Origin of the sequence: Bradyrhizobium daqingense (assembly GCF_021044685.1) — a bacterium.
Lineage (GTDB): Bacteria > Pseudomonadota > Alphaproteobacteria > Rhizobiales > Xanthobacteraceae > Bradyrhizobium > Bradyrhizobium daqingense.
In genome coordinates this window covers 7,550,349-7,781,034 of the sequence record NZ_CP088014.1, presented here as the reverse complement: position 1 = coordinate 7,781,034, position 230,686 = coordinate 7,550,349, and the positions used below count along the sequence as shown (strand labels likewise).

Annotated in this window: 153 protein-coding genes and 35 pseudogenes; 115 read left to right on the top strand and 73 right to left on the bottom strand. The window is 59.3% G+C overall.

Annotation, left to right across the window (positions count from 1 at the left end; all coding sequences use genetic code 11):
• Positions 1–188 precede the first annotated feature (188 nt).
• Positions 189–494: pseudogene (locus tag LPJ38_RS36825) on the bottom strand (transposase); the annotation flags it as partial.
• A gap of 349 nt (positions 495–843) precedes the next feature.
• Between LPJ38_RS36825 and LPJ38_RS36820 the strand changes: the two are divergent.
• The 5 genes and pseudogenes from LPJ38_RS36820 (at position 844) to LPJ38_RS36800 (ending at position 6,092) form a co-directional block, all read left to right on the top strand.
• Positions 844–1,865: pseudogene (locus LPJ38_RS36820) on the top strand (IS110 family RNA-guided transposase).
• Between the two features lie 234 nt (positions 1,866–2,099).
• Positions 2,100–2,258 (top strand): annotated as a pseudogene (locus LPJ38_RS36815) (IS630 family transposase); the annotation flags it as partial.
• Between the two features lie 324 nt (positions 2,259–2,582).
• The gene (locus LPJ38_RS36810) at positions 2,583–3,647 is read left to right on the top strand and encodes an IS630-like element ISRj1 family transposase (RefSeq protein ID WP_039228620.1); all 1,065 of its coding nucleotides are present in this window, start codon (positions 2,583–2,585) and stop codon (positions 3,645–3,647) included.
• Positions 3,648–4,649: 1,002 nt separating this feature from the next.
• Complete coding sequence (locus LPJ38_RS36805) at positions 4,650–5,051, top strand: hypothetical protein (RefSeq protein ID WP_145643229.1); 402 nt, start codon at positions 4,650–4,652, stop codon at positions 5,049–5,051.
• A gap of 834 nt (positions 5,052–5,885) precedes the next feature.
• Positions 5,886–6,092, top strand: a complete 207-nt coding sequence (locus LPJ38_RS36800) for a hypothetical protein (RefSeq protein ID WP_011084638.1) — start codon at positions 5,886–5,888, stop codon at positions 6,090–6,092.
• A 129-nt stretch (positions 6,093–6,221) separates the two neighbouring features.
• Here LPJ38_RS36800 and LPJ38_RS36795 read toward each other — a convergent pair.
• Positions 6,222–6,746: pseudogene (locus LPJ38_RS36795) on the bottom strand (transposase); the annotation flags it as partial.
• A 188-nt stretch (positions 6,747–6,934) separates the two neighbouring features.
• On the opposite strand from LPJ38_RS36795, the gene LPJ38_RS36790 reads away from it, so the two are divergent.
• Positions 6,935–8,446 carry an ISNCY-like element ISBj12 family transposase gene (locus LPJ38_RS36790; protein WP_011084703.1) on the top strand — a complete coding sequence of 504 codons (1,512 nt, stop codon included), beginning with the start codon at positions 6,935–6,937 and terminating at the stop codon, positions 8,444–8,446.
• 179 nt (positions 8,447–8,625) lie between these two features.
• Here LPJ38_RS36790 and istB (LPJ38_RS36785) read toward each other — a convergent pair whose 3' ends face one another.
• The 3 genes and pseudogenes from istB (LPJ38_RS36785) to LPJ38_RS36775 form a co-directional block, all read right to left on the bottom strand.
• On the bottom strand, positions 8,626–9,435 hold the full coding sequence (istB, locus tag LPJ38_RS36785) for an IS21-like element ISBj11 family helper ATPase IstB (RefSeq protein WP_018270204.1): 810 nt from the start codon (positions 9,433–9,435) through the stop codon (positions 8,626–8,628).
• Positions 9,432–10,946: an IS21-like element ISBj11 family transposase gene (gene istA / locus LPJ38_RS36780; protein ID WP_039228609.1), complete on the bottom strand. Its 1,515-nt coding sequence runs from the start codon at positions 10,944–10,946 to the stop codon at positions 9,432–9,434. The genes istB (LPJ38_RS36785) and istA (LPJ38_RS36780) overlap by 4 nt, the downstream gene beginning before the upstream one ends.
• 184 nt (positions 10,947–11,130) lie before the next feature.
• Positions 11,131–11,961 (bottom strand): annotated as a pseudogene (locus LPJ38_RS36775) (IS5-like element ISBj2_B family transposase); the annotation flags it as partial.
• A gap of 624 nt (positions 11,962–12,585) precedes the next feature.
• Between LPJ38_RS36775 and istA (LPJ38_RS36770) the strand changes: the two are divergent.
• Both istA (LPJ38_RS36770) and istB (LPJ38_RS36765) read left to right on the top strand, forming a co-directional pair.
• A pseudogene (gene istA, locus LPJ38_RS36770) lies at positions 12,586–13,962 on the top strand (IS21-like element ISFK1 family transposase); the annotation flags it as partial.
• Positions 13,963–13,970: 8 nt separating this feature from the next.
• Positions 13,971–14,702 carry an IS21-like element ISFK1 family helper ATPase IstB gene (istB, locus tag LPJ38_RS36765; protein ID WP_014497992.1) on the top strand — a complete coding sequence of 244 codons (732 nt, stop codon included), beginning with the start codon at positions 13,971–13,973 and terminating at the stop codon, positions 14,700–14,702.
• 771 nt (positions 14,703–15,473) lie between these two features.
• On the opposite strand, the pseudogene LPJ38_RS36760 reads toward istB (LPJ38_RS36765), so the two are convergent.
• A pseudogene (locus LPJ38_RS36760) lies at positions 15,474–15,914 on the bottom strand (transposase); the annotation flags it as partial.
• 371 nt (positions 15,915–16,285) lie between these two features.
• On the opposite strand from LPJ38_RS36760, the gene LPJ38_RS36755 reads away from it, so the two are divergent.
• The 4 genes and pseudogenes from LPJ38_RS36755 to LPJ38_RS36740 all read left to right on the top strand — a co-directional run bounded on the left by LPJ38_RS36755 (position 16,286) and on the right by LPJ38_RS36740 (position 19,832).
• The gene (locus tag LPJ38_RS36755) at positions 16,286–16,936 is read left to right on the top strand and encodes a reverse transcriptase domain-containing protein (RefSeq protein ID WP_231088536.1); all 651 of its coding nucleotides are present in this window, start codon (positions 16,286–16,288) and stop codon (positions 16,934–16,936) included.
• A 151-nt stretch (positions 16,937–17,087) separates the two neighbouring features.
• Positions 17,088–17,363 (top strand): ribbon-helix-helix protein, CopG family, encoded by a 276-nt coding sequence (locus LPJ38_RS36750; RefSeq protein WP_231088522.1) that lies wholly within the window; start codon positions 17,088–17,090, stop codon positions 17,361–17,363.
• Positions 17,364–17,503: 140 nt separating this feature from the next.
• Positions 17,504–18,571, top strand: a pseudogene (locus LPJ38_RS36745) (recombinase family protein); the annotation flags it as partial.
• A 568-nt stretch (positions 18,572–19,139) separates the two neighbouring features.
• Complete coding sequence (locus LPJ38_RS36740; RefSeq protein ID WP_310473517.1) at positions 19,140–19,832, top strand: reverse transcriptase domain-containing protein; 693 nt, start codon at positions 19,140–19,142, stop codon at positions 19,830–19,832.
• Between the two features lie 292 nt (positions 19,833–20,124).
• Here LPJ38_RS36740 and LPJ38_RS36735 read toward each other — a convergent pair whose 3' ends face one another.
• From LPJ38_RS36735 to LPJ38_RS36715, 5 genes are all read right to left on the bottom strand, one after another.
• Positions 20,125–22,440 carry a hypothetical protein gene (locus tag LPJ38_RS36735; RefSeq protein WP_011084646.1) on the bottom strand — a complete coding sequence of 772 codons (2,316 nt, stop codon included), beginning with the start codon at positions 22,438–22,440 and terminating at the stop codon, positions 20,125–20,127.
• A gap of 195 nt (positions 22,441–22,635) precedes the next feature.
• Positions 22,636–23,298 (bottom strand): CpaD family pilus assembly lipoprotein, encoded by a 663-nt coding sequence (locus LPJ38_RS36730; RefSeq protein WP_011084647.1) that lies wholly within the window; start codon positions 23,296–23,298, stop codon positions 22,636–22,638.
• Positions 23,299–23,308: 10 nt separating this feature from the next.
• Positions 23,309–24,763: a type II and III secretion system protein family protein gene (locus LPJ38_RS36725; protein ID WP_018647881.1), complete on the bottom strand. Its 1,455-nt coding sequence runs from the start codon at positions 24,761–24,763 to the stop codon at positions 23,309–23,311.
• Between the two features lie 26 nt (positions 24,764–24,789).
• Positions 24,790–25,479: a response regulator gene (locus tag LPJ38_RS36720; RefSeq protein WP_011084649.1), complete on the bottom strand. Its 690-nt coding sequence runs from the start codon at positions 25,477–25,479 to the stop codon at positions 24,790–24,792.
• Between the two features lie 2,013 nt (positions 25,480–27,492).
• Positions 27,493–28,473 (bottom strand): hypothetical protein, encoded by a 981-nt coding sequence (locus LPJ38_RS36715; RefSeq protein WP_231088535.1) that lies wholly within the window; start codon positions 28,471–28,473, stop codon positions 27,493–27,495.
• A 685-nt stretch (positions 28,474–29,158) separates the two neighbouring features.
• Between LPJ38_RS36715 and LPJ38_RS36710 the strand changes: the two genes are divergently transcribed.
• Positions 29,159–29,593 (top strand): VirK family protein, encoded by a 435-nt coding sequence (locus LPJ38_RS36710; RefSeq protein WP_011084653.1) that lies wholly within the window; start codon positions 29,159–29,161, stop codon positions 29,591–29,593.
• 462 nt (positions 29,594–30,055) lie between these two features.
• Here LPJ38_RS36710 and LPJ38_RS36705 read toward each other — a convergent pair whose 3' ends face one another.
• Complete coding sequence (locus LPJ38_RS36705) at positions 30,056–30,964, bottom strand: hypothetical protein (RefSeq protein ID WP_014497924.1); 909 nt, start codon at positions 30,962–30,964, stop codon at positions 30,056–30,058.
• 1,406 nt (positions 30,965–32,370) lie between these two features.
• Between LPJ38_RS36705 and LPJ38_RS36700 the strand changes: the two genes are divergently transcribed.
• The 4 genes from LPJ38_RS36700 to LPJ38_RS36685 all read left to right on the top strand — a co-directional run bounded on the left by LPJ38_RS36700 (position 32,371) and on the right by LPJ38_RS36685 (position 39,380).
• Entirely contained in the window at positions 32,371–33,852 is a 1,482-nt protein-coding gene (locus tag LPJ38_RS36700) for a pentapeptide repeat-containing protein (RefSeq protein WP_011084657.1), read from the top strand.
• Between the two features lie 184 nt (positions 33,853–34,036).
• Positions 34,037–34,918, top strand: coding sequence for a pantoate--beta-alanine ligase (locus LPJ38_RS36695; RefSeq protein ID WP_011084658.1), 882 nt, complete (start codon positions 34,037–34,039; stop codon positions 34,916–34,918).
• 550 nt (positions 34,919–35,468) lie between these two features.
• Positions 35,469–36,710, top strand: coding sequence for a cytochrome P450 (locus LPJ38_RS36690; protein ID WP_011084659.1), 1,242 nt, complete (start codon positions 35,469–35,471; stop codon positions 36,708–36,710).
• 426 nt (positions 36,711–37,136) lie between these two features.
• Positions 37,137–39,380, top strand: a complete 2,244-nt coding sequence (locus LPJ38_RS36685) for a hypothetical protein (protein ID WP_145643019.1) — start codon at positions 37,137–37,139, stop codon at positions 39,378–39,380.
• Positions 39,381–39,710: 330 nt separating this feature from the next.
• On the opposite strand, the gene LPJ38_RS36680 is transcribed toward LPJ38_RS36685, so the two are convergent.
• The 6 genes and pseudogenes from LPJ38_RS36680 to LPJ38_RS36655 all read right to left on the bottom strand — a co-directional run bounded on the left by LPJ38_RS36680 (position 39,711) and on the right by LPJ38_RS36655 (position 45,726).
• Positions 39,711–40,721 (bottom strand): IS481 family transposase, encoded by a 1,011-nt coding sequence (locus LPJ38_RS36680; protein ID WP_011084661.1) that lies wholly within the window; start codon positions 40,719–40,721, stop codon positions 39,711–39,713.
• A gap of 142 nt (positions 40,722–40,863) precedes the next feature.
• A complete protein-coding gene (locus tag LPJ38_RS36675; RefSeq protein ID WP_011084662.1) occupies positions 40,864–41,157 on the bottom strand; it encodes an IS5 family transposase in 294 nt (97 codons plus the stop codon).
• 440 nt (positions 41,158–41,597) lie between these two features.
• Positions 41,598–42,784 (bottom strand): IS3 family transposase gene (locus LPJ38_RS36670; RefSeq protein WP_095424349.1). Its coding sequence is split into 2 segments (ribosomal slippage): positions 41,598–42,532 and positions 42,532–42,784, totalling 1,188 coding nucleotides; the frame shifts between segments, so codons are not numbered across the junction.
• Positions 42,785–43,011: 227 nt separating this feature from the next.
• Positions 43,012–43,395 carry a hypothetical protein gene (locus tag LPJ38_RS36665; RefSeq protein WP_011084664.1) on the bottom strand — a complete coding sequence of 128 codons (384 nt, stop codon included), beginning with the start codon at positions 43,393–43,395 and terminating at the stop codon, positions 43,012–43,014.
• Positions 43,396–44,198: 803 nt separating this feature from the next.
• A pseudogene (locus tag LPJ38_RS36660) lies at positions 44,199–44,995 on the bottom strand (IS1380 family transposase); the annotation flags it as partial.
• A 191-nt stretch (positions 44,996–45,186) separates the two neighbouring features.
• The gene (locus LPJ38_RS36655) at positions 45,187–45,726 is read right to left on the bottom strand and encodes a GNAT family N-acetyltransferase (RefSeq protein ID WP_014498653.1); all 540 of its coding nucleotides are present in this window, start codon (positions 45,724–45,726) and stop codon (positions 45,187–45,189) included.
• Between the two features lie 556 nt (positions 45,727–46,282).
• Here LPJ38_RS36655 and LPJ38_RS36650 point away from each other — a divergent pair.
• Complete coding sequence (locus LPJ38_RS36650) at positions 46,283–46,489, top strand: hypothetical protein (protein WP_011084669.1); 207 nt, start codon at positions 46,283–46,285, stop codon at positions 46,487–46,489.
• Positions 46,490–46,878: 389 nt separating this feature from the next.
• Here the strand turns inward: LPJ38_RS36650 and LPJ38_RS36645 are convergent, their stop codons facing one another.
• Entirely contained in the window at positions 46,879–48,225 is a 1,347-nt protein-coding gene (locus LPJ38_RS36645) for a citrate-proton symporter (RefSeq protein ID WP_174719444.1), read from the bottom strand.
• Between the two features lie 326 nt (positions 48,226–48,551).
• Here LPJ38_RS36645 and LPJ38_RS36640 point away from each other — a divergent pair, with 326 nt between their 5' ends.
• The 4 genes and pseudogenes from LPJ38_RS36640 (at position 48,552) to LPJ38_RS36625 (ending at position 52,113) form a co-directional block, all read left to right on the top strand.
• Positions 48,552–48,926 carry a transposase gene (locus LPJ38_RS36640; protein ID WP_011084671.1) on the top strand — a complete coding sequence of 125 codons (375 nt, stop codon included), beginning with the start codon at positions 48,552–48,554 and terminating at the stop codon, positions 48,924–48,926.
• Between the two features lie 19 nt (positions 48,927–48,945).
• Positions 48,946–49,200, top strand: a pseudogene (tnpB, locus tag LPJ38_RS36635) (IS66 family insertion sequence element accessory protein TnpB); the annotation flags it as partial.
• Between the two features lie 50 nt (positions 49,201–49,250).
• The gene (gene tnpC, locus LPJ38_RS36630; RefSeq protein WP_223154101.1) at positions 49,251–49,925 is read left to right on the top strand and encodes an IS66 family transposase; all 675 of its coding nucleotides are present in this window, start codon (positions 49,251–49,253) and stop codon (positions 49,923–49,925) included.
• Positions 49,926–51,537: 1,612 nt separating this feature from the next.
• On the top strand, positions 51,538–52,113 hold the full coding sequence (locus LPJ38_RS36625) for a hypothetical protein (protein ID WP_011084675.1): 576 nt from the start codon (positions 51,538–51,540) through the stop codon (positions 52,111–52,113).
• A 2,156-nt stretch (positions 52,114–54,269) separates the two neighbouring features.
• Here LPJ38_RS36625 and LPJ38_RS36620 read toward each other — a convergent pair.
• Positions 54,270–55,928 (bottom strand): outer membrane beta-barrel protein, encoded by a 1,659-nt coding sequence (locus LPJ38_RS36620; protein WP_224517533.1) that lies wholly within the window; start codon positions 55,926–55,928, stop codon positions 54,270–54,272.
• Between the two features lie 510 nt (positions 55,929–56,438).
• Here LPJ38_RS36620 and LPJ38_RS36615 point away from each other — a divergent pair.
• Positions 56,439–57,221, top strand: a pseudogene (locus tag LPJ38_RS36615) (IS5-like element ISBj2 family transposase).
• Between the two features lie 739 nt (positions 57,222–57,960).
• Here the strand turns inward: LPJ38_RS36615 and LPJ38_RS36610 are convergent.
• Positions 57,961–58,377 carry an SET domain-containing protein gene (locus LPJ38_RS36610; protein WP_011084680.1) on the bottom strand — a complete coding sequence of 139 codons (417 nt, stop codon included), beginning with the start codon at positions 58,375–58,377 and terminating at the stop codon, positions 57,961–57,963.
• Positions 58,378–59,061: 684 nt separating this feature from the next.
• A complete protein-coding gene (locus LPJ38_RS36605) occupies positions 59,062–60,390 on the bottom strand; it encodes a hypothetical protein (RefSeq protein ID WP_011084682.1) in 1,329 nt (442 codons plus the stop codon).
• A 1,406-nt stretch (positions 60,391–61,796) separates the two neighbouring features.
• Between LPJ38_RS36605 and LPJ38_RS36600 the strand changes: the two genes are divergently transcribed.
• The 3 genes from LPJ38_RS36600 to rpoN all read left to right on the top strand — a co-directional run bounded on the left by LPJ38_RS36600 (position 61,797) and on the right by rpoN (position 68,045).
• Entirely contained in the window at positions 61,797–62,411 is a 615-nt protein-coding gene (locus LPJ38_RS36600) for a J domain-containing protein (protein ID WP_011084684.1), read from the top strand.
• 1,100 nt (positions 62,412–63,511) lie between these two features.
• On the top strand, positions 63,512–64,297 hold the full coding sequence (locus LPJ38_RS36595) for a helix-turn-helix transcriptional regulator (protein WP_018645272.1): 786 nt from the start codon (positions 63,512–63,514) through the stop codon (positions 64,295–64,297).
• A 2,293-nt stretch (positions 64,298–66,590) separates the two neighbouring features.
• On the top strand, positions 66,591–68,045 hold the full coding sequence (gene rpoN / locus LPJ38_RS36585) for an RNA polymerase factor sigma-54 (RefSeq protein WP_011084688.1): 1,455 nt from the start codon (positions 66,591–66,593) through the stop codon (positions 68,043–68,045).
• A 684-nt stretch (positions 68,046–68,729) separates the two neighbouring features.
• Here rpoN and LPJ38_RS36580 read toward each other — a convergent pair.
• Positions 68,730–69,068, bottom strand: coding sequence for a c-type cytochrome (locus LPJ38_RS36580; protein ID WP_275937772.1), 339 nt, complete (start codon positions 69,066–69,068; stop codon positions 68,730–68,732).
• A 72-nt stretch (positions 69,069–69,140) separates the two neighbouring features.
• On the opposite strand from LPJ38_RS36580, the gene LPJ38_RS36575 reads away from it, so the two are divergent.
• The 4 genes and pseudogenes from LPJ38_RS36575 to LPJ38_RS36560 form a co-directional block, all read left to right on the top strand.
• The gene (locus tag LPJ38_RS36575) at positions 69,141–69,311 is read left to right on the top strand and encodes a hypothetical protein (protein ID WP_014497906.1); all 171 of its coding nucleotides are present in this window, start codon (positions 69,141–69,143) and stop codon (positions 69,309–69,311) included.
• 557 nt (positions 69,312–69,868) lie between these two features.
• Entirely contained in the window at positions 69,869–70,213 is a 345-nt protein-coding gene (locus LPJ38_RS36570) for a hypothetical protein (RefSeq protein WP_014497905.1), read from the top strand.
• Complete coding sequence (locus LPJ38_RS36565; protein WP_026312353.1) at positions 70,210–70,572, top strand: Wadjet anti-phage system protein JetD domain-containing protein; 363 nt, start codon at positions 70,210–70,212, stop codon at positions 70,570–70,572. Before LPJ38_RS36570 ends, LPJ38_RS36565 begins: the two co-directional genes overlap by 4 nt.
• 79 nt (positions 70,573–70,651) lie before the next feature.
• A pseudogene (locus LPJ38_RS36560) lies at positions 70,652–70,907 on the top strand (IS5/IS1182 family transposase); the annotation flags it as partial.
• Between the two features lie 44 nt (positions 70,908–70,951).
• Here the strand turns inward: LPJ38_RS36560 and LPJ38_RS36555 are convergent.
• Positions 70,952–71,170: a hypothetical protein gene (locus tag LPJ38_RS36555; RefSeq protein WP_161966258.1), complete on the bottom strand. Its 219-nt coding sequence runs from the start codon at positions 71,168–71,170 to the stop codon at positions 70,952–70,954.
• Positions 71,171–71,528: 358 nt separating this feature from the next.
• Here LPJ38_RS36555 and LPJ38_RS36550 point away from each other — a divergent pair, with 358 nt between their 5' ends.
• The 8 genes from LPJ38_RS36550 to LPJ38_RS36515 all read left to right on the top strand — a co-directional run bounded on the left by LPJ38_RS36550 (position 71,529) and on the right by LPJ38_RS36515 (position 80,269).
• Positions 71,529–72,914 carry an ABC transporter substrate-binding protein gene (locus LPJ38_RS36550; protein ID WP_011084694.1) on the top strand — a complete coding sequence of 462 codons (1,386 nt, stop codon included), beginning with the start codon at positions 71,529–71,531 and terminating at the stop codon, positions 72,912–72,914.
• A gap of 69 nt (positions 72,915–72,983) precedes the next feature.
• Entirely contained in the window at positions 72,984–73,946 is a 963-nt protein-coding gene (locus tag LPJ38_RS36545) for a carbohydrate ABC transporter permease (RefSeq protein ID WP_011084695.1), read from the top strand.
• A 12-nt stretch (positions 73,947–73,958) separates the two neighbouring features.
• Positions 73,959–74,819 (top strand): carbohydrate ABC transporter permease, encoded by an 861-nt coding sequence (locus LPJ38_RS36540; protein ID WP_011084696.1) that lies wholly within the window; start codon positions 73,959–73,961, stop codon positions 74,817–74,819.
• Positions 74,816–75,757 (top strand): ribokinase, encoded by a 942-nt coding sequence (locus LPJ38_RS36535; protein ID WP_018645268.1) that lies wholly within the window; start codon positions 74,816–74,818, stop codon positions 75,755–75,757. The genes LPJ38_RS36540 and LPJ38_RS36535 overlap by 4 nt, the downstream gene beginning before the upstream one ends.
• Positions 75,754–76,524: an SDR family NAD(P)-dependent oxidoreductase gene (locus tag LPJ38_RS36530; protein WP_011084698.1), complete on the top strand. Its 771-nt coding sequence runs from the start codon at positions 75,754–75,756 to the stop codon at positions 76,522–76,524. The genes LPJ38_RS36535 and LPJ38_RS36530 overlap by 4 nt, the downstream gene beginning before the upstream one ends.
• Positions 76,517–77,344, top strand: coding sequence for an HAD-IIA family hydrolase (locus LPJ38_RS36525; protein WP_011084699.1), 828 nt, complete (start codon positions 76,517–76,519; stop codon positions 77,342–77,344). The genes LPJ38_RS36530 and LPJ38_RS36525 overlap by 8 nt, the downstream gene beginning before the upstream one ends.
• Complete coding sequence (locus LPJ38_RS36520) at positions 77,344–78,456, top strand: ABC transporter ATP-binding protein (protein WP_011084700.1); 1,113 nt, start codon at positions 77,344–77,346, stop codon at positions 78,454–78,456. Before LPJ38_RS36525 ends, LPJ38_RS36520 begins: the two co-directional genes overlap by 1 nt.
• Positions 78,457–78,589: 133 nt before the next feature.
• A complete protein-coding gene (locus tag LPJ38_RS36515; RefSeq protein WP_231088533.1) occupies positions 78,590–80,269 on the top strand; it encodes a phosphoenolpyruvate hydrolase family protein in 1,680 nt (559 codons plus the stop codon).
• Between the two features lie 4 nt (positions 80,270–80,273).
• Here the strand turns inward: LPJ38_RS36515 and LPJ38_RS36510 are convergent, their stop codons facing one another.
• Entirely contained in the window at positions 80,274–80,780 is a 507-nt protein-coding gene (locus tag LPJ38_RS36510) for a hypothetical protein (protein WP_018645264.1), read from the bottom strand.
• 759 nt (positions 80,781–81,539) lie between these two features.
• Here LPJ38_RS36510 and LPJ38_RS36505 point away from each other — a divergent pair.
• The 12 genes and pseudogenes from LPJ38_RS36505 to LPJ38_RS36450 all read left to right on the top strand — a co-directional run bounded on the left by LPJ38_RS36505 (position 81,540) and on the right by LPJ38_RS36450 (position 95,326).
• Positions 81,540–82,300 (top strand): IS5 family transposase gene (locus tag LPJ38_RS36505; RefSeq protein WP_110115998.1). Its coding sequence is split into 2 segments (ribosomal slippage): positions 81,540–81,879 and positions 81,879–82,300, totalling 762 coding nucleotides; the frame shifts between segments, so codons are not numbered across the junction.
• A 115-nt stretch (positions 82,301–82,415) separates the two neighbouring features.
• Complete coding sequence (locus LPJ38_RS36500) at positions 82,416–83,585, top strand: Tm-1-like ATP-binding domain-containing protein (protein WP_035711506.1); 1,170 nt, start codon at positions 82,416–82,418, stop codon at positions 83,583–83,585.
• Positions 83,578–84,438 carry a phosphoenolpyruvate hydrolase family protein gene (locus LPJ38_RS36495; RefSeq protein ID WP_035711502.1) on the top strand — a complete coding sequence of 287 codons (861 nt, stop codon included), beginning with the start codon at positions 83,578–83,580 and terminating at the stop codon, positions 84,436–84,438. Before LPJ38_RS36500 ends, LPJ38_RS36495 begins: the two co-directional genes overlap by 8 nt.
• Positions 84,435–86,210 carry an FAD-dependent oxidoreductase gene (locus LPJ38_RS36490; RefSeq protein WP_049802025.1) on the top strand — a complete coding sequence of 592 codons (1,776 nt, stop codon included), beginning with the start codon at positions 84,435–84,437 and terminating at the stop codon, positions 86,208–86,210. The genes LPJ38_RS36495 and LPJ38_RS36490 overlap by 4 nt, the downstream gene beginning before the upstream one ends.
• 145 nt (positions 86,211–86,355) lie before the next feature.
• A pseudogene (locus tag LPJ38_RS38195) lies at positions 86,356–87,213 on the top strand (pyruvate kinase); the annotation flags it as partial.
• An 845-nt stretch (positions 87,214–88,058) separates the two neighbouring features.
• On the top strand, positions 88,059–88,922 hold the full coding sequence (locus LPJ38_RS36480; RefSeq protein WP_035711497.1) for a branched-chain amino acid ABC transporter permease: 864 nt from the start codon (positions 88,059–88,061) through the stop codon (positions 88,920–88,922).
• On the top strand, positions 88,919–90,139 hold the full coding sequence (locus LPJ38_RS36475) for a substrate-binding protein (RefSeq protein ID WP_035711494.1): 1,221 nt from the start codon (positions 88,919–88,921) through the stop codon (positions 90,137–90,139). Before LPJ38_RS36480 ends, LPJ38_RS36475 begins: the two co-directional genes overlap by 4 nt.
• A gap of 65 nt (positions 90,140–90,204) precedes the next feature.
• The gene (locus LPJ38_RS36470) at positions 90,205–91,215 is read left to right on the top strand and encodes a branched-chain amino acid ABC transporter permease (RefSeq protein WP_018645258.1); all 1,011 of its coding nucleotides are present in this window, start codon (positions 90,205–90,207) and stop codon (positions 91,213–91,215) included.
• A complete protein-coding gene (locus LPJ38_RS36465) occupies positions 91,202–91,936 on the top strand; it encodes an ABC transporter ATP-binding protein (RefSeq protein ID WP_018645257.1) in 735 nt (244 codons plus the stop codon). Before LPJ38_RS36470 ends, LPJ38_RS36465 begins: the two co-directional genes overlap by 14 nt.
• Complete coding sequence (locus tag LPJ38_RS36460) at positions 91,929–92,624, top strand: ABC transporter ATP-binding protein (RefSeq protein ID WP_018645256.1); 696 nt, start codon at positions 91,929–91,931, stop codon at positions 92,622–92,624. The genes LPJ38_RS36465 and LPJ38_RS36460 overlap by 8 nt, the downstream gene beginning before the upstream one ends.
• Before the next feature lie 76 nt (positions 92,625–92,700).
• The gene (locus LPJ38_RS36455) at positions 92,701–93,957 is read left to right on the top strand and encodes an amidohydrolase family protein (protein WP_158644822.1); all 1,257 of its coding nucleotides are present in this window, start codon (positions 92,701–92,703) and stop codon (positions 93,955–93,957) included.
• A 148-nt stretch (positions 93,958–94,105) separates the two neighbouring features.
• A complete protein-coding gene (locus LPJ38_RS36450; protein WP_018645254.1) occupies positions 94,106–95,326 on the top strand; it encodes a substrate-binding protein in 1,221 nt (406 codons plus the stop codon).
• A gap of 59 nt (positions 95,327–95,385) precedes the next feature.
• Here the strand turns inward: LPJ38_RS36450 and LPJ38_RS36445 are convergent, their stop codons facing one another.
• Positions 95,386–96,168: an enoyl-CoA hydratase-related protein gene (locus tag LPJ38_RS36445; protein WP_028144089.1), complete on the bottom strand. Its 783-nt coding sequence runs from the start codon at positions 96,166–96,168 to the stop codon at positions 95,386–95,388.
• Positions 96,169–96,881: 713 nt separating this feature from the next.
• On the opposite strand from LPJ38_RS36445, the gene LPJ38_RS36440 reads away from it, so the two are divergent.
• Positions 96,882–98,207 (top strand): MFS transporter, encoded by a 1,326-nt coding sequence (locus LPJ38_RS36440; RefSeq protein ID WP_063615341.1) that lies wholly within the window; start codon positions 96,882–96,884, stop codon positions 98,205–98,207.
• Between the two features lie 201 nt (positions 98,208–98,408).
• Positions 98,409–101,042 carry a CehA/McbA family metallohydrolase gene (locus LPJ38_RS36435; protein WP_231088532.1) on the top strand — a complete coding sequence of 878 codons (2,634 nt, stop codon included), beginning with the start codon at positions 98,409–98,411 and terminating at the stop codon, positions 101,040–101,042.
• A 164-nt stretch (positions 101,043–101,206) separates the two neighbouring features.
• Here the strand turns inward: LPJ38_RS36435 and LPJ38_RS36430 are convergent, their stop codons facing one another.
• Both LPJ38_RS36430 and LPJ38_RS36425 read right to left on the bottom strand, forming a co-directional pair.
• Positions 101,207–102,298 carry a LacI family DNA-binding transcriptional regulator gene (locus tag LPJ38_RS36430; RefSeq protein ID WP_018645249.1) on the bottom strand — a complete coding sequence of 364 codons (1,092 nt, stop codon included), beginning with the start codon at positions 102,296–102,298 and terminating at the stop codon, positions 101,207–101,209.
• Positions 102,299–102,508: 210 nt separating this feature from the next.
• Positions 102,509–102,733, bottom strand: a complete 225-nt coding sequence (locus LPJ38_RS36425; protein ID WP_231088721.1) for a hypothetical protein — start codon at positions 102,731–102,733, stop codon at positions 102,509–102,511.
• Between LPJ38_RS36425 and LPJ38_RS36420 the strand changes: the two genes are divergently transcribed.
• From LPJ38_RS36420 to LPJ38_RS36405, 4 genes are all read left to right on the top strand, one after another.
• Positions 102,629–103,765 carry a CaiB/BaiF CoA transferase family protein gene (locus tag LPJ38_RS36420; protein ID WP_231088695.1) on the top strand — a complete coding sequence of 379 codons (1,137 nt, stop codon included), beginning with the start codon at positions 102,629–102,631 and terminating at the stop codon, positions 103,763–103,765. The genes LPJ38_RS36425 and LPJ38_RS36420 overlap by 105 nt on opposite strands.
• A 247-nt stretch (positions 103,766–104,012) precedes the next feature.
• Positions 104,013–105,161: a hypothetical protein gene (locus LPJ38_RS36415; protein ID WP_018645247.1), complete on the top strand. Its 1,149-nt coding sequence runs from the start codon at positions 104,013–104,015 to the stop codon at positions 105,159–105,161.
• A 171-nt stretch (positions 105,162–105,332) separates the two neighbouring features.
• A complete protein-coding gene (locus LPJ38_RS36410; protein WP_018645246.1) occupies positions 105,333–106,262 on the top strand; it encodes a dihydrodipicolinate synthase family protein in 930 nt (309 codons plus the stop codon).
• Positions 106,263–106,274: 12 nt separating this feature from the next.
• Positions 106,275–107,738 (top strand): NAD-dependent succinate-semialdehyde dehydrogenase, encoded by a 1,464-nt coding sequence (locus LPJ38_RS36405; protein ID WP_035711516.1) that lies wholly within the window; start codon positions 106,275–106,277, stop codon positions 107,736–107,738.
• Between the two features lie 702 nt (positions 107,739–108,440).
• Here the strand turns inward: LPJ38_RS36405 and LPJ38_RS36400 are convergent.
• From LPJ38_RS36400 to LPJ38_RS36380, 5 genes and pseudogenes are all read right to left on the bottom strand, one after another.
• Complete coding sequence (locus LPJ38_RS36400; protein WP_041956566.1) at positions 108,441–109,343, bottom strand: NAD(P)-dependent oxidoreductase; 903 nt, start codon at positions 109,341–109,343, stop codon at positions 108,441–108,443.
• Positions 109,340–110,026, bottom strand: coding sequence for an HAD family hydrolase (locus LPJ38_RS36395; protein WP_028144093.1), 687 nt, complete (start codon positions 110,024–110,026; stop codon positions 109,340–109,342). Before LPJ38_RS36395 ends, LPJ38_RS36400 begins: the two co-directional genes overlap by 4 nt.
• Positions 110,023–111,411 (bottom strand): amidophosphoribosyltransferase, encoded by a 1,389-nt coding sequence (locus LPJ38_RS36390; protein WP_231088531.1) that lies wholly within the window; start codon positions 111,409–111,411, stop codon positions 110,023–110,025. Before LPJ38_RS36390 ends, LPJ38_RS36395 begins: the two co-directional genes overlap by 4 nt.
• A 2,016-nt stretch (positions 111,412–113,427) precedes the next feature.
• Positions 113,428–113,637: pseudogene (locus LPJ38_RS38415) on the bottom strand (helix-turn-helix domain-containing protein); the annotation flags it as partial.
• 309 nt (positions 113,638–113,946) lie between these two features.
• The gene (locus LPJ38_RS36380; RefSeq protein ID WP_014497904.1) at positions 113,947–114,270 is read right to left on the bottom strand and encodes a hypothetical protein; all 324 of its coding nucleotides are present in this window, start codon (positions 114,268–114,270) and stop codon (positions 113,947–113,949) included.
• A 988-nt stretch (positions 114,271–115,258) separates the two neighbouring features.
• Between LPJ38_RS36380 and LPJ38_RS36375 the strand changes: the two genes are divergently transcribed.
• Positions 115,259–116,401 carry a TlpA disulfide reductase family protein gene (locus tag LPJ38_RS36375; protein WP_145642731.1) on the top strand — a complete coding sequence of 381 codons (1,143 nt, stop codon included), beginning with the start codon at positions 115,259–115,261 and terminating at the stop codon, positions 116,399–116,401.
• Positions 116,402–116,948: 547 nt separating this feature from the next.
• Positions 116,949–118,781 (top strand): ABC transporter ATP-binding protein, encoded by a 1,833-nt coding sequence (locus LPJ38_RS36370; protein WP_095424348.1) that lies wholly within the window; start codon positions 116,949–116,951, stop codon positions 118,779–118,781.
• A 115-nt stretch (positions 118,782–118,896) separates the two neighbouring features.
• Here LPJ38_RS36370 and LPJ38_RS36365 read toward each other — a convergent pair.
• Positions 118,897–120,083 (bottom strand): IS3 family transposase gene (locus tag LPJ38_RS36365; protein WP_095424349.1). Its coding sequence is split into 2 segments (ribosomal slippage): positions 118,897–119,831 and positions 119,831–120,083, totalling 1,188 coding nucleotides; the frame shifts between segments, so codons are not numbered across the junction.
• A gap of 361 nt (positions 120,084–120,444) precedes the next feature.
• On the opposite strand from LPJ38_RS36365, the gene LPJ38_RS36360 reads away from it, so the two are divergent.
• Positions 120,445–120,660 carry a hypothetical protein gene (locus LPJ38_RS36360; protein ID WP_095424350.1) on the top strand — a complete coding sequence of 72 codons (216 nt, stop codon included), beginning with the start codon at positions 120,445–120,447 and terminating at the stop codon, positions 120,658–120,660.
• Positions 120,661–120,744: 84 nt separating this feature from the next.
• On the opposite strand, the gene LPJ38_RS36355 is transcribed toward LPJ38_RS36360, so the two are convergent.
• Positions 120,745–120,978, bottom strand: coding sequence for a hypothetical protein (locus LPJ38_RS36355; protein WP_145643197.1), 234 nt, complete (start codon positions 120,976–120,978; stop codon positions 120,745–120,747).
• A gap of 668 nt (positions 120,979–121,646) precedes the next feature.
• Here LPJ38_RS36355 and LPJ38_RS36350 point away from each other — a divergent pair.
• Positions 121,647–122,990 carry a M16 family metallopeptidase gene (locus tag LPJ38_RS36350; protein ID WP_231088529.1) on the top strand — a complete coding sequence of 448 codons (1,344 nt, stop codon included), beginning with the start codon at positions 121,647–121,649 and terminating at the stop codon, positions 122,988–122,990.
• Positions 122,987–124,351 carry a M16 family metallopeptidase gene (locus LPJ38_RS36345; RefSeq protein ID WP_161966255.1) on the top strand — a complete coding sequence of 455 codons (1,365 nt, stop codon included), beginning with the start codon at positions 122,987–122,989 and terminating at the stop codon, positions 124,349–124,351. The genes LPJ38_RS36350 and LPJ38_RS36345 overlap by 4 nt, the downstream gene beginning before the upstream one ends.
• Positions 124,352–124,523: 172 nt before the next feature.
• Here the strand turns inward: LPJ38_RS36345 and LPJ38_RS36340 are convergent.
• The 4 genes and pseudogenes from LPJ38_RS36340 to LPJ38_RS36325 all read right to left on the bottom strand — a co-directional run.
• Positions 124,524–125,182, bottom strand: a pseudogene (locus tag LPJ38_RS36340) (Mu transposase domain-containing protein); the annotation flags it as partial.
• Positions 125,183–125,370: 188 nt separating this feature from the next.
• Positions 125,371–125,514 (bottom strand): annotated as a pseudogene (locus LPJ38_RS36335) (SOS response-associated peptidase); the annotation flags it as partial.
• A gap of 169 nt (positions 125,515–125,683) precedes the next feature.
• Complete coding sequence (locus LPJ38_RS36330) at positions 125,684–127,195, bottom strand: ISNCY-like element ISBj12 family transposase (RefSeq protein ID WP_011084703.1); 1,512 nt, start codon at positions 127,193–127,195, stop codon at positions 125,684–125,686.
• Positions 127,196–127,425: 230 nt separating this feature from the next.
• Positions 127,426–127,676: pseudogene (locus LPJ38_RS36325) on the bottom strand (SOS response-associated peptidase); the annotation flags it as partial.
• 1,123 nt (positions 127,677–128,799) lie between these two features.
• On the opposite strand from LPJ38_RS36325, the gene LPJ38_RS36320 reads away from it, so the two are divergent.
• From LPJ38_RS36320 to LPJ38_RS36310, 3 genes are all read left to right on the top strand, one after another.
• A complete protein-coding gene (locus LPJ38_RS36320) occupies positions 128,800–129,090 on the top strand; it encodes a TauD/TfdA dioxygenase family protein (RefSeq protein ID WP_231088528.1) in 291 nt (96 codons plus the stop codon).
• The gene (locus LPJ38_RS36315; protein ID WP_231088527.1) at positions 129,063–129,503 is read left to right on the top strand and encodes a TauD/TfdA dioxygenase family protein; all 441 of its coding nucleotides are present in this window, start codon (positions 129,063–129,065) and stop codon (positions 129,501–129,503) included. Before LPJ38_RS36320 ends, LPJ38_RS36315 begins: the two co-directional genes overlap by 28 nt.
• 159 nt (positions 129,504–129,662) lie before the next feature.
• Positions 129,663–129,911, top strand: coding sequence for a hypothetical protein (locus LPJ38_RS36310; protein WP_095424414.1), 249 nt, complete (start codon positions 129,663–129,665; stop codon positions 129,909–129,911).
• Between the two features lie 190 nt (positions 129,912–130,101).
• On the opposite strand, the gene LPJ38_RS36305 is transcribed toward LPJ38_RS36310, so the two are convergent.
• A complete protein-coding gene (locus LPJ38_RS36305) occupies positions 130,102–130,299 on the bottom strand; it encodes a transposase (RefSeq protein ID WP_158644840.1) in 198 nt (65 codons plus the stop codon).
• A 1,503-nt stretch (positions 130,300–131,802) separates the two neighbouring features.
• On the opposite strand from LPJ38_RS36305, the gene LPJ38_RS36300 reads away from it, so the two are divergent.
• The 5 genes and pseudogenes from LPJ38_RS36300 to LPJ38_RS36280 form a co-directional block, all read left to right on the top strand.
• Positions 131,803–132,741, top strand: coding sequence for a serine hydrolase domain-containing protein (locus LPJ38_RS36300; protein ID WP_231088526.1), 939 nt, complete (start codon positions 131,803–131,805; stop codon positions 132,739–132,741).
• Positions 132,742–133,431: 690 nt separating this feature from the next.
• Positions 133,432–134,499 carry an ABC transporter substrate-binding protein gene (locus LPJ38_RS36295; protein ID WP_231088525.1) on the top strand — a complete coding sequence of 356 codons (1,068 nt, stop codon included), beginning with the start codon at positions 133,432–133,434 and terminating at the stop codon, positions 134,497–134,499.
• Positions 134,500–134,580: 81 nt separating this feature from the next.
• Positions 134,581–135,168 carry an ABC transporter ATP-binding protein gene (locus LPJ38_RS36290; RefSeq protein WP_430640283.1) on the top strand — a complete coding sequence of 196 codons (588 nt, stop codon included), beginning with the start codon at positions 134,581–134,583 and terminating at the stop codon, positions 135,166–135,168.
• A pseudogene (locus tag LPJ38_RS36285) lies at positions 135,104–135,572 on the top strand (IS3 family transposase); the annotation flags it as partial. The gene LPJ38_RS36290 and the pseudogene LPJ38_RS36285, both read left to right, overlap by 65 nt.
• 113 nt (positions 135,573–135,685) lie before the next feature.
• Positions 135,686–136,185 (top strand): annotated as a pseudogene (locus tag LPJ38_RS36280) (transposase domain-containing protein); the annotation flags it as partial.
• 20 nt (positions 136,186–136,205) lie between these two features.
• Here the strand turns inward: LPJ38_RS36280 and LPJ38_RS36275 are convergent.
• Positions 136,206–136,412: a hypothetical protein gene (locus LPJ38_RS36275; RefSeq protein WP_223153709.1), complete on the bottom strand. Its 207-nt coding sequence runs from the start codon at positions 136,410–136,412 to the stop codon at positions 136,206–136,208.
• Positions 136,413–137,191: 779 nt separating this feature from the next.
• Here LPJ38_RS36275 and LPJ38_RS38410 point away from each other — a divergent pair.
• The 6 genes and pseudogenes from LPJ38_RS38410 (at position 137,192) to LPJ38_RS36245 (ending at position 141,904) form a co-directional block, all read left to right on the top strand.
• A complete protein-coding gene (locus tag LPJ38_RS38410; protein ID WP_018648284.1) occupies positions 137,192–137,425 on the top strand; it encodes a DUF2188 domain-containing protein in 234 nt (77 codons plus the stop codon).
• A gap of 26 nt (positions 137,426–137,451) precedes the next feature.
• A pseudogene (locus LPJ38_RS36270) lies at positions 137,452–138,000 on the top strand (IS6 family transposase); the annotation flags it as partial.
• 129 nt (positions 138,001–138,129) lie between these two features.
• Positions 138,130–138,716: pseudogene (locus LPJ38_RS38405) on the top strand (SbmA/BacA-like family transporter).
• Positions 138,717–138,942: 226 nt separating this feature from the next.
• Positions 138,943–139,514 (top strand): annotated as a pseudogene (locus LPJ38_RS36255) (IS66 family transposase); the annotation flags it as partial.
• A 417-nt stretch (positions 139,515–139,931) separates the two neighbouring features.
• Positions 139,932–141,677 (top strand): T3SS effector NEL-type E3 ubiquitin ligase NopM, encoded by a 1,746-nt coding sequence (gene nopM / locus LPJ38_RS36250; protein ID WP_174719442.1) that lies wholly within the window; start codon positions 139,932–139,934, stop codon positions 141,675–141,677.
• 56 nt (positions 141,678–141,733) lie between these two features.
• Entirely contained in the window at positions 141,734–141,904 is a 171-nt protein-coding gene (locus tag LPJ38_RS36245; protein WP_018648285.1) for a hypothetical protein, read from the top strand.
• Positions 141,905–142,074: 170 nt separating this feature from the next.
• On the opposite strand, the pseudogene LPJ38_RS36240 reads toward LPJ38_RS36245, so the two are convergent.
• From LPJ38_RS36240 to LPJ38_RS36230, 3 genes and pseudogenes are all read right to left on the bottom strand, one after another.
• Positions 142,075–142,322, bottom strand: a pseudogene (locus tag LPJ38_RS36240) (IS6 family transposase); the annotation flags it as partial.
• 286 nt (positions 142,323–142,608) lie between these two features.
• Positions 142,609–143,196, bottom strand: a complete 588-nt coding sequence (locus LPJ38_RS36235; RefSeq protein ID WP_063629895.1) for a GNAT family N-acetyltransferase — start codon at positions 143,194–143,196, stop codon at positions 142,609–142,611.
• Between the two features lie 249 nt (positions 143,197–143,445).
• A pseudogene (locus tag LPJ38_RS36230) lies at positions 143,446–144,270 on the bottom strand (IS6 family transposase).
• A gap of 2,157 nt (positions 144,271–146,427) precedes the next feature.
• On the opposite strand from LPJ38_RS36230, the gene LPJ38_RS36225 reads away from it, so the two are divergent.
• The 6 genes from LPJ38_RS36225 (at position 146,428) to LPJ38_RS36200 (ending at position 154,581) form a co-directional block, all read left to right on the top strand.
• Complete coding sequence (locus tag LPJ38_RS36225) at positions 146,428–147,492, top strand: IS630-like element ISRj1 family transposase (RefSeq protein WP_011084514.1); 1,065 nt, start codon at positions 146,428–146,430, stop codon at positions 147,490–147,492.
• A 17-nt stretch (positions 147,493–147,509) separates the two neighbouring features.
• Complete coding sequence (locus tag LPJ38_RS36220) at positions 147,510–148,346, top strand: hypothetical protein (protein ID WP_028144470.1); 837 nt, start codon at positions 147,510–147,512, stop codon at positions 148,344–148,346.
• Between the two features lie 420 nt (positions 148,347–148,766).
• Positions 148,767–149,527 (top strand): IS5 family transposase gene (locus tag LPJ38_RS36215; RefSeq protein ID WP_404437131.1). Its coding sequence is split into 2 segments (ribosomal slippage): positions 148,767–149,123 and positions 149,126–149,527, totalling 759 coding nucleotides; the frame shifts between segments, so codons are not numbered across the junction.
• A 1,269-nt stretch (positions 149,528–150,796) separates the two neighbouring features.
• Entirely contained in the window at positions 150,797–153,163 is a 2,367-nt protein-coding gene (locus LPJ38_RS36210; RefSeq protein WP_231088523.1) for an LPS-assembly protein LptD, read from the top strand.
• 17 nt (positions 153,164–153,180) lie between these two features.
• A complete protein-coding gene (locus tag LPJ38_RS36205; RefSeq protein ID WP_014497849.1) occupies positions 153,181–153,372 on the top strand; it encodes a hypothetical protein in 192 nt (63 codons plus the stop codon).
• Between the two features lie 507 nt (positions 153,373–153,879).
• Entirely contained in the window at positions 153,880–154,581 is a 702-nt protein-coding gene (locus tag LPJ38_RS36200) for a reverse transcriptase domain-containing protein (protein ID WP_223153760.1), read from the top strand.
• On the opposite strand, the gene LPJ38_RS36195 is transcribed toward LPJ38_RS36200, so the two are convergent.
• Both LPJ38_RS36195 and LPJ38_RS36190 read right to left on the bottom strand, forming a co-directional pair.
• Positions 154,471–156,228, bottom strand: a complete 1,758-nt coding sequence (locus tag LPJ38_RS36195; protein ID WP_011084759.1) for a recombinase family protein — start codon at positions 156,226–156,228, stop codon at positions 154,471–154,473. The genes LPJ38_RS36200 and LPJ38_RS36195 overlap by 111 nt on opposite strands.
• Before the next feature lie 140 nt (positions 156,229–156,368).
• On the bottom strand, positions 156,369–156,644 hold the full coding sequence (locus LPJ38_RS36190) for a ribbon-helix-helix protein, CopG family (RefSeq protein ID WP_231088522.1): 276 nt from the start codon (positions 156,642–156,644) through the stop codon (positions 156,369–156,371).
• Positions 156,645–156,832: 188 nt separating this feature from the next.
• Between LPJ38_RS36190 and LPJ38_RS36185 the strand changes: the two genes are divergently transcribed.
• Positions 156,833–157,429, top strand: a complete 597-nt coding sequence (locus tag LPJ38_RS36185) for a group II intron maturase-specific domain-containing protein (protein ID WP_011084761.1) — start codon at positions 156,833–156,835, stop codon at positions 157,427–157,429.
• Positions 157,430–157,672: 243 nt separating this feature from the next.
• On the opposite strand, the pseudogene LPJ38_RS36180 reads toward LPJ38_RS36185, so the two are convergent.
• A pseudogene (locus LPJ38_RS36180) lies at positions 157,673–158,002 on the bottom strand (IS256 family transposase); the annotation flags it as partial.
• A gap of 293 nt (positions 158,003–158,295) precedes the next feature.
• Between LPJ38_RS36180 and LPJ38_RS36175 the strand changes: the two are divergent.
• Positions 158,296–159,033 carry a glycoside hydrolase family 12 protein gene (locus LPJ38_RS36175; protein WP_014497847.1) on the top strand — a complete coding sequence of 246 codons (738 nt, stop codon included), beginning with the start codon at positions 158,296–158,298 and terminating at the stop codon, positions 159,031–159,033.
• Between the two features lie 695 nt (positions 159,034–159,728).
• On the opposite strand, the pseudogene LPJ38_RS36170 reads toward LPJ38_RS36175, so the two are convergent.
• A pseudogene (locus LPJ38_RS36170) lies at positions 159,729–159,935 on the bottom strand (IS256 family transposase); the annotation flags it as partial.
• A gap of 75 nt (positions 159,936–160,010) precedes the next feature.
• On the opposite strand from LPJ38_RS36170, the gene LPJ38_RS36165 reads away from it, so the two are divergent.
• The 6 genes and pseudogenes from LPJ38_RS36165 (at position 160,011) to LPJ38_RS36140 (ending at position 165,281) form a co-directional block, all read left to right on the top strand.
• On the top strand, positions 160,011–160,181 hold the full coding sequence (locus tag LPJ38_RS36165; RefSeq protein WP_231088720.1) for a hypothetical protein: 171 nt from the start codon (positions 160,011–160,013) through the stop codon (positions 160,179–160,181).
• 116 nt (positions 160,182–160,297) lie between these two features.
• Positions 160,298–160,438 (top strand): hypothetical protein, encoded by a 141-nt coding sequence (locus tag LPJ38_RS36160; RefSeq protein ID WP_154694111.1) that lies wholly within the window; start codon positions 160,298–160,300, stop codon positions 160,436–160,438.
• A 427-nt stretch (positions 160,439–160,865) separates the two neighbouring features.
• Positions 160,866–161,446: pseudogene (locus LPJ38_RS36155) on the top strand (IS6 family transposase); the annotation flags it as partial.
• 776 nt (positions 161,447–162,222) lie between these two features.
• Positions 162,223–164,540 (top strand): annotated as a pseudogene (locus LPJ38_RS36150) (S9 family peptidase).
• A 205-nt stretch (positions 164,541–164,745) separates the two neighbouring features.
• Positions 164,746–165,045: a transposase gene (locus LPJ38_RS36145; protein WP_011084772.1), complete on the top strand. Its 300-nt coding sequence runs from the start codon at positions 164,746–164,748 to the stop codon at positions 165,043–165,045.
• Positions 165,046–165,125: 80 nt separating this feature from the next.
• Positions 165,126–165,281 carry an IS3 family transposase gene (locus LPJ38_RS36140; RefSeq protein WP_014497843.1) on the top strand — a complete coding sequence of 52 codons (156 nt, stop codon included), beginning with the start codon at positions 165,126–165,128 and terminating at the stop codon, positions 165,279–165,281.
• Positions 165,282–165,657: 376 nt separating this feature from the next.
• Here the strand turns inward: LPJ38_RS36140 and LPJ38_RS36135 are convergent.
• A pseudogene (locus tag LPJ38_RS36135) lies at positions 165,658–166,990 on the bottom strand (IS5-like element ISBj2_B family transposase).
• 392 nt (positions 166,991–167,382) lie between these two features.
• Here LPJ38_RS36135 and LPJ38_RS36130 point away from each other — a divergent pair.
• Both LPJ38_RS36130 and LPJ38_RS38400 read left to right on the top strand, forming a co-directional pair.
• Positions 167,383–167,601 carry a hypothetical protein gene (locus LPJ38_RS36130; protein ID WP_223153707.1) on the top strand — a complete coding sequence of 73 codons (219 nt, stop codon included), beginning with the start codon at positions 167,383–167,385 and terminating at the stop codon, positions 167,599–167,601.
• 99 nt (positions 167,602–167,700) lie between these two features.
• Positions 167,701–167,825: pseudogene (locus LPJ38_RS38400) on the top strand (aldehyde dehydrogenase family protein); the annotation flags it as partial.
• 309 nt (positions 167,826–168,134) lie between these two features.
• On the opposite strand, the gene LPJ38_RS36125 reads toward LPJ38_RS38400, so the two are convergent.
• From LPJ38_RS36125 to LPJ38_RS36095, 7 genes and pseudogenes are all read right to left on the bottom strand, one after another.
• Positions 168,135–169,142, bottom strand: a complete 1,008-nt coding sequence (locus tag LPJ38_RS36125) for a RiPP maturation radical SAM C-methyltransferase (protein WP_231088521.1) — start codon at positions 169,140–169,142, stop codon at positions 168,135–168,137.
• 51 nt (positions 169,143–169,193) lie between these two features.
• Positions 169,194–170,543: an IS701-like element ISBj6 family transposase gene (locus LPJ38_RS36120; protein ID WP_038951335.1), complete on the bottom strand. Its 1,350-nt coding sequence runs from the start codon at positions 170,541–170,543 to the stop codon at positions 169,194–169,196.
• Between the two features lie 74 nt (positions 170,544–170,617).
• Positions 170,618–171,400: pseudogene (locus LPJ38_RS36115) on the bottom strand (IS5-like element ISBj2 family transposase).
• A 23-nt stretch (positions 171,401–171,423) separates the two neighbouring features.
• A complete protein-coding gene (locus tag LPJ38_RS36110) occupies positions 171,424–172,161 on the bottom strand; it encodes a RiPP maturation radical SAM C-methyltransferase (protein ID WP_231088519.1) in 738 nt (245 codons plus the stop codon).
• Between the two features lie 706 nt (positions 172,162–172,867).
• On the bottom strand, positions 172,868–173,260 hold the full coding sequence (locus tag LPJ38_RS36105) for a hypothetical protein (protein ID WP_011084778.1): 393 nt from the start codon (positions 173,258–173,260) through the stop codon (positions 172,868–172,870).
• A gap of 46 nt (positions 173,261–173,306) precedes the next feature.
• Positions 173,307–173,774 carry a hypothetical protein gene (locus LPJ38_RS36100; RefSeq protein WP_028143999.1) on the bottom strand — a complete coding sequence of 156 codons (468 nt, stop codon included), beginning with the start codon at positions 173,772–173,774 and terminating at the stop codon, positions 173,307–173,309.
• Positions 173,775–174,490: 716 nt separating this feature from the next.
• Positions 174,491–174,856, bottom strand: coding sequence for a Nif11-like leader peptide family natural product precursor (locus LPJ38_RS36095; RefSeq protein ID WP_011084781.1), 366 nt, complete (start codon positions 174,854–174,856; stop codon positions 174,491–174,493).
• A gap of 213 nt (positions 174,857–175,069) precedes the next feature.
• Here LPJ38_RS36095 and LPJ38_RS36090 point away from each other — a divergent pair.
• Positions 175,070–176,064: pseudogene (locus LPJ38_RS36090) on the top strand (IS481 family transposase).
• Between the two features lie 251 nt (positions 176,065–176,315).
• Here LPJ38_RS36090 and LPJ38_RS36085 read toward each other — a convergent pair.
• Positions 176,316–177,635 carry a type II toxin-antitoxin system HipA family toxin gene (locus LPJ38_RS36085; RefSeq protein ID WP_011084785.1) on the bottom strand — a complete coding sequence of 440 codons (1,320 nt, stop codon included), beginning with the start codon at positions 177,633–177,635 and terminating at the stop codon, positions 176,316–176,318.
• Positions 177,635–177,886 carry a helix-turn-helix domain-containing protein gene (locus LPJ38_RS36080; protein WP_011084786.1) on the bottom strand — a complete coding sequence of 84 codons (252 nt, stop codon included), beginning with the start codon at positions 177,884–177,886 and terminating at the stop codon, positions 177,635–177,637. The genes LPJ38_RS36085 and LPJ38_RS36080 overlap by 1 nt, the downstream gene beginning before the upstream one ends.
• A 471-nt stretch (positions 177,887–178,357) precedes the next feature.
• Here LPJ38_RS36080 and LPJ38_RS36075 point away from each other — a divergent pair, with 471 nt between their 5' ends.
• The 8 genes from LPJ38_RS36075 (at position 178,358) to LPJ38_RS36035 (ending at position 195,413) form a co-directional block, all read left to right on the top strand.
• Entirely contained in the window at positions 178,358–179,887 is a 1,530-nt protein-coding gene (locus LPJ38_RS36075; RefSeq protein ID WP_014497837.1) for a Wadjet anti-phage system protein JetA family protein, read from the top strand.
• On the top strand, positions 179,877–180,515 hold the full coding sequence (locus LPJ38_RS36070) for a DUF4194 domain-containing protein (protein WP_011084789.1): 639 nt from the start codon (positions 179,877–179,879) through the stop codon (positions 180,513–180,515). Before LPJ38_RS36075 ends, LPJ38_RS36070 begins: the two co-directional genes overlap by 11 nt.
• The gene (locus LPJ38_RS36065; protein ID WP_018647407.1) at positions 180,512–183,946 is read left to right on the top strand and encodes an SbcC/MukB-like Walker B domain-containing protein; all 3,435 of its coding nucleotides are present in this window, start codon (positions 180,512–180,514) and stop codon (positions 183,944–183,946) included. The genes LPJ38_RS36070 and LPJ38_RS36065 overlap by 4 nt, the downstream gene beginning before the upstream one ends.
• A 2-nt stretch (positions 183,947–183,948) precedes the next feature.
• On the top strand, positions 183,949–185,118 hold the full coding sequence (locus LPJ38_RS36060) for a Wadjet anti-phage system protein JetD domain-containing protein (protein ID WP_095424606.1): 1,170 nt from the start codon (positions 183,949–183,951) through the stop codon (positions 185,116–185,118).
• Positions 185,119–186,874: 1,756 nt separating this feature from the next.
• On the top strand, positions 186,875–188,173 hold the full coding sequence (locus LPJ38_RS36055; RefSeq protein WP_014497833.1) for a glycoside hydrolase family 28 protein: 1,299 nt from the start codon (positions 186,875–186,877) through the stop codon (positions 188,171–188,173).
• Positions 188,174–188,391: 218 nt separating this feature from the next.
• Positions 188,392–189,432: a pectinesterase family protein gene (locus tag LPJ38_RS36050; RefSeq protein ID WP_011084794.1), complete on the top strand. Its 1,041-nt coding sequence runs from the start codon at positions 188,392–188,394 to the stop codon at positions 189,430–189,432.
• 2,184 nt (positions 189,433–191,616) lie between these two features.
• Entirely contained in the window at positions 191,617–192,561 is a 945-nt protein-coding gene (locus LPJ38_RS36040; RefSeq protein ID WP_018647405.1) for a hypothetical protein, read from the top strand.
• A gap of 2,216 nt (positions 192,562–194,777) precedes the next feature.
• Positions 194,778–195,413 (top strand): hypothetical protein, encoded by a 636-nt coding sequence (locus tag LPJ38_RS36035; RefSeq protein ID WP_014497829.1) that lies wholly within the window; start codon positions 194,778–194,780, stop codon positions 195,411–195,413.
• A gap of 7 nt (positions 195,414–195,420) precedes the next feature.
• Here the strand turns inward: LPJ38_RS36035 and LPJ38_RS36030 are convergent, their stop codons facing one another.
• On the bottom strand, positions 195,421–195,801 hold the full coding sequence (locus LPJ38_RS36030) for a transposase (protein ID WP_011084799.1): 381 nt from the start codon (positions 195,799–195,801) through the stop codon (positions 195,421–195,423).
• 131 nt (positions 195,802–195,932) lie between these two features.
• The gene (locus LPJ38_RS36025; protein WP_099421828.1) at positions 195,933–196,832 is read right to left on the bottom strand and encodes a carbohydrate porin; all 900 of its coding nucleotides are present in this window, start codon (positions 196,830–196,832) and stop codon (positions 195,933–195,935) included.
• On the opposite strand from LPJ38_RS36025, the pseudogene LPJ38_RS36020 reads away from it, so the two are divergent.
• The 3 genes and pseudogenes from LPJ38_RS36020 to LPJ38_RS36010 form a co-directional block, all read left to right on the top strand.
• Positions 196,806–197,117 (top strand): annotated as a pseudogene (locus LPJ38_RS36020) (helix-turn-helix domain-containing protein); the annotation flags it as partial. The gene LPJ38_RS36025 and the pseudogene LPJ38_RS36020 sit on opposite strands and share 27 nt — an antisense overlap.
• 161 nt (positions 197,118–197,278) lie before the next feature.
• Positions 197,279–198,625, top strand: a complete 1,347-nt coding sequence (locus LPJ38_RS36015; RefSeq protein WP_011084757.1) for an IS5-like element ISBj5_B family transposase — start codon at positions 197,279–197,281, stop codon at positions 198,623–198,625.
• Between the two features lie 7 nt (positions 198,626–198,632).
• A pseudogene (locus LPJ38_RS36010) lies at positions 198,633–199,400 on the top strand (IS630-like element ISRj1 family transposase); the annotation flags it as partial.
• Here LPJ38_RS36010 and LPJ38_RS36005 read toward each other — a convergent pair.
• Both LPJ38_RS36005 and LPJ38_RS36000 read right to left on the bottom strand, forming a co-directional pair.
• Positions 199,387–200,190 (bottom strand): hypothetical protein, encoded by an 804-nt coding sequence (locus LPJ38_RS36005; RefSeq protein ID WP_231088518.1) that lies wholly within the window; start codon positions 200,188–200,190, stop codon positions 199,387–199,389. The pseudogene LPJ38_RS36010 and the gene LPJ38_RS36005 overlap by 14 nt on opposite strands.
• A 506-nt stretch (positions 200,191–200,696) precedes the next feature.
• A complete protein-coding gene (locus tag LPJ38_RS36000; RefSeq protein WP_161966254.1) occupies positions 200,697–201,053 on the bottom strand; it encodes a hypothetical protein in 357 nt (118 codons plus the stop codon).
• A 413-nt stretch (positions 201,054–201,466) separates the two neighbouring features.
• Here LPJ38_RS36000 and LPJ38_RS35995 point away from each other — a divergent pair, with 413 nt between their 5' ends.
• Positions 201,467–201,985: a hypothetical protein gene (locus LPJ38_RS35995; protein ID WP_011084803.1), complete on the top strand. Its 519-nt coding sequence runs from the start codon at positions 201,467–201,469 to the stop codon at positions 201,983–201,985.
• 408 nt (positions 201,986–202,393) lie between these two features.
• Here LPJ38_RS35995 and hemN read toward each other — a convergent pair whose 3' ends face one another.
• Both hemN and LPJ38_RS35985 read right to left on the bottom strand, forming a co-directional pair.
• Entirely contained in the window at positions 202,394–203,731 is a 1,338-nt protein-coding gene (hemN, locus tag LPJ38_RS35990; RefSeq protein ID WP_145642471.1) for an oxygen-independent coproporphyrinogen III oxidase, read from the bottom strand.
• A gap of 1,642 nt (positions 203,732–205,373) precedes the next feature.
• Entirely contained in the window at positions 205,374–206,090 is a 717-nt protein-coding gene (locus LPJ38_RS35985) for a sulfite exporter TauE/SafE family protein (protein ID WP_011084806.1), read from the bottom strand.
• 1,263 nt (positions 206,091–207,353) lie between these two features.
• On the opposite strand from LPJ38_RS35985, the gene LPJ38_RS35980 reads away from it, so the two are divergent.
• Complete coding sequence (locus LPJ38_RS35980) at positions 207,354–207,473, top strand: LuxR C-terminal-related transcriptional regulator (protein ID WP_018646991.1); 120 nt, start codon at positions 207,354–207,356, stop codon at positions 207,471–207,473.
• Positions 207,474–207,820: 347 nt separating this feature from the next.
• Here the strand turns inward: LPJ38_RS35980 and LPJ38_RS35975 are convergent, their stop codons facing one another.
• The 9 genes from LPJ38_RS35975 to nodD1 form a co-directional block, all read right to left on the bottom strand.
• Entirely contained in the window at positions 207,821–208,546 is a 726-nt protein-coding gene (locus LPJ38_RS35975; protein WP_014497822.1) for an outer membrane protein, read from the bottom strand.
• Between the two features lie 822 nt (positions 208,547–209,368).
• Positions 209,369–209,614: a hypothetical protein gene (locus LPJ38_RS35970; protein ID WP_011084811.1), complete on the bottom strand. Its 246-nt coding sequence runs from the start codon at positions 209,612–209,614 to the stop codon at positions 209,369–209,371.
• A 937-nt stretch (positions 209,615–210,551) separates the two neighbouring features.
• Positions 210,552–210,914 carry a hypothetical protein gene (locus tag LPJ38_RS35965; protein WP_014497821.1) on the bottom strand — a complete coding sequence of 121 codons (363 nt, stop codon included), beginning with the start codon at positions 210,912–210,914 and terminating at the stop codon, positions 210,552–210,554.
• A gap of 1,477 nt (positions 210,915–212,391) precedes the next feature.
• Positions 212,392–212,991, bottom strand: a complete 600-nt coding sequence (locus tag LPJ38_RS38050) for an ABC transporter substrate-binding protein (protein WP_245283467.1) — start codon at positions 212,989–212,991, stop codon at positions 212,392–212,394.
• Positions 212,992–213,091: 100 nt separating this feature from the next.
• Positions 213,092–213,349: a hypothetical protein gene (locus LPJ38_RS38045; protein WP_253623234.1), complete on the bottom strand. Its 258-nt coding sequence runs from the start codon at positions 213,347–213,349 to the stop codon at positions 213,092–213,094.
• 457 nt (positions 213,350–213,806) lie between these two features.
• Positions 213,807–214,520 (bottom strand): MerR family transcriptional regulator, encoded by a 714-nt coding sequence (locus LPJ38_RS35955; protein WP_026312621.1) that lies wholly within the window; start codon positions 214,518–214,520, stop codon positions 213,807–213,809.
• A gap of 122 nt (positions 214,521–214,642) precedes the next feature.
• Positions 214,643–214,852 (bottom strand): hypothetical protein, encoded by a 210-nt coding sequence (locus tag LPJ38_RS35950; protein WP_014497819.1) that lies wholly within the window; start codon positions 214,850–214,852, stop codon positions 214,643–214,645.
• Positions 214,853–215,437: 585 nt separating this feature from the next.
• Positions 215,438–216,430: a transcriptional regulator NodD2 gene (nodD2, locus tag LPJ38_RS35945; RefSeq protein WP_011084818.1), complete on the bottom strand. Its 993-nt coding sequence runs from the start codon at positions 216,428–216,430 to the stop codon at positions 215,438–215,440.
• A 633-nt stretch (positions 216,431–217,063) separates the two neighbouring features.
• Positions 217,064–218,008, bottom strand: a complete 945-nt coding sequence (gene nodD1 / locus LPJ38_RS35940; protein ID WP_018646994.1) for a transcriptional regulator NodD1 — start codon at positions 218,006–218,008, stop codon at positions 217,064–217,066.
• Between the two features lie 793 nt (positions 218,009–218,801).
• Here nodD1 and LPJ38_RS35935 point away from each other — a divergent pair.
• The 10 genes and pseudogenes from LPJ38_RS35935 (at position 218,802) to LPJ38_RS35885 (ending at position 230,680) form a co-directional block, all read left to right on the top strand.
• Positions 218,802–219,434: a NodA family N-acyltransferase gene (locus LPJ38_RS35935; RefSeq protein ID WP_011084822.1), complete on the top strand. Its 633-nt coding sequence runs from the start codon at positions 218,802–218,804 to the stop codon at positions 219,432–219,434.
• Complete coding sequence (nodB, locus tag LPJ38_RS35930) at positions 219,431–220,090, top strand: chitooligosaccharide deacetylase NodB (protein WP_011084823.1); 660 nt, start codon at positions 219,431–219,433, stop codon at positions 220,088–220,090. Before LPJ38_RS35935 ends, nodB begins: the two co-directional genes overlap by 4 nt.
• Positions 220,091–220,104: 14 nt before the next feature.
• On the top strand, positions 220,105–221,562 hold the full coding sequence (gene nodC, locus LPJ38_RS35925; protein WP_011084824.1) for a chitooligosaccharide synthase NodC: 1,458 nt from the start codon (positions 220,105–220,107) through the stop codon (positions 221,560–221,562).
• Positions 221,489–222,118 (top strand): nodulation methyltransferase NodS, encoded by a 630-nt coding sequence (nodS, locus tag LPJ38_RS35920; protein WP_014497813.1) that lies wholly within the window; start codon positions 221,489–221,491, stop codon positions 222,116–222,118. The genes nodC and nodS overlap by 74 nt, the downstream gene beginning before the upstream one ends.
• A gap of 13 nt (positions 222,119–222,131) precedes the next feature.
• On the top strand, positions 222,132–223,841 hold the full coding sequence (gene nodU / locus LPJ38_RS35915; RefSeq protein ID WP_014497812.1) for a nodulation protein NodU: 1,710 nt from the start codon (positions 222,132–222,134) through the stop codon (positions 223,839–223,841).
• A 1-nt stretch (position 223,842) separates the two neighbouring features.
• Complete coding sequence (gene nodI, locus LPJ38_RS35910) at positions 223,843–224,763, top strand: nodulation factor ABC transporter ATP-binding protein NodI (RefSeq protein ID WP_011084827.1); 921 nt, start codon at positions 223,843–223,845, stop codon at positions 224,761–224,763.
• 3 nt (positions 224,764–224,766) lie between these two features.
• Complete coding sequence (locus LPJ38_RS35905; RefSeq protein WP_095424422.1) at positions 224,767–225,555, top strand: ABC transporter permease; 789 nt, start codon at positions 224,767–224,769, stop codon at positions 225,553–225,555.
• Between the two features lie 255 nt (positions 225,556–225,810).
• A pseudogene (locus LPJ38_RS38040) lies at positions 225,811–227,837 on the top strand (carbamoyltransferase family protein).
• Between the two features lie 165 nt (positions 227,838–228,002).
• Positions 228,003–229,115, top strand: a complete 1,113-nt coding sequence (locus tag LPJ38_RS35890; RefSeq protein ID WP_011084832.1) for a nodulation protein NodZ — start codon at positions 228,003–228,005, stop codon at positions 229,113–229,115.
• Between the two features lie 728 nt (positions 229,116–229,843).
• Positions 229,844–230,680 carry an SDR family NAD(P)-dependent oxidoreductase gene (locus LPJ38_RS35885; protein ID WP_095424421.1) on the top strand — a complete coding sequence of 279 codons (837 nt, stop codon included), beginning with the start codon at positions 229,844–229,846 and terminating at the stop codon, positions 230,678–230,680.
• Positions 230,681–230,686 lie beyond the last annotated feature (6 nt).

Below are 230,686 nucleotides of genomic sequence, written 5' to 3'. Positions count from 1 at the left end.
ACATGTGTTCGGCCTTTTGTTGCGGCTGCCACATGCCGCTGGCCCGTATGGGAGTTCGCGGAACGGGTCCAATTCAACTTCGCGTGCTCGAGGCGCGTATCCATGATCTGGTTTTCCCATTCCTGTCTCGTGACCGTGCGCCATACTCTCCGGTTGACCTTCTCACACTCACGGTCCCTGCCGCGGAACTACTTCGCCGCAGCCGGAGCCCGATAGGTTCCGCCTCTCGCCATCAATGCCCAGACGATGCGCGCCATCTTGTTAGCGAGGGCGACGATCACCAGCATGGGCGGCTTGAGGGCAAGCATGCGCGCAAGCCAAGAATCCGCTGTCGAGTCTTTGCGCATTGCCCAGCGCACGGCCGCGCTCGCGCCGATGATCAGTAGTCGTCGCAGGGTTCGTTCGCCCATACGTGACGTCTTGCCGAGCTTCTGCTTGCCTCCGGTGGAGCGCTGCAGCGGGGTAAGCCCCAGCCATGCCGCAAAGTCGCGTTGCGACCGTGCACGTCGGCTGCGCGGCAAGACATTTAAGGATCTGATCCCGGCGCAGCTTCTTGCGGAAAAGCACGGTTCCTGATGCATCCGCGCCGTGCATCTGGAACACATTCTTCGCCAGATCCAACGCGATTATGCTAAATTCCGACATGGACGCCTCCGTTCAAGTGATGGTCAACGACACCACTTTGGCACAGCGATGCCGTGAGGGGGCGTCCACATGGGGTAATCGCAGGAGCGTGTTGCCCTAAAGACAATCAATAGTCTTGGAGGGTGGCTGTTCCCCGATAGGATGGAAATACGGGCTCACGACTGGACGCCGGGCCCAAGCATCGAATGGAGAACAGCCATGGAAGAGTATATCGGTCTCGATGTGTCGATGAAAGAGACGGCGGTCTCGATCCGTCGAGCAGGTGAACGGATCTGGCGCGGCAAGTGTGCATCTGATCCCAGTGTCATCGCCGCGCTCATCCGCAAGCGGGCGCCGGCCGTGAAACGCGTGGTGTTCGAGACGGGACCGCTGTCGGTATGGTTCTATCATTCTTTGCGCACCGAAGGATTGCCGGCGATCTGCGTCGATGCGCGCCATGATAAAGCGGCGCTCGATATGGCGGCGAACAAGACGGACGCGAACGACGCCGATGGTCTGGCGCAGCTCGCGGAAGTCGGGTTCTTTCGTGAGGTGCGCGTGAAGGGATTCAACAGCATGCTGACCCGCACGCTTGTCGCGGCGCGCACGCGGCTGGTCCGGATCACCACCGAGCTTTCGAACCAGATCCGCGGCGTCATGAAGACCTTCGGTCTGCTTGTTCCCGCCGGAAAGGGAAGCACCTTCGAGAACGTCCGGAACCTTCTGGTTGATCAGGACGGACTTGCATCCATCGTGCTTCCGATGCTGGAAGCCTGGCGTGGCATTCGCATCCGCGCCGCCGAACTCGGTCGCCAGTTGGTTCGGGATGCGCGCGAGAGTCAGGCCTGCCGCATCCTCATGTCGATTCCGGGCATCGGTGCGATCACCGCAACCTCTTTTGCCACAGCTATTGAGGAGCCTGACAACTTTAGGAAATCCCGATCTGTTGGCGCGTGGATCGGCCTGACAACGCGCCGCTACCAATCCGGAGAAGTCGATTATGATGGCCATATATCCCGACGTGGCGACCGCCATTTGCGTGGGCTTCTCTATGAAGCGGCAGCGGTCATTCTGACGCGCAGCTCAACCGACAGCGCTCTGCGGACGTGGGGACGGCATCTCCGGGAGAGGATCGGCTTCAAAAGAGCCGCCGTGGCTGTGGCACGGAAACTGGCGGTGATAAGCATACGATGCTTAAGACCGGCGAGCTGTTCAATCCGAATGCCGGAGCTGCCGCATAAGCTCGGATAGCGTTCAGAACCTGAACGCCTAAGGTATCCCTGCCAGGACGTGAGCCGAGCCATTCCGCTGATGGGGTTGCACTGCTGACTCAGCAAAGTGCGTCGTCCACATTGAAGGCTCGTCCGCGAAGCTCCATCATGCGGCGACCAATGTCGACCGCGAAGACAACCACGCACCCGGCAGCGTCTCTTGACGAAACTAAATGCTTGACGTCCCAGCAGCGATTAGACGACACCTCCGTCGGGCAACTCGAGGCCGACATCTGCACCTTCATCCACCTGCACAACCAAAACCCGAAGCCCTTCAAATGGACCAAGTCCGCAGACCAGATTTTGGCTTCCGTCAAACGCTTCTGCCACAAAACCCAGCAGACTTTATGTGGCGAACATTAGATTCACGTGACTAGGTCGTCCTGTCCTGACGCTGCGATCTGCAGGCTGGCGCTCAATCGATGCTCGCATCTTCCGCGAGGCGCCGATGCGCTCGCCCGATAGCCTCTGGGCCGCGGCCTCGCCGACCGGATCACCGGATCAGCTGCGGCGCCAAGCGCAACAACTTGTTCGCCCATTTCGGGAGCTTCAGCGCCTACACCCTCGAGGACGTCGACTTGTACCACCTTGGCTAGGGGACCCTGCCACTCGGTTGACAAGCCGGTAGTGCTGATCGTCAACTAGTACCCACTTTTCTTGGAACGTGAGTCGTGATTCAAGGTCGGGATGATACCCGAAGCAAGAGAAGTCCACCTTTCGAGGAAAGATCGCAAGGTGCTTGAGGCGTGCTGTCGCTCACCGGTGACGTTGCAGCGCGATTTGAAGCGGGCGCGGATAGTTCTGTTGGCGGCGGATGGGCGCAGCACCCGGTCGATCGCCAAGGAAGTTGGGGTCCAGCCGCGGATTGTCAGCCTTTGGCGGCATCGCTATGCCGACCATGGCCTTGAAGGGCTGCAAGACAAGCCGCGGCCTGGCAAGCAGCCGATCTATACGAAGACGACCGACAAGCGGATTCTGAAGCTGCTGGATAAGCCGCCACCGCAAGGGTTTGCGCGCTGGACCGGCCCCCTGCTGGCCGAGGCGCTGGGCGATGTCGATGTCCAATATGTCTGGCGGTTCCTGCGCAGCCACAAGATTGACCTGGTGGCTCGCAAGTCCTGGTGCGAGAGCAACGACCCGAACTTTACGGCCAAAGCCGCCGATGTTGTCGGCCTCTATGTCGCGCCGCCGGCGAAGGCCATTGTGCTGTGCGTGGACGAGAAGCCCTCGATCCAGGCTTTGGAGCGAGCGCAGGGTTATCTGAAGTTGCCCAATGGCCGCGCCTTGACCGGCCAAAGCCACGATTACAAGCGGCATGGCACCACAACATTGTTTGCGGCGCTCGAAGTCGCCACCGGAAAGATCATCGCGACCCATTCAAAACGCCGGCGCCGCGTCGAGTTTCTCGATTTCATGAACAGCGTCACCGCGGCTTTTCCGAACCGCAAGCTTCACGTCATCCTCGACAACCTCAACACCCATAAAAAGAACGAGGACTGGCTCAAGGCCCACCCCAACGTGCAATTTCATTTCACGCCGACAAGTGCGCCATGGCTCAATCAGGTCGAAGTATGGTTTTCCATCTTGCAGGGGCAGTCGCTCAGCGGCACCTCCTTCACGAGCCTCAAGCAGCTTCAGGAACACATCGATGCCTACGTCAACGCATACAACGACAGAGCCGAGCCCTTCGTCTGGACCAAGAAAAAGGTCCGTCAACGCCGTTTCAAAGGCCGCCGTATCACTCAGCTCTGATTCCGGGTACTAGGGACGGTGCCATCTGGAGCATGTCTCTGGTCGTCTATCTCGAGCCGCGCTGCTACAAGTTCATACGATCACAGCGTTTATACGTCTCAAGATCGCCCGAGTGCCACATTGCGCCGCACACGTTCGAGAGCCACAGGACGTAAGCCTGCGTGCGAGAGAAAAAGCAAGCCTCCAGCTAAACTCGAGACGCAAGGGTATTGCCGCCATTGTCCATCAACGCCGTTTTCCCGCGCGGGGTGCTTGCAACGTCTATTGCTTCACCTAACCCAACCCGCTAGCTGACACCGGACAAGCTTCGCCGAACATCGCAAGTTTGCGCCGGCAGTTAGCTCGTCGTATCGAAGCATGGATTTCGCATTCGGTCGGCAAGAACCTCTGGATGATCCCGTATAGCGGTGCCGCGGCGGTTAAGTGCCTGGCGGTCGCCTGGTTGCGCGAGCCGCCGAGATGGTTCTAATAGATCATATACGCCAGCCGGCCGAATCGGCTTCCAGCCGTCGAGGGCATCCACCGCGATTCAAAGTCGCTTTCATGTGGCCCGTCCAGAAGCGCTCGTTGGCTCAGAGGGCAGGGCCGTCAACAGGCCGAGCAGGCTGCCAGTGAAGCCTTCGAAGCAGGGTAGAAGCGATCGCCCGTTCCAGCGGCTTGGAGAATCTTAAACAATTATTGAATGTTGATTGCTGCTCCATGTACGTGCGCTCACCGACTTTGCCGCCGCCAGCCATCTACGCGCAGCCGGCACCATCCTCCATCCGATCGCCCCAGTTCTCAGCCTCTGGGCCGGCACCGGTGGGCAAAGCGACAGCACACGGACGCGCGCTTTACAGCCTATGGGCTCTGGCCGTATCGCGTTCACTGCCTCCTTTGCTGCCACGTTACCAAATGAGGTAGGTATCGCGTGTTGGCAATTGTGGTACCTTGTAGGGGATGATCGAAATGAGCGGCGAACAACTTAGTACGTTATAAGCCCTTCAAGCTAGGAGATCTCGAATGGCACCGAATGCAAGAGAAGACGAGAAACGCGAGCGGCGGCCACATGTCGGGCACGACCCGGCTCTGATATCTGGCGCTTCCGCCGATGGCGCTGGGAAATCTACGACAGCCGCATCGCCTATTCCATTTACTTTTCGGGAATGGCAGAGCTCGATTGAAGCGACAAGCAACCTGTTCGCTGCGGCCCTGAAGGACGGACTAGGTTTGGCGGCTTCCTCCCTGCACGATCAGGCCACCTTTCTGAAGGATATCGCGGACTCCAAAACTTCCTCGGAGCTGTTGCGGTGTCACCTGGATTTTCTGGAGAAATTCTGGTCGAGGTCGTTCAGCGCCGGCTCGAAGATATTGGATCATCTCAAGCCACAGCCATCACCCGCGGGAAGGCAGGCGCTTCACTGAGCTTGCGATAAGAGCCCGATCGCAGCTACTTCCTCCAGAGCCGAGGGCATATGTCGCCCACTGACGAGGGTGTGGGTCGCTTTAGTGGCTTCAGCTCACCCGCCAAATCCCACGATTGCTCTGAACTCAAGATGCCGCGAGTTATCTAAGATTCGTTTGCCATAGATACCTCTCTTTTTGTCGAATAGAGCTTTTCTTAGGCGGAGGCAGGCAACCGCTGTCCGCTCAAGGGGGCGCAGATCCGGTTGGCGGCCGATGCCGGGATGAGTGATGACGTGATCGCCACAAGCCTGGGCGTCGGCCACTTGGCGGTCTCCCACCCTTCGACGTTTTTGTCGAAGGCAACCTGGCGGAGAACCAGAGCGAAGAGCCGCCTACCGGGCAGAGCGCGAACTCAACGACAAGGAAGAGGCCCTTCTGGTGGCCACCGCCTGCGGCCCTCCGGCAGGCCGGGCGCTGGACACCGGAGCTGCTAGCTGGCGAATGCTCAGGCTGACGTGGTACCAAGCGTGCCGCCGGAACGTCGTTCTCACGCTTGACTGCAACTTGCCCACACGGGCCGCTTTCGTTTTGGGAATTGCCGGGTCTCGTCAGCTTTCAGTAAGCCAGCCCGGATACAGAGCCGTTGTGGTTAACGGGACGTGGCAGGGACAGCGCTATCTATCCAGAACGGTCAGCGCCGAGTCACGCTTTCCGCTAAACTCAACGGCAGCGCGGAGCGGCAGGGATAGTGCCTTTATCCAGCCCCCCAGGTCGGTAGGCGCCAGGCCGCGCCCGCGCTGTTTCCTGTCGCTGACCTTCTGTAGTCGGCTTTAAGCGTTCAGGGGGTGGAACATGGACGGCTTCAACTCAACATCCTCGCCTTATGCGCCGCAAGTGCGGCGCAACCAGCCGCTGCCAAGTTTGTCTCTTTATGTGCCCCCGAGCTGGCAGCAGGGAGATCCGTGGGCGCCGGAAGACCTCAAGTTGCGAATGGGTTTGCACAAGCTTCTGCCCCATCCGGATCTGAGCCAAATAAAAGTCTTACTCTCGGGGACGTGAACTAAACAGCCGGTATCGGGCCGCCAGGCTCGGAACACGAGATTTTTCTCCGCAGAAACTGAACTAGCTCCCGATTGAAGTCAGCCAAGGCGGCGAGTCGCCCGCGCTGCCTGCGATCCGAGTCGATCGTTAATAAGCCGAATTGGGCTGAACTGGACAGTTGAGCGTTGGCCAGAGTGAGAGCAGGAAGAGGGACAAAAGGTCTCTGAGCCAAGCCAGGACACGGCGGAGGTTGTGGCCAACGGCCGAGAGGAGAACGTTAGCGGCATCTCCGGCGCGGCCTTTGAGATAGCAGCGGCCAAGGTGACCTTCGTTCTTCATGTGTCCGATGATGGGCTCGATGGCGGAACGGCGGCGTAGCTCGCGCTTGATGACGCCGAAGACGCCGCGCTTCTGGCCCGAGATGAAGACGCGGCGGGGATTTTGTGTGTCGTGGCCGCGATATCCCTTGTCGACATAGGCCCGTTCGATCGGGCAGCCGGTGAGGCTCTCGGTGCGCTCGATGACGTTGCGAAGGGTGTGACCGTCGTAGGGGTTGTCCGGCAGCGAGCAGGCGTGGAGCACGAACAAGCCGCCCGGAGCTCTTTGGTTGTTGGTGACGATGGAGGCCTTCACGCAGAACTCATAGGGCGCGGCGGCCTTGCCCTTGCCGATATAGCGCGACGATCTGGGTCGGAAGAGCGCGGCGATCAGGATGGCGAGTCAGTGTCGCGGCGCGATGATGATCGCCGCGATGATTGTCGCGCGCAAGAGCGCATTGCCTCGCCTTAATTGTTACCGGATCCTAAGCCGTTGCCTCACGTAAATTGCTCCCCTGGACCGGGAACGAGCGAGGGGCGGAGATGGGGTGGCTAAGCATGGCAACGCGGAAGGAACTGACGGCGGCGGCAGGCGTGCGCTATCGGCGGTCGGATCGCGCGAAGAAGGCGCGGATATTGGACGAGTTCGTCGACATCACCGGATTCCATCGGAAGCATGCGATGCGTCTACTTCGAAACCAGGAAGGCGTACATCCGGGCCGACGGGCGCGACGTCGGATATATAATGAAGCAGAACACACCGCACTCGTGCTGCTTTGGGAGGCGTCAGACCGCATCTGCGGGAAGCGACTGAAAGCATTAATGCCCGCGCTGATTGAGGCGATGGAACGGTACGGGCACCTCGACCTTGCCCCTGAGATTCGCACCAAACTTTTGGCGATGAGCGCTGCGACGATCGACCGCGCCTTGGTGCGGGTTCGAGAAAAATTGGGTCGCAAGCGCCGGCGGCACGCGGGGCATTCCCTGCGTCGCAGTATTCCAATACGGACTTCGGCAGATTGGAATGATCCGGCGCCGGGATTCGTCGAGGCCGACCTTGTAGCGCATAGCGGTCCATCTGCGCGCGGCAGCTTCATCCAGACCCTCGTGCTCACCGACATTGCTACCGGCTGGACAGAGTGCGCACCTCTGATCGTGCGCGAACAGACGCTGGTGAGCACGGTGCTGACGGAATTGCGCAAGCAATTGCCTTTTGCGCTGCTCGGCTTCGACACGGACAATGACACCGTGTTCATGAATGAGACGTTGAAGGCCTACTGCGAGGCGGCCAACATTGTCTTCACGCGTTGCCGTCCCTACCGGAAGAATGACCAGGCGTTCGTCGAGCAAAAGAACGGCGCCGTCGTGCGCAGGATGGTCGGCTATCGTAGGTTCGAAGGCCTGGAGGCGGCCAAGCTACTGGCGGAACTCTATCGGTCAGCGCGGCTGTTCGTAAACTTCTTCCAACCTTCGTTCAAACTGTTAGCCAAGCAGCGCGACGGTGCTCGTGTACGTAAGACATACAGCGCGCCGGCAACACCCCACCAGCGCCTGTCAGCGGACGCCCGCACGCCTGATGCGGTCCGCCACCATCTCCAGGAAATCTATACCGCTCTCGATCCGGTCACGTTGTTGCGCGACATCCGCGACGTGCAGGAGCGCCTCGCGGCGCTCGCGGATATCCAACCATCCGCCCATCCTGCTGCGGCATCACAATCGATTGATCGCTTCCTGGCAAGCCTGCGAACGGCCTGGAAGGACGGCGCCACGCGCCCGACGGATCGGCCAATCGTGAAGGCTAAAAGGGGCCGGCGTCGTCCCGATCCGCTTATCCGGGCAACGTCAGATTTGAGAAAATGGTTTGAAGCCGAGCCTTGGCGGACCGGCAGCGAACTGCTCTCGCGCCTGCAGGTGGAATATCCTGGAGACTATCCGAACAAGCTTCTTCGAACCCTTCAACGTCGGTTGAAATCCTGGCGCAGCGAGCAAGCGAATGCGCTGCTGTTTGCTTCAGAAAAAATGCCGCCAGGGCATGAGGTCACAACACCCCAATGACGTGCGAGGTGCCAGCGGAGGAGGCCGGGCGCTCCGAAACCCCGGCCATCTCCGCACCCGGCCTCCTCCTCAACTCAGGCCAGGAGCAAAATAAATGAGGCAACTGATCGCGCCCGGGAGCATCGATATGAGAGGCAATACGAAGAGTTTTGTTTGCTTTGATTGTCGCGGAGCGTCAATCAAGCGAGCGTTTTTTGTGTCGCGTGCTCCGGTGGCCGCCCTGGACCACGCTTTCGCTCGAGGGCAGTCCGCCTGCGATAGCTCTCGACGTTCATCTCGACGATGGTGGCGTGGTGAACAAGGCGATCGATCGCCGCGAGGGTCATAGCTGGGTCCGGAAAGACCTTGTTCCATTCTCCAAAGGGCTGATTGGCGGTGATCAGCAAAGAGCGTCGCTCGTAGCGTGCGCTGATGAGCTCGAACAGCACACTGGTCTCGGCCTGGTCCTTGGTGACATAGGCAAGATCGTCCAAGATGACGAGATCGAAGCGATCGAGGCGGTTGATGGCGCCCTCGAGGTTGAGCTCGCGGCGAGCCACCTGGAGCTTCTGCACGAGATCGGTGGTGCGGGTGAACAGGACGCGCCATCCGTTCTCGATGAGGGCCAAGCCGATTGCTGCCGCCAAGTGGCTCTTGCCTCCACCGGGCGGACCAAACAGCAGCAGATTGGCGCCCTTGCCGAGCCAGCCGTCGCCGGCGGCGAGTGCGGTCATTTGCGCCTTGGAGATCATCGGCACGGCCTCGAAGTCGAAGCTGTCAAAGGTCTTTCCGGTAGGCAGCCGCGCCTCGACGAGATGGCGCTCGATGCGGCGGCGGCCGCGCTCAGCGATCTCGTGCTCGGCAATGGTGGCGAGGAAGCGCGCCGCCGGCCAGCCTTCTTTATCGGATTGCTCGGCAAATTGCGGCCACAGCGCCTTGATGGCGGGCAGCCGCAGCTCGTTGAGCAACAGATTGAGGCGCGCGGTGTCGACTACGTTGGTTGTGCTCATGCGGCGCCTCCGATCTCGGCGGTACCGATGAGGCATTCATAGGTGGCGAGCGGTGCGAGGCGTACCACGACGTTCGGCACCTGGGCGGGATCCGGGGCGAAGTGAGTACGTAGCCGGTTGAGGTCGGGCAGCCGGCCGTCGTTCAGGTCAGCCGTGAGCTGATTGGCGAGTTCGGCCTCGCAACCGCGCTCATGGGCGAGTGCGAGGAGATCGACCATGATCCGGCAGGCCTTCTTGTCCGGTAAGCGTTTGCGCAAGACGTCGAAGGCTCGGCGGTAAGCTTCCCGGGGGAACAGCTGGTCGCGGTAGACCAGGTTGAGGAGCGCCATCGGCTTGCGCCGCAAGGAATGGATCACGTGCCGATAATCGACGACCTGATCGTGCTTGCCATTGGGATGCGGCCGCCCGCGCGGCAAGGTGAGGAGATGCGTGCCGCCGACAAACACGTCGAGGTGATCGTCATACAGGCGCACCCGCAGCCGATGGCCGATCAAGCGCGACGGCACCGTGTAGAACACCTTGCGCAAGGTGAAGCCGCCGGACGACGTCACGTGGACGATCACCTCTTCATAGTCCGACGTGCGGCGGTCCGGCAGATCCTGAAGTGCGCTACGTTCACTGTCGATCCGCTTGGCGTTGCGGGCATTGCGGCGGCTGGCGATCTCATCGATGAAGCCACGATAGGCAGCTAGATCGTCGAAGTCGGCGGTGCCACGCAGCAACAGCGCGTCGCCGATCGCTCGCTTGAGATGACCATGCGAACTCTCGATCGCCCCGTTCTCGTGGGCGATGCCACGATTGTTGCGGGAAGGCCGCATGCCGTAATGGGCACAGAGGTCTTCGTATCGCCGCGTCAGATCGTCTTTGGCGTCGCGGTCGAGATTGCAAAAGGCGGCCGACAGGCTGTCGGTGCGATGCTCCCGTGGCGCCCCACCGAGTGACCACAAGGCATTCTGCAGGCCTTCGGCCAGAGCGACGAAGCTCTCACCGCCGAGCACGACATGGGCGTGCTCAAACCCGGAATAGGCCAGCCGGAAGTGATAGAGACGATGGTCGAGCGGTACGCCCGCGATCGTGACACCCAATTCGCCCATGTCGGTGAAGTCGGACAGGCCGCGCTGACCGGGTTCGTGGGTCTGGCGGAAGATGACCTCCTGCTCCTCGCCGTGGATCGCCCGCCAGGCCCGGATCCGGCGCTCCAGCGTGCGACGGATGCCGGCGCCGAGCTCGGGATGGCGTCGGAGCAACTCCTCGAAGATCGTGACCGGCCGCACACCGGGGGCGGCCTTCAGCATCGGCGCGATATCTGTCTCAAATACGCGGGCCAAGGGATCTGGCCGGCGACGGCCGCGGGGAGCCTTCTTCTGCGACGGAAGGCGTCGATCCTTCTCGATCCGGTAAGCGGTCGAGGTGCTGAACGAAGCCTTGGCGGCGGCCACGGGTGGGCTATCGGTCTGACGGTACTTCATGTAGAGCCTCATTTGGTGATCGGTAATGTGTCGGCCTGGCACGCGAGTGATTCCTCTTGGCGGAAGAACCACTTGCATAACCAGCCGGCCGCGATCACCAGTCGGCGCGGTCCGCTGTGGATCGCGCCGACGCCGGGCTCGTAACTCCGGTCGGGCTACGCCCTCCCTGCGTCACGAGCCCGGCGTAGCCCTCTCATCATGGTCGACGCTCCACTTCCATCCTGTTCGCCGCGCGGCACTTGCCGATGCACTCGACCTCCGGAGCATGGAAGGAATACAACTTCCAGCCGCGCTGGCGCTGCTGCTGCGAGCCGATCTGGGTGGCTCGGCTCAGCGGCAGGGCGAATGCCCCCTCCAATGCGGCCTGGCCCTCGGTCTTGCGGCGAATGTCGCGGATGATCCGGCCCAGCCGGCTGCGCAGGATGCGCAGCTGTCGCTGATGCCGGTTGAATTGTTTGGCATGAGCGTAGCGGCCCGCCATCATCGCCGCGCTTTTGGCCACGCGAACATAGGATTGCCGGAGCCTGACCCCGTGCTTCCTCGCCAGGCGGTTCAACCCGCGGATCGCTGCATGCAGCAGCTTGGCGTCGGTCGGGAAGCTGATGGCCTTCGGTTGGACGGTCGTGTCGACCGTGACCCGCTTGAGGTCCTGGCTGCGCAACGCACCGCTCGCGTGCGCCACGCGAAGGCTCTCGGCCAACAACCGCTCCAGCTTGTCGCCGAGCCGCTTGCGCCAGTGGCTCAGGTCTGAGCGCTCATGCGGGAAAACGTGCTGGAAAAACTCTTCGCCGGTGAAGAACTGGAAGTACGGATCGTGGACCCAGCGCTCGCACACCCCCTCGTAGATGTGCTTGAGCAGCAGCAATCCGATCATGAAGCGGGTCGCGATACCCGGCCTGCCGTTGTCGCTGTAGAGCGGCGCGATCTCGCCGTCGATCCAGTCCCGATCGACCCTGCCGGCGAGCAGAACCAGCTCGTGTCGCATGTTGATGATCTGGTCCAGCCGGGACCGGAACAGATCGTTCGAGCCTGTCGTCCTGTGCTTCTTTGGTCGCATCGGTCCCTCCGATGCAGCACAGAATCACGGTTCGCAGCGGCAGGGAAATCCAAAATCGAAATTGCAGGTTTTTGCTGTGAAGCCCCAATCCCCTGCAATCTCAAATGCCGCCGCAACCGGAAAACAGACTCTCAATCAAGTGCTTGGAGGCTTGTTCACGGACAACATCCGAAGCTGATCGCCGAGACACGTGAGGCGACTACCAGTCCTGGGGCGAGAGCTTCGTCGCCTGGCCGAGGGTCTGCAGAACGCGCTGTGGTCGCTCGGCGGGCCAGCGCGTAAGCATCGCACCGGGCCAAGGCGCGAGCCCGTATCAGAGTCCCGTGAATGGTGTCGTAGTTCAGGTATCCCTGCAACACGCGGCGGAGCCACGCGCCGGTATCAACGATGAACGCCTGGCGGCGGTTCGTTACGCCGTGTCGTATCGTGCCATCCTGGCATTGCGGGAGTCGATTGTCACCCGTCGGATTGTGATGCGCGTTTCGCGGGATCGTGAGCGCGGATTTCAGGGGATCGTGAGCAACGATTTCGCGGGATCGTGAGCAAGGCTTTCGGAGCCTTGCAGCGCTTCGGCCGACAACTCAACCGGCTTAGGGATGACCTCGTGGTTAACGAGGAAGTCCAATGCCTACCCAGAGATTGTCGATGCGCCGGATCAAGGAAGTCCTTCGGTTAAAACATTTTCAAGGCCTGCCAGAGCGGGCCATCGCGCGGAGCGTGGGCGTCAGCAACGGCGTTGTGCACAGCTACCTGAGCCGCGCCCGCTCTGCTGGGTTGAGCTGGCCGCTTCCGGAGGGAATGACCGATGAAGACCTGGAGCTTTTGCTTTTCCCGGCCCCACGACCAGCGTCTCAGAGCCCGCAGCGGCCGGTGCCCGACTGGAGCTACATCGATAAAGAGCTCCGCCGGCGCAACGTAACCCGTCGCCTGCTCTGGGAGGAGTATCGCGCCGTTAATCCCGACGGTTTCGGGTACACGTGGTTCTGCACTACCTACGAGGCCTGGAAGGGGCGGGTCCGACCTTCGATGCGGCAGATTCATCTGGGCGGCGAGAAGGTGTTCGTGGATTTCGCCGGCGACACCATCGACATCGTCGATCCCCTGACCGGGGAAGTGCAGCCGATGAAGCTGTTCGTCGCGGCGATGGGCGCTTCGAACTACACCTACGCCGAGGCCTGCCCCAGCGAGAGCTTGGCCGACTGGATCCGGGCCCACGTCAACTTGTTCACGTTTTTGAGCGGAACGCCGACGTTCGTGGTCTGCGACAACCTCAAAGCCGCCGTCAGCAACCCCGACCGCTACGATCCCGGCCTCAATCGCACTTATGCCGAGATGGCGAGCCATTACGGCACCGCCATTCTCGCCGCACGGCCGCGGCGCCCAAAAGACAAGGCGAAGGTCGAGGTCGCGGTGCAAATCGCCCAGCGCTGGATTCTGGCCCGGCTGCGCAATCAGCGCTTCTTTTCCCGGGCCGAGCTCAACGCCGCCATCAAGACACTCGTCGACGAACTCAATGCTCGTCAAATGCGTGGCTTCGGCTCAAGCCGCGCCGAACTGTTTGCCGAACTCGACAAACCCAAGCTAACCCCGCTGCCAGATCAGCCTTATGCCTTCGCACGCTGGAAGCGCTGCCGCCTCGCTCCCGATTATCATGTCGAGGTCGACGGCCATTGGTACTCCGCGCCGTATCGTCTGATTGGCGAGCTGGTCGATGCCCGTATCGACGATCGGACGGTCGAGATCTTCCACAAGGGCCAGCGGATCGCCAGCCATGCCCGCGCGCCCAACCGACGCGGACACACCACCATCGCCGACCACATGCCCAGCGCCCATCGCCGCTACGGCAAATGGACCCCCGCCGCGGTGATCGCCGCCGGCGAGCGGATCGGTCCTTCGACAGCAGCGTTTTTCCAGGCCGCGATCGACGCCCGGCCCCATCCAGAACAAGGCTTTCGAACCTGCCTTGGCATTCTGGCGCTCGTCAAAAGCTACGGCGCCGACTGACCGGAATGGCCAAGGCCTTCGAGGAGCAGCGCCGATCGCCCGATCTCGAAGCCCTGCCGTTCGAAGATCGCATCGGCCTGTTGGTCGACCGCGAAGCCGCCGAACGCGACACCAGGCGGCTCACCACGCGCCTCAAGATCGCCGCACTGCGCCAGACTGCTTGCGTCGAGGACGTCGATCTGCGCACCCCGCGGGGCATCGACCGCGCCGTTTTCGCCAAACTCGTCGAAGGTCGCTGGATCGATCGCCACGAGAATTTGCTCGTCACCGGGGCAACCGGCCTGGGCAAAAGTTGGTTAGCCTGCGCGCTCGGCCACAAGGCCTGCCGCGACAACCGATCAGTCCTCTATCATCGCGTTCCAAGGCTGTTCGAGGCGCTCGCGCTCGCGCGCGGAGACGGACGCTACGCCCGGCTCCTCAAAAGCCTCGGCCGCGCTCAGCTTCTGATTTTGGATGATTGGGGACTATCGGTGCTCACCGCCGCGGAACGCCGCGATCTGCTCGAAATCCTCGAGGACCGACATGGCCGCGCATCCACCATCGTCACAAGTCAGCTCCCCGTGGACACCTGGCATGGAGCCATTGGGGACCCCACGGTCGCCGACGCCATTCTCGATCGCCTCGTCCACAACGCCCACCGCCTCCAGCTCACCGGAGAAAGCATGCGAAAACGCAGCGCCAAAACCATCACCCTTGACGGCAACCAGAACACTGACTCTATCTCCCATCGGCCGTAGCGGGCTGCTCACGATCGTCTGAATTCAGTGCTCACGATCGCGCGAAATCGATGCTCACGATCCGTGAAATCCGCATTGTGAAGTGCGGATTTCGTTGGGTGCACCGCGCAGATGTGCGTGAACCCGAGGAAGTCGAACGTCTTCGGGCGGCGTTGCCCCGGCGCGAGAGGCGCTCGGCCCCGTACCGTCCAAATTTCAGAATCCGGGTCTTCTCCTCATTTAGCGAAAGACCGAACTCCGCTATTCGCTCACGCAGGGCGTCGAGAAGGCGTAGGACCTCGGTTTTATTTCGAAGCCCATAAGACTGCCGCCGGCATAGCTGCCGCTGCTTCTCCACTCGTGGGTCCAGAGGTCGAAGACGTGATGCACATTCATATTTACGAAGAGCGGCGGGAGCACCGCCCGTTGCCGCGTACTTACTCGTGCTACGGGCTTCGATCTGAATTTTCATTGCACGCAAGGAACTCGCAACTGACGGCATTTCTGATTCTAGAGTGGCCAAGTTCAGAAACATGGCGAAGAAGCCCGCGCACTACATCGCACAGGCGAATCGAAAAAGATTCGGGATTAGCGGGATGAAGGAGATCGTCACGTGACAACGCCAGCGGTCAGCCGCTTGCGTATCAAATCAATCGCAAGAGCCGGAGGTCTGACGGAAGATGAGTTCCTGCCCGCCGCCGTGCATTGCCCGTCAGTAGCGGATCCGGCGCTGCAAGGAAGGCGCCGCGCTTTGGCAGGGGAGCGGAGCTGGTCGGCGACGCAGCGCCATTACGCCCGCGCGTCCTCGGCATCGTCCTGGGCGCACACCGTGGCGATGAAGGCGGAGACGAGGCGCCGTGCGCTCTTGCCGGCACGTGCCAGCGCATTGCGCATGAAGTGGACGCGGCAGCGCTAGTGGCGTTGAGAACTTCGCCGACCGTGGCCGTGATCCCTCATGAGTATCGGAGACGACGAGCCCGTAGCCCCGCAGGCCGCGGCGGACGAGCTTGCGCAGGAGCGCGGCCCAGAACGTCTCGGCTTCGGATGGGCCGACGTCAATGCCGAGCGCCTCACGCCGGCCGTCGCTGTTAACTCGACGCGATGGTCACCGCGACCGAGACGATGCGCCCCTGCTGACGCAGCTTCACGTACGTGGCCGATCCACAGATAGGGCCGATCGCCCTAGAGCGGGCGGTTGAGGAAGGCCTTCACGTTGTCGCCGATCTCACTGCACATGCCGCGCCGGTCATGCCTTCGACCACCAGCGCCATCAGCCGGAGGCCGAGTGTGTTCCCTAGTCACGAAGGCAGCATGAGCATCGTCGTTATGCGAGACGATGCCGCTCCGTCGGGGTCGATGGCCGCATCACGCATGGAAGGCAATCATCGGAACATGAGAGGCCCGATCGGGTCCACTGGATTGGTCTCCAGTGGGGGACAGCGGCGAGGCACTGCCAGAGCCGCGGTCCGAGCTGAGGTCGGGAGTCGGACTGGTCCATAGTACCTGTGAAGTCGTCGAAGGAAACGAGACGTATGGAGGGAAGGGGCCAGCCCGAGGGGAGCCCGCGCGAGAAGGCCAGGGTCCGGACACAGAGCCGGGTTGCCTTGCCGCCGAACCTCGATCGGGTGAACGCGGCGGCCAAGCGGGCTGCCCAAACCCGGTTCACGGCCTTGCTGCACCACATCGACGAGGACGCTCTGCTTCGGGCGTTTCGACGACAAAAGCGGCAGGCCAGCGCGGGGGTCGATGGGGTAACGATGGCGAAGTACGAAGAGGGGCTCACGGATAACATCCGCGACCTCTGCGGACGGGTCCACACTGGTCGCTACCGGCCACAGCCGGTGCGGCGAGTCTACATCCCCAAAGCCGATGGCGGTAAGCGGCCTCTCGGTGTGCCGGCGCTCGAGGACAAGATCGTCCAAAGCGCGGTGGCCGAGGTGTTGAGCGCCGTCTATGAGGCCGACTTCCTTGGGTTCTCCTACGGCTTCCGGTCGGGGCGGAATCCTCATATGGCGCTTGATGCCTTGCATACGGCGATCATGAGCCAGCGTGTGAACTGGGTGCTCGATGCCGACATACGCAGCTTCTTCGACTCGGTCGACCACGAGTGGCTGTTGCGGATGGTGGCGCACAGGATCGCCGATCCTCGCATCCTACGGCTCCTCGAGCTGTGGCTGCGGGCCGGTGTTCTTGAGAGCGGCGAGAAGCGAGAGACGGACAGGGGCACGCCGCAAGGGGCAGGCATGGCTCCCTGAACGCAAAAGATAACTTCCGCTTTGAACGCGTCATCGTCGGCTGGCGTGATAGAGCCGTTGTTGATTTGAGACGCAAAAGGTAATACCGTTATGTCATATGATTCGATCGACGCAAGCGCAGAAAGCCGAGCGGCTGAGGGCGGCGCGACGCTTGCTCGCGAAGAAAATCGGCATGGCGGAGGCGGCCTTGGTGCTGTCGCGCGAAAGCGGCTTGTCGCTGCGGCAGGCCTATCGCTATCTCGAAGTGGCCAAAAGCAGGGAGCGGCTCCTTCCCGCGCCGCAGCCATCAGTGACGCTCTCCCTGAAGATGCCGGCCGATCTTGCCCAAAAACTCCAGACGCATGCGACGGCTTCCAGGCTTTCGGCAAGCGAGGTGATGCGCCGAGCGGTGGCCGCTTATCTCGCGTCTGTCCGCGAAGATGGCTGAGCGGCGAAAAAAACGCGACGTTCGACTCGAATTTGCGTTCGATCGCCTCGTCGCCGTCAAACTTGAACAGGTTTACGAAATTCTCGTTCCAGATCAGGTGCGCTTCGCGCGCGCTGGCGCCGATGTGACGGGAGGCGAAGATGAAGACCGCCGCGATTTACGCCAGAGTGTCGTCGGACAAACAGAAGGAGGAGAACACGATCGCCAGTCAGACGAGCGCGCTGATCGCTTTCGCGCGCGAGCAGAACTGCGACGTGCCGGCGGAATGGGTGATCGAAGACGACGGCTATAGCGGCGCGAGCTTGTTGCGCCCCGGACTTGAACGACTGCGCGACCTCGCCGCAGAAGGGCGGATCCAAGCCGTGCTCGTCTACGCTCCCGATCGGCTGAGCCGGCGCTATGCGCATCAAATCCTTCTTATCGAAGAGTTCGCGCGCGCCGGCGTCGAAGTCTTGTTCATTCGCTCGAGACGGGCAGCGACGCCGGAAGACGAGCTGCTGCTGCAGTTTCAGGGCATGATCGCCGAATATGAACGCGCGCAAATCCTGGAACGGTCGCGGCGAGGGAAGCGCCATCGCGCCCTTCAAGGCCAAGTGAGCGTGCTTTCCGGCGCTCCGTTTGGCTATCGCTACAAGCGCAAGACCGATCACTCTGCCGCCTATTATGAGATCGACGAGCGACAGGCCGGTATCGTGCGCTGGGTCTACGAGCTTTACACCGCAAAAAGCCACAGCATCGGCGCCATCACGCGCCTGCTCAATGAGCGCCAGATTCCGACAGCCAAAGAAACAGGCCGCTGGGAGCGCTCGACGGTCTGGGCGATGCTGCGCAATCCCGCGTATAAAGGAACGGCCTGCTTTGGCAAGACGCGGATCGCGCCGCGCATGCGTGTGACGCGGCCGTTGCGATTGCGCGGCGGCGTCGCTCCTCGCAATAGCGCAAATCATGAGCTTCCTCGCACAGAGTGGATCGAAATCCCTGTGCCGACCATCATCAGCGAAGAGACCTTCGCATTGGCGAACGAGCTTTTGGAAGCCAACAAGAAGCATGCCCCGCGACGCACGATCACGCCGAGCGCCCTGCAAGGATTGTTGAGCTGCGCCAAATGCGGCTATGGGCTCTATCGCACCTCGACCAGGTCGAGCGCTCGAACCATCCATTACTACCGCTGCTTGGGCTCGGATGGCTGGCGCCGGCTCGGCGGGCCGGTCTGCGACAGTCGCCCGACGCGCCAGGATTTGCTGGACGAGGTGGTATGGAAAGAGATCGCGCGTTTACTTGAAGACCGACAGCTCATCGAAGACGAACTTGAGCGCCGGCTCAAGGCGGCGCGCAACTCCGATCCCACACAGCGCCGGGAGGAAACGCTTCGCCGCGATCTTGCGCGTTCCCGGAAAAGCATCGAGCGTCTCCTCACGGCCTATCAAGAGAGCCTTCTCTCACTTGAAGAGCTGCGCAGTCGCATGCCCGATTTGCGTAGCCGCGAACAGGCTTGCTTGTCGGCGCTGCAGGCGATCGAAGACCAATCGCAGGAGCAGGAGGTTTGTCTGCGTCTCGCTGAATCCGTGACTAGCTTCCTCGAGCGCCTCCGCTCGTCCGTCGGCGCGCTCGATATAATCGAACGCCAACGCGTGCTGCGCCTTCTCGTGAAGGAAGTCCTCGTTGGCGACGACAAGATCGTCATCCGCCACTCCATCCCCCTCCCACCCACCCCTCCCGGTGGAAAGGCGCCCGGCGCCGCCAATAGCTCCGTGACCGCTCCCCCACCGCAAAGTTATCTTTTGCGTTCAGGGAACCATCAGCCCGCTCCTTGCCAACATCTTCCTGCACTACATCCTCGATCTCTGGGCCCACCAATGGCGTCGTCGTCATGCCCGCGGTCGCGTCGTGACCGTGCGCTATGCGGACGACTTCGTCATGGGCTTCGAGAGCAAGGCAGATGCGCAGGAAATGCTCTTGGCCCTCAAGGTGCGGCTGGCCAGCTTTGGCCTGATGCTTCATGAGGGCAAGACGCGGCTGATCGAGTTTGGCCGGTTCGCGGCCGTCTCGCGTCAGCGGCGCGGCGAGCGGCGACCAGAGACCTTCGCCTTCCTCGGCTTCACCCACTACTGCGGGCGGACCCGAGATGGCCGGTTCATCGTGAAGCACAAGACGGAAGGGAAACGCCTGACGCGCAAGCTGACGGCGTTGCGCCAGGACGCCTGGCGGCTCATGCACGCGCCACTGGCCACGCAGCACGAGCGGTTCGCCGCCGCACTGCGCGGGCACTACGGCTACTATGGCAGGCCGCACAATTATCCAGCGCTCAACGGCTTCTACCGCGAAGTGCGTCGGATCTGGCTACGTTGTCTGAGACGACGCAGCCAGAAAAGTCGGCGCATGGGCTGGTCGGAGTTCGACACCCTGACGGCACGCTTCCCTCTGCCCGTTCCACGCATCACTCGCACTTGGGCGCAGGCGCGGATATGACGCGGGTTACCCTCGGGAAGAGCCGGGTGCGGGAAATCCGCCCGCCCGGATCTGTGAGGGCGAAAGCCAAATGGCTGAGCTACTCGACCGCGCCTCTCTTGCTCTGCAGAGTGCGGTGCTGCCGAATGCTTACTTGATCGATAGCTGCTTGAGATCATGGTGGCACTGGAAAGGTCGGATTTGCTCACCGCCCGGCATCGTTGAAGCGTGCTTCTAAGATCTCCGGAAGGAGGATCAGACGTGGTTTTAGGTCCGCCTGAACAGCTGTCCGAGGTGCCGACGAGCCCCTCATTCAGCCAAATTGTGGCTGATGGAAGAGAAGAACGCGGCTTCCCGGTAGGCTCTCTGCCGTGTAGAGCTGACCGTGGATAAAAAAAGCGGTCATTGGGACGTCCCGGCTCGGCAGAAGGCCTAGATTCTGCAATATGTCGATCACGGCGGGCGAAGCCTCTTGGGAGGCGTGCGTCCAGCCGTCGCCCAAGAACTCTCCCAGTTCAGGCACTTGCGGGACTGGCTGATGGCCTGATGCAGGTGCGGCAGACGGCAGAGGAAGGTTCGGCGCCAGCGCCGAGGGAGCGTCCCTACTCCATTCGAACGGAGCCGCCGAATCAAGCCCTGGCGCAAGACCGCCGTAGATATCTGAGGAAGTCCTCAGTGCCGCAGGCCTAGCTTCGCCCGGCAAAGCGGGCCGAGGGTGATGAATGAGCTGAACGTCCTTGGGCCCTTCCGGTCCCAAGATGGCCGTGTAGCGTTCGCCGCCGATCTCAAAGTTCATGATTGGATGTTCCACAACAGGCAAGAAGTCCCACTCGCCTAACTTGGACAGCATCTCGTCGGGGGCCGGCTGGGTGCGATGGGAAAAATTCTTGGGAACGGCGAAAGAAACATCAAACGTATCGCCGACAGCGGGCGACAGCAGATGGACGAGCTGAACATCGTTGAGCCCTCCCGGTCCCAAGACGGCCATATAGCGCTCACCTCGAATGTCGTAGGCCTTTACCCGCTGTGCTGCATCCGGCAAGAGGCCCCAGCGGCGAAGCCTGTGCATCATATTCGGCGCGGCCTGAGTCCCGTGGGAGAAATGTTCGGGAACGCTCAAAGACGCATCAAAGGCTTCGCCGGCTGCTGCGATCGTCTGCTCAAGGGTGGTCTGCGCCGCAGCGCCTTCGTTCATCATCTGTCCAGAGTGGTCTTCAGAGGCGAAATCGGGCTGCCGCAAGCTCGGATGCCAAGCAGGGGCATCGAAAGGCGCTTCTTGAGCAACACTCTGCGCTGGCGAGGGAACGGTTGGACTCATCGTTGGCCAAGGCATCAGCGCATCGAAGGTCGGCGTTGGCAAAAGGTTCTCGCGGTCCGCTGCATCGAAAAGCGCGTCCTGAGGGACACTTTGCACCGGCGAGTGGATGATTGAACTCATCATTGGACCAGGCACCAGTGCATCGAAGGTCAGCGCGCGAAAGAGGTTCTCGCGACCCTCGGCATGGAAAAGCGCGTCCCGAGGGACACGTTGCACCGGCGAGGGAATGGTTGGACTCATCGTTGGCCAAGGTACCGGCGCATTGGAGGTCGCCGCCGACAAAAGGTTCGCACGATCCGCGGCATCGAAAAGCGCCTCCTGATCGACACTTTGCACCGGCGAGTGAACCATTGAACTGACCGTTGGCCCAAGCATGGTCGCCGGCAAGAAGCTCTCGGCTTCTGCAGCATCGAAAAGCACGTCCTGGGCGACACTTTCCGTAGGCGAATGGACGGCCAACCCCACTCCATGCCAGACCTGCGGAGCATTGAACCCCGGCGGCCGTGAGCTGCGCTCATCTGCATCGTCCCCAATCGGCTGCTCATCGGCCGGCATAGCTGAGGGGGTGGACGGCTGGATGACCTGGCGCGAACTGCCTCCTTCTCCGCCTAAATTGGTCTGCAGGGTAATGGCGCGATAGTCCCGAAGGCCATTCAAGGCGGAGATGAGCATCTTGTCCTTCGGGAACAACCTATCCGCGTGTCCGAGCAGTTTATCATCACTGAGGTCGGCAATGGACAAGGGTCGGAGCGCTACCGCCAACTTCCGCAGTCCGCTCGCATAGCTCTCGGCCGTTTTCCTGCCGATCTGTCGACCAAAACCTGCCTCGGCGGCATCCCTGATAAGACCCTCATCTTCCCTGGAAGGACGATAATGTGTTGAGAGGGGGCGAGCGTTGGCGTCGGGCTCGCGGTACCGACTGATCATTAACAATGCTGGCGCGATGACCCTGTCGTTTGGCAGCAGCTTCCTAGCGTTAGCGAGTAAGGCATCGTCATCGAGCCCAGCAATTGATTTGCCGGACTTCTTCAGCCCCTCGGCGAATTTGCGAAGCCGACGATCATAAATTTTGACGGTGGTCTCACTCGGCGGCGGCCCTCCATTGAGAGCAGCGGCCGATGCCGCCTGGATGAGGTGATCGTCTTCCTCAGTGACATCATGAAGCGCCGCGTGCGGATATACAGGGCCCGCCTCTCGCACGCCTGCCAGGTGCTGCTCAAACGCCACATGCTTTTGATCCGGCTGTTCCACGGCGGCATCCGACGCAGCGGACGCCTTATCGGCTGGGTTGATCGTGTTGAATCGGTCCATGTTCAGTCCGCAGGGCTCGCTCTCTCGCTATTTCGCTACTCACGTTTGCTTTCCAAAACCTGACATCGCCAAGCGGAAAGGTAGAATGAAAGGATAAATGATGGCTCGCAATTGCCTTCTCTGCGCCTTGCAGCATCGCTCGTGCGCCTGAGCGCCAGGTGCTGCACAGTAGGTTCCGACAAGCGCTTAAAGCGCCTATCGGAGCGGCTGCACATTCTGTGTTGTTGGTCCCGCTGCGTCCGGCGCTGTCGTGCTTGCTCCATCTTCTCCGTTGCCCTTGTTGCGCGCTGCGAGAGTAGAGTGACTAGCAAGAGGAGCGGCGGCGCGATCGCCATTTACCGTGCTGACAGACCGATTATCAACCAGGTCGAGCGGATCGTTCACCATCACTCCCAGGTTGTTTTTGGTCGAGCAACCAAGAGTCGGTTCGAACGAATTGTCGTCCACTGCTGGTCCTGCGATCAAAAGCGACGGACAGTTCGGAAGATGCGCTTCAAACGTAATCGCCTCGATCCTGACGGCGGAACGGCCCGATAAATTGAGGGGAGAAGCGGACAGCCGGATGTTAGAGGGAACAACCCCCATGGCGCGTGCTTCGTGCGCCACCTGCGCAATGAGCTTATGGGAGCCGCTGACATCCACATGGAGCGCATCCCGCCGGCCACCACTTGCGTCGGCGATAAAATTACGCAGCTGAAGCTTTTCGAGGGCATGGAGGCTCTGCAGAAGCAAGACACGCTTTTTCTGTTCGACCTGGACTCCTTGTTCGGCAGGATTGGGATGGATCGACGCAGTATTTGCGCAGCCCCCCAATATTGCGGCAAGGACAATCGAATGGGACAAATATCGCATGTTCATATGTCGATCCTCATTCGATGATAAAGCCGGCGTTGCCCGTCAGTCCCGGTGCGCTCGCGCGCGGCGCATCGCGGCCTTGAGGCGGCCGTGCCACCGTGTTCGTCAAGATGCGGCCTGCATCTGATGGCGGTGCGATGCGGTTGGTCGGAATACTTATCTGGCTTGGATTTGATCCCGGCCGTACGATGTAAGGTGTAACAACGATAACTAGCTCGGTTTCGCGTTTTTGAAACGATGAAGAGCGAAAAAGCGCACCAAGGATCGGTACGTCGCCGAGCCAGGGAAACTCGCCGATATCAGTGTTGAAGTTGCGCCTGATGAGGCCGCCGATTGCAAAGCTCTGGCCGCTGGCGAGCTCGACCACGGTGCTCGCCCGCCGCGTCGAGAGGGCAGGAACCGCCATACCATTGATCTTGACTTCGCCTTCGGTCGATAGTTCGCTGACTTCGGGCTTCACACGGACAATGATCTGGTTGTTGCTGAGCACTGTCGGGACGAATTCCAAGCTCACGCCGAACTGCCGGAATTGGACCGAAACCTGCCTGTTGTCCTGCATGACTGGGATCGGAAACTCGCCGCCGGCGAGGAAGCTTGCGGCTTCGCCGGACATTGCCGTCAGGTTCGGCTCAGCCAGGATTGAGGCGAGGTGCTCACTGGCGAGAGCGTCGAGAACAGCGCTGAGGTTGATATTGCCGGTGCTAAACCCGATCCCAATCGTGCCGCCGCCGCCAGCCCTGCCGGACCCTCCCGGTTTGCCGGTGGCAAGGAAAGCGCCGTTTGGGCCCGAGGCGGTGAAGTTGATGTTGAGATCCTTGACGGCGGTGCGGGAGACTTCTGCTACGCGCACGCTGAGATTTACCTGCAGTGAGCCGGCGACCTGGATCTTGTTGACGACCGGGGCGCCCGCGCCAACAAATTGCTCAGTGACCTTCCTCGCAGCCTCAACGACATCGGCATTGGGCGCTATACCGCTAAGGATCGCCCCGCGCGGGGTATAGCTGACCTGAATTGGATAGTCGCCGACCTCGGCCTTGAGCGCGGCCCGTAGATCCTCGAGTGGTTGGGTTACGACAATACGCAGCTCGGCAAGAGCCTCGCCGTTTTCGTTGAGGGCGAACAGGCTCGTCCGCCCGGACTTTTTGCCGAACACGAAAATTGTACTGCTCGACGGAGCTTGATAATCGGCAATTGCAGGGTCGGCGACAAAAATGGTCGCCGCCGGTGCGCTCAAATGCACCGTCTTTCCCTGTGACGAGGTAATATTGAGCGTGCCCGTGGTGCTGCCGGGTGCCGCACGTGGCATCTCTCCTTTGCCGTCCCGCTTGGTCTCGGCTGAGGCCGCAAGCGGAAACAGCAAAGCAAATCCGCATAGGAGGTAGCAGAGACGATTGAGAGCGGCAGAGCGTTGTGGGTTGGTGATCGCAGGCGGCTGGGTAGCGCCGGCGGCATTATTAAGGACCTTCAAGCGATTGTTGCCTTTAAGTGACGCTGCTAGGCAGCCGATGCTGTGCCAACGAGTTCAAGAGTGTAACCGACGCCGCGCGCGGTCTTGATTCTGAGCGTCGCACCCGCCTGGTTCAAATGCGCGCGTAAGCGATAAATCCCGACTTCCAGCGCATTGGTCGAAACCTCGTCATCGAACGCGTACAAGCTATCTTCCAGCGAAGCGCGCGGCACAGTGCGGCCGGCGCGATTGAGCAGATGCTCGAGAATGCACACCTCACGCCGAGCAATCCTCAGGATCCGGCCACCCACCGAGACTTGTCTGGCGATCGGATCGAAATGCAGATTCCCGAATGTCACGACCGGCGCCGTCATTTGCGTTGACCTTCGCAAAATGGCCCGCATGCGAGCGATGAGTTCGTCGATCGACACAGGCTTGGGCAGGAAATCATCCGCTCCCGCATTGAAGGTCGCGATCCGGCGGCTGAGATCATTGAGACTGCTCATCATCATTGCCGGCATTGATCGTCCTTCGCGCCGCAACTGCTTCAACCAGTCCAAACTATCCCCATCCGGCAAGACGGACTCCAGCAGTACGAGGTGGTAGTTTGCGCAATCCAGCGCGGCTGACGCCTCATCCAGCGTGGGCGTCACGTCCACCGCGAACCCGCAATTCACGAGCGTTGCCTTCACAGCGCGGCCAAAGTCCGCATGATGATCAACCAGGAGAATTCGCATCCATCGCCTCTCGTCCGTCCTCGGCAAGACTTGAGCGTGTTAGGGTTGACCAAGAGATCCGGCGACTGGATGCTGCCGGTCTGGCATGAATTCGAAAAGCCGTAGACGACCCGCAAGAGCTTGTTGGCAGGCGACCGATGCATGCGCATCCATTGACATCGGATATGTGACGGCTCGCGGCGGGTCGCCTGGGCGGGCGGCGCAGCTCAACATATCCGTTATGTTGGCAAGAGCTCTGCGATGACTTACGGGGTTGAGAGCCCTGGCGGCGCACTGATGCATCTGTGGGCGGCACATAGCAATGCCTGCATGCGCTGCGCGAATGCTAGCGGTAGTGATCGCGCGAGACTGCCCCAGCGAAAGCAAGGCACGGGCGAGATCAGCTGTATTTGTCGTCGAACAGGCTTGCGAAACCGACATTGAATACTTCCCAGTTCGTCTTGATCCGCGGTCAGTCTTGCGAGGCTGTTGGCCGTAGTGCCGTCAAGTCGCGGCATTGCAAGTGTTCCGCGCTAAAGACACTTCGCGCGCTATGTGCCGGCCAATGGGGCGTAAAAGGCCGAGATGCGACGAAACGATCAACGCGTCCTTCGGGACAGACGTCCTCTCGTTTGCCGGCGTTATCCAAGTAAGATGTCAACCGTTCCAATGCTCGGTCGCTTCCGAGGCGTTCTCCGTCCCAACTGAGCTAGTGCTGCCAATGAAGGACAAATTACGTGCGGCATTGCTGTCGTGCCTTGTCTGAGGCGGCGACGCCGGCTCCATGTCGTCGGATCGGGTGCACGGCTCAGGAACTCTGCCTTTCGTCGGCATAGGCGAAACAAAGACTGCCCGCGTTGTTCTCGCGCGCTGGATCCAGGTCTGCCTGCGAAGACGGCGCTTCGCCCAGCCCTCACAGAGCAGATGAACGATGCAAGCTCTAAAAAGGAGGAGTTGGGTAGTGTGATCAACCGAATCGGCCGAGCATTGAGTTTTTGAGACGTTCGCAATTGTTGGTACCCGTCAGGAAGAGTTCACACGAGCGGACTGTGTCGCGAGACTGTCGGAAATCCTACAATCTGACGCGAGGTGAGATTCAAGTGCAATTGAATGCTCTTTGTCGGGGTGCCTTCAGTTTGGAATCGTTGTGAGGCAACGGCGACACAGTTCGACCATGCCGTCGAACTGCGCGCGGCGGTCCGTCTCGCTGTGTACAAAGCCGTGAGCATTCGTCCGTCCAATTAAACGTCTCGCAGAAGCGCTATTGAGTGCAGAAGAGGCAGGCGCTCTTGGCAAGCGGGGTAAGCCATGACACCAGGAGCGGGGCGATCCGATCCGCCTCATGCGTGTCAATTTAGCGGGGAGACCGTGGCGAGAGGTGGACGTCCACTTGATGAACAGGAAGCAACGTTCGAGGTGAAGACTGTCGATCGCTCGAGCCAAGTTGTTCGGCAAGGGATTGAGGAGAGAATCGATTGCCAGACGTCATCTTGAATGCGGCCTCCTTATATTGCGATCGACTATGAGCCTCTTAGGCGCGCTCCGCAAAATCGATTGTTTTGATGGAACGCATCCAGGTGACGGATCGGCTGTCTTGTAACAGCGCGGCTTATCGCGGGGAGCGAATGCCCGATGCGATCGCGGCCGAAACACCTGTTGCTTGACCGCGCGGCCAATTTCAGACCGAGTACAGAGAGGGACGCAGCGCGTTCAGCGGCGTAACTCCACCAAAGCCGCCAGCCAGCCGTGAGCTCGTATGTCGTTCGAACTCACAATGTCCAAGGCGCCGGGATGCTCCAACGAGCGCGCACAGGAGGAGGATTGTCCGACATCCTCGCGTCGCCGGAAGTGCATCTTGTCGGAGACCCAACCGCTCTGCCGCTCGACCGGCGAGTTGATCGGGCCGCCGGTCGCCGCATAAGCTTAAGCTGTTCTGCGTGTGCGGAGTTGGTACGCCGCTTCAAGGTCTTTCTTTTGGGAGTTTGGGTGCTTGAAAACCAACGAACCAGCCCAACGGTTTGGCCGAGAGACCATCTACTCATTGCTCTCGCGCTTATAGGGATTTTCTTCTCTGCCGGTGCGGTAGCTTTCCAAGTTTCCGCCCAAGAACAGGCGCTCGGTCTCTTTCGTTGGCGTTCTGCCAAGTGAGCACATCAAATCGACGTCCGCATCGATGTTGTCGTAGTCTTCAGCATTCATTCTGAGCGCAATGCTGCTCATCACGTCGTCTGGCGTCCAGACACTGTGCTTCGGAACAGTGTAGGTGTGCAGTGCGTTCGCATTGTTGGCGATCGCCCTCGCCCAATGATCGCGAGAAACGGCGAGTTTCGCCGGATCTTCGACCAACGATACGAAGGGTGATGTTGTTGTCTTGCCGCGCATATGCCAGCCAGCTTGGCGCGCCCGGTCAATAGGATACCGCTCTGGATGATCTCCAATGGAAGAATGATCCCGAGCCGTGTTGCGAACATGCAATATGGCGCTTGTGTTTTCGTCCGTATGCGGCTTGCAGTCACTATTCTGATTCTGAAAACGCCGCAGTGTGACATAAGACGACCTCACGACGTCGTCAAATACGCCGTCTCGGTCAATGCTAGGTGCGCTCGCCGGTGACCAGCGCGCCGCCTGCTGCACGGCAAGGTCGATCTCATTGCGAAGCACTTCAAGATTGGCACCTGTCAGTGTTGCTGCAAGCTGAGCGCGGGCACTGACAAATGATGGGGCTGGGCAGCTACCGGGTTCCGAGGCGGCCTCGCCTGGCGCAGACGAGGACGTGGCAGTCGCGGAATTTGCCGCTAAGCAGAGTGAAGGCGGCGTCGGGTAGGCCGAATCGAGGTCGTCTATATCCAAGTCATTCAGCTGCTGCTCGAAGCTTGCTTGATCTTCGGAATTGTGTGCCGTTGCGCTGCTCTCGGCGCCAAGCTCATCCTGTTGTCCATGGACGCGGCGCGCCTGCTGTACCAGGTTGTGAACCTCAAAGGGAGTGTCCACAGCATTTCGTGGATCAACGTTCATATCTCTCTCCCTTCGAAGTGCCGGATGCCAGCCTAGATTGTTGCAGGCGCAGCTTTCGAGAAGCTGACAGACCAGAGAGGGCGCCATTTAGTTTCAGCTCTTGACGGAGTCGAATTGAGTCAGTCAGCATGGCGAACAGCCAGCCGGAAGGAAGTCGCGCGAAGCGTCGGATCAAAATCGGTGCTGCCGTTTGCCTCCTGGCATTGGTGTTCGATTGGGCTGCTATTGGATGCCTGAGATTGTTCGGATCGGCACGCCAGGACGCGCCCACCACTTCATTGTGGACGCGTGATCTAAGGCAGACAGCCCGTGCGCAGCAAGATGGACGAGCCGGTGCTTGAGGTGGCGAAAGGCGCGTTCGTAGATCGTCTACTTATGCAGAGGCGAGAACTACATTCTCTCGCTCGAGAGGCCTGTGGCGGACCAGCGCAACCGGTTTGGTTTGCTGTTTCCAAGCGGACGACGCTGGATCAAGCCGGTCTAGTCGACGCGCGGGAAGCTAAGCCACTTCCGCAAACCTAACATACGAGGTTGTGATGTCGGAATAGCCATTACAACGTCTTGCGCGTCGTTGCGACAGGCTGCTTTGTACGAGCGCGCTTGTTGTCTGGAATCAGCCAAACGCATCGCGAGCATCACGACTTGGAGGCCGCAATCGGCGGTACTTATCGAGGGAGAAGAGCATATGAAGGTTACTGGCCGAGGACTAACGATCCTGTTGTCCTTGCTTTCGGCCGCGAGCGCGCCGGCAAGAGCCGACGACCCCTCGCCGAAATACACTGAAGTACTCAGAGCCCTCCAAGCGGGGAAGAATGTGAAGCTCATCCTCGATATGACCCACTGTACCAACGCGGATGGTGGCAAACCTGCGTCGGCGACGCAGGCCGGTCTGGTCATCAATGCCTTCAGGGTGACCAGCCAGAGCGGCATCAGCTTCGCCAATGCTCATCAAACGGTCGACAGCTCCGGACATGCCGTGACCGAGTACATCCGCCATAGCCTTAGCCGCGAAGGCAAGCTGACGGTGCGAGCCTCCAAACTTGTCGTCGGGACCACCGAACTCGCGAATCAAGGCGAATTCATCTGCGAAGTGCCGGATGGCGCAAAGTTCATCTGGTAACGAAGAGCACAGAGCAGACGGGCGCTTCGTAGACTTGATCCTCCATCGTGTGGACAGCTTCGCCGGGCATGATACGGATCTTTTCGATCGTCAGGACTGCCAGACTCTTTCTAGCCGTCTTTTCGTCAGGGAAGGATCAAGTTGCCTGAACTTGTTGCTCAGCTAACTCATGAATGTCGCCGATCTCCATTCGATCTTTGAGGTGGAAGATCGGCGGCTCATGCAGTCGTCGTATGGGGCTGAGCCAATACCTCTCGGTTGAACGTCCAGATGATCTCGCTACGTCCACGCGCTGCCCGCGGCCCTCGTGAGAACATCATATTTAAGCGGATCCAGCCAGGACCGGCGTTGTTGACGCTCCCCCTCGCCGGGCAGACGGACCGGAGGATTATAGCATGAACGCTGTTTTCGACTTTTCCAAGCATCGGAAAAGGCAAATCACCCTTTCCGGAGCCTGCGTCATCAGCCTTTTGCTCCTGACTTTTTGTACGGATTCGATGCGCTGGCCGTCCGAAAGTCGTCCAGATTCCCACCCAGAAATAGTACCTCACGCTCTTCGGTTGGGGTAGCACTCACCCATGCCAGATCGGGTTCATCATTTTCGGTTCCATCCTCGAGAATACTGACGATGTCTTCCGCCGTCCAAGTTGTGACCCTCGGCACCGTGTAGGTGTGCAACTCATTCGCGTTTTCCGCGATGACTTTGGCGCCAAACTCCTTGTCGTCGTCCGGCGAAACGAGCAGTAGTGAGGCGTCCTCGGACAGTGACACAAAAGGCGAAGAATTGGTATCGCCCCTCATGTGCTCTGCCGCTGCGCGGCCCAGATCTAGTCGTTGGCCTCCCCAGATATTCCAGGGAGCTTGCTCGTAACGCAAAGCCGCCATGGAACGCAAATGGGCCATCGCGCTTTGACGGTCCAACACATGTGGCCTGCAGTGGCTGGCGTGGTTTTGAAAGCGCTGCAGCTCCGTGTATGACGATGCCAACACGTCGTCGTAAACGCGGTCACTGTCGACGCGATAGGCTGACGATCCAGTCGCTCTTGGCCATTGTGCTGATCTTTGCGCAGCGAGTTCGATGTCTCTTCTGAGTTCCGCAAGGTTAGCGCAAGTCAACGTTGCGGCAAGCTGACCGCGCGTTCTCACGAACGATGCAGCCGCGCACCGTTCGTTCTCAGGGATAGCTTGCGCTTTCTTGTTGCCGTCCGTTACCGTCGGGTTCGATCCAGCCGCGGGTGAAGCTAATGATGCGAGGATTGGCTGAGCCTCTCCAAGCCGATGCTCAAAGTCTGCTTGCGCCGTCTCTTCCTGTTGTGGATCGAGGTTATGCATCCGAGCCTCGGATGGGTTGACGTTGTCAAATGGGGCCATTCCGGTCTCCTTTTGTCGGCCTTCAATATCGTCATGCAAAAGTTGATCAGATCAGGAGCAGGAACTGAGACGGGCGCAGTTTGTATAAGATGCACCGGTCTGGTTCTCGAACGTCCGGTGTTGAGGCGTGCGGCAGGCCCCTGACCGGCAATCCAGCTCATGCTTCTCGTCCAGATATTTGTGTTCGAGTCGGGCTCCAGTCCGGATAAAGATGCTGTTATGCTGGAAAGCCTAGCTGTCGAACAGCTGACCAGACCCAATTGCTTGAAGAAAGCCCGTGGCCATTGCGTCTGTGCCGGCGAGCCTGTTGTTTATTGCGGAGCAGAGTTTTGGCGAGATGGGCCATTGTCGCTCTCCGCTTCATGGCAGTACCGTATGAAAGGTTATGGGGAAGCAGCCCGGGGGAGGGCCCGCTTACCGTAAGCTTGAGCCGCATGGGGCAGCCTGCCTGGACTAGCTTGCATCGGCTCCCCGTGAAGGACTTTGAAAAGCTCTTCAAGAAGCTGCTGGGGATACTAACGCCGGATCATGCCGCGGCCATCGGGCTCTGACCGGGCCGCGTGGCATGAAGATCCATTGTTGGGAATACTGATGCGATGGATCGCGTCGGCGCGCCGAGCGTTAGTCGCAAAACAAGCCACGGGGGTGCGACTTCGATCGGCCCAACTCGTTCTCCCATAGATGGACCCGTCGGCTCGCGGAGCAGGCCTAGCCGATCGCGAGCTTTGGCTAACCAGGAGGCCGGCGATCCGCAAGTGTCGAATTGCAATTGATCGATTGCGTGCCCGTAAGGACTGCGGCTCTTGCCCTCCTGCAACCGAAGTCGGAATTTTTGCTTTCAAGGTAGCGTAGCGACCATAATGCGGTTTCTGTCAGCGGGACCGTGTTTGTCAGAATCAGAACATTCTGCGCCCATGTGGAAATTACGCTGCCGATTTAGCTCGACAATTCCGACTGATGCGGCTGGCACGGTTGTTGCTGCCGATGAGGTAAGGCCAGGCTGAGTGCAGAGCTAGGTGAACGATCACTGTTCCGCCCGCAAGCCGCGGGTCCATTCCGAACAAGAAGAAAGACCTAGAATGTTGCGCATTCGGGTTAATGGAGAGTGATGTGGAGTGTCGAAGAGCTGGCGAAAAGAAACACACTTTCGGACATATCAGCGCTGCCAAACAACGGATCAGGGTTGGTGGGTGTGGTAGACAATTGCACCGATTGGCAGTGGACACGCATGACAAGAATTCGGCTGACGTGGTCAAGCGTCGGCCGCCGCGGACAGCGACATGATAAGAGTCTCGTCGACACGTCGTGTCACCAAATCCCCGGCGAGTTCGCCACAAAGCCCGCAGCCTGCGTCCATGCCAAGCACAAAGAGGTCCTCGTAATCCTGGCAGTACGGAACTCTCGACATGTCGCAAAGGATCGGCGCTGATAGCGAGTGCACCGTGAATGAAGGGGCAGAGCACTACTCAGATCCGAAAGACAAGCTTTCATCAGATGGCGAGTTCGTTCGGTACTGGAGCCGGGCTGCCGACCGGCTGCTGGCGGTTGCTGCTGTTAGGAGGCGAACCGAGGAGGCAATCAGAAGGACCGGGATTGGCTTGCAGCTATCCTCCGAGAACCTTAGCGGTCATGACCTATCAGATTTCCCGCTGCGACGCTGTACCCTCAATCGCGCGCAGCTCTACGGAACAAAGTTGGATCGAGCAGATCTTTCTGAGGCGAACCTTATCTGTCCGGGGCTAGAGCGGGCAAGTTTCATGGGGGCCAAGCTCGATTTTGCCTATATGCATGCGATGGCAGCGCAGGTCTGCAACTTCGATGATGCCAGTCTGCGCAATGTAATCGATGCAACCGGCAGCCTTTTTCACGGTTGCAGCATGAAAAGAACACGCTTTGACAACGCGATGCTCAGCGGGCTCCTCGTTTACCAGTGCGACGCGAGTGATGCTGTATTCGACGGCGCGGAATTACAGGGCTCAACCATCAATGAATGCTTCCTCCCTTCAGCGTCCTTCCGCTTCGCAAAGCTGAGCCAGGTCACGATCACGAAGGCGCATCTGGCGGATTGCTCGTTCTTTCAGTCGAAGGGAGACTGTTTATCGATCGTGCGTCCCATCTCGATCGATGGTCTCGTCTTAGAGGGCGCTCATCTTCCGTATCTGAGACTCTCAAAGGTGAGCGGGCGGATTCGGGCGAGAGCCCTGAGCGCCCCATTCGCTGATCTTCACCTATCAAATCTTGCGGGAGCGGAGCTGGAACAGGCAGACTTGACCGAGGCGCGGCTTCTGTCCGTAGGCCTGTCCGACGCGAACCTCGTGGGTGCCGTGCTTACCGGTGCATCTATTCACTCCTGTCAGCTGAATGGGGCGGATCTATCTAGCGCATCAGGTGAAAGCATTTCGATAACAGAGAGCACAATGCGAGCGGCCAAATTCACCGGTTTTCGCGGCCGCTGCGCCTTTGTGCGCGACTGCGATCTGGAGCATGCGGACCTATCCCAAGCTTACCTCTACAGGTCGATGATCACCGGTGATCCGCCGCAATCAATGGCATTGAATCACGCAAATTTCGAGGGATCAAATCTCGTTCAGGCATATCTCGCCGCGGATATGACCGAAAGTAACCTGGAGGCAACGCGAGCCGCATACGTTCGCATGAACCAATCGTCCCTGCGCGATGCGAACCTGAGTGGGATATCGCCGTTCCAGGCCAGTTTCGTAAAGGTGGACTTTTCGGGCGCTAAGATAACCACTTTCGAGCCACCATTTTTCGCCGACCGTTGTCGGGGACTGCAGGTCGCTCTGGAGGGGCGGCAGCCGCGCGAACCATCAAGCTATCTGGCTGAATTCTCATCGGTGATCAGACGGGGTCGAGAAGGGTCAACCTGACTGCTTCGGAGCTGCAAGAACAGTGCGCGCGAGCTTTGGACAGTTCGTGCGGTGGTCGAGGTGTGAGAGGGCGTAAAACCTCTTTGGTGCTCGTTGGCGTGCGCGGCCCACGAGACGCTGGGCGGCGCGCCTTCCGAGATCCGAACGCGCCACTATTTTGGCGTTCAAAAAGCGGAGTAAGAAGATGCATCTGACAGGTCTTTCCGCAGGCAAGGCGTTCATCCGGGAGGTCGCGAGAACAGGTCAGACGATTGGAACGGTCCACACTCTCGGCGCCCTGCATCTTGGGCATGCAGAGCTGATTAGAAGAGCGGCATTGGAGAATGATGTCGCGATCGTCACAGTGTACCCGAACAAGATCCAGCTTAGACCAGGTGGGAGCTACGATTTCAATTTGGACGATGATATTGGACTTGCCCTACGTTCAGGAGCAACTGCCGTGATTTCGTCGAGCGACACCGAAATGTTCCCGGTCGGCTATCGAACGTATGTATCGCAAGGTGACTGTGATTTGCGTTTAGGGGGGCCTGAAACTTATTTGAAGGAAGCCGTTACTGGAGCAATCCGCTGGATCTGCTATTCGAGGCCAACTCGCAGTTACTTCGGCCTGAAAGATATAGGTCAGGCGATCCTGGTAAAGCGCGCCGTCGCAGACCTGCTTCTCGATTGCGAGATAAGGTTTGTGCCGACCGTGAGATACAAGAACGGAGTGCCCATTTCGTCGCGCTTGAGGCGATTTAACCGTTCCGAGCTTGATGAGCTGTCCTGTCTCTTCACGGCACTCAACCGTTCAAGAGAAGAGATCGCCCGAGGAGCGTCAAGCGTGAAGGATCTGGTCGCGTCGGCGACATCTCGGATAGAGTTTCGACAGTTTAGACTCGAGTTTGTTCGGATTGTCGACGCTGATAATTTCAAAGATTTAGAGCAGGTCAAGCTCCCATTCTTAATTATTGGGGCTGCAATGGCTCATGGCCTCACGGTTTCCGATAGCATCTATGTTCCAGATCAGGATACGCTCCTAAATGGTGCTCAGGATATCTGGATCGATTTGCCTAAGCAGTCGTAGCGAGTCGATTACTCATAGATCTTCGCCCGAAAAAGTAGACGGGGTTAGGTGGCTCTTAGCTCCATGTCGATTGGGGCGATATATGCGAGCGGAATGAAGCCAAGTTCGGTTGTAGGAGCCCTCAATGAAGGCGAAGTTTCGCGCTGGGCTCGCGCGGTAGCGCTCAGATAGCGATCGGGCAGCGCGATGACGTTCGTCGGCGGCCTCTGTTAGGGCGGCGCAGGACGGTGTCACTGGGAAGAACAGGACCTAGCCGCGGCAGCCGGACCAGCTCCTTCGCCGTCAGGGCAACGACAGCCACTATGTTGACGCCGATGCCGTTCCCGGAAACGGCGAGGCCAGCGGTGGTGACAGCTCTCAGCGATCCATTGAGTAGATGGAGCCGGAAAGTCAATGCGATCCTTACTGCCCGACATGGTAGGGCTGGCTAGCCGCACTTTGAGATAGTCTGTTCGGGTAGCTTGTCACAGCCAAACGCCACGACAGCTCAAACCGGTGAATCGTAAGTTTGGATCCGTAAGCTCTCGCGAACAAAATCTGCGGAGATGTTATGAACAGGCGATTGGAAATCCATAGAGCGGATGATGGATATATTATCCCGCTCAGCGAGCTGGATGTAAGCGAGGGCAAGCGCTTTCAAGACGACAGCATATGGGGTTGCTTCGAGCGGTTGCGAAGAGAAGATCCCGTTCACTACTGTCAAAATAGCGCTCATGGTCCATATTGGTCAATAACGAAATACCGGGATATCGTAGCGGTCGACACAAACCACCACGCGTTTTCGTCACAGCAAGGTGTCACCATTGTCGAGGTGCCTGATAAGCACTGGACCCCAAGTTTCATCAAGATGGGGCCTCCCCAGCACGCCGAGCAGCGCAACACGGTGAGTCCGATCGTCGGGCCGGAAAGCCTGACGAGGCTCGAAACCTTGATCCGCTCTCGGGTCCGGATGATTCTCGATGGCTTGCCGCGTAATGAAGTCTTCAATTGGGTAACCAAGGTCTCCATAGAGTTGACGACGCAAACGCTCGCCACGCTGTTCGACTTCCCATTTGAGGATCGGCGACTCCTGACCTATTGGTCGGACGCAGCTGTTACAACTCCTAAAGCAGGCTATGCCATCGACAGCTGGGACAAGCGAAGCACCATCTTGTCGGAGTGCCTGGACTATTTCACACGGCTTTGGAACGAGCGCATCAATGCCGAGCCACGCCTCGACCTGATTTCTTTGATGGCGCATTCACCCGTCACACGCCATATGGAGCCAACTGAGTTTCTTGGGAACCTCATTCTACTGATCGTAGGCGGCAATGATACCACGCGCAACTCGATTACCGGCGGCCTCCTGTTCATGAGCCAGTACCCCTCCGAACTGCGGAAACTAACTGACAATCCCAAGTTGATCTCGAGCGCCGTGTCTGAGATCATTCGATACCAGACGCCGATCGCACATATGCGCCGCACTGCTGCTATAGACAGCATCGTTGGGGGAAAACCGATCAGGACAGGCGACAAGGTCGTCATGTGGTACATCTCCGGCAATAGAGACGAAGAGGTCATTGAGAACGCCAACAGTTTCGTGATCGACCGCAAGAATGTGCGGCAACACCTCTCGTTCGGATTCGGAATCCATCGCTGTCTTGGCCGACACCTTGCGGAACTGCAGTTGAGAGTCCTCTGGGAAGAGATTTTGGATGGGGGATTGAAGATCAAGGTCGTCGGCGAACCCGAGCGAATTGCATCTAACTTCGTGCACGGCTATTCCGCTCTCCCCGTGCGGATTGAAGCTTAGGCCATGATCGGGACAGTCTCGACCGCCGGTGTGCGGTGGGTGTGGATTGATGTGAACTATCTTGGCTTCTTCAAACTGCGCAGATGAATGGATAGAAGCGAAGGTTCTGTCGGCAGCTATTTATAACCGGGCAGACGTTGAATCGCCCGTGAAGAACGATACGTGAGGCGAATGCTTGGTGCACGCGACTGTCATTTTTCTATAGCTGTCAGTTTTCTATAAGGGGGCGTCTGGCCTGTTCGCGTCTCAGCTGATGACACCGGAACTGACGCGGTTACTCCAGCAGCATGGAAGCTGCGATAGAAGTCGAACACAAGGCCGCATCTTCTTCCTTGCGCATCCGGATGAATGCTCTTGGTCAGCTAGTCGTCAGCCAGTCGGCCTATCCAGACAGGCTGCGCACCCTCAATTATCCGGAGATGAAGCATGAAAGGCATTGGCCGAGCTGGTCCATCAGAGCTTGAGGCCGCGGGAGCCGAAAGCATTAGGGAATCGAGCCGTTCGAGCCCGGAGTCTGGTCTCTTCCCTGGGGAACGCGATCAGTCCTTCGATGCCGTCGTAGGGCGGATACGGTCTGAGCCTGATGTGAGAGCGGCGACGCTTGCGAACCCGCCGCCAACTTCGGACGTAGCGGCGCCAACGAGGGAGGAGATAAAGGCAGCAAAGCGAGAATTGAGCAGCCTGCTTGAGGAACTTGAAGCTTGCCGCCGAGCGGCCGGGCATGCCCGGAACTTGCCGGAGAGACAAGATCTGATGGATCAGGTCGTCAAAGCAGGCGCAACAGTTCTGGCGTACTACGCCAGTCTGCCACCCGATTTGGCGCGCCGAATTCTGCCAAACGATCGGGCTCGCCGGCTCCGCGATGACACTGTGAGGGAGGCTGACGAATGTAATGAAGTGGCGACCCAGATTATCTACGAGCTGGAGGAGAGCAGAAAGAGAGCACAAGGCGTGCTCGACAGCCTCAAAGACATCGCCTCGCCTGCACAGCTGAGCCGACTGTTTACAAGCGTTGCGAACCACTATGCAGCATGCATGGAGTTGTGGGGAAAGAAGGTGCTGCGCTGTGAGCGGATGCAGTCAGTCTGTGCCGCTACCGCCCACCTTCCAGGCAGCACGCCCGCCATGCGCACGGCCGAAGATGCCGCACTAAGGCATCATACGGGCTGGGCGCTCTTTACGAAGTGCATGTATCTGCAATCGCGGATCGCTCTCGTGGAGCTTTTAGTCAACTCGCAAGCGAGCACGTTGGAACCAGACGTGCGCGACGCCCTCATGGATGAGAGCGGGAGGGTGCGCCTGCTCGGGGCCTTCATCGGAGATGTTTTTCCGGCGTTCGTCTCGACGGCCCAAGCCGTTCTGTACAGCGATGGAGCGGCGCTCGAAGCGGAGCATCGCGCCGTTCTGGAAGGAGTCATGGAACGACTTTCGGAATTTGCATCGGGGCTGAGCGGCATGCTTGACAGCCTGAGGGGGACTGCAACGGAAACTGACCTTCCGTTGCCGTTGCTGGACCAGATCGTGGAAGCTGCGTGGGTGACGGCGAACGAAGTCATGCGGCTGCTGGCATTGCAGCCAAAGACGCAAGCCACGATTGAACCGCCGGCTTGGGCTGCGCTTCCGGATAATATTGGCCCAGCGGGCGGAGGCAGTCCGGCGCGCAGAACGGGCAAAGCAAGGCCCGCAGCAGCCGCAGGAGAGGGGAGTTCGACGGCCAGCCCCGCCACGCCGCAACTCGCTAGGCCCGATGCGGCGACGGCCCCGGCGGGCAAGGTCATCGTGCTCTCGGATCTCGGTACAAAGAAACTCGCCACTCCGGAGCAGGCACGCGCGTCATCCGCTGCGGCCGATAACCTCCAGATGTGGATGGCTCCGCCATCCAGGAAAGCACTGCCGGGATTACTTGAGCGATTGGACCAGCTGCTGCAGTTCGATCTGCCGGCTCAGCAAAGCGCCGCCTCGCAAGCTCGCCACATGAAGCCCGAGGACGCCGAACACGTGTTGGATGTCGTCATCAAGCGCATGCAGACGCAGTCCTCCGAGATTGAGGCCTGTGTAGCCGCGCTGGAGGAGCCTCGCCGGCGAGGCCTGCTCACGCCTGCGCAAGTGCCTGAAGTGCACGAAAAAATAGTCCGGCTGACAAGGATGTGGTCCGAGGTTCAGGGACAGGCAAGCTCATTGAACGCGCGAAAGGCAGCAATCACAAGCGATTGCACGAAGACCTATGCGTTTCCATCGCAAGAATACCTAGAACAGTTGCGGGAAGCGGGAGAACTGGCGTCAGTGGATCCACCGCACGCCTTGAAGGGAGAGCCGGGGACGCTATTCGAAATCAAGCTGCAGCCCAGGGCGCTGCGCAGCGGTGCGATGCCAAGGCCGATGTGGGTGCACATCCATACCAAGCGCCCGGTAAATGCCTGGCAATTGGCAACGCTGGGCGATCGCGAATTCGCCGCTTGCCACGTCAAGTCCGACGAACAGCGCGGCTACAATCGGCACTGGCAGAGCGCTCGAGCCGCCGAGGGGCACGACAATGTCGTGATCCATCGCGGCAGGCTCACTCCTGTGTTCTGCAAGTCCTTGTTAAGCACCGCCGCTGGCCAGCCGTGGCAGCCCCTCCCCGATCCGGAGCACGCTTCAGCGCAGATGGCTCGACTGGGGATCCGGTGAGGTATCGTCTTGCGGCGGTGAGCCATCCGGTGACAGCGCTCATGCCTCCATCGGCTTGGCGGACTGCCTGAGCAGCGCCGAGCCCCATCAAGCTCTATCTTACAAAAGCATGGAGCCTGGAGAGAACACTCCTTTCGGGAGGGTTATCAGCCCGCAGTCCGGAGGATCGCCAATCGGCGCGCAAGCAAGCTTGCCATTGCGGGGTGTGGCGAACATCGGCGCTCGGATGAGAATGTAGGCCGCTGAGTGTTGCAAGACGGAAAACTTTGTAAAAGAAGGGACTTGAGCTGACAGCGAGTGCTTTGTCGCGGCAGGTGTCCGACAAAGGTTTCATGTGCGACCCCACGCAGCCGGCAACAATTTTTCTCTCGACAGAGCACTTGCGTCACGCAAAGTTTGCATCGGCGTCTTGCCGTAGCACCAGCGCCCCTGATGTGGGCGCACCTCATTGTAGGCAGCGATCCACTCATCGAGATCGCTCTGCAAGGCAGTGATGCTCGGATAGATCTTCTTGCGGAACACGACGCGATAGAACTCCTCGAGCACGGTGCGGTGGAAGCGCTCGACAATGCCGTTGGTCTGTGGGCTCCTCGTCTTGGTGCGGGTGTGATCGATGTCTTCGACGGCGAGGTAGAGCTCATATTCGTGATGCTCCGGATTGCCGCAATACTCGGTGCCGCGGTCGGTCAGGATCCGGTTTAGCGGGATGCCCCGCGCATCGAAAAACGGCACCACGCGATCATTCAACAGTTCGGCCGCCGTGATCGGCGTCTTGCGATCATACAGCTTGGCGAACGCCACCTTACTGTAGGTGTCAATGAAGGTCTGCTGATAGATCCGCCCGACCCCCTTCATGTTGCCGACATAGAAGGTGTCCTGCGCACCGCAATAGCCGGGGCACTCGCTCTCGAACTCGCCGTGCGCCTCCTTCTCGGACTTGGCCCTTTCCAACGCAACGAGCTGGGCCTCGGTCAGCACCAGGCCGTCCTGGGCCATCTTGGCCTCCAGCGCCGTCAGCCGCTTCTTGACGTTGGCGAGGTCGTGACGCAGCCACACCGCCCGCACGCCGAACGGGGAGATCGACAGGCCGCGGCTCCTGAGCTCATTGCTGACCCGCACCTGACCCCAGGCCGGCTGGTCGATCCCCAGCTCAACGACGGCTGCCTCGACCTCCGGCGCGACACGGTTCTTCAGGACCGGTTTCTTGCGGCTGATCTCAATCAGCGCCAGCTCGCCGCCCTTGTCGTACAGTTCCTTGAACCGGTAGAAGCTGTCGCGGCTATAGCCCATCATCCGGCAAGCCTGGCTGACGTTGCCGAGCTGCTTGGCCAATTCCAGCATGCCGACTTTCGCGCGAATGACTTCTGTTCCTGGGTCATGGTAACGTCTCCCTGTGAGACGCCGCGGGCTGCGCGGGAGCGCCCTTTGGGTGAGCGCTCCTGCTCGCCCGCAGCTCCATTCCCTGCCAGTTCAAACCTTGCCGTCAGATTAAGTCGAAACTTCTACAGACCATGACATATTCCATGTCCGGCTCGTCTGAGACCGCATCAAACATGCGCTTCCAGACGCCCGCCTTCGCCCAGTCGCGAAAGCGCGTGTACGCAGTTATCCAGTTGCCGAAGGCGCGCGGAAGATCGCGCCACGGACTGCCCGTGCGGGCAATCCACAGCGCGGCTTCGACAAACAGCTTGCCGCTCCGGCCGGGATCGCCCGGCTTGCCAAGACACAGCGGCTCCATCTTCGCCCATTGGGCGTCAGTCAAAACGAATCGGTCCATCCCAAGCTTGAATCACAACCAAGCCAGGATGAGAATCCTAATAAAAGCCCAATTCTAACAATCTGCCAAAGTAGTGTTAGGGCGCGGATTCATTAAGGCGCAGCCATAGCCTGACTGACGCGAGTTGAACGAAGGCAAGGTAGTTGTCCTGACATCTGCTCCATTTTTTGATCTTCGCATCCAATGCCGGCGAGCCCGGGTGGATGGTCTCGTTGCTCGATGAGTTGGCCCGACACTTCTCGAGACGCCTACGAAGAAAACGGCCAACGAAACCCTCCTCACCCAGGCAACCCGGAAAGATCCCGAGCCATTCTGATGGCGAGGACACAATGACGCTGGCGCCTGCCATAGGCAATCCGCTCCTCCCGCCCGGGCGGGAGTCGAAAACTCCGGCTGGAAGCCGGGGTTTTCTTTTGTGCTATTGACCTGCCACTGCATTTTCATCCAGCGGCAGTTAGAGTCTTGAGGTTTTGTACGCCAAGTGGCGCGGATGGAGCAACGGACGATCGGCGGAGCTGGTCGGGGTTGCGCAGCCGATCGTCCGTTGCGGTGAGGTGGGCGGCGTAGGCCGCGGGGGGCAGGTATTTCAGCGACGAGTGGGGACGCTGGAGATTGTAGTCGGCGACCCAGTTGGCGATCTTGGTGCGGGCGTCATCGAGATCGAAGAACAGGGTCTCGTTGAGTAGCTCATCGCGCATCCGGCCATTGAAGCTCTCGACGAAGCCGTTCTGCATCGGCTTTCCCGGCGCAATGAAGTGCCAATCGATGGCTGCGTCCTTGCACCAAGCGAGCATGGCGTTGCAGGTGAATTCGGTGCCATGGTCGGACACGATCATTCCTGGCTTGCCGCGTCGCTGGACGATTGCCGTCAGTTCGCGGGCCACGCGCCGCCCCGAGATCGACGTCTCCGGAATGGCGCCCAGGCATTCCTTGGTGACGTCGTCGACGATGTTGAGGATGCGGAAGCGTCGGCCATTGGCGAACTGGTCGTGGACGAAATCCAGCGACCAGCGCGCGTTCGGCCTCGCCTCGACCAGGATCGGGGCCCGGGTCCCCACCGCCTTGCGGCGAGCCCGCCGCTTGCGGACGGTGAGCCCTTCCTCGCGGTAAAGCCGGTAGATCCGGTTGATCCCCGATGGCTCGCCCTCCCGCCGCAGCAAGACGAACAACCGGCGATAGCCGAAACGCCGCCGCTCGTTGGCGAGATCGCGCAATCGGCCACGCAGAACTGCCTCCGGCGGGCGGCTGGAGCGATAGCGGATCATCTTCCGATCCGCCCCCACAATCGAGCAGGCCCGCCGTTCCGACAGGCTCATGACGGCCTGCAGATGCGCGATCGCAGCGCGCTTGGCGGCGGGCCCTACCATTTTTTTGAAAGGAGCTCGCGAAGTGCGGCCGCATCGAGCATCTGCTCGGCCAGAAGCTTCTTCAGCTTCCCGTTCTCCTCCTCCAGGGCCCTCAGCCGCTTCGCCTCGGAAACGTCCATGCCGCCGAATTTGGCCTTCCAATTGTAGATCGTCGCCTCGGAAACACCGTGCTTGCGAGCCAGGTCGGCTGTCTTCGCCCCAGCCTCATGCTCCTTCAATACCGCGATAATCTGCTCTTCCGTGAACCTTGCTCGCTTCATCTGTCCGTCCTTCTTCGGGCCGGACTCTAACTCCTTCTGGAGGAAATACGCAGTGGCAGGTCACTATTATAGGCACCAGCTCTCGTAAACCGCCGCCAGTACAGTGCACCTCACGGCTTGAGCCGAATTGGCTTGGGCTTCGCTCCGTCCAAGGCTCGATCGTAAGCCGCAGGTGTCGGTTGGTCTGCGCTCTGCTCCACCTCAAATGGATTGGTAGAGATCTCACGTCACATGAAGTCTCCATCCGAGTCGGGCTCTGATGAAGGTTCATCATCGCTCGACGCTTTGGAGAGATACATCGAAGAATTGGTTGCGCGCTGCCATTCACCATCCCTATATCTCCACTGTTTGGACTGGGTGGGATCAAGTACCATATCATCGGGATCCACATGAACGAAGCCCAGTTGTTCTGCACGGGCTCTCGCTTCGTCATTGGCAGGACGCCAGTTCACTAGCGGCCGTTCGCCGTCTCGCCCTAGTTGGTGCTCGAGCAGAATATCGCCGGCGTTACCGACGAGCGGATGTGCAACCTGAAAATCCACGATTGATGTGACATCAGTCCGTCCGGGAAACAGTTCTCGCCACCGCTGGCTGGTGAAACCAGTCGCCATAGGAAATCCGGCTTCCGTTCTTTGGAGGCCGACGCTCGTATTTCCTAGTTGATAGCTGTAGCCGTTGTTGCACCTTTACTCGCGTCGGATCATCCCCGAAACGACCCGTGATCGCACCTACCAGGCTTGGTGGGACGGCAAGGGTAATGGGCTGCTGCGGGCAGAACTGCTTGTGGTTGTCGCGTCTGCAATTGCCTGAGAAGAGCTTGGAGCCTGACGAGCTTGCAATGCGTTATGCCGAGAAGACCCCGTCCAATGCCAGGAAATGCCTGACGCACGTGCGAGGAAGAAGCAGCAGCACCGGGCGCGCCGAGGAAACCATGCACGAACTTCAGCCGCAGCTAAGAAAAGCGATTGGGCATGGCGGGCGACACCAAATCGGAACGGTGGGCGAGATCGAGCGGAAACCAGCACACCCATGGCATTCCCCATCCTTCATTCAAAGCTCCTGCATTCTTGAAGAAGCCAGCAATCCTGAGAGTGCGACGAATCTGTACGATATCGATCAATCGGAGAGCCTGCAGCGAAGTCCGTCCAAGATTTCACGGAGTCTCCTATGGTCACGTCTCCGCGCCTGGCCGTCGTTCGAGTCGGCGCGCATCATGTGCACATGCACAAACCTCCTAACAATGCTAGCCCGTCCTATTCGTGAGAGTGCGGCTTTGGGGCCCGATTGATGCGGCCGAACATCTTGTCTGACGAGGCGCACAGGATTGCCTTCGGCTTTTCACCGCCTGACGACCCGTACTTTGCAACGCGCTTGAGGTATAGGTTGGGCGAACGGGGGGCGGACGCCCCGCCGGTCAAGGACCGAGCGGCAGCAGCGCACCTGGCAAGCAGCGGATCAGGTCGGCTTCCGGACAGGCCGCGGCGAACGCAAGGCGAATGCGGCTCGTGGTCTCGACCACACGGGCAGCGATTTTCAAGAGCCGAAGACGCAGCGTCGCGAACTCGGCAGCGGCCAATTCCCGGACTTTGGGAATGGCCTCGCGCACGGTCAGCATCAGCCAATAAGCGGCCGTATGGAGCACGAGACGGACCTGGTTGGCGAGCGCCGAACGGCAGCTGGTGCGGTCGGAGGCGAGCTGTGACTTATGCAGCTTGTCAGATTCTCGGCTTGGCCGCGCGCGCAATACAGGCTGTCGTAGATCCACTCGGCCGAGCCGACATCGAGGCTGGTGACGACGAAACGGATGTCGAGGCCGAGCATCGCCGCCTCAATACGGGCGACAGTGCGCCGTTCGCGATCCCAGGACTTTGCCTTGTGGCGGGTCTCGGTATAGCCACGCAGAACCGGCAGGTTCTCGATGGCGCGTCGGGTGCGGATGTCGTCGGCGACCTCGTCGACTTTTCTGGCGAGAGGCTTGGTGCCGGACAGACCGAAGATGTAGTCGATGCCGTTGGTCTCGCACCACGCCATTGCCTCCGGCCGGGCATAGTGCCCGTCGCCACGGAACGTAATTTGCGTGTTGTGCCATCGCGTGCGGATATGCCGTACCAGGCGGCGCAGATGGGCACGCACCTCGACGCCGCCCGGCGTCTTGCCGGGCCGCAGCACGACGGCCACGGGCCGGCTCTTATCCGTGTCGTAGACGTGGATCGACCGCCATCGAAGGCAGCTGTGACTTTCTTGGCGTGAACGGCTGGAAACGAGGATGGCAGAATCGTATCATCGGTCATGGCGGGCGTGGTTTAAGGTGATGGGGTGGCTTCGCAACCGAATCCTACGCCGCATCAGCGCTTTACACCACGCTCGCCAGCCCTCAGGCGCACTCTTACGAATAAGACGGGCTAGCGCTCCATCTCGCCCATAAGAATTTCATCTGAGACGTATCGTGGATTGGAAATGACAGTCCGCATTTCCGCATTCTTGCCCTCGTCCGCAAACCGGAATCCCTTCTTGTAGAAAAATGCTGAAGCTCCTTCATCTTGAGAGAGAAGGGATAGCTTGGAAAGGCCCGCGGACTGCCTAGTATGATCGGCGACTTCAATCATAGCCGTCCCGACCCCTTTGTACCTCGACCGGCCGAGATTTTCTATGCTGAGAATTCGCAAACTGTTGCGCCCCGGCGCCACGGTCATCGCTCCCACCTTATTGCGTTCATTGGCATCAGTAAACAAAGAAACACTTTGGGCGTTGCCAATATTGCTACTTACTCTGTGTAGGCGGACTGACACACCTGTCCTCTTGTCAAAAGCGGAAGACGCTGGTCCAGCAGCTAAAGCGGCCGTAAAAGCAGCACCATCTGCGCCAGAAGTGCCGGCCAGCGCATCGCGCTGCTGGTCCACACTTTGCCCGTCGGAGGGCCAGTTGTTGTAATTGGTTCTCATCACAACGAGCTACTATTTGGACGAGCTGACAGAAAGCTGACAAAGCCGACGCATGAGCCGGTCCTTTACGAATAAGACGGGCTAGCGTAATGATACTCATCGTAGGATGGAACATGCGACATATTGTTAACTCGATCGTCCATGACGACCACACTCCTATGCCGGTTGCATTGTGTTTCAGGTCGTTAGACCTGACTCCGCAGATAAGCAGCTTAGCTGTCCGTAAGCTGACGCCGAGAAATTAACGGAAAACTAGGTGTTTGGCCCCGGCATTTCTGCAGCGGATTGAGTTTGAATCGTTCCGGCTGGGAAGTTCAATCCTGAATCCAAACAGACCCTAGTCGGGTGCTCCGAGAAATGCATCGACGGAGGTGCGACGAGCATCCGATCATAAGTAGGTCTACAGGTTCCGAGCGGGTAGACGGAGCGATGCGGTGATGGCCGAACTTATCCATTCGGTCGATAGATCTGATCAAGAAAATCAATTTTACCGATTGTAGCGTCGTCATATAGACCGTCACCACGGCTGGGGCTAACCTAGGGAAGCGATCTCCCAATGAAGAAGTCAGTTTTGGTGACGGCGAGCGCCCTCGCACTTGCGACCGCGGCGGTACCTCCATTTGCTGCAGAAGTTGCCGCGCAACCGCTCACCTCCAGCGTGCAGGTAGCCGATACATCGTATCCTCAGTGCGCCGATGACCCATTGAATGGTATCTGCGATCTGTTTTTTTGCTTGACCGATCCCGCGTGCGTGCTGCACTGACGACGGAAAACAATCAAGCAGAGAATGAGGATCGAGCCTCGTGCGGCCGCTGCTCCGTCAGCGGCCGCATCCTTATGCCGTTCGTTTACGCTGGCGGATGGTGCGAGCCGCGCCTTCTTGTTCTCTAAAGATGATCAGAGTCATTGCTCACTCCAGCCGGCGGGTGACGGCAGCCCGATCGCTCAACTGCAGCATCGGCGAACGTTGGGTAAACGGAGAAAGCCGTTTCAGACCGCGACGCTGCCGTTACGGCCGGAACTCCTTCACGATGTCAAGCTGCGCCAGTTTTCAGGATAGATTGCTGTTCGGGCTAGCCCCATACCGTGCTCCTGCTCGATGTTCGCATTTCGGACGTCACAGATGTCATCCTTACCTGTTCGGCTAAGCTACTAGGGCGGCGATCGTGCCGTTACAGATGTTCGTCTATGGTTTCGCTCGAAATTGAGTGGCGCCGTCTCCGGCATCATCACCATGGCAAAGAGCCCGGCCGCGCTCGCGAAAAGCATGTACCAGGCGGGCGCGAGTGCGCTCCCGGTCAAGTAGATCAGCCATGTGACGACCAGTTGAGCTGTGCCTCCGAAAATGCCTATGGCAAAAGCGTAAGTCGTCCCGAAGGCGCCACCACGAATGTTCCTGGGCAAACTCTCGGCCATGCTTACGTAGAAGGCGCTATACGGAACCGTTCCGATAAGGGTGAGCGTGCCGAGGCCTCCTAAAAGTGCGAAGGCGCTGCGGCTCTCTGCAATCCACAAGAATACCGGATAGATCATCAGCAACGCAGCTGCCTGCGGCCATATCATGATGCGCCGGCGGCCTGCGCGGTCGGCGAGCAGGCCGCCCAACAGCGCCGCAGCAATGCCTGCCATATTGCTGATGAGCGTGGCGCCGAAGGCGAGAGGCGCGGATACGTGGAGGGTGTTCAAGGCGTAGGTGGTCATATATCCCGTAACGTAAGTAGTGATCGTGCAGCTGGCCAAGATGACGAATCCCAAGCTCATGATGCGGCGAGCGGCGGGCGATCGCCTTACAGGCCGGGTGACCAGAACCGGCGCCTCCGGGCGGAGAAACGTTTCGGGTAGGACGCTCCGCAGCCAAAGTCCGAACGGCAAAGTAACGGCGCCGAGCAACAGCGCGATCCGCCATCCGTATGCATTGAGCGCCTCACTTGTCATGGTGAGCGAGAGTATTTCTCCAACCAACGCTCCAGCCGTCGCAGCGACCTGTTGGCTCGCGGGCTGAAAGGAGACAGCAAGACCGCGGGCTTTGGCTGGTGCCGCTTCCATCAAGTAGGCTGTCGTTGGACCGACTTCGCCTCCGAGAGCAAAGCCCTGCAGCAAGCGTGCGAAGATGGCTAGCAACGGAGCGGCAAATCCTATTGTCTCGTACGATGGCGTAATGGCCAATAATAGGACCGCGACGCTCATCATAGCAAAGCTGGCGGTCATGGCAGGCCGGCGGCCAACCCGATCCGAATAGGAGCCGAGCACGATGGACCCGATTGGCCTGGTCACAAAACCCGCGCCGAAGGTTCCGAGTGACAGCATGAGGCTGGCGAACTGGTCGGTTGCCGGGAAGAACGCCTGACCGATCTGTATTGCGAAAAAGCTATAGGTGCCGAAGTCGTAGAATTCGAGCATATTGCCGATGGTGGCGCCCAACACCGCCCGGCGCGTTAAGCCTTCGTCTGCCGGACTGGGGACCGGCTCCAGCCTCTCTCGAGTTAATTGCCTCGCCATCCTCAACCTGATCTGGAGCGCGAACCCTGGCCCGAACATTTCCACCAGACACCGGTCGCGCAAAGTTGCAGTCCGCTTGCCCGAACTCGTCCTTCACGGCCATTGCGCCTGTCCACATGTAGCCTGAAGCGCGTCGCTACAAACCTCACGGTAACGTCTGCAATAAGAATGCCTGCCTTTCTGGGCCGATTTGACTTCTGGTCTGATCCCAGGCCTGGCCGGTAAGAGGTAAGCGGAGCTTTTCTCCCATTTGATTGACTGGTTTCGCTTCGGCTTTCGCTCTGCGATCCTTGGCTTGTCAGAGAGCCGAGAGGAGACTGAAGGCGATGGAACAATCGGGGGAGGAAGCCGAAGCTGATGGCTTTGTGGGGAAGCTTACGCGCCGGACGCGTTCTGGATGCCGGTTATGGTCTGCGGAGATCAAGGGGCGCGCTGTTTTCGAGAGCATGAAGCCCGACGCCCGGGTATGTGATGTCGCACGGCGTTATGGTGTGAAGGCCCAGCAGTTGACGACGTGGCGCAGATTGGCGCGTGCTGGCCGGCTCGCATTGGTCACGGACGACGCGGCGGATTTCGTGTCGATCGAGCTGAGCGATCCAGTGGCGTCAGGCAAGAGCGAGGGCCCGTCGAGATTACGATTGGCAAGGTTTCGGTCCGCCTGGATGCGGACGTGTCGGCGGTGCGGATCGCGGAGATCGTGACTGCGATCGAGCGCGGCGCATGATCATTCCGGCGCAGGGACTGCGGATTGTGCTTGCTGTGCGTCCTGTTGACTTCCGGTGCGGGCACGACGCGCTGGCCGGTCTTGTGCAAAACACGCTTGGGCTCGATCCGCATTCGGGCCTGATCGTGGTTTTTCGTTCGAAGCGCGCCGACCGGCTGAAGATTTTGCTATGGGACGGCACGGGCCTCGTTTTGGTCTACAAGCGCCTTGGCCGCGATGGTCGTTTCGAGTGGCCGCAGATCAGCGACGGCGTCATGCATCTGACGCGCGTGCAGTTCGAAGCGCTGTTTGAAGGGCTGAACTGGAAGCTGCTGAGCGCATCCTCGAGGGCTTCGACGGCATCCTTCAGGTCGACGGATACCAGGGCTATCATCGGCTCGCACGGCCCAAGCGCAAAGGCGGCGTGCCGCTGCGGCTGGCCGCATGTTGGTCCCACTCAAGGCGCAAGATCATCGCAGCGACTCCGAAAGCCGGCTCACCCATCGCCGAAGCCGTTCTCGCGCGCATCGCCGCACTCTATGCGATCGAGAAGGAGATCCGTGGCGCCGACGCCCCGGCTCGGCAAACGACCCGTAACGAGCGATCACGGCCGCTCGTCGCTGAACTCGAGAGGTTTCTGCGCGAGCAAGCCGCTCGCCTGTCGCCGGGCAGCGAGATGGGCAAGGCGATCGCCTATCTCCTGAACCATTGGGATGGCCTCACCTTGTTTCTCGACGATGGTTGCGTTGAGATGGACACCAATCCCGTCGAAAATCAAATCAGGCCGCTGACTCTGACGCGTAAAAATAGTTTATTTGCTGGTCACGACGAAGGTGGTCGTTCATGGGCGCGCATAGCTTCGCTCATCGCCACCTGCAAAATCAACAGCGTGGAGCCCTACGTCTGGATGAAAGCGACGCTCAAAGCGATCGCAACCGGTCACCCGCAGTCCCGGATCGACGAGCTCCTGCCCTGGTCGTTCGGCCGCACCTCGTAATTCTCCGTCGTTGTCGCCTCCATACCCCCCGCCAGCGATTTGCAAACACGTTGATCAACAGACTGCAATCCCCACGCCAAACCTTTGCGAGTGGGACGCGAACGTCGCTTACGGTAAGAGAAATATGAGAACCTGGTGCAGTTGTCGGGCGCCGCAGACATTACGTTGCTGTGGCGGGTTTGCGACAAGACTGGCTGGCGCCGAACATGATCGACGAGGACGCGAGCCACCTCAGCGTCACGCGTTGCGTCCGCTCCTTAAACAGCCAGTCGGGGCTGCGTCATCGCCTAGACGATGCTGCCAATCAACGCGCCCGAGGCGGTCTCTTGCGCGCGAGCAAGATCACCATTCACCAGTGCTCCACTTTCCGTCGCGGCCGGATCGCCAGCGGACGGGCAAACCGCTTTCCCCCGAGCCGCTTGGGTCTGGCGACCATCAGGACCGAGGCCGTCATGCGTTCCGCGCCGCTCGCTTGCATCTTGGCTATCGCCCGAGCGAGCGCGTCGTCCAGGACGTGAGAAGGCCCAGCTGTTCGGCCGCAACACCGACGAATGCCGATCTCAAGTCGTTAGGTGAGCGCGAGCTTCAGAGTCGCCCATCTTGGTCAACCATGTGGAGAGCTGCTAAGGCTAATCGATAGCGCCACACGCAGAAGCTAGCGTTTGTGTGCCCGGGCGGGCAAGCAAGAAACGGCTACGCTTCTTCGCCAGCGGACGCTTAGAGGAAGACGGCCATTTCAGCGGCGGCTTCGCCAACAATTACAACGATTTGTCTTAATCAGGACACGAGTGAATCCTCTTTTCCAACAACAAGGCGCGAGCGCCATCTGCATGACGCGTAGCATCAATAGCAGCCGGATAAAGTTGGCGGATCGTATTGCCTCATCTGACGATGAAAATCTCAGCTTGGCCGATGTAGCTCCGGCTGACGGCCTGTCCGACGTTGCATCATGGCGCGCAGGATCGGACGCACTGGGGACATCGCGGAGTGCGCATTAAACGCAGCGGCAGCCGCAGTCCCGAGATCATCGGCCAGCGCCGCACCTTTAGCCGTGCGCGGGATGATCGTCTGGGCTGCTTTGCGTCTGAGCGATTTCTTTCTTCATTTAATCAGGTGAACAGATCGCTCCGCTCTTGCCGGACTCTCAGATCGCGCTCTCGTCTGTTCTCGCGTTGGCCCGGCTATCGCGGTCATTCTGCTTATCGGACCAAGCATAGGCTCAAGTGCAGGCCAGAACAACTGGTCGCGGACAGAGATCGAAATGCACATGTTCGGTATGGGACTGGGGCTGGCTACGGTCAGCGTCGCCTGACCTCCTAACGAGCTTTCCGTCAGATGAAACGATGCAGGACGCAGAGCTGCGCGCCGACCGCGAGTTGAGGTGGAATGAGTTCAGGATCGGAGATGATCGCATCAGACGTGGTAGATGCAGCCGCGAGTTTGTCTTTCTTCTTCGACCTTTGTCAGCTTCTCGAAAGCCAGCCTCTCTAACACTCGAACTTGGCCTCTTGATGACGAAGCTGCCCATGCCGGAATTCGTGACGAACTTCAGCTCATTCCCTCTGGGAGATATTCTAGAGGCCTTTGGTCTCTTAACAAAAAGGAGGGCTTTATGGCTCCAAGCCCGATCGATAATGCCCGTTCACCAGAATCACCGACAGCGCACGTCTGGACACAGGAAGATCATGATTTGTTCAGCGAGATCATGAATGAAGCTGGACCATCATCGTCTGCCGCACCTGAGGAAGCGGTAGATGTCTCCTTCGCCGCTCCCCAGAGATTTTCACACGGTTCGCAAATCGCCCCTGACTCGATGGTCGATAGGCTGTTCCACCGGGGTCTCTTGCCGGACTCGGACCAGCCGACAATGACCTATGAAATCCAGGGTCACCGCTACACGGCCGGTTTGGATGAGTGTAATCGCGTTCTTCTTGTTCATAACCCTGCGGAAGACCAAGTGCTTGGGGCCGGCCGGGCGGGGGTACCGGACTTCGGAGCCTTCTTCGCGGAGAACCGACGCTATGGAAGGCCGCTACCACAGCAATGGGCCACACCTGCCCTCATAGACAAGCTGCGCGAAGAAGGTTTCATGCCGACCGCCAATAGCCCCACGACCATCCATCTTAACGGACGGGCCTACAAAGCCGAACTAGCCGAAGGAGGATTCGTTAAGCTTACGCGGGTATGAGACCAACTTGACGGTGAGCCGATCGCGCTGGGTCTGAGTCGTGCGGTCACTTTGGTTGTCCTTACCTGGATAGACGGTTCATCGCTTAGCAGTGGATTGTTCGAGCCGCCAGCGGGTACGCATCATCGGGCCCGCTGGCAGCGCTCGAGATGCACGGTCATCCTGGCCATTCGTCTGCGTGGTGCCGACCTGTCATCCGGCCGGCAATATTGTCGCCGTGTTGCTTCACTCGAGGATGTTGCTGGCGCTTGACCGATACAGCTCCGGCTGTGGGCCAGTCCGAGGTTGCACCATTGCGCGCGGGATCGGAAGAACCGGGGTGCGTCGCGGAGTGCCCAAGGCACGCCGCCGCGCCCCGGTCCCGGGATCACCGGCCAGCGCCGCACTGTTAGCCGTGCGCGGGATGATCGTCTTCTCGGCTGCTTTGCGTCTGAGGGATCCCCGTGAGCGCTGCACGACGGTGTGCCGCGGCCGAACTGCTCGGGGCGGTGCTTCGCGAGGTGACCGAGAATTACCAGGGCAAACGGGGCTCGGCCGCAAGCCAGCGCTCGATGTCGGCTGGGTTCGGCAAATTGGGCAGAAACCGGTGCCCGTTGAGCACTTGCTTGGAAACGGCGGAGGCCCTGCAAGTGCGAGGCTGGATTGTCTTGGCGGACGCGAAGGTATTCTCAAGGAGGTGGCAGCAAAGATCGCCTAGCCGCAAGGACCGTCGCAAGTGGCGCAGTCGCTTTGCGTAGCAGTGGGATTGCGTGAGCGTATTTGTCGAGGAAATCGTGTCAATTTAACACTACCAAATCTGGGCGTTCTGCAAGCAGTAGCTCCACCGTAGAGTCACGCAAGATCGCATGCACATAGGCGTGTGCAACCAGCCTCAAAAACCGGAAAAGAACGTCATGGCGAACATCAATCTCAGCTCCCAATCTATTGCAGGTGCACGCGCCGGACAGCGAGCCGCCACCGCCCGGAAAGTCATTGAATGGCGAGCGCCGGCCCCGAGACGCCGAGGCTTCCACATGATCCACGGAATGAAGCCCATGGCGCGGATGCTCGCAGCAATTAGGCGCGGGCTAGCCTTGTCCCATCTTGACCGGTGCTGCGCAATCTGGTGGCTCTATCGTCTCCATTTCGGGTTCACCGGCGACGTGATGTTGGGGCTCGCCGCGGTCAGGATTGCCCAGGAGAGATCCCGCTGCGGAATTTAGGAATCGTGGGGGCGCGCCTTCCATACGGGCTCGGCGCCCTGCCGCCGGTTACGTGTTTGGCTGGCGAGGAAAAGTGGCCGAATGCCGATTGCCTTTAGTCTCCCCCAGCCAATTGGGCCGCATTCACTTCTAGCGCCGAGGATCTGCCCGTGGGGGTGGCACCAAAGTGCAGGCAAATACGATGAGCAGATTGCAAAAACTGAACTTGCGCTCGCCCTTCACACGATCAGTAAGCTGAATTTGATGTCGGATGATGCTGCTCATGAAGGTCCCAGCAGGGGCAGACGACCGGGCCATAGCGGGGAGTGTAGGAATCAGGACGGTCTGGAATCCTTGGTCACGTCTGGTGATCGGGGGCAAGGACGCGCGGCTCGCATTCCATCTGGTGATCTTCTGCTGTTACATGAAAGGAAATGACCCGCGTGAGTTCGCGTGGCGATGCAAGGGCGGGTAGCTCGCCAAGCAATACTGCCCGAGTCGTTGCGCTGGATGGATCCTCGCGCAGAACCTCACCGACGCTGTGTACCCACGGCTTGAATTCCTCTGTGAGCGGCTCGTCCGTTGCAGACCGCCAGCCGTTCAACTCTCCCCTCGGTGAATAAGCCGTTGATCTTTCGCCAGGCACTTTGCGCCCGCCTCCGGCCGCCGCGCGATGAGACAACGGCCGCGGCTTCCCGGTCGGTCGGCGCCTTCGCAATGGTGCGCGGAATCGGCTTTGGAGCGAATTCCGGGTCAACGGATCGAGCTCTTATCACCAGAAACGAGCTCCGGTTCGCGAGCGGAGTTGCGCTCGCCTTGTCCATGCGGGCGGTTTGCAATCGAAGCAAGCCGGTGTACAGGCGTGATCGCGACATAGTCCTCGGCGGCGAATGGGCGCCGAGGACTGGGGCCATCAGCGAACTTCAGAACGGCCCCTAAGCATCTGCAGTTTGGAGCCTCGTAACAGTGAAGCCCTTAGTTGAGCTTGTAAGACGCCTGGAAGAACGTACCCCACCGTTCCATGCTGTAGTTCGCAAATCCTAGCGAGCCGCAGCCGTTTCCGCAGTCCGCGGAGTCCGCTTCCTTTTTCGTCCACATGGCCCAATAGCGGCCTCCAACGCCTAGGCTGATATTGTTGGTGACAAAGTAGGACAGAAGGCCTTCAACCTGGACGCCGCCGCCACCATTGCCGTGTTGCTCACTAAAGGTGGTCTTTTTGCGCAAGAGATGATTATCGCGGCCCTTGAAGTCGGTCCAGGGCAGGTAAGCGATGTCCGCATTCAGGCGCCAGCGCTCGGTCAGCATAGTTTCGGCGCTCAAGCCGATTCGAGGCGCATTCCATTGAGTATCTTGGCTGCCAACGATCCTATCGTCGCTCGGCTTGATACGACAAAAGTCCTGCGGATTTGTGAGCGGAACGCAACCCCTCGAGTCTGAGCTCTGGCTGTAATAGGCCCAGCCTATAAATCCGCCGATCTTGTAGTTCGTACTGCGCAGGACATCGTAACCGGCGTCGGCCGTGTAATATGCAAATCGCCCGTTTGACTCACCTGAACGAGTATTTAGGTAGGGGTATCCCTCGTGGGGCAGCCAATCTTCATCGTTCGATTTCCCTTTGTTGAAGAACCCGATACCAAGGCTACTCTTCAAGAACACTCCCCAGGGACTGTCGACACGGCCGAATACCTCCCCCGAAAGTCCGTCCAGTGCATGATAAGTGAGCCTGGAAATCAGTATGCTGGGGTCTTCAGGCCAGCCATACGGGACTGCGCTTTGATCCCACTGGAATCTTCCCCGGCTCAGCCAGAGCCGCGAGCCCCCTTCGAACGACCAACCGGACGTGTAGGGAATGGGTGGTACGCTGCCGGCTGATCTCGCATGCAGCGGCGAATCGGACTTTGGTGCGGCTTCTGGGTCCGCACCAAAGTGGTAGTTCAGACCAATTTTCCCAATGTGATAGTTGCTGGACAGGCTGGTCGTGCTCGCCGGCAAAATCGTAGACGGAGATAACTTCGCGGTCGAAGCGGTCGCGACGCTCGGCCCGCCAAAATGCAGATAGTCATACTCGACGTTCACCGACCATGAAGGCGTAAGGGCTTGCTCCACACCGAGCCCGATGACGCCACCAACTTGGCCATAGTCGAAATGGGTTTTCTCCTGTGGCAGGTCGCCCCCTTCAAAGTTGTTGACGATATCGCCTCGATTATTTTGCCAGGCTGCACCTGCCTTGAGATAGGCAAGCGTTTGCCCGAGCGAGCCGAAGGCGTAACCGATGCGACCGGTCCCGGTCGCAAAGAGGTTCGGAGCTGCGTTGCAGTTTGCGCTTACAATCAAGTCTGAGGCTGCGAGGCAGGTGTTTGAGCCGCTCGCGACAGCTGCGCTGGCATCCAGTTCGAGGCCGTACACCCAACTATTGTTCTGCCAATTGTAGCCGATTTGGCCACCTGCGACGAAGGAGGGAATATCGACGACGTCGCCGTAGATCGGTGGGCCGAACGGATTGGTGAAAGAGGTTCGACCGTACCCGCCGCCTACATGCCCGCCAATGTAGCCTCCGGACCAGTTCCACACCGACGGTGGCAGGGCTTCTCGCCCGAGGTTCGCCATAGATGTACCCGTTGTGGCGATCGCCATGGTCGCAGCCCCCAAAAAGAGAACTCTTGATCGCATAAAGATTGCCCTGAACTTTCCCGAGTTGTAGTCGCGCTCGCTAAGTATCGCCGCACGGCAAATCGTCGGAGCACCAGGCCCCCAATAACGAGCCGGGGCCGCTCCGAAGATCACCGCACGACGATTGGTGATGACGTCCTCAACGTAGCAAGCCGCGTGCCGGAGCAATTCCTTTGTTCTGCAGGAGCTTACTAAGAGCGTGCCGCGTCAACTTCCCTACATTGGGTGGAAGGCGGACGAACGAGTGTCGAGGTTCGCTGCATTGCGGAGCTAGCGTCCAAGGCACGTGCATGTGCCGGAACTTTGTGGTCTGCCCGGTGAGCACAAGCTGGTTCAGCTTGGATGAGCCGTGAGATTTCAAGCCTAGTGTTCTTTTCACTCCGCGAGCTGCCTGATGGCAACCAGCCGGCCGTTGCAAGTTCAGCTCGTACTAGGGTCTGTACCTAAATAGCGCCACGTGATTCTCTTGCCTACGTGTTGATTCGGGGGCGAGAGAATGCGCGCTGGTTTGTTTTGGCTGAACGACAGGCAATGGGCGCGTATCGAACCGCATCTGCCGAGGGGACTGACGGGGCCGGATCGGGACGACGACCGACGCATCGTCAGCGGCATCATTCACATGCTGCAATCGGGTGCACGATGGCGTGATTGTCCACGTGAATACGGCCCTTACACGACGATCTACAATCGCTTCAATCGCTGGGCCAAGCGAGGACGATGGTGCGCAATCTTCGAAGCGCTGGCCAAGCCTGGCGAAGACGGCGTCGTACTGTCGCTCGACTCGACCTCGATTAAAGCTCACCGGTGTGGCTCCGGCGGAAAAGGGGGGAGCACAATCAAGCAATCGGCCGCTCGCGCGGAGGCCGCACGACAAAAATCCATGCGCTGAGCGATCCGCTCTGCCGGCCGGTCGTCCTGCATCTGACTCCAGGCCAGGATGCCGATATCGCTGCGGCTCCCGATGTCCTGGCGCTCGCGCCACCCATGAGCGTGCTCCTCGCCGACAAAGGGTATGATGGCGACAAGCTTCGCGGCGCAATCATTCGTCGTGGCGCCAAGCCCGTAATCCCCAATAAATCTAACCGTGTCGTCATCCATCGCTTCAACAAACGCGCCTACAAAGGACGAAATGTCATCGAACGCTGCTTTGGCAGGCTTAAGGACTTCCGGCGCATCGCCACGCGATATGACAAGCTCGCCCGTAATTTTTTGGCCGCTGTTCATCTCGCCGCTCTCGTCGCATATTGGCTCAATTGAGTCTGGACCCTAGTTTTTGGGAGCGTGAGTACGCCAGGAAGCTAGGAGTCGTGCTCGGACCGCTTTAGGATCGACGCGCCCATTGTCTTGCGGCTTTCGTCCCTCGCGGCATCCTTGAGCGCGTAATGCTAGTTGATCGGCAAGATCGGATGGACCTCGGCCGACGAAATCGATCACACGATAGTCGCTGATCTCTTATCTAAACAGGTCCTGATATGGCAGTATGTAGGATCGTGACCAGATGGGACGGATGCTCTCTGCATTGCGCGAAGCTAAATCGGAGGCGCAAAGATCGAGCCGCGATAAGCCCTCATCAAGTGCGTTTGTAACAGCACATCTGCTACTCTGACATCAAGCGGCACAATCGGCCTATCCTAAAGGTAATATCAGGATCGGTGCCCGGGCCATCTCAGGAAATATCGAGGATCAAGACTCAAAAGTCAGTGCGAGAACGGGCACATCCGCGGAGATCCGGCGTTGGGTAAGCTCTAGAGATGCAATGAAGTCCGCCTCGAGGAGATACCTCATCGAAAGCGCTCCCGCGACGGTGCGCCAAGGAGCTCTGCGCGCCAAGGGATGTCTGTCGAACAAGGCTCCGCTCGCAAAATCTTCTTGCTCGGTAAGGCAGCTAGAAAATTGGCCGAGTCGGTCGATGGCCACAACGAGTTGCCGAAAGTCTTGCCGGCGTAATTCGCCAACGGATCAAGTCGTCAGACCGCGAACTTGAATCCACCGTCGCCTAGCCCGTTGGGGCATCAAGATTCATGGATGGTTCTTCATTCCACGATACGTCACACCGTGGATCGAAAAATAAGTAATTGCAGGTCAGTTCTTCACCGGGTTGTACGTCACGGGCTGTGAAAACTCGGCGGTCGTCTTGGTATGTGTTTGGGCGGCTGCTGTGGTTCATGAAGCGGGCATTGTCAGCATTGTACTCGATAACACCATCGTAAGCCTTGTAGTCTCTTGGATAGGCATGCTTATCAAGTAGCGCTTGGAATGTTGGAGCTAGGGCTTCGTATTGTTCAGGCGTCACCGTGATGTCAACGATTGGGTTGTGAATCCAGATCAACGAACCTTTGGGCAAACGAGTCGCGGAGAAAAGTCCAATACCGCCAAACCTGTCTGGCTTCAAAATTGTGTCGACGATCAGCATTGAAGAAGTCTCCCGGAGTTACTACCCAGCAAACTAACTGACGTGAGCTGCGAAATCTGCTGCACGAATTGGTAGGCTCGTTTATCCGCGCCTCCATCACAATTTATGTCTTCTCCAGGCGTATTGGGCCGCCTGCTGCGGATCGCCTCCAGCGACAAGGCCGTGAGCTGGGAGGGCTGCAAGTCAGTCGCATTCCGAGCAAAGATCCGTGTCGATTATAGCGGCGAGCTCGTGTCGCACGATCATGACCTGTTACCAGCGCGACGGCGCGCTCGATGCTCTCGCGGCCCGGCAAGCCGCCGACAAGCCCTTCATCGCAGCTTCAAGAGCCGCCCGCGGGTGAATGCGTCAGTGCGTGCCCAGGCAACTGTGGATGTGGAGCAGATATTGCAGGCAAAGTGCGCGGGAGGCCGGCACTCGACTGCCGATTTCGCTGCACAACCGCCTCGAGGCAATCAACGTGATCACGCCGTAGTTAGCAAGAAAACGGAGGTAGAAGTTCGGCCCAACGAGGAGTTGCTAAGCGATGATGCTGGCAAGTCATCGACGCGAGCAGCGGACATCTGTGCTGCCCAGAACCGCGCCAACCTCGCAGGAGCAGCCGGAGCAAGCTATGGTCCAATAACAAGTCCAATTCCGGAACTATCTGGACGGGCTCCATGCGTTTGAGATGTCCCTCGGCGTCTACATTCGTGGGTGATGGATGAGCCGAAGGTCATCGGAGCCTCCGGGTCCGAAAAGGGCGGTGTAGCGCTCACCATGAATGTCGTATTGTTTTGTCGGATGCGCTTCGTCCGGCAGAAGGCCCCACTGGCCGAGTTTCGCCCGCATCGTGTCCGGCGCGGGTTGGGTGCCGTGCAAAAAAGTCTCGGGAACGGAGAATGATGCAGCGTAAATCTCGCGGGCCGCGGGGTACGTCCTCTGAGCCCTGGAGGACGCCGGAGCGGCTTGCTCAATCGACCGTCCAAAAAGCGATCGGGCGGTTCGATCCGTTGGCTGCAGGCTGGGCGGCAGAACGTTTTCCGGTCGAGATCCGAATTGAATGGTTGAGCCTGGCGGATTGAGTGGGGTGCTTCGCCTCATCGCCCCCGCAGGCACGAACAGCGCCGTGTAACGGTCATTGTGAACGATAAAACTGGTAGGTCGGCTGTCCTGGCTCGGCGGGACGTTGCTGCGCTCGTGCGCAGCGGACGCGTGCTGGTCGCCGTGCTGCGCGTTGAACGGACCAACGGCCGCTTCTGAGTCCAGGGCTTGGTGATGACCCTCGTTTGGTTCGAGAGATGACGATGGGCGAGCGTTATCCACCATGGCCCACAGCAGATCCTGATCGTAGACTTCCTCAGGAAGGACGAACCGGCTGCTGGCCAGAAGCGGTGCGCCGGCGTCTTCAATTAACTCGCGACCGGTTGAATTGCCGGGCTCGGTGCGCTGGCGCGCAGTGGCATTTTCTTCCGCCAGGCTTAGTGTCCTCTGCCTCTTCGTAGGTTGGCCGGTGTAATCCTCATCCACAACGACTTCGTGACCTGAGCTGGAAGCGACCGAGGCTAGCTCGTTTGCAGCCGGCCGGTAGGCGCCGCTCCAGCTGAAGTAACGAACGGCTTCTTCGGGATCCGGTGCCAGACCACCCGGGGCTGGCCGGTTGAGAGACGATGCTAGGATCGCTTCGCGTATCGGCTCTTGCCACGGATCCTGATCGTGACCTTGCGCAGTCAGTTCCTCCGGCCCACCCTGCGGCGCGCGATGCTGCGCAGCGGCGTCCTCGCGTCTGGTGACTGCGTGTTCGGGATGAGGACGGTCCGTGCTCTGGTGCTCAAGTCCCAATGCCTGGGCCAGTCTAAGGCCTTCTTCAGACAGATGAGGGTAGTAGGGATCATGAAAAACGGGATTCTCTGCGATTGTCGAGGTATCAAGCTGGGGCACTTCATCCAAGTAAGGCTCAAACTCCGCTTGCTGCTGTTGCGGTGCCGCGGCGTGGTCACGGTCGAGTGGGTTGATGCGGTTAAAAGGGTCCATGTCGACTCTCCGGTGGTTTGAGTCGGCTCGCAATGCCGATCCAATCGTGTCACTGTCTCACTCTATTAGGATCAGCTGTCGACAAGCTGACGTGCTTAGAGACTAACCGGAGTGCGATCTCAGCTCAGTCATTTCGCCGCAATCGCGACTGGTGACGAAGCCGAGCAGGCGGCATCGTTTTTGCCTGTTTGGGACGGGCTCAAATACTGTCGGCACTCTGACGCCGCGATGATCTCGGCAACTGATTGTGGCTCTTCGGTCATCCCAACGTCTCACGCTTGCTCAGCTTGCACAATCTAATACGGTTGGTGGCCGACAACGGTTCCTGGCTCGCATGTTCGTGTGCCGTACCGCGGCGGATGCTCTCGCTCGGATTGTGGTTCTCTGCTGGTGCTCGGCCGGCAAGACACAGAAAGCCAATAGGCTTTATATCGGCGATCCTTGTCCGGTAATCGCGGCCACGCACATATTTGGTGCGCTCGCAGTAAAGATGTCGAGTGCATGCTCCGCGACCGCGCCGGCTGGGCGCCGTTGAGACCCTCCATGGCCTTCTTCTTGCCGCTCAGAACCAGCTCGGGCTCTCTTTGATCGCCGGCGGACTTGTGCTGCGGCGCACGTATTTGCCCCGCGATCGATTGTTCAGGCCCCAAAAATCGCTAATAGCAAAAGATTCGCCGCATCCTTTCCAGCAGGGCCGATCGTGCCTCCTGAAATCGCGAGTCAACATACGGCCCGGCTAAGCAGGGGATCAAAGCTCCTGGTCGCCGCGCTCGGCTGGCAAAATCAAGTACGTGAAGCGGATCCAACCGGCGAGAGTCGCGCGCCCGGTCCTCACCTTGGGCCCGGCCGCCTCGATTGCGCCGATAGCTTTTGCGGTGTTGCGCGGCCATCCTTGGCCGCTTCATCTCGCCGGCGTCTCTGGAACGATTCCGTCGCGGCACCGGGCGAGCAGAACACGCGCTCTGTTGCGCAGAATTTGTAGCACGCATGATCAACCGCAGGCGGCTGAGCGAAGGGCAGGATGTTGATAGTCTCATTCTGGCCATATCGCCTCGTCGAGAAGTTCTCGCAAATTCACCATCCGCGTTGCTCCGCTGCTTCCCTAAGCGCGTCATCAGCCAGATTCCTGCATAGCTCCCGCTTTGTTCGTATTCACCCGGTCCCGTTCAAGACCTCGATGTGCAGAGCCCGACAGCACATTGCAATTGAATCGATCTGAGATCGCAAAGAGATGATTGTCTGAACCAAGCGCGCGAGTCCTGGCATGTCGATTGCTGGGAAGTGCTTGCTACACCATGCACTGAACTAGACGCAAAGGCCGAGTCAGATCCAACTTGCCGTCGAAACCAATTCTCTAGCTTAGAAGCGGCGCTGCTAACTGCCGCTCCGCCCAACGGAGCCAAGTCATGCTGAGCGACACATCCAAATTCTTCGCCTCCATTCGCATCAACAAGCAGGAAGCGCAGGAGGAGCGCCGGACCGCGGTGCGATGCGAATGGCCTGATTGCCAGAACAAGGCAACCCATCCCGCGCCAAAGGGCCGCCACAATGCGCGCGAATATTGGCACTTCTGCATCGAGCATGCTCGCGAATACAATCAGTCCTACAATTTCTTCTCCGGGATGGACGCCGAAGCGATCGCGCGCTACCAGAATGACGCGCTGACGGGCCATCGTCCAACTTGGAAAATCGGCGAGCCCATCAGCGCCCGCAAGATGACCGGCAGCCCGGCCCATTCCGAGGACGACTGCGATGCTTTTTGCATGCTCGCTGAGCTGAAGGGACGCGCCCGCGCGGAGGCCAGGCCTGAGACGCGCAAGCTTTTCAATGCCAAGCGGAAAGCGTTGCAGGTGATGGGCCTGAATGTCGATGCGACGCTCGGAGATATCAAGGCGAGGTACAGGGCGATGGTCAAGAGGCACCACCCCGATGCCAATGGCGGCGACCGCTCTACGGAGCAGCGCCTGGTCGAGATCATCAAGGCCTACCATTACCTGAAGACCGTGGTGCGGGAGAGCTAACCCGGACACGACTTGAACGGCTTCACCTCACCCGCCATTCCATAGCCCTTCATCGTGTGAAGGCTGCACCCGAGCTGGCGTGTAACCCGCTTCAGACCCTAGGCCCGAGAGGCGCAACATTTCCGCCACGCCACAAGGAGTTCTATCAACCTGCTCCCGGACCGATCAACAACGAGCCTTTGTTTCTTTCCTCGTTCATTCGCTCTCTCCTCGGGTTTGCAAGGAGGGGGCAAGTCTTCACGACGCCGATGGGAAGTTCGCAAAGGCGAGCCACAGCGAAAGTTCGAAAGTGCCGTCCTCGACTGCTCGAAAAGCAGAGCCACACTAAACTGCTGCTCCGCTGCCCGCAGGAAGGTTGGTACTGGACTTGCCTCGCGCGTTAAGATGGCACTCAGGGAGTGCCATTCGCGCCCCGTCAATGCAGGTGAGACGGCAGGCCTTTAATCACGCTCTTGATCTATATCAAATTCTGTGTCGCGCATGAGACGTTGTCGCATGTTCGACGTATGTCACATCCGCTCAACCAGAGGAGACCATCTTTCTGCGAGTGCCCCTATTATGGGGGCAAGTTCTCCGATCGGCGAGTGGTGCGAGAATTGCTGTGCGCATCGGTGGTTCTTGGAAAGTCCTGAGGATCGCATGCACGCTGTCGTCCTCGTCAAGCAGCCATTTGTTGATGTCCGCGGGTGGTGGCCCAAAATGCGCAAGCACCTGAGGGCGCTGGACCCGTCCGGGTGTGGTGTGCCGAGCTGCGAACAGTTCCATGCCGACCTCGCTCCTTTGCGGTGGCGCTCGAGATGCCGGCATGTTCTTACGAGAAGTGCTGACCGTGTCCGCCGCAATCGTTGCATGATTTGCCAGCCGTTCTTTCGAGAGACTGGGGCACTGGCACCTCGGAGAGCAGCCCGACCGGTCAGCAGCGAACAAAGTCAGCTTCGCTTTGGCTCGACCTGCCAGCGTGCGTCAAGTCGCTCCGATTATCTTCTCGGAGCGTGCTGGGACCGTGTGAAACAGTTCTGGGCCGGCGCTTTCCTTTCGCGCGCGAGCTTTCAGCTGCAAGAAGCAAAGCCAACATCTGTGTAAGCAAACGGAAATAGAAAATGGATGACCAGTCGCACGGCAAAATGCCACTCGCTTCAAGCAGACGGGAAAGTCGCGGGCCCGACCTATTCAGCTTCATCGAGTGCGCTATACAGACAAGATCAATCGCAGCGCTGTTCGATCTTCTTGTGAATTTCGCGAGCAATGAAGGCTTTGATAAAGTCGCCTACGGAGCACTCTCCTGCTCCAATGAGCGTCGTTTGCCAGAGTATCTACCGCCCCCGCCAACTATAAACTTCCCGTCTGATTGGTGCCAACGCTATGCTGAACAAGAATATCAAGCGATCGACCCGGTGGTCCGGCGGACAGCAATGCTGCCAAGGCCCTTTCTTTGGGATGAACTAACCAGTCGATATGAACTGCAGCCCCGTGAGCTGCGCGTCTTACGCGAGGCCAAAGAAGCAGGCCTTAAGCATGGCATGAGCGTGCCATTGTTTGGATCGCAAGGCCGATCGGCTTTCGTATCGTTTGCATCTCCTTTCGATGATGCCGATCCACAGGATCGCATGGCTCATCTCACGACATTGGCGTCGGCGTTTCACAACGCTGTCGCGCAGATTACACCGCCGCTTGATGAGAGTTGCGAGACAGACATTCCGCTAACACCGCGAGAAACAGAGTGCCTATACTGGGTCGCAGAGGGGAAGTCAGCCTGGGTAATCGGGCAACTTGTTAACGTCACTGATAATACCGTCAATTTCCACATGAAGAACGTCATCAGAAAGCTAGGGGCGGCAAACCGGACAAATGCTGTAGCCAAAGCAACCCGGCGCGGCATCATTTAGCTCCGTACGCCTTCAAAGGAACGATCAAGGACCCTGCGTCGGCGGGCTCTTCCTTTGCGATTCATCTGCTGCGGTCGGGATAGCCGATCTCTAGTGGATTCAACGATGTACTTCAACGGAATTGGCTCAAACCAGATGACGGGGCAAGCGCATCCGGCGCGCGTGTCCGGTGTTTATCAGTGGCTGGCGTGGACCTAGGGGCGTCGGCGCTTCATGCAAGTCTCGCTGCGTCAGACTCGCCTGAGGCTGGATTTCCTAGTTCGGACAATGCAGGTCCTAGGCGGTAAATCGCATGCTTTGTCATACCGACCACGCGATCCCGGCGCTATTGATATGAAGTTCCATCCGTTTCAGATCGAGGATGTCGATCTGTTTGCCAGGAATCGCGCTGTTATAGGTTTTTGCAAGTAAGTGTTGCTAAACAGGCTGCTCAACGCAATGAACGGGTTGAAGCAACAATGACAACATCTTCATTCTCGCCACCAACCGTCTCGAGGCTCTCGAGGCTGCGCCAGCCGGCCGTCCCGGCCATATCAATCAGGCAACTGAGGTGCCGCTGCTCGATGCGACCGCCCGCGAAAGCTGGTTCGTCCCTATGGCAGGGGCTTGCCGCTGGACGAAGCCGTGATCGCTGAAGCCAGGCCCTTCACCTGAGCGGCAGCGCGGCCCTTATCGAGAAGTTGATGCTTCGCGTTGTGCAATCGAGGCTTGCCAGCTGCGGCAATGTCGGCGCGATTTCCACTAACATGAAGCTACCTGCCCGTGCGCAGCGAGTTCAATCGCGATGCGCATTGCATTGTGGCTATGGTGCGCGCCCCACAACTAGGCGCGTCCCAAGTTACCTATCGAAGGATTTGTGGTGAGGGGTCTCCAGCCGTCGACCTTGCGCATGTTGATCTGGCCGGGGGTGAGCAGGCCAGGACGGCATTGCCGCGGCGGCCGCTGATGGCAAACGGTCTTGATCTTGATCCGTCGCTCGAACTCCTCACGCGGCCGCTCAATTGCGTCGGTAGCCGGAATAAGATGTCGCGGCGCCAACTTCCGCTGCGGTGTTCTACAGCGCGGTGTATGGTGCTACCATCGGCGCAGAGGCAGCGGGAGCGCGAATGGCAGGTACGACGACGCGGGCGATGAGCCGGGGTTCGGCTCGGGAGCTTGCCTCTGCGACCCGGTGAGTTGTACCAAGAGCGCGAATTCTTCTTGTCGTTTCGCCGCAGCTCAGATGCCACTGAGGCGAGTGATTGGGGTCGGCATCCCACCGAAGCTTCGGAGAGGTGTTGTTTGGGGAGGCGGCAGGCTTCACCGGCAGCACCGATATGGCGAGGAGTGGGCCAACGCGCTGGCAAGACCCCGCTGGCCAGCGATGAAATGTTGCTCGAGGTCGTAGGAACATCATGGCGGTCTCGCGCGTGCGGACGCCTCTCGCGGAGCGAGTATGTCGGCCGGCCGCTGCAAGCAAGGCGACTGGCGCAGGGCTCTCGACCAAACCGACAAGATCGTCCCGCTCAGCGGCCAAGCGGAGGAAACTAACTGTCCCAGATTTGATGCGTCAGAGGCCCCAGATTCGTCATCCCGAATACGTTGGAACTTTCGGCAGGATAAGCCGAAGAGCAGGCCAATATATGCCCGCTATTCGAACTTCTGCCGATTTGCGTCAGCAACCCGGACAAGAGACTCTTCTCGACGCACATGGGGCAGACGCTAGCGGCCAACAAGCGGCAGGCGTTGGGCAGCTGAATGGTGATCGCCTCGCAATCGCGTTTGACGCAATAGCGATCTTGCGGCCGGTTCAACCCGCTACCTCAACTATTTTCGACTGCCAGCCCTAGTGCCAATTCGTTTGCGCAACTTCCTTCCACGATCGGCTTCGAAGTTCGCGCTAATTCGAGCGTGCAGCAAGGCTCGACAGCGAGGGACTGTCTGAGTGGCGGCAGGCACTGATCCTGAGCCCCGCGCAGCTGTTGCCGGCGCTCCTGCGGGAGGGTGGAGGATCGCGGCTACGCGCAGAACTCACCGAAACTGCCGGGGACTGCAAGTCCTTGATAGGAGTATCGCCACGGGAAGCTGTCCTGTTTGTTGATGCCCTCGCGTCACAGTGCCGCATCCGAATTCCTAGTCCTCTCATCTCGCGCACAATGGGGATTGACGAGGGAGCTCCGACTGAGTGTCGGATTCCGTTGTTCGCTGCCTTCATCTCACCTCGCATCCGCTTTTGCGCGACATCAAAGCGCTTAGATCAGCTCCTGACTAGATGAGCAAAACGCAGACCAACTTCAGTAACGGTTCTTGCTTCATGGCGCTCACGCAAAGATTAGAGTTCCGGCAATCCCAGTCGCTGGTCATGTCGCCGCAGCTGATGCAGGCGATCAAGCTGCTGCAATTATCTAATCTCGACCTCATGACCTTCGTGGAGGAAGAGCTGGAGTGTAATCCGCTGCTCGAGCGTGCCAGTGACGATGCAGCTGGGGCCGAAGCCCCGACTGAGGTCGATCAGGTCAGCGGCGATCAGCTGGCCGAGGCCCAAGTGCGCGACGCCCGGGATGGCGCCATGACCACCTATACCGAATGGGGTGGCGGCGGCTCGGGTGACGAAGACTACAATCTCGAAGCGTTTGTCGCGTCCGAGACAACATTGTCCGACCACCTGGCCGAACAACTGTCGGTCGCATTCACCGCGCCGGCGCAGCGCATGATCGGGCAGTATCTGATCGATCTCGTCGACGAAGCCGGCTATCTGCCGCCGGATCTCGGCCAGGCCGCCGAGCGGCTCGGCGCAACGCAGGAGGATGTCGAGCACGTTCTTGCCGTCCTGCAGGAGTTCGATCCGCCCGGCGTCTGTGCGCGTAACTTGCGCGAGTGCCTGGCGATCCAGCTCCGCGAGCTCGATAGATACGATCCGGCGATGCAGGCCCTCGTCGAGCATCTCGATCTCCTCGCCAAGCGCGACATCGCGAGCTTGCGCAAGCTCTGCGGCGTCGACGACGAGGACATCGCCGACATGATCGACGAGCTCCGCCGGCTCAGTCCCAAGCCGGGCATGAAGTTCGGGTCGGCGCGGCTGCAGACGATGGTACCCGACGTCTATGTCCGTCCGGCTCCTGATGGCGGCTGGCATGTCGAGCTCAACAGCGACACCTTGCCGCGCGTGCTGGTCAACCAGACCTATTATTCCAAACTGTCGAAGAAGATCGGCAAGGACGTCGATAAGTCCTACTTCAACGACGCGCTGCAGAACGCGACCTGGCTGGTGCGCGCGCTCGACCAGCGCGCCCGCACCATCCTGAAAGTTGCGACCGAGATCGTGCGTCAGCAGGACGGCTTCTTTACCCTTGGTGTTGCGCATTTGCGGCCGCTGAATCTAAAGGCCGTTGCCGAGGCCATCCAGATGCATGAATCCACGGTGTCGCGCGTCACCGCCAACAAATACATGGCAACAAATCGCGGCACATTCGAGTTGAAATATTTCTTCACGGCATCGATCCCTTCGGCGGATGGCGGTGAGGCGCATTCCGCTGAAGCGGTGCGTCACCGCATCAAGCAGCTGATCGAATCCGAAGAGCCGTCAGCGGTTCTGTCCGATGACGCGATCGTTGAGCGCCTGCGAGTCTCGGGCATTGATATTGCCCGCCGCACGGTCGCGAAGTACCGCGAAGCCATGCGCATTCGGTCCTCGGTGCAGCGCCGCCGCGACAATATGTGGTCAACGATGAACAGTAGAGCATCGGGCGGAACTGGCCTCGATAAATAAACCCCCAGCTGTCGATTTAATCCGGAAGCGTAGCTTTGGAGGTCTCTGAAAGCGGGCCTTTGGAGCGAGATTGTTGATGGTGATGGAAGGAAGCTTCTGGCGCGGCATTTGAGGAGAGGTAGTATAGGCCGACTGCCGTCTAAGAGGGGCGAGCGTTTTCAGAGGCTCCGTCGGCGCCAAGCTCTTATTCCTCCCAAGTCCTCGCCTTGGCTTATTGTCGGCCGATATACGGCCCCGATCGGTAGCAGCCGGCTGATCTCGCACGCCAATGATCGCCACCACCTCTTCCGCGATAACTTTCCGGTTCGTTGCTACGCTGCACAACAAGGTTGTAGGGCGAATTATTGGCTTAACCATAATAGCTCGGCGCTAAATGTTGTAAAAACTACACTTGGAGCGCCCAGATTTTGGAAAATGAACAGGTTTTCGAGTGCGCAACTGTAGCCGCGCCCAGCATCGCCAAGTGCGGTTGGGCGGGATCGTCAGGATTGCGCCAAGTCGGGGCTGCTTAGGACCGGCGAGCTCATGGCGGCTTCAAGACAATCGACGACGTCCCGGCAGGAGGGACACATGACCTGGCTGAGCAGGGACAATCTGCCGAATGGCACGTGTTCGGACGAGGCGCATTCGAACTCGGCGGAAGCTAGCGACGCCGGCACACAAGTCGGCGTCGAACGCCATCGCTCATAGAGTCTTGAGATATTCGACAAGCGCTCGCCGTTCGGCGTCGGTCAACTCTGGTCCGATGATGCCGGGCGGCAGTTTCCTTAAGTCGGTTTCCTTACCCTCGAAAGAATGTCCGCGATTGCTGTTCCCAAGCAGCGACACATCGAAGTTCGTCAGACCGGCCGCACAGCTTTCGGACGACTGTGCTTTCGTCGCGAGCCCGACGTTGACCGGGTCGAACGCACGGCTGCCTACGCAAAACGACATCGGCCGCTTGGCGTGCGGCACCAGCATGTCTCTCAGGGTCGGAACAGACCCGTTGTGCAGATAAGGAGCTGTTGCCCAAACACCGTCCAATGGTCGCGCCCGGTACTGAGTGAAAAGCTGTCCCAGCTATTTAGGTTCATCGAGGGTACGATCAAGCATGTCATGCCGACCATCGTTGCCGAGATCGCCTATCAAAGCCTTGGAAGCGAAAAGCTGGTTGATTTTATCGATGAGCAGATACGCAGCGAGAAGACATCTGCAATTCGCACGCTGCTCTGCTCTTTCATGTTGCTCGAGATCGACTCGTTCCCTAGCTATAACCAGGATAAGTGAGTTTTACGAATCGGAAGATACGCCACGGTGGGTGACAGCTGTCATAACCGAGCGCCTGTACAGCTATTATCGGCAACGACCTCTGGCGGGCGCAACACGCAAAAAATTTGAGGAACTTGTTGTGACGCTAGAAATGCGCTTGGCCGGTAAATCTCGTCCAAGAGTTCGAGGAAATTATTTATCCGCCTTGAAGAAGAAGGCATTCAAAGAACCAAAGTCCTAAACTCTTATTCTGGATGAAGCGCCTCCTACAGTCAAAGATCGAGCCATGTCGCTGGACTTGCGGCGCGGATGGGGCGGCGGACTCGATCATGGCCATGGATCGCCTCAAGGGTCGCGCATGGCAACCGAAAGGCTACCATACGCCGGCCAGCTGATCGTTAGGGTCGCGCCGGGCGGCGATCATGGTTCGATGAACGCCGCTGCGCGCGGATCACGCCCGGCCTGCCTTGACCAGATCGAACCACCGCTTCAGGTGCGGATGCGCGCACCAGTCGATCCGTCGTTGATCGACCGGGAGCGGTAGCCCGCGGGTCGCTTCGTCCGATGTCGATACGTTGCGCCACGCCTTCGATCTCGCCCAGGCCATCCTGGACAACAAGCATCTCGACGTGGACTATAAGACCTTCTCGCGACGGACGGTGAGGCACAGCAAGACGCTGGAACGCGTTGAAGGCGTCGTGGTTCGGCTCCTGAGTGGCGTCCTCGAGTTTCCTCCGGGCGCGCGGCCCCGCGAGGCACTGCGGGCGATCGGGCTGGAACGCTTTGCCCCGCCGCTGCTGATCGCGGGTAAGATCGATCTTCTTGGGGCCGATCTCTCCGGAGCCACTCCGCTCATCTCGGGATCGCGCCTAAGGAGGCAGATCATGTCCGCTTCCGGGAGCCGCCGGCGTATGTTTTGACGATCGAAAACTTGGCAAGCTTCAACAGGCACGTCGCCGAGGCCGACGCCGCTCGACTGGGTGCTACGCTGTATGTTGGCGGGTATCCCTCGCTTGCCAGCCAACAGGCCCTGCGCACGATCTCGGCAATGGTGTCCGAACAAACCCCGATCTTTCACTGGTCGGATATCGATCCGGACGGCACCTGGATATTCCACACGATGGAGCGCGCCGTCGGACGACCGATCCTGCCGCATCTCGGGGCGGGCGCCGACCAAAAAGTCCGCACCCGCTCGTTGCCCACCAAACTCCGGCATCGCTTCACTGGCGGCATACTTGGCCAAAGATGGATCCAAGATCCTCGAGCAGGAGGAGCTTGATCCGATTCTTCCTACGCCCACGTAGGCGTTCGGACTGACGAGGGCGCCAGCTTGCGTAACGGGCACGCTTGGCCATTGACGTAAGCGGCTCGGTGACAAGCTGGAGCTCTTGCTGGCCGAGAGCTTGAGGGGGCGCATGAGACCGGCGCGTTGCGGACGCGCGATCTCAAGCAGCGACGGTGGAGACCACCGTTCAGCCCAAGACCATCACCTCCCGACCGATGCCAAGCTGGAATATGCGGCGATTAACCAATCGGCTGGCCCGCGAGTGCGGCCTTAAGTTGCGGCAATCTTATCTGCGCATCGGCTCAGGCGCCTCTCAGTCATCGAGCCGTGAATGGCCACATGAAGAGCGACGGGCATCTCGGTCGCTGCCATCTCAAAGGGCCGGGAGGGGGACGCCGCCAACATCGCCTTCACCGCCGTCGACCACAATCTCCGCCTCACCCTCAGCCTGGCTGAGGCTTTCGTTGGGCCTAATCCGCAACGCCTTGTTGCTGATGCTCGCGGTCGCGCTCGAGCTTCGTCCTGCAATATGGCGGGTTGAGAGACCAGATTGTTTGCGGATCGAGAAAGGTTGCGGCAATGCATCAAGCACTCGTCCCTCTTAAAAGCAGCACAATCAAGAACAAGATCGAGGCGTCCGTGCCGCAAGGTGAGATTAACAGAGGGATTCGAACGAGCTACTATGCATCAGCTCGGGCGGTTGGCCCGGCTCGGCCCTCGTTTGTAGGCTGGCTGCGCGGGGTCTGAACATGGGCCTGCATTGATCATCTCCCCATGGCTTTTGCAACGGCTGCTGTAACGCTGTTTTCTTGACTTACCCAAAAATACCCAACTTCGATCTGAATGGGTGCATAAGGGCGGAAAATCACGGCTAGCGTTACCAACACTCGCGGCCCTGGAAGACGACAGGCACGTGAACTTGAGGGCCGAAGAGCCCAGAGGAGGGACCAATGCCAAGGACGCTAGCCGCACCGCGCGGCCATTCTTACCATTTCGTCAAAGCCGCTCTGATTTGCTCAACTCTCTTGTCCGGTGCGGCCGCATCTTTCGGCCAGGCCAAAGCGGAGGATATCAACTGGCGCCAGTTCGAGGGCGCTTCGATCGTTTGGGCTTACGACATCCATCCATATGCTGACGCGGTTGCAGCACAGCTTCCTGAGTTCGAGAAGTTGACGGGCATCAAGGTGACGCCCGAGCTTTATCCGGACGATGCCTATTGGAATAAGCTGACCATCCAGCTGAGCACAAAATCGCCCTCGTGGGATGTCGTCGGCACAGGAATTCAACCGGCTTGGGATCTTGCGCCCGGTCAACTGCTTGAGCCGCTCGACCGCTATCTGAACGACCCTAAGCTCACATCGGCAAGCTATGACTACAAGGACTTCTTCCCCGCATTGCGTGACGCGCTGACTTGGCAAGTCAATGGCGGGCAGATCGAACCGGGCCGGGGTCAGGTGTGGGCCATCCCGCACGGGTTCGAAAACATCCAATTGTTCTACCGTAAGGACATTCTTGACAAACACGGTATCAAGGTTCCGACAACCCCGCCGGAAATGTCGGCGGCATGCGAAAAGCTAAAATCTGCCGATCCCGCGATCACGCCCCTGGGTGTGCGAGGAGTGCGCTTTTGGAGCAGCATCCACACGGCCGCGATCTCAATCGCCAAGTCCTATGGTGTACACGACTTCGTCGTCAAGGACGGCAAGTTGGAAACCGGTCTCAATTCTCCCGAGTCGATCGCCTTCCACAAAGACTACGTGGAGATGATCAAGAGGTGTGCTGCCCCATCCTTTGCCAACGACAACTGGTACCAAGTGGTCGATGGCATCAATTCGGGTCGGACAGCGATGGCGATCGATTCTAACATGTTCGGGTTCTGGAACGATGTTGCCGGCAAGCCCGCTTCGGGCAAGATTGCCTTCGCTCCGCCACTGCGAGCTCCGAACGGCAAGACTTTCGAATCGAACATCTGGATCTGGTCCCTGGCCATGAATGCTGCTTCCCAGAAAAAGGGAGCGGCCTGGCTCTTCATTCAGTGGGCGACGTCAAAGCAGGTCGAGCTGAACGGTGCCATCGCCGGCAAGCTCGTCAACTCGCCGCGCGCTTCGACCTGGAGCGACAAGGTTTGGCTCGACTATGCGGCTAAACCGGAATTCACAAATTTCGTGGATACCTTCAAGAGTGTTCAGGACCGGGCTGCGCTCGCCTTTACGCCGCGCGTAGGGTTTGCCGAGGCCATGAACGCCTGGGCAGTTGCCATGCAGAAGATGGTTAATGGTGCGGACGTGAAGGCGACATTGGCCGACCTCGCCTCCGAGATTCGCTCCTCCATGTAAGGCAACCGGGGAGCGGCATCACCGGATTGCCGCCTCCACTACCCCCGCGTATCTTTCGAGAAGTGAGCGATGAACCTTCGAGGCATCGACGCAACCGTGATGCTACAATCATCGGTAGGCCAACTGGCACCGCCCAAAAAAGAGCAGGTGCAAAGCGCCGGGCAGCATGCTCTTGACTGGTGGAGCCTTGCTGCGATTGCTCCCGCGATCATCATACTGCTCGGATTTCTTTTTCTGTTTTTCTATGGCGTCTTCCAATCGCTGACCGATCTCAAGTTTGGCCGTCCCCTGGTTCGTTTCATTGGGGTCACCAACTATGAAGTGGCAATCAAGACTCAAGATTTCTGGAACAGCATGCGGGCGACCACGGTGTATGCCTGCTCCGCGGTCCTCGCGGAAGCGTTCTCTGGGCTTGCGCTCGCCAAATTGTTCGCAAGCCGCGTGTTTCTTGCACAATTGATGCGGCCTGTCATTCTCCTTCCGTTGGTATTGCCGCCCATGAGCGTCGCCCTGATGTGGACCACAATGATGGATCCACAAAACGGGATTCTGAACTATTTGCTTTCGCTCGTCGGGATCGGCCGCTTCGCCTGGATTTCGGACGCCGGTACGGCGATGTTCTCGCTAGTTCTCATCGACATATGGACTTACACACCATTTTTTGCGCTCATCATCTTCGCCGGTTTGCAGGGCATTAACGAGGAGATCAGAGAAGCCGCGCGGATCAATGGCGCTAAGGGTTGGGCGACGTTCCTCCATATTGAGCTTCCACTCATTGCACCGTATATCCTGATCGCCGCAGTCTTTCGGCTGATCGAGTCGCTCAATCAGTTCGATATCATCTTCGGAACAACCCAGGGCGGTCCAGGTGACAGTACCTCCGTGCTCTCGGTTCGCGCCTACATCACAGCCTTTCAAAACCTCGCCTTCGGGCGTGGTGCCGCGCTCATGGTTGTCAACTGGTTGATCGTGCTTCTCGGGACCTTGGCCATGGTAAAATTGTGGCGGTTGGTTCGGCAGCGCGTAAGCTAGAGGAGGCTGGCAATGCGCTTCAAACGCTTAACGCCCGCAAGCTTGTTCCTTAATGGACTGGTTGTTGTCTGTACGCTCATCCTGACATTTCCCCTGGTCTGGATCGTGATGATGTCGCTGAAGCAGCAGGCCGAGGTCATGACCTTGCCGCCGCGCTTTGTCTTCACTCCAACATTTGAAAACTTCCGCGTTTTGTTCGATGCCGCCCAGGCCGGGGCGACAAGCTACGGCACCATCAAGGTTGATTTCCTGACGCCGGTCGCCAATAGCGTCGTGATATCGCTTGGCGCGGTGCTCGTATCGCTGATCGCCGGCGTACCCGCAGGTTACGTCTTGGCAAGACGTGATATCCCTAGGAAGGAGGACATCGCGTTCTTCATTCTGGGCTTCCGCTTCGCGCCGGCACTCCTTGTCGTTATACCGCTGTTCAGCGTGTTCCAAACAGTTGGCCTTTATGACACTTATCTCGGCATGATCTGGGTTTATCAGGTCGTCACGCTGCCAATGATCATCTGGCTAAGCCGATCATATATCGAGGACATCCCAAAGGACATTGAGGAGGCGGCGGCCATGGATGGTGCAAAGCCGTTCCGTGTAGTCTGGCACATCGTTCTTCCGCTTCTAAAGCCCGGCCTAATCGGCGCTTCATTGCTCATTTTCTTGCTTGCCTGGCACAATTTCGCTCTCGGCCTGATCCTCAGTTCGACGAAAGCACCGGTCACCGTGGCCCTGCTCAAGCTGCTTAATCCAGGCGTTCAGTTCTATCCGGTCATGGCTGCGGGTTTGGTGGTGACCATGATTGTGCCGATCGTCCTGATTATCCTTGGCCAGCGTCATCTCGAACGTGGCCTTACCTTCGGGGCCGTGAAATGAGCCCCAGACCATTGATGTTCTTCGGAACGACCAATCTTGACCTCTGCTTCAACGTCGAGCGGCTTCCAACGCCGGGTGAAAGCCTGATGGGAAGCTTAAAGCAGAATGCGGGAGGCAAGGGCGCAAATCAGGCGGTCGCCGCCGCTCGATTGGGGCTTCGGCCGAGCTTCTACACCCGGCTTGGCGATGATGACGCTGGCCGATCGTTGCTGCAAGCGCTGCGTGAGGCAGGTGTCCGCCTTGATGCCATTGAGGTATGCCCGGGGGAGATATCCGGTTCTGCTCTTGTCCTCGTCGGCGACGACGGCTCCAACATGATTGTCATAGACCCGGGAGCCAATGCAAATGTCACTCCGAGCATGGTCGAGAAGGCGGCCGAATTCATTGAGCGGGACGCAATCGTCGTTGCCGAAATGGGCATGCCGGTCCCCGCGCTCAATCACCTTTTTGCATTGAAGAGCGTCAAGGAATTCGATCTTATTTTCAATCCGGCCCCCGTGAGGGCGGGCCTGTCGCCCGCGGCGTGGAGGAGTGTCGATTTCGTCACACCAAACCAGACGGAAGCTTTCGAGCTCACCGGTGTCGAGGTGCATGACTTCGACGGCGCCGCTCATGCGGCTGGAAAGCTTCTCGATCTCGGGCCGAAGGCAGCGCTGATCACGCTAGGTGCGCAGGGAGCCTACTACGCCGATGCCAGCGCGACTTTCGCGCTCCGCGCATTTCCTGTGAAGGTCGTTGATACGACCGCGGCGGGGGATGCCTTTAATGGAGCTTTCGCAGCCTCTCTTGCTCATCGGTTGCCGATACGAGAAGCGATCAAAAAGGCGCTCGCGGTTGCCGCCTTATGTGTGACGCGACGCGGCGCCCAAAGATCGATGCCTAGCAGTTGGGCCGTCGACGAATTTCTGAATTCTCAATCGATCTTGGAGTTGGAATGACCGAACAGTTCTCAGTTGCAGACAGGACCGTGCTTGTGACCGGTGCAGGTGGAGGCATTGGCTCAGCCATAGCTAATGCTTTCCGTCAAGGCGGTGCGAACGTCCTGGCAACCGACGCGAATTTGGAAAACCTGCGAGTCATTCTGACTCGTTTGCCGCACGGCAATGGCATCCTGCCGATGAGCATGGATGTGTCACGAGAAGATGATGTCGGCAGGGTGCTTGATGAGATCGCCAAGCGCTTCGGCAGGCTCGATGTCCTGATCAACAACGCCGGAATAAAATCGGCTCAGGCGCTTCTGACCGGAAATGCCGATCGAATCGAAAAAACCATCCAGATCAATTCCGTCGCAGTGCTTCGTTGCGCGAAGCTGGCGATCGAGCGCTTCATGAAGAGCAAAGGCGGCCGCATCGTCAATGTCGGGTCCTCGTTGTCATCTCAAGGTGCTGTTTTCAACTACCAGGCTGGCGGCGCCGACTATTGCTTGTCAAAAGCCATCGTGCACGATGTGACAAAGCTGCTCGCTTATGAATGTGCTCCGTTCAAGATCAACGTCAACGCGATTGCTCCCGGGATTATCGATACACCCTTGCACGGGCGTCCGCGGGAGGAAACCGAAGCGCGCCATAGTGGCCGAATTCCGCTGGGCCGGGTCGGACTGCCGGAAGATATCGCAGGGCTTGCGGTGTTCCTGGCCAGCCCCGCAGCTTCCTACATGACCGGGCAGATTGTCCATGTGAATGGTGGGATGCTGATGAATGGTTAGCCTCAGCTCTAAGATCAACTGGCCGCCGATAGAAGGGATTATCTCCGATCTGGATGGCGTCGTTTATCGTGGCGGCACCGCAATAGCGGATGCCATAGAGGCGTTTACGAGATGGCAGAAAGCAGGCGTGCCATTCTGCTTTGCGACGAACAATTCAACGCATACCCCGGAGGACGTCGTCGGCAGGCTGAGAGGATCTGGTCTTTCGATCGCACCGTCTCAGGTCGTTACAAGCGCTATCACCGCCGCAGAACTCGTTCGAACCAATTATCCGCACCTAACGCGAATCTATGTCATCGGAGCTTCCTCGCTTGTGACGGCCATGCGAGATGTTGGGCTGGAGGTCACGGACCGAGCGCCCGAAGCTGTCGTGATGGGGCTTGACCGGGACATCACGCATGAGAAGCTGCGAATTGCGGTTGAGTCGATCCTCAATGGAGCTGTGTTCATAGGAACCAATCCCGATCTTCTGCTGCCGACGGCCAGCGGGTTCGAACCTGGCGCTGGTGCGACCATTGCAGCTGTGGCCGCTGCTACGCAAGTGCGGCCTTCGATCGTTGGAAAGCCGCAAGTGCCGATGATCGAGACAGCGCTCTCACGCCTCGGTACGAAGCGCGGGTCGACCATCATGATCGGAGATCAAGTTCCTACGGATATTCAAGCCGGAAAGAGGGCGGGTCTTGCCACGGTGCTTGTTACAACCGGCGTGCCAACGCGTCAGGATCCGTCCTTGATGGCTCCCGACTTCATCGTATCGAGCTTGCGCGAGATTGAGGTAAGTGCTGCTCGCGCGGCTCAACCGCGACAGAGGAGGGCATAATGGCCGACGTTCGCCTGGAGGGCCTCAAGAAGACTTTTGGGACAATCGAGATCCTGAGTAATATCGACCTGACTATCGATCACGGCGAATTTGTCATCTTTGTTGGTCCGTCCGGGTCGGGCAAATCCACGCTTCTGCGCATGATTGGCGGGCTCGAGCCCATCAGCGGTGGGCGGCTCCTCATCGACAATGAGCTCGTCAACGACATCGATGCGGCCGATCGCAACCTCGGCATGGTCTTTCAAAGCTACGCTCTCTATCCGCATATGACGGTGAAAGAGAACCTGGCCTTTCCCCTGCGCATGGCCAAAGCCGGGAAAGCCGCGATCGCCGCCAAGATAGCCAAAACAGCATCGCTATTGCAGATCGACCATCTATTGGAGCGCAAGCCTCGACAACTTTCAGGAGGGCAACGCCAGCGCGTCGCAATCGGGCGCGCCATCATGCGAGAACCAAAAGTTTTCCTGTTCGATGAGCCGCTCTCCAACCTGGACACCGATTTGCGCGTGCAGATGCGGGTTCAGATCGCCAAGCTCCACAAGCAGCTCGGAAATACCATGATCTACGTGACGCATGACCAGGTGGAGGCGATGACCTTGGCTGACAAGATCGTGGTGCTCAAGGACGGCAACATCGAACAGGTCGGCAGCCCGCACGATCTGTATCACAATCCCGCTTCGCGCTTTGTTGCAGGATTCATCGGCTCGCCCAAGATGAACTTCCTGGGCGGCAAGGTCGAAGCAGCTCATGAACATGGCATGGATGTCCGGTTGGACGCCGGGCCCACGATCTCCGTTCCGGTCCAGCCGGACCAGATGCTGGTTGGCAAGCCGGTCACTGTTGGAATTCGCCCGGACGACTTCTCCTCGTCAATGCCCGGGCAGCAGGAGATCTCGATTGAACTTGGGGTCGATTTCGTCGAGCATCTCGGCAGCGTCACGTACATCTACGGTAATGCCGGAAACGAAGCTCTCGTCGCCAGGGCGCCACAATCCGGTTGGCCCAAAGGCGCCTCCAAGTTCACCCTCACCGCCGCTCCAGCCGATTGCCACTTGTTCATGGGCAATGGAAAGGCGGTATGGCGGTTGCACGCACCTGCGAGTTGGAGCTAGTCTTCACGTAGAGCCGTGCGATGATGCGCGGCTCAGGATCGACAGGCGGACGGCTGAGGTGAAGGGAGCCGGTATCAGGCAGTTCTTCCGCAATTCCCGTTCGTTTGTCCTTGGTGCGGGGATCGGGTCGGGCATGACCGCCAGAGCCGCCGAGCGGGCGGGGGCCGATTTCGTGCTCGCGCTCAATGCGGGCCGTTTTCGTGCCATGGGTGGGGCCTCGCCTGCCTCGATCCTCCCAATCCGCAATAGTAACGAATTCGTGGCAAGCTTCGGACGGACCGAAATTCTGCCCAGCACGAAACTGCCGGTCTTCTTCGGCACCTGTACATTCGACCCCGAGCTCGATGTTGATCGTTGGCTCGATCGGATCATCAAATGGGGATTTGGCGGCGTGACCAACTTCCCATCGGTCATACACATCGACGATGAGCGCAGGTCATTGCTCGAGAAGTGTGGTCTTGGTTACTCCCGGGAAATCGAGCTCCTCGTGAAAGCTGCAAAACGCGGCCTGATGACAATTGCCTATACGCGCAGTCAATCCGAGGCGCGTCGAATGGTCGAAGCGGGCGCCGAGGCCATTTGCATCAACTTCAATCTAAACCGCGCGGTTGAAAGCGGAGCCGATCCGTCGGTCAGCCTGTCTGAACTTGCAGCGCGTACGAGCGCCGTTGCGCGCGTTGCTCAATCCGTCAACAAGAGCACCATCTGCCTGCTTGGGGGCGGCCCCATTACGAAGCCGGACGAACTCCTCGACATCTGCCGCGAGACCGGAATCCAAGGTTTCATCGGAGGCTCTTCGCTGGACCGCGTGCCTCTGGAGATGTCGGTCCTCGAGGTGACGTCGGGCTTCAAGACCATCCACCTGTTGCGCGAGAAGGTGGATCTGCTCGAACGGCAGCTGCAGTTGAGTGGTTTCAGGCACGGCGTGATCGCACAGTCCTCGGCAATGAAGCGCATCCTTGAGATCACCAGACGCGTTGCGGCGACCCCCCGCCCGGTCCTCATCTGGGGGGAGGCCGGCTCTGGCAAGCGTAGAATAGCAACCCTGGTTCACGCGTTTAGCGACCGCAGGCACGCCAAAACGGCGTTGTTTCATTGCCGCCCCGGTCCGGCGATGGATATACTTGGCCCGTTGTTCGGCGCCGAGCGTCTTGAGAGCGGCAGACGCCAATTGTCACTCCTGGAGGCGTCGAGTGACGGTGCCGTCGTGCTATTGCATGTCGACCAACTTTCGCGCGATGGACAGGAGCGCCTTGCCGATTACCTCGAGACAGGCGGATTTACCCCTCTGAACGGGGTAACTGTCATGCGTTCCAACGCCCGGATCATTGCCACCGCGACCGTGGCCCGAGGCGCTGGTCTTGAAACGGTTCTGTGCGCGCGGCTTCTCGACCTTTTTACCGGGCTGGATGTCCAATTGCCTTCGCTACCCGACAGGCTTGAAGATCTGCCGCAACTCGTTCAACACTTCACCGTCGAAGCCAAAGGAGATTCCAGCGCCCAGACGCTCACGATAGAAAACTCTGCATTCCTTGCGCTCGCGGGGCACGATTGGCCAGGCAATTTGCGCGAGTTGCGGCAGGTCGTGAACCAGCTCGTGACCTTGCCATCAAGTCACATCACCGGTGAGGTGCTAAAGCCGTTGTTGGAGCCACCTTTTGGCGCACGGCCCGCGGCCTCGCTGTCCGAGCGAGACTGGATCATCGAGGGCTTGAAGAGAAACCGGCTTCACCGCGGCAAGACTGCTCGCTCTCTCGGGCTTTCGCGCAAAACCCTCTACAATAAAATCAAGAAACTGCGGATCCTCGAATAAGGCCTCATGCCCGTCGTAGCGGCTGCTTGGCCGTGGCGGCCTGCTCCAGGGAGAACCTCGGTACCGACGACGATCCATGAGAGCCAAGGCTTACGAGCCCGATATCCGATCCAATCGGCAGCGCAAGCGCCTCGGGTCGCAGATAGACGGCCCCATCCAGCTGCGAACCAAGCCGTTGCTCCGCTGCTGTCATCTTTGCCTCGTCCGCCGCGATAAACAGGACTTTGAACCCGCGCCTTGCAAACCACTCCATACGGCGAAGCTCGAGCTCCTGACCGCGATCGAGCGGCACTCCTGCCGATGTCCGTTCAATCATGCAGGCTGGCGGAAAATTCGTCACTCCGGTCATCTTTGCATCCTGTAACAGATCTCCGAGATCTTCCCAGCAGGCAAAGGGATCGATCATGACGACGGCCGCATAGCAGCAAGGGGGCGCCTTGGGGCTCGCGTGCAAGTCCCGCACGAGGCAGTCGTTCCAGTCGATGACAGGAAGTGTAGCCATGACGAGCATGGCATTCTGCGGAAGAGTCCGCAGTGACGGCGCATAGATCGTTATCTGATCACCGCGAGGCGAGGGGAGACTTGCGGCAAGGCGACCAAAGACATTGGCTCTCACGGTTCTACCCAATCCTACCCATTTGAACCTTTCGCCGATCTTACACGCCATTCCATCGAGGTCTAGACCACCACTCGTCGATCTTTGGGGGAGCAATGTCATGTCTTTCTTCGGCGGGGGAGCCGGGCTCGGCTGGATGCGATGAACGCTAACGCCGTCATAGCCGTTCTTGCTTGAGTAGCCTCTCCGCGCCTTGCTGTGAGCCGGATACGATTTGCCGATGCTGCCCGAGTTCGGCTCGTTCTGAAAAAGGGCCCGTGAAGCGTCTCGGGTAGAAAATTCCGGGCGAGCTATCGCTGCGTCCTACGGATCCGCTAGCAGACCGGCTCGTCTGCTTCCTCCCTGACTCGCGCCGCTGCTGGAAGATTCCGGCAGCGGCATCTTTTTGTCTCGGAGCGCGCCGACGATGCGGGCGGCCCAAACCACAAAGCTCCGCCAGCTGACGCTCGCCTCCTTGCAAAGGGGAGAGGCGGCTTCCCTCGTTACGGTGGCGCTCAGGATGAAGCGGCTGCTGCTATGGCCGCTTGGAGCTACCCAACTTTACCCAATCGCGCTCGTATCCGGGCTTATGGGCCATTTCACTCCGATCTAGGGTCTGTACCTAAATAGCGCCACGTGATTCTCTTGCCTACGTGTTGATTCGGGGGCGAGAGAATGCGCGCTGGTTTGTTTTGGCTGAACGACAGGCAATGGGCGCGTATCGAACCGCATCTGCCGAGGGGACTGACGGGGCCGGATCGGGACGACGACCGACGCATCGTCAGCGGCATCATTCACATGCTGCAATCGGGTGCACGATGGCGTGATTGTCCACGTGAATACGGCCCTTACACGACGATCTACAATCGCTTCAATCGCTGGGCCAAGCGAGGACGATGGTGCGCAATCTTCGAAGCGCTGGCCAAGCCTGGCGAAGACGGCGTCGTACTGTCGCTCGACTCGACCTCGATTAAAGCTCACCGGTGTGCCTCCGGCGGAAAAGGGGGGAGCACAATCAAGCAATCGGCCGCTCGCGCGGAGGCCGCACGACAAAAATCCATGCGCTGAGCGATCCGCTCTGCCGGCCGGTCGTCCTGCATCTGACTCCAGGCCAGGATGCCGATATCGCTGCGGCTCCCGATGTCCTGGCGCTCGCGCCACCCATGAGCGTGCTCCTCGCCGACAAAGGGTATGATGGCGACAAGCTTCGCGGCGAAATCATTCGTCGTGGCGCCAAGCCCGTAATCCCCAATAAATCTAACCGTGTCGTCATCCATCGCTTCAACAAACGCGCCTACAAAGGACGAAATGTCATCGAACGCTGCTTTTGCAGGCTCAAGGACTTCCGGCGCATCGCCACGCGATATGACAAGCTCGCCCGTAATTTTTTGGCCGCTGTTCATCTCGCCGCTCTCGTCGCATATTGGCTCAATTGAGTCTGGACCCTAGACCTCCAGGTGTCCAGAAACGTCCAGGAGGAAGATCGTGTCTCACCATTACGCGGACGACGAAAGGTCGATCCGGGATGGTCAGCGGTGCGATCCTGCGGGCATGGCCGCGATCGTCGCAACCCTGGACACAAAGGGCCGCGAAACCGCTTATCTCGCGCGCGTCATCGAACAGTGGGGCCGCAAGACTCTTACGATTGATGTAGGCACATCAAACCGGAGGAACAGCAGCGATGCACGCGTGGTTTCACCCGCCGAGGTCTTGCGGGAAATAGCTGCAAGCGCGCGTGAAGAGGTCAAGGAGCTCCTCCGATCAGGTGCGATCGACGCCATCGTCGGCGTGGCGGGCGGCAAAGGCAGCGCGGTCTTCGGTGAAGTTGTATCGGATTTGCCGTATGGATTCCCGAAGCTACTGGTGAGCAGCGCGAGGCCAGCCCTCCTGGCCGAATTGGCCCTCCACAACGACATCATCCTCTATCCGACCCTGGTCGATCTTTTCGGGATCAACGCGTTCACCGAACGCGTTCTGGACAATGCGGGGCGGGCCATTGCGGCGATGCGCTATGTGCCCGCTCAGGATCGGCGGAAGAAGAAGACGGTTGCGATCACGGCCTTTGGGGTCACGACGCCGGCGGCAAATCGCTGTGTCGCGCGGCTGGCAGAGGCAGGCATCGACGCGATTGTCTTTCCGGCCAATGGCGCCGGGGGCCGCAAGATGGAGCAGCTCGTGTCCGCCGGCGAGTTCGATGCGGTGCTCGATCTGACCACAACCGAGCTCGCTGACGAGCTTGTCGGCGGCACCGCTAGTGCGGGTCCGGGTCGGCTCAAAGCAGCATCTCGCCGCATGATTCCGCAGCTCATCGCCCCGGGGGCCGTCGATATGGTAAATTTTGGCCCTCCCTCGAGCGTGCCTGCCGAGTTCAAGGAGCGCCAATTCTATTCGCATACCCCCTTCACGACGCTCATGCGTACGACCGTCTCGGAGAATGAGCGCATAGGCAGGCTCACAGCCGAGCGCCTTTCGCAAGCAAAGGCGCCCGCCCTCGTTCTGTGGCCGGTCAAGGGGGTCTCTGACTATGACCGGGACGGCGGCATCTTTCGAAACCCTGAAGCCGATAGGGCCTGGTTCGACGCGGTCAGGCGACATCTGCCGCGATCGATCATCGCCCGCGAGCTGGATTGTCACATCAATGATCCGGAATTTGCGGAGGCGGCCGCATCGTGGATCGTCGAACAATTGACACCAGGAGATTCATCAGTTGCGGATGTTTGATCGGGCCGAAATACTCGCAAAGATCACAGCTCAAGTTGAGGCTGGAAAGGCAGTGCTTGCCGCGGCGAGCAGTTGCGGCCTCGTCGCAAAATGCGCAGCTCTCGGCGGCGCCGACATGCTCGTGGTCTACAGCACCGGGCTGTCGCGGTTGATGGGGCTGCCGACGAGCCGGATCGGCGATTCCAATGCGCGCACGCTCGAGCTCGCGGCGGAGATCCGCAACGTCGTCTCCTCGGTTCCTGTTATAGGCGGTGTCGAGGCCTGGGATCCCCTCCGGCTCGAGCTCGATGATCTCTTGGACAAGTTCTGGGCTGCCGGATTCTCCGGCGTGATCAATTACCCGACCATTTCAACGATGGGTGAGAAATGGCGCGAGCGTCGTGGCCGCGTCGGGCTCGGCTTCGAGCGTGAGGTCGAGCTGATCGCGGCGGCCCGCAAGAAGAACATCTTCTCCCTCGCCTATGTCGCAAGCCCGCACGATGCCAAGGCGATGGCAGCCGCGGGAGCCGACTGCATTGTCCCACATGTCGGCGCAACGCGCGGCGGGCTTGTGGGTCATGAGGCGGGACAGTCGATCGAAGAGGCCATCAGGCGCATCAACGAGATCAATGCTGCCGCTCAAGCCGTTCGGCCGGAAGTCATCCTTCTCTGCCATGGCGGGGCAATCGCCGAGCCCCAGGATACCTCGGAAGTCTACCGGTCTACCGGATGTGTCGGTTTCGTTGGCGCCTCCTCCATCGAACGGATTCCGATCGAGCGGGCGGTGAAAGCTGCAGCCGAAGAATTCAAAGCCGTTCCGCTCCCGCGAAAGCGTCAGCAATCAATGCAGAAATCTGCACCGAGGCAGGAATGAACAACCCGATCACCAAATTGAAACCTAGTACCGCTTCCTCCTCCAAAGCGAACAAGCCGACGCACGATTGGGAGACGGACGTGCTCGTGATCGGCAGCGGCGCTGCCGGGCTGTCCGCGGCGCTCTATGCGGCAAAAGCCGGACTTCGCGTGACGGTATGCGAGAAGTCTGGCCGGCTCGGTGGCACGACCGCCCTCTCGAACGGCATGATCTGGGTTCCATGCTCAATGCAGGCTCGAGCGGCGAAAATCGATGATTCGATTGCGAATGCGAAGATCTATCTGCAACACGAACTTGGCGATTACTATCGCCCCGACTTCGTGGATGCCTATCTTGAAGACGGCCCAACGGCGCTCGCCAGCTTGGAGAATGGGAGTGAAGTCAAGTTCACACTGGCCTCCGCTCCGGATTATCATTCGAGCCAGATCGGCGGGATCGACATGGGCCGGGCGCTGAGCCCCGCAGCTTACGACGGACGGCTTCTCGGCAAGGATTTCGACCTGATAAGTGATCCGATTCGCGTCGTGCTCGGCGGCATGATGATTTCGTCCGGCGAGGTCAGAAGCTTTCTCAATCCCTTCCAGTCGGCTGCCTCGCTCAAGCACGTCCTTCGCCGGGTCAGCCGCTACGCAGGCGACCGGCTGCGCTACAGGAGGGGCACTGAACTCAGTGGCGGCAATGCTCTGATCGCGCGGTTATTGGCAAGCCTTCGCAGATACGACACTGAAATCTGGCCAAGCTGCCCAGCGGTTGATCTGATGAGGGAGGGAGGGAGAGTTACTGGCGCACTCCTCAAGCGGGATCGCACGGATCTCCGCGTCCGAGCCTCGCACGGAGTAATCCTGGCAACCGGTGGCTTTGCGCGGAACGGTAAATTGCGAGCCCAGCTCAGCCGAGCCCACCAGCACAATGATACGCTGGCCCACAGCGATGTCACAGGAGACGGCATTGCGCTCGCAGGCAGGCTCGGAGCTGCGATCGATAATGACGTTGCATCGAGTGGATTCTGGACGCCCGTGTCGATCCTCAGGAACGGCCGCTCCTCGCAAGTGGTCCCGTACGGCTGGCTCGATCGTGGCCGTCCAGGTGTCATCGCGGTGGGGCCAAATGCTAAGCGCTTCGTCAATGAATCCAATTCGTACCATGACATCTGTCTTGCCATGTTCAATAGCGGCTATCCGGCGGACAAGCGGTTCTATTTCATCTGCGACAAGGAATTCGTCCGCCTCAGAGGCATGGGACACCTGCTCCCCTGGCCCTGGACTTTGAGTATCAAGAAGTATGCCCGCTTGGGTTACATCGAGATTGGCCGGACGATTGCGGAGCTTGCGGCGGAATTGGGCCTCGACCCGCAAGAGCTCCAAAAGACCGTTGAAGAACATAATGCCCACGCAGCTGAAGGGCGCGATCCGCTTTTCAAACGCGGTGAATCGGCTTTCAACCGAACCCTGGGAGATCCCGCGGTTGGAAAGAAAAACCCGAACCTTGGAGCTATCAAGAACGGGCCATTCATTGCGCTCCCGATTGTCCCGGCGACCCTTGGAACTGCGACCGGCCTGTCAACGGATCCTGGCGGAAGGGTCCTAAATGGAAACGGCGTGCCGATCGCAGGTCTTTATGCCTGCGGCAACGACATGACTTCACCGATGCGTGGGATCTACCCTGGGGCCGGCATTACGATCGGACCAGCCATCGTGTTCGCCTACCGCGCGGTGAACAGCATCGTACAATCCACCCATCAGGGACAGACGGCGGCGGCATCCGGTGCATAAGTGCAGTGTTTTCACCTCTTGGTCCAGCAACGACGGACGGTGGAGAGAGCGAAAGTGCGCAACGTCGGCCAGCTCGCTTTGAATACCTTGTGAGCGGCCCTATCTCGTTTGATGCCGAACTTATCTTCTGAACTAGAGGGGCACGATGCGCCGCTCACGCCATGCCAAGATTGTCGCAACCGTTGGGTCGGCAACCGCATCACCTGAAAAGCTTTGTGCGCTCTATCTTTCGGGGGCTGATACTTTCACGCTGAACTTCAGCCGCGGGGACCCATGACGATCACGCCCGTGTGCTCGTCTCGATCCGTGCGCTGGAGCTGGAATTCAATCGGCCGATCGGCGTGCTGCAGGATCCGCAAGGCCCGAAGATCCGCATTGGCCGGCTCGATGAAGGCAAGCTCGCGCTGGATGCCGGGGAGACGGTCTGCTTCGCGCTAAGAGACAGGCGGGAAGCAGTCAATCCCGCGGCCTCATCCAGAAATATTCGCAGCCGCTTATCCCGGTCAGGCCCTGCTCATTGACGATGGGCGTTCGTCTAGCTAGTCGTCGAAAAGCTCGGTTCTGAACGGAGAATGGCGTGCGTTGTGATCGGCGGCGTCATCCGTGATCACAAGGGCGCCAGCCTGCCAGGCGCGCTGCTCAAGATCTCGCCTCTAACCAAGAAGGATCGAGCCGATCTTGCGTTCGGCCTCGAGCTTGGCGTCGACTGGGTTGCTGTCCTTTGTTCAGAAACCATCTGACCTGGTCGAGGCACGAGCTTTGATCGGTGAGGCCGCCGGTGGCGTTGCCAAGATCGAGACCCCGATGGCGCTTGATCGTATTGGGATATGATCCACTTGTCAGACGCCATCATGGTCGCGCGAGGCGACCTCAGGGTTGAAATCCCCCTGAGGAGGTGCTGGGCCGGCAAAAGGAGTTCGTCAGGGCCTGCCGGCTTGTTGCCAAGCCCGTCATCGTCGCAACCCAGATGCCGGACTCGATGATCACTGCGCCGACAGCGACCTTCTCGTTGCCATCGATGCACGCTGTACCGCTCGGCAACAGCTATGGCGGTGTAAGGGAGTGGCTCGGCGTGTAGATCGACGCGCATTACGATATACTCGCAAGGGAGCGGAGAGCCGCATCGAAGCTCACGGGGAGGCAATTGCGAGCCGCATGGGGGATGCTGAACTGGTCGGTGAAGCAGTTGGCCGAGCGAAGCGGGTTATCGTGCGCCGTCATCAGGCGGCTCGAAGAGTACAATGACACGCCTCCCGCATCCGACGATCTGCTGCAGACTCTGTGGACCACGTTTGCGGGTGCGGGAATTGAATTCACATTTCCGCTGGTCGGCAAGCCAGGTGCTCGGCCACAATGACTTGATGCCTTCTCGGTGCTGAACTCACGGCCTGCGGCCATCGCAAATGGTGCGTCAGCTCTTCTGGTTTCCTCCGATAGTTCGGTAGGCGCTAACGACGCGCGCGTTTGCGGGAGCCTGCGGTGAGGGCATGCGGATAGCTCTCTATCGCTTTTGGCTGCATCGAAATTGGGCTGGCGAGAACGGCCGGCGACCCGCCGTAGGACCTCTTTAACGTGTCCGCAATGTCGGTCGCCTGGCCAACATTACCCAACATTACCCAAATCTCCCTACGTTGATCTAGGCAATCTCGAGCCGCATGTCGTGAATGAAGCGCCGACAGGCGGGCCGCCCTAGAAGCCCACCATCGCCTGCAACTCCCATTGCCGGGATGACCTTCCAGGAGCGCTCTTGTGACAGCAGCCCTTCGCATTCCAACGAGTAGCTCACGCCTTCGCGCGGTCGGCGTGAAGAAGCTGTGCTCGCAAGCCCAAGGAATGTGACGCAGCAGCATGGATACGCTACTTATCGCGACCTTCGAGATTTTGAGCTTCGGTGCCATTGTTGTGCTGGTCGTGCTCGGTCTCGGGATCATTGCCAGCATGATGGGCATCTTCAACTTCGCCCAAGGCGAGTTCGTCCTGCTCGGCGCTTACGTCACTTATCTCATGCACAGCGTCGGTTTGCCGGTCCCGCTCGGCATGCTTGCCGCGCCCGTCGCGGTCGGCACGCTTGGTTTCGTCCTGGAAAAACTCGTGGTGCGCCGATTCTATGCCGCTCCAATCGTCGCCATGCTTGGCACCTATGCGCTGGGGCTGATCATTCGCGAAGCCGTGCGCGGCCTGACCGGGGGACTGTATCTCTCGGTGCCGGAGCCAATCAGTGGCTCTATCACGATCGGCAGTCTGCATTTCGCCGCCTGGCGCGGCGTCATCGTCATCATCACTTTGCTGGTCATGGCCGCGAGCCATGCTCTGCTCGCCTACACCTCGTTCGGCCTGCGAGTCCGCGCCTCGCTGGAGAACCCACAGCTGGCGCGTGCCTCGGGCATCTCCACGGGCATGATCTACAGCGTCACCTTTGCATTTGGTGCGGCACTCGCGGGTCTCGCCGGCGCGCTGATCGTGCCGGTCTTTTCATTGTTCGCCGATCTCGGCATCCGCTTTCTTATCCAGGGTTTCGTTGCTGTGATGGTCGGTGGGGTCGGGTCCTTCGCCGGCCCAGTCGCTGGCGCCGGCGTCATCGGCACGTTCAGTGCCTGGCTGCCTTGGCTGATGTCACCGGTTATCGCCGACGTTCTGGTGTTCGTGCTTGCCATCATTTTCATCAAGTTCCGGCCGCAAGGCCTTGTTTCGGGAAGAGGGGTCAACCGATGATCAACGCCAGCCGTCAACTGAGCCGCCGCCGCTTTCTCGGCAATTTCGCCTTCGCCTCCGCCGCCATCGCGGCGGGTCCGGGCAGCTGGATAATTCGCCCGGATTGGGCAAATGCTGCGGAAGGCCCGATCAGGCTTGGCATTGCGACCGATCTTACCGGGTCACTTGGCTTTGCCGGCAACACTGACGCCAATGTCGCTCGCATGCTGGTCAAGGAGATCAACGACTCCGGCGGCCTGTTGGGACGCCCGATCGAACTCCTGATTGAGGATACTGCCTCCGACGAATCCGTCGCCGTGGGAAATGTGCGAAAGCTGATCCAGCGAGACAAGGTCGACTTGGTGATTGGCGGTATCTCGAGCTCGATGCGCAATGCGATCAAGGACGTCATTATCTCTCGCGGCAAGACGCTCTATATCTATCCGGAAGGTTACGAAGGTAAAGAGTGCACGCCCTATCTGTTCTGCACGGGACCGGTACCGGCACAGAATTGTGACCAGTTCATTCCCTGGTTGATCAAAAATGGTGGTAAGCGTTTTGCCCTGCCTGGCTCCAATTATGTTTGGCCGCAAACAATCAACGCCTATGCACGCAAGGTGATCGAGAGCAGCGGTGGCGAAGTCGTCTTTGAAGAATACTACCCGCTCGACCAGATTGACTTTTCCTCCACAGTTAGCCGGATCATATCCAACAAAGTCGACGTGGTTTTCAACGCCATTGTCCCGCCCGGCGTCAGCCCGTTCTTTAAACAGCTCTATCAAGCCGGCTTCTCCAAAAACGGCGGGCGGCTGGGGTGCGTCTATTACGACGAAAATTTCCTGGAAATGAACCAGGCCCAAGAGATTGAAGGGCTCGCGAGCAGCCTCGACTACTACAAGATGCTTGCGGCGGAGGATCCGGTAAGCGCCAGGATTCAATCGGCCTACGACAAACAATTTCCAGCCAAGTTCCGGTTCTCGGCAGGCAGCGCCGCGACCGGCACCTATCGAGGATTAAAGCTGTGGGAGGCTGCAGTGAAGGAGGCCGGCACAATTGACCGCGACGCGGTAGCCGCCGCCCTCGACCACGCGAAGATTGCGGAAGGGCCGGGCGGGCCTGCCGAAATGGCGCCCGGCAAGCGCCACTGCAGGATGAACATGTACATTGGAGTGGCGAAGGGCGGCCAGTACGAGATTGTCGCGCGTAGCGCCGGCCTGGTCGATCCGAAGGAGTGCTGATGTCATCGACCGGCACTGGCACACAGCCCCCGCCACACGTGATTGAAGCTGCTCGTTCGCCCGTCATGGCATCTGCCATCGCAGGGCGAACGAAGGTGCTTCCAATTCTCGAACTGGCATTGCTGATTGCCGCTTCGATCGCACCGCTCGTCCTGCGGGATTACATCACTGTCTATGCAACGCGAGTGCTCATCCTGTGCCTCTTCGCGTTGTCGTTCGACCTGGTGTGGGGCTATGCCGGGATCTTGAGCTTGGGTCAGTCGTTGTTCTTCGGCACGGCCGGCTACGGTGTGGCGCTGCTTTCACGCGATTTCGGGGTCGCATCGATTTTTGCCGTTCTTCCGGCCGGAACCTTGATCGGTTTTGTAGCGGCATTGTTGCTGGCAGGTTTCCTGCTGCTTGGCCGTCACCCCTCCAGTGTGGTCTTCGTTTCGCTTGGTACTATGACCGGAGCTTATGCAGCCGATCGGCTCGCTCGGGGTTCTCATTATCTTGGCGGCCAGAACGGTATCCCTTCGATCCCGCCGATGACAATCGGCTCGCACGAATTGAGCGAGGGACCAGGATTTTACTATCTGGTTCTCGCCATTCTGGTTCTGATCTACCTTCTGTCGCGCTTTTTGCTGCGGTCGCAGTTCGGTCTGGCACTGGCGGGATTGCGAGAGAATGAACAGCGCATCGCCTTCTTCGGCTACAATGTGCAGCATTTGAAGGCCATCATATTCGCAATCAGCGGCGCGATCGCAGGTGCTTCCGGCAGCCTCTATGCGTTTCACGAGGGCTTCGTCTGGACGAACATGCTGGGCGTGGTCATGTCTACCCAGGTCGTGCTCTACGTCTTGTTCGGCGGCTCCGGGACATTGATCGGTGCGGTCATCGGCACCGCGATTGTTGAGGGCCTCAGCTTCTGGCTCTCCGACAATTATCGCGATATCTGGCCGATCATTCTCGGCGTTTTGCTGTTGCTCGTCATTCTGTTCCGCCCCCTCGGCTTGATCAGCCTCGTGCTGGGCGAGCGGGAACGTGTAGGTCATTTCGGCCCGAGCCTGAAGGAGAAGCGCAATGCCGCTCCTTGAAGCCGCCGGCATCTCCAAGGTCTTTGGCAAACTCACCGCGCTGGACGGAGCGGCGCTCAGCGTCGGCGAGAGAGAGTTTCATGGCCTGATCGGGCCGAACGGCTCGGGCAAGAGCACGCTGATGAAGTGTCTTGCAGGTGCGCTAGTGCCGACGCGAGGCAAGGTGACATTCATCAATACTGACGTCACCTCGTTGACGCCGCCAGAGCGTGCGCGAGCGGGCATGAGCCTGAAATTCCAGATCACCGCCGTGCTACCGACCCTCACGCTATACGACAACATCCTGCTCGCGCTGCAGGCCCGGTCCTCACTGCTGGATCTGGCGTTCTCGCGCAGTCGGGGACGACTGCACGAGGAGGTCATGACGTTGCTCCTCCAGTTCCGGCTCGCCGATCGCGCGTTTGATGCTGCGGCGACCCTTTCTCACGGTCAGCAGCAATGGCTGGAGATCGCGATGGCGCTCGCATGCCGGCCGCGCCTTCTGCTCTTGGACGAGCCGACCGGTGGCATGAGCCTTGAGGAGCGCCGCGTCACGGGCGAGTTGCTGCAGCCGATCAAGCAGCATTGCTCGCTTGTCATCGTGGAGCACGACCTGGATTTCATCCGAGACATCTGCGACCGGCTAACCGTGCTCGATCAGGGCAAGGTTCTGGCGTCGGGGACGGTTGCCGAGATCCAGGCCAACAGAAGCGTCCAGGAGATCTATTTGCGCCGTGCCTGAATTCCTCAATCTCAAGCATCTCGACGCCGGCTACGGACGCAGCCAGGTGCTGTTCGGTGTCAATATGACCGTCCCACCGCGGGGCGGTGTGGCCGTCCTCGGCCGTAACGGCGCCGGAAAGAGCACGCTCATGAAGGCGATCGTGGGCGAACTGCCGGCATGGAGGGGCGGCGTGCAATTCAACGGCCAAGATATCGATCGCCGCCGAACCGAAGAGCGGGTGCGGGCCGGCATTGGATATGTGCCGCAAGAGCATTCAGTGTTCGGGCGCCTGTCGGTGCGCGACAATCTCGCCGTCGGATCGCTTTTGCACCGCGATAGATCGGCAGTGGACCGGGTCATGATGATGTTTCCAAAACTCGGCCAGCGTCTGGATCAGCCGGCCGGAACGTTGTCCGGTGGCGAGCGCAAGATGCTCGCAATCGCCCGCGCGATGCTCGGAAACCCCAAACTCCTCCTGCTGGATGAGCCGACCGAGGGTGTCTGGATCGGCGTCATCGAGGAGATCACCGAGCGCTTGATCGAACTAGCCAGAGAGATCGCGATCATCATCGTCGAGCAACATCTCGATCTCGCAATGCGCGTCGCGGAGCAGGCCTATGTGGTCGATCGCGGCCGTGTCGCGCTGTCGGGCCCGTCGCAACAGCTGCGCGACGACCCGCGGCTCTTGACGTATCTGGCGCCGTAGAGGCGTCCCGGCTGCCATCCCACGCCCGAAAGATGGCGCGTTGAAGTTCCTTGCGATGACTGAACAGAGAGGGACGATGTCCAAAACCATGAGCGATTTTGTGAATGCGTGCCAGGTCGTCGATGTCCATGAACATCACATGTCCGAGGTCGCACATAGCCGGGACGTGAATCTTTTGAAACTGTTCCAGCAGAGCTATGCGGCTTGGACAAGCCACGTCCTGCCATCCGAGCCCAAGGCGACTGGCGATATGTTATCTACCGCTACCGAGCCAATCACCTGGGAGGCCCTTGCTCCGTTCCTGGAGAGGAGCGGCTCAAATGCATTCGTTCGTAACCTCGCCGGCGGTGTCGCCGAGCTTTACGGCGTCGCCGAAACCGGAATCACGCGCGACAACTGGGAGGCAGTAGACGCTTTGGTGCGCTTGCGCCACAGGGAGGCGACATGGCCAAGTGAAGTCATTGGGCGCGCCGCCATCGGAAGGATCGTAACGGACCCTTTTCTCGATCCGTTGATGGATCCGCGGCCGGTCCTAGGGCAAAGTTACGATGCGGTCCTGCGGATCAATGCATTCGCCCTCGGCTGGCACCCGGAATCTCGCGATCACAATGGAAATTGCGGCCATACGTTGCTGCGGCGCCTCGGCATGGAGGTGAAAACCTTCGACGATTATTGCGACGCAATCCGGGAGCTCGTAGCCGGCTGCGCCCGGCGCAATCACGTTGCGCTCAAAAACGCGCTCGCCTATGACCGCGATCTAAGCTTTGACGAACCGAACGAGGACCTCGCTCGGCAGGCCTGGGGACAAAGGTCTCCATCCCCTGCGGCGCGCAAGGCTTTCTGTGACTTTGTCGTCGATTTGTTTTGTCAGCTCGCAGGCGAAGCCGGCCTGCCAGTCCAAACTCATCTTGGAACGGCAATCATAAGCGGCTCCCACCCGCTACGCATGACCGGGTTGATTGAGCGTCATCCTCGGACCCGTTTTCTGCTGATGCATTTGGCCTATCCCTGGAGCCGGGACTTGTTGGGAATGGCTTTTGTGTACCGCAATGTTTGGCTCGATTTGTGCTGGTCCTTCCTGTTGAGCCCGTCCCATTTCAAGCTGGCCCTGCACGAGGCTATTGAAGTCTTGCCGGATGAATCGCGAATGATGATCGGAGGAGATTGTCTTCACGTTGAGGAGACATTTGCCGCGATACAGGGCGCACGCCGGCTCATCGGCGAGGTTCTGAAAGAAAAAGTTGCGAGCGGCTACTTTCGCCCCCGAGACGCAGAGCGCTTGGCGGTCAGGATCCTTGGCGAGAACGCGAGGGAGCTTTTCAGACTGTCCTGATTGCTGCACTTCGTTCGCGATTTTAAAAAGTTGATCCGAAGAGCCGACTTGAAACCGAAAAATGACGGATAGCGTTCCGGTTACCGCGCCCCCCAGGAAAGAGCAGGGCGCGTGGATTAAGGCCATGAGCCAAGGGGAGGTCAGTTCCATGTTGAATGATCACCGGCAACTCAGCCGCCGCCGCTTTCTCGGCAATTTCGCCTTTGTGTCTGCGGCCATTGCGGCCGGCCCGGGCAGCTGGGTGATCCGTCCTGACTGGGCCAACGCCGCTGAAGGCCCGATCAGGATTGGCATTGCCACCGACCTTACGGGGGCACTCGGCTTTGCCGGGAATACCGACGCCAATGTCGCGCGCATGGTCGCGAGCGAGATCAACGAGAACGGTGGTCTCTTGGGGCGCCCGATCGACCTCCTGATCGAAGACACCGCGTCCAACGAGTCCGTCGCTGTTGGCAATGTCCGCAAGCTGATTCAACGAGACAAGGTCGACCTGGTACTCGGCGGCATTGCGAGCTCGATGCGCAACGCCATCAAGGACATCATCATCTCTCGTGGCAAGACGCTCTACATCTATCCACAGGCCTACGAAGGCAGGGAGTGCACGCCCTATCTGTTTTGCACCGGGCCGGTACCGGCGCAGAATTGCGACCGGTTCATTCCGTGGTTGATCAAGAACGGTGGCAGACGCTTCGCGCTGCCTGGATCAAACTACGTCTGGCCGCAAACAATCAATGCCTATGCGCGCAAGGTGATCGAGAGCAGCGGCGGGGAGGTGGTGTTCGAGGAGTACTACCCGCTTGACCAAATCGATTTTTCATCGACCGTGAGCCGCATCACGTCCAACAAGGTAGACGTGGTCTTCAACAGTGTTATCCCCCCGGGCGTCGGCTCGTTCTTCAAACAGCTTTATGAAGCGGGCTTTTCTAGGAATGGGGGACAGCTGGGCTGCGTCTACTATGACGAGAACACGCTCGAAATGAACCAGGCTCACGAGATCGAAGGCCTCGCCAGCAGCCTCGACTATTACAAGGCGCTCGCGGCGGAAGATCCGGTGAGCGCCAAAATTCAGTCGGCCTACGAAAAGCAGTTTCCGGGCAAGTTCCGGTTCTCAGCAGGAAGCGCCGCGACCGGCACGTATCGAGGACTGAAGCTGTGGGAAGCCGCAGTGAGGGAAGCCGGTACAATTGACCGCGAGGCTGTCGCTGCCGCGCTTGACCACGCCAAGATTGCGGAAGGGCCTGGCGGGCCGGCGGAGATGGTGCCGGGCAAGCGCCACTGCAGGATGAACATGTACATTGGCGTGGCAAAGGCCGGCCAATACGAGATCGTCGCCCGTAGCGCCGGCCCGGTCGAGCCGAAGGAGTGTTGAATGTCGCATGTTGCGCGGGCGAGCTTCGCCGGCGCCGCGTGCGAGCCAATCGCGGGGGGCTACTTCCCGCGATAATTCGGCGGCCTCTTGTCAAAGAAGGCGTTCATTCCCTCCTTCTGGTCAGCTGTGCTGAAAGCGTGACGTATCGCTTGCCGCTCGAACTCGAGCCCGGCGTCCAACGTGGTCTGAAAGGCGGCGAGAACGGCAGCTTTGGCAAGTTCAGCCGAGCGGGGAGGCTTTTGCGCTATCAGATCGGCTATTTCGAGCGCTCGCCTCTGCGCCCTGCCGCTTTCGACAACTTCCGCCACAAGGCCGGCCTGCATCGCACTCCGCGCCGTGATGGATTGGCCGCTCAGGATCATCAGCATGGCCAGTGATTTGCCAGCCACGCGTGTCAGCCTCTGCGTTGCGCCGTCGCCGGGCAATATTCCGATGTTGATCTCAGGCTGCCCAAATACCGCCCCTTCACCTGCTATCACGATATCCGCGAGCAGCGCCAATTCGTGGCCGCCGCCGAAGCAAATGCCCTCGACCGCGGCAATGAGAGGCTTGGGGAAATTGGCGACATCCCCCCAGGCAGAACGTCGGGCGGAATTGTCGATTGCCTCAAAGCCGCGCTCCCGCATCTCCTTGATGTCGGCTCCGGCAGAGAAGAACGCATCGCTGCCACAAAGCACGACACAGCGGACATCCTCATCGATTGCGGCACGGCGCAAGATGGCGCCAAGCTCCACGATCAACTGGTTGCTCAAGGCGTTTCGTTTTGATGTCCTATTCAGCGTCAATAGGCGCACGTGGGGCGCGACAGATGTCGAGAGGATGAGATCGGGCGTCTCGGACATGGAGCGGTTCTCCTGAAGGAATATGAGAACCCCGCCTTAGACTGAAATCGATTTCTTCGCAACGAGGCATCCAAAAGCCTCTTCTTGGAAGAACCAGCCTCAGCGGCGCTGAGCCACCTTGCTCAACGCGGAGCCGACGGAGACCATGAGGCGGGCTTCACCCGTAAAAAACGGCTTGACTCCGCAGTTCCGAATTCTTACTAATCTTGAAATCGATTTCAGAACTCGATGTCGAAATGCCCGGTACTGCGGGAAACCAGAAGGATGCGGCCGGCGAGAGTGGGTCACATCTGAAGGATCTCATTGACGATGCGACGGGTCTTGTGACGCCGCGCTGTCCAACAAGAACATCAGCTTCTTCAGAAGCGCGCTTAGAGCAACAGGAGGAAGGCTGGCCATGGGAATGGCACGGAATCTCGCGCGCGCTTTATGCGAGTCGCCGCGCAAGTCGGAAGCAACGATGAAGGCGTCCTGCGCCATTAGGATCGTGCAATGGCCGCTCGTGAGGCGAGGCCCGCAATTACGTGAAGCCAGGCGGGCTTTCCGCCGGCATCCCGGGCAGCTGTTGCGCTTGCGCTTCCGCGGTCCGGCCTGCTCAAGGCCGCCGCTCTCGTAGACCCCCGCTCGCGGCGGGCGCAGTTGAGCCGACGAGCGGCTGCTCGTTCTCGCGCGACCCGCAAAATCATTAAGTCATCAATAGAGCCCGAGGACCCATGAACATCATTGCTCAGCCCAGCGCTGTACCCGTCCAGCTTGACAAGCAAACTGCCAACAAGCGAATGACCGCCGGCCTTGGAGGAGGGGTGGCGCTAGAGTGGTACGACTGGAATGTCTACGGCGTAATGGCGGCGTTTCTCTCGCCGCACTTCTTCCCTTCCGATGATCCCACCACCTCGCTGCTGGCGGGACTTGCCGTGTACGGCGCGGGCTTTTGCGCTCGACCGCTGGGCGCTGTTTTGCTGGGGCCGGTCGCAGATCGCATCAGCCACAAGCGCGTCATGCTGATCTCTGTCACGGCCATGGCGGTTTGCTCGCTTTTGATATCCTTGTTGCCCACCTACAAGGACCTCGGCGTCACGGCGGCCATAGCGCTGCTGATCATGCGGCTGATTCAGGGGTTTGCCACAGGCGCTGAAGCTGGTGTCGCCAACGCCATTGCAATTGAACTGGCGCCACCTGGTAAGGAGGGACGCTATCTCGGTCTGATTGGCGGCACATTCATCCAATTGGGAAGCCTTGGATCCAGCCTAGTTGCCTTCCTGGTGAGCGCCTCGGTCGCACCTGAAGCCATGCGCGAGTGGGCTTGGCGTATACCCTTTGCGGTCGGCGGCGTGCTGGGCCTTTTGATCATCTATCTGCGCACGACGGTGCCGGAAACCTTGATCAATCGAGCCATGCATCGGCAAGACGAGTCTTCGCGCATTCAGGAATCGACTGGCGGTGTGTGGAAAACGCTATGGAGCGTCCGCCTTTCGCTGCTCGCCGTCATCCTGGTGATCGGGTCGGTGCAGATCGCCAACTATGCCTGGAACACCGGTCTTCCCAACATGGCCAATACGGTCTTCAAGGAGGACAGCACGTATGTGTACGGGATCATGACCCTGATGGTCCTGATCTGGATGTCAACGGCGCCGTTTGTCGGCGCTTTCGCGGACAAGGTGCGACCCTCGCGCGCGTTCGCGCTGCTGCGCCTGTTGCTCATCCCATGCTTCTTCCTGACACTGCTCTATTCGGAAAAAGGCATCGTCACGTTCTTCTTTGTTACGGTGTTCGGCGGCGCGATCGTGGGCTTCAACATGGCCCTCTATAACTTCATCGCCACCACGCTGATGCCGCGCGCCGTGCGGACCACCGGAGTGGCTCTCGGCTATGCGCTCGGCGTCTCCTTGTTTGGCGGGACGTCACCCTATCTGCTGGTTTGGTTGCAACGCGAGCACATCGCCTGGATGTTTCCCGTCTACGGATCGTTGATCGCGCTCCTGAGCGTGCTGGTCTACCAGATCGCAAAGAAGCGCGGCTGCCTCTACATAGGTGAATGAACACGCTCTGCCCCTGCGCTTCGCCGTGCCCGCGACGGACGCAAGGCGTCCACGTTAGCTGCAAAACATAAGGGCTCGCGCGTATCTCTTCATGCTCGGCATGAGCATGGGGTCGGCGCAAGCGTCCTTGCGCGAGCAGTCATTCACAACAAACAAAGAATGCTTGCGAGGCACTGAGTTGCTGAAACTGGAGTCCGAAGCATGAAAACACCTTCATCGCCGCACTTCACGCCTGTGGACTTGAAGCGATATTTCAACGCCAAGCGCGCAAATGCCGGTGAAGGGTTCGCCGCCCGCCCGGGTGACACCGGCTGGATCGATTCACTTCGCGGGCTCCAGACCCATCGCGGCATGCCCTTTCTCTTCGGCAGCGAAATAGGGCCGGATGTGCTGGAGCTGCGCCCCGGCGCCCCTCCTGCCGTAATCGCGTTGCCGCCGACGATGGCGAGCTATGTGCTGTTCGTGCAAGTGGCGGCAGACCGCCCCAGTGCAAGCCCCGAGGGTTTCGGAGAGATCGGCCCGGCTACGCTGCCTGTAGAAGGCAATCCACTCGGCGACCGGGTGGCGACATACGGGCTCCGCTATGCCGACGGCAGCGAGACCGACGTGCCGGTGCTGCGCCGCTTCGCGATCCAGCAGAACCACATCTCCTGGAGTGCGAGTGCGTTCGCCGCCTTGCCGCTACGCGCGCCCACCGTACATGCAAGCACCGGCGAGGACTTTGTACTCGGCAGAGCGCCGGGGGCGAACTTCTTCCAGGGCGAGGCTCGCACCCAATCGGGACGCATGGATCGACAAGGTGAGAACGTGTGGCTTTACGCGCTCCCCAATCCTTATCCGGACAAGGAGCTTTCGGCGTTGAGCTTGCGCGCGGAACAGGAAATCTCGCTTGTGTTTGCGGTGACCACGACAGCGCTCACCCAGCACCCGCTGCGCCTCCAGGGCCGTCGCAAGCTGAAGGTGAGGCTGCCGCCGGGGTTCCATCTGAACAAGCTTGGCGAGCTCGATGTCGACGATCGGGGCCAGCAGATCGGCATGGACCTCGGCACGGTCATCTCGGCACGCGCAGTGCTCGAGTACTCCAGAGCGGATTGGCTGGGCGCCAAAGTTGATGTGCAGCCCGTGCGCTGCGGGAGCGAAGTCATCGTTGAGTACTCGGCGCATCCGGACGCAAGACTCTATCTGCGCCCCGACGATGGCCGCTTGCACATGTTCGAGCTTCGATCGTTGGAAGGTGGCGGTAACGCAAGCGCCTCGCTCAATGTGGCGACAGTCGAACCGGCCACAAGGCCGGTCAAGATCCGCATCATGGAAAAGGACAGTGGCGTGCGCGTTGCCGCGCGGTTGCATGTCCATGGTGCGCATGGGGAGTATCTGCCACCCAAGGGACATCACCGCAAGGTCAATACCGGCAGGTTCGAGGACTTCTCGGGCGAATTTGCCAATGGGCTGAACCAGTACGTCTACGTGGACGGCAGTTGCGAGGCGGACCTGCCGCTCGGGCCCGTGTTCGTAGAGATCTGCAGGGGTTTTGAGGTGCGCCCGTTGCGCACCATCGTCGACATCACTGCAAGCACGGACACTCTCACCTTTGAGCTCGATCGTGTGCTGCGCTGGCGCGAACAGGGATGGGTTAGCTCTGATACGCACGTCCATTTCCTAAGCCCGCAGACAGCGCTGCTTGAGGGCAAGGCGGAGGGTGTCAACGTGGTCAACTTGCTCGCCGCACAGTGGGGCGAGCTATTCACCAACGTCGCCGATTTCGACGGACGCACGACGTTCGGGGCAAAGGATTTCGGCGGCGACGGAGAATTCCTGGTTCGGGTCGGCACGGAGAACCGGATGCAGGTTCTGGGGCACATATCGCTGCTCGGCTATGAAGGTGAGATGATCAATCCGCTCTCTTGCGGCGGGTCCAACGAAGCTGCAATCGGCCATGTTCTGGAAGCGACCATGGCCGACTGGGCGGAGCGCTGCCGTCAGCAAGGGGGGCTGGTGGTAATGCCGCATGCGCCGAACCCGCAGGCGGAGCGTGCGGCCGACATTGTGCTCGGCCTTGTCGACGCCATCGAAATGATGTCGTTCAACCCGCGGACCGCGCAGCTCAGCGCATTTGGTCTCGCCGATTGGTATCGCTACCTCAACATCGGCTACCATCTGCCGCTGGTGGCGGGCTCCGACAAGATGGACGCGGCCGCGCTCCTCGGGGGCTCACGGACCTATGTGCGGTTGGGCGAACGCGACTTCACGTATCGCAACTGGATGGATGCCGTACGCAGCGGGGACACGTTCATCACTGTCGGGCCTCTGGTTGAGATGACCGTTGAAGGACGTCGCCCTGGAGGCACGGTGTCCCTTCCCCGTTCAGGCGGCACCCTCACGATCGACTGGCGGATCGAATCGGTCAGCGTCCCGCCGGCGCGGGTGGAGCTCATATGTAACGGCACGGTCCTCGAGGAGGTTCGATGCGGAGGCTTGTCGTGCAAGGGGCAGCTCTCCCTGCCCATCAACGAGTCATGTTGGATCGCGCTGCGCGTTCGGGGCAGTGTCGCCGGACGCGAGGCCGACATTGCGGCGCACACCAGTGCGGTATATGTCAAAGTAGGCGGAATGCCCATCTTTGCCACCGCGGATGCAGTGTCGGTCCTTGCTCAAATCGAGGGATCGATCGCCTATATGGACACGCTCGCTCCCAAGTCCGACGAAGCGCGACACTCGCGGCTGCGAGCTGCCCTGGAACTTGCGCATCATCGCCTGCATCATAGATTGCACGAACTGGGCGCCAGCCACCACCATGCGCCCGTTCACTCCGTTCACGTTGAACGCGAGCATTGAGAAGTCTCTTGTGCCATTGACGATCGCGCAGGCGGCGCATCGCATGCTCAGCCACCTCTACTTACGGGCGAATAATGATAAGGGGCGAGCAGCTTGCGTCATCGGGTCCTGGGATGCGGACGCCAGCCTCCGGTTCTGAAATAGTTATCAGGACCGTGGCCCGGTCAATGATCTCGACTGCGCCCGCGACGGGCGGGACGGACGCTGGACCGCGGCGGGGCGCTCGATGAGCGCATGACCAGCCGGTACGGCAACACGACACTTCTCGGGACAGGACTTCCGGCAATGGCATTGATGAGATAATCGGCGGCTCCCCGGCCGATTTCTGCTGCCGGAACGCTGACTGTTGTGAGCGGCGGGTCCATTTGCGCCGCCAGCTCCACATCGTCAAATCCTGTGATGGAAAGCGTAGCCGGTACGGCCAGCCCCATCTTGCGAGCCTCTGCCATTGCACCGATGGCAAGCGTGTCGGTGGTGCAGATGACTGCTGTCGTGTCCGGATGATCGGTGAGGAGCTGACGAAGGGCGCTACGGCCCTGGGCAAGCGAATAATCGGCCTTGACGACCTGGCTCGGCTTGAGCGGGAGACCGGCGTCCGACAGCGCGCGCTGAATTCCCTCGAGTCTGGCGCGGGATCTGTCGTTGGACGCGGCGACAACGTTGGCAATCGCGCCAAAACGGACGTGTCCAAGCCTTAGCAGATACTCCGTCATCTCGCGGGTGGCGCTTTCGTTGTCGATTCCGATCGCGGGGATGCCGCCGCCGGCCTTGGCAACATAGGTGGTGATGACGGGTACGCCTGCCTGTTCGATCAGGCTCCTCAGCTCCCGTCCGTGGGAAGCTCCGACCAGCACGATTCCATCGATGCCGCGTTCAATGAGACTTTGCAGTTCCTGAAATTCACGCCGCTGGTCATATTGCGAATTCGCAATGAACAGCGTGTAGCCGCTTTCGCTGAGGCGGTTCTGGAGGGCTTCCACGCCTTCTGCAAAGATACCGAGCGCCAGTGTCGGAACGATGACGCCGACGGTCCGCATGCGTCCCGATTTCAATGCTCTGGCTGCGCTATCGCGCGTGTAGGCGAGGTCATTGATATGCCGCATGACCCTGTCGCGAAGCTCCGGCCGTACGATATCGGGGTGATTGAGAACCCGCGACACCGTCGCCGGCGACACATTCGCCTTCCGGGCAACGTCCTCGATCTTCACGCGCGGCTGCTGCCGGCCTTTGGGCGCGATTACAGGTTTCTTGTCCATTTGCGTTGGTCAACCAGGAGAAGGAGAGGGTCTCCCCTCAAAAGGGTTAAACCATCACGAGCGCTACCTTCTCAAGCCCTGTATGCGGGCCATCGGCGCTATTTTCTGCCCCTCTCATGCACAGATGGAGCGGGATGAAGCGAATCTCATTCGAAAGTTGGTAGATTCGCTTGACTCCGCTTCTCGCACAGCCTAAGTCTGAAATCGATTTCAGAAATCGAGAACCAGCACCTCGATTTCAGGTAAAACCGAAAGCAAGGATGTATGGTCGATCTTTTGAAGGGCATTCGAGTCCTCAGCCTCAATCACTTTCTGATGGGTCCGGTCGGCGTGCAGTTTCTCGCCGACCTCGGTGCGGACGTGATCGCCGTGGAACCGCCCGGGGGGGCCTTTCAGAGGAAATGGGGCGGGGCGGACAAGCGGGTTGACGGCCAATCAATGTTGCTTCTGACGGGAAACCGCAACAAGCGCAGCCTCACGCTCGATCTGAAAAAACCCGAAGCCGTGGTCATCGCCAGGCAACTGATCGCCAAATCGGATGTGATCGCAGAGAACTTCCGCCCGGGTGTGCTCGACAAGCTTGGTCTCGGCTACGAGGATGCAAAGAAGATCAATCCGCAGATCATCTATGCCGCTGCCTCCGGCTACGGTCCTGACGGGCCCTATGTCGATCGCCCAGGCCAGGATCTCTTGATCCAGGCGCTATCAGGACTTGCGATGATCACCGGAAGTCGCGAGCAGGGGCCGCGGGCTGTCGGCGTTTCCGCCATCGATCATCACGGCGCCGCCTTGTTTGCGGCGGGGATCCTGGCTGCCTTGGTGCGGAAGGCGCGGACGGGGCAGGGCTGCCGCGTCGATGTTAGCCTGCTGTCGGCTGCGCTCGACCTGCAGATGGAATCTTTTACCTGCTACCTGAACGGCCAAAGGCCTGACGACGTCCGTCAGCCGGGCCCGGTGGCCGGCTGGTACTACGGTGCGCCTTACGGCATCTATGCGACACGCGATGGGCACATTGCGATCTCTTTGGGATCGCTGGAGGCGCTCTCAGGCGCGCTTGGCCTTCCGGCCGACCAGCGAATTCCTGACGAGGAGGCGTATCGCCGGCGGGACGAGGCCTCAGCCATGATTGCTGCCAACATCGCCAAACGCTCAACCATGGAATGCATCGTCCTGTTCGAGGCGCGTGGAATTTGGCACGCTGCGGTGAACGATTATGCCGACGTCGTTGCGGATCCGCAGATCGCGCATAACAAAAATTTTCAGGTCGTGACCGGCGCGACCGGAGCTCCCATCACCCTTGTCAGCCATCCCGTGCGCTACGACGGCGAGCAGCCGGACGTGCGTTTGCCGCCGCAAAAGCTCGGTGCGCAAACGGAAGAGATTCTGAAAGAGCTGGGCTATGACGCTAGGAAATTGAAGCATCTTTATGAAACCGGCGCCATCGGCGCTGCGGACTCGCATCACTAACGAACAACGAGGATTGTCGAAAGCAGCACGCTTACGTCGGAGGGTCATCGTGATTGGCATAAACTTGCACGCGGCTTTCCCTGCGGTGCTGCTGACGAGGCTTGCTACTCCGCAGAGATGCAGCCAAGCACGATTGGAAGTCTCGTGAACACCAACCGTTCGCGCCAGTCCAGGATCTGTTGGTAAAGAGCTTTAAGTTGCCGCCAGGGCAAAGCCGCGCGGCGAGTATTATGTTGGACCAGAAGCCATGTCGGAAAGCCAATATCTGCCCGCGCGCGAGCGTATGCTGAAGCGCATTGCCGAGACTCGGGACACCGCACGCTCGGGCTTGCCACACTGGGCGAGTGCCGCCGACGGAAAATGGACGTTTACCCCCGATGGTGATTGGACCGGCGGGGCATTTGTCGGTGAGCTTTGGCTCGCGCACCTCGCTGATCGCAGCCAGTTCCCAATCGAAGACGCGCGTGCTGCGCTAAGCCGAATGTTGCCGCGTGCCGAGCGGCTTACGGCCTTCAAGGGCTTCGGCTTCTATCATGCCGGCGCCCTCGGCAGCATCCTGTTCAAGGAAGAAAACGCCCGCGCGGTGGCTCTGACAGCAGCAAGATCGCTTCGTGATATGTTCGATCCACACCTCGGACTGATACCGTTGGGCAGGGATGCCGAGGAGGCGAGCGCAGTGGGAGCTTCCGAGAGCAGCATCGACTCGCTCCAGGCGACAGGCCTGCTCTATTGGGCCGCGGACGAGCTTTCCGATGCCCGGATGGAGGAGGTCGCCAATGCACATATGCGGCGCGTCCTGGAGATCCATGTGCGGCAGGACAATTCAGTTATCCAGTCTTCCACCCTTGATCACACCGGTAAGGTGCTCAGAACGCACACGCACAAGGGATATAGCGATATCAGCACCTGGGGCCGGGCGCAGGGATGGGCGATGCTCTACACCGCTCACGCCGCCATGGTCCGCCCCGACGAACCGCTATGGCGCGACTACGCCGTCCGCCTTCTTGACTGGTGGATCGACCATGTCCCCGCGGATCTCATTGCCTTCTGGGATTTCGACGATCCGGCGATCCCCAACACCAGCAGGGATACTGCGGCCACTGCTATCGCTGCCGCCGCGGCGCTGCGCCTCGCATCCGCACTTGGTCCTGAGGGGGGCGCCAAATATAGATTATTTGCGGAGCGCACAGTTACTCAACTGAGCTCGAAATACCTGACACCGACTGCTCCCGATGACCCGCGCCCGCCTGGAATGCTCACCGGCGGCTGCTTCACCCGAAAGGCGATCGTGCGCGATATCGATGCGGCCCAGAACGTCGAGCTGATTTTCGGAAGCTACTTCCTGTTTGAATGCCTTGCCATCCTGACGGATCTGGTGCCGCCTGGCTGGATCTAGAGGCGCGAAAGGCTTCCAACGCGAACAAAGCCTCCAACCAATCTTGTTTGTGACGCCACGCCAGTCAATCTGTCCAAACAGTCCGACGGCATCGGCTCCACTCCTTGGATATTCGCGATGGGCTGATCGAGTTAGACAGCAACTGACTGCCTCCTGTCTGGAATCCTCTACATGAGAAATGCGAAACCCCCCATCTATCGCGGCTTGTTCCCGGTCGCTCCGACGCCGTTTACGGAATCTGGAGATCTCGATCTCGAAGGGCAGCGGCGCGTGCTCGATTGCATGATCGACCAAGGCGTGGACGGGATCTGCATTCTGGCCAACTATTCCGAGCAGTTCCTGCTGTCTGATCAGGAACGTGACCTTCTGGTCGATCTCTGCCTCTCGCATGTCGCGGGCCGCAAGCCCGTCATGGTGACCTGCAGCCATTTCAGCACGCAGATTGCGGTGCAACGCGCCCGCTATGCGGCCGAACGTGGCGCAAGCCTCCTCATGCTGATGCCGCCTTATCATGGTCCAAGCCTCAAGGCGGATGAAGGCGCCATGATCGGGCATTTCGGCCGGGTCGCGGACGCCGCCGGGATTCCAATTATGGTCCAGGACGCGCCGCTCTCCGGCGTTACATTGACGGTCCCGTTTCTCGTCCGGCTCGCTTGCGAGGTGCCGCTCGCCAGATATTTCAAGATCGAGGTGCCGTTTGCGGCTGCCAAGCTCCGCAGTCTGATCGAGCTCGGCGGTGAGGTCATCATTGGTCCTTTTGACGGGGAGGAAGCCATCACTATGATGGCGGACCTCGATGCCGGTGCGAGCGGAACAATGTCGAGCGCGCTGTTGCCCGATTTGCTCCGCCCCGTGCTCGATCATCACAAAGGGGGCAGCAGGCAGGAAGCCGCTCTTGCATATGCAAGGGTGCTGCCGCTCATCAATTTCGAAAACCGCCAGTGCGGCCTGCGCGCCACCAAGAGCGTAATGGCTGAAGGCGGCGTGATCAAATGCGAAGCCGTGCGGCATCCGCTCGAGCAGATCCATCCGGCGACGAGAGCTGGATTGATCGAGCTTGCGCGTGAGCTCAACCCGCTGTCTCTTCGCTGGGGACATTGAGATGCGGGCATGATGCGCCGAGAACAAGCCACGCAGGCAGAACCTGTGTACCCCAAGATCAGGATGTTCATTGCCGGCGAGTGGACGGAAGGGGGTTCGGATCGCTCGGAAAAGATCCTCAATCCCGCAACCGGCCAGCCGATTGGCGAAACTCCTTATGCGTCTCGTGGCGATCTCGATCGTGCGATCATGGCCGCTCAGGAGGGATTTGAGATTTGGCGAAAGGTTTCGGCCTTTGACCGATACAGGACGATGCGCAAGGCCGCCGATCTCATACGCTCGCGCGCAGCCGGCATCGCATTGATCATGACGCTCGAACAGGGTAAGCCGCTCACCGAGTCGAGTGCTGAATCGCTCCTTGCTGCCGATATCATCGACTGGCTCTCCGAAGAAGGGCGGCGCGCCTATGGACGGATCGTCCCGGCGCGCTTTGGCAATGTTGTCCAGCTCGTGACCAAGGAGCCGGTCGGGCCGGTTGCCGCATTTACGCCCTGGAATTTTCCGATCAACCAGGCCGTGCGGAAGATCTCCGCCAGCCTTGCAGCCGGCTGCTCCATCATCGTCAAGGGACCTGAAGAGACGCCAGCGAGCTGCATGGCGCTGGTGCGTAGTTTCGCGGATGCTGGCTTGCCTGCGGGCGTGATCAATCTCGTCTTCGGGGTGCCATCCGAAGTTTCAGATTATCTCATACGCCATCCTATCATCCGGAAAGTCTCCTTCACCGGTTCGACCGTGGTCGGAAAGCATCTCGCAGCCCTTGCCGGCGCCCATATGAAGCGCACCACCATGGAGCTCGGCGGGCACGCGCCTGCCATCGTTTTCCCGGATGCCGACGTCGAGAAAGCCGCAAGAATCTTGTCGGCGAACAAGTTCCGCAATGCGGGCCAAGTCTGCGTCTCGCCGACGCGGTTTCTGGTGCATGACAGTATCTATGAAGATTTCGTCAAGAGGTTCGTTGCCGAGGCCAGCGCGATCAAGGTTGGCAATGGCCTTGAAAGAGATAGCCGGATGGGGCCGCTCGCCAATTCGCGCCGGGTCGATGCAATGGAGACCCTCGTCGCGGACGCTCTCGATTGCGGCGCCCAGTTGCGCATCGGCGGCAAGCGTATCGGCAATACGGGGTACTTCTTCGAGCCGACGGTCCTGACCGATGTTCCACCTCAAGCGCGCATCATGAATGAAGAGCCGTTCGGCCCTGTCGCGCCGATTGCGCGGTTTAAAACCTATGACGAGGTTGTGGCGGAGGCCAATCGACTGCCTTACGGGCTCGCCGCCTACGCCTACACGCGATCCGCCGCAACGATGGCCGCGATCGGGGCCGATCTCCAATGCGGGATGGTATCGATCAATCATCATGGCCTTGGGCTTCCCGAAGTGCCCTTCGGAGGAACGAAGGAGTCAGGCTTCGGTTCGGAAGGTGGCCTCGAGGCAATCGAGGGCTATCTCGACACCAAATTCGTGAGCCAGGCGAGCTAGAACCGGAATACCAGATACCAAACCGGAGCAGAACGACTTCGTTAGTGCCGCCGGATCGCTTCAAGCGCTCCGCCCTTCTCCGCTGGCAGACCGGTACGTCTGCCTCTCCCCAGACTTGAGCCGCTGTCGGAGAAATCCGGCAGCGGTCCTTTTCTTTGCTGGACCGACACCTTCTTGTTCTTTCAGGCGAGAGCAGAAATGAGATACGTTGTCCGCAGATCAGCGCGGACGGATAACAGCTGCGTGTGCCAAAGCCCTCAAGTATCCGCGCCAATGATGAGGCCGCGAGCACCACGAATATTGGTGCGGTCCAGCATGACCATCGCCTGGAATTTCTCGGCGATGACCATCTCACGCGCAGAAGCGCGCAGATGCGAGCAGGAAGATCGTGGAGAACCGACAGGTCCATGTCCAGTAGACCCGATTCGACCGCATCACCAAAGGCGAAATCGATAATGATTCGGGCCTTGGCAGTATCGACCAACGCGTCGGTGATGCGCAGGCCGCCATACTCAGTTTCCTCGCGAATGCGATTGACCTTGACGCTGTTTGGATCGAACTCCACCCCATCGTATAAGAAACGCCGCTGACTTCTTTGAAGATGCGGACCATCTCGTCCTAGTCATCGCTCTCGATGCCCAGGAAGTCGAGGGGCACCAGGGACTCGTGGAAAAATGGCCCGCTTGGAACCACACCAAGCGTCTACGATCGGGCCAAATGTGGGAGGGTCAGTTCACCTTTGCCTGCGACAACTGAGAGGTTGAGTTCCTGCGCGGCAGCATCCAGGACCGGCACGGAAACGGCACTCTCGCGCGCTAGGCGCACAGCACACTCGATGTCCTTTGCAGCATTTGCAATCGAGATTGCCAGTGCATCTGGTTTCTCTCCCAACAAAAAGGCGGCGAAGGCTTGGAATATTCCACTGTTCGTAGAGCCCCGACTGACCAAAGAGCGCAGTGTCACAAGATCTATCTGAAGACTATCCGCGAATTGGCAGACCTCAGCGGCGACCGCAGCGATGCCCATAGTCATGCTGTTGTAAACAAGCTTGAGCTTGTGGCCGTGTCCGACATCTCCAACATGCATAACGGTCTCGCAAAACGCAGCAAGAATGCGTTCAGCAACGGGAAAGAGTGTTGCATCCGATCCAACCATCGCATTGAGAAGGCCGAGCTCTGCTTGCTCGGGGCTTCGTGTTACTGGAGCATCAATGAAGCTAAGACCTCGTCTTTCCGCCGTTTTGGCCAATGCAATGGTCGATGCGGGATACGAGGTCGTACAATCAATTATCAAACCTCCTCGGCACATGTTAACAAACAGTCCATCGTGATCGAGGCACACCGTCTCAACTTCGCGGCTGGACGGTAATGACAACACCACCACACTTACATGCTGCGCCAACTCAGCGATCGACGCATGCTCGCGGGCCCCTGCACCCATCAGGCGATCAGCACCGAACCGGTTCTTGTTGACTTTGATGTGGAGTTCGTTTTGCTGACGCAGCAGGCTGATCCCTATACCTGTTCCCATGCGCCCCGCTCCGATAAGCCCTATGCTCTGCTTGATCGTTTTGGGAGCCGCGTTCGCTGACGATCCCTTGCTCATGATTTAGTATTCCGAAAGAAGCCATGGCTTTGTAGGATCGGCAACAGCTCGTGATGGTTGTTGATGGTGTAATCTGGACGCGCAGCTTGCAGGCGCGAGGTCGAAACAAATCCTCCGGTAATGGATATGCTTGTCAGCCCGAGACTGCGTGCAATATCAGTCTCGACGGGCATATCGCCGACGATGAAGGTTGACGACGGCTTCAGGTTGTGCCTGTTCATATAAAGGCGAAGCCGCTCTCCTTTGCTTATCGATTTGTATTGCGTGGCGCGGCTTTCAAAGGCGAGCACGTCGGTGACGTAGTCATCCACTCCAAGTCTCCTCAGCTGAAACTGTAGAGGCGCGACTATGTGGTTGCTGAGGATGATGAGTAGAGCAGATTCTCGGCGGGCTAACGCGAGCACTCTGCGCGCCCCCTCACGTAAATCGGCTTTATCCGCAAGAGGCTCGTACGTGTCGTGAAACAGTGCGCCTTCGTCACGCTCCACCGCCTCAACCTCCTCCTGCGACATTCCGAGGCTACGATAGAGACGATCGAGGGGAACATCACAATGCTCTCGAAAGGTGTTTATATCGATGCTCGGACGACCAAAGCGGTCCAAAATTACATTGGTCGTTTCGAGCAGCGCGTATGTGTCATCGAGCAGTGTTCCGTTCCAGTCAAATACGAGAGCGGGCATCATGATGCTGACCTCAGACGGGGATTGACAGGAAGAGCGGCCAGCAAAGCTTTCAAGTTTCTGTCCGCGCGCTGACGTCCAGCGGGGGTCGGCATCTCCAACGTGAAGGGCGACAAATCGATGCCCTCTAGCCTGTTGGCCAATATGGGTACAAGGGCACGGAAGGGCAGATAAGTGATGGTGGCTGCTTGGATTGCCGTCGCAATGTTGCTTTCAATAATTTTGAGGGCTGGCGGATCCATCCTGTGGAAGCGAAGACTCTGGGCGCGTAGTTCGGGCGGCAGTCGCTTCAACGCCTGCCAGAATGCGAGCTCATCTAGCGTATCAATACCCATGCCGTAGTAGTGTGGAGCAACTATAGGCGGCGAACCAATTGCCCAATGTACGGCTTCGGCTCCAGCGGCAAGGAGCATCGTTGTGACGGCTTGGCTGGTATCACCTCGAATGAGGGCCTCATCGACAACTATGATGGTCCGTTTAGCGACGGCAGATTCCGACACGAGATACTTCTGAGCAATGCGAGATTGTCGGGCCTTGGGTCTGCCCAGGAGCGTTCGCTCAAGAAATTGCGTTGCCACTACGTCACTACGCTCGGCGAGCACGCCCTGTTCGGCGAGAGAGTCAAACAGACCATCGGCGTACGGCCCCCCAGTCTTTGGCATGGAGGACACGATTGGCGGCATCAAGAGTGGGTCTGCTTGGACTCGCTCCGCAACGATTCTCCCCAAGGCCAGCCCGATGTTGTGACGGGTCTGGCGATGTGAATGGCCCTCAACCGATGTGTTCGGACTTCCCAAATAGAGAGTTTCGTAGGCGCAGAGTTTGGCCTTACATCCTCGGCTGTTCAGGATATGGTCAACGCTGCGGCCGGACTTGGCGTCCACGCGCCGTATGCTCCCAGGCAAGAGCTGCTGGGTCTCACCTTTCAAGCCAGCGAAGGCACAATTTTCGGAAGCAAAGAGCAACAATCCATTGCTTGCCCGCATAGTCTCCAACGGTCGCAAACCGCTTCGATTGCGATATGCAACAAGATCACCGTTCATATCTAGCAAAAGCGCGGAAATGGCACCATCGATACGATCATCAAGCTCGCGAAAGATAGCTTCGTAGTCTGCGGGCAAGCCGTGACGCCAATATTCTCGTTCGCAAGATCGTTCGATCCACCTCAGCAAGAGCTCGGCGTCTGTGTTGGTATCTATCAGTGGTCCCTGAGCGAGCAATTCGCTCCTGAGTTCATGAGCGTTCACCAAGGCGCCGTCCAGAGAAATTGCAAAATAGCGGCTGGGAATTGACTGCACATCGCCGTCATCCCCACCTCCGCTGCGGATCTGCGCGATTGCAACATGAGGCCGAAAGCGCGGGTCCTGTTCGATTCCGTCGATGCGCACTGAATTATCGTTCGATTGAATCGCCCTTGCATATCGGATCCCACGCTCTTGCATGAAAGCATAGACCGCGACACCGTGCTTGCCCACGGAGTGCAAGCGTCGGAATCATTTTCTTCAGCTGATCAACAACACGCGACCATGGTTCGCTTGAAGCGCAGAGAAACGCACCGGCGACACCGGACATATAGTCACCCACTTCTTAAGAAGCCGATCTGGCGGGGCGCCTCGCATGGCTATATGAAGGCGGAAGTTCGCTTCATCCTTAAGCAAGCGTCGTACCACTCCTTTGAAAATACTGGCTGGCACTTCTAGAGCGAGGAAAATTGGAACACGAGCCACTCTAGCCACTCAGTTGAGTGTTGTGCCTCGTTCAGGCCCTCACACGATGTTCAAGATGCTACGACTGTGTGCGAAAAGCGCCACACCGGAGCGAAGGTGCGAGTGCTTGAAGTCAGTGAAAGCCTTCTGATGTTCCACTCATTTCCTTCCATTCTGCGGGGAAACCACCAAAGCGGGTCCTTACGGACGACCAGCATTAGAAAAGGGCTCCAAGCAGGCCTGGTAGCGGCGCGTTGGTATTTTCGTGTTTTGCGAGTAAGACCCGGCAGATGATGCAAAGCGACCCATTGCGCGATTGCCGATACCGAGAGCCGGGTCCTGGACAGTCGAAGTGCGCACGTCCGTCTGCGGGACAGAGTAACGAATGGACTTATAGGCAACCTAGCCCCTCCGTTCTTTGGCCAACTCACATTTGGTAGCCGCTGTGCGCACACTGCTACGAACAGGCTCTCTGGGGTAGCGAGCGCCTGACCGATCTCGCGGCCCGATGTTTTCCTGCCTTACCCTAATCAATCTCAGGGGGCGAGTGACGAATAGAACGGCTTTGTCGATCTCAACCTCCACAGAGTGAAAACCGTCCTTCTCACGCCATTGTAATCTTCGCTTCCATTTGGCTTACATATTGACCCTCTATCATCAGCTTGCATGGTGCATGATTGTCTGGAAAGGTCGCAACATCTTAACGCGCGTTTTCAACGCGTACCGGATCAACTACTAACACTGGTGATTGATCAGGCACCAAAATTCCTGGCGATGACACACCGTGCCGCCTGCGCGGATCGGGCGCCGATGCACCTTGAACGAATTTGGCAGGAGCAACTGCAATATGTCACCGTCAACGGCTCTGTCGCGGCGCACGTGCCTAGTCCTCACGTTTGCGAAATCCTTTGAGCCCGAGGTCGTTCAAGTATCCACGTGCCGGCTGCAAAACGCTTCGCAAGTAGGAGGATGGCAGGGGCCCGCATTTTGCAAGCAGTCCAGCCGTTCTATGCAGCGTAGTCGAGCCAAAGAGCCGTCAGTTTGATGTTGAGCCACAATTGTCGCACCAAGCACTCAGCATGGAGCGACGGGCGATTAGGCTGTCGGCTTTGTGTAGGGGGGCTGTGTCGGTGTAGGTGAGATCGCCAGCCTCGCCGAATATGGTTCGATGGCTAGACCGCGAGAGTACGGCGGTCGCGAGCTTTGGCTCGCTGCTCGAGTTCGACGACCGTAGGAGGTCACTTGCAGTCAGACTCGATATCGTTCTGTTTTACAGAGCGTGTGCCCGGCGCCCAGGACGTGGCGTCGGGTTCTGCTTTTGGCGGGCATGAGTTTATCGATCTCGCAAATGACGAGATCTTCCAGTCACTCTCATTAGCGCACGAGAGGGCGATGGTTACTGTCGATTCTGGGGCGAGCGGCGTCCTGGATCCCATTGGCCTCATGCCGCTCCGCAAAGCTATTGCGGAAAGGCTCGCCGCCCAGACAGGCTTTGATTGGAGTGCGGAAGAGATCGCAATCACTGCCGGCTCAAAGGAAGCGCTGCTTTGTGCGGGCCTGGCTGTCCTAGAGCGGGGCGACGAAGTTATCATTATCCGCCCCTGGCAACCGTTTGTCCCAGCACTGGTTCACGCCGCTGGCGCAGTACCAGTGTTCGTCGACGCTCAGCGCCCACGATACGGTCGCGATCTGCCTGGAGGGTGGCCGAACAAACAGCTCGGAGACAGCAACGCCGAGCGTCCTGGCAAGGCGATCGAGAAGATCAATTGTGGGGTTTGCCTGTTGGCGCTCAAGTCCGCTCATATAGGAGCGATCAATACCTGCATCGTAGGCCAATTGCTCTTGCGGAATACCGCGCTCGACGCGGATCCGGCGCACATTGTATGCCACAAGCGCACGAGCTTTCATGCGCGAAGGCAGCCATTTCGATGGTCATCAAACCACTGGCTATAACCGACATAAAAACATCACAAAACTGCGCGGGTTTTGCCGGCGCTGACCCGAGCGCCGTCGTTCCGCTGGCTCGACAGCCGTTCGATTCCGCTGCCCATTTGCGCTAACAGCCTCGAGCCAAACGCAAAAGATGCTGACTGACAGGGCACGATAGTCTTCCATTCAACGAAATGGAGTCGTAGCCCGACGAACGTGCCGCCCCAACCCGTCGAGATTGCAGCGACAGCCGTTCAGGCGAGATTAGAGTCGGCCTGCAGCACTGCATCAGCGCAGGAATCGCGTTTCAGCTGCCTCAATCTCGTCCATTCTCTGCAGTCTGAAGAGTTCCTCTATCGTTACAATATCCTTGTGGACGTTCTGGACGCCGCCATCAGCGATGATACGGCGGAAGGTGTCCCTCAAGGCTGTGCTTGAGGCCCGGATCCGAAATTGCCATAACTCATCATCTGGACGTTCCGCAGCAAGGCTCGTAACCTTGGGAAATGTCTTGTCCTCGATGACAACGGAGCTGGCGCCGGTCCTTTCATACTCGCCAATGGCATGGATGACATTGATCGCATTGCCATAGCCTGTGTCGATGTCGGCCACATCGCATAGTGCAGGGTTTTCCGTCTACTTATTTCGATACCTGTCATCCGGCTGTGACACGATGGGTCTTGAAGGCCCGCAGCTTGCCAAAGATTTTCAAGCCGGCAAGGAAGTGATGCGTGCCGCCAGCGGGTGGTGCCAGCCGGCCTCCCGGTCAGCAACCTGGAGGTGAACGCCTGTATAAGCCTTAGCTCCATCGAGGCGATCGGCGGCGTCTGTTTCGATACGAGGGAAACGGTTTTCGAATTGAAGGGGGCATCATGGACGCCTGGTACACGCGGCTGGACAGCAAACTAATCGAAGTACCAGTTTTTGGTGCAGGAACCGCTTGGAGCGATGGCGAGCACTCACAGTTTCAGAGCCTCCCTGATCCGCGGCACCGTCCGCAGGTTCAGGCGAATGGTTCCATCGTCATCGCCCAGAACACGTGTCCCGGTCAACGGGCTTCGGCTCGTTCGAGTCGAATCTAAATCGTCGCTCGCCTCTAATCCTGTTTGCTAGGGGACAGGGATTACCAAGTTTCCGTTCGGCGGCTCACAACATCAAATCAGTTATCTGGCGGCGCGAAGTGCGCAATTCTTGTCCAAATTCCGACACCGGCACAAAGCCCGTCGGGTTCAAAACACTGGTCGCCGTGAACTGCCGTTGAGCTGTTCATGCGCAATTAGGCGCTTAATGCGCGCAGACGATGCTGGCACGGACGTTGCTACTAAGGGTGCAGCAGTACTGAAAGTGCTGAGCCCACCCAGATGCGAGTCGAGCGATGCTCTCCTTCCTTGAATCGACGTGGCCTGCTCGTGAGAGGACGAGCTTGTTCCTTGTAACTTTGTGTGTCGGCGTGCTTAGCGCTGCGACACCGACATTCGCTACGGCTCTCGTTCGGCAGCCCGTCTACACCACGGCACCCCACTTCTCGGTCGCGGTCGCGATCGGAGATCAGCGAGCACAAAACGTCGCGCAGTCCCTGACAATAACTTTGGAGCGTAACATGACGCTGGGCTTAGAATCCCCAGCTCCCCCGATCAAGGTGGAGAACTGGCTGCGTGGTCAACCCCTCACGAGCTTCCAGCCCGGGAAAGTGTACATCGTCGAATTTTGGGCAACTTGGTGCGCACCGTGTGTGGCGGCGCTGTCCGATCTGGTACAGCTGCAAGAGAAATACAGAGATAGCGGAGTTGAGGTCCTCGGAATAGCAGCTGGTGAGCGCGCTCAAACAGCGGAAAAGGCCCGAAGCAAGTTGGACGCATGGTTGACCGAAAAGTTGCCGAATCTCAACTATCGGGTCGGGCTCGACTACACACGCGAAATGGACGAGCTTTGGATGGATTCCAGCTTTTCTATCGGGATTCCCACTTCGTTCGTCGTCGACCGTGATGGCCACATCGCCTTTATCGGTTCCCCGACGCAACTCGAAGAGGTTTTGCCGAAGATTCTGACTGGCAGCTGGCGCATCAGCGATGAAGCGAAAGCCGCCGATGCTGAGCGGATCGCCAAGGGCGAACGCACAATGCCGATCTTCGTCAAACTGACGCCGGCGATGAAGGCGCAGGATTGGGCGAAGGCGCTTTCGGTGGTCGAAGAAGCCGTCGCTGTTCTGCCGGATGACGTGAACTTCCGCGTGCTCCAGGCGGATCTGTTGCTTCACAAAATGCGCGACTTGCAGGCCGGCCTGCCGGTGATGCGCCAATTGGTTCGTGACGCGATCAACAAAAAATCCGCGCTGTGGATGGCCGGGGCGATGCGCCAACTCTTTGATCCGGCGAATGACAACTCTCATTTGCCGCAGGCCGAGCGCTTTGCGATGGGCAATGAGTTATCCGGACACATTCTGGCAATAAATGCTCCGCAACGCGGCGACGCCCCTAAGTTCCTGTCCTATCCGGCGGTCGCTCAGTACTATTACGAGAGCGGCAACAAGGATCGCGCGAGCGAGTTGATCGAGGTGACGCTGAAGTCGCTGGACGGCCCCGCACCTATCCCGGACAACCTGAAACAGGAGGTTATGTCGGAATCGGTCCAAACGCTCGCCAACTACAAGGGTCAGAAGGCTTGCTATGGGTCTGTTTGTGCGACTCCGCAACCCGGAGTCTCGCAAAGTACCAAAGCGCAAGCGCCCGAGGAGAGAAGATGAAAAAGGGTGACGATCTGAGCTGCTCACTGGTTAATTCGTCCATTTATCCGGTGGGCCATCGGCAATTAACGATCAGCGAGCAGGGCGGTGGATCGTTTGTGGCGCGTTGGAGGTTCGGATTGCTATGACCTCCATCCGGATCGACGCGGAGGTGATCTTCCAGGTGAAGTTATGCTGAACACTTCCTTCATCAAAATGCACCTTTGCGTACAGCCATGGCCGAGGCCGGAGCTAGCTGGACATCCCCACGCTTCTGCAGATGGGCAAAGCGTGACGCCGACCCCGCCTACGTGGCTCACACGAGCTCGGATCGCACAAGGCTGGCCGATGTCTCAGATCGATGCTCTCATCCCGAGGAGCTCGCAAAGCGTGAGGCGCTTCGGCTAAGCGCTCACGCGAAGAGTGGGTGAAATGGGTAGAAGCTTTCGGCCGCAGCCCCCAGACTCCGGGCATTTATCGCATCCCGCGTACGGCGCGCCAAGCATTGGGCACATCGGGTCTGGATCGACCGTTTTTTACACCGCGTGCGCCACAAACCCCTAGCGCCATGACCAGTCAAGATGACAAACGACCCGCCGCAATCGGCTTGGTTCTCCCGTTTGCGTTGGAGCACTGGCTGAAGCAGCCAGTCCGTGCCGCGATCATCCTCGTTGGCTTCTTAGGGGCGACGGTCGCTGACCTGTTCATGCCGGTCTATTCCGGCCGTCTGGTGGATGCATTGACGTCGGGCCCCTCCGACCAAGCGGCGCGACATGCGGCACTGATTGCGTTCGCTGGTATCCTCGCCCTTGGTCTGCTCTCGATTATGTTGCGGTTTACGGGCTTGCAGGCGATCGTGCCGTTCACGCTGAAGACAATGTCGGATGTGGCCCGTGGGGCCTTCATGCGCGTGCAGCGCTTCTCAACCGACTGGCACGCTAACTCGTTCGCCGGCTCGACCGTGCGCAAGATCACCCGCGGCATGTGGGCGCTCGACCTGCTTAACAATTCCATCCTGATGGCGTTGTTGCCGTCGCTCGCGGTGCTCGTGGGCTCGACGATCCTGCTCGGCCTGCATTGGCCCGAGCTCGGCGCCGTGATCGGCCTCGGCGCAGCGATCTATGTTGCCATCACGACGGCATTGACGATCGGCTACATCGCGCCGGCGGCGCGGGTCTCCAACGCCTGGGACAGCAAACTCAGCGGCACGCTAGCGGACGCGCTCACTTGCAATACTGTGGCGAAATCTTTCGGTGCTGAGGCGCGTGAGGATGCGCGGCTTGACGGTGTCGTCAGACGCTGGCGGGCGAGGGTGCAGCGCACCTGGCTGCGGTCCAACGGCACGAGTACGGTGCAGCTCGTGATGCTCTTGTGCTTTCGTGCTTCGGTGATCGGCGGCGCCATCCTGCTGTGGATAGCGGGGCGCGCCTCTCCGGGCGACGTCACCTATGTGTTGACAAGCTATTACATCATCCACGCCTATTTGCGCGAAGTAGGGATGCACATCAACAATCTGCAGCGCTCGGTGAACGATATGGAGGAACTGGTTGCCATCTATGGCGAGCCGATCGGAATTGTCGATGCCCCCGACGCCAAGCCGATCGACATTCACGGTGGGATGATCACGTTCGAGGACGTCACCTTCCGTTATGACAGCGATCGCGTGCCGCTCTACGACGGATTGTCGATCAACATCTGCGCCGGCGAGCGGATCGGTCTGGTCGGCCGCTCCGGCTCCGGCAAGACCACGTTCGTCAAGCTGCTTCAGCGGCTCTACGACGTCTCCGGCGGCCGGATCCTGATCGACGGGCAGGACATCGCGCTGGCCACGCAACGATCGTTGCGCAGCCAGATCGCGATCGTGGAGCAGGAGCCGATCCTGTTTCACCGCTCGCTGGCTGAAAACATCGCCTATGGCCGACCCGGCGCCAGCATGGCGGCGATCAAACAGGCGGCGAGGCTCGCCAATGCGCATGACTTCATCATACGATCGCCGAAGGGCTACGGCACACTGGTGGGTGAGCGCGGCGTAAATCTGTCGGGCGGCGAGCGGCAGCGCGTTGCGCTGGCGCGCGCGTTCCTTGCCGATGCGCCAGTGTTGATCCTGGACGAGGCGACGTCGAGCCTGGATTCGGAATCGGAAGCGCTGATCCAAGAGGCGATGGAACGGCTGATGAAGGACCGCACCTCGATCGTAATCGCGCACCGCCTGTCGACTGTGCGCGGCCTCGACCGCATCCTGGTGTTCGATCGCGGCGAGATCGTCGAGCAGGGCACGCATCCGGCACTCATCGTGCAACCCGGTGGCATCTATCGCAGTTTGTTCGAGCGGCAGGCCATCGAGTTCGGTCCGCTCTCGGCGGAAGGGGAGCCTAATACACCGCTGGCCGCATCTCCGTAGGCCTAGTGCTATTTGGCCGTGCTGGAGGGACATGAGCATAGCCTGATAATCCCACATCCCTTTTGCGATGTGGTGACGGAGGCGCGCGTGAGCGTTGTGACCTGCCACTGCATTTTCATCCAGCGGCAGTTAGAGTCTTGAGGTTTTGTACGCCAAGTGGCGCGGATGGAGCAACGGACGATCGGCGGAGCTGGTCGGGGTTGCGCAGCCGATCGTCCGTTGCGGTGAGGTGGGCGGCGTAGGCCGCGGGGGGCAGGTATTTCAGCGACGAGTGGGGACGCTGGAGATTGTAGTCGGCGACCCAGTTGGCGATCTTGGTGCGGGCGTCATCGAGATCGAAGAACAGGGTCTCGTTGAGTAGCTCATCGCGCATCCGGCCATTGAAGCTCTCGACGAAGCCGTTCTGCATCGGCTTTCCCGGCGCAATGAAGTGCCAATCGATGGCTGCGTCCTTGCACCAAGCGAGCATGGCGTTGCAGGTGAATTCGGTGCCATGGTCGGACACGATCATTCCTGGCTTGCCGCGTCGCTGGACGATTGCCGTCAGTTCGCGGGCCACGCGCCGCCCCGAGATCGACGTCTCCGGAATGGCGCCCAGGCATTCCTTGGTGACGTCGTCGACGATGTTGAGGATGCGGAAGCGTCGGCCATTGGCGAACTGGTCGTGGACGAAATCCAGCGACCAGCGCGCGTTCGGCCTCGCCTCGACCAGGATCGGGGCCCGGGTCCCCACCGCCTTGCGGCGAGCCCGCCGCTTGCGGACGGTGAGCCCTTCCTCGCGGTAAAGCCGGTAGATCCGGTTGATCCCCGATGGCTCGCCCTCCCGCCGCAGCAAGACGAACAACCGGCGATAGCCGAAACGCCGCCGCTCGTTGGCGAGATCGCGCAATCGGCCACGCAGAACTGCCTCCGGCGGGCGGCTGGAGCGATAGCGGATCATCTTCCGATCCGCCCCCACAATCGAGCAGGCCCGCCGTTCCGACAGGCTCATGACGGCCTGCAGATGCGCGATCGCAGCGCGCTTGGCGGCGGGCCCTACCATTTTTTTGAAAGGAGCTCGCGAAGTGCGGCCGCATCGAGCATCTGCTCGGCCAGAAGCTTCTTCAGCTTCCCGTTCTCCTCCTCCAGGGCCCTCAGCCGCTTCGCCTCGGAAACGTCCATGCCGCCGAATTTGGCCTTCCAATTGTAGATCGTCGCCTCGGAAACACCGTGCTTGCGAGCCAGGTCGGCTGTCTTCGCCCCAGCCTCATGCTCCTTCAATACCGCGATAATCTGCTCTTCCGTGAACCTTGCTCGCTTCATCTGTCCGTCCTTCTTCGGGCCGGACTCTAACTCCTTCTGGAGGAAATACGCAGTGGCAGGTCAGTTGATGCAAAGGCCCATGAGGAGTTCTTCCGGACGTGGCTCGCAGATATGGTTGAGCCGGGCAGGCTGTTCGGCTTAAGCGAGGTCCGACGGCGACGGCAGCGGGACCACGGAGGGACGGCGGACGCTGCCGCAGGATGCGCGGGTGCGCGGCCAGGCGCGGCGGCTTGATGTAACCCTGGCTAGCCTCTGCCACCTGGTGTGGGGGAGGTGGTGGCGGGCAGCAGCGGCCGTGAGCAGGTGGTGTTCGCACGGTGCTGTTCGGCCGCATGCATGGCGGCGCCGGTGCCGCCGCACGATGGGCCTGTTCATCAACATTATGCCGCTGCGGCTCGATCTTGACCGCACCGCCGTCGAGGCAAGCCTGCAGATCAGACATACTCGCCTGCCCGAGCTGGTCGCGCATGAGCATGCCTCACTGGCACTAGGAGTTCTTCAGTCAAGTTCGCATCTGATTTCTGCCGAGGCGCAGAGGACCCTAACGACTTCCGCCCAACGTGGTCAGAACAGGTAAGGGGGGCGCTAGAAGTCGAACGTCGGCGGGTTTTGTCTATGGCAGAGAACCGCCGCGGCCGGAGGAAAGCCTTACGCGCTTTGCTCATTCGAGTGAGTTTTCAAATCCATGTCGAACATCTGGTGGGGACAGCTGCATCCTCTTCGGCAGGCGGACTAAGAACGATCGCACACCAAGAATCTCGAAGCGCCGGCGCCAATCGATTGTCTCAGCGGGATTAAATCCAGAATTACGCGAGAGCATGGGCGCCTGACCGACCGCATTCACAAATGCCGCCGCTTTTAACAGAAAAAGAAACATCGCGACGATTTTCGACACGTGAATGCTTGATGTCGCGCGCGGTGCAAAACTGTCCCCTCGACGTCACGAGGAATTGCCATCGCATGTTTAGTCTAGCGCATGAAAACTCGCGCGCTTGTGGCACTGCACGGGGACCTTGCACAAGCTCTCGGACTGGCGCTGATCGCGGCCACCCATGCACTCGATCATGCCATTCCAGAGTCTCCTGCTACACATGGTGGTCGGCACCAGTAACGCCAAGCGGGTTAGCAAAAGAGGGGTCCCTAGATAGCCACACCGTGTCTGATGTACGACGATGTGTAAAGATACGGACAGAGTGCTTCGGGTGACCACGCTGTAATTTAAACAGTTTCTTCTTTGGCACGACTGATGCTTTTGGGTTAGCCGCCGACGGGCCGGCCGATGGTATTCCCCTGGAGCAAGCGCGATCTGTCGATTGATAGCCAAAAGCATGGAGCATCCTGTAGATGACTTCGATGATGACCTCATTCCTCATCCAGACCCAACTGCAATGTAGCTTGCAAAAAGCCGTCCCGATCCCGCAGCTGACGAACGATATCGATAATGATGCCGCGTCCAATCGGCCGCACGACCGGTCTTTCGCTTCGAAAATTCGACAGCGACTGCTGTCAATGCTGCCGACGTCCTCACCTCGAACGGTCGTTTGCGTTCTAGCACTGGTGCTGATGCGCGCCTTCTTAATAGATGGCGCCTCAGCCGAGACTCTTGCGAAGTCCATGCCCCTCACCAGCTTTACGCTTGGCAACGGCCTGCAGGTGGTCGTAATCCCTGACCATCGGACACCGGTGGTGACGCAGATGATCTGGTACAAAGTGGGGTCCGCAGATGAGGAGCCGGGCAAATCCGGGCTCGCCCATTTTCTCGAACACCTGATGTTTAAGGGCACGGAGAAGCACCCGCGCGGCGAATTCTCCCAAAACGTGTTTCGGGTCGGCGGCAACGATAACGCCTCGACCTCGGTCGACGGCACCAACTACTACCAGCGCGTGCCGAAGGAGCAGTTGCCGACCATGATGGAGTTCGAGGCCGATCGCATGACCGGCCTGATCCTCAAGAATGAGGACGTGCTGCCGGAACGCGACGTCGTGCTCGAAGAGTACAACATGCGGGTCGCCAACAGCCCCGGAGCGCGGTTGAACGAACAGATCGAGAGAGCGCTCTATCTCAATCACCCCTATGGACGGCCGATCATCGGTTGGCGGCAAGAGATCGAGAAGCTCGATCGCGAGGACGCGCTGGCCTTCTACCGCCGCTTCTACGCGCCGAACAACGCGATCCTGGTGATCGCCGGCGACGTGGAAGCCGCCGACATCCGTCCGCTGGTCGAGCGCAATTTCGGCGCCATTCCGGCCCAGCCCGCGATACCGGCGCGCCGCGTGCGCCCGCAGGAGCCCGAGCCCGCCGCCCCGCGCACCGTCACGCTGGCCGACCCGCTCGTGGAGCAGCCGAGCCTGCGCCGCTACTATCTGGCACCTTCCGCAACGACGGCCGCAGCCGGCGAGAGCGCAGCCCTCGACGTGCTGGCGCAGCTGATGGGCAGCGGCAGCAATTCCTATCTCTACCGCGCCCTCGTGGTCGACAAGCCGCTCGCGGTCTCCGCCAGCGCCAGCTATTCGAGCATCTCGCTCGACCCGACCCAGTTCTCGATCTCGGCCGCGCCGAAGCCCGGCGTCAGCTTTGCCGAGGTGGAGCAGGTGATCGACGGCGTCATCGCAGACATCGCGCAGAACCCGATCCGCGCCGAGGACCTGGAGCGGGTGAAGACCCAGCTCATTGCGGAAGCGATCTACGCCCAGGACGATCAGGCCGTGCTGGCGAGCTGGTATGGCGGCGCCCTGACCACAGGCCTGTCGATCGAGGACATCAGGAGTTGGCCGGACCGCATCCGCGCGGTCACCGCCGAACAGGTGCGCGCCGTCGCGCAGAAATGGCTCGAGAAGAAGCGTTCGGTGACGGGCTATCTGATCAAGGACACCAGTGCCGCCAAGCGCGAGGAGAAGCGTTCGTGACCTATCCCTTCCTTCGACGCGTTGCATTCTCGCTTGCCACCGGCGCGGCGCTCGCGCTGGCTACGGTCTCGCCGTCACAGGCGGCCGCAAAAATCCAGCACCTGACTTCGCCGGGCGGAATCGAAGCCTGGTTCGTACAGGACGCGACGGTGCCGCTGATCGCGATGGAATATTCCTTTGCCGGCGGCTCGGCGCAGGATCCCAAGGACAAGTCCGGCGTCGCCAATCTGGTCGGCGACCTCCTCGACGAAGGCTCCGGCGATCTCGACTCCAAGACCTTCCATGAGCGGCTCGACCGCCGCGCCATCGAGCTCTCCTTCAGCGCCACCCGCGATACGTTCCGCGGCAGCCTGCGCATGCTGCGCGACAACAAGGACGAGGCCTTCGACCTGCTCAGGAGCGCGCTGACCTCGCCGCATTTCGACACCGCCGACGTCGAGCGCATCCGCTCACAGGTCATCTCGGGCCTGCGCCGCGAAACCACCAATCCGTCCTCGCTGGCGAGCCGAAAATTCCTGGAGGTCGCGTTCGGCGACCATCCCTATGGCCGGCAGACCAATGGCACGCTGGACAGCGTGCCGACCATCACGGTCGCCGACATGAAGGATTATGTCGGCCGCGTGATTGCGAAGGACGGGCTGAAGATCGCGGTGGTCGGCGACGTCGATCCGGCGACGCTTGGCAAGCTGCTCGACCACACTTTTGGTAGCCTGCCCGCGAAGGCCAATCTCACGCCAGTCGCCGACGTCGAGGCGGCAAAACCGCCGCAGCGCGCCTTCGTGCCGCTCGACGTGCCGCAGACCGTCATCACCTTCGGCGGACCCGGCGTGAAGCGCAGCGATCCGAACTTCATGGCCGCCTATGTCGTCAACCACATCCTGGGCGGCGGCGGGTTGTCCTCGCGGCTCTATCACGAGGTGCGCGAGAAGCGCGGGCTGGCTTATTCCGTGTTCGAATCGCTGCTCTGGATGGAGCATTCGGCGGTCTTCATCGGCAACACCGGCACCCGCGCCGACCGGGCCGGCGACACCATCGACGCCATCGACAAGGAAGTGCGCCGCATCGCCGAGGAGGGCCCGACGCAGAAGGAGCTCGGCGAAGCCAAGTCCTACCTCAAGGGCTCGCAGATGCTGGCGCTCGACACCTCCTCCAAGCTCGCCCAGGCGCTGCTGCAGTACCAGCAGGACAAGCTGCCGATCGACTATATCGAGAAGCGCAATGCCCTCGTCGATGCGGTGACGCTGGATGATGCCAAGGTCGCCGCCAAGCGGCTCTGGGGCCAGGGCCTGCTGACGGTCGTCGTCGGCCGCGCCCCGCAGGCCGCCGCGCAACCGGCGGCCACGGCGCCGAAGTCGAACTGAACTGCCGAGTAGCGATAGCGCTCTTCGCTAACACACGGCACGCTGCGCTCCCTCTCTGTTGTGGTTTACTCGATTCACGCATCGCTTCGGTCTTTCAGTGATGCATCATGAGGTTGGTGCCGCGCTTCATGGCTTCGAACTCGAGCCATCCCTGACGCATGACGATCGGACCCGCGGGCAGACCGTCAGTCAGCACGGCGTTGAGGATGTCGACCATCTGCCGATTGCCGTCGTCAGTGCCGGCAAGCCTGCGCCGGATCCGCTCAAGTACGGCCGGCAGCTCCCAGTCCTTGAAGGGAGCGCCATTGCGCAAAGCGCCGGGTTTGCGAGCCAGCACCGGCACATAGTGCCAGGGATCGGAGATCCTCTCGCCGCGTCCGAAGGATCGTGGACGCTCCGCAAGGATCCTTCCATCCTGGCGGATCACGATGCGATCGGTATAGCCTGGACCTCGACCGGGCGTCCGACTGCGCTGCCTGCGACTGAGTACTTGTTGTTGTCGAAGCGCACCAGGCTGGTCTTCGAGACCGATGCCGTCACCGCATGGCGATGAGCTTTGGCGTAGACGATGCATTTGTCCAGCAGCCAGGCGTTTAGCTCGTGCAGGTTTTTGAACCGCAGCCGCGGCGTGAAGAAGCGTTCTCGGACCAGCCCGACCTGGTTCTCGACCTGGCCCTTCTCCCAGCCCGACGCCGGCGTGCAGGCAACCGGGTCGAACAGATAGTGGCTGCACATCTGCAGAAAGTGGCGATTGCAGCGACGATCCTTGCCGACAAAGATCGTCTCCACCGCGGTCTTCATGTTGTCGTAGATGGCGCGGCTGCAGGTGCCGCCGGTTTGGCCGCGTTCGCCGCCAGCAGTCTATCGAGCTCCGATGCCCACCGCCCCAGCGTAGGTCGTGTATTCGAATTGCAAATGGAGGCTTTCCTCGAACTTGAGATGCTTACGACAGCATTCGTAGTCACTTACGTACGCTTGCATCAAGGCGGTAGCCGCAGCGGCATTTCACGCGACAGCATCCCAGAAAAGCTGCGCAGCTCGCTGAACGAGTTGAACGGCACCACGCACCGATGTGCCGGACCCAGCCAACGCGCCCAATGTTTGCTTTTCAAGTTACGGATATTCGTCGTGTCGCCATCCGGCTCTATCTGGAGAAGTTCCTTTGCCGCGCGGCGAACAGGATGGAAGTGCGTATTGCCTCACATATCGATGCTCCCGGGCGCGATCAGTTGCCTCATTTATTTTGCTCCTGGCCTGAGTTGAGGAGGAGGCCGGGTGCGGAGATGGCCGGGGTTTCGGAGCGCCCGGCCTCCTCCGCTGGCACCTCGCACGTCATTGGGGTGTTGTGACCTCATGCCCTGGCGGCATTTTTTCTGAAGCAAACAGCAGCGCATTCGCTTGCTCGCTGCGCCAGGATTTCAACCGACGTTGAAGGGTTCGAAGAAGCTTGTTCGGATAGTCTCCAGGATATTCCACCTGCAGGCGCGAGAGCAGTTCGCTGCCGGTCCGCCAAGGCTCGGCTTCAAACCATTTTCTCAAATCTGACGTTGCCCGGATAAGCGGATCGGGACGACGCCGGCCCCTTTTAGCCTTCACGATTGGCCGATCCGTCGGGCGCGTGGCGCCGTCCTTCCAGGCCGTTCGCAGGCTTGCCAGGAAGCGATCAATCGATTGTGATGCCGCAGCAGGATGGGCGGATGGTTGGATATCCGCGAGCGCCGCGAGGCGCTCCTGCACGTCGCGGATGTCGCGCAACAACGTGACCGGATCGAGAGCGGTATAGATTTCCTGGAGATGGTGGCGGACCGCATCAGGCGTGCGGGCGTCCGCTGACAGGCGCTGGTGGGGTGTTGCCGGCGCGCTGTATGTCTTACGTACACGAGCACCGTCGCGCTGCTTGGCTAACAGTTTGAACGAAGGTTGGAAGAAGTTTACGAACAGCCGCGCTGACCGATAGAGTTCCGCCAGTAGCTTGGCCGCCTCCAGGCCTTCGAACCTACGATAGCCGACCATCCTGCGCACGACGGCGCCGTTCTTTTGCTCGACGAACGCCTGGTCATTCTTCCGGTAGGGACGGCAACGCGTGAAGACAATGTTGGCCGCCTCGCAGTAGGCCTTCAACGTCTCATTCATGAACACGGTGTCATTGTCCGTGTCGAAGCCGAGCAGCGCAAAAGGCAATTGCTTGCGCAATTCCGTCAGCACCGTGCTCACCAGCGTCTGTTCGCGCACGATCAGAGGTGCGCACTCTGTCCAGCCGGTAGCAATGTCGGTGAGCACGAGGGTCTGGATGAAGCTGCCGCGCGCAGATGGACCGCTATGCGCTACAAGGTCGGCCTCGACGAATCCCGGCGCCGGATCATTCCAATCTGCCGAAGTCCGTATTGGAATACTGCGACGCAGGGAATGCCCCGCGTGCCGCCGGCGCTTGCGACCCAATTTTTCTCGAACCCGCACCAAGGCGCGGTCGATCGTCGCAGCGCTCATCGCCAAAAGTTTGGTGCGAATCTCAGGGGCAAGGTCGAGGTGCCCGTACCGTTCCATCGCCTCAATCAGCGCGGGCATTAATGCTTTCAGTCGCTTCCCGCAGATGCGGTCTGACGCCTCCCAAAGCAGCACGAGTGCGGTGTGTTCTGCTTCATTATATATCCGACGTCGCGCCCGTCGGCCCGGATGTACGCCTTCCTGGTTTCGAAGTAGACGCATCGCATGCTTCCGATGGAATCCGGTGATGTCGACGAACTCGTCCAATATCCGCGCCTTCTTCGCGCGATCCGACCGCCGATAGCGCACGCCTGCCGCCGCCGTCAGTTCCTTCCGCGTTGCCATGCTTAGCCACCCCATCTCCGCCCCTCGCTCGTTCCCGGTCCAGGGGAGCAATTTACGTGAGGCAACGGCTTAGGATCCGGTAACAATTAAGGCGAGGCAATGCGCTCGCTTGATTGACGCTCCGCGACAATCAAAGCAAACAAAACTCTTGCGCGCGACAATCATCGCGGCGATCATCATCGCGCCGCGACACTGACTCGCCATCCTGATCGCCGCGCTCTTCCGACCCAGATCGTCGCGCTATATTCCTTGAAGTCGACCGACGTACCTTGGCTTCCAGCTTCGCAGCGCGCTTTTTGGTCGCCTCCATTTGCGCATGCTGCGAGAACGGCATACCCAGCGCGCGGTTGCGAGCTCGCGACCGTCGGCGCCGGTCCGGACAATCGGCGCTTTGTAGTCCGGAAAGACTCCGGGCATCGGTACGAGATTGCCGGCCTAGCGGTTGACCACGCGGATTAAAGGCACTGATCGCCGCCTCGTTTCGGTGATGAGGCACATCTTCACCTTTCTCGAGCAGCGTGACGTGACCGCTGCGCAAGCTGTAGCAGGGTCGCCGAAGGGCGGCGGCGCACTTGCTGCAGCGGAGTCGGCTGGCCAGTTCTTGGCGAACGATGTGCGCGGGTGGCGCAGCGCGGCGAGGTCGACGTCGCGCCTGGTCTTGGCGAGCACTCGATCTCAAGCTAAGGAATCAGAGAGAGCGATCATGAGGAAGCTACATCCGTGGCTTGTGATCTGAAATCCGACCGCCCTTCGGTGTCGTGTTGCTCATACTGAGGCAAGATAGCCAGCCGGAATTTGCGGCTTGCAGTCTGAGAACGCAAAGACGCCTTCGGAGCGATATTCCGGCCATGGCCGCTCTGTTTCGATTGTGTGTGGTCAACTACCGCGAAGCCAAGCGGCATGCACGCCGTAAGGAAAATCTACGTCTCTCCGGGTGAAACGAAAGACACGGCATCACAGGCACGAGCGCTGCATTCGTCCCGAGTGCAAATTTCGAAAATCGAGGGATTAAGTCCGTTGTTAAGCTGCATCGGAAGTTGCAGCCTCCTTATTTTGCGCTTCTCCCGCTCGTCCAAGGCAGACAGGAAGTGATCAGCTGATGAAAAAAGTCGCGCATAGAACAACTCCAAAAGTCGCAAAAATATGATAATTGACCCGTTAAAGTAGTTTATAGCGTAGTATACAGCTTGAGGTCGTGCGCATGAGGCCTTGTGGAATGAATGAGGTACGACGCAGTCGTTGTTCGAGGATTTTCCAAGCATGAGTTCTGAGACGAGGAGAACGTTGCGCGAGCTCGAAAAGAAAGCTGTTTTCGTTTCATAGACTGGACATGGATTGCGTCTATGATCTGCACTGCTGATCAGGCTGCAAATCGATCTGGGGGCCTCATATGCGAGTGTCGTTCGATGAGAACGGCGCTAGCCGTGTCGATGCGTAGAGGGAGATCGGATTCTAAGATGCTGGTGGTGTGTGTATCGGAACTCAGCCGCTTAATTGAGCGACGCGGTGATCCACGCTCAGACAATTCGGGTGTGTAACATCAAGATTGTTGTGCCGGGTTTGTCGCCAGACGCGAGACCACTGAGCTTGTTTAGACATCCACAGAAAGAGGCGCCGTCATGAGTGAAACAATGGCTGTTGAAAATGTCATTCCGCGAGCCGACATCGTCAAGCACACGGACCGGCTTGGTGCCGAAATCAAGAACATTGCGCTGTCGGACGATTTGCCTGACGATATCATCGTAGCGTTCAACCGGCTTCTGCTAGAGCATAAGGTCATCTTCTTCCGCGATCAGGGACATCTCGACGATGCACAGCAGCAGCGTTTTGTGCTCCGGCCTACCGAATCCCACAAACACAATGGGTTCCCGATCCCCTGCGGATGCTCGCAGATAACCTCTGGGCTGTGAGCTTCGTCGCATCTGATCTCACTGCGACAGAGAGGGCCACCGAAGCCAACAAGCGGCCTTGGTGCGGCGTATCCAGTGGAACGATCTACGAAACGACACATCCGATTGTTCGTCTTCATCCCGAGACCGGCGAACGCATGCTATCGCTCGGTCGTTCCGTGAACAACTTCGTCGGCCTGCAGCGCTATCCCAGCCAAAGACTGTTTGAACGGCTGCAATCCGGAGCTCAGCCGTTCTGCTGGCACGGCAGCCGTTCGATTCCGCTGCCCAATTTGCGCCAACTGCCTCAAGCCAAAGGCAAGATGTTGACTGAGAGGGAGCCGATGGTCCTCCATGAAATGGAGTTGCAGCCCCGATCAAATGAGCCGGCGCAAAGCATCGAGATTACAGCGACAGCCGTTCACGCAGGTTAGAGTTGGCCTTCAGCCGTGGATCAGTGCAGAAAGCGCGTTTCAGCTGCCGTAATCTCGTCCATTCTCTGGTCTGAAGATTTCCTCTCCCGGTACAATATCCTTGGGGACGTTCTTGCTCGGGAATAGCTTTCGATCTCGCCAGGATCCTTCTTCTTTGAAATGGATCAGGATCATGTCGGCACCAGCCTTTCACATGCGCTTGCGGCGGGGCTAAGGCTTCAGCTTCGCCAAGCCAGCGATGAGCGCTTTGGTTCTCGCGATCACAAGAAAATTTGGATCCCGAGAGCAGCCTCGATCCAGCCCTGGAATTCCTTCGCTCAGCAGTTGCTGGCGGCGTCCGCAGCAAGGCTCGTAACCTTAGGGAATGTCTTGTCGTCGATGACAAGGGCGCTGGCGCTGGCCCTTTAGTACTCGCCAATTCCAATCATGACATCGATCGCGTTGCTACAGGCTGTGTCGTTGTCGGCCAGGATAGGTATCTTCGGGCGCCGGGCGATTGCTTCGCAAGTGATCGGATACGCCGGGCGTCTCGCTCCAGCCGCGCGCCAGATTCTTCATCAGCTCCTCCGACCTTGCCGCATCGTCGATCTCCCAGGCTTCACGCAGCCTTGCGGATCGTCGCATGCAGATGTCCCGACAGGCGCTCGACGATGCGGCTCTTGTGGATCTGACACCGTTGGATCGCCGTGTGACCGCCGAAGGTTTGGCGGATCGCCTTCGGCAGCGCCTTCGCACCATCGATAATGAAGAGGCGGCAGATTCCACGATCGAGCCCAAGGCCAGTCAGGTTGTCCACCACCGCCTACACAATCGCAGTATTCTCGGTGGCGTCTTCGACAACCGCCAGCGGATGGTTGTTGCCTTCGCTGTCGATAGCAACGGCGGCGACCAGCGTCAGCTCATCGCGGATATGCAACCCATCGATCTGGATGGCGAGCAGATCGATCCGACCACGTCCATGCGGCCATCCGCTCCGCCCACAACTCGACGACCGGCGCGAGACGGCCGACTTGGATCGCCCGTCGCCCATTTTTTGCGGGAATGTCGCCCTCCGGCAGGCGGACCGCGGCCGAACCCGCGGTCGAGACGTTCAGCAACATCAGGTTCATCGCTCATTTGCCGAGCCATGCTCTGCGCGCGCGCCGGGGCTGGACGACGAACGCGTCGATGCGCGCGGCCGCTCTACCTCGATCCTCCCGCCGTGGAAGCGCTGCCGCCCAGTGCTCCGCCCCCAGTGTTGGCCGGCCCTCTGGTCCAATCGCCCAAGGCGTGGCCCGCACAGCCGCTCGCTATCCTCTTCGATCATCTGCGTAAGTCTCGCGATCCCGGCCGTCAGGCAGAAAAGGTCTAAGCTTCCCAACCTTTTGCCACGCTGCTTCCACCATCCTGGTCGCATCGCCGGCCCTTGTCGTGATAGTCTTCTTCATGGCGATGCTTTCTTTCCTGGTTTTGGCGAACCGAGCCTAACAGCTCAACGGGGGCAACGCCGCTCCTCCTATTTCAACAGCCGTCGGGAAGGGGCTGGCCTTAAGGTAGCGATCAAATTCGGTCTGCTGTGCATCGCTACCAATCGCGATCTTAGGAGGAGCGAGAGCCAATCGGTGGCAGTTCGCGACCCCGACCAAGCCTGGAAACTCGAGGGTCACCTTCAATTTCGACGCAGCGGGCAAGATCGACATCGGATACGCGGGTCGCCACACATGCGCGAAGACCCGAGTTGATAGTCCGTGCGACTGGCCGCTCGTTGGCTCGGGCGCGCACTGGTTGGCTCAGGACGCTAACTGGCGCACATGATCATCCCGCGCAATCTGAGCGCGCGCGAACGACCGTCCATCTTCTGTATTATTGGCAAGTTGTGCCCACTCGATCACCAAAGTTCGGTCACTTGCTCGTCAATTCCAAGGCGCGGAAAACTTAGCACATCGCCGGATCCAGCGCAGGATTTCGGCGCGAACGGAGCTACATTACGGAAATGCGGCTTTGTGGTAAGATAAATTCTTGAAACTTTAGATGGAAAACAACAGGCAAGAGAAGTCCGCAAGGAGTGACGATGAATGGGATGGAGACTGTGAATACAGCGGCATGCACATCCGAGGACGCGTCGCTTCCGCCGGGCGGCGCGGCTATGCTGCGATGGACCCGAGATCAACAGATCGTCGGCTGCCGTAGTAGAGAGAAGATCGATCCGGTCCGTGGGATAAGCCGCGGCCCGCACGTTTACGTCCTGCCTACAGCCCTCCATCAGATCTCGCCACGCTGGACTTGGAGGGGACAAGACCTGGATGTCGATCGCCACATTATGGCGGAGCGCGTCTCTGGCGTCATTGTGCTGAAGAACCGACAGGTGCTTCTCGAGCGCTATGGTCTCGGGCGTACAGCGAAGGACCGTTGGACCTCCTACTCCGTTGGGAAATCAGTAACTTCTATCCTGATTGGCGCGGCTATCCAGGATGGTTACATCAACGGCATGGATGCGCCCCTCATCGACTATATCCATGAGCTAAAAGGCAGCGCCTACGACGGCGTAACCGTCCGACAACTCTTGACCATGACTTCGGGGGTCAAGTGGAGTGAGGATTACACGGACCCGAACTCGGACGACGCCCTGCTGATGACGGCCCCTTTCATAGACGGCGTCAACCCCGGCGTCGCTTACATGCGCCGTCTGCCCAGAATCCACCGGCCCGGGGCCAAGTTCGACTACAAGACCGGCGATTCCCATCTGGCCGGGGTCTTAGTTTCCAAGGCGGCCGGGAAGTCGATGTCAGAGTACCTCTCAGACAAGCTCTGGCGGCCCTTTGGGATGGAACAGGACGCATTCTGGGTGGTAGATCCAGCAGGCCAAGAGTACGGCGGCGGCGGTTTCATCACGACGCTGCGCGATTACGCTCGCATCGGGCAATTCATGCTGGACGGTGGTAGGGCCGGCGCCATCCAGGTGCTGTCGCCCGGTTGGTTGGCGGAGGCAACCCGCGCTCATTTGACCTTCTCACCCACGAGTACGGGAGCGACGGGTTATGGTTATCACTGGTGGATTTACAAGGACGCCTACGCGGCGCTGGGCCACGCCGGCCAGGCGATCTTTGTCTATCCGAAGGACAAGATCGTCATCGCGATCAACTCTGCGTGGCCTGAACCCAACCTGCCCGAGTATGGCCAGGCCCAGGCTGCCTTCGTCGAGGCCCTCCATGCAGCGGCTGTGGCGCAGCCTGAAGGCCCCGCGCGCAATGCTTGGTGAGGGCGCAAAGAGCTACTCGGCCCAAGGTTATTTATCCGCACTTGTCCCGTTCCCCTTCTGGCCAGCATTGTAGCCTGCATATCCTTCCGTCGAGGAGCTCCATCGCTCATGGGCATCTCGGCAGACGGCTTTATGCGTGTGGTTGGAACTGCGGCTGCCGCGCAGGACTGGCGTTCGTTGCGTCAAGCCGAGTACCGTGACGGTGAACTCTTGCTCGTACCGATGCACAGCAATTCCGGCGCGCCCGCAGTCTACACTGGCGGCACGTTCCGTCGACGTCCCGGCAGAACACCCACGGTCTAAATATGGGACTCGATCGGCTTCATCGTGTAAGCGGCCGCGCCGAGTTGACCGCCAGACGAGCACTTTGCCAAGACACTGGAGCGTATCCGCCTTTTCGGCCTATGAGACCGAGGAAAAGGCAGTCTCTCCTTCCGCTCGAGTCTGAGCGCGCCGGAGAGCAGGTGTATTTTTACTAGGCGCGCTTGTGCATGTAGCAGCCCAATCCCTGAATGGCTTTAAACCTTCGCGTCGCCCCCATGAAGCGCGGAATTTCGGCTCCCTAACGCCAAAAATGTGGAAATTCTGACCTTGCTCCCGCTAATATGGCCAGAGCGGGGAAAATTCCCGCGGGGCGTGGAGGAAACAATGAGGCATCTTTGGGTAAATCGCAGGCGCTTCATGAGAGGAATGTCGTCCGTTATCGCGGTCGGCACGCTGTCTTCTGTCGATGGCCCGGTATCGGCGCAATCCTCACGCGAGTTGCGCGTGGCATTTAGCGGGGGCAATTTTGGCAAGGCCATCGCCGAAGCTTATGTGAAGCCTTTCCAGACCGAGACCGGAGTTAAGGTAATTCAGATTACGCAGGATATAGACGCGGCCCAGATCGCGACGATGGTGCATGCGAGCAACATCACGGTCGACGTACTTCTTATGAATCAAGTCTCGGCGTTTACCTTGGCCGCGAAAGGAAATCTTGAAAAAATCGACTACTCGATCTACAGGCAGGTGGAATTAGAGGCGACGCAACATTACTGCAAACAGCCCTTTGGTTTCGGTAGTTTCGTATATTCCATGAACATGATTTACAATACGGGGAAGTTCCCGGGTGACAAGCCGCGGCCCTCCACGTGGGCCGAATTCTGGGATGTTAAGAAGTTTCCTGGAGCACGTACCCTCAGGACCGGGCAGTACGGCGCACTGGGTCCCTTCGAGGAAGCTCTGCTGGCGGACGGCGTTCCTGTGGATGCGCTCTACCCAATGGATATCGACCGTGTTTTCGCGAGCCTCGATAAAATCAAGCCGCACATCCGCAAGTGGTGGTCGACCGGATCCGAGATCCTGCAAATGATGCGTGATAACGTGGCTGACGTCGCGCAAGGCTATGACGGGCGGGCGCAAGCATTGATCGATGAAGGCGCGCCGATCGAAATCAGTAGGAGTCAGGCCAAGCTGGCTTGGGATAACTGGATCATTCCGAAAGGCAGTCCGAACGTCCAGAGCGCGCAGAAGTTCATTGAGCTCACGTCTCGCGCCGACCGCCAGGCAGCGTTCGCGCAATTGTTCACCCTCGCTCCGAGCAATCACAGTGCCTACAAGCAGCTACCCGAAAATGTAGCCCGCAAACTTGCGACCTACCCCGAGTACATGGCGAGCAGCTTCGCCATAAATCCGAAGTGGTACTTGGAGTCCGGACCGGACGGCTTGTCGAACATGGAGCGGCTAATCCAGCGCTGGAATGAATGGAGTCTGCGTTAGATCGTGGCTGTCCTTCGCGTGAACGGCCGGTCCATCGCGCCGCTCCGCACTTCTTAGCGCAATTGCCTGTCTGGAGTATAAATGCTGAATCCGTATCCTATGACTGCCCTAGTACATGTTGAGGATGAAGTGCTGGAGAACGGTCCTGATTCCGCGGAAATCGAATTCCGGCGCGTCACGAAGACATATGGAGCGATTGCGGCGATCGAGGATGTCTCGCTCGCGGTTCGTGGCGGGGAGTTTCTGACCATTCTCGGTCCGAGCGGCTCGGGCAAGACCACAGCGCTCATGCTGCTTGCCGGATTCGTGGCTCCCACCAAGGGAGACATCCTCATTTCCGGGAAGTCGGTCGCGGCGGTGCCCTCCTATCGGCGCGACCAAGGCATTGTATTCCAGAGTTATGCGCTGTTTCCGCACCTCACTGTGCGGCGTAATCTCGAGTTCCCGCTCGAAATGCGCGGCATAAAGGCGGCCGAGAAGGCGATGCGTGTCAACCGCATGCTTCAGCGCGTGCATCTCAATGACTACGGTGACCGCATGCCATCGCAACTAAGCGGCGGGCAGCAGCAGCGCGTGGCGCTTGCTCGCGCGCTGATCGCCGACCCGCCGATCCTCCGCTCGACGAACCGCTCGGAGCGCTCGATCGCAATCCGGCCTGCACCGGATTGAGCGGCTGATGCGCCTGCAAGGCTTGCGGGCGCGGCCGCGACGTCGGCGCTTGCCGAAGGATGACGGCGATCGACAGCTCGAGACCGTACCGGCGAACCTCCTTGACCGGCAGTTCGCCGCCGAGCGTCCCAGTACACCAGCGAGCAGTTCCAGCGCCTGATGGCCGACCACGGCATCGTTGCAGCATGAGCCGCTCCGGCAACGTCTGGGACAACGCGGCGATGGAGAGCCTCTTCTCCTCGCTCAAGACCGAGCGTACGGCCAACAAGATTTATCGAACCAGAGACGAGGCACGCGCCGATGTGTTCGACTACATCGAACGATTTTACAACACGACCCGCAGGCACTCGACCATCGGCTATCTCAGCCCGGTTGCGTTCGAGCGCAAGGTGGGATTAGCTTAACCGGGTGTCCATCAAACCGGCAGCAGCTCAAGTGAAAAGAACTAGCTGCAGTTGCCTTTTTGATTGGCCGCGATCCGACATCGCGCTAACCCAGTAGGCCGTAAGCGTGGCGCAAGCTTGCGAAAGATGCGCAGTTCGGTCGATCGTCGGAAAGCTGGACGCTGATCAACTACAGCCTGTTTTGGAGGGCATCGAAGAGGCCGTCGCGGCTCTCGAAGCAGCCGAGGATCACGCCAATCCAAGAACCTGCGAGAAGCGAACTGCCGAGCGCAGAGCCAACCGCGGTCAGCTGCCGGAGTATTTGCCGCGCATCGTCGAGACCCTGATGCCCACTGCAACCTGCCGCCCGTGCTGCGCAGGCGTCCTTTTTGAAATTGGGAGCGATGAGAGCCAGAGGCTCGACGTCGTACCGGCGCAGTATCGCGTAATCGTCACTCGCCGGCCCAAACTGGCCTGCCGCGCTTGTCATGGCGTCGTCCTCCAGCATGCCGGGCCCGAACACTGCCCACGGAGCGGCTGGTCAGCGCATGTGATCGATGCCAAGTATCATTGGCATTTGCCGCTTTATCGCCAGGCGCAGATGTTGGCGACGCACGGCATCGCCATCGACCGTCGGCCAAGCCGGTAGTCTGATCACGTCCGCAAGCGTGGTCGGCTTGGAGTGAGCACGTCTGCATAGTCCTCGAGAGCCAACCTTCTTTCCTCGCTGATCGCGTCGGCGGCATGAAACTCGAGACCTGCGACAAGTTTCGCGGATACCGATACCGCGGCGGCGTGCTGCACCGAAAGCTCGCGGTGACGCTCAATCACATCAAAAATCGTATCAAATTCAGTCGCCATGGCGCATTTGCCCCAGGCCACATTAGATCGGCACCAACCAATCCTGGTAGGTGCTTCCAGTCCTTCTCAGCGATACTGCTTGGTAGCACCCTTGGGAATTGAGCCTCTCGGGGGGCCGCGGTGGTCGGTCTCGCTTATCCAAGGGCGAAGGCTGGCCACCGAAGTTTGCAGCGCGTGGTAGGGATAAGCGCTTCCGGAGGCGTGAGCGCCGAGTCACCGCCGCCAACTTCACTGGCCGCGCGGGCGCGGTAGGGACAGCGTCGGGTTCTCACTCCCGACGGCGCCGAGTCATGTCCGCGTGCCTCCAAGTCCGCGTGTGCGCCGCGGAGTGGAGCAACCATGATGCCAAATTTATTGCCTCGTACGATCTAAAAGAGGCAAGGTCGGACCCGCACGAGCGCTTTCTTACAAATGCGATCGAGTGCGGCTGGTCTCCCGGGAGTTTGGACCCTGACGACATTCTATTTGGAGGGTTCATTTGTCGATCAAACGCAAACGGTCGCAGCACTCAACCATCAATCCAGCCTTCGACTCCAACGAGAAAGAGAGACTTGCTAGCAGCTGGGCCACATCTACGACGATTGAAGCTGCTACGTTCCGGTTCTCGTGAATAAGGGAAACTAAGGCGCGGCAGTTGGTCTCCGCGGGTACAGCAAACAGGCCAGCCTACAAGGCGCTGCTCCTTGGAGCCCACCAAATCCGGTAGTTGAGGCGACCGCGGCAGATTTGCAGAGTACGACCCCGTTTATCGATCCCAGGGGCGATGCCGGAGCAAGCTTATGGCAAGCGTTCAGTACTTCGTCACGCGCCATAAAGGCCAGTGGATGGTTGCGCTCAATTGCGAGTACTCCGGCCCCTACGCCACTGAGGAAGAGGCGATCCGCGTCGCGGTCGACGCTGCCCACAAGGAGGGAAAGGTAGGACGCGACGCTCAGGTTCTAGTTCAGGGCCATGACCACAGGTTCAGACACGAGTGGACATATGGCCAGGACCCATACCCACCGTCCGGCTAAATCGGGCTGGCGCTGGCCTTCTGGGCCGATCTCGGACGCGGCCCTCAGGTGGTCACCCCGTAGTTTTGCAGCAGCGCCTTCTCGATCGCGGGCAAACAACTTGGCTTTGGCGCGCTGTCGACCAGAAAATGGCTTCGTTCTCGACGTCTTGATCCAGCGCCGAACGCGCTGCGCAGCGGCTCATGAAGAAGCTGTTGAAATACGCCGGCACGCCGCCGCGCGTGATGATCACGGACAAGCTCCGTTCGTACGGCCCTGTGAGGGCGAAGATGGGCTTTCACGTCGAACATCGCCAGCACAAAGCTCTTGACAATCGGGCCGAGATTTCTCATCAGCCGACGCGGCGACGCAAGCCGATCATGAAGGGTTTCAAATCGTCCGATCAGGCTCAACGGTTTCTGTCAGTTCACGATCAACCAGGTCGCGAACCTTTTCCACATCCCCTATCCCGGAGCCGTCACCGCCGACTTCCGTCGTGCTTCGCGCGAGCGAGCCTTTGCGACTTGGCGCGAAATCTCCGCGACAAGCCGAATCTCGAACTGAGAAGCGCCTCCTTCGGCTCGGCGGTCGATTAAGTTGACGATGCCCGACGGTCTCCTGTAATCCAAGAGGCCACAGATGCTCGGACCTCTCGTTTTTCCCCCGACCCAAGCTGTTCTTTCTCTCGGCGATCGTTTGGACCGCACTGACGATGCTGGTCTGGTATGGCTTCGCGAGCAATCTGTTCGAAGCGCCGCAAAAGGCAGGTCGGGTTGGCGACGTTCTCGTCGGCGCCGGCTCTCTGGTTCGACCTCTATTTCGCCGCGTGCGCCGCGATATTTGCGGCTGGCTGGATGTTGGTTGCGCCGCACCCCTGGGCGACGTGGTCGATTCTTGGCTCCGCGCTAATACTGTTCACCTCCTACTTTCAGGTCCAGGTCAGCGTCGCCATCAACAGCTGGTATGGGCCATTCTATGACCTTGTCCAGGCCGCGCTTTCGAAATCGGCGCAAGTGATGGTCCAGCAGTTCTACAGCGAGTTGTCGACTTTTGCCGGCATTGCTCTTGTTGCGGTCGTGTCGGTGTGATGACGCGTTTCTTCGTCAGTCACTACATCTTCCGCTGGCGGACGGCGATGAACGATATCTATGTTGCAAGCTGGCCGCGGCTGCGCGCCATCGAAGGCGCCTCGCAGCGCGTTCAGCAGGACCCCATGCGCTTTGCGAGCGGTCGGATATTCCTTCCAGGCTGCGTTCCGCCACCGCTTCCGCGGCGCGACCAGAGCCTTCGGATGATCCAGCCATCCAGCTGATGGAAGGTATCCCTCCATTGAGGCCGCCTTGTTTGACGGACGCGAGCGCTGCAGGTCCTAGGGGTAATCCTAGCATTACAGTTGCCTTTTTAGGAGATGTCTGAATCTATGGACACCATGATTCGGAGGTCGTGGACGCCAGCAGCGTCGATCGAGGAGACGCTTGCGTTGTGGGCGGCGTCGCTTCCAGAGATCAAGAAATGGATACGTCCGTTGTTCACGCAAGAGAGATGGCGTCACCTTGGCTGGCTGCTGGTCACACAGCCGGCGCAAGTTCTATGAGCTGCATGTTGCAGGAAGCTTGAAAGTGGCAACGGCGACGGTCGAGCGGATGGCGAAGCTCTGGCAGGTCGAGAAGACCATACGCGGTCAAAGCCCCGACGTAGGCGTTGCCGCGCGCCAGCAAGCCTCCACAGCGGTCGTCGCAGATCTCTTCGATCTCTGGCAGCAGACATTGCGGCGGATTTCCGGAAAATCAAAACTGGCTGAGGCAATCCGCTATGCCGTCTCGCGCCGTGCCATCTTCGAACGCTTCCAGACTGATGGTTCGCATCGAGCTCGACTCCAACATCGTTGAACGCGCCATCTGACCACAAACAATTACGAGAAAGAATAGCCTCTTTGCCGGTAGCGACGGCGGCGGACGAACCTGGGCGAACCATCGCAACACTGCTGCAGACAGCAAAGATGAATAACGTCGATCCGTGCGCCTGGCTCAGCCTAACGCCTCAGCGTATCGCCAACGGCTGGCCGAGCGGCGAAATCGACGCGCTTATGCCATGGAACCACGCCGCCTGACGGCCGCAGCTTGCCGCTTACCCTTCGACCGAGTACGTGGCAACGAAGAGTGGCAGACGCTCCGAACGCGTAAGCGCTGGCGGTGCCCATGCCAAGGCAATGGGGGCCAAGCTGGTCTTTGCGAAGCTTGACCGGTTCAACCTCAAACCGGGCTTGCTTCGGTCACCGCTGGCAACCGGCGACCCGGGGTTCTGCAGCGACATTCGTCAGCTTATCGACAGGTAGGCCTGCTAAGGGCAGAACGCTGCCACGTTGACGGCCCTCCGGGACTTATCTGGTCAACGAAATGGCAGGAAGCCTCGCAGCAGTATCGATCCATTTGCGCGTTTGGGCTCGTGTGAACAATGATCATGACACCCGGCCTGCTTCGCGACCTTGAGGAGCGGGGGTATTCTTGTTTTGGCGATGGAGATATTGATGAACACAGGACAGGCTCAGTGGAGTGCAGGTTCTTCCTCGGCCGCTTCTGAAGAGGGGGAGCAGGAAAGTTACCTCAGCGGCTTCAGCCGAGCCGTGGCGGATTTGCTCGAAGCCATGACAGGATATCGGACCCCGGCCTCCGCGCGCGCGCAGTTGCTGGACAACTGGGCGGCCGAAGAGGGGCAGGGCGAAGCCGAGAATCGGCGACAGGGACGCGCACGAATTAGGGGGGCGGACAACACTGGCTCGCACTCGCTGGATTTGTCCTCCCTCTCCCTGACCGCTTTGCCCGCCGCCCTGCCGCCAAGATTGCTGGAACTGCGCGCCAGGCACAACGAGCTAAGCAGCCTGCCCGCTAGCTTCCCACCCGGTCTTCAGCATCTTCTCATTAGCCATAACCGGTTGATCAGTTTGCCGGACGCTCTTCCGGCGACCCTCTCTCGGCTGGAGGTGGCCGATAACAGCTTGACCAGTCTGCCGGCCAACCTTCCGGCTGGGCTCGAGATCCTGAACGCAAGCGACAACCGACTAACTAGCCTGCCGGACGCTCTCCCGAGCAGGCTCACCTCGCTCGCGGTTAGTGGCAATCAGCTGACCGACCTCCCCGACTACCTCCCATCGGGGCTCATTGAACTCGATGTCAGCAGCAATCAATTGGCCAACCTCCCCGCCCCCCTTCCGAGCACCCTCCAATCGCTCAATCTCAGCGGTAACCGGCTGACCAGCCTGCCTGAGGATCTTCTTGAGGGGCGTGTACCGAATCTTAGTCTCAGCTACCCGCATTTGGAGAATCTCGAGTTCGGGGATAACCCGCTGCCGGACGACGTTCTCGCTAATCTGGCGACGGCTGAAGCGCCACCGCAGCTTGCGCAGCAATCTCTATATGAGGCTGCCGCGCAATGGCTCGCAGACGACCCGGCGACGCTGGCCAAATGGCAGCACTTTGCGGATGAGCCAGGCGCCCAGGACTACGCACAGTTCCTGGAGAGGCTACGAGAGACCGTGAACTACGGCAATGACGAGTTTCGGCAGGCAGTGGCTGATGATCTGCAGCAGGCGGCCGCCAATCCGACATTGCGCGAGCAGTTCTTTGCGCAGGCGTCCGAGGCCAACGCGAGCTGCGAGGATCGTGTCACCTTGCACTGGAATGGTATGCAGACCGCGCGCCTCAACGCTGACGTCGAGGACGGGGTATATGACGATCGGCTTGGCGATCTGATCCAGCGCGGCCGTGTCGCCTTCCGCTTGGAGGCGTTGGACGAGATCGCGCGCGACAGGATCAACTCGCTCGCCAGCGGCAACCCGAACGTAGACGACATCGAAGTCTACCTGGCCTATCAACATCGGCTGCGCGAGCCGCTGGAGCTCAGTCACGTCGCCCCTGACATGCGCTTCCTGGCGGTCTCTCACGTAAGCGAGGATGATGCGACGGAGGCGCTCGACCTGGTCCGGGAGCGGGAAGCAAGCCAGTTCACCGACTTCATGGCAAGCCGCTGGCAACCCTGGGAGACGGTGCTGAGGCGCATCGCTCCAGACGAACATGCAGCGATGCAAGACCGGCTCGTCGAAGCCATGGGCGAAGAGTTCCAAAGCCGTCTGGATCAGCGACTGGCCGAACATGGTCTGGTGGGCGACGTCGATGCCGAGCGGGTGCTCGGAGCCCAAGTCCGAAACCAAATCGCAGGCGAGATCAAAGGCGAGGTCATGCACCGGCTGCTCGCAGAGCGCGGCCTAGAACAATAAGACTTCCCAACAGTCCCGCGGGGATATTCTTCGTTGCTCTGTGGCGCTGCCTCAAGATGGATCCTGCAATCGACATCATCTTTGAGCTGACGATTGCCGATTGGCGCTCGAGCGAGGAGGCTGAGGCGCGGCCCGTTGAGGCAGCACGCATCTACCGCCGTGAAGATCGCACGGTGTGCGGCAGCATGAAATGGTCGGCGCGCAGCCTCATTGCCGATTCCTTGTAAGACGGGATGCCCGGGCCTTCTACCGGGCTGCGGAATGCTCCGCCGGAATTCTGTCGTGACCGCGCGCCGCCTTTGCTTCGTACTCGTCCTCGGGCGAGCGAAATCGACGCGTCAACAACCGGCTTTGATCATCGCGATTGTCGCGGTCGGTCAAGTGCATGCTCTCAGTCGTTTGAACGAGCGGGAGCGCGCGAGCGGATCCATCGGAGAACGCATTGCCGAAGTTTTCGTCTTACTGGCGCACGATTTCATAGGTCACGCCAATGCCACGCGCCGCCAGCACTTCAGCACGTCCTCGACCATGCGCAAGCTCGAGAGGAAGCCGGAAATACAACCAAGCGGCATAGCTGATTACTTCCGGTGGGAAGCGATGGCGGCGATAAAGAGGGGTCCGGGCGGTCGGCGTGCTGGTCGTCACCACCCCCTCGGCGGCTCCAATTCGTTAACTTAACGCCATCCAGAGTCTTCCGAAGCCGTCGACCAGATGTGTCTCGATCAGTCTGCTGTCTTCCTCATTTAGACGGCCCGACTTGTCGAACAGCGTCAGCGGAATGGTAGCTTCCCGACATCATGGAGCATCGCCGCGAGCCCGAGTCGCCCCAATACTTGCTGGCGAAATAATCAGCGCCGCCGCAGACAATACGTAAGCAGTGCTGAAAGGTGGCCCTCGTGAGCCAATGCGAACACAGGCTTTGAATTTCGCTTTATTTGGCTGCTCGCAACATTGGCGTGAGCGGCGGCGAAGAACCATGTTGTATTTTGCCAATGACCTCGAAGCCGTGGCTTTGATAAAAGGGGATGTGATCGGGATTCGAGCTTTCCAGATAGGCGGTAATGCCCTGCTCATCGCATCGTTGAAGAGCGTATTTCATCAACAATGTGCCAAGTCCTTGTCCGACCCAGTTCGGATCGGCCGCGATGAGAGGCAGGTACCAATGCGGCTCGGACGGATGATGTTCGGCCATTTCCTGCCGCAGGAGCGCCATATCTTCGGTGATCGCCGGGTTCAGGGACAGCGCCATTATTTCGTCTAACGCGGACTCGTCTTGCTGCACGCCAGGCGGCAGCCACAGGGCTGCGGCGCGGATCCCTTCCGTGACGTATGCTGTGCCGTGCTCGAATGCTGGTCCACCAGAGGCGTTAACGAACCGAGGCATGCTCCGAAGATATTGGCTTGCGTCAGGCCAACTCCACCGCATCAATGGATCGGCGGCAAAGCCGAGCACAATTGTCCAGACGGTGCTTGTTCGAATGTTTGCATTCGCACATTTGATATCCGACTCCGCCGGCATAATGTGGGTTCCAAATTTTCTGTCTACCTGTCAGAGTTACGTGGCACGACATAAAGAAGACGTGGCCGATCACCAGATTCCTGATATCGACCGGCTGCACCTGGGTTCTGCCCGCTGATGGTCATGTTCCGTAACGACTCAGAATAGATCCATCGCCCGGCACCGGCTCGCCGTGCTCAGCTTCCGGAGCGCTTTTTCATCACTGCAATCCCTGTGCCATACTGAATGTCGAGCGACGGCATCGTCAACTTAACCGACCGCTGAGCTGAAGGAGGCGCTTCTCAAAGGTTCGAGATTCGGCGATAGCGCTTGTCATGGAGATCTCGCGCCAAGTCGCAAAGGCTCGCTCGTGCCAAGCACGACGGAAGTCGGCAGTCAGGGCTCCGGGATAGGGGATGTGGAAAAGGTTCGAGACCTGATCGTGAACTGACAGAAATCGGTGGGCCTGGAGGAGTTGAAACGCATCATGATCCGCTCGCGTCGTCGCGTCGGCTGATGAGAATTCTCGGCCCGATTGTTGAGAACTTTGTGCTGGCGATGTTCGACCCAAAGGCCCGTCTTTGCCCTCGCAGCGCCGTACGAACGAAGCTTGTCCGTGATCATCACGCGCGGCGGCGTGCCGGCGGATTTCAAGAGCTTCTTCCTGAGCCGCTGCGCAGCGCGCGAGTCTCTTCCGCGCTGGATCAAGACGTCGAGAACGAAGCCATTCTGGTCGACAGCGCGCCAGAGCTAATGTTGTTCGCCCGCGATCGAGATAACGATCTCGTCCAGATGCCATTTGTCACCGCGAGCGGGAGCGCGCTCGCGGACCGATCGGAGAACGCCTTGCCGAATTTCGGTCCCCACTGGCGCACGGCTTCATAGGTCAACAGTGCCACGCGCCTCCAGCATTTCCTCGACTATGCGCAAGCTTAAGGGAAACGGGAACTACAACCAAACAACATATTGACGCCGCCCCGGTGGGCTGCGCCGACAGACTTTCAGCGGTTGCGCAAAAGTACGGTGCACTGCGTGAGCGGGCTGGTGAGCTCGAAATGACGCTGCAACGGAGCCGGACGGCGCGGTCGCGGCCATCTCGTTTGAGCATTCACGGTCGCAAATCGACGCAGAGCGCGGCCCAACCCAAACAACGTCGACTGGTAGAGAAGCGTTCGCCTGAGCTGAACTTCTTGAAGGTGGGGCGACCGCGAGTCACCGGACCCGGATTAACGAAGGTCGTCGAACGGCCCACGAAACCCTCGCCAAGGCGTGGGAGGCGAAATCCGCTGCTGCTGGCGCGTTCCAGTCGGCGAGCGCTCGCTGCGAGGAAGCTGCCGCGGGAATGGAGGCCGCGAAGAATCGCCGCGCTTCAGCCGAAGGGGCCTTCAATATGGCCTGTCAGGATATCGCCCGGTCGCAGGGTCAGGTGTTCCCGCTGATTGCCACCGACCCGGCTGTGTCCAGAGCGCTACGAACACGAACTCAAGAGCTCGACCGAACCGTAAATGATACGGACGCCGCCGTCCTGATGCGTCGGGACGACCTGGAGAGATCGCTGGAAGGGCTGACGCGGAGGCATCGACTGACGCCGTTGCAACCCTGACAACGGAAATCGATGCTCAACGAGCTGCCGATTGGCGTGAAGCATGTCCCGGGCGCGGGAATTCAGGACAATCTGGGCGACAAGGCGAAGAAGCTCGGCATCCCGGTCTGAAAATTCGGCGGCGCGTGAGCGCCGCAAATTTCTACTACCCGACTTGAGCGACGAAATCGCGCAACTTTCGCTCCGCTTCCTCCGCCGCCTTCTCTACGGCAGGAAAGTTCGTGGCCCACACCTCAGCCAACTCCGGAAACTCCATTCGCGCCTCGGCCGGGTTTCAGCGGTAGGGAAATTTGTCGTACCACGTTACTCTTTCGACGCTTGAGGGTCAGAAGCGCTACGCTTCCGCTTTTCAGTTCAACAGCAGCAGCTGTGAGCGCCAGAACCTCTGAGACACGGCCGCCACTTTGCAATAGCACCGTATAGGAAAGTCGGCGTGCAGGATCGAGCCCTTGTGCCGCGCGACGGAAGCGACGGCGCTCCGGTAGTGTCAGGTATTGTCGAATACCCGATGTCGAAAAATAGAGCGAGCTCTCCGCACAAGGGAGCCGGGGGGCTCGCGGTCGAGCGGACGATTGATTTCACAGATGGTAGATGGACTGCCGCTGTCCTTAAATGAGGAGGGGAAATGTCGCGTCCCGTATTCGTCGTAGGATTGATTGCAGTCTGCTCCTTCTTTCTTTGCCACCATAGACCGCAGCACAGGGACAGCTGTGCGATCCGTGCCTACGCTCAGGTGAGAAATGCTGCGGTCTGCAGCCGTCTGGTTCGGCGCGCGTTCAATGTAGCGTCGGTTATGGATACGAGCGCACCGGCGCCGAACGTCGCTGTCGCCAGAACCAGCGGAAGTGTTCTCACCACTGACAGAGCGACAATACACTCCTGACGTGGTGCCTTGGAAAAAGATGCCCCATGAAAATGGGAGCGCAGTCCCCTGCGCTCCGGTCGTTCTTACCATATACGGAAACGGTCACGCTGCCCGTTGCATCACAGCTGTAGCTCTGATCATCGCTAAAGTTCTGATGACAATATTTGGACTATGGACCGGGATGCCACCCCTTCTTGCGCAGCGTGTTGTCAGAACTTTAACAGAGTCGATTGTCAGCTCTGAAACAATGTCTGACTTCCGACGCTACAAACATTCGTAGAAGACGCAGAGCAGCTGCGATTTTCATCGACACGTCCCTTGCTTGGTTCGCGGACGAACATCTCGGATCGCTTTTCCAGGGGGGGGTGCTGAAGGTTGCCTTCTCGCGTGTCGCCACGAGCGCCGTGGTCGTCAGCTTACTCTGAGGCAACATGAAACTAGGCTTCAAGCAATAAGGTCGCGTTGGCTTGGCGTCTCCGCCCTCAGCGGTCGGACTTATCAGACGTGATGCCGACGGCCATTTGTTCTTAGGACATCGAGATTGTCGATCTGCTCAGCAAGGGGTTTATACCCGGACGTCGTTTGGCGAACGCAAGTGACAAGCGTCCGCAAACAACAGGGGCCTTTGGCATGAATGTGGCATCAGGGCTCAGTGCAGGGCGGACATCGGTTAGCACGTGATGCCCCAAAACATCGGGGTGAAGGAACTTCTGATGAGGGCCGTATCGATTGAGTTCGCTAGTACCCACTTTTCTTGGAACGTGAGTCGTGATTCAAGGTCGGGATGATACCCGAAGCAAGAGAAGTCCACCTTTCGAGGAAAGATCGCAAGGTGCTTGAGGCGTGCTGTCGCTCACCGGTGACGTTGCAGCGCGATTTGAAGCGGGCGCGGATAGTTCTGTTGGCGGCGGATGGGCGCAGCACCCGGTCGATCGCCAAGGAAGTTGGGGTCCAGCCGCGGATTGTCAGCCTTTGGCGGCATCGCTATGCCGACCATGGCCTTGAAGGGCTGCAAGACAAGCCGCGGCCTGGCAAGCAGCCGATCTATACGAAGACGACCGACAAGCGGATTCTGAAGCTGCTGGATAAGCCGCCACCGCAAGGGTTTGCGCGCTGGACCGGCCCCCTGCTGGCCGAGGCGCTGGGCGATGTCGATGTCCAATATGTCTGGCGGTTCCTGCGCAGCCACAAGATTGACCTGGTGGCTCGCAAGTCCTGGTGCGAGAGCAACGACCCGAACTTTACGGCCAAAGCCGCCGATGTTGTCGGCCTCTATGTCGCGCCGCCGGCGAAGGCCATTGTGCTGTGCGTGGACGAGAAGCCCTCGATCCAGGCTTTGGAGCGAGCGCAGGGTTATCTGAAGTTGCCCAATGGCCGCGCCTTAACCGGCCAAAGCCACGATTACAAGCGGCATGGCACCACAACATTGTTTGCGGCGCTCGAAGTCGCCACCGGAAAGATCATCGCGACCCATTCAAAACGCCGGCGCCGCGTCGAGTTTCTCGATTTCATGAACAGCGTCACCGCGACTTTTCCGAACCGCAAGCTTCACGTCATCCTCGACAACCTCAACACCCATAAAAAGAACGAGGACTGGCTCAAGGCCCACCCCAACGTGCAATTTCATTTCACGCCGACAAGTGCGTCATGGCTCAATCAGGTCGAAGTATGGTTTTCCATCTTGCAGGGGCAGTCGCTCAGCGGCACCTCCTTCACGAGCCTCAAGCAGCTTCAGGAACACATCGATGCCTACGTCAACGCATACAACGACAGAGCCGAGCCCTTCGTCTGGACCAAGAAAAAGGTCCGTCAACGCCGTTTCAAAGGCCGCCGTATCACTCAGCTCTGATTCCGGGTACTAGGCTGGTGTTTTTGTACTTCGTGAGCGTGCTTGCGGCCTTGCTTTTGCTGGTGGTGAGCAACCGCGGAGCCATGGCAAAACGCTCCGGCTATCGGAGTGATTGTGCCGGGATGCTGATTGTTTCTTCCATCCTACTTGTTGATAATTTTCAGTCGGAATGCCAAGCCCTCCATCTTTTCAGTGACAACCAGCCCATACGAGGGGAGCTCTTTGAGCGGGGTGCGGATCTGTTCAGCTTCAATGGGGCTAATGCGGGTGCACCGTGCAACGCTGTATTGGCTCCTGTGATTCTTCCAGCGCCCTCGCGTCTGCGCTATCGATCGATGACGCTGAGCAGTGACGAGCCGTCAAATTATCCCGACGAAGACGTTCTAAAGAGGAGAGCAGACAAAGGGCCTCGAGTGGCGTCGTTCGCTCCTGCAAGATCGTTCCGGCAGAATGGTCCGGCTCTCCGTGCGGAGGCGCCTGTCGGTTCGATGCTGATGCAGAGGCTAGTTTCTTTGGCATCTCATAGTTTTACGACCTCGGCCGGGGTCAAAATTAGCTTCACGTTGATTATGGCGTCAAACCCGAGCGGTACTGCTTTTGGTCCACAGGTCTTAATGGATGCCGACAGTAAAGCTTTGGTCTGCGAGATCTCGCCCATGGATGCGGAAAGCATCTCTGCGTTTCGGCACTCGCTGGCGCAAGCCTTTGTTCAACAAGCGGCGAATCCCGGTGGGGGGCTCCCGAGCAAGGATGTCGATGATTTGTTTGCGAACAACTGGGCTGCTAATGCAACAAATGGCATTATGGGCGGTTGCCTGCTCGGGAATAATAATGAAAGCGGAAGGATAGTGTAGCGCAGCACATGGGTTGTCACGAACTCCACGAACGAGTCCGGGCCGCCAGATCCGGAATGTCCCTCTTCAACTCCTGTAACAGGAGGGCGTAATTCGCCCGATATGCTCGTCGCCCAGCCATTCCATGTCGTCGAGCACCGCCCGCTGGCCGTGGAGCGAGCCGAATTGAAAAGTGCAGTGCCTGCCGTCGCTTGATAATCGTGTGGACGCGTCGGGTTGCGGGCCATTAGCGGACAACTGGCAGGCAGCTCTTCATAGCTTAGGCGTCGGCGATCGACCATCTGGTCCGTCCCATCGAACACAGGCGGCGCGCCCTCATCAATTGCCATCTGGGCTGACGAGCGCTTGCGCGCACTAGGGTCTGTACCTAAATAGCGCCACGTGATTCTCTTGCCTACGTGTTGATTCGGGGGCGAGAGAATGCGCGCTGGTTTGTTTTGGCTGAACGACAGGCAATGGGCGCGTATCGAACCGCATCTGCCGAGGGGACTGACGGGGCCGGATCGGGACGACGACCGACGCATCGTCAGCGGCATCATTCACATGCTGCAATCGGGTGCACGATGGCGTGATTGTCCACGTGAATACGGCCCTTACACGACGATCTACAATCGCTTCAATCGCTGGGCCAAGCGAGGACGATGGTGCGCAATCTTCGAAGCGCTGGCCAAGCCTGGCGAAGACGGCGTCGTACTGTCGCTCGACTCGACCTCGATTAAAGCTCACCGGTGTGCCTCCGGCGGAAAAGGGGGGAGCACAATCAAGCAATCGGCCGCTCGCTCGGAGGCCGCACGACAAAAATCCATGCGCTGAGCGATCCGCTCTGCCGGCCGGTCGTCCTGCATCTGACTCCAGGCCAGGATGCCGATATCGCTGCGGCTCCCGATGTCCTGGCGCTCGCGCCACCCATGAGCGTGCTCCTCGCCGACAAAGGGTATGATGGCGACAAGCTTCGCGGCGCAATCATTCGTCGTGGCGCCAAGCCCGTAATCCCCAATAAATCTAACCGTGTCGTCATCCATCGCTTCAACAAACGCGCCTACAAAGGACGAAATGTCATCGAACGCTGCTTTTGCAGGCTCAAGGACTTCCGGCGCATCGCCACGCGATATGACAAGCTCGCCCGTAATTTTTTGGCCGCTGTTCATCTCGCCGCTCTCGTCGCATATTGGCTCAATTGAGTCTGGACCCTAGTGCAATCGTGCGTTCCACCAACTACCGATATCACTGCCAAGGACTCGATTGTCTGGTTCGGACCAATGTCCACAACCGGACGCATGTACCATGAACAAACCCGCTTGAGGATCTCCATCTTCGAGCGGCACGCAGCTTGCTTCGTTTGCGCAGGCGCTCGTTATTGGACAGGAAGGGGCAGCGGAGTGCATGATGCGATCTGGAGTTCGTCTTTGGGAAGCCACAACCATTGCGCTTCTAGCCCGCGGCAGGCCGGCCCGGCCGACTTTGGGCCAGCAGTGAAGCTGTGTCTGATCCTCTGGCACCAATCCGCAAACGGCGGAGCAGAACACAACATTGGCCTCTGGCCCCGACGGTTGCGTTATTCGCGGCTTCGGCCTGAGCCTTCCCATTCTGCACATCAACGGTTTCACCCGCTCGCGCTTCACCGCATGGCTCCCGGCCCGCATAATGGCCGTCATGCGCCGGGGGGCGTGAAACGGCCGATTAGCAAGCAGCTGGCATATTCGCCGCAACAACAACAGATCAGCATCCTTCGGAGTAGGTCGCAGCTGACAGATATCGGAACGACCCACGCGAACCAAGTGGCATGGTCGGCGGACCGACAGTTCGTCAAAGCTTTGGCCAATGAGCGCGGACTGCTCGTGTTCCTGATCCCTTTGCTGAAAAAGCTGCCGCCCAAGATCGCCTATCGGAGACGCGGAGTTTCTCCGCGATCGGCATTTCGCGCTCCGCCCATAGCGCTGCTGCTGCTCCTGGGCTCTCGCAGCTTGCTCCAGTAGCTGTGCTTCCAGGCATAGTTCGGTTCGGATGAACCTGATAACCCGTCAGATCAGCCATCACATGCTTCCGCAAACCTTCCAGCGCGACGCCTTCAGCACGAATTCCCTGGGCCGAAGCGAGGCCGACTTGAAGAGATTTCAGCGTAGCGGTTCGCGTCGATTGCCGAGGGTTTCTGCGCAACCGCAAGAGGGCTGGAGCCAGTGCTACGGCTCGATGCCGAGAATTTAAGGTAACGTGTTCACCATTTTCCTGCTCGCTGTTGTGGCTAGTTGTATCAGGACGTCAAGTAAGTGTGAGTTCATGCAACTGGAGACTTCGGTCTGGCCGCCAGTCTGCGTTGGCCGCTTCATCAGATTGTTGGCCTTGCTGACCCGACGGAAAGGTTAGTGGCTGTGGCTGCGCATCGTCACAAACTGACTGCGGTTGCGCCAGGGCACGATCCGTGGCTCTTCACGTCGCTAGTCTGCGACTGCTTGCTTGCCATAGCCGTTGTCATCGCGACTGGTTTCGGCCCCGTCGTAAAGGCATCGGCGCAGAACGTCTCCTACAATACGCAGCCGCCGCGTCCGAAGCCGCCGAAGGCCGCCAACGACAACCAGATGCTGGTTCAGGCGACCGAGGTCGTCTACGACTACAATAATTCGCGGATCTCGGCGGTCGGTAACGTCCAGCTGTTCTACAACGGCACCAGCGTCGAGGCTAACAAGGTCGCCTACGACCAGAAGACCAAGCGGCTCCATGCCGAAGGCAACATCCGCATGACGGATGCCGAGGGCAAGATCACCTATGCCGAGACGATCGATCTGTCCGACGACTATCGCGACGGATTCGTCGGTTCGCTCCGGGTCGATACCGCCGACCGGACACGGATGGCCGCAACGCGCGCCGACCGTTCCAGCGGCAACTACACCGTGTTCGAGAACGGCGTCTACACGGCCTGCGCTCCGTGCAAGGACGATCCGAAGAAGCCACCGCTCTGGCAGGTCAAGGGTGCCCGCATCATCCACGACCAGCAGGAGAAGATGCTGTACTTCGAGACGGCGCAGCTCGAGTTCTTCGGCGTGCCGCTCGCTTACATGCCCTACTTCTCGACGCCCGACCCGACCGTGAAGCGCAAGTCCGGCTTCCTGATGCCGGGCTTCACCTCGAACACGGGCTACGGCTACGGCGTGGAGGTCCCGTTCTACTGGGCGATCGCGCCCGATATGGACGTGACCTTCAACCCGCGCATCACCTCCAGGCAGGGCGTGCTGTTCCAGGCGGAGTTCCGCCAGCGCCTGATGGGCGGCGCCTACCAGATCCGTGCTTACGGCATCGACCAGCTCGATCGCGGCGCCTTCGCCGGGCAGCCCGGCGACCGCCAGTGGCGCGGCGCCGTCGAGACCAAGGGTCAGTTCGCGCTGAACGACAAATGGGTCTGGGGTTGGGACGGCGTCGTGATGTCCGACTACTATTTCTTCTCGGACTACCGCCTGTCGCAGTACCGTGACCCGCTCGGTTCGTTCCTGAACCTGCCGACCGACGCGGTCTCGCAGCTCTATCTGACCGGCGCCGGCAATCGCAGCTTCTTCGATGCGCGCACGATGTACTGGCGGAGCTTCTCGGGCAACCAGGACAAGGTCCCGATCGTCTACCCCGTGATCGACTACTCGAACGTGCTCAACTATCCGGTGTTCGGCGGCGAGTTCAGCTACAAGACCAACTCCGTCAACCTGTCGCGTGACAGCGCCGTGATCGATCCGATCACCACGCTCGCCAACACCAACAGCCTGTGCACGACGGCGTCGGCCGATCCGCTCGCGCGCACGCCATCGCAGTGCCTGCTGCGCGGCTTCCCCGGCACCTATACCCGCCTGTCGGCGGAAGCGCAGTGGCGCAAATCCTTCACCGACCCGCTCGGCCAGATCTGGACGCCGTTCGCCGGCCTGCGCGCCGATGCAATCAACTCCTCGGTCTCGAACCAGCCGGGCGTGTCGAACTACCTACCGGTCGGCGACACCCAGGCATTCCGCCTGATGCCGACGGTCGGCCTCGAATACCGCTATCCCTTCATCAACGTTCAGCCCTGGGGCTCGACCACCGTCGAGCCGATCGCGCAGATCATCATCCGCCCGAACGAGACTTATGCCGGCAAGTTTCCCAACGAGGATGCGCAGAGTTTTGTATTCGAAACGTCGAACCTGTTCAGCGTCGACAAGTTCTCCGGTTACGACCGCGTCGAGGGCGGCGGCCGCGCCAATGTCGGCGTGCAGGCCACCACGCAGTTCGACAAGGGCGGCGCGGCCAAGGTGCTGTTCGGCCAGTCCTACCAGCTGTTCGGCATGAACTCCTACGCGGTCCGGGACTCCATCAACACGGGCCTCGATTCCGGTCTCGACAAGCCCCGCTCCGACTACGTGGCGAGTATCGACTACTCGCCCAACCGCACCTACACCTTCAGCGTCCGCTCCCGCATGGACGAGCAGACCTGGAACGTCCAGCGTTTCGAGGCCGAAGGCCGCGCCAACTTCGATCGCTGGTCGATCAGCGTGATGTACGGCAACTACGCGGCACAGCCGGAGCTCGGCTATCTGACCCGCCGCGAAGGCATCCTCACCACCGGCTCGCTGAAGGTCGCGACCAACTGGGTGGTCACGGGCTCGGCGCGCTGGGACCTCGAGGCCAACGAGATCAACCAGTATGTGGTCGGTGCCGGCTATGTCGACGATTGCTTGGTGCTGGGATTGAACTATCTGAAATCCTACAATTATACGGTAGGCGGCGTGCCCCCCGTCTTGAATGAGACCTACATGCTAAGTATAGGTCTACGAACATTCGGGACGATCGCAATCGGCTTCTGAGGCACGGATAGCGGCGCATGCGGGTCACGTCGGGGGACGTCACCACCACGACCGAGGCGCGCAATAGCGGGCAGGCGGTCACGGCTGTGCTGGGAAAGCTCGAGTTCGACGAACGCGCAGAACTGTTCCACTTCAGCCATGTCGGTTTTGGGCGCGCGAGATCGCGGCTTTGGGTCATGACGTCAAACTGCTGCTACCTCAATATGTGAAGCCATTCGGTGCGCCCCGACGGCGCGTATTACCAGTGGAGGAAGGATCCACCCAGAGAGTTGTCGATTGATCTGGTAGCTGACGAGCGGTTTGGACGAGCAATCGGACGGATCGAAGCCTCGTGACAAAGGTCGCTTTAGGCGGCCGAGCAATCCAGCGGGCCGTAACGTGAGTGAAGCCTGAGCACGCCTCGAAAGTTACGATGTGAATGCCGACCCGATCGTATGGCGGGGAAGGCCGTGCGGACAGGGAAGCAATCGACGCACGCACCTGTCTGGTTCACCGGGGTAATGGGCACGGCACGTTGGAAAGGTAGTACGGGTAATCGGGGGAGACCCGTCTTGGTCGAAGGTCGCGCCTTCAGCATTGAGTAGTCGATGGACCGGACGGGAGTCGGACAGGGTCAAAGGTACCGATGAAACCGGGTAATTCCGGCGGAGGAAAGGACCCTGACTTCAGGTGCGCTTTTGAAGATGGCGAGGGAAAGGGTAGATTGGCGATGAGCCTTGAAACGCCCGATAAGATCAGGAGCCTTCAGAGAAAGAAAGCTTTATTGTAAGGCGAAGGCGGAGCCTGCCTTCCGCTTCTACGTGCTGTACGACAAGATCTGCCGCGAGGACATTCTGAGCCATGCCTACAAGCTGGCCCGCGCCAACGCGGGTGCGCCGGGAGTGGACGGAATAACTTTCGAACAGATCGACGCGTCGGGACTCGAAGCATGGTTGGCTGGCCTGCGCGATGAACTCGTCACGAAGACCTATCGGCCCGATCCGGTGCGGCGGGTGATGATCCCGAAGCCCGGCGGCGGCGAACGTCCGCTCGGTATCCCAACAATCCGGGACCGGGTCGTCCAAGCTGCTGCAAAGATCGTGCTGGAACCGATCTTCGAGGCGGATTTTGAGGACGGAGCTTATGGATATCGCCCGCGCCGCAACGCGGTCGATGCCGTCAAGGAAGTGCACCGGCTTATGTGCCGGGGCTACACAGATGTTGTTGACGCCGATTTGTCGAAATACTTCGACACGATACCGCACTCGGACCTCCTCAAATCGGTGGCCCGACGCATCGTCGACCGGAATGTGCTGCGGCTGATTAAGTTATGGCTGCGAGTACCGGTCGAGGAGCGGGATAGCAACGGGAAACGGCGCATGAGCGGCGGTAAGAGCAACAAGTGTGGCACGCCACAGGGGGGTGTCATGGTTCCCTGAACGCAAAAGATAACTTTGCGGTGGGGGAGCGGTCACGGAGCTATTGGCGGCGCCGGGCGCCTTTCCACCGGGAGGGGTGGGTGGGAGGGGGATGGAGTGGCGGATGACGATCTTGTCGTCGCCAACGAGGACTTCCTTCACGAGAAGGCGCAGCACGCGTTGGCGTTCGATTATATCGAGCGCGCCGACGGACGAGCGGAGGCGCTCGAGGAAGCTAGTCACGGATTCAGCGAGACGCAGACAAACCTCCTGCTCCTGCGATTGGTCTTCGATCGCCTGCAGCGCCGACAAGCAAGCCTGTTCGCGGCTACGCAAATCGGGCATGCGACTGCGCAGCTCTTCAAGTGAGAGAAGGCTCTCTTGATAGGCCGTGAGGAGACGCTCGATGCTTTTCCGGGAACGCGCAAGATCGCGGCGAAGCGTTTCCTCCCGGCGCTGTGTGGGATCGGAGTTGCGCGCCGCCTTGAGCCGGCGCTCAAGTTCGTCTTCGATGAGCTGTCGGTCTTCAAGTAAACGCGCGATCTCTTTCCATACCACCTCGTCCAGCAAATCCTGGCGCGTCGGGCGACTGTCGCAGACCGGCCCGCCGAGCCGGCGCCAGCCATCCGAGCCCAAGCAGCGGTAGTAATGGATGGTTCGAGCGCTCGACCTGGTCGAGGTGCGATAGAGCCCATAGCCGCATTTGGCGCAGCTCAACAATCCTTGCAGGGCGCTCGGCGTGATCGTGCGTCGCGGGGCATGCTTCTTGTTGGCTTCCAAAAGCTCGTTCGCCAATGCGAAGGTCTCTTCGCTGATGATGGTCGGCACAGGGATTTCGATCCACTCTGTGCGAGGAAGCTCATGATTTGCGCTATTGCGAGGAGCGACGCCGCCGCGCAATCGCAACGGCCGCGTCACACGCATGCGCGGCGCGATCCGCGTCTTGCCAAAGCAGGCCGTTCCTTTATACGCGGGATTGCGCAGCATCGCCCAGACCGTCGAGCGCTCCCAGCGGCCTGTTTCTTTGGCTGTCGGAATCTGGCGCTCATTGAGCAGGCGCGTGATGGCGCCGATGCTGTGGCTTTTTGCGGTGTAAAGCTCGTAGACCCAGCGCACGATACCGGCCTGTCGCTCGTCGATCTCATAATAGGCGGCAGAGTGATCGGTCTTGCGCTTGTAGCGATAGCCAAACGGAGCGCCGGAAAGCACGCTCACTTGGCCTTGAAGGGCGCGATGGCGCTTCCCTCGCCGCGACCGTTCCAGGATTTGCGCGCGTTCATATTCGGCGATCATGCCCTGAAACTGCAGCAGCAGCTCGTCTTCCGGCGTCGCTGCCCGTCTCGAGCGAATGAACAAGACTTCGACGCCGGCGCGCGCGAACTCTTCGATAAGAAGGATTTGATGCGCATAGCGCCGGCTCAGCCGATCGGGAGCGTAGACGAGCACGGCTTGGATCCGCCCTTCTGCGGCGAGGTCGCGCAGTCGTTCAAGTCCGGGGCGCAACAAGCTCGCGCCGCTATAGCCGTCGTCTTCGATCACCCATTCCGCCGGCACGTCGCAGTTCTGCTCGCGCGCGAAAGCGATCAGCGCGCTCGTCTGACTGGCGATCGTGTTCTCCTCCTTCTGTTTGTCCGACGACACTCTGGCGTAAATCGCGGCGGTCTTCATCTTCGCCTCCCGTCACATCGGCGCCAGCGCGCGCGAAGCGCACCTGATCTGGAACGAGAATTTCGTAAACCTGTTCAAGTTTGACGGCGACGAGGCGATCGAACGCAAATTCGAGTCGAACGTCGCGTTTTTTTCGCCGCTCAGCCATCTTCGCGGACAGACGCGAGATAAGCGGCCACCGCTCGGCGCATCACCTCGCTTGCCGAAAGCCTGGAAGCCGTCGCATGCGTCTGGAGTTTTTGGGCAAGATCGGCCGGCATCTTCAGGGAGAGCGTCACTGATGGCTGCGGCGCGGGAAGGAGCCGCTCCCTGCTTTTGGCCACTTCGAGATAGCGATAGGCCTGCCGCAGCGACAAGCCGCTTTCGCGCGACAGCACCAAGGCCGCCTCCGCCATGCCGATTTTCTTCGCGAGCAAGCGTCGCGCCGCCCTCAGCCGCTCGGCTTTCTGCGCTTGCGTCGATCGAATCATATGACATAACGGTATTACCTTTTGCGTCTCAAATCAACAACGGCTCTATCACGCCAGCCGACGATGACGCGTTCAAAGCGGAAGTTATCTTTTGCGTTCAGGGAGCCATCAGTCCGCTGCTCTCCGTCATCTACATGAACCGGTTCCTGAAGCATTGGCGTCTCAGCGGTCGGTGTGAAGCATTCCATGGCCAGATTATCTCCTATGCCGACGACTTCGTCATTCTCAGCCGCGGCCACGCGGAAGACGCATTGACGTGGACGAAAGCGGTGATGACCAAGCTTGGGCTGACACTCAACGAGACTAAAACCTCGGTGAAGAATGCCCGATTGGAAAGCTTTGACTTCCTTGGGTACACGCTCGGACCCCGCCACTTCCGCAATGGGGGGCGGTGGTATCTTGGCGCGGCTCCGTCGAAGAAAAGCGTGCTGCGGATCAAGAGGAAGGTCAGCGAACTGCTGACGCCGGGCAACAAGGGCGCTTGGCCCGAAGTACAAGCACGACTGAACCGCCTTCTGCGCGGCTGGTCCGCTTACTTCAGCTATGGCTCGCTTGCTACGGCTCATCAGGCCGTTGATCGACACGTCTTTGACCGCGTGCTCGCCTTTCTGCGCAGACGACATAAGACGCCAGGACGTGGCGTCAGACGGTTCTCTGATCAGATCTATGGGAACCCTGGCGTACTTGTGCTGAACCGCGTGCGCAAAGTGTCGCCGACGTGCGCCTTGTGACGAAACCTGTCGGAAAGCCGGATGCGGGAAAACCGCACGTCCGGTTTGATGAGCGGGGAGAGGAAACGGAACGCGCAACAAGCGCATCACCGCGCCTCTCCTCGACTCTACTCAAGCGCGGGAAGACTGATGCTGCCGACGCAGAGGCGATCAGCGAAGCTGTCGCGCGCAATACCATGCGCTTCGTCCCGGTTCGTCGAACACTGCAATCACGTCCGCTATCATGAGAGCATCGACAACCTCACTCCTGTCGATGTCTACTTCGGCAGGGCTGAGGCGATCCTTGCAAGCCCGCAGCAATTGGCTCTTCCATTCGGTCGTCCCCCATCGCGGGTGTCAAGCCGCGCACGCGGGACCGCGATTTTAATCGACCCGAAGCTACCGGTCAGCGACCGCGGCTGGCTGCCGTGTCGATGCCCGTAACGGGGCGTTCCCTCATGGCCGGCCTTCATGCCGCGTCCGTAGCGCGGCCGCGCAAGGGCCGCATCGAGCTCGCTGCGGAGCAATTCCTCTAATGAGTTCCCGCGTTGGTTTCCGCACCGCCGTTTCAACCGGATCGAACCAATTTCGAAAAGCTGCGGAGCCGTCTCTCTTTCACACGGCGGGGAAATGCATCTTTGTGACATTGCTGGTCATGGCATGGTCTCCGATCCGGCGCTCCAAACGGCGGATGATTCGAGGTTGATCACCTCAGAGACTACGCCGCTTTCAATTCCAACCAATCCTGCGGCGGGACCCTGTCTGAAATCCGCCAGCCTGTCGGGAACGCAACCCGGAGCGCGAGAAAAATAGCACGTCTGGCTCTGCGCATAATGGCCCAACTCTTGCGAGGGGCGAGCGGGCAAAGGTCAGGTTGGAGATTGAGAATGGCGAGCGTGTCAAAGCTAAAGGTGTTTGCGGCCCTGAGTGCGGCCAGTGTTGCGCTTGTGCCAATATCGGCAAAAGCTCCGATATGGAGTTCGAGCGCTCAATACGGGAGCTTTTCAATCGATGGCTACAGTTGGAACAACGACGTATGGGGCAGGGGCGCAGGACCCCAGACTATCTCGGTGAGTGCTGTCAACCAGTGGGGGGTGTGGTCGAACCAGCCTGATACTGGTGGCATCAAGAGCTATCCCCACGAGGGTTTCAATGTCGGCAAACCGCTCAGTTCGATCAACACTCTGATCTCGAACTTCAATCAGGAAGTTCCGACTAGCGGCGCCTGGGACGTCGCCTACGATATCTGGGATAGCTCAAATCAGTATGAGATAATGCTCTGGACGAATTACACCGGCAATCCCGATGGTGGCGGCAACGTCAAGCCCATTTCTTACAAGTACGCTTCTTCCGGGGCGGCGATACCGATCTACACAAATGTCGATGTAGGCGGAGCGACTTGGAACGTGTTTCAAGGAGAAAATCACCATAAGGTCATCTCATTCCTGCGCACTTCGAAGACCAACAGTGGGACGGTGGATATCAAGAGTGTCCTGCAGTGGATCAAGTCTAAAGGGTACTTTGGGGAGATAAACGTCGGCAACGTCCAATACGGCGTTGAGATCACCTCCTCTCCAGGTGGGATGAACTTCAACTTCAATAATTGGACCCTGACATCGAGGTGAGTACCCACGGTCGGTGAGGTGAAGTGGCCTCGGATTCTGGACCGGCGGCTCAGATGGTGCGGATGCCGTTTTGTTTTGATAAACGGAGACCATGAAGAAGAACGAGACGGAAAATCGAAGCAGCGCTGAAGGCAAAGATCGCCTTGGAGCCGCTGCGAGAACAATCAAAGGTGACGGATCTGGCGCTACCAGCGGTGGAGAGAAAATTACGTGAGGCAACAACTCAGTTCAGGAACATTTTCGGCCAGGCAATGCGACAGCTCCCTAGCAAACATGTGGAGCTGATCGCACCGGACGAAAATCGATTCGCACAATGCTCACGCTGCGTGGGCAGCCCGTCGGGGGCTGGGTGGTTTGTTGCGGGGGCGACGTCGAGAAGTGGACTCTTCGCCTAGTCGCCCTCGATCTTCGTTCGCAATCCCCCGAGGAGAGAAACATGTCGTGGGACGACCAGCAATTCTAACGGACGAAAGCTGTGCCGCTGCTCCTACCTTGCAGTGCGCCCGTTTTTCACAAGCTCAAAGAAATAGCGAGCGAAATACGCAATTTTGGATTTTCGCATCACCACCGAACTTTCGGCACTGTTCTTGAAACGGGCCATTCCGCACCTCGCCGAGTTGGGTGAGAACGATCAATGCCCGCTGCGCGACCTTTCGTGAGCGAAGGTAGCGGGAGATGTCCCGATCGCTGTTGAGCGCCGCGCTCGTGACGTGGGCAACGGGCTTGATCGTCATGCGATCGTGGTGAGCTTGAAGGGCCGCACGCAGAACCGACGATTTCTTATGCGCCTTCAATCATCGGAAACCCTTGTTGGCCTCGATCATGCCGGCCGCGACCCATCGCAAGGTCATACCGGCATCCCGCCGGCGTTTGACGTTGCGCGTGACCCGGCGAATGGTGCCCTGAAATGGACCCCGGTTTTGGGACGAGAGGCCAGGTTGGAAAAGGGCCGCTCCGTTTGATCGACGGAGGGCATGATGACGAAGAAGACGCGACGGGAGATCGACGCGGTGTTGAAGGCAAAGATCGCACTGGAAGCGGTGCGGGAGCAGGCGACGGCTGCCGATCTGGCCCAGCGCTATGAGGTTCACCGAACCAGATCTATGCTTGGAAGAAGCAGCTGCTGGACCAGGCGGCCCGGCTTTTGACGTGGGTGTCGGGCGCGAGAGCGAAGGAAACGCGCGAACGCGAGATCGAGAAGCTGCACGCCAAGATCGGACAAACTGACGGTCGAGCGCGAGTTTTTAGCGCGGAGGTCCGGAAGATGAGCACGCCGGACCGTCGAGGAATGCTCGAGCGCGTCGACCAGGCGCTGTCGATCCGTCGGCAATGCATGTTGCTCGGCATCGCCCGTTCTAGCGTCTACCGGCCGCTACAGCCGGCCAATTCAACGACCTTGCCCTGATGCAGCGGATCGACGAGCTGATCACCGCCTGGCCATTCCTGGGCTCGCGGCGAATGACCGCGATGCTGAGGCTGAGGGGCTTGCGGTCAATCGCAAGCGCGTGCAACAGTTGATGCGCAAGATGGGCATCGCCGCGCTGGGACCGAAGCCGAACACGACAAAGCCGGCGCCGGGCCACAAGATCTCTGTCCCGATCTGCTGCGCAACATGAACGATCGACCGGCCGAACCAGGTGTGGGCGGCCGACATCACGTATCTGCCCATCGGCCGCGGCTTTCTCTATCTCGTCGCCATCATCGACTGAGCGAGCCGTGCGGTTCTGGCGTGGCGGCTGTCGAATACGATGGACGTCTCGTTCTGCGTGGCGGCTCTGGACGAGGCGCGGCGACGTACGGCACGCCGGAGATTTACAACACCGACCATGGCAAAGGCGTTCTCCGATCGCATCCGCCAGCGCGCTTCCGCTCGCGGTTACAAATGGCATCTGGACGAGGTCGTTATTTCGATCGCGGGCGAACAACATTGGCTCTGGCGCGCTGTCGACCAGAATGGCTTCGTTCTCGACGTCTTGATCCAGCCCCGAAGAGACTCGCGCGCTGCGCAGCGGCTCATGAAGAAGCGCTTGAATCCGCCGGCACGCCGCTGCGCGTGATGATCACGGACAAGCTCCGTTCGTACGGCGCTGCGAGGGCGAGCATGGGCTTTCACGTCGGACATCGCCCGCACAAAACTCTCAACAATCGCGCCGAGAATTCTCATCGGCAGACGCGGCGACGCGAGCGGATCATGAAGCGTTTCAAAGCGCCCCATCAGGCTCAACGGTTTTAGTCAGTTCACGATCAGGTCGCGAACGTTTCCGCATCCCCTATCTCGGAGCTGTCGCCGCCGACCTCCGTCGTGCTTCGCGCGAACGAGCCTTTGCGACTTGGCGCGAAATCTCCGCGACAAGCGCTATCGCCGAATCTCGGACCTTTGAAAATCGCCTCCTTCGTCTCGGCGGTCGATTAAGTTGACGATGCCATCCATGCGTCGCCCACACGTTCTTCCTTGGCCTTCTTGCATCATGGCCGACGAAGACCGAGATGCAGCCCGCAAAGCTGATCGGCCGCTACGGCAGGACGTTCTGGTGTGTTCGAGGTCAGACATACGGCTTGCCTCAACAATCGCTAGCCTTGTCGCGTAAGCGACATAGCTATCGGAAGCCGTCGGGAATGCGCATCGCTTCGCTGGCATGGAGTCTGCTCACCACCAGGGGCGTAGAAGCGACGCCACGACATCGATCGTCGTTGCGGATGGCGCGCACATGTGTTGTTCGTGAGGTGATATGCGACCTGGAGTTCTTATACGGGGCGCGGCAGCAGTTACGCTTGCCGCTTGCGGTGGCGCGAATTCGGCGGATCTCGATCCAGCGGTGAAGGTTTCATCCGACACTGTGGAGCTGGACCGGGAATTATATTGGCGTGCACGGCGGTGGCGGCTATGCCGGACATCTTCAGTGACCCCTAGGCCCATCTATCTATGGCGACGTCGTCCATACCCCTGCATCCCTGGCCGGGGGCCAGAGCGGTGATCACAGCTTTAGACCGTGCCGCCCAGTCGCCCACTCAGGTGTCTGGGAGATCGGAGCCTGATTCTGGCCCAAGACTTGCGTGCAACGTTTAGGACGCTTTGTGCGCAAGGGTCAGTGCTGGGCTTTGGAGGAGACACTGAACGCAGCTGCGCCAATTTCGTGAGGTCAACCCCAGCCTCCGTTATCCCCACACAACGAGGACGAGTGAACGATCATGTACAAGCTCGGCGCTTTCATGCTTGCGCTGCTGGGTCAGCAGGGATTGGCAGCCGCGCAGGCTCCGGCCGACAACATTGCAAAGCCGCTGCTGGTGCCGTCCGATTACGAGCGAGCGCTAACGATCGGCGCTCAATATAACCAGCTCACTGTCAATATGCCCGACGTTCCGTTCTGGCTCGCAGAGGGCGAAGCGTTCGTCTACCGACGGACGACTCAAGGCAAGCACCAGTTCATGCAGGTCGATGCTGCCACTGGCGGAAAGCAGCCGGCTTTTGATCATACCCGCCTCGCGGCGGCGCTGGCCAGGGCAAGCCTCGAGAACTATAAGGCCGACAATCTGCCGTTCGACCGTTTCGAGCTGGCCGACGATGCTCGCATGATCACCTTCAACATCGACAACACCCGGTGGACATGCGACCTCGTAAGCTATGGCTGCACAGCCAATGCCATGCACCCGGACGTCCATCAACAGATGGGCTATGACCCCACTCCGCCCGCGGAGAACGATCCGGAGAACACAAGCATATCCCCTGACGGCAAATGGTTGGCCTATACTACAAAATACAATATCTTCCTGCGCAGCGAGGACGGCTTGCAGGACATCCCTTTGACCTGGGACGGATCGGAAGGCAACTACTATGCTTTCTCGACGCTAAGATGGTCTCCAGATTCGCGTCACCTCGCGGCTTACCGCATCCGTCCAGGCCACAAACGTCAGATCCACTACATCGAATCGTCCCCGACGGACGAGCTTCAACCTAGATATTCGACGATGACGTATCCGAAGCCGGGTGATGCCTTGCCGCTGCTCCAGCCGGTGCTGTTTGACATCATCATGCAGAGCAAGATTGAAATCGACAATGCTTCCTTTCCAAATCCCTACCACCTTTCGCCGATCAAGTGGTGGAAGGATGGTCGCGGGTTCACCTTCGAGTATAATCAGCGCGGGCACCAACTCTATCGACTTGTCGAGGTGGAAGCTGCTGCGGGTAAGGTGCGCTCTCTGATTGATGAGCGCAGCATTACCTTCATCGATTACCAGCCTCTGGTGATGGACCAGCAGAAAACTGGAAAGTTCTTCCGCTACGACGTTGAGGACGGAAAGGAGATCATCTGGGCGTCCGAGCGCGATGGATACGAGCATCTGTACCTCTTCGATGGCCGAACCGGCGAGCTCAAAAACCAGATCACTAGAGGAGATTGGGTGGTTCGCGCGGTCTACTACGTCGATCCGGTCAAGCGCCAGATTTGGTTTGGTGCGAGCGGGAGGGACAAAGGGGAAGATCCCTATTTTGTCCATGCTTACCGTGTCGACTTCGATGGGAACGGACTGACCGCGCTCACTCCTGAACCGGCCAACCATCACATTGAGTTTTCGCCTAACGGCCGCTACTATGTCGACCTGTGGTCACGCATCGATGTCCCGCCGCGCTTGGCGCTGTATCGCGCCAGTGATAATGCCGAGCTGATGCAGGTTGAGAGCGCCGATATCTCGGAACTCATCGCCTCCGGCTGGCAGCCGCCCCTCAGCTTCCATGCCAAGGGCCGGGACGGCGAGACCGATATATGGGGGTTATTCACAAGCCCCTCAACTTCGATCGAAACAAGAGATACCCGGTGGTGGAAAACATCTATGCCGGCCCTACGGGTTCTTTCGTTCCGAAGTCGTTCTCGGCCTTGGTTGAGCCGCTCACCCAAATGGGGTTTATCGTCGTTCAGATCGATGGAATGGGTACGAACAATCGCTCGCGCGCGTTCCACGACATTGCCTGGAAGAATTTAAAGGACGCCGGCTTTCCCGATCGGATTCTATGGCATAAGGCGGCGAGCGCGAAGTATTCATGGTACGATATTTCGAACGTCGGCATTTTTGGCGGGTCCGCCGGCGGGCAGAACGCGGTGAGCGCGCTGCTCTTCCATTCTGATTTTTACAAGGTGGCGGTGGCTAACAGCGGCTGTTACGACAACCGGATGGACAAGATATGGTGGAATGAACAGTGGATGGGTTGGCCGGTTGGTATCGAATATTCGCTGTCCTCCGCCATCGACAACGCCCACAGACTACAGGGTAAGTTGATGCTCGTTGTCGGCGAAATGGACCGCAATGTCGATCCGTCCTCTACCTTCCAGATGGCTGATCGGCTCATCAAGGCAGGAAAATACTTCGACATGCTTGTGGTACCCAGTGCAGATCACGGAGCGCCCGGCAATTATAGCGAGCTCAAGCTTCTGGACTTCTTCGTTCGCAATATTCTTGGGCAGATACCACCTAACTGGAACGCCCTACCGATTGAGCTGCTGAAACCCAATTAAGGGCCATGATTGCGCGAAGAGCTATCATCATTTAGGTCCAACGCCGTGGCGACTCGAACGAGCGCCCTCCGATTTCGCTTGTCTCTCAGCATTAGTAAGCAAAAGCACAGTCATCTATGACTCTTTGGGAGTTTTGGGACAGGCGCTGAACCTCCTCCGAATGAGTGGACACCTGTAGTAGGCTCATTGAGCCCGGAGGTGTCGAATGGAACGTCAACGTCGGTCATTTACCGAGGAGTACAAGCGCCAGGCCGTCGAGTTGGTGGTGTCCAGCCGTCGCACGGTCACGTCGGTGGCCAAGGAGCTCGGTCTGCGCGACTCGGTGCTGCGGCGCTGGGTCGACAAGCTCCGGCAGGAGCCGGCATCGGCGAGGTGGCGCCCCACCACGCAGGTGACGCCGATGTCGGCGGACCAGGCTTCGGAGATCGCCCGGCTGCGCCAGGAGACCGAACGAGCGCGACATTTTAAAAAACTGTCCAGAGCCGTTGCACGCTGCGCGGGTTAGAAACAGCCTTGTGCTATTCTCTGCGGCCGGGAGGGCAGCGGCCGTCAGCTTATTGGAGGCGCAATAGCTTCTTCCATACCTTGAAGACCGAACTCGTTCATCATCGCAACTACAAGACCCGCGCCGACGCCCAGCGTGATATCTTCGCCTTCATCGAGGGCTTCTATAACCGAACAAGGCTCCATTCCGCCGTGGGATATATCGCCCCGATCGAGATGGAGCTAAACGTCGCCTAAACCCGTCTAATTTTTTGGGGGAAGATCATACGGGACATTCACCGTTCAGCTGTTGCTGCCGCTAGCACCCCTGCCGGTTAAAACTCGACGGCGTTCTCAACATCGAACCAAGCATTGGGCCGAGGCTCGTCAGCTTCTCGGAAGCTAGCGCCCCATTCTGAGATCTCTGGACACTTGACCAACGCAATGCCTTCGAAGCGGCTCTTGGCTCGGCCGGTAAATTGCAAAGGTGAGTGTCGATTTCGCCGGGCTGTTGTTTTCGAGCGCGTCAATCAGCTTCTCGAACTGAACCCTCCGTAGCTCGCGCGGAGGATCCGAGCTTAGCTCGGAGGTTGAGAAACCTCTACGTTCTCCAATGAGCGTGGTGAGTCGATCGTTAATAAGCCGAATTGGGCTGAACTGGACAGTTGAGCGTTGGCCAGAGTGAGAGCAGGAAGAGGGACAAAAGGTCTCTGAGCCAAGCCAGGACACGGCGGAGGTTGTGGCCAACGGCCGAGAGGAGAACGTTAGCGGCATCTCCGGCGCGGCCTTTGAGATAGCAGCGGCCAAGGTGACCTTCGTTCTTCATGTGTCCGATGATGGGCTCGATGGCGGAACGGCGGCGTAGCTCGCGCTTGATGACGCCGAAGACGCCGCGCTTCTGGCCCGAGATGAAGACGCGGCGGGGATTTTGTGTGTCGTGGCCGCGATATCCCTTGTCGACATAGGCCCGTTCGATCGGGCAGCCGGTGAGGCTCTCGGTGCGCTCGATGACGTTGCGAAGGGTGTGACCGTCGTAGGGGTTGTCCGGCAGCGAGCAGGCGTGGAGCACGAACAAGCCGCCCGGAGCTCTTTGGTTGTTGGTGACGATGGAGGCCTTCACGCCGAACTCATAGGGCGGCGGCCTTGCCCTTGCCGATGCACTCGACCTCCGGAGCATGGAAGGAATACAACTTCCAGCCGCGCTGGCGCTGCTGCTGCGAGCCGATCTGGGTGGCTCGGCTCAGCGGCAGGGCGAATGCCCCCTCCAATGCGGCCTGGCCCTCGGTCTTGCGGCGAATGTCGCGGATGATCCGGCCCAGCCGGCTGCGCAGGATGCGCAGCTGTCGCTGATGCCGGTTGAATTGTTTGGCATGAGCGTAGCGGCCCGCCATCATCGCCGCGCTTTTGGCCACGCGAACATAGGATTGCCGGAGCCTGACCCCGTGCTTCCTCGCCAGGCGGTTCAACCCGCGGATCGCTGCATGCAGCAGCTTGGCGTCGGTCGGGAAGCTGATGGCCTTCGGTTGGACGGTCGTGTCGACCGTGACCCGCTTGAGGTCCTGGCTGCGCAACGCACCGCTCGCGTGCGCCACGCGAAGGCTCTCGGCCAACAACCGCTCCAGCTTGTCGCCGAGCCGCTTGCGCCAGTGGCTCAGGTCTGAGCGCTCATGCGGGAAAACGTGCTGGAAAAACTCTTCGCCGGTGAAGAACTGGAAGTACGGATCGTGGACCCAGCGCTCGCACACCCCCTCGTAGATGTGCTTGAGCAGCAGCAATCCGATCATGAAGCGGGTCGCGATACCCGGCCTGCCGTTGTCGCTGTAGAGCGGCGCGATCTCGCCGTCGATCCAGTCCCAATCGACCCTGCCGGCGAGCAGAACCAGCTCGTGTCGCATGTTGATGATCTGGTCCAGCCGGGACCGGAACAGATCGTTCGAGCCTGTCGTCCTGTGCTTCTTTGGTCGCATCGGTCCCTCCGATGCAGCACAGAATCACGGTTCGCAGCGGCAGGGAAATCCAAAATCGAAATTGCAGGTTTTTGCTGTGAAGCCCCAATCCCCTGCAATCTCAAATGCCGCCGCAACCGGAAAACAGACTCTCAATCAAGTGCTTGGAGGCTTGTTCACGGACAACTGGTGAGGATCAGAACAATCGAGCCATGGAACCTGACAGGCACTCCAAATCCAGCGTTGACCAGCCCGACGAGAAGCTTCGCGGCCGAGCGAGGCCCTGACCCTACGCGTCGGCATAGCAATCGTGGACCGGTTCATCATATCGTTTTACAGCTTAAGGGAGATGCAGTGAATCGTGAGGGGCTCTATTCTTCGATGTCCGCCGGATAAATTTGGAAATGCGGCAAATGATGATCGAGGACGATAAGGGGATTCGCCCCGGCATCGAAACGATGCGCGGGTTGCCTGCATTTTATGATGGTGCAGTCGTGACGACATCGTCGCTCACGAATGTAAGTCTATGTGTCGATCTGGACGCGGCGAAGCAGTTGGATCGATTACAGCCGATGATCGAACCGATAAACTACACGACGCTTTGGCAGCTGCAACCTGTGTCAAACAGTTGAAGTTCGATGCGGTTTCTCCTTTTCGCCCGATGAAGTAGTCTACGAAAATCGAGCGATGCAGTTCGTAGCGCATATTTAAGCTATCTAATGCGGAACGAACGCCGCATAAACTTCATCGGCTCCACTAGGGTTGGCGCGATTATCGCCGCCGCTTCGGCCAAATATCTCAAACCATATATGTTGGAGCTTTGGGCTCGACGCCGTTGATTGTGCTCAACGACGCGGGCGAAAAAAATGACAAGGCTGGCGCGAGCGCCAAGCAAAGGAGACAGGCGAGGGGTGTGGCCCTGCGAAGTGCACACCGCAGTTTTCCTTATTCGCGCGGGAGGGCCACTGGCGTGGAGCGTCGGTCGAGATAGCCACCAGGGAACGCAGTCAGGGGAAGGATTGGCGTATATGGATGCCATAACGCGAGCCCAACCAGCCGCGCGTCAAGCCGTACGATCAGTTTGCGGGCGATCATGTTAGCTATCGCCTCATCAATCTCGCCCTGCATTACATTCGCCGCGCCCGGCCGATCGCACAGGCGAGTTTCAGGCGAGCCTTCGTCCGCGGCCAGAAGAATTTCTCGCTCGAGGCCTCTGACGCGGTGTTCGCGCTCGATTGCTATGGCTCGCGTGTCCTCGACTATGATTTCGTCGCCGTTGTCCTGCATCGACAGCATAGAGAAAGTCGGCCCCCTCCAGGCTTTCAGCCAGGCATCGATGCCCTTGGCGACGGCATTTAGCCCCGGGCGGTTTGAAATGGCCGCCGACATCGTGGTCTTCGCTGTCTTCGAAGTAGTATACCTGTTCCGAGAGATCGCGCTCCGACAGCGGATACACGTAGCGATAGGGGGCGGCCGGGAGCAGCTTCAGTCCATGTTTCTCAGCTGTGTAATGATAGGGGCTGTAGCGCTGGTATCGCAAGCGTACCGCAGGTCCCGGCTGCAGATGATGCAGCAACGGCAACCAAGAGGCCATTTCCGCATACCATGCATCACACTCGCCGGGAAAGCCCCACAATAAACTCCAACTGACCCGCACGCCGTACTGACGGCACCACTTCAACAGCTGAACATTGTGCGCTGAGGTCGTTCCTTTGCGCATCAGCTTCAAAACACGAGTATCCAGGCTCTCAATACCCGGTTGAATCCAGCGGACGCCGGCGGCAGCCAGCTTTTCCACTTCGTGGCGCTTCAGGTTGGCTTTGACCTCAAAGAAGATCGCGAGCTTCTCGGGTAGCGCGGTGAGGTGAGGGAGCGCCTTTTCAAGGTAGTCAATGGCCATAATATTGTCTACAGCTTCGATGCGCGACGAGCCGTAGCGCGCCGACATCTCAATCATCTCCGCTGCGGCCTGCCCCGCGGGCTTCTGGCGGTAGGTCATCGATCCGCCGTTCAGCCCGCAAAACAGGCAATGACTGCGCTCGCCCCACCAGCAGCCGCGAGAGAACTCCATCGGCAGCCCAGCATGGATGCGGTCGGCGTAGAGCGACGCCTCAACCTCCGCAAAATAGTCCGAGAAATCCGGCAGCGGCAGGTCACGCATGTTCTCGATCACGGCGCGGGGCACTAGCACTACTTTGGCAGAATGTGTTTTGGCCGCTGTTTTTCAAGGATTTGCTTTCGGCAATATGGGCATTGCTGAGGCGGCGGCCGAAGGATGAGATCGACGATGGCATGGCGTACGGCGGGCATGGTTGGTTGAGGCGGAGGCCCGTTGATTCTTTTTTTTCCGCCCCGCGTATGCGAGGCGACGATGTTGCAGGAAGGCGTAGGCAATCATTGTCATAAGGGCGTGGCGATGAAGACCTTGCCATGATCGCCCTTCGAAGTGATCAAGTCCAAGCTCCTCCTTCAACTGTTGATGCGCCTGCTCACAAATCCACCGTGCCTTGATGGTGGCGGCCAGCGTGCGCAGATCCGTCGTCGCCGGAAGATTGGCGAGATAGTATTTGCTCTCCCCGGAGGCACGTTGCTCGCCAATGAGCCAGACTTCGTCGCCTGGGAGATGCTGCTGACCTTTATCCCATATCCGCTGCGGAGGGCCGTCGGCGGTGCGGACACGGAGGGCAGCAAATCGGGCTTTGAGCCGACCTTTCGTCCCGCTACGCCAACTCACGGTTTTCCATTTGGCGCTGGCCAGCATTTGTTCTGCCGCAATCGATAAGATATCGGGCACGTGGTGCTTTCGTGGTTTGCCACGGACTTTGGTGATCGGCCAAATGAGCTTCACATCGACGGGATACACTTTCTGGTGCCGAGGGATACCGACCGCCCAGGCCAGCCCGCGCTCTGTTAGCCCTTGTCGAAACGGTGCGCTGAGGCCGTATCCTGCATCCGCCAGCACACATCCAAAGCGCATGTTGGCTGCCATCGCGCGGTCAATCTCGGCCAAAGCGATCTCCGGCTTGGACCGTGGCGTTCGGTGTTCGATTGGCACGCGAGCGCGCTTCAAACGGGGCATGTCGCTTGTCCAGCTGTCAGGCAGAAAGAGACGTAACGCGACCATCACTGGCACTTCGCCGCGCGCAAGCGTTAAAGACACCAGCGTTTGGCAATTTGCAGTTTTACCGAGAGCCGATGCGTATTGCGCCGCAACACCGACCGATCGCTCACCCTTCTTCGGCAGTGAGGTGTCATCAATAACCAGCACCGCATCCCTGCCGCCGACGAGTCGGTCCGCCTGGTTGAGCAGCTCTGTCTCCAGCGGCGTCGCGTCCCAGACACCGTCGGCAATGAAATGGTGCAACTGGTCGTAGTTGCTCGTGACAAGGCGTTCCGCCATCGGCTGAACGCTCTTGCGATCGCCAGGACCGATCAATCCCGCAACATACAGAGGACACATCCGCTGCCGGGTCTTATGACCCAGCCGGTCCAAGAACGGCATCAGCCAGCGTTCGAGTTCGTCTTCCCATCCCGGCATGGTCAGCCCTCCAAGAGCCGACCACCCATGAATCATTGAAAAATTGATTCGGGAATCCTATAAAACGCGGCAAAATCAACAATCTGCCAAAGTAGTGCTAGGGTCCAGACTCAATTGAGCCAATATGCGACGAGAGCGGCGAGATGAACAGCGGCCAAAAAATTACGGGCGAGCTTGTCATATCGCGTGGCGATGCGCCGGAAGTCCTTGAGCCTGCAAAAGCAGCGTTCGATGACATTTCGTCCTTTGTAGGCGCGTTTGTTGAAGCGATGGATGACGACACGGTTAGATTTATTGGGGATTACGGGCTTGGCGCCACGACGAATGATTGCGCCGCGAAGCTTGTCGCCATCATACCCTTTGTCGGCGAGGAGCACGCTCATGGGTGGCGCGAGCGCCAGGACATCGGGAGCCGCAGCGATATCGGCATCCTGGCCTGGAGTCAGATGCAGGACGACCGGCCGGCAGAGCGGATCGCTCAGCGCATGGATTTTTGTCGTGCGGCCTCCGAGCGAGCGGCCGATTGCTTGATTGTGCTCCCCCCTTTTCCGCCGGAGGCACACCGGTGAGCTTTAATCGAGGTCGAGTCGAGCGACAGTACGACGCCGTCTTCGCCAGGCTTGGCCAGCGCTTCGAAGATTGCGCACCATCGTCCTCGCTTGGCCCAGCGATTGAAGCGATTGTAGATCGTCGTGTAAGGGCCGTATTCACGTGGACAATCACGCCATCGTGCACCCGATTGCAGCATGTGAATGATGCCGCTGACGATGCGTCGGTCGTCGTCCCGATCCGGCCCCGTCAGTCCCCTCGGCAGATGCGGTTCGATACGCGCCCATTGCCTGTCGTTCAGCCAAAACAAACCAGCGCGCATTCTCTCGCCCCCGAATCAACACGTAGGCAAGAGAATCACGTGGCGCTATTTAGGTACAGACCCTAAGTCGCGCGTCGACGCCGCGGGATAGCCGGCCTCGCGATGCGTCGGGCCGAAAACGCCAAATGGCAGGTCAGCAGGCGGGATGTCTCTGCCGCGATTTAGGATGTCCCAACACAGCGGGCCGATCAGTGCGTCGGCCTCGCCCGACACGACATAGTCGACCCATGGGAAACGCGCGTGAGTGCTGCGCCCCATTACCGACTCGCAGTTCGCTCCACCCATGAGGGTGACAAGATCAAGTGAGCGCTCGCTCAGCCGGCGCAGCAACGCGAGCGAGGGGACATGCTGGGTGAAGGTCGAGCTGCACCCGACCATAGCCGGCCGCTTCGCCAATATCTTGTCAGCCGTCCAGTCGATAAACCCGCCGATGAGCGAGCGCAGCCTAAGGAAATTCGCGCGACGCTCGGCCATACCTTTGCCTGCGTGTATCGGGTTGCGCTCGAAATAGAGGTCGAGGAAGGCGTTTTGTTCGGGTTCGAAGCCGGGAAAAGCAATGCCCGCGAACAGCCAATCAACCAGTGCCTCCTCTGGCGGGCAATTCTCAAGAGGTCCATAGTCGGCGATGCCTATGTATTCTAGAAACCAGATGTTGGCATATGCTATGGTGGATTGCAGTCCAGCCTGGGTCAGCGCTGATTTCAGCAGACCAAGCGCCAGTGACGGCCTTTCGACTGCCGACACAGGCATGTTGACTAGGACGATTGGCACAGCGATACTCATAATCATTCCACGTTATTCATGATGTGCGCACAGGTGCGTTCGCCATGCCATAGTCTCATGCGCCGGACGGCAAAGTGAATTCTGCGCGACTCCTGACCGGAGCCGTGAACGTGAAGTCGCTAATTCGGCTAGTGGGCAGCCCGCTTCGAGCCACGATTTCCGCGTCACGTTCGTTGCCCGGCGACTGGACGGCATGAGCAAGCAGAGAGTGCTGGAGCCGAACGGGGAATAATTGCCTGCACGCGGCTCCGCTCTGGTATTTAGCGGCGCCACCCTCGAGTGAGACTCGCTGTTTTTCATCATTGATGAACGGACTGACGTCGTCATTCACATGGACCTATCAAAGTTTCAGGCGCGTCGTCGTCCGCTAGCAGGGATCACCGCCAGTGCAAGTTGCAGTGGCGCGCCACGAAAAGCCACGACCTCTCCGGAACCAGCGGCACCGTCGTCTGGCAGAACCATTTGATTGACCACTGGGCGGGGCAAGCCATTCTCGACTTAACCGCGTGCGTCCCAGTCGTGCACCGCTGATGCCCGAAATGAGGGCTTGGCTCGAAGCCGCAAGCGCGGAACCCCGCTGGTCTTCTTTTGTCACGCCGGTTGTGCACGCCACGAAGCCAGGGACCGTGGATGCGGAGCGGCATGTCATCGCGCTCAGCACTGCTGGATGGTGGGATGCTGCTGTCGCTTGAGGCTAAGTAGTGCCTCAATGCGAATCGGCACAATCTGCACCCGTATGGGAGGACGCGTGTTTGACTCCTTCGATGCGCCTCGTCGTCCAGTCACCGGTCTGCCAGATGAAGCAGTCGTCGAGGTCTTCTTCGATCAGCCCGGTCATGTACAACTGATCGAGCAAGTCGGCGACCCCAAGGAGGGTTGTTCCGTCAGCTGCGACCCGAATAACCAGCTCCGACATTGTGCAGTTGCCGTCCGCGATCAAAGGGCCAACGGAAATCGGGGCGATGTCGTCGAGCACGCGGTGTTCCATGTTGCGTGAGCGAAGATGAAAGCACCGGTTCCCTGCCTTATATTGCAGGTCCCTGCGGAAGCGGATCGGCAGGTCATGGGCTGGGCTCTCGAGCATATACTGTTCGATCATGCTCTGCAGCCCGCCCCGGAAACCGTCAGGCGTGCTGAAGAAGCGTTCACCCAGAATGCGGGTACCCGAGAGGCCAGCGATCGCTACCCGGCACCGGCGTCACCAGTCGTAAACGCCCCTGCCGCATATTTACGAGGAAGCCGGAAACGCAGGCGATCGTCGTGTGATTGCGTTCCAGAAAGGCGATTGCACCGTCCTTGTTAGCGCCCCTGCGCTTCTCCTTCCGCTCGCGCGCGCGCCCGACCATGGCCTTTGCTGTCTGCGCCTCCTTGCCCTGCAGGATGAGTTCGACTCCTAGCAACTCCTCAGGCGAAAAGGCCGTGTGAATCTGATTAAGATGGGCCCTGCTCAGCACGGAGAAACGATTCGTCGTCGTGCGATATAGATTGAAGAGCCCGAGCACGTGCCTGGTGAGTGCCGGATCCTTGAGTGGGGCTGCGGTTGTTGTTTGCGGTAACGCGCCCGTAATCTGATAGTAGTCGAACAGAAAGCGATCGTAGTGTGGGTTGTCCATAGGATCTGTGGCCCAGTAGCAGAAGCCCGTGCGGACTGCAGAACCAAACATTTCGCTCGCGACACCAACCACGCCCCGCCAAAGCGCTGCATGCTCTTTGCTATGTCGTAATAGCCTGTAAAGCGATCGGCCGAGAGGCCACAGAACCAACAACCGACGCTGCAGCCTTCGCTTAGCTCGAAAGCGATTATGGGGTGCGTGAGCGACGCCGCCGACACGCCCAATTGGTCATTGCAGCGCCGGATTTGCCGCTCGCGCCAAGCATGAAAGCGAGGATTGATCGTCGACATCTCGCCTTCGTCGCGCAAGAGGTCGCGATGACGCATCATCTCGCGGAGATACTCATCCCACATCACAGCCAGCGGCCACGGCGCAGACTCCGGCTTGAAGCGGTATTGTTGGTAGCCACCGCGCCAGAGCGGCAGCACCTCCATTGGATCCACATTGATGCCGTACCGCTCTGTTACCGCTCGAGGGGTGGCGATTGCCTCCGCAAGCGCCCTGCGGAACTCCTCGTCACCGACTAACCGCTCCATGAAGCGTTTGAGATGCGATAGCGTGCGCAGTTGCTCCGGGGTACGCCGGTCAAAAATCTGTCGGTAGTGCTCGGCGGCAGCGTGTGTCATTGACGAAGCTTACTTCATGTTTTCATCGCACTTCATCGCACTTCATCGCCTCCTCGAGCAACCACCCGATGCGGTCAGAGCGAAGGCATGTCAGACCTCGGCCACGACCGCTACAATAACAACCACAACAACTGCAACGGGCTCAACTGCTGTGGCGTGGTCAGAGGCCGCTTCCGCGGCTTGCGCGCCGCTCGTGGCCACCTCTGCAAGGGCCTGAACAGCGCCGGTCGAGATCGTATCACTCGAATTAAAAGTGCCACCGGCGAGCGGTTTAGTCGTCAACTTCTGTCGAGCTCGAATGCAACTTTTAGCTTCATCAGGTGTGAAGCTGTAGCCGAGGCTCTTTCCGATCGCGACAATCGATGCAAGGCCGGTAGCAATTGGTTTTACGCGTTCAAGCAGACCACCGTCGTTCCCCAGATCGTTGACGAATCGCTCTACGTCAGTTCGCGACACAGCCAGTCTCCGTGCCTTTGCTCAAAGTCGCCAAATCATCCATCTCGGGCTCACAAGCGATTGGTGCCGACGCCGTTAACAGGGCAAGAGGCGTGCCGAATTGAAGATTGCTGATTTTTCGTTTTTCTGACCCTGCGTATCGTCCACTTGGTGACACTTTGTTGCCGAACTGACAATCGGCCCGCTACGCGGGACGAGGTTTTCGTTGACAGTATCCAAACGGAGCAGGTTCTTCACGGCTGCGCCACAACGACGGAGGCAATCCGTCGAACAATACAAAATAGTCAAGAGAGCCTGGGGGCGCTGTCCAAGCGTTATGGATCAATCCGAAGACCGTCGCAAAATGGAAGAAGCGCGGTTCGGTGGCCGATCTTCCGACCGGCCCGAGAGAGCCAAAATCCACCAGTTTGTCGCTTGAGAAGGAGGCCATCATCGTCGCCTTTTGCAAGCATGCGCTGCTGCCGCTGGATGACTATGACTGCCTTTATGCTCTCCAGGCGACAATCCCGCATCTGACACGCTCATCGCTTTATCGCTGTCTTCAGCGCCATGGCATCTCACGGCTTCCGACGTGGAGGATGGCAAGGGCGTAAGGCGCAAGTTCAAAAGCTATCTCGGATACTTCCACATCGACATCGCCGAGGTTCGCACCGCGATGGGAGGGCTTTATCTCTTCGTCGCAATCGATCGAACCTCGAAGTGCGCCTTCACCGAGTTGCACGAAAAGCCACGAGTGTCACAGCCGACTTCTTGCGGAACTTGATCAAGGCAGTCCCTTACAAGATCCACACCGTTCTGACGGACAACGGCACCCACTCACCGACCCAAGCGGTGGGAGTTGGACTGTGGCCGATATCAAAGCCATGATCGAACGAAAGCAACCATTTTGGGCTCATGCCTTCGAGGTGGCCTGCGCCCGCAATGATATCGATCGTTGCCTGACCAAGCCTAAGCATCCCTGGACCAACGGCCAGGTCGAGCGGATGAACCGCACCATCAAGGAGGCCACAGTCAAGCGCTTCCACTACGACACGCATGACGAGTTGCGCAGCCACCTCGCCGACTTCGTCCGCGCCTACAACTTCGCTCGCCGGCTGAAGACCCTGAAGGGCCTCACGCCCTACGAATACATCTGCAAATGCTGGACTTCCCAGCCAGAACGATTCAAACTTAATCCGCTCCAGCAAATGCCGGGACTAAACACCTAGTTTGGAAACGCAGTCGCTGTTGGAGCTTGCATACGGACGGCGCGGGCCGCTCGCCGTCGAAGGAGAGCGGCAATCGCCGTTCTTGAACCGGGCCCGTTTCTTGAGCCGCTGGTTGGCTGCTTTCGGGCAACGCTCCCTGTTGCTGATCGCGCTGCTGCTCCTCTGGTAGGCAGCTTCCAGGTTTGGTTTGGTAGATCCGGTCTTCCTGCCACCGTTCACGGAGGTCATCGTACGCTTGCGCAAACCGGCGATCATTCACTACTCTTGAGCACAGCCAGCGAATTCACACGGCGCTTTGCGCCATCAGCAATCGATATGGCCATCTTCTCCGGAAATCCTTTTGGAAGCGCATTCAGCACCTGATCTATGGCCTTTGCGGCTGTATCGCCGAGCTGCTGGATGACAACCTTGACTGTTTTGTCGGGTAGACCGCAGCTTTTCGCAGTCTGCACGAAATGTCGGCCGAGAACCGTGTGGACGATGTAATGCCGGTTGCTGCCGATCGCCATGGCCAGCTTCATTTGGTTTTGGCTGATCTGTCCAGCGTCCAAGCTCGGTTGGGTCGAAATGATGTCGTAAAGCGGTGCAAGATGAAAACGACCGCCCGGCGCCAAATGAATGCTAAAATTCTTCGCGTGGCCATCGGTGGCGGCAAGCAGCCAGAACACGATCTGCGCCTTGAAGAAAATGGCCTGGTCGTCCTCAGGCGTATCGCTGCCCTTGAGGAAATCCGAGATTTTGCGGATGCCGGGTCCGCCATCGGATTCATACTTTCGCGCGGGTGGAACGGACAGCGCCTGGCAGCAGTCTTCCTGCGGCAGCCGCAACAGGCGGCCGTCGCGCGTCCAGATGCGATCGAACCGCTCAACTGCGAGCACGCGGCGCCCGGCGAAATCGATGATGCTTGATTTGGCGACAGGCAAGCCGAGTGCCGCAACCAGCTCAAGGCACAGATGCTCGTTTTCAACGCTGCCGGTCAGGTCGATTCCGTTCGGCAACTTCCCGATCTGCGGCTTGATAATGTGCGTAGTTGCGGTCGTGCCATGAGGCACGTGCCACTTGTCTTTCCAGTAAAGCAGCGCTGTCTTTTCCTGCGCGCCCGCGAGAGAAATGCGGAAGTCCTGGTCGGGGCCGATGCCGAGCGGATTGCTGGCAAGGTTGCCGAGAATGGCGGCGATCTCCTGATCGCTAGCGGCGCGGCCATCAATGGCGCCGGCGCCCCCGGGTGCGGCACTGTCGGGAAGGAATTGCAGCGCCCCGATGCAATCGCGGCCGATGGCGGAGAGCAGGCTGTAAGCATCGGCGCCATCAGCATGCGCGCGTTCGGCGACGCGTCGGCGGATGTCGTCATTATCGGGCAGAAGATTGTCAAAAACAGCGACGACGGGATCGCCGATATAACGATCCTCCCGCAATGGCAGCGACACGGAAACGGGGATGGCATTTTCCCACGCGAGCCACTGCTTGTCATACTGGAAATCGATTGCGCCACTGCTCTCGCGCCGCAGCCGCCCGACCAGCCGTGCGTTGAGGTAGACGTTGAGCGGCGCACGGGCAGGGCGACGCGCCATCAGAACAGATCCTCAATCGCTTCAGCCGTCAATTTGGTGCGCGGCCGGATGACCAGCTCGAGGTCGAGCGCGGCCAGCGCATCCATCAAGATGCGCAGCTGCGTTGCAGGTTCACCGGCCTCCAGCTTCGAGACCGTCGCTTGACGCGCATGCATCTTCTCACCGAGGTCCCCCTGGGTGAGCTTCTTCTGCCGCCGGTAGCGCCTGATCCCGGCGCCGATTTGCTGGGGGGTGCGGGCAATCGTATCCATAAAGGCATGATACGCAAACGCGTATAATTTGTCAATATACGCGACCGCGAATATCTACAGATCATACGCTTTCGCGTATACTAGGCATATTGAAATTACTAAAAAGCTAAAGCTGATGATCGATGTAGAGCTGGGCTCGAATCTGCCGGTGGGCGAGAGAGCCTCCTCGACATGTCGAACGTTCGTATCACTATCGTGCCAAGCAACTCCTTGTATCCATTTTGCCGCAATAGTAACAACAACAAATTCAATGACTTGAGGCCGGATTGTTCCCGATCTGAGACCGGACACTAGCTCCGATCGGACCTTTGGAGTCTCGACAGCGATTGAGCTGGAAAGCTATATTAGAACATACTAAGAACTGATCTTCCGGTTGTGTTTTCAAGACCCACTCTCACTAACATTTTGCCCGGCAGGCCGTGCATTTAGTGCCGCCAACTCAGGATGAGGTCGGGCCCAGGAGCCGCGTCATTGACCTTGTTCCGCCATTTGCATGACGACGCCTTTTTAGCTTTTTCGCGCGATCACAAGCACCTGTACGCAGCGTGTCTGCTGGATCTGCACGAACGCTTCTTTTCAGGCGCGCCGTCGTTCCCGACGCCGCAGCAGGTGGTCCACGCCATCTACGACGTCATGCGCGCCAACCCCGTCCTCTGGAACGAGGGCGATGATTTCGGCAGCCTGCCGGAAATGATCTCCGCGAGACGCCGCCGGATCCGGAAGGCCGACGTCGCGCTCGCTTCCGAGAAGGGCGACAAGGCGCTCGGTCTTGCCCGACAACTATACGCCCGGCTGCTCGTCTGGGGATGGCTTGAAGAGGAGGAATACGGGCTTCGCGTCACTGTGGACATGGCTATGGGACCGCTGCTCGTGCTGCAACGGCTCGCGAGCCTCAACAAGGATCTCTCGCAGCGATTCGGCGGCTTGATCGTGCAAATCCGCCTCAACCTGGAGGCCGTCGAAAAACTGAGGCCTGAGATCACCGACCGCAAGCAGCGCGAAGCCGCGCTCGCCGTCCGCGAGGCGCGCAATCAGGCCGACCAGTTCACTAAGAGTCTGCGGGCCATTCTGGCCGACCTGAAGCGCGTCCGACGGACCGTCATGGAGTCGAAAACAGTCGCTACCCGGCTCGAAGCCTTTTTCGAGGAGTTCATCGAACAGCTCCTGCTGAAGGACTTCGAGTCCATCCTCACCGTCAACCATCCATACCGCTTCCGCGACGCCATCGTCGATCTCGCGCGGAGGATCTCCTACAGCCCGGAAACCATGCAGGTCCTCGCCGAGGAGTACATAGCTTCCAGCATGGCAGCCGACATCGAGGACGGTCGAATGGCCGCGGCCGACGACCTGCTGGCTATCGAAAGCATCTTCGATCAGATCGGGGAGATGTTCGACAGGATCGAGGCCTTCCGCAGGCAGCTCGAAGCCCGGGTCCGCAACACCATTAAGTACGCCGAGCGGGGCGGGCAGGGACTCGTCGGCCGGGCCGGCGACCTGGTGCGGCGCCTGGATGCCTTACTGCGCGACGGCAGGCACCACAAGGCGACAATCGAATGGAGCATCGAGCCGCTGCGGTCGCCCTGGTCGGAGCACCATCAGGCGCCGGCCAGGCAGCCGCGCCGTCCCGTCGAAGCAAGGGAGCTCGCCGAGCCGCCGTCGGATCCGTTGTATGAACTGCGCAAGAAGCTCCGCCTCGAGTACATCGCTCGCATCGCGCCCCGCCCCGAGGATGTCAGACGATTCCTCGAGGGCCAGGTGCCGCCATTCGCGACCAGGGAAGCCCGCTTCATGGAAATCGATACCGTGGACGACTTTCTCGCCTTCGATTGCGCCCGCCGATATGCGCTGACAGGCGAGGTTCCGGCGCAGGTCGCGGCCGGGTTCGAACTCGAACCGTGCCCCGACACGCCCCCACACGACAGCGAATGGCTCCGTTGCGCCAACTTCCTGGTCAAGCGATCGGGCGCACTCCGGAAGGCGAGGGCGGCTCATGCTCAGTGAGTTCGAAAACGTCGAGCGCTCCTTCGGCGCGGAAAAGGCAGCCGACCTCCGCAAAGCGCAGCACTTCCTGCTACGGCGGCAGTTCGTGTTCGCGGGAGACCCCCGGACCGGGACAGTCTACAACACGATCATGGACGGCCGCTTCCGCGACGTGGTCGACGGCTTCTTCGATAGTTGCGGATACCGCGTCCACCGCGATCCGGAGGCGCAGTGGGCCGGCATCGTCGCCATGGACGAGGACGTGCCGCTGCCCCGGATGAAGCTCGACGAAACCATCGTCATGCTGGTGCTGGCGGCATACTGGCAGCAGGAGGTGAACGTCGGAGCAGTCGAGGACCGGGCCGTCGTAGTGGCCACTTTGAACGACCTGTTCGATCGCTACCGCGAGATGGCGCAACACGGCGGCGGTGGCGCGATCTCGGCCGCCCGGTTCCGGGACATCCTGCGCGAGGTCGCCCAACGCAGTTTGGTCGAGATCGGTGATTTTGACGACGAGCAGCAGGACTGCGAGATCAGGATCCGTCCGATGATTAAGCTGATCAGTGGCGGCGATGCCCTCCAACGGCTCGAGCGCTACGTCCGTAGCGAGGAGGCGCGGTTTCCGCAGCCCGCAGGAGACGAGGCATGATGGAGCTACGCCACCTGACGATGGTGAACTGGCACCTATTCGACGTCGCCGACATCGACGTGAGGGGACACGTCGGGGTCCTGGGCGAGAACCGGTCCGGCAAATCCACAATCCTCGACATGGCACAGGTCGTTCTCACCGGCGGGAGCCGGCGGTTCTTGCGCCTGAACGCGGTCGCCGGCGATAGCGGAAAATCGCGCAGCGGCTCGAAGCGCAGCGTCGTCGATTACTGCCTTGGGACGCTCGGCGAAGATCAGCGCCGGCGCGACGAGGCGCGCACCTACATCGCGCTCGGTTTCGAAGACACGGAAGGCGCCCGGTCACCGGTCACGATCGGCATGGCGCTCGAGGCGCGCAAGTCCGACAGCAGGGAGACCGTGCTGGCACTCTTCGTAGCCGTCGGGACCGTTCTGAGCTCCAAGGACTTCATCGAGCAGCGAGGAAAGTCGCAATTCCCGGCGCAGTGGGAGGACGTGCGCGCCCGGATCGTCGCAGCGGTCGGCGAAGGCAACTTCGTCAATCATCGCGACCGGGCGAGCGACTATGTCCGCGAGTACATGCGCCATCTTCTGCCGCATTCGTCCTTTGGCGAACAGAACGCCAGCGCCCTGCAGAAATCAATCGTCAACGCGATGACGCTCGATCACAACCAGACGGCGACGCAGTTCGTGCGGAACTACATCCTCGAGGACAGTCCGATCGGCATCAAGGAGCTGCGCGAGTCGATCCAGACATACCGCAACATCAGCGAGACCATCCGGAAAATGCGCCTCAGGCTCGAAGCCCTAAGGGCGCTTCGGGGCGTCCTCGCCGCGCTTGAAGAGGCGCTCGAGACCAAGTTCAGGGAGGAATGGGTCGCAAAACGCGCGACTTGGCTCGCGGCGCGCGCGACAAACCTGGACTTCAAGACCAAGCGGCGTACCGAGATGGCGCGCCGGGACGCCGCAGCAAAAGAACTCGAATTCATCGACGACGACGTCAAGGCCATCGATAAGGAGATCGAACGCCTCACGGCCGCGATCGCCGAGCACGATGCCAAGACCGGCAGAAAGTCCCTGCAGCAGACCGCCGATGTGGCCGGGCAGGCGGCGCACCGCGCCTCGGCGGACTTCAAGGCTCGCATGGAGAACATCCGTCGCCTGGAGCCGCTACGCGCGATGTGCGCGGACGGTTTCGAGGACTTCGTTCCTGCGCTTGAGCGTCTTCTGACCGCCACCGCCGGGGCCGACATCGGGGGCGTCTCCGACGAGGTCACCGCGGCCGAGAAGTCCTTCGCGGCAAGCGGCGCCAAATGGCTGCCGAAGATCGACGAAGCGCGTCAAAGGATCATCGCGGAGCTTTCCGGCCTCCGCGGCAGGCGCGACGAGGTGCTCGAACGGATCCGACAGCACGCCGCCGGAGGGGCGCGCGCCTATCTCGGCGACGACACTGAACTCCTCTGCCGCAGGCTGCGGCAGGGTGGAATGGTCCCGCGCGTACTCTGCGACATCATCGAAGTCGCCGAACCCGAGTGGGTAGGAGCCGCCGAGGCGCTCCTCGGTCGCGACCGGGAAGCCGTGTTCGTGGACAGAGCGGATATCAGCGCCGCCACGTCAATCTTCAAGGAAGGTCGCCGCGAGTTTCGCCATGCATCGCTCGTGAGCCTAAACAAGCTCGAGCAGTTCAGGGCCAAGCCGGAGCGCGGCACTTTCCCCTCGATCTTCCGGAGCCAGGATCCGGACGCGATGGCCTTCATCATGCGCCGCTACGGCAACGTCCGTCTCGCCGACACGCTCGACCAGTTCAACAGGCCCGGCCGGGCGATAATGAAGGACGGCCTCTACGACGACGGACTCGTCCGGAGCCATCGCTGGATCGAATCCTCGCAGTATAAGATCGGAAAGGCAGCCCAGGCGAACGCCCTGCGATCCCTGCAGGATCAGGCCGAGGAGCTGGGTCGGATCCTGATCGACAAGGGGAAGGAGGCCCATGCCGCGGAGCAGGCTTTTGCCGCTCTGAAGAACATCTGCGAGGGACGTAATGATCTGGGGGCTTGCGCGGCCGCCTTCGCGGCCGCGCAGACTGAGGTCGCTGAAGCTCAGGCCAGGCTCGATGCCCTCGACGGCGCGGGGGACGGCGGGCTTCGCGACAAAAAGAGGGCGCAGCAAAAGCTGAAGGAGAAGAGGCTGGAGGAGAGAAAGACACAGCAGAAGGCGTTCGGCGAGCATGACGGCGAGGTCAGGTCGGCGGAGAGGAGGCTCGGAGAGGGCGAGAACGTGCCCGGCTCCGAACTCAACCTCAGGGTCGCCCGGTCGATATACCGCAAGTTCTTCCCACTCTACTCCACCGCGAAAGGCAGGGCCGTCTACCGCGACCGCCTCGATGCCGCAGCCCAAAAGGGCTTCGCTGAGAAACACCGGGCCATCGCCGAGAAGGCCTTGAAGGATGCGAATGTGTCCGACAACGAGCGCGCCCGGATCGAGCGACGGGTCCGCGAGCTTCTTTACGATTACTTCGACCAGTTCGGGATGAGTTCGCAGGTCGGTGCGGAAAGCGAGCCGCTGCGGGAGGTGAAGCCATGGATGGAGCAGCTGATCTCGGATATCGAATCCAATGAGCTGCGCCAGTACGAAAGGCAGGCGCGGGATGCGGCGGAAAAGGCCTCTACCCTGCTGCGCGGCGAGTTCATCAACGCGCTCACGGCCCGGATCGGAAAGATGGAGCGGGAGCTGCAATCGTTGAACCGTAGCCTCTACGCACATCCGTTCCATAACGAGCGATATTCATTCCATCGCACCCAGATGGTGGAATTCCAGCCCATCCTGAAGATCATCGAGATCGCCAAAACCTCTCCGGAGGCGCTCGATATGCTGTTCCGGGGCGACGTGCCCGATGACTTCCCGCACAAGGATACGATCGTCGCACTCGAGGCGCTGCTCGAGGACCCCGACAAGGATTTCACCCAGTTCGAGGACTACCGCAACTTCTACACCTTCGAGATCCACATGGAGGATGTTGCCACCGGCCGCTCGACCCGCTGGGAGCAGCGGCGCGGCACCGGGTCTGGCGCCGAACAACAGGTGCCTATCTACGTTGCCATCGGCGCTTCGCTGGCCGCCGTCTACGGCAGCGCGGAGCGTCGTGCCGGCAAGCCCGCCGGTTTCGCGCTCGCCATGTTCGATGAGGCCTTCTCCAAGATGGACGGCAAGAACCAGCGGCAGATGATGAGCTTTTACAAAAACCTCGGCCTGCAGTTCGTGATCGCGGCGCCGTTCGAGAAGCGCGTCGCCGTGCTCGAGCACATGGACACCATCGTGGAGGTGGACCGCATCGGCGAGCAGTCCAGGGCCACTGTGGTGGAACTGAAAGAGAAGGCCAAGCGCGAGCTGATGGCCATCGATCCGGACCTGATGTCCGAAGATGAGCTCGCCACCCGTCTGGCCGCCGAGTAGCCATGGCTCGGCGTTTCACGGATGCGATCGGCCTGCTGAACGACCTGCTCAACCGCTTCGAGGCGGGGGCCGCAAGCCCGATCGCCCACCCGGACTACCCCGCTTTCCCATCAGTAGTCGCGGCGGACGCCTTCCTGAAACAGATCAGGGAAGCCGAAAGCGCCGGCGCGGTCTCCCTTGGTTGGGGGCGGGGCCCCATGAGCGACCAAGTGGCACATGTGCGGCTGGCCTCGGCGGAGATCCTATACCGATATCTCCGCCGTACCCCCGCGTCGCGCATCGCGGAGGATGCCGCTGTGCGGCTTGTCGCCGGGGCGGCGATGCACGACTCTCTGAAGAACAGCGCTTCCCAAGTCGCCGAGGTATGGGGGCGGGGGAAAACGTGGCACGGGGTTGCTTCGTCCGATGTCGAGACACTGCGCGACGCGTTCGTTCTCGCGCAGGCCATCCTGGCTAACAAACATCTTGGCGTCGACTACAAGACCTTCTCGAGACGAACGGTGGGGCACAGCAAAACGCTCGAACGGATCGAAGGCGCGGTCGTGCGGCTCCTGAGCGGCATCCTGGAGTTTCCCCCCGGCGCGCGGCCACGCGAGGCGCTCCGGGCAATCGGCCTTGAGCGCTTCGCGCCACCGCTGCTGATCGCGGGCAAGATCGACCTCGATGGAGCCGACCTCTCCGGAATCTCTCCGCTGTATCTCGGAATCACTCCCAAGGAAGCAGATCGCGTCCGCTTCCGGGAGCCGCCGGCCTACGTGCTAACGATCGAAAATTTCGCAAGCTTCAACCGGCACATCGCCGAGGCGGACCCCGGCCGATTAGGAACGACCATGTATGTCGGAGGGTACCCCTCGCTTGCCACCCAGCAGGCGCTGCGGACGATCGCAGGATTGGTATCCGAACAGACGCCGATCTTTCATTGGTCGGACATCGATCCGGACGGCACCTGGATCTTCCACACCATCGAGCGCGCCGTCGACCGGCCGATCCGTGCCCACCTCATGAGTGTCGAAGTTGCCGAGCGTTTGGGACAAGTGCCGTTCAAAAAATCCGCACCCGCTCGATGTCCACCGGACTCCGGTATCGCAGCTCTGGCAGCGTACCTGGCGAAAGATGGAGCCAAGACGCTCGAGCAGGAAGAACTCGATCCAGTCCTGCCAGAGTTTCATTAGAAAATGCGCGCGGACGCTCGTGGTTGCTGCTTTGGCTGTCTCGCTCAGGACGTCATTTGTTTCAAGCGCGACAACAGCACCGCCCGCAACTACGTGCTGCGGGCAAACCGACATCGTTTCTTCATAAAAACGCTCAACCAGCATTGGCATGCCAGTTGCTTGAAGATGGGACGAAACCACCTGTGACTATGATGCTCGTTCAGCATCCGGTTGAAGTATTGAGATGAAATATGCCCGCTTGATCGATGGCAGAGGTCCCCCGATGCGCTTTCCAAACCGGGCGCCTGCCTCGCGAACTCTGCCATCTTGGGATCGCGCTCCGGTTTGCCGGGCAGAAGCCGATTGTCTTGGGGGCTCGCAACGAATGGTGGTTCTCAGCAAGAACGCCAGCGTAAAGGCGTCCTCAGGACGATCGTTTGGCATCGGATTAGCCCATGGTTCGGGGTGGGGCATCTGCGACATGCAGAGCCTGCGCTCTTGAAGCTAGGTGTCGGCCTTGCATCGGGGCTTGCAGATGGTCAATGAGCTAATGCAGAACGATTGGGATCTTGAGAACATACTCAGGCAACAGGACGAGCTCAAGGTCAAGCTGCTTCGCGCCCAATCGGTTGTCGCCGAATGTAAGGCAGGATTGGCGGATCTGGAGCGGAGGCTTGAGTGTCGAGCGGTCTCGATCGATGAACGCCAGCGCAACTCTGCGGCAAACAATTCAATACGCAACGCACGGCCGCCTAAATCGCGAAGCCTCGATAATCCTGTTAACCCGGATGCTGCCGTGGCGTTTTCGCCTCGATGGGACCGCTGAAAGCTGCCGCCGCGCACGTTAACGGCGACAGGTTTTGGGACGGGCCTGGCGAAGATCTCGAGACGCATGGTGTTGCGAACCCGGCGGGCGAACTGGACAATTAGGTGCGGCCTTGCCGATAGGCTCGGCTTTTTGGCTGATCGCGGTGCGTCCGCCAGGGATGCGCGCAGAGCAGCACCAGATAGGGGACGTATCGCCGCGTCTTTGGCTAGAGCCTCCTGTTTCGGGGCTGCTCACGTAGATGTCCTGAATCGAGTGTCAAGAGCTCTCCACTTCCAGCCAGTTCGGTCGTCTTGTCCGTCTTTAAGTCGTTGAAATTTCCGATTAGGCGTCCATGGAGGGGGCGCGAGCGGGCGCGTTCAATGACCACGATGGTCCGCTATGGCCGTTGGGCAGGCGACGTGCCGAGCGGTGCTGACCGCGGAAGCCGACCATGCCTCCGGCATCGCATGGATGATGACGGAACTCACTGACTATGTCCCGCAAGCGATCACTCCGGAACAGGGCGGGTAACGGCAGTCATCTAAAAATTCGTGAGACACCAGGAAGAGGGGATCCGGTGCGAATGCGATCCGGTGCCGGCCGTAGCCTCGTCAGCTTCTCGAAAGCTTTCCCGAATACTCACTGCCCACCGATCCTGGACGAGAGGCTGCGTGGACTCACGCGCAATTGGAGTTGCACAAATGAAATCGGGGACCGGTTGGGAGCTCAATCAGTGTGAGCAGGCTGACGTTACGAAGTTGTTGGATTTTCGTACTATCGCAAAACGCTTCATCTTTTTCGCGCATAGGCAAGGTGCTGCTGCGCGATCTCAAGTCCAGGCGTCTACTGCGTCGGATAAATGTCATCTTGTGCGCGCCAGTGACGCACGCGCCGACTCGATCAAGCCAGCGCTCAATACCAGAAAAGGCACGCGACAATGATGCGCGTGACAAAAGCACGAGCAGGTCAATGACAAAGCGTTTTCGCAACTGGGCCCTATTGTCCATACTCGCCTCCATGGTTGTCGGCCCCGCCGCAAAAGCGCAAGACCGCCGGACTATCGCCGAACCTGTTGCACCTGATACGGTCTGTGATCGCCCTGTGCCTTCCGGCAAGAACGATACAGTTAGCCTACAGGAGGCCATTGAACATTGCCCCGATGGCGCTGCAGTTTATCTCGGGCGCGGCGAGTTTCACTCAGGTCCACTCGAGATGAAATCGGGCGTGACCTTATGGGTCGGACGCGGTGCGACACTGATCGCCATCCCCGAACCTGCCGCTTACGACAAGGGCCTCGGACAATGTGGTCGCATTGCGGAAAAGGGCGACGGTTGCCGGCCATTCATCAGCTTTTCTAAAACGCGCGGCGGCGGTATCTACGGAGAGGGCATCATCGATGGTCAGGGCGGCGCGCTGATCGGCGGCGGCGCGGAAACCTGGTGGCAGCTAGCCCGCCGCGCCCAAGCCCAGGGCGGCAATCAGAACGCCCCACGCTTGATCCAGGTCGATCATGCGCAGGATATCACGTTCTCTGGTGTCACCTTGCGCAACGCTGCCAATTTTCATGTCGCGATGAACCGGGTTGAAGGTGCCACGTTTTGGGCCCTCACGATCGATTCGCCGGCGGATGCCCGCAACACCGATGGCATCGATCTTGGCGCCAGTCAGGATGTGACCATCACCCACAGCTGGATCCGTACGGGTGACGACAACGTCGCAATCAAGGCCGGCGACAATGGTTCAAGCAGCCATATCTCGATCATTGATAATTATTTCGGCTGGGGGCATGGCATGTCGATCGGCAGCGAGGTGAATTCCGGGGCCAGAGACATATTGGTGCGTAATCTGACACTGGATGGTACGACGTCGGGCCTGCGCATCAAGAGCGATGTTGGTCGAGGCGGTCTGGTCGAGAACGTGACTTATGAGTACGTGTGCCTGAGGGGCAACCGGTGGCCGCTGGCTTTCGATGCAAAATATGATCCGCGCGCTCAAGGCACGAGGATTCCGGTCTATCGGCAAATCGTTCTCCGTCATGTGCATGGCGACACTGGTGTGCTGCTGATGCGCGGCATAGACGAGCGGCATGCCCTGGACGTGACACTCGAAGATGTTCGATTTGCCAATTCCGCGACTTGGCAACTTGAACATGCGAACGTCAGCGCAAATCACTCTGACGTATGGCCCCCGCTGCCCGGACGAGCTACACAACCGCCGCTGCGCGGATCGGAGGTATGTTCCAAGGCATTCCGCGACGGCAATCGGTAAGCACTACACGCGGCGCCGAACTCAGGTGGTGAGTTCCGCATCTGGGGCCAAGATTACTGGTGTTGACGAAGGTCGGGCTCATGTCCCGAGTTGGTTGCTATTGGCCGACAGTTTTGCAGGGCCGGAAATGTCAAGGTGACGCAGGTTCTGATTTGGCGATGAAAATCTTGTGTCGATGCGCGACGGCTATCCCGCTGAGAAACGAAGTGTAAGATCACATGCGAATTTTCGTTTCCTCCGCTGCACTTCTGGCGGGATGTTTCTGCATCGCCGCGGCGTACGCTCATCCACTGTTGGTGTCGCATGCCGGAAATGCAGACTATCACTCCGTGCAGCAAGCCATCGACGCATTGCCGGCGGAAGGCGGAAACGTCCGGATCGCGCCAGGCATCTATCGCGAGAAGGTTAAAATCACGAAATCCGGTGTTCATCTCGCAGGGACTGGCAACAAGCCGGAGGATACGGTCATTGTGTATGGCGACGGCGCGGTCAATGTAGGAGGAACGGCCCGTTCGGCGACGCTGGATGCCCCTAGCGATGACTTCCGGCTCGAGAATCTGACCATTCAGAACGACTATGCCCTCAATCCGGCCAATCCACCTTCGCAGGCGGTAGCGCTGTCCGTTACCGGAGATAGGGACGTCATTACGCGCGTCCGCCTGCTCGGCGCCCAGGACACGCTGTTTGCCGGCAAGGGACCAAACGGTAGAATGTCACGACAATACTTCTCGAACTGCTACATCGAAGGGCATGTCGATTTCATATTTGGCAACGCCAAGGTCTGGTTCCGGCAATGTGAATTGCACGGCATCGCCAATCAAGCGGTCATCTATACCGCTCAGAGCAAGGCAACGCCGGATGAGGACAGTGGCTATGTTTTTGATCATTGCAGGCTAAGTGCCGACCCTGCTGCGCGCTATATCGCGCTTGGCCGCCCCTGGCGCTCCTACGCCACAGTGGTCTTCCTGTCGACAAAGATAGATGCACGAGTGATTGCGGAAGGCTGGCGCGAATGGGCTCCCGGCGAGACCAACAAGTTGAGCACGAGCTATTATGCCGAATATAGATCCTTCGGCATCGGTGCTAACCCATCAGGCCGCGAGCCTCATTCCCATCAACTGAAAGATGGCGAAGCTGCGAGATGGTCGCTGAGAGTGTTCTTCGCGGGTGTCACAGATTGGCTGCCCACGAACCATCAGGTTCGAACAAAGAGCAATGTTCACGGTGAAGGGGTTCCACGGCGATCCTCGGATGAATGAGGGGAGCGAGCCTGATTGTGATGGAGAGTCTTGTACAGCAACCCAACCGCCGCCGGAGCCAAACCGACGGAAAGGGGGGCCGGCGCGACGATCTCATCTGTTCGCCGTCCACCCACATGCGCCCGCTTCAGCTCGCAGATCATCTTGTCCGTTTTGGCGGATCAGTGTCGGCAAGCTCTACGGACCGTCACGTCAGCACGTCGTCATCGCTCGGGAACGGCTGATTTGCCTGTTCAGCGCCTTGCGCAGATCTCCGGAGAGCGAAGTGGGCTGATGCTTCGCGGCTATATTCGTTCGGTCGGTGAGCGACGAAAATTCCCGTGCGCGAGGCGAGGGCGCCTATCTGCGCCCCGTCGAAAGTTGCTTCGGAACGAGAGCTCAGTCGGTCGAAAAGTTGTTGAGGAGACCAAGGCGCGCCGCGGCGAAATCATCGGTTACGGAGGCGCTGCCTCAGCCAACCAACTCGGTTGACGAGGCCGCAGACTGTTCGGCAGGTTTATTTGACTTCGGGGGCGTTCCGCGAGCTCCATCTTGGCAAGCAAGTTGTGGAGTTCAAGCATGCACCGCGTTGGCAGCTTACGATGGCCAAGCCGTCGTGCAGGTGAGGTCGTGCGCGCTCGAGCGGGGCGGTCCCGAGACTGCAAGAGAAGCCTTGCGGTCCCTCAGTCAAAGACTGAGCCCGATTGAAGTGAGCGAATCGAAGTCTGCCGGATCTTCATTGCCAACTTGGCTTGCCAGGCACCGTTACTGCTGCGAACTCAGGACGCCCTGCACATCTTCTCGAAAAAGAATGTTTGGGGTCGTTTTGATGCCTGAACGCGCTCGTCGCCACTGGGCGAGAATCTCGTCTCCGAGCGGAACGTCCCTTTCGAAGGCTTACGGCGCAATTCGCCGTTTCTCGTACGACGTGGATCTCACATACGGCATTCGAGCAACAGCTCCGGACCCGGTGGACAATTTGGTCCCTCAGAACCGCAGTCAAAGCAAAAGTGCCAACGCGCGAGAACGCCTCCGGTCTGCGTCAAGGAAAAGACGTTGTGCGTCATCAATGAACGCCTGCAATAGGACAAGCTCACTACCAAAATTGATGCCAAGGACGACAAGATGCACGTCACGTATGATCCATTGGAGACGGTAGCGGCTATGTAAGTCCCGCCGTGATGCTTGAATTCGGCGCACGATCGACCGGCGATCCATTGTTAGATCGGTCGACCAATTTCGTCAGCTCGAACACGAAACCGGCGAAGAGGTGCGATAAAATTGGAGCAACTCCGTCCGTCGTCAGGCGGGTGCCGATGCGACGCCGGTCTCGCGCGCAGCAATATCCTGATCTCGTCAGCTTCTTGAAAGGTTGCGGCTACAACAATCGAGAATCTGAAGAGCTGCAATCTCGCCGTAATCCAGGCCGTACGGATTGCTGCAGGGTCTCTACAAACATGAGGAGAGCAGGATGGATCCGGTTGACCCATTCTTCGATTCAGGAGCCTGGATGCGGGAGTACGCCGCGCTGCCGGGGCGGGCGGGTCAGCGACGGGGCGACTCAAGCGAGCAAGGCGACTTTGAGAAGCGTATGGAGGATTTGCATCTCGATCCGTCTGATCAAAGCAAGTCAACTTCACCTGATCGGCCTCCCGCAGGAGGTGGTCGAGCAGTCCGGCGGGACGATTTCGGCGGTTCGATGCGGGCGCCGCCGCACTCCACTTTTAGGGAGAGTGCGCTAGGCGACACGCGCCGGAGCGTAGACATTCCCAGCTTTCAGCTTACCGCTGCGACGCAAGTGCCGCAGTCTAGTTTGCGAGATGATCTGTTCAGCAGCGCGCGCTAAAGCTTTCCGGACGCAGAGTCTGCCGCGTCGGCCAAAAGCGGAAAAAGCCGCAGATTATGGTCACGCTTCAAGTCGGGAATCGGCAAGGCGCTTGGCCGGAGCAGCAGTGAAAATTCGTCGCGCGACGCTGGGCAATCTGACGTCTTTTCGACGAATTTACGAATTGATTATGCGAGGCAGCCGGGCCGGACGCGCGGGGTCCCTGCGGCCGATGAGGAGCTCATTAAAGATTTCCGAAACAAGGCGGCGGGTAACCTCACCGACGGCACGATCAAGAATGCGGCAACCGATTTGCGCCATTTGAGCGTGCTCCTGAGCGAGCACGGCAGGCCCTCAATTGCGGATCGAATAGCCGGGAATTGGAAAACGCGCAGCAGGACAATCCGGAGGTGGAAAACCACCAGCTGGAAGCTGAGCTCGATGAGGAGGTCGACAGGTACGCAGGCCGCCGCGGCACGCGCATCAAGGCGGCCTTGAAGAAGCTCCGTGAGGTCGGTGCCGGAAACGCCCTGGCGCCTGATCTCCGCCGACTGGCTCCTCACGGCGCGGACGCAACCCTCATCCACATGTGGGCGGCGGCGGAAAAGGCAACACACAGGATCGAGCCGAAGACGATCGACAGGCAAGCTCGCCGCATGTCTAAGCTGAGTGAGTGGCTGCGGACCCATGATAGGCCACCGATGGCCGGCCGACTTTCCACCCCCGCGTTTGTCCGGGATCTCGAGGAGTACAGGCGCGAAACCAACGACAAGAAGATCAATGCTGATCTGGTCAAACTTGGCGGATACGAGCAAATCCTGGAGGCGAACAGGGCGCTTGGATTGAGGCCTCCTGAGGATCCGGGCCAGCCTTCTTGGGAAGCTGCTCGACAGCCGCATGCACTGCAGGGTCCTCCCGCAACGCCAGCTAGCCCGAGCGCGGGCGCCTGGGATTGGCTTGGCGAGCAGATCCACGGGCCCAACATATCGATGCCAGCGCCGCCCAGCCATTGGCAGGCCGGTTCGTCGCAGCAGCTTCCCGCAACCCCGGCGACGCCGAGCGCCGGAGCCTGGAACTGGCTTGGCGAGCAGATCCAAGGACCCGCCTCACCAGAGCCAGCGCCGCACTGGGGCGCGCAAGCTCATCCGCCGCTCGAGCTTCCTGCTACACCGGCCACCCCCAGCCAGGGAGCCTGGGCCTGGCTCGGGCAACAGATGCAAGACTCCGCATCGCCGTCGTGCGTGAGGCCTCGATCGTCAAACATCTACGGCGGTCTCGACTCCTTCGTTGATCTGGATCCACCCCACACCCCACGACTTGCGTGACGATGCGCGCTCTGCGCCAGCATCTGAATTTGCAGCCGCCTCGTCGTTCGCAGGACCGCCGGGGGCGGCTCCGGAGCTGCGGGATATAGGAGCGATCGTTGGCGCCGGCTGGCGCCACGGCTCCCAGGCGGCTTCAGTCGTGTTGATCGATGTATTGGGAAATATGCATCTGCTGCCAAACCAGTTCGGGCCAAGTCAGTTTGTGATCAATGGGGAGCGCTATTTTCGGCTACGGTGGACCAGGAGGCCGCAGGGATGTTCGCCTGATCCATCATCCCCGCGTGAGCCAGCCGGATGAACCAGGCCCGTCTCAGTCGCTCTATCGTCCCCGGCCGATCGTGCCAGCCGTGCAATCCGGTGAGGGGCCCGTTGATCTTGGGTATCTGATCCGCGGGGATGGGAGCACCGAGATCGATTCCTTCCGCCCTACCTCGTCCGCGCCCTGGAAGGCCAAGGCATCTTGCCGCGGGCGGGCCAACCAACCTATTTCGAGATCCGCGGAGTGCCTTACAGGGGTGAATTGGTGGAGAGCGAAGGCCGCCAGCGCGTACGCATTTATCCTGAACGTGGCTGAAGAGGCAGCAGGGCCTGCAATCGAGCTTTCGGCGGGGCAGCTCGCGTAAGGCGTTCTATAGCGAGGCTGTTGGCAGGCGATGGATCCGTTGCAGGGGCACGGCCTGAACCGTCCAGCCTCCTCTTTGTAGAATCTGCCAAGCGATTCTACCAATTTGGTGCGTGCCCGGACATGCTTTCTGCATCCCTGATCCTTTCACATAGTCCGCCAATTCTTGTCTTGAAAACCGCAGCTACCACAGATCGAACGCATTCCTGATCGAGGGAGCACCGGCGCCGAGCGCAGGCGATGGCCAAGCGCCAAGAACTTGGCCACCAAACGAAAGTTTGCTGACAAAGGCTTTTCCTGATGGCCGCCCAAATTCCTCGGCGGGCGCGGTATTTCGCAACCTGCATAGCTTAAGGCCTCATGCCCAGTTCAGTTATTGCGCTATGCAAAGGCCCCTCGCGCTGCGTTGCAAACACCTGGTCCGCTCGGGAGCAGAGTGCAAGTGCCCACTGGACCTGGGAAGCCGATGACAGCGAGCTTGGTGCGATAAAAATCGCTAAGGTCAGCTTCCTCCCAGCGCTTTTCCCAAATAATCTCGAAAAGGATCAATGAGGACAGAGTGTGCGGGCGGCCGCCGGCGCTCAGGCTCACCGCCCGCAGCAAGCCAGCGTTCGATAGTCCTCACGCTCATGGCGATCTGCGGCGCGATCCCGCGCGGCGACAGACCGGTGGCGCGCAAGTCGAGGATTTCGGCATGAAGTTGCGCGACGATTGAGAGCCGCGGGCGACGGCTCGTCAGATTCTCGAAAGTTTGTTCATAGTAGGACTAGCTCAATTGATTGCATGACGAGAGGCTAATGTGGAACCGCACAATTTTGACGTAACTGCCGGGCCGCGGTACAGGTCTCGCAAGAGCATCAACCCGACCGATCCGGGCAAGACGACTTTGAGCAGCAATTAAACGAGGTGCGCGAAGCCGATAACGCGATCCCTGACGGTGGGCCACGCGGTAGGCCCTCTACCAATGTGTCTAGCTACACCAGCAGTCCCCGGCCGAGCCGATGAGTGCACTTGCCAGGAGCAACCTCTTGCCAAGCGAGGTCCTCATCAACGATGAGCGTAACACAGCTGAGTTGAGAGCAGCGAAGAGGCCAAGGGCCCTAAAAAGTCCGCAAGGCGTTGCCATTGAGCAGCAGCTGAGCGAGTTCGCCAATTCAGGCGGTGGTGGAGCAATGTCAGCAGCCTCCGCGATGCAGCCGGCTCAATCAACTGGGATTGTGGTACGGGGGCATCAGTTGGACAAGCGGCCTGTTTATCCCAGGATGCTCCCGAAATCTTGAGGCTTGAGGAGGCTCTCATCAAAGGCGGGATGGTCGCCGGTGGGGCGAAGCAACATGCAGGCGCTCTTCTTAGCTTTAGCCGTTGGCTCTTCGCAAAACGCAGACCGAGCATTGTTGCTCGGCAGGACAATAAGTCGCTGAGCAATGGCGGTGACGTATACGAGTTCGTCGGAAAGGGAAATCCCAAAATCCTCCTTGTAGCATTAGACCATCTCCGCACCTTTCGGTCGACGGGCGAAGTCATCGTACGCCAACGGAGCGGTCGCGCCCGCCCCCCGAACGTGGCCCCCATCCATCCCGAAAGCGCGGCACTGATGGAACCGACGCTCATCGGCGACGCCGCTGCACAGCACAGGGCCTCGTACGAAGCTAGCAGTCGGCGAGAGGAGCTTCGGGACGGGCAGGAGGATCAACCCGCCCCGTCGGCTTTCGTCCAAGGGCACGTCGCGATCAATCCCGAGCAGCTTCATCAGTGGGAGCTTTTGCAAGTGCTGGATCATCTTGATCATCAACCCATTCCGTCACCAGCCTCCGTCCCTTCGGACAAGCTTCAGCGACTGGAAAAGGACTTACAGGGCGAGTTGCACCGACACCCTGCCGCGTCGTTCTCCGCCGATCCAGAAGAGTTTAGTTTCGATCTAAAGCAATTCTCTCCAGGGGAGCTTCGGCGATTGCTTGATAATCAATCCATGCCGTCCCCCGTCTCCGTCCCCTCAGAGGAGCTTCAGCGACTAGAAAAGGACTTGCAGGATGACTTGCGCCAACACCCTGCCCCGTCGTTCTCCGCCGGTCCAGAAGGGCTTAGTTTCGATCTAGAGCAATTCTCTCCAGGGGAGCTTTGGCGATTGCTCGATGATCAATCCATACCGTCGCCAGTATCCGTCGATCCAGATGACTCGGCTCTAAATTTAGGGCAGTCTGATCTTCCCCGAAAGAGTGGAGGGGTTTAAGCGGCTTTTAGCTCCATCTCGATCGGGCGATATATCGATTGCGGAATGGAGCCGGGTTCGGCTCGTAGAAGCCCTCGATGAAAGCAAAGATAATGCGCTGGGCGTCGGCGCGGTTATGGTTGCGATGACGAACCAGTGTATGGAGGAAGCTCTCCATCGGGGCATTGTCGTAGCAAACGGCCTCGCGGCTCATCAACGCGGTGATGCCGGCGCCCGCGAGACCGCCTCGTCTCATGCAATTGGGTTCTTTGGTGAAGGTTGCGGAATTCACGGGCGCGAATAAGGTCATAAGATCAGAATCGCAATCGATGCCCGCGATTCGCCCTTGCTCCATGCCTTCCGCTCGCTGGTTTCCCCCGAGCTTACGATCGTCCAGGTCCTTCCCCATGCCGATAAAGTGGTGCTCGTTGCTCGGTCGAAGGTCGCGCTCTCGTTTCTGTCACGCTTAGCCGACTTGCCGTGGTAGGGTTCGGTCCCATGCGTCACGATAACGTCGGAGCAGAACGGCGCTTGCGATGATCAGAAGAATATCAACGTAGATATCAACAGATTGAGCGCGTGTTCCGTTTGGGGCGTGTGTGTGATGATTGTCGGGTAATGAATGTATGACAGTCCGACGCTTGCATATATCCCCGGAGCGAGATGCGCGATGTATGTTCCCGTGACTGCTGTGCTATCGCGGTGCGCAAGCTGGCCTTTTGCCAGAGCAGCATCCACTGCAAGCTTACTCCAGGCCGTGTTGGTCGCCACGAGAGCAATCAGATCACTGGGCCGGCTATCAAAAGGTCCCTTTGCATAAAGACGAAGCTCGTAATACCGGCTGATCCTGTTGCGCTCAGGTGGAGCTCCCATGACGGAGAAGCCGCCGTAGATGCCGCGAGACGGCGACCCAAGGGCGTCACTCTGCCAGAGCTGCCTGTCCGCAGCGATGTAGTGAAAATTATTTCCGCTCTCCCTTTGTTGCTTGGGATCCGCCAAATTCGTGTAGCGGCTCCTGTTCAAACCAACGCCCGCCCGCAGCCACGTGTCGGGTACGCCGGGAGCAGCCTTGCTCTTGTAGCCGGCTTCTTCGACAAGAAGGATGCCTGCATTGGCCGTGCTCCATTTCAAGCCGGTGGGATTCTCGGTTATATGGGCATAGGCACCATCTGGACTGATTGAGCGCTGGACGGAGACCTTGTTGTACAAGCGAGCGTCAAAATTGTACTTCAAGTTGGCCGCTGGCGTGGGCGCGGCATTGGTGCTCATCCCAGCCTGGAACAAGGCAGACATGTTCGATCCTGTGATTCCTCCGAACAATGTGCCGGTGAATTCATTCTGGTTTCTGAGGTAGCCAAGTTTGAGTTCTAGTACCCACTTTTCTTGGAACGTGAGTCGTGATTCAAGGTCGGGATGATACCCGAAGCAAGAGAAGTCCACCTTTCGAGGAAAGATCGCAAGGTGCTTGAGGCGTGCTGTCGCTCACCGGTGACGTTGCAGCGCGATTTGAAGCGGGCGCGGATAGTTCTGTTGGCGGCGGATGGGCGCAGCACCCGGTCGATCGCCAAGGAAGTTGGGGTCCAGCCGCGGATTGTCAGCCTTTGGCGGCATCGCTATGCCGACCATGGCCTTGAAGGGCTGCAAGACAAGCCGCGGCCTGGCAAGCAGCCGATCTATACGAAGACGACCGACAAGCGGATTCTGAAGCTGCTGGATAGTCGTCCGTGAAGAAGGACTAAGCCACTGATCGGGAATCTCGATTTGGGCTAAGGGGCATTTCCAGATTGCAAGGTTTTGATGCTTTGGGCGTCAGAACCTTGCGATTTGGTTTTCGTGGATTCCCTCGAAGCGGGAAGCATGATTCCTTGTCTGCATCGGAGGGAACGATGCGGCCGAAGAAGCACAAGACGACGGGATCGAACGATCTGTTCCGGGCTCGGCTCGACCAGATCATCAATATGAAGCACGAGCTGGTTCTGCTCGCCGGCAAGGTCGATTGGGACTGGATCGACGGCGAGATCGCGCCGCTCTACAGCGAGAACGGCAGGCCCGGGATCGAGACGCGCTTCATGATCGGTCTGCTGTTGCTCAAGCACATTTACGGGCTGTCCGATGAGGAGGTGTGCGAGCGCTGGGTCCATGACCCATACTTCCAGTTCTTCACCGGGGAAGAGTTCTTTCAGCACACGTTCCCGCACGAGCGCTCGGACCTGAGCCATTGGCGCAAGCGGCTTGGCGACAAGCTGGAGTTGCTGCTGGCCGAGAGCTTGCGGGTAGCGCACGAGGCCGGTGCATTACGCAGCCAGGACCTCAAGCGGGTTACGGTCGACACCACGGTGCAGCCGAAGGCCATCACCTTTCCGACCGATGCCAAGCTGCTGCATGCGGCCATCAAGGGGCTCAACCGCCTGGCGATCAGGCACGGCGTCAGGCTGCGGCAATCCTATGCTCGCATCGCCAAGGCCGCCGCGATGATGGCCGGCCGCTACGCCCATGCCAAACAGTTCAGGCGGCATCAGCGGCAGTTGCGTATCCTGCGTAGCCGGCTGGGCCGGATCATCCGCGACATCCGCCGCAAGATCGAAGGCCAGCCAGCACTGGAGCAGGCGTTCGCCCTCCCGCTCGGCCGGGCCACGCAGATCCGCTCGCAGCAGCAGCGCCAGCGCGGCTGGAAGCTCTATTCCTTCCATGCCCCGGAAGTGGAGTGCATCGGCAAGGGCAAGGCCAGCGCGCCTTACGAGTTCGGCGTGAAGGCCTCCATCGTCACCAACAACCGCCGGGCTCCCGGTGGCCTGTTCGTGCTGCACGCCAGCGCACTGCCCGACAACCCCTACGACGGTCACACCTTGCGGGACGTCATTGACCGCACCGAGACACTCACCGGCTGTCCGATCGAGCGGGCCTATGTCGACAAGGGATACCGCGGCCACGACGCACAAAATCCCCGTCGCGTCTTCATCTCCGGCCAGAAGCGCGGCGTTTTCGGTGTCATCAAGCGCGAGCTGCGCCGCCGCTCCGCCATCGAGCCCATCATCGGACACCTGAAGGCGGAAGGCCACCTCGGGCGCTGCTACCTCAAAGGCCGCGCCGGCGATGCCGCCAACGTCGTCCTCTCAGCCGTCGGACACAACTTCCGCCGCATCCTCGCCTGGCTGAGATATCTCTTGTGCCTGTTCCTGGCCCAGCTATGGCGCACGCTCGCCCGGCCAGCCTCGATCAATCCGGCTTCTTAACGGACGACTGGATAAGCCGCCACCGCAAGGGTTTGCGCGCTGGACCGGCCCCCTGCTGGCCGAGGCGCTGGGCGATGTCGATGTCCAATATGTCTGGCGGTTCCTGCGCAGCCACAAGATTGACCTGGTGGCTCGCAAGTCCTGGTGCGAGAGCAACGACCCGAACTTTACGGCCAAAGCCGCCGATGTTGTCGGCCTCTATGTCGCGCCGCCGGCGAAGGCCATTGTGCTGTGCGTGGACGAGAAGCCCTCGATCCAGGCTTTGGAGCGAGCGCAGGGTTATCTGAAGTTGCCCAATGGCCGCGCCTTAACCGGCCAAAGCCACGATTACAAGCGGCATGGCACCACAACATTGTTTGCGGCGCTCGAAGTCGCCACCGGAAAGATCATCGCGACCCATTCAAAACGCCGGCGCCGCGTCGAGTTTCTCGATTTCATGAACAGCGTCACCGCGACTTTTCCGAACCGCAAGCTTCACGTCATCCTCGACAACCTCAACACCCATAAAAAGAACGAGGACTGGCTCAAGGCCCACCCCAACGTGCAATTTCATTTCACGCCGACAAGTGCGTCATGGCTCAATCAGGTCGAAGTATGGTTTTCCATCTTGCAGGGGCAGTCGCTCAGCGGCACCTCCTTCACGAGCCTCAAGCAGCTTCAGGAACACATCGATGCCTACGTCAACGCATACAACGACAGAGCCGAGCCCTTCGTCTGGACCAAGAAAAAGGTCCGTCAACGCCGTTTCAAAGGCCGCCGTATCACTCAGCTCTGATTCCGGGTACTAGTGTCCTGTTGAAGAAAGTCTGGTAGTAGGCGAGCGTATTGAGTCCCACCCGATCTGGCCCTGGGCGATCCCACGTCCAGTATTGCTGCTCGGCCCCTACGACAATCTGTCCGTCGGCAATGCCAAACCGGCTCAGATCGTAGGTGACGATCATGAAGTTCGCCGACGCGAAAGTCGGATTCTGGCCCATATAGAGCTGGTTTGCGATAGTGCTTCTGGCTGCATGCGGTAGCTGGTTGCTTGCAAAGGAGTTATGTGTCCACCCGATATAGCCGATGCCGACGTCCGCCAGCGCAGATCTAACGCCCCCCTTGTCCTGATCAATCGTATCTGCAGGACCAGGGATGGGGAACCACAACCCTTTTTCACGCAGATTGTCGTACCTTTGGAAGGGATCGATCGTTTTTTGCGGTCTCGTCTGAGCAGCCCTGTCCGCATTGCCGCGCTTCTCCAAAGGCACTCCGGGACCTGCTGCTCGCGCCGGGGCAGGAGGGCGGATTGCCTGACAGATCAGGTCGATCGGGAGCTTTGCGGCCCGGTCGGAAGTCTTTCCTCTTTTGCTGGCCTGATCCACAGGGTGGTTACTAGGATCAAGTCCGCTCGCGGTTTGTGCCAGTACGGGATTGCCGACCAGACAAGCCGCTAGCGAAAGTGCGATAGCAAGCCCAGATTGCTTGCCCCTTGGTCTTAAATTGAAAGAAAGTGCTGCCGTAGCCGAGTATGTCCGGGGCGAGGTCGTCGCAAGAAGGCAATCACGCATGGCGTAGTTCGGGTCCATGTCTGCCGGCCATGAATATGCGGCCTGATTGGCCCGAAGTGAGCTCGCGGCGGCGTGTGGCACGCGCCTGCTTCCACATCGTCATTGCAAGCGCAGCCAAGCAATCCAGACCCCCCGCAGTGGCAGTCTGGATCGCTTCGTCGCCAGCGCTCCTCGCAATGACGAGCAAGCGGCATCGCGGCTGTCGTTTCGCGTCCGTGGGGGAGGGGGACGAGCCAGAACTCGATCTATCCGAACAGAGCCACTCAGGCTTCCTGAACCTCTCAGCTCGCGGCGCGAGGATGATCTGGTCCGAAACTTTGGTTGTGCGTGACGCCGGTGCGCCCAGAGCCAGCGGAGAGCGCTGGCTCGGCAAATGCTCACGAGCGCGCGGAGCGTTCTGTCCTGGCCGCCAAAGCGTTGCGAATGTCCACCTTGCTCACTGTGCGTCAGGCGAGTCTGGCGGTGGTGCGCATCTGCATCGAAGGCGGCTTTCTGGACCAAACGGCAGCCACCCGAAAGCAAGGCTAGCCGTGCAAGAGGCTTGGCTTCACGAAGCGTTTCATTGGTATCGTTGTCACCGAAACACGAGACGATCGGCGGGCTTGAAGGCCGAAGAGCTTTTGGATTTGCGCGCGCGGCAACCACACCACAACATCCAACGTGATAGCCCAGGGGACCGGAGGAATCAGCCATCGAGCAGCTTTGGCGGATATCGGCGAGCAGTTGCTTTCTGCCGTCGGCGCGGCAAAACCTGTCTTGCATCCAAAACCTTGATGTGCGCGGCGTTCGTTGGTTACGCTTGCCACGTGCCCGTCATCTCGAACAACCTGCCGGAACTGGTAGTTGATCAGGTGCAATGTTTGCCGGTCCAATCGCGCCATTGCGGCTCGGCCGATCAGCCGTGGCGCTTACGTGGCGCGTCCCAGACGAGGTTGCTGGTCTGGGCAATGCGTGAGGCGGGGCTCCATCGAACACTTGCAGGAATCAGTGGACGGTTTGCATTCGTGCCGGGGCACGGTAAAAAATCTGCAAGGTTCTTCTGAATGATGAGAGAATGCTGCGCCATCGCCGACTACGACGAGAACCATTGCTCGCTGGTGGCGCTATCATTGAGAACGCGCGCAAATTGTCGCGTTGCTCAAGAAGGAGCGTTTCATAGGAGTAGGCGCAGCCGATCGGGAAGCTCACCAAGATTGATTATTGTCGACGCTGGCAGCTCCTGGAACGCGGGAGCATCGCGAGCTATCGCGTCGACAAAATAAGCCTGCTGGAACGAGATCTTGAGCGAGGGACAATGGACTTGATTGATCAAGCGGCCGCTTCAGACTTGCGGCCGCTCTTGCACGGGCCGTCAAGACGGATTCTCCCGGTTTTGGTGCTCCCGCTTATCCTCGTCGGCTCGTGTGCTGCTAGCGCCTGGCTTTGGGCTAACCTTGAAGAGCCTGTCGAGACGCCGGAAAGCAGCGAAGTCGCTTCAACGATGAGCCTGCCACCGGAGGACAGGGCATCCTTGTCCGAGATAAAGTGGGCACAGCAGAAAAATGGTGATGAGATCGCAGAACTCAACCGCCGGATCGATGCCCAGCGGGATGTCCTCAAAGGGGTCCTGGATCAGATCACCATACTGACTTCGCGGATCGATGCGCTGCAGAGTTCAACACCTGTCCCTTCTGCTGCTTCCGAGCCTCCTTTGTCGCCAGCCCGGGCTGTTTCGAGCGCCGCCAGGAAACGCTTCGGGCGGTCCAAACCACAGGGACCTGTTTCCGTCGGAGGCGCGCCAGTGATCGCCGGACCGAAGACAGCCGAGCCTTGAGTCTGGGACGCTGCAGGCGTCGTCGAGTGTCCAACTGTGCTCGAGGAGGTGGACCGTAGCTTCGCAAAGCTGCCTCCAGCCGTAAATTTCCCGAAGCTGGTGCGGGCGCCGGCGTCTCCAGCGGCACGTCGCTGAGGCCGTCACCATCATCAAGAGCAGTCAAGGGGAGGTGGGGCAGAGCCCTTTCGGCATGATCGAGCCGTGGCCCTGAACGGCGGAATCCGCTGCGCTTCTCCTTCAAATCAGCTTCCCTTTAGTCAGCCCTCCCGGTTTGAGGCCATATCTGAAAGATCGTTGTCATGACACCGCCGCTGCATCCTCGAAATCTGGCCTGTCTGCCGGAGGTGCCTCTTCAGATCATTCCGTCGCGAAGAGCTTAAATGTTTGAGATCTGCTCACATGCGCGGCTTAGTTAATAGGGATACGGTCGAGATAGGTGTCGAATGCGGCAGCAACAGCACGAACGAGAAACCGGTGTTCCTGCTTGACCCGAATGAATCCCTCTTCAATGTCCACTATCTCGTCTTCGGCGAGCATTCCCAGCCGGTCGGCCGAATTGAGAAGAGGAATTGGATCAAATCCGTGAGCAGCACAGATCGCTGGTACGTCGGCCTGCAAATCGCACATCAGACGCTCGATAATTGCGGCGCGGAGGCGATCTTCGGGGGAGAGGCAGTAGCCTTTTGAGGTTGCCGGACGACCAGCCTGAATGTGTTGGTGATAGGAAGCGGTTGCGCTCTCGTTCTGAACGTAACCTTCACGCAGACGGCCGATGGCTGACGGACCTAAGCCGATCACGGTTTTGCAGGTATCAGCCGAATAGCCCAGGGAGTTGCGGCGAAGCTGACCGGCTTTCTGCGCCAGCGCGAGCTCGTCGTTGGGCAGGGCGAAATGGTCGAGCCCGATCTGGCGGTAGCCAGCCGAGACCAGCGTATCTGCGATAGCCGCGGCTTGCTCGGCGCGGGCGAGATTATCCGGCAGCGCCGTCTCATCGATCTGGCGCTGACGTTTCATATAGGAGGGGACGTGAGCATAGCCGAAAACTGCAAGCCGGTCTGGCCGCATGGCCAGAGCCGTCCGTGTAGAGTCCACGCAAGATCGCACCGTCTGATGCGGCAGTCCGAAGAGGAGGTCGAAATTGATGCGGCTTATCCCATGCTGGCGAAGGCTTTCGACGACAGACGCCGTCTGCACCTCGCTCTGGACGCGGTTGACCGACCTCTGAACCACCCCGTCGAAGCTTTGCACGCCGATGCTCGCGCGATTGACGCCGGCCACTTGTAATGTTTCAACCATCTCGGCCGTGAACGCACGTGGGTCGATTTCTATGGCGATGGTAGCTGATTTGCTGAACGCGAAGCAGCGTCGCAGGAGTGCCATCAAGGCGAGAAAATCGGCCGGTGCAATAGTAGTCGGCGTCCCGCCGCCGAAATGCACGTCGCTTACCGGCAGCGCGCGAGGCGCTTGCTCTGCGACCAAACGTATCTCGGCATGCAGCGTCGCCAAGTACTTGCGGATCGGTCGCTCGCTGCGAGTGAGGCTTGTAGGGAAGCCGCAATACCAACAGATAGCACGACAGAACGGAACGTGGATGTATAGCGACACGGGATCGTCGGGCGGCAGCCGCCTCAACCATGTCTCACAAGTCTTGGCACCGACGGTCGCGGAGAAATCCGGCACGGTCGGGTATATGGTGTACCAAGGCAGGCGAGCGTCGCAATACTTGTTCAGGAGAGACGTCTGCAAAGCCTAACTTTCTCATGGTCGAGCGGCATAAAGCTGACCGATGCCCACTGTTATGTCTTTGCGTTATGTCAAACGCGTCTAACGGTTCCTGAGATCTGGCCTGCTCTCGACGTCACGGCCAAACGCAGCGTTGGGGTTCATGCCTGGAAGTGAGCGCCGCTCGTCCGCAATTATTCGGACGTTTATGGTGGCATATGAATTTCTACGAGGACGCTCGAATTAGCGCGGTGTACCGCGACTAGCCGTGCGCAGTATCAATCGCTCATCGGGCAGCGTCGTTTCCGCATTCCCCCTGGCGTGCTGCCTTTTTGCGACGGAAACAGGGATCTTAAAACCTCAGCAGGGCAGCTGAGCTTGTTGCTGGACTTCCGAGGAAAGGCCGACGTGGTTGCTCCGCAATCGACGGATGCCTCCCGTTCAAGGCCGGAGCGTCACGGAGATAAGTGACTTGCTAGAGCAGAGCGCGATGTGCGATGTGCGATTGCAGCACGTGACGCTGCGTGCGATTCAAGTCTTTTGTAGCAGCTCACGAAAAACTTTTTTGGTTTCCAGCATAAAATCAATGAGCCTCAATTCCGCCACGCTGCTTGTCTCATTGCCGCAAGCATCATCACGGATGTACTGATGATGTTGGGGTGGCCCCGGCGCACTTCACGCCCCCGGCAAAGTGCGTCGGGACGCCTTGGTTCGCCGGCGTCTCGTTCAGATCCAAATACATGTCACTAACTCACAACGAGTTGGACGTCGTGCTGATGGCAAACGCGAGCTCGGAACGATTTTCTGTACTTTCTATTCTGCTTCATCGGTTGAGGCGTTTTGTTTCTGATAACGCCGTTGCAGCTGTTGATCGGCCAGATCGCATATCTATGCAGCGAGTCTTCATTGGCGTCGCATCAATGCGATGGACCTCCAGATTCGGTTCCACATAAGTCGCCTGGTGAGGCGTCGATCATCCCGTCACAAAACATTCCTACGCTGCGAGCTGGAGGCCATGTATGCAGGAGCCGGGGTGTAAGGTTGTGCCTCATGATTACAGAAAATGGGATTCGCATCCTGGCGTTCCAGTCCATTCACACTGGATCGATAAAGTGTCTGTTTCGAAAACCAATCGAGCGTGGACATCATCTTCGTAATATTCTCCATGAGGACGCAGCCCACACGCGCGCGAGAAAGGAGATTGCGCGGCCTTGCAGAAATACTATATTGAGAGTTCATCGCCCTATCGCTCCTAACCAAGTCGAATGCGCACCCTGGCGCGGTCCTCAGGGTAGTGAGAGCTTGCCGGATCGCCATCGATCAGGTGCTCTTCGTCCGGCACGCTTGATTGAAGCGTCGCGCCAGGCCATAGCCGAGATCGGCGTACGCCTCGTTTGCTCGCCCGGCCTGCCCGACGTTGATCCTGCAGGTCGATTGGAAGCGCGAATCGGATGCGATCTAGTACTGACCGTCCGCCTCAGGACGATGCGGAGCGCGCTCGGATCCGCCTCACCCTCGCTCGACCCTACGGCTTTTCGCGATCGTGTTGGCGGCTTTCAGTGTTGGGCAAGGCGCTCGGACCAGGCTTGAGCCGCGGCTCGCAGAAACCTTGTACTTCGATCTGACCGCGCTGGGATCGCCCGCATGAAAGATGCGCGTTTCCACTTTAAGCGCGAACCAATTGAATGCCGGCAACGAGCAGAACGGCCGCCAGTATGAATCTGATGGCTGTCTGGCTCAACCATTTCAGGCCGATTACTGCTCCAGCGACCGCCCCCGCCAGCGTGAAGATAGCGTATAGAGCCAAATCCGGAGAGGGAAATTGCCCGGTGAAAAGAGCTCCGACGAAGCCGACTGTGGAATTGGCCAGGATAAAAGGGGGTGATAGCGCGACGGTCTGCCTCGGTGATGCCCAATTCAGTGCGATGAGCGTCGGGGCGAGGAACACACCGCCGCCCACCCCAGTCAGGCCAGAAACGAGGCCAAGGACCGCGCCAATGCTCACGCTTTCCCGGAGCGGAATTTCGCCGACGCGATCGACAGCTCGTCCCCGCTGCATGATCATCACTGCGCTCGCCAGAAGAAGAACGAGTCCGGTTAGTGTTTTGTACATGTGCTCCTCGAGCACAATCAAGCCACCGGCAAGCGACGCTGGCATTGACGAAAAGAGAAGAGGGCGCAGGATTGTCCAGTCAACGACCTTGTTGCGGTTGAACAGCCAAGTAGAATAAGCCGCGACGACAATGTTGAGACCAAGCGCCGTGGGGCGCGTCTCTGTCGATGACATACCAAAAAAAGCCATTAGCGAGAGGAATGCAGTCCCGCCAGCCTGGCCAACGCTCGCATATAGCAGGGAGATGATCGCGAAGAGCAGGGAAGTCATGCTTCACATATCTTGGCGACGATCTTCGCCCGTTTTATTAGCAAGCCCATCATGATTCGTGCATCTGGTGCGGCCTAATTGTATTTCCGCTCGGGGCGGATCTAAGCGGTTCGCCGGAATCGTGCGGCCGGAGGTGTAGTCAGTTCAAGTTCCTTAGCGAGTGCCATGTGTGGACCCTCCCATCAATTGCCGAGGTTGGTAGTTGACTGGGCCCCAATAGGGGGCGTTTGAGGCCCTGAGAGGACGGCACTCGAGGGGGCGGCCGAGGTGAGCTGCCGAGGTGAGCTGCATTTGTTGCTGTAGCTTACCCCGTGCCGCAGCTCGCAATGGTACTGTCGCCTTCCCTCCCCATGTCATGAATGCTTCGAGGCACCTACCTCGCAACCAACCGTCCGCATTCGAAGTCCTTTTGCGACGATTGATTTTGGCGAAATCAACAGTTGGTATGGCACTTGCTAATCCGATCCGGGGGCCTCTCCTTCTGGAATGCGCATGCAAAGTGTCTTCCGCATCAAACAGGTTTCGCGACTGCGCCTATCGCTTGTTGCGTTTTTGACGTGGCCCATTTCTGTCCGTTCGGTTCGTTTGTACCGGGCCTGCCGGACGGGCCCGATGAAATGCCGGACAACGATGCGGGGAGTATGGCGTCTGCATCGGATCTTCCGTTCAGCTCATCGATCGCGTCACCGACGCTGTCACACGCCGAGAATCAGCGACAGGTTAGCGATGGATGATTCGCAAGATTGGGAAAAAAGATGACACTTCTGTTGTCTTCATCTCAAAGCAGGGAATTGGTACTGACAAGACGCAGATCGAGTCTCGCACTGAAAGGTGCGTGCTCTACCTTACGTGTAGTTCAGAGCCCAAGATCTCCTCGTGCTCGCCCGAGAGACAAAGCGAAGCACCGTTCGGACGCGACTGCGTTTTCTCGCCATGCAAGCTAAACCGACCCAAGCATCTAGCCGTGCGTGCGCTCGGTTCTTGTCGCCAGCACAGTCCCGGGGCCCTCGGCCCTTCTATCACTGCCGGCATGAGTAAGATGGAGCATCCTTGTGTTCGCATGGAGTCGATCCGCACGGACGACAGGCGATGATCTCCGAGTTCGCCAGCTCGCCATCAGCGAGCACTTTGTCGATCGCCTCGGAGCAAGGATGATGACGCTATTCGGTTGTTTGACGATGCGATCATCCTGGCGCAGTCGCCGGCAGAGCAACGAATGCGGCCAATGGCGTCAGAGAAGGAAAATCGTTATGGGAAATTGGGATGATCCTGGAAATCAGCGAGAATGCAGTCAATTTTCATGTCAAGAATACGATGGGAAAGCTGGGTGCGACCAGCCGGATTCAAGCAGTCGCGATAGCTATTCGCCTCGATGTTCTTTGAATTCAATTGAGGAACGACCGCCAACTGTCACATCTTTGGCTTCCAGCTTCTGGCAAGTTGAGCACGGTGCTTTCGGTGAACTCGCAGATATAACCCTCCTTTGGGCAAGTCTGCATCTCGCGCTGGGTGAGGTTCTGGGGCTTCGTAAGGTCGGTAAGATGTGGAATCGGCCGATCTAATGCTCACTGGTCGGAGCATGGCTCTCTCCACCAGCGGGTGATTCTTTGCTCAGATGAGCCCGCACCGCTTGCTCGGGACGTCGGACAGGGGTCTAGGGAGAGGAACAGCTGAGGAAAGAACCCCGACCGCGGGCCGGGGTCCCGATTCATCCAAACGCGTGGAGATCTTTATCTGGCGAACGGCCAGCCAAACTTGTAGTTGAGCCGTGCCGTGATGAGATCGACGTCCTGGTGCGCGCGATCCGCGCCAAGGGCCGCTGGGAAGCTTATGTTGCTGCGCTGCATGAACAAGTGGTTATACTCGACGCCCGCTGACCAGTTCGGCGTGAGGCTGACTTCGGCACCGGCGCCCAGCACGCCACCCCAACGCACATCATTGTTTTTGCCAAGCTCGGTGCCGGTTGCCACCGAGTTGACGTAATAGGTGTTGCTGGTCACCGCAGCACCGCCCTTGCCATAAAGGAGCACAGCATTGAACGCGTATCCGATATGGCCCGTGAGTAGGCCGAATGCATCTGTCGTGGTGCCAACGGTGTCTGTCGGGAAGGCGGTGCTGACATTGGAGCCGCGGAAGTCGGCCCAGTTGCCCTGGCCTTCGAGGCCGTACACCATGTTGAAGATTTGCCAACGATAGCCGATCTGGCCGCCAACGGTACCGCCAGTCGAATTATGGCAGCCCTCGGAAGTGATGCCATTGAAATCCCAGCAATTGTGGCTCGTTCCCCAGCCACCGTTTGCGCCCATATAGTAGCCGGACCAATCGATAATCGGGGCCGCGACCGGCAGCGGTGCCGCCTTGACCTTGACGGGCTGCCCGGCCAGATCCGTGCCGAATGAGGGGGCGGCCGCACAGAGTGCGCCGATGCATGCAGTCAGAATAAGAATCTTTTTCATTCGCGTGTTGTTTCCTTTAGGTGCCCCAGGCACCGTGCCGTTTAACAACATGAACGCGAATTGCTGTAACTGGCGCACAACATGTCTTGGAAAGAAACGTGCCCAATCGCCCGCGGCGTCAGATTGCGGAGCTCGCGGTTTCCGCTGCTTTGCTTCTACCGAGACGCTGTGGCTCGGCAGTGGTCGCCTCGCGCGGATCATCCTCTTTGAAAATGATCGTTCATGATCACCTGCGACGCGGAGCAAAGCCAAAAGGTGTTCGGCTCCTTCCGTCGCTAAGCTGCGGCAACGCCCAGCCGCACTTACAGTACTGGATCGATGGCACGCCTCAGGCGCTTAAGGTCATTCTTCCGGCAACACGGACGTGCTATCGCTTGCAATCGCGAGCAACGCGATGCCGATCGATTGCAGGCTCGATCGCTTTGGCTCTGGAACGACCACAAGTCTAGCTCGATGGTCCGTCAACTTCGACCTTGATTGATGGGTCGGGAAGCCCACTGCGTGCTAGACAGTGCTCTTGCTTGAAGTTGCGCAAGATCGTGCCGAGCTCAAGGTCACCGTGGTCGGTTTCCTGGCGCGAGCGAATACCAGCGCGGCCGCCCCGTCTCGCCGCCGTCTGGGCCTGGTGTTCAGCTTCCTGGTCTCGGCCGCCAGAGGAGCTGCAGAGGCAACAGCTTTCTCGAGCGCTCTCGTTTCAGCGGGGCCGCACATGATTAGAGAAAAGTCTGCTCGACCACGCACTGGCCCGAATTTTCCACCGTATGAGGCGCCCTAAATGCCTTAACGGCGCCGGATGCTCTCGCCGCAATAGGCACAAGCGAGTCATTGCCCGGTCGACGGTGCCAGTTCAGCCCGCAAGTTGCGTATCGCCTCGTTGGCCAGATTCAAAGCATTCCGTTCGCCGTTTCTTATCGAGCACTCGAGGTAAGTGCGCAATCGGCTATGAAGGACGGCCTTCAGATTATGTGCCAGCAGCGGATCCTTCTCGACAAAGCTCCAAGCCTTGTCAAATGCGACGCTCACAACGGCATCTGGCACCTGCACCTGCTCGGAAAAGATCTGATCCATCTCTAACGCTCCTCGACATCCTGATACAAGGAAGTACCTTCTCAAAAGCAACCGGATTGTGTTGCGTGTCTCAGCACGAAAGACATCTGCTCTTCAACCTCTTCCACGCTACTCCCGGGACTTCAGGAGAGGATATAGATGCTTGTTGAAGCTGCGATGACCGAACGCCGTAATGCCCGCGCAATTCGAAGAAATTCTGAAAAGAGTGAAGCGAGTACGAGTTGTCGTGCCCTTCATTGCCGTCGTGGGCCTCTTGGTCGGTCACCAAATTGTGGCTTTTCCTTCATTCGGAAGATCGGCCCCCACGGGTTGCGGTTAAAGCCCAGCATGATGAAAAAGGCCGCCTACTCTTTTCCCACTCTCAAGAAGCGTTCAAACCGCAATGGCGCTTGTGACGTCGGATTTGGGGTGATGTAGCCTGTTCCGGATGAGACTTGTCTGCTTTGCGACAAGTCTCGACGCCTATTGCCGTGTGATATTCACCTGCGCGTGGCTTTCTGCTCCGGCCGTGGTGTTTGTTACCGGTCAGGCGCCTAAGAGAGGGAACGAGATGCAAGGGCAATTGCACTTTCCCCACGGCGGATTCTTAGTCGTTTGGCAAAGAAGGGCCGGGCGCCGTCGGTGTGGGTTCAATACGGAGTTGCGTAGGAAAGCCGGCGCAGCGTGGGATCGGCGGCGCGCTTCCGAGCTTTGGATACTTGCAGCTCGTGAAAGGCGTCGAGGGACAGCAAGGCCCAGCTAGATCGAATGCGTCGCCGGCGGCGTGAGATAGAGCAAGCCTGATTTCGAAAGTGGTGGCGAAAGCGGCGCGCTTACGGACGGTGAGCCCATAAACAGCAAATGTCGATCCCTGGTGTGTGCGGCCTAAGTGTAACTGTCAGCCCAGCCATAAACGTCCGCTCAACGCCATCAATCTCCAAAAAGCGCAAATGAAATCTCAGTCCGCTGCCGCACGTGAAAGAATGAGCTTGGCGATCGTCAATCGATTGGCGGAAGTCCGCAGCGCGGCCGGTAATGCCGCCACAGTCTGATCAAAAAGGCGTCCCAGAATCTGAAGGTCCTCGGGGTGGTAAACGCCACGGTCTTGCGACAATCGCATTCGTCCGTGGCCGGTTCTTGTATCGCCAAGCTGGCCGAGCTCCAGTTCCGCGGTGATCATTTGGCCTATGAGGGCATTAAGTAATCGGATCGCTTCCAGCTCGTTGCCTTCTTCGCGCATGAGCCCAGCCACGATGTCGAGTTGCAGGTCGACGCGATCCTCGAGGTTTTGTATGCGTGAATTGGAAGGGTCAAGTTCCACGGTATTTCTCCAAAGTGGTGAAATGCAAGACAGGCGGAGTAGAGGTATCGTTTCCCGTTCGCCAACGGCGGACGCTTCGCTGGACAAATGACTGCTGCACAGGAGGCGCTTCCGGTCCCCTGGAAGAGGGGGCACATATGTGCCGCGAAAGGATTGCAAAAGTGCAATGAGCGTCTAGGGAAAAACGAAAAGCGTTGCCGATGGCGCGGGATTTGAATGGATTCTCGAGCCGCCCAGTGCGTTCGGCAACAGCGGTGACTCTGTTCGGGGCCACACAGCTGATTGTACTGCTCTGCTTGGAGCCGCGGCAACAGCGCCGGACTGTTGAGGCGACCCGCCTGGTCAGAGCGAAAGGTCCAGCCCGCACCCCTGCGAAGGCCAACTCACCTGCCCGAGTTCTACGCTGCGGAGGCATTTACCATCGCCGAGTGTGCGTGATAGCTGTCTTCTTAGAGCAATCAAGTATCATGCCCAAAGGGGCAGGCAACGTCGTGTAGATTGCGCGCCAACTGCGACTGGTCACCGCACTGCATTCGTGCCCCCACGTGTCTTGCCGTCAAACATTGCTCGAAGCAGCCAAGAAGCACGTGATTTGCTCTGCGACCAAGTGATCCATTATCACGCGACATTCGTGAACACTGCCTTCCGTAAGCCGGCGATCGACTTATGCGGTGTTTGGCTTCAATTAGTAAAATAGAAAGTGTTGATGGGATGCATCCAGTTCGTTGATAGCGCAGGCGAGCAATCTCACCGCCTTCATCGGAGCCGGTTGATTGGTTCTCCTGCTATCCGGGCTAGGAAGCATAGGGAATGCCCGGGCAGGCGGCTGAGCCGCTGATGACCCGCCATGCTTGAGAGCGCACGAAGTAGCGGAACGAGTAGCGTTGACTTGGACGCCAAAACCTTGGTGCCCCCGCGGCCAAGAGAGACATGCATCCCGGCGCCGGCTATCCACCAGCTCTCGCTACCCGTATACTCGGCTATAGTCTAGGTAGTGGGCCTGATTGCTTCGTGCCGTCCCGCTGTCTCTTCCATTCGTGGATCTGAGATTGCGCGATATAATCCAGGCTAGAGAATGCGTAGATGCTGGTCGGGCACGAATCTGACAGAAGGCGAACGCCTCCAACAAAATCCGTGCTTGTCCATAAAGAATCGTTAGCTTCGCTTTCCTAGTCCTCAACCTTCGATCACTGGCTGCATAAGGGGCATGCCTTCAAACCTAGCAGAACGGTAAATGGCCGCCTCCGAGGCCAGTGCTGCAGACGGGATCAGACAAGGGGGCTGCTATTTGTCTATCATCGGGCGTAGCACCTTCGGCAGGGCGGCGCTCGGTAGCTCTGCGAGCGCCGCAGCGAGCGCGAAAAACGCTGCAAAAGCAGCGAATATAAAAGCGCTAGCGAGCATTGCTGCGACAACGTTCTGAGGGCGTCTCATCATTCGAGATACTTCGCGTGGGGAATGCTGCGTTGCATGAAAATCAGTACTTCTTGACACGCTCGACATGACCGTCGCGCCAGCGATAAACCAAAAATCCAGAAGCCGAGTTGTCCCTCCTTTTGTCGAACCGGTCGATCGGTCGGGAACGAAGCGCGCTGGCGACCCGGTCAGCATTGAAGGAGCCGCTCCGGTTCACCGCCTCTGCCCAGGCTTGCACAGCGGCACAAGCGTATAGCGTGTAGCCTTCACCGGGCAGCCCGGAAGCTTTGAGTCCGGCGACCGCACTGGCAGCATTGGCGTTCCCAGCGGGGTTGGGCATGAAGGTAAACAATGTGCCATTCCCAGCGCTGCCGGTAATGGCCCAGAATTCGGAGGTCATCAGCGGATCGTTCGCCATGACCGTGAGGTCTGCTTTTGCTTCTGCTGCCTGGCGTACCAACAATCCGACTTCGGTGTGGTAGCCGCCGATATAGGCGACGCGCAGCCGGTCCTTCTCCATTCTTGAGAGCAAGGCTCTGAAGCCCCTTTCACCGGCAACATAGCTTTGCCGGCTCACCTGCCGTCCCAATCGATGAAGCCGGGCTTCAACCACGTCGACAATCCCCCTGCCAGCAGTCCTCTTGTCGTCCAGCACCGCGATTTTCTCGAGGCGATAATTCGTGTGAATGTACTCGGCGGCAACGGCTCCCTGTTGGTCGTCGGGCCGCAGATCCGAAAGACAGTCTCAAGGCCGTGCTCTGTTAGTTGAGGAGTTGACGAGCCTGGTAACACCTGGACGATGCCAGCTTCGCGTAGATGTCGGAGGCCGGGATCGACGAAGAGGAACAAAAATGGCCAACCACCAACAGGATCCGCTCTGTCGTGAGCTTATTCGCGACTGCGACAGCTTGCCTAGGGTCGCAGGCGTCGTCAGCGACGCTCAATATAGTTTTGGCATTATCGGGAAGCTGGCCTGAGGCGTTCAGGACCTCGACCGCCGCAGCCGCACCATCGCGCATTTGCGCGCCGAATGCAGCGCTGCTTCCGGTCATTGGGCCAGCCACGGCGATCTTTATTTCAGAGCCGCGCGCAGACGGAGCGACGAGAGCGCAGAAGAGAAGCGCCGCAGGCGCAAGAGAGGCATGCCGCTTATTTACCATTGTAGAGCTTCCAATGCTCACCTGAAGTGAACCGCAACTGGTTGTAGTCAACCACGCCTGTAGACAGGCGTTGCTTGCTGGGCAAACCTGCGTTGGCCGGGCGAGCCGCCAACTACGGTAAGATCTACAACTTGACGTTACGTGCGGATCAAGCCCTTTTGGGAAGAGCGATGGAGGCGTCAGGGACGCGGATCGACCGGCGGTGACAATCCTTCCGTTTGATTCCGTAAAACTCCAAGCCGCGTCGGAGAGCGGCCGGTTCACCTAGCGTTTCTTAGCTTGCCCTAACCGGCGTGTGGAACCCGCCATGAATGCGTCAGTAAGGCTGATCCTCCAATCCGCCAAGGGCAAGATCGAGATATTGCATTAGACAGGGATCCCAACCAGCCAGACTGCGGGGCGCGCTTAATCGTGCAAGTACCTTCAGGATCATCGAAACACGTGAATCGTCGCCGGCGATTTCGCTGATCAGCAAGCGTGCTGCAACCGCGACAGCCTTTGCGCGCTCTCCGCAAGGGTGCTCGCCCCCATCCATGCAGTCGCGAAGATCATCACGGATTCGCCGCCAGCGGTCCTCTCGCTCCGCAGCTAAATTGCAGGTGCACCGGGACGTCTGACTCCGCGTCTCGGCGCGCGACATGGCGTTCAGGGTGGCAGGCAGCTCATCCACACTTACCTGCGCCTCGCTGTCGATGGTCATGTTGCGCAAACGGTCGCGCAACAGAGTTGTGCGCGCGACTTGGACTTCTATGCGCTCTAGATGCTTGCGCAGCAAGTCCGTGAGTGAGGTCGTCCCCTCCATAGCTTTACGGATCTCCACGAGCGAGAAGCCAAGCTCACGCAGCGCGCGAATCTGATGAACCCGTTGCCCGCTTTCGCGGTCATACATCCGGTGACCGCCCTCAGTGCGCTCTGTCGCTGCTAGCAGTCCAGTGTGCTCATAATGGTGCAGCGTGCGCACCGTTACTCCGGTCGCCTCTGCAAGTTCGCCAATGCGCCATCGACGCCGTCTTGGTGTAGCTCTGTTCATGTTGTTCAATTTCAAAGCCTACAACCTGACGTCACGTATGATTCAAGCGGATTTCTAAGCTCCAGTTGAATCGCCTTTAATTCATGCGCGCGAGTGGTGACTATCCTTAGAATGGCGGCTGATCAACCCTCAGGAGAAAGGGTGATCAACAAGTTCGCCAGGCGTGCCAGTTCAGCCTCGCCAGCCGCCGTACGCTCCAGGATAAGTTTGGCGATTGCTGCGCAGTTTTCTGGACTCCGCATCGACGGAGGTAGCGCGTCGACGGCGCCGTCATAAAGCCGTCCGAGGGCAGATAGCTCTTCTGGATCGAACACCCCGCTGCAAAGCTTCAACGTTCAGCTCCTTGTTTGAAATTGAGTCAAGCGCAGCGCACGTCGTCAAGACGTTTGGCTGCGGTAGGGCCAAAAGAAGTCATACCTGCGGCGCAAAGCGATGAGGATGTGATGTGCTGCTGTGTGATGCGTTCAGGCCACACGCGTTCGCGATGCAGCTTCGACGGCACGGCAAGTCCGACGATCTCTATGCTCACAATGAACGGTGGTAGGAATCCGAATAAGCTGATCATCTCCGTTCATCGGGAGCAACTACCGACCCAGGGAGTTGACGGCAAGAGCTCCGTGCCTGGCCTACCTTCTTGAGAGAGCTGCGCCCTGCCGCGGCCGTTGCAACGTAAACGCCTAGCTTCAGTGCGAAGGCATTGCTCCGTCGCTCGCCGGCCCCGTTCCGTTCCCGTCCCTAAAAGCATCAAGTCGGCAGTCTGCCGTTTCTCGCCCCCGAGGCGGAGGTGCGAAGAGCGAAAGCGCCTCTTGCCTGCCGCAAGGATCCTTTCCCCCGGCAATAAGAGCAAGCCAGGCGAGCAGGAATTGTGTGTTGAGACAAGTGTTGGAATGTGAGGTTCGTAGACTTCGCGAATGTGCTTACGGCAACGGTGAGACGGATCGCACGAAATGTCCCGGGGGCTCCGCGTCTTCCGGGCTGCTGGTCACACGGAGCTCTTGTGTAGTTGCCATGCGGGTGGCCTCCTGAAACAAAATGTCCCTCATCCACAGACTTCCCGGGTCGCTGTTGTGAAGTGAGGGCCATTGGACCGCCTCGGTGAAGGCGGGGAATGGATGCGGAAGCTCAACGATCCGAAGGGGCATCGTTCTTTGGAAATGCCTCACGAGCCCTAATGGCATCGTGCCTATGCGGTTCGTCCCAACTATGAGAGGCGGGATCATGCTGAAGCTCTGCACGAGGATGTCGATGCGCCGCGTGGGTCCGAGATCAGTCAAAAAGGAATGCTCAACTGGCGTCCGGGGCGCACCTCCGTGCTTAACTGCAACGTGACCCATCGACATATATCGATCGAATGTAAGCCGGGGTTGTAATTCCCTATTGGTGCAGCAGCCTACGCAGACGAGTCGCTCCTCGAATAGGGCCGCTCTGGGGTGCGTGCTGGACATGAAAAAATCTGGCCGGATAACAAAATCGACTTCACCGCGGCGGAGGAGCAGCTCGTGTTCATCGGTCGGCGCAGCCAATTCGAAGCTGACGGCGGGGGCTTCTCGCGTGACGCGTGCTACGACATTTCGGAAGAGCACAACTGTTACGAAGTCAGAAAGGACGATCCTGAATCGGCGGTTCAATCGAGCTGGGTCGAACGGATGTCGGGCCATAATCGAGAGTTCAATGTGCATCAGAGCCTCGCGCACAGGAGCCGCGAGCCCTTCCGCGCGTGAGCTCAAGACAAGTTCGCGCCCCCTCATTCCAAACAGTTCATCACGGAAATGCTTGCGCAGCCGGGCAACGGCTGCGCTCATTGCCGGCTGACTAAGATTGATCTTGCGTGCGGCTGACGAGAGGTTGCGCTCAGTTATTAGAGCATCCAGCGCGACCAGAAGATTTAGATCCAGACCTTTGAAACGCATCTCTTCCTATCCGGCACAAACGTCGTTGCTGCGCAATAGCGTGCGGTGGCGCCAGCGCCTGGAGCAATCGTCTTGGCCCGCCCCAATGGACATCGGCTCATTCCTGCGCCCGGGAAAGGAAGCTTGCGAGATGACCGCAACAATGGAGAGCAGGCGGAAAGCCGATCGGCAGCGGCGGGAAAGCGTCGGGAGCTCCAAGCTAATTGGTCTTGCCGGTTCCGGCCGGCCACGCAGCAGGGTCGTTCAGTCCGCTGATGGCAGATCAGCCCAGTGTTCGTCAGCGTGCCAAAGCGCGGTGTCGACAGCTGGGTCGTGCAGCGCTTGTCACGAGAGCAACCTACAACCTGACGCAATGTGCGGTTCAAGACATTTTAGTGATAGAGCCAAACATTTGCACGGCAGGCATATTCTTCTGCGATGGTTGCCGGACGTAGCCTGAATGCGTCGTGAGCGCATCAAACCGCACCTTCGAGGTCACCACGCGCACAACTGGAAAAGGCTTCGCGACCGATCGTCGCATTGCGCGTCTGTGGCTCCTTCTCACCTCCATACCCTGGAGAGACGAAAGAAAACGGGGCACGTCGAAGGTTCTACAGTGTGCCGGGGATGTTCAGAGCGCAGCTTAAGGTAAGCCTAACAGCGCCTGCGAGTTGGAGGCTCCTGGTCCCCAGATGCCATGTTGGATGCTTCCTCGAGCAATATCCGACGCATCCAGATGCTCGCGGGGTCGGTATTGTGGAATGAGGGCCACTGCAGGGCCTCTGTGAATGTGGGCAGGGGGAGGGGCGGTTGGATGATCCGCAACGGCATCCGCTTTTCGAAGTGCCTGGCCAGTCGTAAGGGCATCGTGCCGATACGGCTCGTGTCTAGCAACAGGGGCGGAATCAGGCTAAAGCCCTGCACGACGACCTCAATTCGTCTCCTCAGGCCGTGCTCAAGCAAAAACCATTCTTCGAGGTTCGGTCTCAGTGCGCGTCCGAACTTGGCAGTAACGTGCCCCATCGAGATGTATTGTTCGAACGTAAGCTGCCGGGATAGCTGCTTGTTCGCGCGGCATCCGACGCATACGAGGCTCTCGTCGAACAGCGTCGCCTTAGGGTGCGCGCTCGACATGAAAAGTTCCGGCAGAATGAGAAAGTCGACCTCGCCCCGCCGCAGCAGCTCATCCGGTTCATCAGAAAATGGCAGCAGTTCGAAGCGCACCGCGGGGGCTTCTTGCGCCATGCGGTCCACAATTCTGCGGAAAAAAACGATCGTCATGAAATCTGAGAGAATGACCCTGAAGCGTCGGCTCGATTGAGCAGGGTCGAGCGCGTCCCGCGATATGATTGAGAGTTGGATGTGCAGCAGGGCCTCGCGAACCGGACCTGCAAGCGCTTCCGCGCCAGGTGTCGGGACGAGTTCGCGACCTCTCATAGTAAAGAGTTCATCGCGGAAATAGGTGCGCAGCCGTGCGATCGCAGCGCTCATAGCAGGCTGGCTCAGATTGATTTTGCGAGCCGCCGCTGTGAGGTTGCGCGCCGTCATCACGGCGTCGAGCGCAACGAGAAGATTTAGATCAAGTCCCTTGAACCGCATGTGATGAGTCTATCCATCGTGTGGATGTGTTCTATCGAAACAATCGATTTTACCAAACTGGGGGAGGTTGGATAGCAAACTGAAGTTTGGAAAAAGCAATTAGACGCGCCACGATGGTTTCCGGTCGTTCACGTGAGCTAAGAGAAGAGCTCCCAGACGTGGGAGCGCACCATGGGCGCGCGTTGTTGTTTCTCCTTAAGCGTGGCCGTTCGAACGCCAAGCGCGTCCCGATAAACGTTGGTATGCGGATATCATCCGTTTCCATATTTCAGGTTTACCCGCGTACAATTGAGGGCGCGTTCAGCCTCATTCTAGTGTCGAAGAATAGAGGCAGACGCAGGTTGCGGATGCCAAGAATTCCAGGCGCCGTTCCAAATGGCTCGCCTGTCCAGTGCATGTGGGGCGTGTCGAAGATGTATAAAAGCCAGTGTGATCTGATGCCGCTCCGATGCGCCATCGATGAGGCTTGCGCGCCGATGGCCGGCCCTCAGACGTCAAAGCGCCGGAGGGCGATGCGACTGCAGGCACAAAAGCTCGCTGGTGCAGACAGGTTCTGGCTAGCCCAACCGCCTCGTCGGCAGCTTCCGAGTTATCGTGAGCGCGGCATCAACCGCACGAGGGTGCAATCAAGCGATCGCTCCGTCGCGCAAAGGCCAGCGGCGCGGAGTAGGCGAGCAGTGCCGAGCTCCGACAGAGCATGGCGGCGCATCTCAGCATTCATCGGCGGTTCGGCGAATAGCGAATTGACGTGACCATCCCCGCTCTTCATTCCACCGGCGCAAGGAAGCTCGCCATGAACATTGCCGTCTCCCCGACTGCGGAAGGATCTTCTGGGCGCGCTCAAGTGCAGTGGAGCCTTCGTTGGGAAAGTGAACTGCAGCTCGCCGATCATGCCGAGCTCGCGGAGTTCTTCCGCAAGAGTTACGGACCGACGGGTGCGTTCAATGCGCAGCCGTTTGAGCGGAGCCGAAGTTGGGCTGGAGCAAGACCCGAGCTCCGCGTAATTGGTTACGACGCGCGCGGGGTAGCGGCTCACATCGGGCTACTGCGCCGCTTCATCAAAGTTGGTGAAGTCGATCTCCCTGTGGCCGAACTGGGGTTGTATGCGGTGCGCCCCGATCTCGAGGGGCACGGGATAGGCCACGCAATGCGCGTGATGTATCCCGCACTCCAGGAGCTCGGCGTTCCATTCGGATTTGGCGCGGTTCGCTCGGCCCTCGAAAAACATTTGACCCGACTGGTCGAAAGGCAGGGGCTCGCCACCCTGATGCGTGGCATTCGCGTCCGCTCCACCTTGCCGGATGTCTATCCAAATTTATCGCCGACGCGCATCGAAGACGTGATCGTCGTGGTGTTTCCGGTCGGACGCTCGATAAGCGAATGGCCGGCCGGGACTGTCATCGATCGTAACGGGCCTGAGTTGTGACAGAGCGTTCCACCCTATCTACTGTCCGCTGCGACTACGCTGACGCGGGCGGAAGTCGAGCTGTCCATTTGACCTTTGACGATGGGCCAAATCCATTTTGTACGCCAGAGGTGCTCGATGTCCTGGCGCAACATCGGGTCCCCGCGACATTCTTCGTCATCGGGACGTACGCGACGGAGCATCCTGAACTCATCCGACGAATGATTGCGGAAGGGCATGAGGTTGCGAACCATACGATGACCCATCCTGATCTATCCAGATGCGGACCTACGGAGCTACACGACGAGGTGCTGACGGCGAGCGAAGCCATCCGTCTGGCGTGCCCGCTGGCCTCGCCCAGGCATATGCGAGCGCCTTACGGCATATGGACGCGAGATGTGCTCGCAGTGGCGGCGAGCGCTGGTCTCACGGCTCTGCACTGGTCGGTCGACCCTAGAGATTGGTCCCGCCCCGGGGTTGATGCAATTGTGAATTCCGTACTGGCGAACGTACGCCCGGGTGCAATTGTGCTCCTGCACGACGGATATCCTCCCGATGAGGAGGGATTGCCCAGTGGCTCTACGCTGCGCGATCAGACCAGGACGGCGCTGGCATATCTCATTCCAGCACTACAACGGCGCGGGTTTGTAATCCGTCCACTCCCTCAACTCCACTGAAAAAACGACACCCCATGGACCTGCTCGCGACGACCAGTGCTGCCGCCGTTTCATCTTATGCGCTCCTATCGACGATCTATAAGAGCGTGCAAGCGCTTTATGCTCAGCCGGCGATCAACTCATCGCTGGACAACCTTGGACAAGCCGAGGTGGTCGTTCCTGCTGTGGACGTGATCGTGCCGTGCTTCAACGAGAATCCGAACACACTCGCCGAATGTCTGGAGTCGATTGCCAGTCAAGACTACGCCGGAAAGATGCAGGTATATGTGGTCGATGACGGATCGGCAAACCGCGACGTTGTCGCGCCTGTACACCGGATATATGCGAGCGATCCGAGATTCAGTTTTATCTTGTTGGCGAACAATGTGGGAAAGCGCAAGGCGCAGATCGCAGCGATACGCAGCTCATCCGGTGATCTGGTTCTCAACGTCGATTCCGATACGATACTTGCTGCCGACGTCGTCACGAAGCTTGTATTGAAGATGCATGACCCGGGAATCGGTGCGGCCATGGGTCAGCTGATCGCGAGCAATCGCAACCAGACCTGGCTGACCAGGCTGATCGACATGGAATATTGGCTCGCGTGCAACGAAGAGCGCGCGGCACAGGCGCGCTTCGGTGCCGTCATGTGTTGCTGCGGCCCATGTGCCATGTATCGGCGTTCCGCGCTCGCCTTGCTTCTTGATCAATATGAAGCCCAATTCTTTCGTGGGAAGCCGAGCGATTTCGGCGAGGACCGCCACCTAACGATACTCATGCTCAAGGCGGGGTTTCGAACCGAATACGTTCCGGACGCCATAGCAGCCACAGTCGTCCCGCACAGTCTTCGGCCATATCTACGACAGCAACTCCGCTGGGCGCGAAGTACCTTTCGAGATACGTTTCTTGCTTGGCGCCTGCTGCCAGAGCTCGATGGTTATTTGACGCTAGACGTTATCGGGCAAAATCTCGGCCCATTGCTCCTCGCCATTTCATCACTTGCTGCGCTCGCACAGCTCCTGATCGATGGCTCTATACCCTGGTGGACGGGATTGACGATTGCTGCAATGACTACGGTCCGGTGCTGTGTGGCAGCGCTTCGTGCCCGCGAGCTGCGGTTTATCGGCTTCTCGCTCCACACGCCGATCAATATCTGTCTCTTACTGCCTTTGAAGGCCTATGCGCTTTGTACATTGAGCAATAGCGATTGGCTATCTCGGAAAGTCACCGATATGCCGACGGAAGAGGGGAAACAGCCTGTCATCCTGCACCCGAATGCCGGACGAAGTCCTGCTGGTGTAGGGGGGCGCCTGCTCCTATTCGTAAGGCGGCGTTATCGCAGCCTCCATCGAGCCTGGCGGCGACGGAGAGTGTTTCCGGTCGCGATCGTTCGACTGTCTACAAATAAGTGGTCGGCTGATGACTCAGGACGAAAACCATCAGTTATTAGAGCGAGAGTTGGCTGTCGACGACCCGTGGCGCCTCGACACTAGTGCGTTCGAGCAGCAGCGATACGCGCAAATGCTCCGGATGTCGCGCCGCGACGGAGATGCGGCGTCTGCGCTCGAAGTAGGATGTGCAGCCGGTGCATTCACGGAGATGCTGGCGCCGCTATGCGAGCGACTTACGGTCGTGGATGTCATGCCGCAGGCAATCGAGCGAACGCGACTGCGGACCGGGAAATGGTCACATATTAGTTGGGTGACCTGCGACATTCAGCGGTTCTCGACCACTGAGCAATTCGATTTGATTGTCGTGGCTGAGGTTCTTTACTACCTCAGGGACGTCGTCGAGATGCATGCGGCTATCCGCAACCTGGTGAGTATGCTTGCGCCAGATGAGACTCTCATTTTCGGGTCTGCGCGTGATGAAATATGTCAACGCTGGGGGCATGCTGCCGGTGCTGAGACGGTGATCGCTCTCTTCAATGAGAGCCTATCAGAGATCGAGCGCCGGCACTGCTGCACCGGGTCGGCGAGCGAAGACTGCTTGATCGTCCGGTTTCTGAAGCCGGGCGGCGCGTCGGCACAATCAAACGCCGGTCATTAGGCCAGGAGGACGTATGCGCATCTGCGGAATAAAGTTGACACATGACGGAGCAATTGCTGTCGTCGAGGACGGTCGGCGTCTTTTTTGCGTCGAGCAAGAGAAGCGCGGCAATGGTCCTCGCTATCAGTCCGTCGACAATCTCGATGCAGTCGTCTTCGCCTTGGCGGAGCATGGCCTGAATCCGCGCGACATCGATCAGTTCGTGATTGATGGCTGGGACGGGGAGAATGAATCGCAGTTCCAGCTCCTAAGCGGAGCGGTGCCGGTCGCGCTAAAAGGCGCGCCATATGTCGAGCGTCATGCTGAGGGCCTCCTTGATTCCGTCGACGGCTATGGCCTCCTCCTCGGAGGCGAGGAGTTTCCATATAAGAGCTACCCGCATGTCACGGGCCATGTCGCCTCAGCATATAGCACCAGTCCTTTCGCCAGCGCGGGGAAACCCGCGTTGTGTCTGGTATGGGACGGCTGTATCTTTCCACGCCTTTACTATGTCGAGCCCCAGGGCGCGCGGCTCATCGGATCGCTGTTTCCGATGATTGGCCATGCCTATGCCGCCGCGGGCCTTCACTTCGGCCCATACCGGCAGCCGAACCGCTCCAGTTGGGATTTGGGCATTGCTGGCAAGCTGATGGCCTACATCGAGCTTGGTTCCGTGGACGAAAGCATCGTGGAAGTGTTCCAGGAGCTTTATGAAACGCGCTCAGCGGCTGACACGGAGCAGGCTCGTCGCTACCGCGAAAACATCAACAATGCGGAAGCGTCTCTCGCAGTTATTCACGACTTCTTCGAGTCAAGCGCATTGCGCCTGAAGGCCAAGCGCGCGGAGGACGTCCTCGCGTCGTTTCATGTGTTTCTGGAACGTCTTCTCGTTAAGGAGATCGCGATGGTTCTGCTACGGCACTCGTCGCTTCCGGGAGCGCGAAATCTATGCATCGCCGGAGGTTGCGGTCTCAACATCAAATGGAACAGCGCGCTTCGCGCGACCGGATTATTCGATGATGTCTGGGTGCCGCCGTTTCCAAATGACAGTGGCTCGGCAATCGGCGCGGCGTGCGGCGCTATGGCAGCGCAAGATGGCTTCGAGCCGTTGGAATGGTCAGTTTACAGTGGCCCCGCCCTGCAGGAGAGCGAGGTTCCGCCGGACTGGGAGGCGGCGCCGTGCAGTCTGCCTGAACTTGCCTCGATTCTTGCTGACAACAAGCCCGTCATCTTTCTTTCCGGGTGTGCCGGGCTCGGGCCGCGGGCGTTGGGCGGTAGAAGCATTCTTGCGGCCCCAACGTCCCCGGAGATGAAGGATCATCTCAACGACATCAAACGGCGCGAACACTTCCGGCCGGTGGTGCCGATCTGTCTGGAAGATCGTGCGCCGGAGATCTTCAGCCCGGGTACGCCAGATCCTTACATGCTATTCGATCACCAAACCCGGGCGAATTGGCGCGACAAGATCCCGGCAGTGGTACATCTCGACGGCTCGGCGCGGCTGCAGACAATTTCCCGCAACTCTCCTCACAAAATTGCTGCGCTTCTCATCGAATTTGAGCAACTCACCGGCATTCCGCTGCTCTGCACCACGAGCGCCAACCTCCATGGACGGGGATTCTTTCCCGATGCTGCGGCGGCATGCCAATGGGGGCGCGTCGAGCATGTGTGGTGCGAGGGCATGCTCTGGAGCAAAACGGTCATCAAGAAGTCATCGCCTACGGAACGACTTCTGTCAGCCTAAGATGAACATGTCCAATATGGCGATCGACCTTGTCGGCGTGAGAAAGTCATTCGGGGACAAGGTTATCGTCAATGACCTGTCGTTCTCGGTTGCGCGCGGAGAGTGCTTCGGGCTGCTTGGGCCAAATGGAGCTGGCAAAAGTACGATTGCACGCATGCTCCTCGGCATGATTTCCCCCGATCGAGGCAAGATTACGGTCCTCGATGAGCCTGTGCCTTCCCGCGCTCGTGCGGCGCGCGTGCGCGTAGGCGTGGTGCCGCAGTTCGATAACCTTGAGCCCGAGTTCACCGTGCGGGAGAACCTGCTTGTGTTTGGCCGCTATTTCGGCATGAGCGCTCGCACGATCGAAGCGGTTGTGCCCTCGTTGCTTGAGTTTGCGCGGCTTGAAAGCAAGGCGGACGTGCGCGTCTCCCTTTTGTCCGGTGGTATGAAGCGGCGGCTGACGCTGGCGCGCGCTCTGATCAATGATCCACATCTACTCGTGATGGACGAGCCGACGACGGGGCTCGATCCGCATGCTCGCCACCTGATCTGGGAACGCCTGCGGGCTCTTCTTGCGCGCGGCAAGACGATCCTCTTGACCACTCACTTCATGGAAGAGGCCGAACGCCTTTGCGATCGGCTATGCGTGCTTGAGAGTGGATGCAAAATCGCCGAAGGCAAGCCAGACGCCTTGATCGACGAGCATATCGGCTGCAACGTGATCGAGATCTATGGCGGTGATCTAGATCAACTCCGGGAGCTGATCAGGCCGTATGCGCGGCATATCGAAGTGAGTGGAGAGACGCTTTTTTGTTACGCGCGATGTCCGGACGAAATCAGCGTGCACCTGCGCGGGCGAACGGACCTTCGCGTTCTGCAGCGCCCCCCGAATCTCGAAGACGTGTTTTTGCGGTTGACCGGGCGCGAGATGGAGAAATGAGCGATGGATGATGGTTATGCGTCGGTCATGCCGGCTAATGCGTACAATTGGACCGCGGTATGGCGTCGAAATTACTTGGCATGGAGGAAAGTCGCGCTTGCATCGCTTCTCGGCAACCTCGCAGATCCCATAACCAATCTGTTTGGCCTTGGCTTTGGGCTCGGACTCATTGTGGGACGGGTTGAGGGGACTTCGTACATTGCGTTTTTGGCGGCGGGTATGGTCGCGATTAGCGCTATGACATCCGCGACCTTTGAAACTCTGTACGCAGCCTTTGCTCGGATGGATGTCAAGCGCACCTGGGAGGGAATTTTGTTCACACAGCTCACGCTTGGCGATATCGTTCTAGGTGAGTTGGTGTGGGCGGCCAGTAAGTCCGTTCTAGCCGGGACAGCAATCGGGATTGTCGCTGCCACCCTGGGTTATGCATCCTGGACGTCGGTTCTTTGTGCGATACCGACAATCGCCCTTACGGGCCTTGTCTTCGCCAGCCTGGCAATGGTCGTCATATCTCTTGCGCCAACTTACGATTACTTCGTGTTTTACCAGTCGCTCGTCCTTACGCCCATGGTGTTCTTGTGTGGCGCGGTCTTTCCGACGAGCCAAATGCCCGACTCATTTCAGCACTTTGCCGGCTTGTTGCCGCTGGCACATTCGGTCGAACTTATTCGCTCAGTGATGCTTGAGCGCGGCGCCGACAATGCCGCCCTACACGTAGGCGCGCTCTGCGTTTACGCGGTCTTGCCCTTTTTCGCGTCGATCGCGTTATTTCGGCGCCGCCTGCTGCGTTGACGTGAGTTCAGCGAAACGGAGAAGTCAAAGCGATGCAGTGTCATGATGCGTTCCGCGGTAGCTCGCGAGTGACCTGGTCTGTCAGAGCAGCTTGTGAAACGGCCTTGAGAAGCCGCGATCGAGCCAGCTCTACGGCCGCCTGTTCGGCCGATCGGACCTTGCAAAGTCGTGTTGTGCTGCCTGGCACGCGCACCGGCTGCGCGTGACTGTACAGATTAGATCGGTGGGACGGCATGGCCTTCCATGGAGAACGGGATGTTGAGCATAGGACTGAGTGGCGGCCTTGACAGAATCTATGAAAGCTCTCCGGAGCTGCCGAATACATTTCTTCACGATGGCGCTGCGGTACTTGTGCAGGACGGCCGCGTAATTGCTGCTGTCGAAGAGGAGCGCCTCAACCGCGTCAAGCACTCCAACAAGTTCCCCAGCAATTCGATCCGATACTGCCTTTCTACCGCAGGAGTCGAGCTCGGCGACATCGACCGTATCGCGTTCTACGCGACTGAAGCTTACTGCAAAGCCATGCTCGAGCGCCTTTCTGTTTCTCAGCCCGTTCCGTTGGACCCCAAACTGTTGCTGCGGCAGCTGTTGGCACGGGAATTCGGGGCCGAGATCGATCCGTCCGGGTTTCCTTCGTGAATCACCACGAAGTACATGCCGTGAGCGCGTTTGCCATGTCCGGGTTCGAGCAAAGTCTGGTGTTTGCGATCGACGGCGGGGGCGATTTTCTCTCAGGCTTAATGGCGGTAGGGTCCGGGACCGTAATTGCGCAGCTTGTAAGTTTCCCGGAACACAACTCTCTTGGGCTGTTCTATCTCGAGACGATCCGATATCTCGGCTGCGGGATGTTCGACGAATACAAAGTGATGGGGCTTGCACCGTATGGTGATCCCGATCGCTATCGCGAGCTCTTCGCGCAGTTCTACGAGTTGTTGGACAGCGGTGGCTATCGCGTTCACCTGGATCGAATCGGACCAGCCCTTTTGCGCAACATCCAGGTTCGGCGAAAGGGAATGCCATTCACCCAACAGCATCGAGATGTCAGCGCGTCGCTGCAGGAAGCGCTGGAGCGGATCGTGTTTCACACCCTGCGGCACCATCGTAAAGCGACGGGCATGACACGCCTGTGCCTAGCTGGCGGGGTGGCCCATAATTGCACGCTGAACGGTAAGCTGCTTTATTCCGGGCTATTTGACGACATCTTTGTTCAACCCGCGGCGCACGACGCCGGTTGCGCACTCGGCGCTGCATTAATGGTATCAAGCGAGCTAGGCAGGCCAGCGCCGCGCGAGCGACTGCCGGACGTTTATTGGGGGCCCGATCTTGGGAACGAGCAAGCCACAGAGCTTGAGCTCAACGCATGGTCAGGCCACCTCGACATTCAACGAAGTGATGACATAGCATCCAGTGCGGCGGACTGGATGGCAAATGGCGCTGTAATCGGCTGGGTTCAGGGGCGCTCTGAGTTCGGCCCACGTGCGCTTGGTAACCGCAGCATTCTAGCGGACCCGCGGCCTGCGGAAAACAAGGATCGCATCAACGCGGTGGTCAAGAAGCGCGAGAGCTATCGCCCCTTTGCGCCATCTGCATTAGAGGAGGATGCGAGCGAGTTCTTTGAGCTCCCCGACGGCACGCGGCAGCTCCCCTTCATGAACTTCGTAGTTCGCGTGCGTGAAGCCAAGGGTAACGTGCTCGGTGCGATCACGCACGTTGATGGGACGGCTCGGCTGCAGACCGTATCGCGCAAGACAAACCCCGCCTACTGGGACGTCATTAATGCGTTCAAGAAGCGAACGAGCCTTCCGATTCTTCTAAATACCTCATTTAACAACAATGCCGAGCCGATCGTGCAGTCCGTGTCAGATGCGATCACCACGTTTTTGACGACTGATCTGGACGGACTTGTTGTTGGGCCGTTCCTCGTCAGGAAGCGGCCAGCATCACTGCAGGATTGGAGTGCGCTGGCTGCGTCATTGCCGCCGTACGCATCCCTTCATCGTGTTCGCTCCCACATAGCGCCAGATCGGCAGGAAACGGTCTGCGAGATCCGCATGGGACATTCCGCCCACTCTAGTATGCGTATCTCACCTGAGCTTTTCGAGATCTTGATGCGAATCGAGGGCGAGGCGTCGCTCGGGTCGCTTTTCGACACAGCCCTGCTGGACCAGGCCAAGCGTGAAGATCTTGTGAAGGAATTGCGGCTCGTATGGGAGCTTCGGGGCGTTCGCCTGCATCCGCTGCACGCGGCTTGCCGTCACGATAATGTACAAAGCGGAACATAGCCATGACTCATGCGCATGGCCACGCCCATGCGTGCATGTGAGGGGACCAGGCCATCCGATGCAGAGCGGGGCATCGGGCATCGGGCTTCGGGCAGGTCGATGCAACACCGTTGAAGAAAGGACGATCGTATTGAGAGAACGCGGCCCGTCACGGATAGCCCTGCTATGAAGTTCTACCGATGCAGCTCGCCGGCACCGCGATTTCAGGCCGTGACGCCGGGCGAGAAGATACGCGAGACGTCTGTACTGACGTCTCTTGTCCAACCAGGAGCGCGCGAAAAGGCAAGGCAGATGGTTAGCGGTTCGAGCAATGATCGGTTCGTAGTGTCCCGGCGACGTACGGGGTTTGGCGACTGTCTGTGGTCACTCGCGGCAGCCTGGCGATTTGCAAAGCAGACAGGACGGACGCTAGCCATTGATTGGCGGGGATCTTGTTATCTTGATGAACCATTCACCAATGCCTTTCCAGTCTTCTTCGAACCGGTTGAAGACATTGGCGGAGTGCGAGTAATTTGCGATGACGACATCAATACGCGTTCGTTTCCAGGACCATTCTTTCCAACATGGTGGAACAAGCCATCTTTCGATTGCATCTATCGACCGGACGAGCAGATTTTCAGGGAACGCGATCAACTCGATCAACTGTTCCAAAGTCAGAGAGATAGTGACGCTAACACGGTTGTGTGTGATGCCTGCCTGATGTGGCGCTGCGATCAGGAAGCGGAACGCGAAATCTTCCGGAGTATTAAGCCGCGGCCTGAAATTCAGGCCCGGATTGATGCTATCTACCGCGAGCACTTTGAGCCGTACAGCGTAATCGGCATTCATGTCCGGCATGGCAATGGCGAAGATATTATGGGGCATGCCCCTTACTGGGCGGACACGGAGCGCGCCTTGCGGCAGATCTACAATGCCATTGATGAGGCCAGGAGTTTATCCCACGCAAAACCTGTGAGGGCGTTCCTGTGCACGGACAGTGCGCTCGTCCTCGAGCAGGTTTCGGTTAAATTTCCCGATGTCTTCGCGATTCCAAAGCAGTTCCAGGCGCCTCAAGCGGGCCCATTGCACCATCCCGCCCTCGGAGCTGAAGGCGGCTTTTCTGCCCTCACCGAGATGTATCTCCTTGCCCGCTGCGACACGGTGATCCGTTTTCCGCCAACGAGCGCTTTTACGCGCTATGCGCGTCTTTTCGCCCCACGCGTTATAGAATTCGATTTGAACGATCCGGGCCGGTTGATCCTGATTGAAGACAACTCGCAAGCGCTTATGGCTTCGTGAAAGTCGCAAACCCGCGTGATCGATCTCACCGCCGCTCTTTACGTCCGATAGCCGTGGAAGTTCTTCTCCGGGCGACGATTTTCTGGCCCGCGGGCTGTCATTGCCGCAACGTTCCAGGGGCGAAGAGAACGAAGCCGCGGCCGAATGCGTTCGGCTAAGGCGCGGCTTCGACAACAACGGCCCTAAAGTGCCGCTGCGTTTTACAGAAGGAGCACGCCTTCGTCTTCGCTTCGGGCGGGCCGCAGACGGAAGCTAAACAACGCTCAATCACGGATGAACATTTCAGCTCGCCAGCTCATGCTTGGAACTAGCGCCGCGAAATCCAGTGCCGCTCAGAGCATGGCGCGATAGATCAAAAGTGGCCGCCGACGAATCTAACGTGCAAGCTTGGTACATCAGTTTTATGTTGGGGCGGCTAATGGCCGTGGCCGTTATCCCCGGGCATTTTTCGACTTCGACGAGAGGCGCCGGCCAGCCGCAGGCTCGTACGGTTGTGCGATCGTGAAAGCGAACGCGGGCTGGGTAGCCCTTTCATGAAGCGGGCGAGTGCTCGCGAACTTACGTAGCAGAGTCACCATCGCTGTCAGAAAGCTCACCTCCGCTGTCTTGAATGCGCCAAGCATTCCGCGTGCGCGACATTAGGACGCAAAACGGAAGCGCATTTACGTACATCGCAGTGGCGCAAATCCTGCTACGCGTGCGCGGGCGCAAAAGTAGAGGAGGCGGCCGTGGGTCTCGATCTGCCAAATGACAATCTGATCCGAGGTCCGCTGCCCGAAGCACATTTGGATCGCCTCGTTGACGCCGTTAATGCGCGCGTTGATCGTGGAGAACCGAAGGTGATGTTACTCACCGGCGCATCGCGCGGAATTGGCCATGCCACTGCCAAGCTATTCTCGGAGGCAGGCTGGCGCATCATTTCTTGCGCACGCCAACCGTTCGACGGCGAGCGATGCCCCTGGGAGGCTGGGAATGACGATCATTTCCAGGTCGACCTCGGCGATCATCGAATGCTGCCGCGCGCAATCACCGAGGTTAAGAAACGCTTGGCCGGTGCGCCCTTGCACGCGCTGGTGAATAATGCGGGTGTGTCGCCGAAAACGCCCACAGGCGATCGGATGACATCGTTGACCACCTCAACCGATACCTGGATGAGGGTCTTTCATCTTAATCTGGTGGCTCCGATCCTGCTGGCGCAGGGTTTGTTTGATGAGCTAAGAGCCGCGTCAGGATCGATCGTGAATGTGACTTCAATCGCGGGCTCGCGGGTGCACCCATTCGCCGGTAGCGCCTATGCGACCTCGAAAGCTGCGCTTGCGAGCCTCACACGCGAATTGGCCCACGACTATGCGCCGCATGGCATTCGCGTCAATGCGATCGCGCCCGGCGAAATCAGGACCGACATGCTGTCGCCCGACGCGGAAGCGCGCGTCGTGGCAAGTATCCCGCTGCGCAGAGTGGGTACTCCGGACGAAGTGGCCAAGGTCATCTTATTCCTATGCTCGGATGCGGCGAGCTATGTTACGGGTGCCGAGGTGCCGATCAACGGTGGCCAGCATCTGTGAAGCGGC

Bases quoted from the DNA above. Each gene is read 5' to 3' on its own strand.
- LPJ38_RS36810 (WP_039228620.1), top strand. From the start codon at position 2,583: ATGATACCCGAAGCAAGAGAAGTCCACCTTTCGAGGAAAGATCGCAAG.
- LPJ38_RS36805 (WP_145643229.1), top strand. From the start codon at position 4,650: ATGGCACCGAATGCAAGAGAAGACGAGAAACGCGAGCGGCGGCCACAT.
- LPJ38_RS36800 (WP_011084638.1), top strand. From the start codon at position 5,886: ATGGACGGCTTCAACTCAACATCCTCGCCTTATGCGCCGCAAGTGCGG.
- LPJ38_RS36790 (WP_011084703.1), top strand. From the start codon at position 6,935: ATGGGGTGGCTAAGCATGGCAACGCGGAAGGAACTGACGGCGGCGGCA.
- istB (WP_018270204.1), bottom strand. From the start codon at position 9,435: ATGAGCACAACCAACGTAGTCGACACCGCGCGCCTCAATCTGTTGCTC.
- istB (WP_014497992.1), top strand. From the start codon at position 13,971: ATGGCCAAGGCCTTCGAGGAGCAGCGCCGATCGCCCGATCTCGAAGCC.
- LPJ38_RS36735 (WP_011084646.1), bottom strand. From the start codon at position 22,440: ATGGACCGATTCAACACGATCAACCCAGCCGATAAGGCGTCCGCTGCG.
- LPJ38_RS36730 (WP_011084647.1), bottom strand. From the start codon at position 23,298: ATGAACATGCGATATTTGTCCCATTCGATTGTCCTTGCCGCAATATTG.
- LPJ38_RS36720 (WP_011084649.1), bottom strand. From the start codon at position 25,479: ATGCGAATTCTCCTGGTTGATCATCATGCGGACTTTGGCCGCGCTGTG.
- LPJ38_RS36715 (WP_231088535.1), bottom strand. From the start codon at position 28,473: ATGAACGTTGATCCACGAAATGCTGTGGACACTCCCTTTGAGGTTCAC.
- LPJ38_RS36710 (WP_011084653.1), top strand. From the start codon at position 29,159: ATGAAGGTTACTGGCCGAGGACTAACGATCCTGTTGTCCTTGCTTTCG.
- LPJ38_RS36705 (WP_014497924.1), bottom strand. From the start codon at position 30,964: ATGGCCCCATTTGACAACGTCAACCCATCCGAGGCTCGGATGCATAAC.
- LPJ38_RS36700 (WP_011084657.1), top strand. From the start codon at position 32,371: ATGTCGCAAAGGATCGGCGCTGATAGCGAGTGCACCGTGAATGAAGGG.
- LPJ38_RS36695 (WP_011084658.1), top strand. From the start codon at position 34,037: ATGCATCTGACAGGTCTTTCCGCAGGCAAGGCGTTCATCCGGGAGGTC.
- LPJ38_RS36690 (WP_011084659.1), top strand. From the start codon at position 35,469: ATGAACAGGCGATTGGAAATCCATAGAGCGGATGATGGATATATTATC.
- LPJ38_RS36685 (WP_145643019.1), top strand. From the start codon at position 37,137: ATGAAAGGCATTGGCCGAGCTGGTCCATCAGAGCTTGAGGCCGCGGGA.
- LPJ38_RS36680 (WP_011084661.1), bottom strand. From the start codon at position 40,721: ATGCTGGAATTGGCCAAGCAGCTCGGCAACGTCAGCCAGGCTTGCCGG.
- LPJ38_RS36675 (WP_011084662.1), bottom strand. From the start codon at position 41,157: ATGGACCGATTCGTTTTGACTGACGCCCAATGGGCGAAGATGGAGCCG.
- LPJ38_RS36665 (WP_011084664.1), bottom strand. From the start codon at position 43,395: ATGGCGACTGGTTTCACCAGCCAGCGGTGGCGAGAACTGTTTCCCGGA.
- LPJ38_RS36655 (WP_014498653.1), bottom strand. From the start codon at position 45,726: ATGAGAACCAATTACAACAACTGGCCCTCCGACGGGCAAAGTGTGGAC.
- LPJ38_RS36650 (WP_011084669.1), top strand. From the start codon at position 46,283: ATGAAGAAGTCAGTTTTGGTGACGGCGAGCGCCCTCGCACTTGCGACC.
- LPJ38_RS36645 (WP_174719444.1), bottom strand. From the start codon at position 48,225: ATGGCGAGGCAATTAACTCGAGAGAGGCTGGAGCCGGTCCCCAGTCCG.
- LPJ38_RS36640 (WP_011084671.1), top strand. From the start codon at position 48,552: ATGGAACAATCGGGGGAGGAAGCCGAAGCTGATGGCTTTGTGGGGAAG.
- LPJ38_RS36625 (WP_011084675.1), top strand. From the start codon at position 51,538: ATGGCTCCAAGCCCGATCGATAATGCCCGTTCACCAGAATCACCGACA.
- LPJ38_RS36620 (WP_224517533.1), bottom strand. From the start codon at position 55,928: ATGGCGATCGCCACAACGGGTACATCTATGGCGAACCTCGGGCGAGAA.
- LPJ38_RS36610 (WP_011084680.1), bottom strand. From the start codon at position 58,377: ATGCTGATCGTCGACACAATTTTGAAGCCAGACAGGTTTGGCGGTATT.
- LPJ38_RS36605 (WP_011084682.1), bottom strand. From the start codon at position 60,390: ATGGACCCTTTTAACCGCATCAACCCACTCGACCGTGACCACGCCGCG.
- LPJ38_RS36600 (WP_011084684.1), top strand. From the start codon at position 61,797: ATGCTGAGCGACACATCCAAATTCTTCGCCTCCATTCGCATCAACAAG.
- LPJ38_RS36595 (WP_018645272.1), top strand. From the start codon at position 63,512: ATGGATGACCAGTCGCACGGCAAAATGCCACTCGCTTCAAGCAGACGG.
- rpoN (WP_011084688.1), top strand. From the start codon at position 66,591: ATGGCGCTCACGCAAAGATTAGAGTTCCGGCAATCCCAGTCGCTGGTC.
- LPJ38_RS36575 (WP_014497906.1), top strand. From the start codon at position 69,141: ATGCCGACCATCGTTGCCGAGATCGCCTATCAAAGCCTTGGAAGCGAA.
- LPJ38_RS36550 (WP_011084694.1), top strand. From the start codon at position 71,529: ATGCCAAGGACGCTAGCCGCACCGCGCGGCCATTCTTACCATTTCGTC.
- LPJ38_RS36545 (WP_011084695.1), top strand. From the start codon at position 72,984: ATGAACCTTCGAGGCATCGACGCAACCGTGATGCTACAATCATCGGTA.
- LPJ38_RS36540 (WP_011084696.1), top strand. From the start codon at position 73,959: ATGCGCTTCAAACGCTTAACGCCCGCAAGCTTGTTCCTTAATGGACTG.
- LPJ38_RS36535 (WP_018645268.1), top strand. From the start codon at position 74,816: ATGAGCCCCAGACCATTGATGTTCTTCGGAACGACCAATCTTGACCTC.
- LPJ38_RS36530 (WP_011084698.1), top strand. From the start codon at position 75,754: ATGACCGAACAGTTCTCAGTTGCAGACAGGACCGTGCTTGTGACCGGT.
- LPJ38_RS36525 (WP_011084699.1), top strand. From the start codon at position 76,517: ATGGTTAGCCTCAGCTCTAAGATCAACTGGCCGCCGATAGAAGGGATT.
- LPJ38_RS36520 (WP_011084700.1), top strand. From the start codon at position 77,344: ATGGCCGACGTTCGCCTGGAGGGCCTCAAGAAGACTTTTGGGACAATC.
- LPJ38_RS36515 (WP_231088533.1), top strand. From the start codon at position 78,590: ATGACCGCCAGAGCCGCCGAGCGGGCGGGGGCCGATTTCGTGCTCGCG.
- LPJ38_RS36510 (WP_018645264.1), bottom strand. From the start codon at position 80,780: ATGCTCGTCATGGCTACACTTCCTGTCATCGACTGGAACGACTGCCTC.
- LPJ38_RS36500 (WP_035711506.1), top strand. From the start codon at position 82,416: ATGGCCGCGATCGTCGCAACCCTGGACACAAAGGGCCGCGAAACCGCT.
- LPJ38_RS36495 (WP_035711502.1), top strand. From the start codon at position 83,578: ATGTTTGATCGGGCCGAAATACTCGCAAAGATCACAGCTCAAGTTGAG.
- LPJ38_RS36490 (WP_049802025.1), top strand. From the start codon at position 84,435: ATGAACAACCCGATCACCAAATTGAAACCTAGTACCGCTTCCTCCTCC.
- LPJ38_RS36480 (WP_035711497.1), top strand. From the start codon at position 88,059: ATGGATACGCTACTTATCGCGACCTTCGAGATTTTGAGCTTCGGTGCC.
- LPJ38_RS36475 (WP_035711494.1), top strand. From the start codon at position 88,919: ATGATCAACGCCAGCCGTCAACTGAGCCGCCGCCGCTTTCTCGGCAAT.
- LPJ38_RS36470 (WP_018645258.1), top strand. From the start codon at position 90,205: ATGGCATCTGCCATCGCAGGGCGAACGAAGGTGCTTCCAATTCTCGAA.
- LPJ38_RS36465 (WP_018645257.1), top strand. From the start codon at position 91,202: ATGCCGCTCCTTGAAGCCGCCGGCATCTCCAAGGTCTTTGGCAAACTC.
- LPJ38_RS36455 (WP_158644822.1), top strand. From the start codon at position 92,701: ATGTCCAAAACCATGAGCGATTTTGTGAATGCGTGCCAGGTCGTCGAT.
- LPJ38_RS36450 (WP_018645254.1), top strand. From the start codon at position 94,106: ATGTTGAATGATCACCGGCAACTCAGCCGCCGCCGCTTTCTCGGCAAT.
- LPJ38_RS36445 (WP_028144089.1), bottom strand. From the start codon at position 96,168: ATGTCCGAGACGCCCGATCTCATCCTCTCGACATCTGTCGCGCCCCAC.
- LPJ38_RS36440 (WP_063615341.1), top strand. From the start codon at position 96,882: ATGAACATCATTGCTCAGCCCAGCGCTGTACCCGTCCAGCTTGACAAG.
- LPJ38_RS36435 (WP_231088532.1), top strand. From the start codon at position 98,409: ATGAAAACACCTTCATCGCCGCACTTCACGCCTGTGGACTTGAAGCGA.
- LPJ38_RS36430 (WP_018645249.1), bottom strand. From the start codon at position 102,298: ATGGACAAGAAACCTGTAATCGCGCCCAAAGGCCGGCAGCAGCCGCGC.
- LPJ38_RS36415 (WP_018645247.1), top strand. From the start codon at position 104,013: ATGTCGGAAAGCCAATATCTGCCCGCGCGCGAGCGTATGCTGAAGCGC.
- LPJ38_RS36410 (WP_018645246.1), top strand. From the start codon at position 105,333: ATGAGAAATGCGAAACCCCCCATCTATCGCGGCTTGTTCCCGGTCGCT.
- LPJ38_RS36405 (WP_035711516.1), top strand. From the start codon at position 106,275: ATGCGCCGAGAACAAGCCACGCAGGCAGAACCTGTGTACCCCAAGATC.
- LPJ38_RS36400 (WP_041956566.1), bottom strand. From the start codon at position 109,343: ATGAGCAAGGGATCGTCAGCGAACGCGGCTCCCAAAACGATCAAGCAG.
- LPJ38_RS36395 (WP_028144093.1), bottom strand. From the start codon at position 110,026: ATGATGCCCGCTCTCGTATTTGACTGGAACGGAACACTGCTCGATGAC.
- LPJ38_RS36375 (WP_145642731.1), top strand. From the start codon at position 115,259: ATGACGCTGGGCTTAGAATCCCCAGCTCCCCCGATCAAGGTGGAGAAC.
- LPJ38_RS36370 (WP_095424348.1), top strand. From the start codon at position 116,949: ATGACCAGTCAAGATGACAAACGACCCGCCGCAATCGGCTTGGTTCTC.
- LPJ38_RS36360 (WP_095424350.1), top strand. From the start codon at position 120,445: ATGGGCCTGTTCATCAACATTATGCCGCTGCGGCTCGATCTTGACCGC.
- LPJ38_RS36350 (WP_231088529.1), top strand. From the start codon at position 121,647: ATGCGCGCCTTCTTAATAGATGGCGCCTCAGCCGAGACTCTTGCGAAG.
- LPJ38_RS36330 (WP_011084703.1), bottom strand. From the start codon at position 127,195: ATGGGGTGGCTAAGCATGGCAACGCGGAAGGAACTGACGGCGGCGGCA.
- LPJ38_RS36320 (WP_231088528.1), top strand. From the start codon at position 128,800: ATGAGTGAAACAATGGCTGTTGAAAATGTCATTCCGCGAGCCGACATC.
- LPJ38_RS36315 (WP_231088527.1), top strand. From the start codon at position 129,063: ATGCTCGCAGATAACCTCTGGGCTGTGAGCTTCGTCGCATCTGATCTC.
- LPJ38_RS36310 (WP_095424414.1), top strand. From the start codon at position 129,663: ATGGATCAGGATCATGTCGGCACCAGCCTTTCACATGCGCTTGCGGCG.
- LPJ38_RS36300 (WP_231088526.1), top strand. From the start codon at position 131,803: ATGGCGGAGCGCGTCTCTGGCGTCATTGTGCTGAAGAACCGACAGGTG.
- LPJ38_RS36295 (WP_231088525.1), top strand. From the start codon at position 133,432: ATGTCGTCCGTTATCGCGGTCGGCACGCTGTCTTCTGTCGATGGCCCG.
- LPJ38_RS36290 (WP_430640283.1), top strand. From the start codon at position 134,581: ATGCTGAATCCGTATCCTATGACTGCCCTAGTACATGTTGAGGATGAA.
- LPJ38_RS36275 (WP_223153709.1), bottom strand. From the start codon at position 136,412: ATGGCGACTGAATTTGATACGATTTTTGATGTGATTGAGCGTCACCGC.
- LPJ38_RS38410 (WP_018648284.1), top strand. From the start codon at position 137,192: ATGGCAAGCGTTCAGTACTTCGTCACGCGCCATAAAGGCCAGTGGATG.
- nopM (WP_174719442.1), top strand. From the start codon at position 139,932: ATGAACACAGGACAGGCTCAGTGGAGTGCAGGTTCTTCCTCGGCCGCT.
- LPJ38_RS36245 (WP_018648285.1), top strand. From the start codon at position 141,734: ATGGATCCTGCAATCGACATCATCTTTGAGCTGACGATTGCCGATTGG.
- LPJ38_RS36235 (WP_063629895.1), bottom strand. From the start codon at position 143,196: ATGCCGGCGGAGTCGGATATCAAATGTGCGAATGCAAACATTCGAACA.
- LPJ38_RS36225 (WP_011084514.1), top strand. From the start codon at position 146,428: ATGATACCCGAAGCAAGAGAAGTCCACCTTTCGAGGAAAGATCGCAAG.
- LPJ38_RS36205 (WP_014497849.1), top strand. From the start codon at position 153,181: ATGCGGGTCACGTCGGGGGACGTCACCACCACGACCGAGGCGCGCAAT.
- LPJ38_RS36195 (WP_011084759.1), bottom strand. From the start codon at position 156,228: ATGAAGACCGCCGCGATTTACGCCAGAGTGTCGTCGGACAAACAGAAG.
- LPJ38_RS36185 (WP_011084761.1), top strand. From the start codon at position 156,833: ATGAACCGGTTCCTGAAGCATTGGCGTCTCAGCGGTCGGTGTGAAGCA.
- LPJ38_RS36175 (WP_014497847.1), top strand. From the start codon at position 158,296: ATGGCGAGCGTGTCAAAGCTAAAGGTGTTTGCGGCCCTGAGTGCGGCC.
- LPJ38_RS36165 (WP_231088720.1), top strand. From the start codon at position 160,011: ATGACGAAGAAGACGCGACGGGAGATCGACGCGGTGTTGAAGGCAAAG.
- LPJ38_RS36160 (WP_154694111.1), top strand. From the start codon at position 160,298: ATGAGCACGCCGGACCGTCGAGGAATGCTCGAGCGCGTCGACCAGGCG.
- LPJ38_RS36145 (WP_011084772.1), top strand. From the start codon at position 164,746: ATGGAACGTCAACGTCGGTCATTTACCGAGGAGTACAAGCGCCAGGCC.
- LPJ38_RS36130 (WP_223153707.1), top strand. From the start codon at position 167,383: ATGATGATCGAGGACGATAAGGGGATTCGCCCCGGCATCGAAACGATG.
- LPJ38_RS36120 (WP_038951335.1), bottom strand. From the start codon at position 170,543: ATGATTCATGGGTGGTCGGCTCTTGGAGGGCTGACCATGCCGGGATGG.
- LPJ38_RS36110 (WP_231088519.1), bottom strand. From the start codon at position 172,161: ATGAGTATCGCTGTGCCAATCGTCCTAGTCAACATGCCTGTGTCGGCA.
- LPJ38_RS36105 (WP_011084778.1), bottom strand. From the start codon at position 173,260: ATGATCGAACAGTATATGCTCGAGAGCCCAGCCCATGACCTGCCGATC.
- LPJ38_RS36100 (WP_028143999.1), bottom strand. From the start codon at position 173,774: ATGGACAACCCACACTACGATCGCTTTCTGTTCGACTACTATCAGATT.
- LPJ38_RS36085 (WP_011084785.1), bottom strand. From the start codon at position 177,635: ATGGCGCGTCGCCCTGCCCGTGCGCCGCTCAACGTCTACCTCAACGCA.
- LPJ38_RS36080 (WP_011084786.1), bottom strand. From the start codon at position 177,886: ATGGATACGATTGCCCGCACCCCCCAGCAAATCGGCGCCGGGATCAGG.
- LPJ38_RS36070 (WP_011084789.1), top strand. From the start codon at position 179,877: ATGCTCAGTGAGTTCGAAAACGTCGAGCGCTCCTTCGGCGCGGAAAAG.
- LPJ38_RS36065 (WP_018647407.1), top strand. From the start codon at position 180,512: ATGATGGAGCTACGCCACCTGACGATGGTGAACTGGCACCTATTCGAC.
- LPJ38_RS36060 (WP_095424606.1), top strand. From the start codon at position 183,949: ATGGCTCGGCGTTTCACGGATGCGATCGGCCTGCTGAACGACCTGCTC.
- LPJ38_RS36055 (WP_014497833.1), top strand. From the start codon at position 186,875: ATGACAAAGCGTTTTCGCAACTGGGCCCTATTGTCCATACTCGCCTCC.
- LPJ38_RS36050 (WP_011084794.1), top strand. From the start codon at position 188,392: ATGCGAATTTTCGTTTCCTCCGCTGCACTTCTGGCGGGATGTTTCTGC.
- LPJ38_RS36035 (WP_014497829.1), top strand. From the start codon at position 194,778: ATGGAACCGACGCTCATCGGCGACGCCGCTGCACAGCACAGGGCCTCG.
- LPJ38_RS36030 (WP_011084799.1), bottom strand. From the start codon at position 195,801: ATGGGGAAGGACCTGGACGATCGTAAGCTCGGGGGAAACCAGCGAGCG.
- LPJ38_RS36015 (WP_011084757.1), top strand. From the start codon at position 197,279: ATGCGGCCGAAGAAGCACAAGACGACGGGATCGAACGATCTGTTCCGG.
- LPJ38_RS36005 (WP_231088518.1), bottom strand. From the start codon at position 200,190: ATGGACCCGAACTACGCCATGCGTGATTGCCTTCTTGCGACGACCTCG.
- LPJ38_RS36000 (WP_161966254.1), bottom strand. From the start codon at position 201,053: ATGGCGCGATTGGACCGGCAAACATTGCACCTGATCAACTACCAGTTC.
- LPJ38_RS35995 (WP_011084803.1), top strand. From the start codon at position 201,467: ATGGACTTGATTGATCAAGCGGCCGCTTCAGACTTGCGGCCGCTCTTG.
- LPJ38_RS35985 (WP_011084806.1), bottom strand. From the start codon at position 206,090: ATGACTTCCCTGCTCTTCGCGATCATCTCCCTGCTATATGCGAGCGTT.
- LPJ38_RS35980 (WP_018646991.1), top strand. From the start codon at position 207,354: ATGATCCTGGAAATCAGCGAGAATGCAGTCAATTTTCATGTCAAGAAT.
- LPJ38_RS35975 (WP_014497822.1), bottom strand. From the start codon at position 208,546: ATGAAAAAGATTCTTATTCTGACTGCATGCATCGGCGCACTCTGTGCG.
- LPJ38_RS35970 (WP_011084811.1), bottom strand. From the start codon at position 209,614: ATGGATCAGATCTTTTCCGAGCAGGTGCAGGTGCCAGATGCCGTTGTG.
- LPJ38_RS38045 (WP_253623234.1), bottom strand. From the start codon at position 213,349: ATGCGCGATGGTGCGGCTGCGGCGGTCGAGGTCCTGAACGCCTCAGGC.
- LPJ38_RS35955 (WP_026312621.1), bottom strand. From the start codon at position 214,520: ATGAACAGAGCTACACCAAGACGGCGTCGATGGCGCATTGGCGAACTT.
- nodD2 (WP_011084818.1), bottom strand. From the start codon at position 216,430: ATGCGTTTCAAAGGTCTGGATCTAAATCTTCTGGTCGCGCTGGATGCT.
- nodD1 (WP_018646994.1), bottom strand. From the start codon at position 218,008: ATGCGGTTCAAGGGACTTGATCTAAATCTTCTCGTTGCGCTCGACGCC.
- LPJ38_RS35935 (WP_011084822.1), top strand. From the start codon at position 218,802: ATGAACATTGCCGTCTCCCCGACTGCGGAAGGATCTTCTGGGCGCGCT.
- nodC (WP_011084824.1), top strand. From the start codon at position 220,105: ATGGACCTGCTCGCGACGACCAGTGCTGCCGCCGTTTCATCTTATGCG.
- nodS (WP_014497813.1), top strand. From the start codon at position 221,489: ATGACTCAGGACGAAAACCATCAGTTATTAGAGCGAGAGTTGGCTGTC.
- nodU (WP_014497812.1), top strand. From the start codon at position 222,132: ATGCGCATCTGCGGAATAAAGTTGACACATGACGGAGCAATTGCTGTC.
- nodI (WP_011084827.1), top strand. From the start codon at position 223,843: ATGAACATGTCCAATATGGCGATCGACCTTGTCGGCGTGAGAAAGTCA.
- LPJ38_RS35905 (WP_095424422.1), top strand. From the start codon at position 224,767: ATGGATGATGGTTATGCGTCGGTCATGCCGGCTAATGCGTACAATTGG.
- LPJ38_RS35890 (WP_011084832.1), top strand. From the start codon at position 228,003: ATGAAGTTCTACCGATGCAGCTCGCCGGCACCGCGATTTCAGGCCGTG.